At 55.4% G+C, this 230,686-nt stretch carries 200 protein-coding genes, 1 pseudogene and 1 riboswitch (2 of these 202 only partly in view); of the genes and pseudogenes, 104 read left to right on the top strand and 97 right to left on the bottom strand.

The window, feature by feature from the left end:
- The 4 genes from ACQG22_RS10365 to puuD all read right to left on the bottom strand — a co-directional run.
- Positions 1-225 carry the 5' portion of an NAD(P)/FAD-dependent oxidoreductase gene (locus tag ACQG22_RS10365; protein ID WP_058679530.1) on the bottom strand. Its footprint begins 1,056 nt before the window's first position, so 225 of the gene's 1,281 nt are visible here — the first part of the coding sequence; the start codon lies at positions 223-225; the stop codon falls past the left edge of the window.
- Positions 222-1,715, bottom strand: coding sequence for an aldehyde dehydrogenase PuuC (gene puuC / locus ACQG22_RS10370; RefSeq protein ID WP_128310800.1), 1,494 nt, complete (start codon positions 1,713-1,715; stop codon positions 222-224). Before puuC ends, ACQG22_RS10365 begins: the two co-directional genes overlap by 4 nt.
- Positions 1,716-1,872: 157 nt before the next feature.
- Positions 1,873-2,430 carry an HTH-type transcriptional regulator PuuR gene (gene puuR, locus ACQG22_RS10375; RefSeq protein WP_013096835.1) on the bottom strand — a complete coding sequence of 186 codons (558 nt, stop codon included), beginning with the start codon at positions 2,428-2,430 and terminating at the stop codon, positions 1,873-1,875.
- A gap of 25 nt (positions 2,431-2,455) precedes the next feature.
- Entirely contained in the window at positions 2,456-3,220 is a 765-nt protein-coding gene (gene puuD / locus ACQG22_RS10380) for a gamma-glutamyl-gamma-aminobutyrate hydrolase (protein WP_014831700.1), read from the bottom strand.
- 214 nt (positions 3,221-3,434) lie between these two features.
- On the opposite strand from puuD, the gene ACQG22_RS10385 reads away from it, so the two are divergent.
- From ACQG22_RS10385 to ACQG22_RS10395, 3 genes are all read left to right on the top strand, one after another.
- Complete coding sequence (locus ACQG22_RS10385; RefSeq protein WP_013096832.1) at positions 3,435-4,853, top strand: glutamine synthetase family protein; 1,419 nt, start codon at positions 3,435-3,437, stop codon at positions 4,851-4,853.
- A gap of 181 nt (positions 4,854-5,034) precedes the next feature.
- A complete protein-coding gene (locus tag ACQG22_RS10390) occupies positions 5,035-5,220 on the top strand; it encodes a hypothetical protein (protein ID WP_418250462.1) in 186 nt (61 codons plus the stop codon).
- A complete protein-coding gene (locus tag ACQG22_RS10395; RefSeq protein WP_013096830.1) occupies positions 5,210-6,601 on the top strand; it encodes an APC family permease in 1,392 nt (463 codons plus the stop codon). Before ACQG22_RS10390 ends, ACQG22_RS10395 begins: the two co-directional genes overlap by 11 nt.
- 76 nt (positions 6,602-6,677) lie before the next feature.
- Here the strand turns inward: ACQG22_RS10395 and ACQG22_RS10400 are convergent, their stop codons facing one another.
- Complete coding sequence (locus ACQG22_RS10400) at positions 6,678-7,931, bottom strand: MFS transporter (protein ID WP_013096829.1); 1,254 nt, start codon at positions 7,929-7,931, stop codon at positions 6,678-6,680.
- Between the two features lie 121 nt (positions 7,932-8,052).
- Here ACQG22_RS10400 and ACQG22_RS10405 point away from each other — a divergent pair, with 121 nt between their 5' ends.
- The 3 genes from ACQG22_RS10405 (at position 8,053) to bioD (ending at position 11,126) form a co-directional block, all read left to right on the top strand.
- Positions 8,053-8,958, top strand: coding sequence for a LysR family transcriptional regulator (locus ACQG22_RS10405; protein WP_023620317.1), 906 nt, complete (start codon positions 8,053-8,055; stop codon positions 8,956-8,958).
- Positions 8,959-9,079: 121 nt separating this feature from the next.
- Complete coding sequence (gene mlc / locus ACQG22_RS10410; protein ID WP_038419279.1) at positions 9,080-10,300, top strand: sugar metabolism global transcriptional regulator Mlc; 1,221 nt, start codon at positions 9,080-9,082, stop codon at positions 10,298-10,300.
- A 130-nt stretch (positions 10,301-10,430) separates the two neighbouring features.
- Positions 10,431-11,126, top strand: a complete 696-nt coding sequence (bioD, locus tag ACQG22_RS10415) for a dethiobiotin synthase (RefSeq protein WP_013096826.1) — start codon at positions 10,431-10,433, stop codon at positions 11,124-11,126.
- Here the strand turns inward: bioD and clcB are convergent.
- Positions 11,061-12,371 carry a voltage-gated ClC-type chloride channel ClcB gene (gene clcB, locus ACQG22_RS10420; protein WP_369706630.1) on the bottom strand — a complete coding sequence of 437 codons (1,311 nt, stop codon included), beginning with the start codon at positions 12,369-12,371 and terminating at the stop codon, positions 11,061-11,063. The genes bioD and clcB overlap by 66 nt on opposite strands.
- 255 nt (positions 12,372-12,626) lie before the next feature.
- Between clcB and ACQG22_RS10425 the strand changes: the two genes are divergently transcribed.
- Both ACQG22_RS10425 and ACQG22_RS10430 read left to right on the top strand, forming a co-directional pair.
- On the top strand, positions 12,627-14,324 hold the full coding sequence (locus tag ACQG22_RS10425; RefSeq protein ID WP_102752615.1) for an S-type pyocin domain-containing protein: 1,698 nt from the start codon (positions 12,627-12,629) through the stop codon (positions 14,322-14,324).
- A complete protein-coding gene (locus tag ACQG22_RS10430; RefSeq protein ID WP_102752614.1) occupies positions 14,321-14,788 on the top strand; it encodes a DUF6392 family protein in 468 nt (155 codons plus the stop codon). The genes ACQG22_RS10425 and ACQG22_RS10430 overlap by 4 nt, the downstream gene beginning before the upstream one ends.
- 271 nt (positions 14,789-15,059) lie before the next feature.
- On the opposite strand, the gene osmV is transcribed toward ACQG22_RS10430, so the two are convergent.
- The 8 genes from osmV to ACQG22_RS10470 form a co-directional block, all read right to left on the bottom strand.
- Positions 15,060-16,208 (bottom strand): osmoprotectant ABC transporter ATP-binding protein OsmV, encoded by a 1,149-nt coding sequence (gene osmV / locus ACQG22_RS10435; RefSeq protein ID WP_029882806.1) that lies wholly within the window; start codon positions 16,206-16,208, stop codon positions 15,060-15,062.
- The gene (gene osmW, locus ACQG22_RS10440) at positions 16,208-16,855 is read right to left on the bottom strand and encodes an osmoprotectant ABC transporter permease OsmW (RefSeq protein ID WP_006808875.1); all 648 of its coding nucleotides are present in this window, start codon (positions 16,853-16,855) and stop codon (positions 16,208-16,210) included. Before osmW ends, osmV begins: the two co-directional genes overlap by 1 nt.
- Before the next feature lie 8 nt (positions 16,856-16,863).
- Positions 16,864-17,763, bottom strand: a complete 900-nt coding sequence (osmX, locus tag ACQG22_RS10445) for an osmoprotectant ABC transporter substrate-binding protein OsmX (RefSeq protein WP_369706631.1) — start codon at positions 17,761-17,763, stop codon at positions 16,864-16,866.
- A gap of 18 nt (positions 17,764-17,781) precedes the next feature.
- Positions 17,782-18,492 (bottom strand): osmoprotectant ABC transporter permease OsmY, encoded by a 711-nt coding sequence (gene osmY, locus ACQG22_RS10450; RefSeq protein WP_346720556.1) that lies wholly within the window; start codon positions 18,490-18,492, stop codon positions 17,782-17,784.
- A gap of 269 nt (positions 18,493-18,761) precedes the next feature.
- Complete coding sequence (locus tag ACQG22_RS10455; RefSeq protein WP_346720557.1) at positions 18,762-19,505, bottom strand: YoaK family protein; 744 nt, start codon at positions 19,503-19,505, stop codon at positions 18,762-18,764.
- A gap of 155 nt (positions 19,506-19,660) precedes the next feature.
- Complete coding sequence (locus tag ACQG22_RS10460) at positions 19,661-20,284, bottom strand: glutathione S-transferase (protein ID WP_346720558.1); 624 nt, start codon at positions 20,282-20,284, stop codon at positions 19,661-19,663.
- Between the two features lie 84 nt (positions 20,285-20,368).
- Positions 20,369-21,553, bottom strand: coding sequence for an MFS transporter (locus tag ACQG22_RS10465; protein ID WP_346720559.1), 1,185 nt, complete (start codon positions 21,551-21,553; stop codon positions 20,369-20,371).
- A gap of 113 nt (positions 21,554-21,666) precedes the next feature.
- Positions 21,667-22,794: an alpha/beta hydrolase gene (locus ACQG22_RS10470; protein ID WP_346720560.1), complete on the bottom strand. Its 1,128-nt coding sequence runs from the start codon at positions 22,792-22,794 to the stop codon at positions 21,667-21,669.
- A 117-nt stretch (positions 22,795-22,911) separates the two neighbouring features.
- Between ACQG22_RS10470 and ACQG22_RS10475 the strand changes: the two genes are divergently transcribed.
- The 4 genes and pseudogenes from ACQG22_RS10475 to ACQG22_RS10490 form a co-directional block, all read left to right on the top strand.
- Positions 22,912-23,796 (top strand): LysR family transcriptional regulator, encoded by an 885-nt coding sequence (locus ACQG22_RS10475; RefSeq protein ID WP_062857189.1) that lies wholly within the window; start codon positions 22,912-22,914, stop codon positions 23,794-23,796.
- Positions 23,797-24,126: 330 nt separating this feature from the next.
- Positions 24,127-24,582: a hypothetical protein gene (locus tag ACQG22_RS10480; protein ID WP_320701883.1), complete on the top strand. Its 456-nt coding sequence runs from the start codon at positions 24,127-24,129 to the stop codon at positions 24,580-24,582.
- Positions 24,583-25,095: 513 nt separating this feature from the next.
- Entirely contained in the window at positions 25,096-27,258 is a 2,163-nt protein-coding gene (locus tag ACQG22_RS10485) for an AAA family ATPase (protein WP_426711535.1), read from the top strand.
- Positions 27,259-27,757: 499 nt separating this feature from the next.
- Positions 27,758-27,856: pseudogene (locus ACQG22_RS10490) on the top strand (DUF4225 domain-containing protein); the annotation flags it as partial.
- A gap of 195 nt (positions 27,857-28,051) precedes the next feature.
- Here ACQG22_RS10490 and ACQG22_RS10495 read toward each other — a convergent pair.
- The 3 genes from ACQG22_RS10495 to ACQG22_RS10505 all read right to left on the bottom strand — a co-directional run bounded on the left by ACQG22_RS10495 (position 28,052) and on the right by ACQG22_RS10505 (position 31,503).
- A complete protein-coding gene (locus tag ACQG22_RS10495; protein ID WP_369707019.1) occupies positions 28,052-28,276 on the bottom strand; it encodes a hypothetical protein in 225 nt (74 codons plus the stop codon).
- A 271-nt stretch (positions 28,277-28,547) separates the two neighbouring features.
- The gene (locus ACQG22_RS10500) at positions 28,548-30,014 is read right to left on the bottom strand and encodes a DUF1254 domain-containing protein (protein ID WP_369707020.1); all 1,467 of its coding nucleotides are present in this window, start codon (positions 30,012-30,014) and stop codon (positions 28,548-28,550) included.
- A gap of 10 nt (positions 30,015-30,024) precedes the next feature.
- On the bottom strand, positions 30,025-31,503 hold the full coding sequence (locus tag ACQG22_RS10505) for a DUF1254 domain-containing protein (RefSeq protein ID WP_369707021.1): 1,479 nt from the start codon (positions 31,501-31,503) through the stop codon (positions 30,025-30,027).
- A gap of 403 nt (positions 31,504-31,906) precedes the next feature.
- Between ACQG22_RS10505 and ACQG22_RS10510 the strand changes: the two genes are divergently transcribed.
- Positions 31,907-33,094 (top strand): OmpP1/FadL family transporter, encoded by a 1,188-nt coding sequence (locus tag ACQG22_RS10510; protein WP_369707022.1) that lies wholly within the window; start codon positions 31,907-31,909, stop codon positions 33,092-33,094.
- 83 nt (positions 33,095-33,177) lie between these two features.
- On the opposite strand, the gene ACQG22_RS10515 is transcribed toward ACQG22_RS10510, so the two are convergent.
- Complete coding sequence (locus ACQG22_RS10515) at positions 33,178-35,136, bottom strand: SIR2 family protein (RefSeq protein ID WP_369707023.1); 1,959 nt, start codon at positions 35,134-35,136, stop codon at positions 33,178-33,180.
- A 227-nt stretch (positions 35,137-35,363) separates the two neighbouring features.
- A riboswitch (guanidine-I (ykkC/yxkD leader) is annotated at positions 35,364-35,462 on the top strand.
- A gap of 57 nt (positions 35,463-35,519) precedes the next feature.
- On the opposite strand from ACQG22_RS10515, the gene ACQG22_RS10520 reads away from it, so the two are divergent.
- The 7 genes from ACQG22_RS10520 to atzF all read left to right on the top strand — a co-directional run bounded on the left by ACQG22_RS10520 (position 35,520) and on the right by atzF (position 45,096).
- Positions 35,520-36,578 (top strand): putative urea ABC transporter substrate-binding protein, encoded by a 1,059-nt coding sequence (locus tag ACQG22_RS10520; protein ID WP_232943508.1) that lies wholly within the window; start codon positions 35,520-35,522, stop codon positions 36,576-36,578.
- 17 nt (positions 36,579-36,595) lie between these two features.
- A complete protein-coding gene (locus ACQG22_RS10525; protein WP_013096806.1) occupies positions 36,596-37,411 on the top strand; it encodes an ABC transporter permease in 816 nt (271 codons plus the stop codon).
- Positions 37,408-38,184, top strand: coding sequence for an ABC transporter ATP-binding protein (locus ACQG22_RS10530; protein ID WP_369706524.1), 777 nt, complete (start codon positions 37,408-37,410; stop codon positions 38,182-38,184). Before ACQG22_RS10525 ends, ACQG22_RS10530 begins: the two co-directional genes overlap by 4 nt.
- Before the next feature lie 11 nt (positions 38,185-38,195).
- Complete coding sequence (locus ACQG22_RS10535; RefSeq protein WP_369706530.1) at positions 38,196-38,903, top strand: urea amidolyase associated protein UAAP1; 708 nt, start codon at positions 38,196-38,198, stop codon at positions 38,901-38,903.
- Positions 38,904-38,913: 10 nt separating this feature from the next.
- A complete protein-coding gene (locus tag ACQG22_RS10540; RefSeq protein ID WP_013096803.1) occupies positions 38,914-39,546 on the top strand; it encodes an urea amidolyase associated protein UAAP2 in 633 nt (210 codons plus the stop codon).
- 151 nt (positions 39,547-39,697) lie between these two features.
- Entirely contained in the window at positions 39,698-43,300 is a 3,603-nt protein-coding gene (gene uca, locus ACQG22_RS10545) for an urea carboxylase (protein ID WP_369706523.1), read from the top strand.
- On the top strand, positions 43,297-45,096 hold the full coding sequence (gene atzF / locus ACQG22_RS10550) for an allophanate hydrolase (RefSeq protein ID WP_251998429.1): 1,800 nt from the start codon (positions 43,297-43,299) through the stop codon (positions 45,094-45,096). Before uca ends, atzF begins: the two co-directional genes overlap by 4 nt.
- A 14-nt stretch (positions 45,097-45,110) precedes the next feature.
- Here atzF and dmsD read toward each other — a convergent pair whose 3' ends face one another.
- The 7 genes from dmsD to ACQG22_RS10585 form a co-directional block, all read right to left on the bottom strand.
- Entirely contained in the window at positions 45,111-45,725 is a 615-nt protein-coding gene (gene dmsD, locus ACQG22_RS10555; RefSeq protein ID WP_020688218.1) for a Tat proofreading chaperone DmsD, read from the bottom strand.
- Between the two features lie 42 nt (positions 45,726-45,767).
- Positions 45,768-46,622, bottom strand: coding sequence for a dimethyl sulfoxide reductase anchor subunit family protein (locus ACQG22_RS10560; protein WP_369706522.1), 855 nt, complete (start codon positions 46,620-46,622; stop codon positions 45,768-45,770).
- A 1-nt stretch (position 46,623) separates the two neighbouring features.
- Positions 46,624-47,241 carry a dimethylsulfoxide reductase iron-sulfur subunit DmsB gene (gene dmsB, locus ACQG22_RS10565; RefSeq protein WP_029882994.1) on the bottom strand — a complete coding sequence of 206 codons (618 nt, stop codon included), beginning with the start codon at positions 47,239-47,241 and terminating at the stop codon, positions 46,624-46,626.
- 10 nt (positions 47,242-47,251) lie between these two features.
- The gene (gene ynfE / locus ACQG22_RS10570) at positions 47,252-49,690 is read right to left on the bottom strand and encodes a selenate/tellurate reductase subunit YnfE (RefSeq protein WP_369706521.1); all 2,439 of its coding nucleotides are present in this window, start codon (positions 49,688-49,690) and stop codon (positions 47,252-47,254) included.
- Positions 49,691-49,836: 146 nt separating this feature from the next.
- On the bottom strand, positions 49,837-50,130 hold the full coding sequence (locus ACQG22_RS10575) for a DUF1161 domain-containing protein (RefSeq protein ID WP_013096796.1): 294 nt from the start codon (positions 50,128-50,130) through the stop codon (positions 49,837-49,839).
- Positions 50,131-50,540: 410 nt separating this feature from the next.
- Positions 50,541-51,020 carry a DUF2778 domain-containing protein gene (locus tag ACQG22_RS10580; protein WP_071843268.1) on the bottom strand — a complete coding sequence of 160 codons (480 nt, stop codon included), beginning with the start codon at positions 51,018-51,020 and terminating at the stop codon, positions 50,541-50,543.
- Positions 51,017-51,499, bottom strand: coding sequence for an Hcp family type VI secretion system effector (locus tag ACQG22_RS10585; protein ID WP_346720566.1), 483 nt, complete (start codon positions 51,497-51,499; stop codon positions 51,017-51,019). The genes ACQG22_RS10580 and ACQG22_RS10585 overlap by 4 nt, the downstream gene beginning before the upstream one ends.
- A 247-nt stretch (positions 51,500-51,746) precedes the next feature.
- On the opposite strand from ACQG22_RS10585, the gene ACQG22_RS10590 reads away from it, so the two are divergent.
- On the top strand, positions 51,747-52,457 hold the full coding sequence (locus ACQG22_RS10590; protein WP_080396962.1) for a YnfC family lipoprotein: 711 nt from the start codon (positions 51,747-51,749) through the stop codon (positions 52,455-52,457).
- 17 nt (positions 52,458-52,474) lie between these two features.
- On the opposite strand, the gene speG is transcribed toward ACQG22_RS10590, so the two are convergent.
- Both speG and ACQG22_RS10600 read right to left on the bottom strand, forming a co-directional pair.
- Positions 52,475-53,032 (bottom strand): spermidine N1-acetyltransferase, encoded by a 558-nt coding sequence (speG, locus tag ACQG22_RS10595; protein ID WP_013096794.1) that lies wholly within the window; start codon positions 53,030-53,032, stop codon positions 52,475-52,477.
- Entirely contained in the window at positions 53,032-53,370 is a 339-nt protein-coding gene (locus ACQG22_RS10600) for a DUF1283 family protein (RefSeq protein WP_013096793.1), read from the bottom strand. The genes speG and ACQG22_RS10600 overlap by 1 nt, the downstream gene beginning before the upstream one ends.
- Positions 53,371-53,523: 153 nt before the next feature.
- Between ACQG22_RS10600 and ACQG22_RS10605 the strand changes: the two genes are divergently transcribed.
- The 7 genes from ACQG22_RS10605 to ACQG22_RS10635 all read left to right on the top strand — a co-directional run bounded on the left by ACQG22_RS10605 (position 53,524) and on the right by ACQG22_RS10635 (position 62,324).
- Entirely contained in the window at positions 53,524-53,850 is a 327-nt protein-coding gene (locus ACQG22_RS10605; protein WP_013096792.1) for a YnfA family protein, read from the top strand.
- A 111-nt stretch (positions 53,851-53,961) separates the two neighbouring features.
- Positions 53,962-55,176, top strand: coding sequence for a starvation-sensing protein RspA (gene rspA / locus ACQG22_RS10610; RefSeq protein ID WP_013096791.1), 1,215 nt, complete (start codon positions 53,962-53,964; stop codon positions 55,174-55,176).
- Positions 55,177-55,190: 14 nt separating this feature from the next.
- Entirely contained in the window at positions 55,191-56,210 is a 1,020-nt protein-coding gene (locus ACQG22_RS10615) for a Zn-dependent oxidoreductase (RefSeq protein WP_369706520.1), read from the top strand.
- Positions 56,211-56,283: 73 nt separating this feature from the next.
- Positions 56,284-57,669 (top strand): MFS transporter, encoded by a 1,386-nt coding sequence (locus ACQG22_RS10620; protein WP_038980483.1) that lies wholly within the window; start codon positions 56,284-56,286, stop codon positions 57,667-57,669.
- Positions 57,666-59,072 (top strand): glucuronate isomerase, encoded by a 1,407-nt coding sequence (gene uxaC / locus ACQG22_RS10625; protein ID WP_250181841.1) that lies wholly within the window; start codon positions 57,666-57,668, stop codon positions 59,070-59,072. The genes ACQG22_RS10620 and uxaC overlap by 4 nt, the downstream gene beginning before the upstream one ends.
- A gap of 27 nt (positions 59,073-59,099) precedes the next feature.
- Positions 59,100-60,638 (top strand): MFS transporter, encoded by a 1,539-nt coding sequence (locus ACQG22_RS10630; RefSeq protein WP_058679424.1) that lies wholly within the window; start codon positions 59,100-59,102, stop codon positions 60,636-60,638.
- Between the two features lie 222 nt (positions 60,639-60,860).
- On the top strand, positions 60,861-62,324 hold the full coding sequence (locus tag ACQG22_RS10635) for a mannitol dehydrogenase family protein (protein WP_369706519.1): 1,464 nt from the start codon (positions 60,861-60,863) through the stop codon (positions 62,322-62,324).
- A 42-nt stretch (positions 62,325-62,366) separates the two neighbouring features.
- Here ACQG22_RS10635 and ydfZ read toward each other — a convergent pair whose 3' ends face one another.
- A complete protein-coding gene (gene ydfZ, locus ACQG22_RS10640) occupies positions 62,367-62,570 on the bottom strand; it encodes a putative selenium delivery protein YdfZ (RefSeq protein WP_013096785.1) in 204 nt (67 codons plus the stop codon).
- A gap of 289 nt (positions 62,571-62,859) precedes the next feature.
- On the opposite strand from ydfZ, the gene ACQG22_RS10645 reads away from it, so the two are divergent.
- Positions 62,860-63,291 (top strand): universal stress protein, encoded by a 432-nt coding sequence (locus tag ACQG22_RS10645; protein ID WP_038419309.1) that lies wholly within the window; start codon positions 62,860-62,862, stop codon positions 63,289-63,291.
- 32 nt (positions 63,292-63,323) lie between these two features.
- Here ACQG22_RS10645 and ACQG22_RS10650 read toward each other — a convergent pair whose 3' ends face one another.
- Both ACQG22_RS10650 and ydfG read right to left on the bottom strand, forming a co-directional pair.
- Complete coding sequence (locus tag ACQG22_RS10650) at positions 63,324-64,010, bottom strand: GntR family transcriptional regulator (RefSeq protein WP_013096780.1); 687 nt, start codon at positions 64,008-64,010, stop codon at positions 63,324-63,326.
- 91 nt (positions 64,011-64,101) lie between these two features.
- Positions 64,102-64,848 (bottom strand): bifunctional NADP-dependent 3-hydroxy acid dehydrogenase/3-hydroxypropionate dehydrogenase YdfG, encoded by a 747-nt coding sequence (gene ydfG, locus ACQG22_RS10655; protein ID WP_020688209.1) that lies wholly within the window; start codon positions 64,846-64,848, stop codon positions 64,102-64,104.
- Between the two features lie 143 nt (positions 64,849-64,991).
- Here ydfG and dcp point away from each other — a divergent pair, with 143 nt between their 5' ends.
- The 5 genes from dcp (at position 64,992) to ACQG22_RS10680 (ending at position 73,703) form a co-directional block, all read left to right on the top strand.
- On the top strand, positions 64,992-67,025 hold the full coding sequence (gene dcp, locus ACQG22_RS10660; protein ID WP_346720570.1) for a peptidyl-dipeptidase Dcp: 2,034 nt from the start codon (positions 64,992-64,994) through the stop codon (positions 67,023-67,025).
- A gap of 221 nt (positions 67,026-67,246) precedes the next feature.
- Positions 67,247-68,050: a DUF6694 family lipoprotein gene (locus ACQG22_RS10665; RefSeq protein WP_346720571.1), complete on the top strand. Its 804-nt coding sequence runs from the start codon at positions 67,247-67,249 to the stop codon at positions 68,048-68,050.
- Positions 68,051-68,382: 332 nt separating this feature from the next.
- Positions 68,383-69,501 (top strand): aspartate-semialdehyde dehydrogenase, encoded by a 1,119-nt coding sequence (gene asd, locus ACQG22_RS10670; protein ID WP_346720572.1) that lies wholly within the window; start codon positions 68,383-68,385, stop codon positions 69,499-69,501.
- A gap of 210 nt (positions 69,502-69,711) precedes the next feature.
- A complete protein-coding gene (locus ACQG22_RS10675; RefSeq protein ID WP_346720573.1) occupies positions 69,712-72,294 on the top strand; it encodes a bifunctional diguanylate cyclase/phosphodiesterase in 2,583 nt (860 codons plus the stop codon).
- 200 nt (positions 72,295-72,494) lie between these two features.
- Positions 72,495-73,703, top strand: coding sequence for an MFS transporter (locus ACQG22_RS10680; protein ID WP_369706518.1), 1,209 nt, complete (start codon positions 72,495-72,497; stop codon positions 73,701-73,703).
- 39 nt (positions 73,704-73,742) lie between these two features.
- On the opposite strand, the gene ACQG22_RS10685 is transcribed toward ACQG22_RS10680, so the two are convergent.
- Positions 73,743-74,732 (bottom strand): 2-hydroxyacid dehydrogenase, encoded by a 990-nt coding sequence (locus ACQG22_RS10685; protein ID WP_013096773.1) that lies wholly within the window; start codon positions 74,730-74,732, stop codon positions 73,743-73,745.
- A gap of 316 nt (positions 74,733-75,048) precedes the next feature.
- Here ACQG22_RS10685 and ACQG22_RS10690 point away from each other — a divergent pair, with 316 nt between their 5' ends.
- The 4 genes from ACQG22_RS10690 to ACQG22_RS10705 all read left to right on the top strand — a co-directional run bounded on the left by ACQG22_RS10690 (position 75,049) and on the right by ACQG22_RS10705 (position 78,740).
- Positions 75,049-75,372 (top strand): hypothetical protein, encoded by a 324-nt coding sequence (locus tag ACQG22_RS10690; protein ID WP_045901071.1) that lies wholly within the window; start codon positions 75,049-75,051, stop codon positions 75,370-75,372.
- Between the two features lie 215 nt (positions 75,373-75,587).
- Entirely contained in the window at positions 75,588-78,227 is a 2,640-nt protein-coding gene (locus ACQG22_RS10695) for a YdbH family protein (protein ID WP_102752572.1), read from the top strand.
- A complete protein-coding gene (locus ACQG22_RS10700; protein WP_020688201.1) occupies positions 78,224-78,415 on the top strand; it encodes a YnbE family lipoprotein in 192 nt (63 codons plus the stop codon). The genes ACQG22_RS10695 and ACQG22_RS10700 overlap by 4 nt, the downstream gene beginning before the upstream one ends.
- Before the next feature lie 7 nt (positions 78,416-78,422).
- On the top strand, positions 78,423-78,740 hold the full coding sequence (locus ACQG22_RS10705; protein ID WP_102752571.1) for a YdbL family protein: 318 nt from the start codon (positions 78,423-78,425) through the stop codon (positions 78,738-78,740).
- Here ACQG22_RS10705 and feaR read toward each other — a convergent pair whose 3' ends face one another.
- A complete protein-coding gene (gene feaR, locus ACQG22_RS10710) occupies positions 78,741-79,649 on the bottom strand; it encodes a transcriptional regulator FeaR (RefSeq protein WP_029882835.1) in 909 nt (302 codons plus the stop codon).
- A gap of 241 nt (positions 79,650-79,890) precedes the next feature.
- Here feaR and ACQG22_RS10715 point away from each other — a divergent pair, with 241 nt between their 5' ends.
- Positions 79,891-81,390, top strand: a complete 1,500-nt coding sequence (locus tag ACQG22_RS10715; protein ID WP_369706517.1) for an aldehyde dehydrogenase family protein — start codon at positions 79,891-79,893, stop codon at positions 81,388-81,390.
- A gap of 99 nt (positions 81,391-81,489) precedes the next feature.
- On the opposite strand, the gene ACQG22_RS10720 is transcribed toward ACQG22_RS10715, so the two are convergent.
- From ACQG22_RS10720 to paaZ, 7 genes are all read right to left on the bottom strand, one after another.
- Positions 81,490-82,596 (bottom strand): GGDEF domain-containing protein, encoded by a 1,107-nt coding sequence (locus tag ACQG22_RS10720; RefSeq protein WP_029882837.1) that lies wholly within the window; start codon positions 82,594-82,596, stop codon positions 81,490-81,492.
- Between the two features lie 73 nt (positions 82,597-82,669).
- Positions 82,670-84,643 carry an alkyl/aryl-sulfatase gene (locus tag ACQG22_RS10725; protein ID WP_369706516.1) on the bottom strand — a complete coding sequence of 658 codons (1,974 nt, stop codon included), beginning with the start codon at positions 84,641-84,643 and terminating at the stop codon, positions 82,670-82,672.
- Positions 84,644-84,809: 166 nt separating this feature from the next.
- Positions 84,810-87,086, bottom strand: coding sequence for a primary-amine oxidase (gene tynA, locus ACQG22_RS10730; protein WP_038980510.1), 2,277 nt, complete (start codon positions 87,084-87,086; stop codon positions 84,810-84,812).
- Positions 87,087-87,242: 156 nt separating this feature from the next.
- Positions 87,243-87,638, bottom strand: coding sequence for a hypothetical protein (locus ACQG22_RS10735; RefSeq protein WP_038980512.1), 396 nt, complete (start codon positions 87,636-87,638; stop codon positions 87,243-87,245).
- A complete protein-coding gene (locus ACQG22_RS10740; protein ID WP_072036484.1) occupies positions 87,616-88,020 on the bottom strand; it encodes a polymorphic toxin type 44 domain-containing protein in 405 nt (134 codons plus the stop codon). Before ACQG22_RS10740 ends, ACQG22_RS10735 begins: the two co-directional genes overlap by 23 nt.
- A 2-nt stretch (positions 88,021-88,022) precedes the next feature.
- Positions 88,023-88,505, bottom strand: coding sequence for an Hcp family type VI secretion system effector (locus tag ACQG22_RS10745; RefSeq protein WP_369706515.1), 483 nt, complete (start codon positions 88,503-88,505; stop codon positions 88,023-88,025).
- Positions 88,506-88,716: 211 nt separating this feature from the next.
- On the bottom strand, positions 88,717-90,756 hold the full coding sequence (paaZ, locus tag ACQG22_RS10750; protein ID WP_058650365.1) for a phenylacetic acid degradation bifunctional protein PaaZ: 2,040 nt from the start codon (positions 90,754-90,756) through the stop codon (positions 88,717-88,719).
- A gap of 284 nt (positions 90,757-91,040) precedes the next feature.
- On the opposite strand from paaZ, the gene paaA reads away from it, so the two are divergent.
- From paaA to ACQG22_RS10825, 15 genes are all read left to right on the top strand, one after another.
- Positions 91,041-91,970: a 1,2-phenylacetyl-CoA epoxidase subunit PaaA gene (paaA, locus tag ACQG22_RS10755; protein ID WP_013096761.1), complete on the top strand. Its 930-nt coding sequence runs from the start codon at positions 91,041-91,043 to the stop codon at positions 91,968-91,970.
- Between the two features lie 12 nt (positions 91,971-91,982).
- A complete protein-coding gene (gene paaB / locus ACQG22_RS10760) occupies positions 91,983-92,270 on the top strand; it encodes a 1,2-phenylacetyl-CoA epoxidase subunit PaaB (RefSeq protein WP_003857353.1) in 288 nt (95 codons plus the stop codon).
- Between the two features lie 8 nt (positions 92,271-92,278).
- Complete coding sequence (paaC, locus tag ACQG22_RS10765) at positions 92,279-93,025, top strand: 1,2-phenylacetyl-CoA epoxidase subunit PaaC (protein WP_023621630.1); 747 nt, start codon at positions 92,279-92,281, stop codon at positions 93,023-93,025.
- Between the two features lie 11 nt (positions 93,026-93,036).
- Positions 93,037-93,534 carry a 1,2-phenylacetyl-CoA epoxidase subunit PaaD gene (paaD, locus tag ACQG22_RS10770; protein ID WP_013096759.1) on the top strand — a complete coding sequence of 166 codons (498 nt, stop codon included), beginning with the start codon at positions 93,037-93,039 and terminating at the stop codon, positions 93,532-93,534.
- A 7-nt stretch (positions 93,535-93,541) separates the two neighbouring features.
- Positions 93,542-94,612 carry a 1,2-phenylacetyl-CoA epoxidase subunit PaaE gene (gene paaE, locus ACQG22_RS10775; protein WP_094915804.1) on the top strand — a complete coding sequence of 357 codons (1,071 nt, stop codon included), beginning with the start codon at positions 93,542-93,544 and terminating at the stop codon, positions 94,610-94,612.
- Complete coding sequence (gene paaF, locus ACQG22_RS10780) at positions 94,609-95,376, top strand: 2,3-dehydroadipyl-CoA hydratase PaaF (protein WP_129328302.1); 768 nt, start codon at positions 94,609-94,611, stop codon at positions 95,374-95,376. Before paaE ends, paaF begins: the two co-directional genes overlap by 4 nt.
- Positions 95,376-96,164 (top strand): 2-(1,2-epoxy-1,2-dihydrophenyl)acetyl-CoA isomerase PaaG, encoded by a 789-nt coding sequence (gene paaG, locus ACQG22_RS10785; RefSeq protein WP_369706529.1) that lies wholly within the window; start codon positions 95,376-95,378, stop codon positions 96,162-96,164. The genes paaF and paaG overlap by 1 nt, the downstream gene beginning before the upstream one ends.
- Position 96,165: 1 nt before the next feature.
- Positions 96,166-97,590: a 3-hydroxyacyl-CoA dehydrogenase PaaH gene (gene paaH, locus ACQG22_RS10790; protein ID WP_248048014.1), complete on the top strand. Its 1,425-nt coding sequence runs from the start codon at positions 96,166-96,168 to the stop codon at positions 97,588-97,590.
- Positions 97,580-98,002 carry a hydroxyphenylacetyl-CoA thioesterase PaaI gene (gene paaI, locus ACQG22_RS10795; protein WP_013096754.1) on the top strand — a complete coding sequence of 141 codons (423 nt, stop codon included), beginning with the start codon at positions 97,580-97,582 and terminating at the stop codon, positions 98,000-98,002. Before paaH ends, paaI begins: the two co-directional genes overlap by 11 nt.
- On the top strand, positions 98,002-99,207 hold the full coding sequence (gene pcaF / locus ACQG22_RS10800; RefSeq protein ID WP_369706514.1) for a 3-oxoadipyl-CoA thiolase: 1,206 nt from the start codon (positions 98,002-98,004) through the stop codon (positions 99,205-99,207). Before paaI ends, pcaF begins: the two co-directional genes overlap by 1 nt.
- A gap of 26 nt (positions 99,208-99,233) precedes the next feature.
- Positions 99,234-100,550, top strand: a complete 1,317-nt coding sequence (gene paaK / locus ACQG22_RS10805) for a phenylacetate--CoA ligase PaaK (RefSeq protein ID WP_369706513.1) — start codon at positions 99,234-99,236, stop codon at positions 100,548-100,550.
- A gap of 136 nt (positions 100,551-100,686) precedes the next feature.
- Entirely contained in the window at positions 100,687-101,619 is a 933-nt protein-coding gene (gene paaX, locus ACQG22_RS10810; protein ID WP_029883661.1) for a phenylacetic acid degradation operon negative regulatory protein PaaX, read from the top strand.
- A 9-nt stretch (positions 101,620-101,628) separates the two neighbouring features.
- Positions 101,629-102,225 carry a phenylacetic acid degradation protein PaaY gene (gene paaY, locus ACQG22_RS10815; RefSeq protein ID WP_048972411.1) on the top strand — a complete coding sequence of 199 codons (597 nt, stop codon included), beginning with the start codon at positions 101,629-101,631 and terminating at the stop codon, positions 102,223-102,225.
- Between the two features lie 38 nt (positions 102,226-102,263).
- Positions 102,264-102,776 carry a GNAT family N-acetyltransferase gene (locus tag ACQG22_RS10820; RefSeq protein WP_161669030.1) on the top strand — a complete coding sequence of 171 codons (513 nt, stop codon included), beginning with the start codon at positions 102,264-102,266 and terminating at the stop codon, positions 102,774-102,776.
- 76 nt (positions 102,777-102,852) lie between these two features.
- A complete protein-coding gene (locus ACQG22_RS10825; RefSeq protein ID WP_114518757.1) occupies positions 102,853-103,335 on the top strand; it encodes a hypothetical protein in 483 nt (160 codons plus the stop codon).
- A 70-nt stretch (positions 103,336-103,405) separates the two neighbouring features.
- Here ACQG22_RS10825 and ACQG22_RS10830 read toward each other — a convergent pair whose 3' ends face one another.
- The 3 genes from ACQG22_RS10830 to ACQG22_RS10840 form a co-directional block, all read right to left on the bottom strand.
- Entirely contained in the window at positions 103,406-104,101 is a 696-nt protein-coding gene (locus tag ACQG22_RS10830; protein ID WP_369706512.1) for an alpha/beta fold hydrolase, read from the bottom strand.
- Positions 104,102-104,228: 127 nt separating this feature from the next.
- Positions 104,229-104,945: an SDR family oxidoreductase gene (locus ACQG22_RS10835; RefSeq protein WP_369706511.1), complete on the bottom strand. Its 717-nt coding sequence runs from the start codon at positions 104,943-104,945 to the stop codon at positions 104,229-104,231.
- A gap of 269 nt (positions 104,946-105,214) precedes the next feature.
- Entirely contained in the window at positions 105,215-106,048 is an 834-nt protein-coding gene (locus tag ACQG22_RS10840) for a MipA/OmpV family protein (RefSeq protein WP_369706510.1), read from the bottom strand.
- Positions 106,049-106,253: 205 nt separating this feature from the next.
- Here ACQG22_RS10840 and ACQG22_RS10845 point away from each other — a divergent pair, with 205 nt between their 5' ends.
- The 3 genes from ACQG22_RS10845 (at position 106,254) to ACQG22_RS10855 (ending at position 108,970) form a co-directional block, all read left to right on the top strand.
- Positions 106,254-106,931: a response regulator gene (locus ACQG22_RS10845; RefSeq protein WP_040023207.1), complete on the top strand. Its 678-nt coding sequence runs from the start codon at positions 106,254-106,256 to the stop codon at positions 106,929-106,931.
- On the top strand, positions 106,931-108,319 hold the full coding sequence (locus tag ACQG22_RS10850; RefSeq protein ID WP_248068641.1) for a sensor histidine kinase: 1,389 nt from the start codon (positions 106,931-106,933) through the stop codon (positions 108,317-108,319). Before ACQG22_RS10845 ends, ACQG22_RS10850 begins: the two co-directional genes overlap by 1 nt.
- A 171-nt stretch (positions 108,320-108,490) precedes the next feature.
- The gene (locus tag ACQG22_RS10855) at positions 108,491-108,970 is read left to right on the top strand and encodes an RrF2 family transcriptional regulator (RefSeq protein ID WP_013096741.1); all 480 of its coding nucleotides are present in this window, start codon (positions 108,491-108,493) and stop codon (positions 108,968-108,970) included.
- Between the two features lie 58 nt (positions 108,971-109,028).
- Here ACQG22_RS10855 and oqxB read toward each other — a convergent pair whose 3' ends face one another.
- On the bottom strand, positions 109,029-112,181 hold the full coding sequence (oqxB, locus tag ACQG22_RS10860) for a multidrug efflux RND transporter permease subunit OqxB (protein ID WP_020688167.1): 3,153 nt from the start codon (positions 112,179-112,181) through the stop codon (positions 109,029-109,031).
- A gap of 23 nt (positions 112,182-112,204) precedes the next feature.
- Positions 112,205-113,380, bottom strand: a complete 1,176-nt coding sequence (locus tag ACQG22_RS10865; protein WP_020688166.1) for an efflux RND transporter periplasmic adaptor subunit — start codon at positions 113,378-113,380, stop codon at positions 112,205-112,207.
- A gap of 334 nt (positions 113,381-113,714) precedes the next feature.
- On the opposite strand from ACQG22_RS10865, the gene ACQG22_RS10870 reads away from it, so the two are divergent.
- Complete coding sequence (locus tag ACQG22_RS10870; protein ID WP_114518762.1) at positions 113,715-114,077, top strand: helix-turn-helix domain-containing protein; 363 nt, start codon at positions 113,715-113,717, stop codon at positions 114,075-114,077.
- Positions 114,078-114,125: 48 nt separating this feature from the next.
- On the opposite strand, the gene ACQG22_RS10875 is transcribed toward ACQG22_RS10870, so the two are convergent.
- Positions 114,126-114,956, bottom strand: coding sequence for an alpha/beta fold hydrolase (locus ACQG22_RS10875; protein WP_020688164.1), 831 nt, complete (start codon positions 114,954-114,956; stop codon positions 114,126-114,128).
- A 238-nt stretch (positions 114,957-115,194) separates the two neighbouring features.
- Here ACQG22_RS10875 and ACQG22_RS10880 point away from each other — a divergent pair, with 238 nt between their 5' ends.
- Positions 115,195-115,506, top strand: coding sequence for a YebG family protein (locus ACQG22_RS10880; protein WP_038419338.1), 312 nt, complete (start codon positions 115,195-115,197; stop codon positions 115,504-115,506).
- A 122-nt stretch (positions 115,507-115,628) separates the two neighbouring features.
- Here the strand turns inward: ACQG22_RS10880 and ACQG22_RS10885 are convergent, their stop codons facing one another.
- Positions 115,629-116,039, bottom strand: coding sequence for an ASCH domain-containing protein (locus ACQG22_RS10885; RefSeq protein ID WP_369706509.1), 411 nt, complete (start codon positions 116,037-116,039; stop codon positions 115,629-115,631).
- Positions 116,040-116,184: 145 nt separating this feature from the next.
- Between ACQG22_RS10885 and ACQG22_RS10890 the strand changes: the two genes are divergently transcribed.
- The 3 genes from ACQG22_RS10890 to ACQG22_RS10900 all read left to right on the top strand — a co-directional run bounded on the left by ACQG22_RS10890 (position 116,185) and on the right by ACQG22_RS10900 (position 118,499).
- Complete coding sequence (locus ACQG22_RS10890; RefSeq protein WP_185868254.1) at positions 116,185-116,973, top strand: phosphotransferase; 789 nt, start codon at positions 116,185-116,187, stop codon at positions 116,971-116,973.
- A 155-nt stretch (positions 116,974-117,128) separates the two neighbouring features.
- The gene (locus ACQG22_RS10895) at positions 117,129-117,872 is read left to right on the top strand and encodes an SDR family oxidoreductase (RefSeq protein WP_248047997.1); all 744 of its coding nucleotides are present in this window, start codon (positions 117,129-117,131) and stop codon (positions 117,870-117,872) included.
- Positions 117,873-117,995: 123 nt separating this feature from the next.
- Positions 117,996-118,499 (top strand): DUF523 domain-containing protein, encoded by a 504-nt coding sequence (locus ACQG22_RS10900; protein ID WP_161657494.1) that lies wholly within the window; start codon positions 117,996-117,998, stop codon positions 118,497-118,499.
- Between the two features lie 24 nt (positions 118,500-118,523).
- On the opposite strand, the gene ACQG22_RS10905 is transcribed toward ACQG22_RS10900, so the two are convergent.
- Both ACQG22_RS10905 and ACQG22_RS10910 read right to left on the bottom strand, forming a co-directional pair.
- Positions 118,524-119,363 (bottom strand): MBL fold metallo-hydrolase, encoded by an 840-nt coding sequence (locus ACQG22_RS10905; protein WP_148791169.1) that lies wholly within the window; start codon positions 119,361-119,363, stop codon positions 118,524-118,526.
- Positions 119,360-119,902 carry a sugar ABC transporter gene (locus ACQG22_RS10910; protein ID WP_097533524.1) on the bottom strand — a complete coding sequence of 181 codons (543 nt, stop codon included), beginning with the start codon at positions 119,900-119,902 and terminating at the stop codon, positions 119,360-119,362. Before ACQG22_RS10910 ends, ACQG22_RS10905 begins: the two co-directional genes overlap by 4 nt.
- Before the next feature lie 134 nt (positions 119,903-120,036).
- Between ACQG22_RS10910 and ACQG22_RS10915 the strand changes: the two genes are divergently transcribed.
- Positions 120,037-120,939, top strand: a complete 903-nt coding sequence (locus ACQG22_RS10915) for a LysR substrate-binding domain-containing protein (protein ID WP_102752563.1) — start codon at positions 120,037-120,039, stop codon at positions 120,937-120,939.
- A gap of 37 nt (positions 120,940-120,976) precedes the next feature.
- Positions 120,977-121,900, top strand: coding sequence for a LysR substrate-binding domain-containing protein (locus ACQG22_RS10920; RefSeq protein ID WP_369706508.1), 924 nt, complete (start codon positions 120,977-120,979; stop codon positions 121,898-121,900).
- A gap of 46 nt (positions 121,901-121,946) precedes the next feature.
- Here ACQG22_RS10920 and ACQG22_RS10925 read toward each other — a convergent pair whose 3' ends face one another.
- From ACQG22_RS10925 to ACQG22_RS10950, 6 genes are all read right to left on the bottom strand, one after another.
- Positions 121,947-122,417 (bottom strand): hypothetical protein, encoded by a 471-nt coding sequence (locus tag ACQG22_RS10925; RefSeq protein WP_102752561.1) that lies wholly within the window; start codon positions 122,415-122,417, stop codon positions 121,947-121,949.
- 584 nt (positions 122,418-123,001) lie between these two features.
- On the bottom strand, positions 123,002-123,940 hold the full coding sequence (locus ACQG22_RS10930) for an omptin family outer membrane protease (RefSeq protein WP_038419343.1): 939 nt from the start codon (positions 123,938-123,940) through the stop codon (positions 123,002-123,004).
- Between the two features lie 243 nt (positions 123,941-124,183).
- Positions 124,184-127,255 carry an efflux RND transporter permease subunit gene (locus tag ACQG22_RS10935; RefSeq protein ID WP_038980552.1) on the bottom strand — a complete coding sequence of 1,024 codons (3,072 nt, stop codon included), beginning with the start codon at positions 127,253-127,255 and terminating at the stop codon, positions 124,184-124,186.
- Complete coding sequence (locus tag ACQG22_RS10940; protein WP_038980557.1) at positions 127,252-128,358, bottom strand: efflux RND transporter periplasmic adaptor subunit; 1,107 nt, start codon at positions 128,356-128,358, stop codon at positions 127,252-127,254. The genes ACQG22_RS10935 and ACQG22_RS10940 overlap by 4 nt, the downstream gene beginning before the upstream one ends.
- A gap of 74 nt (positions 128,359-128,432) precedes the next feature.
- On the bottom strand, positions 128,433-129,047 hold the full coding sequence (locus tag ACQG22_RS10945) for a TetR/AcrR family transcriptional regulator (protein WP_014831802.1): 615 nt from the start codon (positions 129,045-129,047) through the stop codon (positions 128,433-128,435).
- Between the two features lie 152 nt (positions 129,048-129,199).
- Positions 129,200-129,667, bottom strand: a complete 468-nt coding sequence (locus ACQG22_RS10950; RefSeq protein WP_013096727.1) for a DUF1348 family protein — start codon at positions 129,665-129,667, stop codon at positions 129,200-129,202.
- A gap of 103 nt (positions 129,668-129,770) precedes the next feature.
- On the opposite strand from ACQG22_RS10950, the gene ACQG22_RS10955 reads away from it, so the two are divergent.
- Positions 129,771-130,349, top strand: coding sequence for a TetR/AcrR family transcriptional regulator (locus tag ACQG22_RS10955; RefSeq protein ID WP_023620834.1), 579 nt, complete (start codon positions 129,771-129,773; stop codon positions 130,347-130,349).
- Positions 130,350-130,399: 50 nt separating this feature from the next.
- On the opposite strand, the gene ACQG22_RS10960 is transcribed toward ACQG22_RS10955, so the two are convergent.
- The 4 genes from ACQG22_RS10960 to ACQG22_RS10975 form a co-directional block, all read right to left on the bottom strand.
- Positions 130,400-130,996 (bottom strand): NAD(P)H-dependent oxidoreductase, encoded by a 597-nt coding sequence (locus tag ACQG22_RS10960; RefSeq protein ID WP_094915781.1) that lies wholly within the window; start codon positions 130,994-130,996, stop codon positions 130,400-130,402.
- Positions 130,997-131,070: 74 nt separating this feature from the next.
- Entirely contained in the window at positions 131,071-131,664 is a 594-nt protein-coding gene (locus ACQG22_RS10965) for a TetR/AcrR family transcriptional regulator (RefSeq protein WP_038419347.1), read from the bottom strand.
- 63 nt (positions 131,665-131,727) lie between these two features.
- Complete coding sequence (locus ACQG22_RS10970; protein ID WP_038980562.1) at positions 131,728-132,498, bottom strand: hypothetical protein; 771 nt, start codon at positions 132,496-132,498, stop codon at positions 131,728-131,730.
- Between the two features lies 1 nt (position 132,499).
- On the bottom strand, positions 132,500-132,697 hold the full coding sequence (locus tag ACQG22_RS10975; RefSeq protein WP_013096722.1) for a hypothetical protein: 198 nt from the start codon (positions 132,695-132,697) through the stop codon (positions 132,500-132,502).
- A 258-nt stretch (positions 132,698-132,955) separates the two neighbouring features.
- On the opposite strand from ACQG22_RS10975, the gene ACQG22_RS10980 reads away from it, so the two are divergent.
- The 8 genes from ACQG22_RS10980 to ACQG22_RS11015 are packed head-to-tail and all read left to right on the top strand — an operon-like array spanning position 132,956 to position 138,828.
- Entirely contained in the window at positions 132,956-133,390 is a 435-nt protein-coding gene (locus ACQG22_RS10980; RefSeq protein ID WP_013096721.1) for a nuclear transport factor 2 family protein, read from the top strand.
- Positions 133,387-134,106, top strand: a complete 720-nt coding sequence (locus ACQG22_RS10985; protein ID WP_284954073.1) for an SDR family NAD(P)-dependent oxidoreductase — start codon at positions 133,387-133,389, stop codon at positions 134,104-134,106. The genes ACQG22_RS10980 and ACQG22_RS10985 overlap by 4 nt, the downstream gene beginning before the upstream one ends.
- A complete protein-coding gene (locus ACQG22_RS10990; RefSeq protein WP_058660706.1) occupies positions 134,103-135,365 on the top strand; it encodes an NAD(P)/FAD-dependent oxidoreductase in 1,263 nt (420 codons plus the stop codon). Before ACQG22_RS10985 ends, ACQG22_RS10990 begins: the two co-directional genes overlap by 4 nt.
- Positions 135,362-136,084, top strand: a complete 723-nt coding sequence (locus ACQG22_RS10995) for a DUF1365 domain-containing protein (protein WP_020688133.1) — start codon at positions 135,362-135,364, stop codon at positions 136,082-136,084. The genes ACQG22_RS10990 and ACQG22_RS10995 overlap by 4 nt, the downstream gene beginning before the upstream one ends.
- Complete coding sequence (locus ACQG22_RS11000; protein WP_214452999.1) at positions 136,081-137,301, top strand: SAM-dependent methyltransferase; 1,221 nt, start codon at positions 136,081-136,083, stop codon at positions 137,299-137,301. Before ACQG22_RS10995 ends, ACQG22_RS11000 begins: the two co-directional genes overlap by 4 nt.
- Positions 137,298-137,783, top strand: a complete 486-nt coding sequence (locus ACQG22_RS11005; RefSeq protein WP_013096716.1) for a DUF2878 domain-containing protein — start codon at positions 137,298-137,300, stop codon at positions 137,781-137,783. The genes ACQG22_RS11000 and ACQG22_RS11005 overlap by 4 nt, the downstream gene beginning before the upstream one ends.
- Complete coding sequence (locus ACQG22_RS11010) at positions 137,780-138,304, top strand: hypothetical protein (protein ID WP_214453000.1); 525 nt, start codon at positions 137,780-137,782, stop codon at positions 138,302-138,304. The genes ACQG22_RS11005 and ACQG22_RS11010 overlap by 4 nt, the downstream gene beginning before the upstream one ends.
- On the top strand, positions 138,301-138,828 hold the full coding sequence (locus ACQG22_RS11015; protein WP_058678958.1) for a DUF3833 domain-containing protein: 528 nt from the start codon (positions 138,301-138,303) through the stop codon (positions 138,826-138,828). Before ACQG22_RS11010 ends, ACQG22_RS11015 begins: the two co-directional genes overlap by 4 nt.
- A gap of 2 nt (positions 138,829-138,830) precedes the next feature.
- Here ACQG22_RS11015 and ACQG22_RS11020 read toward each other — a convergent pair whose 3' ends face one another.
- Entirely contained in the window at positions 138,831-139,289 is a 459-nt protein-coding gene (locus ACQG22_RS11020) for a DMT family transporter (RefSeq protein ID WP_038419356.1), read from the bottom strand.
- A 4-nt stretch (positions 139,290-139,293) separates the two neighbouring features.
- Positions 139,294-139,728: a DMT family transporter gene (locus tag ACQG22_RS11025; protein WP_013096712.1), complete on the bottom strand. Its 435-nt coding sequence runs from the start codon at positions 139,726-139,728 to the stop codon at positions 139,294-139,296.
- Positions 139,729-139,824: 96 nt separating this feature from the next.
- On the opposite strand from ACQG22_RS11025, the gene ACQG22_RS11030 reads away from it, so the two are divergent.
- Positions 139,825-140,766 (top strand): LysR family transcriptional regulator, encoded by a 942-nt coding sequence (locus tag ACQG22_RS11030; protein ID WP_369706507.1) that lies wholly within the window; start codon positions 139,825-139,827, stop codon positions 140,764-140,766.
- Here ACQG22_RS11030 and ACQG22_RS11035 read toward each other — a convergent pair whose 3' ends face one another.
- Both ACQG22_RS11035 and ACQG22_RS11040 read right to left on the bottom strand, forming a co-directional pair.
- Positions 140,767-141,795: a methionine synthase gene (locus ACQG22_RS11035; protein ID WP_045295212.1), complete on the bottom strand. Its 1,029-nt coding sequence runs from the start codon at positions 141,793-141,795 to the stop codon at positions 140,767-140,769.
- Positions 141,796-141,822: 27 nt separating this feature from the next.
- The gene (locus ACQG22_RS11040; protein WP_214453003.1) at positions 141,823-142,797 is read right to left on the bottom strand and encodes a DUF1852 domain-containing protein; all 975 of its coding nucleotides are present in this window, start codon (positions 142,795-142,797) and stop codon (positions 141,823-141,825) included.
- 171 nt (positions 142,798-142,968) lie between these two features.
- Between ACQG22_RS11040 and ACQG22_RS11045 the strand changes: the two genes are divergently transcribed.
- The gene (locus ACQG22_RS11045) at positions 142,969-143,508 is read left to right on the top strand and encodes a DUF2058 domain-containing protein (protein ID WP_013096708.1); all 540 of its coding nucleotides are present in this window, start codon (positions 142,969-142,971) and stop codon (positions 143,506-143,508) included.
- Positions 143,509-143,514: 6 nt separating this feature from the next.
- Here ACQG22_RS11045 and ACQG22_RS11050 read toward each other — a convergent pair whose 3' ends face one another.
- Entirely contained in the window at positions 143,515-144,201 is a 687-nt protein-coding gene (locus ACQG22_RS11050) for an RluA family pseudouridine synthase (protein ID WP_369706506.1), read from the bottom strand.
- A 90-nt stretch (positions 144,202-144,291) separates the two neighbouring features.
- On the bottom strand, positions 144,292-144,897 hold the full coding sequence (gene azoR, locus ACQG22_RS11055) for an FMN-dependent NADH-azoreductase (protein ID WP_013096706.1): 606 nt from the start codon (positions 144,895-144,897) through the stop codon (positions 144,292-144,294).
- A gap of 204 nt (positions 144,898-145,101) precedes the next feature.
- Here azoR and hrpA point away from each other — a divergent pair, with 204 nt between their 5' ends.
- Positions 145,102-149,004, top strand: coding sequence for an ATP-dependent RNA helicase HrpA (gene hrpA / locus ACQG22_RS11060; protein WP_047351784.1), 3,903 nt, complete (start codon positions 145,102-145,104; stop codon positions 149,002-149,004).
- Between the two features lie 496 nt (positions 149,005-149,500).
- Here the strand turns inward: hrpA and ACQG22_RS11065 are convergent, their stop codons facing one another.
- From ACQG22_RS11065 to ACQG22_RS11080, 4 genes are all read right to left on the bottom strand, one after another.
- On the bottom strand, positions 149,501-150,160 hold the full coding sequence (locus ACQG22_RS11065) for an O-methyltransferase (RefSeq protein WP_058650334.1): 660 nt from the start codon (positions 150,158-150,160) through the stop codon (positions 149,501-149,503).
- Positions 150,161-150,244: 84 nt separating this feature from the next.
- Complete coding sequence (locus tag ACQG22_RS11070; protein ID WP_369706505.1) at positions 150,245-151,624, bottom strand: efflux transporter outer membrane subunit; 1,380 nt, start codon at positions 151,622-151,624, stop codon at positions 150,245-150,247.
- Positions 151,621-152,703 carry an HlyD family secretion protein gene (locus ACQG22_RS11075; protein WP_013096702.1) on the bottom strand — a complete coding sequence of 361 codons (1,083 nt, stop codon included), beginning with the start codon at positions 152,701-152,703 and terminating at the stop codon, positions 151,621-151,623. The genes ACQG22_RS11070 and ACQG22_RS11075 overlap by 4 nt, the downstream gene beginning before the upstream one ends.
- A gap of 22 nt (positions 152,704-152,725) precedes the next feature.
- The gene (locus ACQG22_RS11080; protein ID WP_038980581.1) at positions 152,726-154,378 is read right to left on the bottom strand and encodes an MFS transporter; all 1,653 of its coding nucleotides are present in this window, start codon (positions 154,376-154,378) and stop codon (positions 152,726-152,728) included.
- 221 nt (positions 154,379-154,599) lie between these two features.
- On the opposite strand from ACQG22_RS11080, the gene ACQG22_RS11085 reads away from it, so the two are divergent.
- A complete protein-coding gene (locus ACQG22_RS11085; RefSeq protein WP_369706504.1) occupies positions 154,600-155,394 on the top strand; it encodes a YdcF family protein in 795 nt (264 codons plus the stop codon).
- A gap of 67 nt (positions 155,395-155,461) precedes the next feature.
- Here ACQG22_RS11085 and ACQG22_RS11090 read toward each other — a convergent pair whose 3' ends face one another.
- The 3 genes from ACQG22_RS11090 to gap all read right to left on the bottom strand — a co-directional run bounded on the left by ACQG22_RS11090 (position 155,462) and on the right by gap (position 158,298).
- Positions 155,462-156,124: a DUF1120 domain-containing protein gene (locus ACQG22_RS11090; protein WP_013096699.1), complete on the bottom strand. Its 663-nt coding sequence runs from the start codon at positions 156,122-156,124 to the stop codon at positions 155,462-155,464.
- Positions 156,125-156,383: 259 nt separating this feature from the next.
- Positions 156,384-157,046 (bottom strand): DUF1120 domain-containing protein, encoded by a 663-nt coding sequence (locus ACQG22_RS11095; RefSeq protein ID WP_013096697.1) that lies wholly within the window; start codon positions 157,044-157,046, stop codon positions 156,384-156,386.
- Between the two features lie 250 nt (positions 157,047-157,296).
- The gene (gene gap / locus ACQG22_RS11100; RefSeq protein WP_013096696.1) at positions 157,297-158,298 is read right to left on the bottom strand and encodes a type I glyceraldehyde-3-phosphate dehydrogenase; all 1,002 of its coding nucleotides are present in this window, start codon (positions 158,296-158,298) and stop codon (positions 157,297-157,299) included.
- A 189-nt stretch (positions 158,299-158,487) separates the two neighbouring features.
- Here gap and cybB point away from each other — a divergent pair, with 189 nt between their 5' ends.
- Positions 158,488-159,018, top strand: coding sequence for a cytochrome b561 (gene cybB, locus ACQG22_RS11105; protein ID WP_013096695.1), 531 nt, complete (start codon positions 158,488-158,490; stop codon positions 159,016-159,018).
- 68 nt (positions 159,019-159,086) lie between these two features.
- On the opposite strand, the gene ACQG22_RS11110 is transcribed toward cybB, so the two are convergent.
- Positions 159,087-160,154 carry an oxidoreductase gene (locus ACQG22_RS11110; RefSeq protein WP_100168748.1) on the bottom strand — a complete coding sequence of 356 codons (1,068 nt, stop codon included), beginning with the start codon at positions 160,152-160,154 and terminating at the stop codon, positions 159,087-159,089.
- Between the two features lie 13 nt (positions 160,155-160,167).
- Entirely contained in the window at positions 160,168-160,911 is a 744-nt protein-coding gene (locus ACQG22_RS11115) for a DeoR/GlpR family DNA-binding transcription regulator (protein ID WP_102752545.1), read from the bottom strand.
- A gap of 716 nt (positions 160,912-161,627) precedes the next feature.
- Here ACQG22_RS11115 and ACQG22_RS11120 point away from each other — a divergent pair.
- From ACQG22_RS11120 to ACQG22_RS11135, 4 genes are all read left to right on the top strand, one after another.
- Positions 161,628-162,965 carry a TolC family outer membrane protein gene (locus tag ACQG22_RS11120; RefSeq protein ID WP_369706503.1) on the top strand — a complete coding sequence of 446 codons (1,338 nt, stop codon included), beginning with the start codon at positions 161,628-161,630 and terminating at the stop codon, positions 162,963-162,965.
- A gap of 196 nt (positions 162,966-163,161) precedes the next feature.
- Complete coding sequence (locus ACQG22_RS11125) at positions 163,162-181,092, top strand: Ig-like domain-containing protein (protein WP_426711602.1); 17,931 nt, start codon at positions 163,162-163,164, stop codon at positions 181,090-181,092.
- Positions 181,093-181,163: 71 nt separating this feature from the next.
- Positions 181,164-183,344 (top strand): type I secretion system permease/ATPase, encoded by a 2,181-nt coding sequence (locus ACQG22_RS11130; protein ID WP_369706501.1) that lies wholly within the window; start codon positions 181,164-181,166, stop codon positions 183,342-183,344.
- Entirely contained in the window at positions 183,341-184,516 is a 1,176-nt protein-coding gene (locus tag ACQG22_RS11135) for an HlyD family type I secretion periplasmic adaptor subunit (protein WP_013096690.1), read from the top strand. The genes ACQG22_RS11130 and ACQG22_RS11135 overlap by 4 nt, the downstream gene beginning before the upstream one ends.
- A 40-nt stretch (positions 184,517-184,556) precedes the next feature.
- On the opposite strand, the gene ACQG22_RS11140 is transcribed toward ACQG22_RS11135, so the two are convergent.
- Entirely contained in the window at positions 184,557-185,441 is an 885-nt protein-coding gene (locus tag ACQG22_RS11140; RefSeq protein ID WP_045294349.1) for a hypothetical protein, read from the bottom strand.
- Positions 185,442-185,768: 327 nt separating this feature from the next.
- Between ACQG22_RS11140 and ACQG22_RS11145 the strand changes: the two genes are divergently transcribed.
- Entirely contained in the window at positions 185,769-187,232 is a 1,464-nt protein-coding gene (locus ACQG22_RS11145; protein ID WP_369706500.1) for an EAL domain-containing protein, read from the top strand.
- 28 nt (positions 187,233-187,260) lie between these two features.
- Here ACQG22_RS11145 and ACQG22_RS11150 read toward each other — a convergent pair whose 3' ends face one another.
- The 3 genes from ACQG22_RS11150 to ACQG22_RS11160 all read right to left on the bottom strand — a co-directional run bounded on the left by ACQG22_RS11150 (position 187,261) and on the right by ACQG22_RS11160 (position 188,868).
- Positions 187,261-187,533 carry a DUF883 family protein gene (locus tag ACQG22_RS11150; RefSeq protein WP_013096686.1) on the bottom strand — a complete coding sequence of 91 codons (273 nt, stop codon included), beginning with the start codon at positions 187,531-187,533 and terminating at the stop codon, positions 187,261-187,263.
- A gap of 106 nt (positions 187,534-187,639) precedes the next feature.
- Positions 187,640-188,308, bottom strand: a complete 669-nt coding sequence (locus tag ACQG22_RS11155) for an epoxyqueuosine reductase QueH (protein ID WP_020688571.1) — start codon at positions 188,306-188,308, stop codon at positions 187,640-187,642.
- Positions 188,309-188,391: 83 nt separating this feature from the next.
- A complete protein-coding gene (locus ACQG22_RS11160; RefSeq protein ID WP_029883812.1) occupies positions 188,392-188,868 on the bottom strand; it encodes a GNAT family N-acetyltransferase in 477 nt (158 codons plus the stop codon).
- A gap of 82 nt (positions 188,869-188,950) precedes the next feature.
- Here ACQG22_RS11160 and ACQG22_RS11165 point away from each other — a divergent pair, with 82 nt between their 5' ends.
- Positions 188,951-189,877 carry a LysR family transcriptional regulator gene (locus ACQG22_RS11165; protein ID WP_369706499.1) on the top strand — a complete coding sequence of 309 codons (927 nt, stop codon included), beginning with the start codon at positions 188,951-188,953 and terminating at the stop codon, positions 189,875-189,877.
- Between the two features lie 169 nt (positions 189,878-190,046).
- On the opposite strand, the gene iraM is transcribed toward ACQG22_RS11165, so the two are convergent.
- Entirely contained in the window at positions 190,047-190,430 is a 384-nt protein-coding gene (gene iraM / locus ACQG22_RS11170) for an anti-adapter protein IraM (protein ID WP_426711542.1), read from the bottom strand.
- A gap of 560 nt (positions 190,431-190,990) precedes the next feature.
- Here iraM and ACQG22_RS11175 point away from each other — a divergent pair.
- The 3 genes from ACQG22_RS11175 (at position 190,991) to ACQG22_RS11185 (ending at position 194,268) form a co-directional block, all read left to right on the top strand.
- Positions 190,991-191,266: a metal/formaldehyde-sensitive transcriptional repressor gene (locus ACQG22_RS11175; RefSeq protein ID WP_013096678.1), complete on the top strand. Its 276-nt coding sequence runs from the start codon at positions 190,991-190,993 to the stop codon at positions 191,264-191,266.
- Positions 191,267-191,297: 31 nt separating this feature from the next.
- Complete coding sequence (locus ACQG22_RS11180; protein ID WP_023619503.1) at positions 191,298-192,416, top strand: S-(hydroxymethyl)glutathione dehydrogenase/class III alcohol dehydrogenase; 1,119 nt, start codon at positions 191,298-191,300, stop codon at positions 192,414-192,416.
- A gap of 160 nt (positions 192,417-192,576) precedes the next feature.
- Positions 192,577-194,268: a methyl-accepting chemotaxis protein gene (locus tag ACQG22_RS11185; protein WP_038419375.1), complete on the top strand. Its 1,692-nt coding sequence runs from the start codon at positions 192,577-192,579 to the stop codon at positions 194,266-194,268.
- Between the two features lie 81 nt (positions 194,269-194,349).
- Here the strand turns inward: ACQG22_RS11185 and ACQG22_RS11190 are convergent, their stop codons facing one another.
- The 4 genes from ACQG22_RS11190 to ACQG22_RS11205 all read right to left on the bottom strand — a co-directional run bounded on the left by ACQG22_RS11190 (position 194,350) and on the right by ACQG22_RS11205 (position 199,426).
- The gene (locus ACQG22_RS11190; RefSeq protein ID WP_369706498.1) at positions 194,350-196,734 is read right to left on the bottom strand and encodes a glucose/quinate/shikimate family membrane-bound PQQ-dependent dehydrogenase; all 2,385 of its coding nucleotides are present in this window, start codon (positions 196,732-196,734) and stop codon (positions 194,350-194,352) included.
- Positions 196,735-197,000: 266 nt separating this feature from the next.
- Positions 197,001-197,924 carry a LysR substrate-binding domain-containing protein gene (locus tag ACQG22_RS11195; protein ID WP_014831860.1) on the bottom strand — a complete coding sequence of 308 codons (924 nt, stop codon included), beginning with the start codon at positions 197,922-197,924 and terminating at the stop codon, positions 197,001-197,003.
- Positions 197,925-198,089: 165 nt separating this feature from the next.
- Positions 198,090-198,974: an SDR family oxidoreductase gene (locus tag ACQG22_RS11200; protein ID WP_013096673.1), complete on the bottom strand. Its 885-nt coding sequence runs from the start codon at positions 198,972-198,974 to the stop codon at positions 198,090-198,092.
- Between the two features lie 62 nt (positions 198,975-199,036).
- On the bottom strand, positions 199,037-199,426 hold the full coding sequence (locus ACQG22_RS11205) for a YdeI family stress tolerance OB fold protein (protein ID WP_013096672.1): 390 nt from the start codon (positions 199,424-199,426) through the stop codon (positions 199,037-199,039).
- Between the two features lie 138 nt (positions 199,427-199,564).
- Between ACQG22_RS11205 and ACQG22_RS11210 the strand changes: the two genes are divergently transcribed.
- The 4 genes from ACQG22_RS11210 to ACQG22_RS11225 are packed head-to-tail and all read left to right on the top strand — an operon-like array spanning position 199,565 to position 202,046.
- A complete protein-coding gene (locus tag ACQG22_RS11210) occupies positions 199,565-200,068 on the top strand; it encodes a hypothetical protein (RefSeq protein ID WP_369706528.1) in 504 nt (167 codons plus the stop codon).
- Between the two features lie 9 nt (positions 200,069-200,077).
- Positions 200,078-200,524, top strand: coding sequence for a DUF421 domain-containing protein (locus ACQG22_RS11215; protein WP_013096670.1), 447 nt, complete (start codon positions 200,078-200,080; stop codon positions 200,522-200,524).
- Between the two features lie 11 nt (positions 200,525-200,535).
- Positions 200,536-201,042 (top strand): 2-oxo-tetronate isomerase, encoded by a 507-nt coding sequence (locus tag ACQG22_RS11220; protein WP_028027876.1) that lies wholly within the window; start codon positions 200,536-200,538, stop codon positions 201,040-201,042.
- Positions 201,043-201,059: 17 nt separating this feature from the next.
- Positions 201,060-202,046, top strand: a complete 987-nt coding sequence (locus tag ACQG22_RS11225) for an SDR family oxidoreductase (protein ID WP_020688581.1) — start codon at positions 201,060-201,062, stop codon at positions 202,044-202,046.
- Here the strand turns inward: ACQG22_RS11225 and ACQG22_RS11230 are convergent, their stop codons facing one another.
- The 8 genes from ACQG22_RS11230 to ACQG22_RS11265 all read right to left on the bottom strand — a co-directional run bounded on the left by ACQG22_RS11230 (position 202,047) and on the right by ACQG22_RS11265 (position 208,578).
- The gene (locus ACQG22_RS11230) at positions 202,047-203,672 is read right to left on the bottom strand and encodes an alpha-amylase family protein (protein WP_062934432.1); all 1,626 of its coding nucleotides are present in this window, start codon (positions 203,670-203,672) and stop codon (positions 202,047-202,049) included.
- A gap of 8 nt (positions 203,673-203,680) precedes the next feature.
- Positions 203,681-204,691 carry a cytochrome d ubiquinol oxidase subunit II gene (cydB, locus tag ACQG22_RS11235; protein WP_020688583.1) on the bottom strand — a complete coding sequence of 337 codons (1,011 nt, stop codon included), beginning with the start codon at positions 204,689-204,691 and terminating at the stop codon, positions 203,681-203,683.
- A complete protein-coding gene (locus ACQG22_RS11240; protein ID WP_013096665.1) occupies positions 204,691-206,094 on the bottom strand; it encodes a cytochrome ubiquinol oxidase subunit I in 1,404 nt (467 codons plus the stop codon). The genes cydB and ACQG22_RS11240 overlap by 1 nt, the downstream gene beginning before the upstream one ends.
- A gap of 67 nt (positions 206,095-206,161) precedes the next feature.
- A complete protein-coding gene (locus tag ACQG22_RS11245; RefSeq protein ID WP_020688584.1) occupies positions 206,162-207,034 on the bottom strand; it encodes a manganese catalase family protein in 873 nt (290 codons plus the stop codon).
- 15 nt (positions 207,035-207,049) lie between these two features.
- Positions 207,050-207,556, bottom strand: a complete 507-nt coding sequence (locus tag ACQG22_RS11250) for a ferritin-like domain-containing protein (protein WP_013096663.1) — start codon at positions 207,554-207,556, stop codon at positions 207,050-207,052.
- Between the two features lie 25 nt (positions 207,557-207,581).
- The gene (locus ACQG22_RS11255; protein ID WP_013096662.1) at positions 207,582-207,785 is read right to left on the bottom strand and encodes a hypothetical protein; all 204 of its coding nucleotides are present in this window, start codon (positions 207,783-207,785) and stop codon (positions 207,582-207,584) included.
- Between the two features lie 23 nt (positions 207,786-207,808).
- Positions 207,809-208,303, bottom strand: a complete 495-nt coding sequence (locus ACQG22_RS11260; RefSeq protein ID WP_014831873.1) for a ferritin-like domain-containing protein — start codon at positions 208,301-208,303, stop codon at positions 207,809-207,811.
- A gap of 89 nt (positions 208,304-208,392) precedes the next feature.
- The gene (locus ACQG22_RS11265; protein ID WP_004150795.1) at positions 208,393-208,578 is read right to left on the bottom strand and encodes a general stress protein; all 186 of its coding nucleotides are present in this window, start codon (positions 208,576-208,578) and stop codon (positions 208,393-208,395) included.
- Between the two features lie 528 nt (positions 208,579-209,106).
- On the opposite strand from ACQG22_RS11265, the gene hglS reads away from it, so the two are divergent.
- Together hglS and ACQG22_RS11275 are read left to right on the top strand one after the other, a co-directional pair.
- On the top strand, positions 209,107-210,450 hold the full coding sequence (gene hglS / locus ACQG22_RS11270; RefSeq protein WP_020688588.1) for a 2-oxoadipate dioxygenase/decarboxylase HglS: 1,344 nt from the start codon (positions 209,107-209,109) through the stop codon (positions 210,448-210,450).
- A gap of 42 nt (positions 210,451-210,492) precedes the next feature.
- Complete coding sequence (locus tag ACQG22_RS11275; protein WP_369706497.1) at positions 210,493-211,998, top strand: carboxylesterase/lipase family protein; 1,506 nt, start codon at positions 210,493-210,495, stop codon at positions 211,996-211,998.
- On the opposite strand, the gene ACQG22_RS11280 is transcribed toward ACQG22_RS11275, so the two are convergent.
- On the bottom strand, positions 211,985-212,827 hold the full coding sequence (locus ACQG22_RS11280; RefSeq protein ID WP_045902939.1) for a LysR family transcriptional regulator: 843 nt from the start codon (positions 212,825-212,827) through the stop codon (positions 211,985-211,987). The two genes, ACQG22_RS11275 and ACQG22_RS11280, sit on opposite strands and share 14 nt — an antisense overlap.
- 113 nt (positions 212,828-212,940) lie before the next feature.
- Here ACQG22_RS11280 and ACQG22_RS11285 point away from each other — a divergent pair, with 113 nt between their 5' ends.
- From ACQG22_RS11285 to ACQG22_RS11295, 3 genes are all read left to right on the top strand, one after another.
- On the top strand, positions 212,941-214,110 hold the full coding sequence (locus tag ACQG22_RS11285; protein WP_038980635.1) for a pyridoxal phosphate-dependent aminotransferase: 1,170 nt from the start codon (positions 212,941-212,943) through the stop codon (positions 214,108-214,110).
- A gap of 10 nt (positions 214,111-214,120) precedes the next feature.
- Positions 214,121-214,894: an ABC transporter substrate-binding protein gene (locus ACQG22_RS11290; RefSeq protein WP_014831878.1), complete on the top strand. Its 774-nt coding sequence runs from the start codon at positions 214,121-214,123 to the stop codon at positions 214,892-214,894.
- A 243-nt stretch (positions 214,895-215,137) separates the two neighbouring features.
- Positions 215,138-216,793: a glucan biosynthesis protein D gene (locus ACQG22_RS11295; RefSeq protein ID WP_013096654.1), complete on the top strand. Its 1,656-nt coding sequence runs from the start codon at positions 215,138-215,140 to the stop codon at positions 216,791-216,793.
- Between the two features lie 138 nt (positions 216,794-216,931).
- Here the strand turns inward: ACQG22_RS11295 and ydcK are convergent, their stop codons facing one another.
- The gene (gene ydcK, locus ACQG22_RS11300) at positions 216,932-217,912 is read right to left on the bottom strand and encodes a YdcK family protein (protein WP_013096652.1); all 981 of its coding nucleotides are present in this window, start codon (positions 217,910-217,912) and stop codon (positions 216,932-216,934) included.
- Between the two features lie 122 nt (positions 217,913-218,034).
- Between ydcK and tehA the strand changes: the two genes are divergently transcribed.
- The gene (tehA, locus tag ACQG22_RS11305; protein WP_058651345.1) at positions 218,035-219,036 is read left to right on the top strand and encodes a dicarboxylate transporter/tellurite-resistance protein TehA; all 1,002 of its coding nucleotides are present in this window, start codon (positions 218,035-218,037) and stop codon (positions 219,034-219,036) included.
- Complete coding sequence (tehB, locus tag ACQG22_RS11310) at positions 219,036-219,629, top strand: tellurite resistance methyltransferase TehB (RefSeq protein ID WP_013096650.1); 594 nt, start codon at positions 219,036-219,038, stop codon at positions 219,627-219,629. The genes tehA and tehB overlap by 1 nt, the downstream gene beginning before the upstream one ends.
- Here tehB and pepT read toward each other — a convergent pair.
- Positions 219,626-220,855 carry a peptidase T gene (gene pepT / locus ACQG22_RS11315; RefSeq protein ID WP_095427383.1) on the bottom strand — a complete coding sequence of 410 codons (1,230 nt, stop codon included), beginning with the start codon at positions 220,853-220,855 and terminating at the stop codon, positions 219,626-219,628. The two genes, tehB and pepT, sit on opposite strands and share 4 nt — an antisense overlap.
- A gap of 110 nt (positions 220,856-220,965) precedes the next feature.
- Here pepT and ACQG22_RS11320 point away from each other — a divergent pair, with 110 nt between their 5' ends.
- A complete protein-coding gene (locus ACQG22_RS11320; RefSeq protein WP_139936819.1) occupies positions 220,966-222,561 on the top strand; it encodes an ABC transporter substrate-binding protein in 1,596 nt (531 codons plus the stop codon).
- A 134-nt stretch (positions 222,562-222,695) separates the two neighbouring features.
- Positions 222,696-223,370, top strand: a complete 675-nt coding sequence (locus ACQG22_RS11325) for a DUF3313 domain-containing protein (protein WP_013096647.1) — start codon at positions 222,696-222,698, stop codon at positions 223,368-223,370.
- A 32-nt stretch (positions 223,371-223,402) separates the two neighbouring features.
- On the opposite strand, the gene ACQG22_RS11330 is transcribed toward ACQG22_RS11325, so the two are convergent.
- Positions 223,403-224,299, bottom strand: a complete 897-nt coding sequence (locus ACQG22_RS11330) for a DMT family transporter (protein WP_369706496.1) — start codon at positions 224,297-224,299, stop codon at positions 223,403-223,405.
- 175 nt (positions 224,300-224,474) lie between these two features.
- Between ACQG22_RS11330 and ACQG22_RS11335 the strand changes: the two genes are divergently transcribed.
- A complete protein-coding gene (locus ACQG22_RS11335) occupies positions 224,475-225,347 on the top strand; it encodes a helix-turn-helix domain-containing protein (RefSeq protein ID WP_013096645.1) in 873 nt (290 codons plus the stop codon).
- On the opposite strand, the gene ACQG22_RS11340 is transcribed toward ACQG22_RS11335, so the two are convergent.
- The gene (locus ACQG22_RS11340) at positions 225,327-226,493 is read right to left on the bottom strand and encodes a benzoate/H(+) symporter BenE family transporter (RefSeq protein WP_369706495.1); all 1,167 of its coding nucleotides are present in this window, start codon (positions 226,491-226,493) and stop codon (positions 225,327-225,329) included. The genes ACQG22_RS11335 and ACQG22_RS11340 overlap by 21 nt on opposite strands.
- A 91-nt stretch (positions 226,494-226,584) precedes the next feature.
- Between ACQG22_RS11340 and ACQG22_RS11345 the strand changes: the two genes are divergently transcribed.
- Both ACQG22_RS11345 and ACQG22_RS11350 read left to right on the top strand, forming a co-directional pair.
- A complete protein-coding gene (locus tag ACQG22_RS11345; protein WP_048972155.1) occupies positions 226,585-227,112 on the top strand; it encodes a helix-turn-helix domain-containing protein in 528 nt (175 codons plus the stop codon).
- Positions 227,113-227,192: 80 nt separating this feature from the next.
- Complete coding sequence (locus tag ACQG22_RS11350; protein WP_040020847.1) at positions 227,193-229,157, top strand: peptidase U32 family protein; 1,965 nt, start codon at positions 227,193-227,195, stop codon at positions 229,155-229,157.
- Here the strand turns inward: ACQG22_RS11350 and ACQG22_RS11355 are convergent, their stop codons facing one another.
- Complete coding sequence (locus ACQG22_RS11355; protein ID WP_013096641.1) at positions 229,158-229,388, bottom strand: DUF2554 family protein; 231 nt, start codon at positions 229,386-229,388, stop codon at positions 229,158-229,160.
- Positions 229,389-229,638: 250 nt separating this feature from the next.
- Between ACQG22_RS11355 and ACQG22_RS11360 the strand changes: the two genes are divergently transcribed.
- Positions 229,639-230,001 carry a hypothetical protein gene (locus ACQG22_RS11360; protein WP_045294020.1) on the top strand — a complete coding sequence of 121 codons (363 nt, stop codon included), beginning with the start codon at positions 229,639-229,641 and terminating at the stop codon, positions 229,999-230,001.
- A gap of 158 nt (positions 230,002-230,159) precedes the next feature.
- Here ACQG22_RS11360 and ftrA read toward each other — a convergent pair whose 3' ends face one another.
- Positions 230,160-230,686 carry the 3' portion of a transcriptional regulator FtrA gene (gene ftrA, locus ACQG22_RS11365; protein WP_045903407.1) on the bottom strand. The gene runs 475 nt beyond the window's last position, so 527 of the gene's 1,002 nt are visible here — the last part of the coding sequence; the start codon falls outside the window, past its right edge — the gene reads right to left on this strand; it ends in the stop codon at positions 230,160-230,162.

The following is a 230,686-nucleotide window of genomic DNA, read 5'->3' on the forward strand; positions in this document are numbered from 1 at the left end:
GTTAACCAGCTGGCCGCCGTTGCGTCCGCTGGCGCCGAAGCCGATGCGCGCCCCTTCAAGGAGCACCACGTCGTAGCCCATTTCGGCGAGATGCAGCGCGGAGGAGAGGCCGGTATAGCCGCCGCCCACCACGCACACGTCACAGCTGATCGACTCGTTAAGCGTCGGGAAAGGTTCGTAAGCGTTCGCGCTGGCCGCGTAGTAGCTGGTGGTATGTTCGGTCATGATTGAGACTCCAGGGCAATCCAGATGGTTTTCAGTTCAGTAAATTTTTCCAGCGCATGCAGGGACTTATCGCGACCGTTGCCGCTCTGCTTATAGCCGCCAAAGGGTACGGTCATATCGCCGTCGTTATAGTTATTGACGAAGACCGAGCCTGCTTTCAGGCGGCGGCTCATGCGGTGCGCGCGGGAAAGATCGCGGGTCCATACCGCCGCGCCAAGCCCATATTCACTGTCGTTGGCCAGCGTTAAGGCTTCCTCTTCGGTTTTAAAACGGGTGACGACCAGCACCGGCCCGAAAATCTCTTCCCGGCACAGCGGGGAGGCAGGATCGATGTCGACAAAAATGGTGGGACCGACTGCACAAGGCCATGCTTGTTCCCGCCCGTCAAGCAGCAGCGTACCTTTTCGGGTTCCCTCGCGAATAAACGTGTGGACGGTATCGGCATGTGCAGCGTCGATGAGCATGCCCATCGTGCTGTCAGGGTTGAGCGGATCGCCCGGCTGCCAGTGACGGGCCTGCGCTTTCAGCTTTGCCAGAAAGTCATCGGCGATGCTGTCTTCGAGTAGCAGGCGGGTACCGGCGATACAGACTTGCCCCTGGTTATAAAAAATCCCGGCGGCGGTCGCGCTCACGGCTTTGTCGAGGTCCGGACAGTCGGCAAAGATAATGTTGGCGCTCTTGCCGCCCGCCTCCAGCCAGACGCGCTTCATGTTGCTTTCTCCCGCGTCCTTCAACAGCTGCTTGCCGGTACGGGTAGAGCCGGTAAAGGTCAGCACCTCGACCTCTGGATGCAGTGCCAGTGCCTGGCCCGCTTCGTGGCCGTAACCGCTTATCACATTCAGCACGCCGTCCGGCAGGCCTGCCTCTTTCGCCAGCCCGGCCAGCCGCAGGGCGGTGAGTGGCGATTTCTCCGACGGTTTCAATACCACGCTGTTGCCCGCGATCAGTGCCGGGCCCAGCTTCCAGCAGGCCAGCAGCAGCGGGAAGTTCCAGGGAACGATGGCCGCAACCACCCCGATCGGCTCGCGCACGATCATCGCCAGTTCGCCCGGCCCCGTAGGCGCCACTTCGCCATAGACTTTATCCGCCGCTTCGGCGTACCAGCGAATGGCGCGCGCCGCGCCGGGAATATCATCGCGCAGGCTGTGGCGGATGGGTTTACCGGTGTCCAGTGTTTCCAGTAAGGCCAGCTCTTCGCCGTGGCGTTCCATTAAATCGGCGAGCTTATTGAGCACAGCCTTGCGCTGCGCCGGAGACGCCTGCGACCAGTCACCGCGCTCAAATACCTCACGCGCCGCCTGAACTGCACGGTCCACGTCCGCCTGCTTGCCCCGGGCCACGTTCGCCAGCGTCTGTTGTGTCGCGGGATTGACGGTTTCAAACGTGGCATTATCGGCGGCGTCACAATAGGCACCGTTAATAAATAACCGGGTCTCAATGGCGCTGTTTTTTGCTTTATCCTGCCAGTAAGTCAGGTGCTGAAAATGCATATTCACTCCTTTCTTTCGCAATCAGATAAATAAGGTCATGGCCGTTTCAGGCAATACGAAGCCGTGAGGCATCCCGGGAATTAACCCGCTGAATGCCGACATTGATCGTTTTTATTTGTCCCGGCGTAAGCGCACTTACGCCGGGACTGAGTGGTAATTAGAACGTGGTGGGGGTGTGGGCACTGATAATGCGGCAGATGCCTGCCGAGGTGTTGCTGAAGCTGTGCGGTATGCCGGTATTAATGGCATAGCTTTGCCCCGCAACCAGGTGATAAGGCTGGCCATTAATGGTCAGCACTATTTCACCTTCCAGTATCGTACCGATCTCCTCACCCTGGTGTTTGATCCTCTCTCCGGTCGTGGTTCCTGGCTGGTAAGTTTCAAAAATCATCGCCAGCGTACGGTTCGGATTTCCGTTATGAACCAGCTTCATCGAAACCCCCTGACTGCCTATTTCGATAAGGTCTTCCTGATTAATAACCACCTGCGGTTCATCAGGTTTTTCCGGTTCCGAAAAGAATTCCGAGAGCGACAGCCCATAAACTTTCAGCAGCTTTTGCAGCGTACTGATGGCAGGACTGACTTTGTCCTGCTCAATGGTGCTGATGGCACTGTGTGTTAACCCAGACAGTTCGGCGGCACGCCGCTGCGAGAGACCCAATTGCTGGCGGATCTCAGACAGACGTTTCCCTGGCGCCAGTCCGTCATCGCTCATAGTTGCATTTCCTTTACGGTAGTGGTCAAAGCCGTTGCTTCTCGGCAATGTGGCTTTGACAGGCGGTGATAAAACCTTCAAACAACATGCGTGACAGGGCGTACTCGCTGCTGTTCCATTCGGGGTGCCATTGCACGCCGAGGGCAAAAGGGTGGTCATGAACGCTGACCGCTTCGACGAGCCCGTCCGTCGAGCGGGCCTCCACGCGGAGCCGTGGTCCTAACGTCCGTGCACCTTGCCCGTGTAACGAGTTTACCCAAAATGTGTTACAGCCTGGTATTAATTGAGACAGCAGTCCTCCCTCCTGGACCTGAACTTCATGAGAAGGGGCGTATTGTAGCTCAACCGGCAGTTCAGGATCTTCCCGGTGCTCAAGCAGGTCGTTCTGCTCGAACAGGCGGCGATACAGCGTCCCTCCCGTGGCAACAACCATTTCCTGCAGCCCCCGGCAGATGGCGAAAATGGGGATGCGCCTTTCGAGCGCGGCAGCAATCAGCGCCATACTCAGAAGATCTCGCCCGGGATCGGCGTCAGGCTCATCGCCGTTTTCACCATAAAGGTGCGGCTGCACGTTACTTGGGCTGCCCGGCAGGTAAATTCCGTCCAGGGTTGGCAGCAGAGCGGTAATAAGCTCTGGCTCTGCCAGCGCATGCGGTAAGGCAACAGGTAAGCCCCCCGCGTTAATAATGGCATTCAGGTACTTTTCTTGCAGGGTCTGGGTCTCGTGACCCTTAAGCCTGTTTCTGCACATCACCACGCCAATAACTGGCTTGTTCATTATATTTTCCATGATCGCCCTCACAAAGTGGACTAAATTTAGGCCATTCTCGCCTGTGAAACGGCCTTTTCGTTCAATATTTTCTCAATCTAGCAACGAGATCTGCCTTTTGCAAACTTAATTTAACATTTGACAAACAATTTGTTTGCATACAGATTCGATAGTGTGGACATTATATTTGACAGTCCAGAGCAGCGAACGCAAATCCCAAAAACGGTGGTAAATCATGGAAACCAATATCGTAGAAGTTGAGAACTTTGTGCAGCACACGGATGAGAGGCGGGGCAGCGCCTTTACGCAGGAAGTGAAGCGCTATTTAGAAAAGTATCCTGACACCCAGTTTATTGATGTCCTCCTGACCGACCTGAACGGCTGTTTTCGCGGCAAACGTATCCCGGTTGCCGGACTGAGCAAACTTGAAAAAGGCTGCTATTTCCCGGCATCGGTTTTCGCCATGGACATTCTGGGTAACGTTGTGGAAGAGGCAGGGCTGGGGCAGGAGCTGGGCGAGCCGGACTGTATCTGTGTGCCGGTGCCGGGCACCCTGACACCCTCCGCCGCCGACCCGGAGTACATTGGTCAGGTGCAGCTCACCATGGTCGATGAAGATGGCGCTCCCTTTGACGTTGAGCCGCGGAACGTACTCAACCGACTCTGGCAGCAGCTGCGCCAGCGCGGTCTGTTCCCCGTGGTAGCGGTAGAGCTGGAGTTCTATTTACTTGACCGTAAACGCGATGCCGACGGCTATCTGCAGCCACCCTGCGCGCCGGGCACCGACGTGCGTAACACGCAGAGTCAGGTCTACTCGGTTGATAATCTCAACCACTTTGCTGACGTGCTGAATGACATTGACGAACTGGCGCAGCTGCAGCTGATCCCCGCCGACGGGGCAGTGGCTGAAGCCTCCCCGGGCCAGTTTGAGATTAACCTGCACCATACGGAAAACGTGCTGGATGCCTGCGATGATGCGCTGGCGCTAAAACGTCTCGTCAGGCAGATGGCGGAAAAACACAAGATGCACGCCACGTTTATGGCAAAGCCGTATGAAGAACATGCGGGCAGCGGGATGCATATCCACATCAGCATGCAAAACAACAGAGGCGAAAACGTGTTCGCAGACGCCAGCGGTGAGGATTCCGCGCTGCTGAAACGCGCGCTGGCCGGGATGATCGATCTGATGCCAGCGTCCATGGCGCTGCTGGCGCCGAACGTCAACTCCTACCGCCGTTTCCAGCCGGGAATGTACGTGCCGACGCAGGCGTCATGGGGACACAATAATCGCACGGTTGCCCTGCGTATCCCCTGCGGCGATCGCCATAACCATCGGGTCGAATACCGGGTGGCGGGAGCAGACGCGAATCCGTATCTGGTGATGGCGGCGATTTTTGCCGGCATTTTACACGGGCTGGATAACGATTTACCCCTGCAGGAAGAAGTTGAAGGCAATGGTCTGGAGCAGGACGGACTGCCGTTCCCGATTCGACAGAGCGATGCGCTGTGGGAGTTTATGCAAAACGATCACCTTCGCGAGCGGCTGGGCGAACGTTTCTGCCACGTCTATCACGCCTGCAAAAATGATGAATTACTGCAGTTCGAACGCCTGATTACCGAAACTGAAATCGAGTGGATGCTGAAAAACGCCTGATGACGTGCCCCGGTCAGGGGCCGCTTTGTTTCATTGCATACGTATCACCAAACGGCCTGCGCGGAGCCTGGCCGAACTGTTCGCTGGCACGCCAGCTATCTCCCGGGAGTCGCGTTATGGAGCGCAGGCGGCACAGGGACTTTCTTAACGACACTGTGTGACGAGGTAGGAAATGATGCAGATGTTCAACTATCCGCAGGGCGAAGGGGGCCAGTCAGGCGCCTGCTGTGAGTGCGAGCGAGAGACGCTGCGCTGGTACGATCGCGTATGTTCTTTACAACTTCCCCCTTTGCTAAGCAGGTTTGCGTTAAGGTCAACGCGATTGCAAACCACGGTAAGCATGGGGGGGATGGTCTATGGCGACTAACACATCTCTTGATTCGCCGGGCATGGCCGGAAGAACCCGGCTGCGCAGTTCCCTCAAGCTCTGGCAGGTGGTGATGATGGGGCTGGCTTACCTCACCCCCATGACCGTGTTTGATACCTTCGGCATTGTGTCCGGTATCAGCAATGGGCACGTGCCCGCCTCGTATCTCCTGGCGCTGGCGGGCGTCATGTTTACCGCCATCAGCTACGGCAAACTGGTACGACAGTTCCCGGAAGCGGGCTCTGCGTACACCTACACGCAGAAATCGATCGGACCCCATCTGGGGTTTATGGTCGGCTGGTCCTCGCTGCTGGACTATCTCTTCCTGCCGATGATCAACGTGCTGCTGGCGAAGATCTACCTTTCCGCATTGTTCCCGGAAGTCCCGCCGTGGGTCTGGGTGGTGGGGTTTGTGACCATCCTGACGCTGGCGAACCTGAAGAGTGTTAATTTGGTCGCCAACTTTAACACCCTGTTTGTGCTGGTGCAGATCGCCATCATGGTGGTGTTTGTCATACTCGTGGTGCATGGCCTGCACAAGGGGGAGGGCGTGGGCACCGTCTGGTCGTTGCAGCCGTTTATCAGCGAGAACGCACATCTGATCCCGATTATTACCGGCGCGACTATCGTCTGCTTCTCTTTCCTCGGGTTTGACGCGGTCACCACGCTGTCGGAAGAGACGCCAAACGCGGCGCGGGTTATTCCCAAAGCCATTTTCCTGACCGCACTGTATGGCGGGCTGATATTCATTGTTGCCTCGTTTTTCATGCAACTCTTCTTCCCGACGATTGCGCGCTTCAAGAACCCGGACGCCGCGCTGCCGGAAATTGCGCTGTACGTGGGCGGCAAGCTCTTCCAGTCGGTGTTTCTGTGTACCACGTTTGTGAATACGCTCGCTTCAGGCCTGGCCTCACACGCCAGCGTCTCACGCTTATTGTATGTGATGGGGCGTGACAACGTCTTTCCGGAGCGGGTGTTTGGCTACGTGCATCCGAAATGGCGTACTCCGGCCCTGAACGTCATTATGGTAGGGATAGTGGCGCTGTCGGCCCTGTACTTTGACCTCGTGACCGCGACGGCGCTGATCAACTTTGGCGCGCTGGTGGCGTTTACGTTTGTTAATCTCTCGGTGTACAACCATTTCTGGCGGCGTAAGGGGCTGAACAAAACGTGGAAAGATCGGTTCCACTATCTCCTGCTACCACTCATTGGTGCCGTAACGGTCGGCGTGCTGTGGATAAACCTCGAAGCGACGTCCCTGACGCTTGGCCTCATCTGGGCGGCACTGGGGGTCCTTTATCTGACATGGCTGACGCGCCGTTTCCGAAAACCGCCTCCGCAGTTTGAAGCCGCTAAGATAGAGCAGGCCTGGGATTCCTGAATGTAAAAACGGCACCAGTACGCTGGTGCCGTTTATCTGGATCGCTCGTCTTACCGGATATCAGCCCGCAGGCGGATTATCTCAGACGTTTATGAAGACTGGCGCCCACCAGCAGTGCCCCGCAGAGCATCAGCGCGATAAACCCGCCCACGCCGTTCCAGCCGTAGTTGTGCCAGAACACACCGCCCAGCGTCCCGGCGAAGCTGGAGCCAAGATAATAGCTAAACAGATACAAAGAGGATGCCTGGCCTTTGGCACGACGGGCGCGCGGGCCAATCCAGCTGCTGGCAACGGAATGCGCGGCGAAGAAACCGGCAGAGAAGAGCAGCATGCCGGTGAAAATCAGCCACAGGGACGAGAAGAGCGTCAGCAACAGGCCCAGCAACATCACGGCGGTTGAGACCAGCATCACCGGCCCACGGCCATAGCGGGCGGTCATCGCTCCGGCTTTTGGCGAGCTCCAGGTCCCTGTCAGATACGCCACGGAGAGCAGGCCGACTACCGCCTGGCTCAGATGCCACGGCGAAAGCATCAGACGATAGCCAATATAGTTAAACAGCGTGACGAACGATCCCATCAGCAGGAAGCCGGTCAGGAACAGCCGCGGCAGTCCTTTATCCCGCCAGTGCAGGCGGAAGTTGATAAACAGCGTTTTCGGACGCAGGGAGGTGGGGCGGAAGTGGCGTGATTCCGGCAGAATTTTCCAGAACATCAGCGCAGAGGCCAGTGCAAAGCAGCCAATCACCGCCAGCGCAATGCGCCAGTTAAAGAAGTCTGTAAACACGCCGCTCAGCAGGCGTCCGCTCATACCGCCAATGGAGTTCCCGCTGATGTACAGCCCCATGGAGAACGCGACAAAGCTCGGGTGGATCTCTTCGCTGAGATAGGTCATCCCGACCGCCGCCACGCCGCTCAGGGATAACCCGATGAGCGCGCGCATCATCAGGATCCCGTGCCAGCTGGTCATCATGGTGGAGAGCAACGTACAAACCGACGCCAGCATCAGCGCGGTCACCATCACCTGTTTACGCCCAATGGCATCAGAGAGAGGGCCGGTAAAAAGCAGGCCGACAGCCAGCATCCCGGTTGAAATAGAGAGAGAAATACTGCTGCTGGCCGGTGAGACGCCAAACTCATGTGACAGCACGGGAAGGATAGGCTGAACGCAGTAGAGCAGGGCAAAGGTTGCCAGACCGGCTGAGAACAGCGCCAGCGTGACGCGCATAAATTGGGAGGTACCACGTTTAATAAACTGCGCCGGTTGAGAAGCTGCGGGTAAATCATCGATATCGCGTGCCGGTTCGATATCAACGGTAGATGTACGACTCACACATGTTCCTTGCTTAAACATCCCCGTGGTTTCTGGTGACGGGTATGACCACCTCTTCAGGGTAGGAAAATGTAAATATTCTGTCTAATATATTAATAATCTCAAATGATACATATAAAATATGAATATCGAACTGCGTCATTTACGCTACTTTGTCGCGGTGGCAGAAGAACTCCATTTTGGCCGCGCCGCCGCGCGCCTGAACATTTCGCAGCCGCCGCTCAGCCAGCAAATTCAGATCCTGGAGCAGCAGATTGGCGCCCGTCTTCTCGCCCGCACCAACCGTAGCGTGAGCCTGACGGCGGCAGGCAGGCAGTTTCTGGCCGACAGCCGACAAATTCTGAGCATGGTTGACGACGCCGCCGCCCGCGCAGAGCGGCTCTATCTGGGGGAAGCCGGTGAATTGCGCATCGGGTTTACCTCGTCAGCCCCGTTTATCAGCGCCGTCTCGCAAACCCTGTCGTCGTTTCGCCGTGACTTCCCGGACGTGCATATTCAGACGCGCGAAATTAATACCCGGGAACAAATTGCTCCGCTGAATGAAGGGGCGCTGGATTTAGGGTTGATGCGCAACACTCAACTGCCGGACTCGCTGGCGTGGCAGGTGATCCTGCGCGAGCCGCTGATGGCGATGATCCCGCGCGATCACCCCCTGGCGTCGAAACCTGCCGTCACGCTGGCGGAGCTGGCGAAAGAGCCGTTTGTCTTTTTCGACCCGCAGGTGGGAACCGGTCTGTATGACGATATTCTGGGCCTGATGCGCCGCTACGATCTCGCCCCGGTCATTACCCAGGAGGTAGGAGAGGCGATGACAATAATAGGCCTGGTCGCCGCCGGGCTGGGGGTTTCTATTCTCCCGGCCTCCTTTAAACGGGTACAATTGCGTGAAATGTGCTGGGTTCCGCTTGCCGAAGACGATGCGGTATCGGAGATGTGGCTGGTGTGGTCCAGACATCATGAACAGAGCAATGCGGCACAGCGTTTTAAAAAGCAGCTTATCACCGCCTCTGCCGGGCGATATTTATAGGGAAAAATGGGCAAAAATGTGCAGTAAATCACATGGCTAAGTAAATATTTGACGACGGCCATGCAAGTGCTTCACCATAGCCCAAAGTTTATTTCGAAGCTCGAAAATAAGGGAGTACGAGGTGGTTGCTGATAGTCAGCCAGGGCATATTGATCAGATTAAGCAGACCAACGCTGGCGCGGTATATCGCCTGATTGATCAGCTTGGTCCGGTTTCGCGTATCGATTTGTCGCGCCTGGCCCAACTGGCTCCCGCCAGTATTACCAAGATTGTTCGCGAAATGCTGGAAGCCCACCTGGTTCAGGAGACGGAGATTCAGGAGCCGGGGAGCCGGGGTCGTCCGGCGGTCGGGCTGGTGGTGGAGACGGAAGCGTGGCATTACCTGTCGCTGCGCATCAGCCGGGGTGAGATCTTTCTTGCGCTGCGCGATCTCAGCAGCAAGCTGGTGGTGGAAGACCGGCTGGAGCTGCCGCTTAACGCTGATCAACCGCTTCTTGAGGCGATTGTCACGCATATCGATCATTTCTTTATTCGTCACCAGCAGAAGCTTGAACGCTTAACGGCGATTGCCATCACCATGCCGGGCATTATTGATACCGAGAACGGCATTGTGCACCGCATGCCGTTTTATGAAGACGTTAAAGAGATGCCGCTGGGTGAGGTCCTGAAAAACCATACCGGCGTACCGGTCTACATTCAGCATGACATCAGCGCCTGGACCATGGCGGAGGCTCTGTTTGGCGCGTCACGCGGGGCGCGGGATGTCATTCAGGTGGTGATCGACCATAACGTCGGGGCGGGCGTCATCACCGACGGACGCCTGTTGCATGCGGGCAGCAGTAGCCTGGTGGAGATCGGCCACACGCAGGTCGATCCCTACGGGAAACGCTGCTACTGCGGCAACCACGGCTGCCTGGAGACCATTGCCAGCGTGGAAAGCGTGCTGGAACTGGCGCAGGTGAGGCTCAGCCAGTCCATGAGCTCCTCGTTGCACGGGCAACCCCTGACGGTAGATTCCTTGTGCACAGCGGCGCGGCAGGGCGATCTGCTGGCTAAGGACATCATTACTGGCGTAGGGAATAACGTCGGGCGCATTCTCGCCATTATGGTGAATCTGTTTAACCCGCAAAAAATCCTGATCGGCTCCCCGCTCAGCCAGGCGGCGGATATCCTCTTCCCGGCGATCTCGGCCTGCATTAGTCAGCAGGCGCTGCCTGCCTACAGCAAAAACATTGTGGTCGAAAGCACGCAGTTTTCGAACCAGGGCACCATGGCCGGCGCCGCGCTGGTAAAAGATGCAATGTATAACGGCTCCTTACTGATCCGCCTGCTGCAGGGCTAACTCTTTTCCACAGACTTACTAAAAATTGCGCTATCTCAAGCCGGATAGCGCACGCTTCCCGTAGACTTCCCCCACTGAATTATTTACCTGGTTTATATTTTCGAAGCATACCCAAGAGGTGGAATGAGTCATGCTTAAGCGTTTCTTTGTTACTGGTACAGATACCTCTGTCGGCAAGACTGTTGTATCGCGCGCGTTGCTACAGGCGCTGGCAGCAAGCGGTAAACGTGTTGCAGGGTACAAACCGGTCGCAAAAGGCAGTAAAGAGACGCCAGAGGGGCTGCGCAATAAAGATGCCCTGGTTTTGCAAAGCGTCTCATCCCTGGAGCTGCCTTATGACGCGGTCAATCCTATAGCCCTGAGCGAAGAGGAGAGCAGCGTGGCGCACAGCGGGCTGATCAATTACACCCTGCTGTCGGATGGGCTGGCGAACCTGAGCGAGAAGGTTGATCACGTTGTGGTTGAAGGCACGGGCGGCTGGCGCAGCCTGATGAACGATTTGCGTCCACTTTCCGAGTGGGTGGTGCAGGAACAACTGCCAGTGGTGATGGTGGTGGGCATCCAGGAAGGGTGTATCAACCATGCGCTGCTCACGGCGCAGGCGATCGCCAATGACGGCCTGCCGTTAGTGGGCTGGGTGGCAAACCGTATCAACCCTGGCCTTGCGCACTATGCAGAAATCATCGACGTGCTGAGCAAAAAACTGCCCGGCCCTCTGGTGGGCGAACTGCCTTATTTGCCGCGCGCCGAGCAGCGCGAACTAGCGCAGTACATCGATCTCTCTGCTCTCGGCAGTGTGCTGGCCGTAGATCGAGTCGTGGCGTAACGTTCGCGAGAGTACGGACGCAACAACGCAGGCAATCAGCAGGCCGGGTAGCAGAAAATACTGCCCGGTCATTTCACACACCATCAGCGCCGACATAATAGGCGCATGCGTCGTGGCAGCGAGCAACGTCGCCATCCCCGCCAGTCCCAGCAAAATCGCCGTTTCAGAACCCGGTAGCCACAGCGCAAAAAGCTGCGCAAAGAGCATTCCTGTCGCCAGCCCGACAAACAGCGTCGGCGTGAAGACCCCGCCCGGTGCGCCCGAACCGCTGCTTGCCAGGACCGCCAGCAGCTTACAGATAAACACGCCCGCAATAACGGACAGCAGCGGCGGTGAGAGCAGAAAGGCCTGCACCACGCTATAGCCGTTACCCCACACTTTGGGCGTGAGAAGCGACAACAGCCCGACGATCAGCCCCCCGAGCGCCAACTGCCAGGGGGGTGAGAGTTTGAGACGCAGAAACAGCGCGTGGCTAACCGTCATCAGCCACATCAGCACCGGGCCGCAGACGCCCGCCAGCAGACCGATGATAACGATCAATCCGTAATCGCCCGCAGTGAGCGTTTCGCTGAGATGCACCTCATACAGCGTGGTAGCACCAGGGCTTAACAGACGCGTCGTCAGCAGCGCGACGACGGCCGCAATGACTACCGGGCCGAGCGAGGCGAGCATCAGCGTGCCGAACAGGATTTCCGCAATAAACAGGCTTCCAGCTAGCGGCGCGTGGTAGGCGCTGGCCATTCCCGCCGCCGCCCCGCAGGCTATCCATAATTTCCATTCGGACTTCGGCGTAAAGCGCTGCGCAAACAAGGAGGCGGCGAGGGCAGCGAGCAGGATCATCGCGCCTTCACGCCCGATGGCGCTTCCGCTGGAAACCACCAGCAGTGACGCCAGGGATTTGACCAGGCTGGCACCGTAATCGAACTGCCCGTCACCCGTTTCCAGCGCTTCCATATAATCCGTAGGCGCATGCGGGCGTTGCGCCGTCAGCCGCTGCCACCCCCACAGCAACAATCCGGCTGCCAGGCCGCCAAGAGCAGGCGTGAGCATGCGACGCCAGGGGGACAACGCCGCCGCGGCATTCACCAGGCTGCCGCTGTCGTTACTGAGAAACAGCCACTCCAGCAGATACATGCTGTGGCGAAACACGGCAACGGCCAGCGCGGCCAGTACGCCCGTGACGGTGGCAATCAGAAGCCGGCGAAACATCGCGCGGATATCGGGGTAAGTATGAAGACGTTGCATGGGTCGCGAGTAAACGAGATCGGTATTCTATTGTGATAGGAACTCAACCAGTATGCAAATGAGTGTTTATAGGGGTGTTCTAAATATTTAAGTTATTTATTTTTAGTGGTGATTTATTTGGTTGTTAAATATTAACCAAAAGTGCGGAATAAATCTGGTTAACTCATATTCATAGTAAAATTCCTTTTTTATTAACGAAAAGGAAAAGGGAATTCTTTATGAGTAATCAATTTACTAATTACCGGAGCGTAACGCATGGGTTACCGTACCGATAATTTTGGCCGGGGACAGGCGCTTGAGAATGATAAAACGACTACCGGTGCCAGGTGTATTGCGTCTATTACGGACAGCACCGAATTTGGACGCAGAATTCTCAGGGTAGGTGATAAAACCACTCCCTGTCCTAAATGTGGCAGGAAGGGCGTGATTGTATCAGGTGAGGAACGGGTGACATTTCACGGCGTACCCGTCGCCGTTCACGGTTCAAATGTACACTGTGATTGCCCACCGGGTACGAACCGGGTGATTGCCCCGGCAGGTCAGTGGCTGGGCTGTGGACGAGACCCGGTTGATGTTGCTAGGGAAGAACACGCCGCCAGGCTGGCAGCAGAAAAGCAGGCTGAAGAAAACCGCAGAGAGGAAGAAAGGGGGCGCAACCGGGTATTTGCAAAATCCTGCCTGCGGGGGGATGGCTGCAATGATGCCGGTGACCAGCGCGAACCCCATACTAATTTTGCTGATATGGCATTTTTTCAGGCCATGCCCGCCAGCGACCCGGCAACCGATTCAGACACCCTGCAGCACGCACAGACCGCCAGAAAGAAAAAGCCAGAGGATATCCCCAGACCGAAAAAGCGCAGTGCCCTTTATCGCTGGTGGAACGGCAACCAGGAGGAAATGGACTATCAGGCCGCCGTTGCGGCTGCTGCAACTGCTGCGCGGGTGCAGACGGCCACCACGGGTGCAAGCTTGCTGGAAATCATAAGCGGCAGGACGCTGACTTACGGCACATGGGCGGTGCGTGGTGCCGTCGGGCTGGGTGAGATAGCCACCGCGGGAGCGGGTGCTCCTGTGGCCGGGCTGCTGGTGGGAATGATGCCCGGCAGGCTGAACGACGGCGAACAGGATTTTATCGACCGTATGCGCCTCGCGCAGATGCGTGAAGCCCCAAGCCGTGTTCGCTATACGTGGGAGAACGACAGCAGGGGGAACCCGGTGCCGCATGGCTGGCACACACCGCCTGGCCGGGACAGTGTGCGCGTCAGAAAAATGGAGTACGACAGCAGGGTGCAGGCGTACACGTTCACCACGGAGGAAGAATCGCACATCACCATCGTGTGGACGCCTGACCGGACAGACGATAAAAAACCGTGGAATACCGGCAACCAGGCGCGGCCGGTGCTACCGAACCCAGTTGTGGTTGACCCGCTGCCCGTTAACACCGGCATAACGGCGACCACCAGCCCGGCACAGGAAGAAAAGCGTTTCGCGGATTACATTCTGATCCTGCCGTTCCCTGACCTGCCGCCGATTTATATCTACCTGAGCAAACCGCCGGTGGAGTTTCTGGAAGTCGAGCTATACAGTGACTTTAAACGCCGTTCGCGGCAGGGGATGTATGAGGCGGATCACATGCCGTCAAGGGCGGCTGTTGAAGCATATTTAACGGCGCTCTATCCTGATGTTGATCCAAGAGATATCTGCAAATTAGCTGATGATGTTGCAGCAATAGTGATTCCCAAAGAAGTGCATCAAAAAATAAGTGAAACGTATGGGGGCCGTAATACTCTGGCACAAATCGAACTTGATTCAAGAAATCTGCGCGCGGCACTTGATCGCAATTTGGATGCTATCAAACCAGCGCTAAAAGCACATGGTGCAACAGAAAGCCAGATTGAGGTGGCGAGGGCGAAAATGCACAGACTTAATAGTGAGCAGGGATTATACAAATGACTATAAACGTTAATGCGCTGATTGAGAATTTAGGGAAAAGCTACAAAGAACTGATTGGTTCTGAATTAATCTTGTACAAGTCGCCTCCAAAAGGTGCGTCCGGGTCTCCTGTTTTAAGTTTGGATATGGCCAAAGAAGGCGTGTTTTTATCTTTTTGGCGAGAAGGGAGGATTCTAAAGGCACTTACTTTGACCATTCAGGAAGATGGCAACGCCGATTGGGTGTTTCCAAACGCTTTGCCTAAGCCTTTAACTAAAAAGATGAACCGGAAATGGGTACATAAAAATATAGGTGAGCCATTAAGAAGCACTCCCCCTAAGGTGATTATGAAGCGTTCTTTTGGATGGACGGATCTTTATGAGGCAAAAGGGTACGTAAATCCTACGAGCATGCAGATTAACTATGACGTAGCGGATAGCGTGAGGTCTGTAACCTTCATGCCAACGTCAGAGCTTCGCTGGTAATGCTTATCAGAAGCCCCGGAAGGGGCTTTTTTGTGCTCACATGCAATAAAGCCAGCATTAAAAATACATAGTGCAACGTAAAGCCAGATAGAAGCTGCCACGGTTAAAATTCACGAATTGAATCGTAACGTGGGGTTATACGAATGACAGCAAATTACGATCTTGACGATATGGTGAAAGATGTCGCTTTTATTCTCACTTCTGAAATTCGCTGGTGAGGCCAACATAAGCCCCGAAAGGGGCTTTTCTGGTCTGTATTAAAATATAATTCTCAACTCTCACTGTGAATATTCAGCGCCCTGCGCGTACGCCCTGAGCTGAGGTACTCCGCGATATAGTCCTGCGAAATCTCGCCGTTATAGCGACCCTCTTCATCCACAATCGGCATCCAGCTGGTGTTGCTTTCATACAGGCGGGAGAGCACCACGCGCAGGTTATCTTCCGCTTTGCCGGTCATACGGAATGGATGCAGGATATCGGCACAGGTGCCGCTGGCGTTGCGCGCTTCCCGGCGTTTCACAAACCCCAGCGGTTTACCGTGTTCGTCCACCACGGTGATGGCGCGGATATCGTTATCATCCATGGTGGCAAAGGCCTCTGGAAGCGGGGTAGAGCCGCGTACCGTGATAGTAGGTTGCTGGTCGGTGACGTCGCCTGCCGACACCAGCAGCAGGCGCTTCAGGGTGCGGTCCTGACCCACAAACGAGCCGACAAACTCGTTCGCCGGCTTCGCCAGCAGCTCGTCTGGGCTGGCGCACTGGACAATCTTCCCCTGACGGAAAACGGCGATACGATCGCCCAGCTTCAGGGCTTCATCGATATCGTGGCTGACCAGCATCACCGTTTTCTTCAGCTTGCGCTGCATCTCCAGAAACTGGTTCTGGATCACTTCACGGTTGATGGGGTCCACCGCGCCGAAGGGCTCATCCATCAGCAGCACTGGCGGATCTGCCGCCAGCGCGCGGATCACGCCGATACGCTGCTGCTGGCCGCCGGACATCTCGCGCGGATAGCGGTGAAGAAACTTACGTGGATCCAGCGCCACCATATCCATCAGCTCTTCGGCTCGGGTTTTACACCGGGCTTTATCCCAGCCCAGCATGCGCGGCACCACGGTAATGTTCTCTTCGATGGTCATGTTCGGGAACAGGCCAATTTGCTGAATCACGTAGCCGATGTTGCGGCGCAGCGTCACCGTATCCATCCCGCTGGTGTCTTCGCCGTTAATCAGGATCGTGCCGCTGCTCGGCGTAATCAGGCGGTTGATCATCTTAAGGGTGGTGGTTTTCCCGCAGCCGGACGGGCCGAGCAGGACGCACATTTCCCCTTCGGGCACGTTCAGGTTGACGTTGTCCACGGCCTTAAAGGTCTGGCCATGCTTCTGTGAAAAATGTTTGGTGAGGTTTTCCAGTTTTATCATTATCGAATCCCCTTCGGAGTCAGTACCACCTGCAGACGGTGCAGCAGCCAGTCGAGCACAATCGCTAAAAGACAAATCATCAGCGCCCCCGCAATCAACATGCGGATATCGCTCCCGCCGATGCCGTTAAGCAGCAGCAGGCCCAGGCCGCCCGCGCCAATCACGGCGGCAATCGCCATTACGCCGATGTTCATCACCACGGCGGTGCGGATGCCGCCGAAAATCACCGGTAGCGCCATGGGAATTTCAACCCAGCGCAGCCGCTGCCAGAAGGTCATGCCGATGCCGCGTCCGGCCTCACGCAGACCCGGCGGCAGGCTGTCCAGCGCGGTATGGGTGTTGCGTACAATCGGCAGCAGCGAGTAGAGAAACACCGCGGTAATGGCGGGCAGGGCGCCAATGCCCTGACCGATCAGCGAAAACAGCGGGATCATCAGGCCAAACAGGGCGATGGACGGAATGGTCAGCACGATGGTCGCGATGCCCAGCACCGGTGTCGCCAGCCATTTGTGACGGACAATTAGAATGCCGAGCGGAACGCCGATAATAATGGCCAGGCCAACCGCCAGCGCCACCAGCCACAGATGCTGCAGCGTCAGGGTTAACAGGTAATCCCAGTTATCCAGAATGTAGTGAATCGTCTCCATAGCGCCTCCTACAACAGCTTTTTGCTACGCAGGAAATCACGGGCGACCTGCTGCGGTGACTGATGATCGATATCCACCTTCTTGTTCAGCTCGGTGATAACGTCGTTGTTGAGCTGGGCGGAGAGGGTGTTAAGCGCCTCTTCCAGCCCCGGGTTCGCCTCCAGCGTAGCTTTACGCACCACCGGGGTGACGGCATAGCTCGGGAAGAAGCCTTTATCATCTTCCAGTACTTTGAGGTCGAAACCTTTCACGCGGCCGTCGGTGGTGTAGATCAGCCCGGCATCAACAAAACCGTCGCGCACCGCGTTATAGACCAGGCCGGGATCCATCTGGCGGATCTGCGGACGGTCCAGCGCCATGTTGTAGGCCTTCTGCAGCGGCTTCATCCCATCGCTGCGCCCGGCAAACTCAAGATCCAGTCCCAGCAGCCAGTTCTTGTCCGGGTTGGTTTTACGCACCTGCTCAATCTTCGCCACCATCTCAGACATGGTGTTGATATGTTCCGCTTCGGCGCGTTTACGCTGCATGGCGAAGGCATAGGTGTTGTTCATATCGGCGGGTTTGAGCCAGACCAGACCGTGCTTCGCGTCCAGACGCTTAACCGTCTCGTAAGACTCCTGCGGCGACATGCGCTTGTTGATGTGGTTAAAGATGATCAACGACGTACCGGTGTACTCCCAGGTCATATCAATTTGTTTGTTGATCATCGCGTTACGGGAGATAACGGTCGCAATATTGGTTTGCGGCTGCACCTGGAACCCTTTCTTTTGCAGGTACTGCACGGTCATGGCCGAGAGAATATGCTGCTCGGTAAAGCTCTTGGTCGCCAGAATCAGCGGGGCGGCTATCGCCTGGCTGGTGAAGAGCGCCGCGGCACACAGCGCCGTCAGGCTGGATATCAGTCTCATGAAAGCTCCTTGTTATTGTTATCGAGCGAGATGGGGACTCATCACGCGACCCAGCGCAGCCAGCAGGGTGTCGAGGATCAGGGCAAACAGCGCGGTGGCCGCCGCGCCCAGGATCAGCGTCGGGAAGTCGTTCAGGTAGATGCCGGGGAAAATCAGCTCGCCGTAGCTGCTGGCGCCAATCAGGAAGGCCAGCGGAGCTGTACCCACATTAATGGCGGTGGCGATGCGGATGCCCGAGAGCATCACCGGCCAGGCGTTAGGTAACTCCACCTGGCGCAGACGCTGCCATTTGGTCATCCCAATCCCGTTTGCCGCTTCCAGTAATGACGACGGCACCGAGCACAGCCCGGCGTAGGTATTGCGCACAATCGGCAGCAGCGAGGCAAGAAACAGGGCGATGATGGCTGGCGTATCGCCAATGCCAATCACCACCATCGCCAGCGCCAGAACGGCCAGCGGCGGCAGGGTGTTGCCGACGTTGAAGATTTGCATTACGTATTCGGTGACCCCACGCGCCGCCGGGCGGCTGAGCAGGATACCCGCCGGAATGCCAACCAGCAGTGCGAAGAACATCGAGGAAAATACGAGGATTAAATGCTGTTGCCCGAGGTAGATCAGGTCAACCTGACGCGCCTTGATCGTCTCCAGCCCAATGCCCCAGGTGAGGAGGGCCAGAACCACGATTATGGCGCCGACAAACAGCAGCGAGCGTTTGAGTAATGGATGCATTGCGGTGTGTCTCCCTGTGCGCATGCGTTATCGCAACCAGCGGTTGCCTGTTGTTATGCCATGTTTCGGCAGGGGTAGTTGACCTATAGCAAGCGTTTGGGAAGGGTTCCAGCGAAGGGAAAAAATCAGTAACCCTATGAAACTAGTGACAACCTTGATTAAGCCTTATGAGGTAAGGGCTGGCTGAGTGAGGGCAGAATAGTCCTAAAGCGACTTCATGAAAGTGACGGTGTCACAACTGTCGCGACATTCTGCCCTCTGCGTTTTGACTATCGGCCGAGGGCTGCGCGAACTTTGCGCACGCGCACCGCGATGGTAATCATGGAACAAATGGATACCAGCGCCAGTATGACACCCAGCGCCAGCATTGCATTAAAGCCAATCCACCGGAACAGGAGTAACCCCGCGATACCGCCCGTAATAAACGAGAACAGGGTGGTTAAGTGGGTTTTAAGCTGGCTTTTCTGCGCCGCAGTATCTTTGGAGTAGTCCCGGCGCAGCATCGCCACGACTACCGAGGCCAGCGATATTCCCGCGTCCGTCAGCGTGCCGGTGATGTGCGTCGATCTCACCCGGCCGCTGGAGAGCTGGGTGGAGGTGGAATTGTGGATCCCCATCAGACCACAGAGAAAGATAATAATTGTGCGGTTGCTGGTGAGGGCATGGAAATACATCTCGTAAATCGAAATACCGGTCAGTAATAACCCTTCGACAAACAGGATCTGGCAAAAAACCAGCCGGATATTATGGATAATGCCCCAGATAACAATAATGCGCGCAAGAATGGCACCCGTGACAAACGCCAGAATAATGGAGCCAAAGAAAATAATATCGTTAAGATCGGTGGAAGAGACTTCGCTGGATAATTGTGAGGTATTGCCGGTCATGTGAGAGGGGAAAAAGCCAAATGCCCCAAGGGCGATGGCGTTGAGCAAGCCGGCGGATGTCGCCAGCCAGAGGGCTAACCGGCGATCCTCCTGATGCGTTCGTTCTTTTTTAAGTTTAATCAGCAAGAATACCTCCGGGGTGAGCTTTGCCTGAAACGTCAGGCTAGCAAAGCGATACAACGGACAGTCCAGGATATGGCTTAATTATTATTCCCTCTGACGAGATGCAGGGTTTTGTAATTAAATAAAATATCCTTGCTGAATATAGGGCCGTGGGGAATTCAGACCATGCCGTTATTTCCGTGTCGCAAAAATGCCGGGCGCTGATTAAGACGTTCAAACCAGGCATCAATGGCAGGCACCGCGGGTTTGTCAAAAGGCGTCATATTCCAGCGGTTCACCGACAGCCCCAACACTACATCTGCAAGCGTAAACGTTTCGCCCGCAGTAAAGGCGCCGGTGCGCTGCAACTGCTGCTCCAGAATGCCGATGCAGTGGTTCCACTCTTTTATCCCGGCGGCAATCCGCGCGGGATCGTTATAGTCCGGGTTTTTGCGCCCCAGCGCCGGGAAGACATAGCGCCACGCGTTGTTGAATTCGGTTGCCTGCCAGTCCATCCAGCGCTCGACGTTAGCGCAGGCCTGCGGCTGCGATGGCAGCAGGTCATCGCGTCCGGCTTTGCGCACCAGGTAGCGGCAGATTGAATTCGATTCCCACAGCACAAAATCGCCGTCGATCAACACCGGCACCATGGCGTTGGGGTTCAGGGCGCGGAAGGCGTCCGTTTCCGTCGAGGCAAATCCGCTGCCGTAATCTTCCTGCTGATATGCAATTCCGGCTTCTTCGCAGGTCCAGAGGACTTTACGCACGTTGATGGAGGTGGTTTTGCCAAGGATGTTAATCATGCTGTCGCGCCTCTTCACAGTGATTGTGGGTTCAAAAACAATACACCAGCGCCACAGAAAAGCGGCAATTAATCCTCTGCGGCGTTATCTGTTCAGACGTGCGAGCCGCCATGTCACCCCTGCCGCACTGAGAAGCAGCAGGCCGCTCATGAGAAAGGTGCTCTGCCAGCCCAAATAGTCAAACATCATGCCTCCGGTAGTTGATCCCAGCGCAATGGCAAGCTGGATCACCGCAACCATTAACCCACCGCCCGCCTCTGCATCTTCCGGAAGCGTACGGGCGATCCACGTCCACCACCCGGCAGGTGCCGCTGTCGCCAGCATTCCCCAGAGCCCTAACAGCGCGGCAACGGCCCATACGATGTGCCCGGTCAGAATCAACCCGCCCGCAATGGTAACCATCAGCAGGGGAATGGCCATTAACGTCAGGTAAAATGACGCGTTGAGCGCCATGGCAATCACGAGTGTGCCTACAAAACCTGAAATGCCGATGGTTAACAATATCAGCGACAACCCGGAGTCGCTAACGTGGGTAACGGTTTCAAGGAACGGACGCACATAGGTAAATAACGCAAACTGACCCATAAAGAACAGGCCGCAGGCAAGCATGCCTGCAATAACGGCCATCTGACGAAACAACCGAAAGACCGTCCCACGCGACGTTGCCCGGTCATTCCCCTTCATATCAGGCAGGCTATAGCATTGCCAAATGAACGCGACTATTGCCACGGGCACCAGACACAGGAAGGCGCCACGCCAGCCAATAGTCGCGCCGAGATAACTGCCAAGTGGAGCGGCAACCACCGTCGCCAGCGCGTTGCCCCCGTTGAAAATAGCCAGCGCGCGCGACACCTGATGTTGTGGCACCAGGCGAATAGCCGTTGCCGCAGACATGGACCAGAATCCGCCGATGGCAATACCGATCAGGGCGCGGCCGGTTATATAGACCGGATAGTTCGGTGCAAAGGCAATAATCGTTCCCGACAGGGCCATCAGTAGCGTCATTCCCAGCAGGAGATATTTTCTGTTCATGCTGCCAGCCAGTTGAGAAAGCGTCAGGCTGGTCAGGACGGCCAGTGCGCCGGAGACAGCAATCCCCTGGCCCGCCAGCCCCTCGGTGACACTTAAATCTCGGGCGAGCGGGGTAAGCAGGCTAACGGGCATAAATTCAGAGGCGATCAAAACAAATACGCACAGGGTCAGGGCAAAAATGCCGCCCCAGTACGTATGTTCACGGTTCGACTGCGTGGTTTGGCTTAGTGCGGACATAGTCAGATTTCATCAAGGCAAAGAAGAGGGCCACCCGTTTGGATCGGGTGGCGTATGCTCGTCATGCTTCAGGCCAAAGCGTATGCGGCCTGCATGATCCCGGGCAGAACGGCTTATTTCAGGCTGGTTTTGAAGAATCGCTCAAACTGTGCAAACGGGATCTTTCCGGCGGCATTGTCGTAAAGATCGACATGGTTTGCGCCCGGGACAATGACCAGCTCTTTCTGTTTGCTGCCAACGGCTTTAAACGCGTCCTCGGCAAAATAGCGGGAGTGCGCTTTTTCACCCGTCACGATAAGCGTCGGGATGCTGATCTCCCCGGCGTAGCTTAACAGCGGCATGTTCATAAAAGGCAACGGCATGGTTGCTGTCCATGCGCCGGTGGAGTTGACGGAGCGTGTATGGAATCCGCGCGGCATCCGGTAGTAGTCATAAAACTCCTTCAGAACCGGATTCGGGTTGGCGGGTAATGCTTCTGGCAGAATACGCTCAGCCGCCGTTACGTTGCCGTTTTCATCGACATAGATATCATGGCCGCCGTGCGCGAAGGTGCCGTTTTCGGCATCTTTCCAGCGCTGCTCGTTCAGATACTGCAGTACGGCCCGACGATCGGCTGTGGAATAGCGATCTTTCCCGTCGCCAACGCCGTGGCCCATGGCACGGCTCATGTCATACATCACGCTGGTGGCAACCGCTTTTACGCGGGTGTCCATTGCTGCCGCGTTCAGTGCCATGCCGCCCCAGCCACAAATACCCAGAATGCCGATACGGTTTCGATCAACCTCTTGTTGCAGGCCCAGGAAATCGACCGCGGCGCTGAAGTCTTCGGTGTTGATGTCCGGCGAGGCCACGTTGCGTGGCTGGCCGCCGCTTTCGCCAGTGTAAGACGGGTCGAACGCCAGCGTGACAAACCCTTGTTCGGCCATCGTCTGCGCATAGAGCCCGCTGGATTGCTCCTTGACCGCGCCAAACGGCCCGCTAACGGCAATCGCCGCCAGCTTGCGGTCCCCACGGTTTTTAGGCAGATAAAGATCTCCCACCAGGGTAATGCCGTATCGGTTCTGGAATGTCACCTTACGATGGTCAACCTTATCACTTTTGGCGAAGGTTTTATCCCAGGTGGTCACCATCGAAATGGGCGCGTTTGGGTTAGTCGTTTCTGCATAACTCATTGTTGTCACTCCACTTAAAGATGCACACAGCAGCATCGCCACTGACAGTTTTTGGGTGAATGTTTTCATTAGAGATCCCGTGCGTTGTTGTGATAAGGGGAGTATAGGGAGCAGAAATCGTGCTGATTAGAGGGTGAAAATTGCTAAGATTAATACCAATTTGTTATGAATCAGAGAGCAGGCGCGATGGCGAAACGGGAAAACTACAACGAGCTGTACTTGTTTATGCAGGTGGTACGCGAGGGAAGCTTCACGGCAGCCGCGCAGCGACTCGGACTGGCACAATCCGGGATCAGCCGCTCGGTACGTGAGCTGGAGGCGCGGTTGGGCGTTCAGCTTCTGGTGCGTACCACACGAAAATTGTCACTTACCCACGCCGGGGAGCAGCTTTATCAAACCACGGAGTCAGCATTCGATACGCTTGATACCGGGCTGGCCACCCTGGCCCATTACCGCCAGACGCCGTCCGGTACGGTGCGCATCAATGCCAGCCAGCACGCTATCGATAAATGCCTGCTGCCAAAGCTCGCCATCTTCAAGCAGCGTTACCCGGATATCCGCCTTGAACTGATGAATGAAAGCCGCTTCGTTGACATCATTGCCGAGCGGTTTGATGCGGGCGTCAGGTTGGGGCCTGAGGTCGGGCAGGGGATGATTGCGGTACGCATCACGGCTGACATGGAAATGGGCGTGGTTGCGGCACCAGAGCACTTCCGCCGCTATGGTTTTCCGCAAACACCTGAGGATTTGGTGAGGCACCCCTGCATTGCGTATCAGTTTGCCGACGGTAATCTTTATCACTGGGAACTGGTTCAGGACGACAAGAAAATCTTTCACCGGCCAGAAGGACAATGGGCGCTGTCGGACAGTTACATGGAAGCGGAAGCTGCCCGACTGGGCCTGGGTCTAGCCTATATTCCGGTGGAGCTCGTGGCGGACGATCTGGAACGCGGAACGCTTATCCGGGTCTTGCAACGCTACAGCCTGCGGATGGACGGGTTGTTTCTCTATTATCCGCATCGCAATGTGTCGCCAGCCCTGAGAGCGGTGATCGATACGCTGAAAATGTAGGCGGGAAGACCGTCTTTCTGGAAGGAGCCTCGCAAACCTAAAAGTAACCCGGTGAAAATGAGGGTTAATGCTTTTATTCCGGTTACCTGGGTCGTAAAGTGACGGCGTTGCGGCACATCCGCAATCGGGTGTAGGAACCCGTATTCCATATAGCGATATTTAGTATGTCGTGGCAGCGTTTATCCCGTTACAATCTCGGTGGCGCTGGCGGAGCAGCCGTAAGGCTGGCCGTTTTCTATGTGGGCGGTATTCCTACCTCCGTCAGTGCTACCCCCGAGCGTAGGAACTCACAAGGTAGTGAATAAAATTACATGTAGAGGATGCCCTAATATGGCGACTATCCAGACCCTGATTTTCCCGCAATCTGATGAAAACATTATTCAACAGCTTATTACGCGACCCCTTCCGGTTGACGCCGATCTCTTTGACGTGGCGGACAACTGCGCCGCGCTGGTGACCGTGCTGGTCGAAAGTGATGACAGCGTCATTTGCACTGCGCTCTGTGAGCGTCTGCTGCAAGCGCTTCATCGACTCCGCGAACTCTGCGATGCCGATCTCCCGCCGAACCTTATTGAACAGTTGATTGTGGGAGAGAAAATGACCTCCTGCGTGCCGGACTGCTGGCATGACACCGCTACCCAGATTGACTATGCGCTGGCACTTACCCAAGCCGTTAAAGGGGGGACATTGCCCGCGAACGTTGCGAAAGAGCTTACGGGGCTGCTGCACGATATGATCTGGCTACTGGCGGAGTTTGTGAAGGAGCCGCGAATTGTGTCGCACTGAGTGCGGACAGGCTTGGTTAGCTGCTTAGAGGGTGGTGTTGGAAAGGGGCTGGGTGCCCCTTTGAGGTTTTTGAGGGTTGTGATGAGATTGCTTTCGCGATAGTGGCGGGTAAATGGACGCTATGAGTAATAAGCGGAAGTTAATGATGCATACATCAACGATGTTCGTTTTCACTATGCAATGCATGTTACATCCACACGCATAACAAATACAGGCCGAGCCATCGGCTAATCAGATGCATACATTAGTTGAACCTAAACATTTCTAAAGTTAAAAAAGACTAACCAAGAAGAAATGTAAAACATATGTTGTTTTATCAAAATAAAAAGCCAGAAAAGATTAAAAAACAACACTTTCAAGTGGCTTCCTCATGTTTTAGTGAAAAGTAATATATAGAGTAATATTTTGTATATCTGTATCGCAAAACCTCAATCACATACTTGCTTGGCACTCTCATAAAAGATACTTTATCCTTCTTTGGATCTTTAGTCATGGAAATCTAAAGGGCAAATCATGATAAATAGTATAGTGATAAATGAAGTTGCAAGTTATAAATCAAAAGCAGAGTTAAATACTGATAAAAAAGTAAATATCATTTACGGTTTGAATGGAACAGGTAAAAGTACTCTTTCGAATTATTTCTACGACATAGAGAATGAAAAATACCAACATTGTTCTCACTCAGGTGAGTATGATGAAGTTCTCGTCTACAATCAAAAATTTATTCAAGATAATTTTTATGCTAAGGAATCTTTGAATGGAATTTTCAGTTTATCCAAAGAAAATAAAGAAGCAAAAGAAAAGATTGAGAGCCTTACATTAGATATAATAAGATTGTCTGATGAGAAGCGTGAAATTGAAAAAGAAATTTCAGCACAGAGCAGCGTTATTACTGAGGCGAAAAATAAAGCTCAAAATAAAACTTGGGAAATAAAAACTAACTATTCAGGTGGTGATAGAGTTCTTGAGTTTTGCTTGGTGGGTAAAATGGGGAGTAAAGAATCTTTATTTAACCATCTTTGCTCCATTCCTTTAATGACCCCTAAGCCATTAAAAAACATCTCTAGCTTAAAAGAAGAAGCAAGTGCAGTTGATGGCGAGACAGCAATCAAATACAGTATGTTAGAGAAAATCGACACCATTGAATTGACATTCGAGGAGTTGGAGTTGCTTCAATCTATGATTGTTGGAAGTAACGAAAGCCCCGTTTCATATCTTATAAGTAAACTTCAGAACTCAGATTGGGTAAATGAAGGGCTAAAATACTTAGAACATACAGGAGACGATCAATGTCCATTTTGTCAGTCCCAAACTATTACTGCAGATTTGGTCAAGCATATTCGTGACTATTTCGATGATACATATAAAAGCAGCATAGAAAAAATAAAAGCCATCCATGCTAAATATAACCTATTGATTGACAGTATTCCTTCGCTGGAACCTTATAAAGAATGTAAATTGTCTTCCGATCATATAATTAAACTAAGCGATTATTATAATCAATTAAGGTTCGATACAGGGAGCAATCTAGAGCTAATAAAACAAAAAGTAATAAACCCCAGCAATCCAGTAACTCTGATTGATATCACTAACTCAATTAATAATTTTAATTCGTTGGTGGAGTTAATTAATTTTGAGATAAAGACTCATAACTCAAAAATAGACAATGCAAAAGATGAATTAGATAAAATAAAGATATCCTTTTGGCAGATATTGAGGCATGAGTATGAACAAGTAATTTCAAATTTCAACGATATAAACAACAATGCAAATAAGATTCTCACTCAAAAAAACATTGAAAAAGACGAAAAAGAAAAAGCAATAAAAGTTAAAGATAAAGAGCGGATTGAAAATCAGAAACTCACTGTAAATATAGATGAGGCAGTATTCAATATCAATGAAGGACTAAACGATATCGGGATAACCGATTTTTATATCGAAAAATATGAAGATGCTCTTTATCGTATAGTCCGCAATGAGTCTAACTCTAAAATTTTCACATCGTTAAGTGAAGGCGAAAAAATGATTATCAGCCTTTTATATTTTAGAGAACTATTTCGTGGTAAGAAAACCTCAATCGAGGGTAAAACGAGAAAAATAGCAATAATCGATGATCCGGTGTCAAGCTTATCGCATATTTTTGTCTATAACATTGGTCAGCTGATAAAAAATGACTTCTTTAATTCAAATGAAATAGAGCAAGTATTCGTTTTATCTCACAGCTTGTATTTCTTCTATGAACTTGCTGATGCAAACCATGAAAGAAGGAAAGAAACCCAAAACTTATTTAGGATTTCTAAAAATTCCAGTGGAAGTTCTATCGGTTTAATGAAATATGATGAAATACAAAATGACTATCAGTCCTACTGGTCAGTAATTAATGATGACAAACAACCTCCAGCGTTAATTGCGAACTGCATGAGAAATATAATAGAGTACTTTTTTAATTTTGTACAAAAAGCAGATTTAAGCAATGTAACTCAAAAGCCGGAATTAAAAAAACCTAGGTTTCAGTCATTTATCCGCTATGTAAACAGAGAATCTCATTCATTAGGACAAAACATTTTTGACTTCAAAGAGTTTAATTATGATGACTTTAAAGAGGGCCTTAGGTTAGTATTTGAACACACAGGATACTCTGCACATTATAGAAAGATGGCAAAGGTGAAGAGCTAAATTAAACTCGGTGTAATCTGCTGCGGTTATATCTCTAATAGCCTAACAAGAGTAGCGTTTTTTGTTAGGCTATCTATTAAGTGGGAGTCAGTGAATTTTGCCATGCCTATAAAGTTGTCCATGTAAAAATGTCTAAATTCTGTCTGCTAATTAAAAATCACCACAATGTGGAAAATTATTCCAGATTCCAAACACAAATCAAAAAAATAGTATTTGTCATATCAGCGTCTGGCTCGTAATGGATAAGCTTTTGGTCGAGAAATAGAAGTCTCTCTAGTCGCAGAGCTGACATCGCGCATCATGAATCCGACATTGAGTACATGTGGCTTCACCCTCTACCCAGATTCACTCGGGTAAAATCAGATTCTGACAAGGCTTTTACTGTTGCCCCTGACTATCCTGCACGTAAAATAATCAGACAATTATGGAAAGGGATGCATGATGGATATTGCTCTGCTTAACATGGTCAGATACGATGGTGAATCTGGAAGCCCGAAAGCTGGTAAAAACAGCAAATCGGTTGCCTGCATTTTATTTGCATGATGGTCTGACGCGTATCAAGTTAGACGAGGAGATAAAACAGGTCGCAGAAAAGGAACAAGACGGATACGATGAGCCGTCCAAAACTAACAATGAAAATTGTAGGTTACGGACTCAAGGTCAAAGTTATTTTTGATCTGTTTTCCACAGAAGCATCGAACCATTAACCTTTATGTTTTCTCCAGAACTGCCAGGATTTGTAAGACAAGACTGGCGGCTGAATAAATGTAACGATGAAGACAGTGATGAGTATTTATATTCCACCGCTAATTATATTTTCTTTCGATGAAAACAACACAAGAATGATAAAAACCATCAGGCAAGATGATGTTATCCATAAAACAACCCTGAATCGATTAGCCAGATCCTGAATCGCTTCCTCTAATGTTCCACCATAGTTTTCAACGTTGTTCTTAATCTTCTGCAAGTCAGATCGCGTAAAGCCAGAATTCAACAAAGCCTCTTCAGTAACATCCATATTGTCCTCTCAGCAAATCTTAACTGGCGATGCTGCCCGCAATCATACTGATCAACATTCACGCATTCCAGCCAAAACGGTTTCTGTCTATCTGAAACGAACCACCGTTATCCGGAATCTTTGCCATTAAACTCAGCTAAGCCACAAACAACCACAATTCTCCGCTGCGCAGCCTGAAGATGCCAGCTCGTTGTGTACAGCAAAAGATCATTAGCCGCTTAAAGAAGGGATAAAGGGGCTCCGATGAGCCCCTTTGTCGATGTCATTGCGATCAATTCGTGGTTTCAATTTTAGGCGGTTGCCAGGTGCCATCCAGAATGGCTTGTTCACCCCAGTACGCTCGAATGTACAGTGAGAATGTACCGTCTGGTGCGGGTAACCAGTTATTGAGTTTATCCTCTGAAGGCCGGGTTTTGCTCACATACAGCGTCAGGGAGCCGTCATCGTTAAATTTCAGATTTTTATTTTTTGTCCCCAGCGAGTAGCGATTCAGTTCGTTAGGGCTGAAAAGGTGTTTACTGTTATAGAGGGTTAAAGACCAGAAGCCTTTCACCGGCGGAAGCTGACCTTTCGGGAAGGTGACGGTGTAGTTATGTGCACCAGAGAGCTGGGCACCGGCAGCGTCACTATCCGTGTAGAAATATTGCGTTTCGTTCGGCTTATTATCGAACATATTCGATTTTGAAGTGCCGGTCCGGTTGTAATAATCGACCCCAAATTCAGCGTTATTTTTTGAGCGGTTCCAGCCATTACCCGCCGGTACACCGTTATGTTTCCATTTGAAAAAATCGGCGATAACCGTTTTATCCGTCTCGACTGCTGTTTCATCCATCCACTTACGGATTTCAGGGTTTTTCTTACCCATTTCGACAAGGTGACGGTATTGGGCATACATGGCTTCTTCACCCGGTAACGGTGGCACTTTATTCAACACATTCTCAAGCTGATCGAAGAACTTTTCGGGTATAACCCACTTCGTTTCACCTGCGTTGGGATCGGCTTTTTCACCGATAGACGGTAATTTCGAATAGTCGTAGGTTTTCATTTTGCCGTCAAACTGACTTAACGGATAAGTCATGACCTCTTTGATCGGTGCCTGAATCGCCGCTCTGTCTTCGGCCGTGTCATCCATCTGGATACGCGGTATCACGTTTGCCATTTCCGTTGAAGAGCGGATGATGCCGTTAATGCCTTTCGGCGTTTCGCCTTTCCAGTCAGGTCCGACTAACAAATAAAAGCCAGGTTTAGTGCCATAGGGCTTACCGACGTTACCAATTTGATCGGTTCGTGCATCATAAATGGCGTAAACCCAGAAGCGGTCGCCAAAGTCTGGCACCTGTAGCACAACCGGTTCTTTATCCAACTCAAAGAAGCCCAGACCGTAAGCCACGTCCTGATTCGGACAGGTTACGAAGGTTTCTTCAGGCTTGATGTAATCCGTCAGCATGCTGAGCTGCCCCATTGGTGCAACCGGCACCATACCGCCATTCAGCGCGGGCTCGGGCGCCTTCGTAATTGTCTCGCGTCGGTTGAACTGATTGACCATCGGCCAGCCCCAGATATAAGCCTGCTGCGCTATTGCCTTCACGTAGGCTTCTGGCATCTGCACGTCTAAAGAGGGTTGATTAAGCTGATCGAAACGCGTGGGATGCTGAATAGTGAGTGGTACGCTCTCGGCAAAAACGTTGGCACTCAGGGCCAGGGCAGTAAAAAGTGCCAGTGTTTTTAATTTACTCATCGTAAGGTCCTTATTTGTTTGTCTGAAACAGATCGTCTGGTACCCAGGTTTGATCGTAAAAACCGTCTTCTGTGCCGTAGAGACGCAACGCCACAAGGAAATTACGATTAGGCACGGTTTTGATAAAAGCGGCATCGTCTACGCCATCCGGCTTGTTCGGGCCGAACCAGAGATCAATGGAACCGTCGCTGTTTTTCGGGATGTTGTAGTAGCCGTTTGTAGAAGGTAATAACTGGTCCGTTTCAGGCATCGTACCGTCGGTAATATTGTAGGCGGTGACCGCCCAGAACAGCGCAGCGGGTGGATTCGGTGGTAAATGCAACTTGTAGGTGTTGCTTCCATCGAGGAACTTGCCGGTATTATCTTTTACCGCGTAGGGATATTTTGAACCGGCGCCGGTCGTATGCATGACCATAGCTGCGGCGCTGGAATAGGCGATCTGGAAGAATGCCGCACGCTGGTTGGCATCCAGCGTTCCGTACTGCATCCACTCTGCGGTTGCCCCGGCCCAGGAGTTCTCCCACTGGCGGTCTTTGTAGTAGAGCTGACGCTGATCTTCACGCCCCACCTGTCGGCGAGCCAGTATCATTCGCGGCGCAGTCGTAACCGCTTTGTTGAGCATTTCCTGCTGCTTCGCCGTTGGGGCGAATGGCTTTCCTTTAACAATCCCGATGCTTAACAACGCGCTACGCGTTTCCTCAGGGATCGCTGTTAACGGCTCATAATCCACGAAGGCTTTCAGCTTTTGCCAATAACTGGCATCGGTTGGATACATCATATTGACGCGTTTACCGCTGGCATCCGGGAACTGCATCGGCTTCACGTCTTTCTCAACATCCCAGAGGGGATAAATGCGCGTCGTTTCGGCATTTTTAACCGCCGGGATGGGGTCAGGTTTACCGTCGCCTTTGCCCATAATGGTTCTGAAGAAGAGAAACACATTGTAAGTCGATGATTTAAAGGCGTAATAACCCTGCGGCACAGGGCCCTCATAATCAGGGGGTAATAACAGATACAGCCCACCGCGAGCCCGATCCGGGCCGATGGCACCCACATCGGTAATGGTTTTCTGGAAGAAATCGGTAAACATACCGATGACGTTCGCCGGGGCTTTAATCACCAATGGGCCCGTTTCTTTCAGATCAAGGTAACTCATCGAATAGATGACATCTCCGTTTGGCGTTGGAACCACCGCCCGGCTATCCATGCGTTCTTTCCAGATAGGGAGAACGTTATAGCCTTTACCAAACGCCGCTTCAGAACCGTCGCGTAGCCCAATGGTGTTCAGAAGGGGCAAGGTTTGAATGTAGGCCTGGATAGCGTCCTGATAATACAGTTCATCGCTGAGCGATTGTGCCTCGTCCTGAGCCAGCCAGTTGCCGTTATTCAGTTGTTTCATCAATGGAGAGAGCGGGGCATCGGCAGCAACAGCGTGGTGGGAAAAAGTCAATGCCAGCAAAACTGCAGAGGCTATCACATGAACCTTCATAAGCGTTTCCTGATTGAGTGAGCAGAAGAAACCAGCGGCATATGCCTTTGAAACGCTTAAGCACATCCTCGTCTGGCACTTATACATGTCAAATGCCATTTAAGAATAGTTAACTTTTCAAAAATGTAACCTTAAGAGTTGTTTAATAATAAATTTACGCAACGATCGGGTTTTCTTTTTTTCTCCAGGCAGGGTAACGTTATGCGACATTGCGGAACGGGAAGGCTGGTCTATGCTCAACAGGATTGCGTCTGCCTGAAAAATAATGAGAGTGCGGAACGTTGCTGTGTATTTAATGTATATACCACGTCGTTAAAAAGGGTAATACAGCCTGACGGTAGCAGGGTGATGGCAAAAAAGAACGCGGAAGTAAAATTATCATTCGATAACAGGAAAATAGCATATGAGAAAAACGGCGTTGTTTTATTTGATAACGTTTCTTTCACCCGCAACGCAGGCCAGCGCACTCTATTTCTATGAGATTGGAACCGAAGATGCCGCGCTTGCCGGTGCGGGCCAGGCTGCACGTGCTCAGGACGCGTCCACAATCGTGACCAACCCGGCGGGCATGACGCGGCTTCCCGATCATATGTTTACCGGGGGTTTACAGGCCATGGATGGTGATATTTCCTATGACCTGGATAATGCGTCTGGTCGCAAAAGTCCCGGTAATGTGTTGAATTTATTCCCCAATGCAAGCGCCTTTTATTCGCAAAAAGTCAATGACAGACTATATGCCGGTGTAGGTTTATATGGCAATTATGGTCTGGGAATTGATTTTGGTAACTGGGCCGGCGATCGCCTTATTAAAAAAAGCTCAATGGTTGCAATGACATTAAGCCCGTCCCTGGCTTATAAGCTCAGTGACCGTGTTTCTGTGGGGGGATCCGTTAACGTAAATTATGGATTCCTTTCGCTAACGCGTAATGTCGACGATACCGACGTAAAAGAGAAAGATCATGACTGGGTAATGAGCTACCGTCTGGGGTTATTAATGGCGCTTACCGATCAAACGCGTGCGGGTATCACCTGGAACAGTAAAGCGGACTATGATTTTAATATTGATGCGAAAGCCCGTTTCCCGAATTTACCCAACGTGGAATATGAACTCCCGATTTCTGCGCAGGTCAGGGCGCCTCAACAAATCATGTTTAGCCTGGTGCATGATATATCCCAAACGTGGTCAATAATGGGTGACCTTGGATGGCAGGACTGGAGTCAATTTGGGAGTCCACAGATTACGGTTGCCGGACAGCAAACCGCTCATAAAAATCGCCTCAAAGACTCCTGGCATGCCGCGCTTGGGTTGCAATATCGTCCGACAGAACAGTGGCGAATCAATGCCGGGGTGGCGTTCGACAGTACGGTCTATGAGTCACAAAATGATGTTGCGCTTTCATTACCTACCGGCGATGAGTGGCGTTTTGCGACCGGTGCGCAGTATCAAATGACACCGCAAAGCAATATTGGGTTCGCCTTATCGTACTTACACATGCAGTCTTCCCGCGTCCAGTCGCCAGAATACCTAAAAGGAAGCTATGACGATCCGCACCTGTGGTTTGCGAGTGTCAATTACAGCTATCAATTTTAACGTTGCAACATCTTTGAGTGATGGGGGGCTGGGCACCCTCTGTCCGCTTTGCAGCAAAAGAGGTCAGGTGTAATACCGCCTCTTTATGTCGTTAGCGAACGCGGACTGCCGAGATAAAGCCGCTGCTGTTTCCAGTATTCGATACCGCCTAAAATACTGTCCGCCCTGATCCAGGCTCTGGCAATCAGGATGTGTAAATGCGGTGCATTCAAAGCACTAACCATCTGTGAGCTGTCGTTTAACAGTTGCACGATATACGTCACCGCATAGTCTCCTGAATCAACATATCCATCTCTTCGCTGTCTTTCCTTAAATACACTTTCGCTACCCTTAGGCCAGCGACGCCGCAGAGCGGAAAGGAGGGTATTGACGTAATTAATATTCGCCAGCACCAGGTCGGCAATGCGGTCTTCTTCACGCGCAGTGCTGCGTTCAATCAGATAAAAACCTGGGATTGCAGGGCCGTACGGGGTAAAAAAACTCGGCGGACTATTCTCGCGGTAGAGTAAATTCCAGACATCGCCAAAGGAAAAAGCCTCTTCATCGTAAAACAGCGTGCCCAGGCGAATGGACTGCATTTGCATCCTTCCATGCAGATACAGCGGCAATTTATTGTTCTCAAGCTTCATGAAATACCGCCGGAATACGCTACATCCCTTTTCGCCCAGACGTCGAAACGGTTTACTTAGCCAGAGTCGCCATTGTTGCCTCCGCTCGTGGATATCAAGCAGACAGGCAAACGCGTCTATTTGCTCATCAAGTGAGAGTCTGCGTGAGCCTTTTAACCACCGCACAAAATAAAACAAAAGCGCTTTTACAGGTTTTCCTTCAGCTCGGATCAGGGCGGTGCTGTTCACTTTTCTGTTTTTTTCGTGCGATGATTTTAGATAGTTTTGTAACCATAACGCCCCGGCAATAAACCCACGGGAGTAATAAATCTCTGCTTCGAAAGGCACCAACATATCGTCGTCTTCCAGTTGGCGTTTCAAATAACGGAGCTGTTCCTCGGCTAGTTGGCCAAGACCGATAGAGCTGGCCAGACGAGTGCCGGTAAGGTACTTTTCTTTCTTGGTAGGGGAGTAATAATCTGCCAGGGCCGTACGCCACCAGTCGCCATTCTCTTCGGTATCTTTAACCGTTTTACGAGGGATCCCCAGCAGGGATGACAGTAATGCTAACGTGGGTCCGTGCTGAATCTTCATACCGCCGAAAGCGTATTGCCAGTAGACTCTCGGCTCGCGATTTTCATGTTCTTTGAGTCGCCAGAACTCTTCTTCAACGCTGGGGCGGTGGTCAATCCAGACTAATCGCGTCGAGCGCTTCCCATTCCAGCGATCGCGGATCCAGTGATTAATGTCGAAATGGTCGGTACCACTGTAGCCTGCGACAACCATTAAATCGGCCTGATTTGTTACCTGTTCGAGGCGTATTTTGAAGGCTTCGGGTAGCCCGTGCTCCAGGTCGGCAAGTGTTGCGCCAAGTCCTGTACAGCCGTGTTCAATTGTGCCGTGCACTTTGATGATACCCCAGTCTTCACCGTATTCCCGGTGCAGGATGTCCAGGGTTTTGGTCGCGGGGTCAATCACATGCACAGGGATCTGATGACAACCAGCCTGCTCGATACAGTCATCAAAATTAGTGGTGATACACCAGCCACGGTGCTTAATCAGGTAATCGGCAATCAGATGATGATTCGCATTTGGGGGACGTTGGGAAAAGATACGCAGCAGTTCCCGGGCGGCACCGCTACGCTCGACGCCTTCAATGGTTGAAGGTTCAAACGCTTTATCAAGAACATGCTCCAGACGTGGCAGGCTTCGCCCCATCCACTGCTCACATTGACCAAATACCGTTTTAATTTCGTCAGCCGCGTTGCTGTCAAGCAAGTGGTCAAGCAGGGCTTCCGTGAGTTCGTATCCTCCTGGGAGCCGTGAAGGGGAATCAATGGAGATCCCCGCGCCAACCATCAACACAACTTTGCCAGGACAGGGGCGTTCGGGAGTGAAACCCTTCCAGCCAAACCACCAGTCGTCCATCTCCATCGTTTTTACCTTCGTCACCGCAGAAATATTATTAATGCATTAATTTATCCGGCAATTCAAATCGCCGCCCCAAAACGCCCCACCGCAGTGCACACCCCCCAAACCCGCTCCCCAAAACAGTGAAACCCAACCCGCAGCAATCCACAACCTACTAAAAAACAAAGCAAAACCATCCTGGCACACCCCTTGCTTAATCAACCGTGAAAGGGCAGCACACCACAATTTGAACAATAGCTGGCTAGGGTTCCGGTTCACCACGGTGAATGGCTGGTCCAAGAGCTGGCGACCTCTGAGAGGTTACACGGCGGGACAAAAGCCCGGGAGACAGCAGCACCAGACGGTGTCGCGCTGCCCCCTAATTTTGTGCCACTCAGAGGTCAAGCATGAAAAAAACGCCATTACTCCGCTCTCTTGTACTGTCGCTGGCAATGCTGGTCAGTCTCCCCACGTTCGCCGCTGTGAAAAAAGAGTTCAACGTCTGCTGGACCATCTACGCCGGGTGGATGCCCTGGGGCACCATCAGCAGTAGCAAAATCATCGATAAATGGGCCAGCAAATACGGCATCAAAATCAACGTTGTGCAGCTCAACGACTATATCGAATCCATCAACCAGTACACCGCAGGGCAGTTTGACGGCTGCACCATGACCAATATGGATGCGCTGACCATACCGGCCGCAGGCGGGGTGGACACCACGGCGCTGATCCTCGGTAGCTACTCGGAAGGCAACGACGGGGTAGTGATGAAAGGTAAGGGCAAAACCCTGAAAGATCTGAAAGGGATGAAGGTCTACCTGCCTGAGCTCTCCGTGTCCCATTATCTGCTGGTGCGCGGTCTGGAAAAAGCCGGGCTCGCAGAGAAAGACGTCACCGTGGTGAATACCTCGGACGCAGATATCGTCTCTGCGTTCGGGACCGCCAGTGTGCAGGCTGCGGTGGCGTGGAACCCGCAGCTTTCCGTCATCAAAGGCACGCCAAACACCACCGAAGTGTTCAGCTCCTCGCAGGTACCGGGTGAGCTTATCGACATGATGGTGGTCAACACCGAGACCCTGAAAGACAACCCGGCGCTGGGCAAAGCGCTCACCGGCGCCTGGTACGAGATGATGGGGCTGATGAAAGCGCAGGATGCCAGCGCGCTGAATGCGATGGCCGCCGCCTCCGGGACCGATCTCGCCGGGTATCAGGCGCAGCTCAAAACCACCCATCTGTTCTATACCCCGCAGGACAACATGGCGTTTGTCACGTCGCCGGATCTGGCGAAAACCATGCAGCGCGTAGCGTCGTTCTCCTTCGACAAAGGGCTGCTGGGCGAGGGCGCGCAGAGCGCCGATTTTATCGGTATGCGCTTCCCGGGCAATGTCACGGTGGGCGATGCCAGCAACGTGAAACTGCGCTTTGACGACAGCTTCGTGAAAATGGCCGCTGCCGGCACGCTGTGATAACGGACGGAGTCTCCATGCGACAAATTAATCGCCATCCCACACCCGGCATGCGGCTGATGCTCGTGATGCTGCCTTTTGTCCTGCTGCTGGCCGCCTACTTTTTTGGCTCGGCGGTCAGGCTGGAGGCCAACCCGCAGGACAAGCTGCTGCCCGGCCTGCAGCAAATGCTGGACGCGCTATCCCGGATGGCGTTGACCCCGGATAAACGCAGCGGTGAATACCTGTTCTGGGTCGATACCCTGGTGAGCCTCGCGCGTCTGCTGGCGGGGCTGGCGATCGCCTCACTGATCGGCCTGTGCATTGGCGTTACCTCGGGCGTGTTTCCGCTGTGGCGTGCATCGCTCTCGCCGCTGATGACGGTGCTGTCGATGATCCCGCCGCTGGCAATACTCCCGGTGCTGTTTATCGTTTTCGGGCTGGATGAGCTGTCGAAGGTGATGCTGATTGTCATCGGCATCACCCCGATGCTGGCGCGCGATCTGGAGCACCGCGCCTGTGAAATCCCACCGGAGATCCTCATCAAAGCGCAGACGCTGGGGGCCAGTAGCTGGACGCTGGTGCTGCGCGTGGTGCTTCCGCAGCTGCTCTCCAGGCTGCTGACCTCGCTGCGCCTGCTGCTCGGGTCGGCATGGCTGTTTCTTATCTCGGCGGAGGCTATCTCCTCTACCGCCGGGCTGGGATACCGCATTTTCCTCGTACGGCGCTACATGGCGATGGATGTGATTATCCCGTACGTCCTGTGGATCACCCTGCTGGCGTGGCTGATGGATCTCGCCCTGCGTCAGCTGCACAAAACCTGTTTTCCCTGGGCGGAAGGAGGGAAGGCATGAGCTTTATCACCATTAACAATATCTGGCAGGAGTACGGCGACCATGTGGTGCTGGAACGCCTGAACCTGCAGGTGAAAGAGGGCGAATTCTGCTCAATGGTGGGGGCGTCCGGCTGCGGAAAATCTACCTTCCTGCGTCTGCTGCTTGGTCAGGAAGTGCCCAGCCGGGGAGTGATCACCCTCGATGGCAAACCGCTGCGCGCCGAGCCGGACAGCAGCCGCGGCGTGGTGTTTCAGCGCTACTCCGTTTTCCCGCACCTCAGCGTGCTGGATAACGTCGCCATCGGTCTTGAACTGCCGCAATCGCCGCTGTTCGGGCGGCTGTTTGGCGCCAAAAAGCGCGCCGTGCGTGAACGGTCGGCGGAGATGCTGGAAAAAGTCGGCCTCGGGCACGCGCTGGATAAATATCCCGCCCAGCTCTCCGGCGGCATGCAGCAGCGCCTGGCCATTGCTCAGGCATTCATCATGCAGCCGCGCGTGCTGCTGCTCGATGAGCCGTTTGGCGCGCTGGATCCGGGGATTAGAAAAGACATGCACGCCCTGTTGCTGCAGCTGTGGGGCGAAACCCGCATGACCGTCTTTATGGTCACCCACGATTTGTCTGAAGGCTTCAACCTCGGCACCCGGCTACTGGTGTTCGACAAAGTGCGCCTCGACCCGCAGGCACCGAATGCCTACGGCGCGCGCATTACCTACGACATTCCGCTCAACGAGACGCGGCTCTCCGCCCTGAGCGGAACCACGCCCGACAACGTTTATGCCTTAAGGGGGTAACAGTGAATACCATGACGATTTTACGTGAAGAGAACCTTCCCGGCGGGGGACACCTCTCGTTTGTCCTGAAGCGCGGGCAGATCCTGCGCATGACAGATACGCAAGGCGGTGCCAACGTCAGCCTGCTGATGCTCAACCCGCACGAGAAAAGCGAGCGGCTGAACCTGCCCGACACGCTGAAAGGCCAGCACACCGCGCGCCTCACCGCCGGACACTGCTTTTACTCCGACATGGGCCGCGTGCTGGCGGGCATTACCGCCGACACCTGCGGCTGGCACGACCCGTTTGGCGGCGTGCTGAATGCCGCCGAAGTGGCGGAAAAATACGGTCAGGGGCGTTATCAGGAGCTGCGCAACGGTTTCTACCGTAACGGTACGGACAACCTGCTGGTGGAGATGGGCAAGTGGGATCTCAACCTGGAAGATCTGCTGATGGTGGTCAATTTCTTCAGCAAGGTCACCGTGGAGGACAACGGCCAGTTCCGCTTCCACAGCGGACATTCGCAGCCGGGCAGCTACGTTGAGCTGTTCGCGCCGATGGACACGCTGATTGTCATGACCGCGCTACCGCACCCGATGGATCCCTCCCGGGAGTACGCCCCGCGCCCGGTACAGCTGAGCTGGCGGCAGGCGGAGGATGAAGAGGGGGCGATTAACGCCCTCCTGACGCGCCCGGAAAACGAACGCGCCATCACTAACACTCAACGTTTCGCCCTGTAAGGAGTCGTGTATGACCGTTGCCAGCGAAAAACATCCCCAGCATGCCAGCTTCCGCCACGTTATCCCGGCGGGGGAACCGTATCTGTTTGAAGTGAAGAAAGGCCAGACGCTACGCCTGCTCGACCTGGAGGGCAACCAGGCGGTGGATACGCTGTTTTACAATGCGGACAACCCGCGTGAGCGCTACGACGCACAGCGCACGCTGCGCCGCCAGAACAACGCTTATCTCACCCACGGCAGCGTGCTGTACTCCAACCTCGGTAACCCGCTGCTGACCATCGTGGCAGATACCTGCGGGCGTCACGATACCCTCGGCGGCGCCTGCGCGCAGGAGAGCAACACCGTGCGTTATGCTCTCGATAAACGCCATATGCACAGCTGCCGGGATAACTTTCTCTGCGCCTGCCTGCACGATGGCCGCCTGCAAAAGCGCGATATTGCCGCCAATATTAACTTCTTCATGAACGTGCCGGTGACTCCGCAGGGCGGGCTGACCTTTGAGGACGGTATCTCCGCGCCGGGGAAATATGTCGAGCTGCGCGCCGAGTGCAACGTCATCGTGCTGATCTCCAACTGTCCGCAGCTTAACAACCCGTGCAACGGCTGGAACCCGACGCCAGCAGAGGTGCTGGTATGGAACTGACACCCACCCGCTGGCAGCGCCTGCGCCAGGCCATTTATCGCCTGTTTGCAGTCCGCGCCGGACGCATTCTGCCGTAACCGCTTTTTCCCCATGGACGACCATGGGTGAGCCGATTTTCGGCGGGACGACCCGCCACGATTGAGTCTGACCTATGTTGACGACACTCCTGATTGCAAACCGCGGGGCGATTGCCTGCCGCATTCTGCGCACCCTGCGCGCCATGAAGATCCGCGGCGTGGCAGTCTACTCCGAAGCCGATCTCAGCAGCCTGCATATCCGGGAAGCGGATGAGGCGCTGAGCCTGGGCGAAGGCCCGGCGGCGAACACCTATCTGGTGAGCGAAAAGATCATCGCGGCCGCCAGAGCCAGCGGTGCGCAGGCCATTCATCCGGGCTACGGTTTTCTGTCGGAAAACGCCGCATTTGCCGAAGCCTGCGAAGCCGCAGGCATTGCGTTTGTCGGCCCCACGCCGGAACAGTTGCGCCTGTTTGGCCTGAAACATACCGCCCGCGCGCTGGCGAAAGCGCACGGCGTGCCGATGCTCGAAGGCACCGGATTGCTGGCTAACGTCGATGAGGCCGTTCACGCTGCGGCGGAAGTGGGCTACCCGGTAATGCTGAAAAGCACCGCGGGCGGGGGCGGGATCGGCATGCGGGTCTGTTATCACGCGGAAGAGCTGCGCGACGCCTTCGATGCCGTGGTGCGCCTGGGCAAGAATAACTTTAGCGACGCGGGCGTGTTTATCGAAAAATACATTGAGCGGGCGCGTCACCTGGAAGTCCAGCTGTTTGGTGACGGCAAAGGCGAGGTGATTGCCCTCGGCGTGCGCGACTGCTCGGTACAGCGGCGTAACCAGAAGGTGCTGGAAGAGACGCCCGCGCCTAACCTACCGGACGGCATGGAGACAGCGCTGTGCGAGGCGGCGATAAAACTCGGCCAGGCGGTCAACTACCGCAGCGCGGGTACCGTGGAGTTTGTCTACGACAGCGACGCGGCCCGCTTTTACTTCCTTGAAGTCAATACCCGTCTACAGGTAGAGCACGGCGTCACCGAGCAGGTGTGGGGTGTTGATCTGGTTCGCTGGATGATTGACCTGGCGGCCGGAACGCTGCCGCCGCTGGCGGAGCTGCGCGCCAGCCTGCAACCACAAGGACACGCCATTCAGGCGCGGGTCTACGCCGAAGATCCGGGCCGTCAGTTCCAGCCGTCGCCAGGGCTACTCACCGAAGTGGTGTTCCCGGCAAACGACCGTCGCACATTGCGCATCGACAGCTGGGTGGAGTCCGGCTGCGACGTACCGCCGTTTTTTGACCCGATGCTGGCCAAAATCATCGCCTGGCAGCCCACGCGCGAGGCGGCGATCCGCGTCCTGCACACCGCGCTGGGCGAGACGCGTCTCTACGGCGTGGAAACCAACCGCAGCTATTTGCAGCAGATTTTAACCTTCCCGCCGTTCGCCCGTGGCGAGCCGTGGACCCGCTGTTTAGAGACGCTGGAGTATCAGGCCTTCACGCTGGAGGTGTTCAGCGCCGGGACGCAAACCACGGTGCAGGATTATCCGGGGCGCACGGGCTACTGGGCCGTCGGGGTGCCGCCCTCTGGGCCGATGGACAGCCTGGCGCTGCGTCTCGGCAACCGTCTGCTGGGCAATGAGGAGGGGGCCGCCGCGCTGGAGATCACCCTCAGCGGCCCGACGCTGAAATTCAACTGCGACGCGCAGCTGGCGGTGACCGGCGCAGCCATTGCGCTGACGCTGGACGGCGAGCCGCTGGCAAACAACCGCGTTTTCCGCGTCCGGGCGGGAAGCACGCTGCGTATGGGCGATATTCAGGGTGACGGCGTGCGCAGCTATCTCTGCCTGCGCGGCGGGTTTGAGGTACCGGATTATCTGGGCAGCAAAAGCACCTTCACCCTCGGGCAGTTTGGCGGTCACGCCGGACGAGCACTGCGCACAGGTGACGTGCTGCATCTGTCCCCATTGACCGAACCTGTCGCGGACGAGGAGCTGCCGCAGGCCTTGCGCACCAGCCTGGATGGGGTGCGTGAGCTGCGGGTGATTTACGGTCCGCATGGTGCGCCGGAGTATTTTACGCCGGGCTATATGGCGACCTTTTTTGCCACCGAGTGGGAGGTACATTTTAACTCCAGCCGCACGGGCGTGCGTCTGATCGGCCCGAAACCGGAATGGGTACGCGACAGCGGCGGCGAAGCGGGGCTACACCCGTCGAACATCCACGACAACCCATACGCCATTGGCGCGGTGGATTTCACCGGCGATATGCCGGTGATCCTCGGCCCCGACGGCCCAAGTCTGGGGGGATTTGTCTGCCCGGTCACCGTCATCGAGGCGGATCTACACGCGGTTGGCCAGCTGAAAGCGGGCGATAAAGTGCGCTTTATGCCGGTGGACGTTTCCACCGCCCGACGGCTGGTGCAGGGGCAGGCGGCGCAAATCGCCAGCCTGACGCCGCAGGTCATGCCGTGGCAACCTGTCGGGCTGAGCTCGCCGGTGGTGCTGGAGGTGGGGGAGGACGATAAACGGCTGGTGGCGAGGTTATCCGGCGATACCCATCTGCTGCTGGAGATAGGTGACCCCGAACTGGATCTGGTGTTGCGTTTTCGCGCCCACGCGCTGATGCAGGCGCTGGAAACGCGCGCCCTGACGGGGATTATCGACCTCACGCCGGGGATCCGCTCCCTGCAGGTTCACTATCAGCCGGAAACGCTGAGTCTGGAAGCGCTGCTGGAGACGGTGGCCGGGCTGTGGCAGGACGTATGCGGGCAGGCGTCGCTGGACGTGCCGTCGCGCGTGGTCTGGCTGCCGCTCTCCTGGGACGATCCCGCTTGCCAGAAGGCCATCGACAAATACATGACCACCGTGCGCCGGGATGCGCCATGGTGTCCGAGCAACCTGGAGTTTATCCGTCGTATCAACGATCTGGCGAATATCGATGAGGTCTATAAAACGGTGTTCGACGCTCGCTATTTGGTAATGGGGCTGGGAGATGTCTACCTGGGCGCGCCGGTCGCGACACCGCTCGATCCACGCCATCGTCTGGTAACCACCAAATACAACCCGGCACGCACCTGGACGGCGGAAAACTCGGTGGGTATTGGCGGGGCCTACCTTTGCGTCTACGGCATGGAGGGGCCGGGCGGGTATCAGTTTGTCGGACGCACGCTACAGATGTGGAATCGCTATCACGCCGTGGAGGATTTTGGCGGCAAGCCCTGGCTACTGCGCTTCTTCGACCAGATCCGCTTTTATCCGGTCTCTGCCGAAGAGTTGCTCACCATCCGCCGGGATTTCCCGCTGGGGCGTTATCCGCTGCGCATCGAACACACCACGCTGAAGCTGGCGGAGTATCAGCAATTCCTGGCCGACGAGGCGTCGGAGATTGAGGCGTTCCGCGCGCATCAGCAGGCCGCGTTTGACGCCGAGCGTGAGCGCTGGGCCGCCAACGGTCAGGCCCATTTTGACAGCAGCGAGGTGCTGGTAACGGATGGCGAAGACGCGCCGCTGGCACCAGGACAGGCCGGGATTGACAGCCCGGTGTCAGGTAACCTGTGGCAGGTAAACGTTGAAGTCGGCAACACCGTGCGCGTAGGCGATGTGCTGGTGGTGCTGGAGTCTATGAAGATGGAGATCCCGCTGGTCGCAACCCAGGACGGGGTGGTCAGCCAGGTGCGCGTGCAGCCGGGTTCATCGGTGCGCGCGGGTCAGTGTGTGGTGGTCCTGGAGAAAACAGCATGAAGCACCTTTTTGATTTACGCCTTGATGTTCTGGCGCAGGCATACCGTTCCGGTCAGCTCCGTCCGCGCGCGGTTATCCTTGCCCTGCGCGAGCGCGCGCTGGCGCTGAACCCGGAATTTAACGCCTTTATTTATCTTCTCATGCCCGACGAGCTGGAGCCGTATCTGGCCGCGCTGGACGGCGTGGATCCGGCATCGTTGCCGCTCTATGGCGTGCCGTTTGCCATTAAAGACAATATCGATCTGGCGGGTATTGAGACCACCGCCGCCTGTCCGGCCTTTGCGTACCGGGCAGAGCAGGATGCGACGATAGTGTCGCAGCTGATCGCGCTGGGGGCGGTCCCGCTGGGGAAAACCAATCTCGACCAGTTCGCGACCGGCTTAAACGGCACGCGCTCACCATTTGGTGCATGTCGCAACAGTGTGCATCCGGAGTATCCGTCCGGTGGCTCAAGCGCGGGCTCGTCGCTGGCTGTGGCGCTAGGGCTGGCGAGCTTTGCCCTGGGCACCGATACCGCCGGGAGCGGGCGCGTTCCGGCCTCTCTCAATAATCTGGTCGGGCTGAAGGCGACCAAAGGGCTGATCTCGACAGCGGGTGTGGTGCCCGCCTGCCGCACGCTGGACTGCGTAACGTTCTTCACCAGCACGGCAGCGGAGGCCAGCCAACTGCTGGCGCTGACGGCGACGAAAGACGCGCACGATGACTACAGCCGTGCTAACCCGTCCTGGAACGGAGCGCAGGCATTTGGCGTACCGGCAGCCGGTTTTCGCTTTGGCGTGCCGGACACGCTGGAGTTTCTCGGCTGCGCAGAGAGCGAGGCGCTGTATCACACCGCAAAGGAGAGGCTGATCGCCCTTGGCGGCGTGTCGGTGACCATCGACTTTTCGCCGTTCCTGGCGGCAGCAAAACTGCTCTATGACGGCCCGTGGGTGGCCGAGCGCTACCACGTGGCGGGCGCGTTGATTGAGCAACAGCCGGACGCGGTGCTGCCGGTGATCCGCAATGTGCTGCAAAAAGCGCCTGCCATGAGTGCGGTAGCGGCGTTTGAAGCGCAGTACCAGCTTCAGGCCTATAAAAGCGAGTGCGATGCCATACTGGCGGGGCTTGAGTGCGTGTTAACTCCCACTTATCCGCGCCCGGTGAGTCTGGCCGAGCTGGCGGAGGAACCGGTCAAACGCAACTCTGAGCTTGGGCTTTACACCAACTTTATGAACCTGCTTGATTACGCTGCCGTGGCGGTCCCGGCAGGGTTTATGGCCAACGGCTTGCCTTCCGGCATAACGCTGTTTGGCCGCGCGTTTACCGACCAGTATCTGCTCAGTCTGGCCGATGCGTTACAACGTCACCAGAAATTACCTCTGCCTGGAGAACGCGAGATACAAGGGGATGCACCTGTTTCGACCGCCACCGATGACCGGATGTATCTGGTGGTGTGCGGCGCGCACCTGGACGGGCTGGCGCTGAATCATCAACTGCGCCAGCGCGGGGCGACGTATGTAGAAGCCACCACCAGCGCCCCGCATTATCGGCTCTTTGCCCTGGCAGACGGCAAACGACCGGGCATGGTGCGGGCAACAGAACAGGGTTCCGCAATAGCCGTAGAGGTGTGGGCGCTACCGCACAGCGAAGTGGGATCGTTTCTGGCCGGGATCCCCGCACCGCTGGGGCTGGGAAAAGTCGAACTCCAGGACGGGCGCTGGCTGACCGGGTTTATCTGCGAGGAGGCAGGATTAGAGGGAGCACAGGAGATTACGCGATTCGGTGGCTGGCGAGCCTGGCTTGCTCAGCATCCGTGAGCAAGCCAGCGCGGTTAACGGTAGAGCGGTTTTTCCGCGACCGGGATCAGTAAGGTAGATTGCCAGTCCGCAAGCGTCAGCTGCGCGAGTTTTCCCAGTGCGGTATAGAACGGGTGCCCGGCGTTTTCAACAAACACGGAGAGAAAACGGGTGCTCCACGGCAGCAGGTGCCACGCCAGAAGCTGGTCGCGTTCCGTCTCGCGTCCGTTCTCAGTGAGCCACGCGGCCAGCAGCAGCAACGTACCAAAATGATCTTCCGGTTCGTTCTGCTGCATCTCAAAGGCAATCTGGTTTTCCCGCATCCACTGACGCAGGGCGAGGGTTGAATCCCCAAACAGCACGGATTCACGATCCAGCCATACGGAACCCCACGGCGGTGCGGGCAGCGCATAGGGGCCAATAAACAGCCGTTGCCAGGCGTCGGTGACGGGCTCATCGGCAGATACCGTAAAGGTGTCGGCGATGGGCTGCAGCGCCGCCTGCGGCAGCGGCCAGTCCGTAACCCAGTCGCCAGCGGTCAGGGCGTTGACCAGCGGCGCAACGTGCTCGCTGTCGGGTGAATAATAAAACAATGCGCCCAGTACCCGGGCGCTGAACGCGAACGCTTCACGCTGTGAGACATCTATCATTACAACCTTCCTTGCTCGCGCGGGCGAACCCGCGCGCCTGTGTTAACCGGCAATTGCCATACCTACCGTCATGTGCAGACCATAGAACAGACCGCGGCCGATCAGTTCACCCACGACAACCAGCACCAGGCCTGCAAAGAGCGCGAGGGTTTTCGGCTCCTGGCGCCGGATGAGCGGGCACAGCCAGCAGCCTAATCCGGCGGCGACCAGTATGATACGGCCAACTTGCCATGCGCCATAGTCCGGCAGCAGGGCGCTGGCCTGTTGTACGGAGCTGTGTAGCGTCGCCAGTTCGTTACTCTGCAGCACAATCACCGCCACGCTCAGCAGCAGCGCCAGTACGCTCACCGATGCGGCACACGTGCCTCTGAAGGCGGTGCCAGCGGCGCGAAGCAGCAGGGCGGCAAACAGCGGGCCGCCCAGCACCATCGTCAGGAAAAAGGCCAGCGTGGTGTAGCCGGTGTACCAGGTCGGAACCGTAGCGATCTGATACACGCGGGTCATGGCCCAGATAAACACAATCCCCAGGATCTGGCTCACCACCATCCATACTTTACCCAACGCGGGCGGCATTTTACCGATAACCGACACCAGCCACCAGAAGCCACCGACGGCAAAGAAGACCGAGCCTGCCGCGATCTCGTTGCTGAGCGCCGACGCGCCAACACGGTTCAGGGAGTTAAACGCCCTGAGCGGGGAGCCCAGGTGCATCACCGATGCGATAAAGCCAACGCCCATGACCAGCCATAAAAAGAACATGCTGCGCACGATGCGGGTTCGGACCGCCTCGTCACTCTCCCTCATCCATGCCAGACCGCTGACGAGCAACGCCCCGGCCACGCACTGCCCAAAAACGGTGAAGATCACCAGCGGCCATTCATGCCATCCACTTCCCATCTCACACCTCCTTCGGGTTTGCCAGATAGCCGGTGGTATCTCCCGTCGGGCGGCTGTTGGCGTTAGGTTTAATCACAATGCTTGGCTTCGTGAAGTGCGCAGACGGCAGCGGCGCGACGGCCGCAAGCTGGCCGTGTTTTTTACGCAGCTCGTCAATCGGGCCGAAGTCCAGCGCGCGCAGCGGACAGGACTCCACGCAAATCGGCTTTTTGCCCTCTGCGACGCGGTCGTGGCAGCCGTCGCACTTGGTCATGTGGCCTTTGGCGGCGTTGTACTGCGGCGCACCGTAAGGACAGGCCATATGGCAGTAGCGGCAGCCAATGCAGACGTCTTCATTCACTACCACAAACCCGTCGTCGCGCTTGTGCATCGCCCCGCTCGGGCACACTTTGGTGCAGGCCGGGTCTTCACAGTGGTTACAGGCAATCGACAGGTAATAGGCAAAGACGTTCTGATGCCAGACGCCGTTATCCTCCTGCCAGTCGCCGCCCGCGTATTCGTAGATCCGGCGGAAGCTGACGTCCGGGGTCAGGTCTTTGTAATCCTTGCAGGCCAGCTCGCAGGTTTTGCACCCGGTGCAACGGCTGGAGTCAATAAAAAATCCATACTGAGTCGTCATCGGTTACTCCTTACGCCTTCTCGATCTGCACCAGATTGGTGTGCTGCGGGTTGCCTTTCGCCAGCGGTGACGGGCGATGGGTGGTCAACGTGTTGATGCATGAGCCGTGGTCGATCCGATCGCCGTTCATGTTGGCGTCGTGCCAGGCCCCCTGGCCCATCGCGCTGACGCCGGGCATGATGCGCGGGGTGACTTTTGCGGCAATGCGCACTTCGCCGCGGTCGTTAAACACGCGCACCATATCGCCGTTTTGAATACCGCGTTGTGCCGCATCAACCGGATTGAGCCACACCTCCTGACGACAGGCGGCTTTCAGCACATCCACGTTGCCGTAGCTGGAGTGGGTGCGCGCCTTGAAGTGGAAGCCAAACAGCTGCAGCGGGTATGTTTTACGTTCTGGGGCATCCCAGCCGTCAAACGTTGAGGCGTACACCGGCAGCGGGCTGATGGTTTCATCTTTTTCCAGCTCCCAGGTGGCGGCAATCTCTGCCAGCTTGCTGGAGTAGATTTCAATCTTGCCTGACGGGGTTTTGAGCGGATGGGCATCCGGATCATCGCGGAATTTTTTATACGCCACGAAGTGTCCGTTGGGATCTTTGCGCTTATAAATGCCCATTTTTTTCAGTTCGTCATAGGACGGAAGCTGCGGATCTTTCGCCAGCATTTTGGCGTACAGATACTGCAGCCACTGCGACTGTGTCCGGCCCTCGGTGAATTTCTGATGGATGTCCGGCCCGAGGCGTTTCGCCACTTCGCTCATGATCCAGTAGATGGGCTTACGCTCAAACTTCGGCGCGGTGACGGGCTGCAGGAAAATCAGATAGCCCATATTGCCCGCATAATCGTTCGGGATGATGTCTTCCTGCTCGACGGTCATGAGGTCCGGCAGCAGGATGTCGGCGTATTTCGCCGAAGAGGTCATAAAGTTGTCGATCACTACGATGGTTTCGCACTTGCTTTCGTCCTGCAGAATATCGTGGGTTTTGTTGATGTCGGAGTGCTGGTTGATGATGGTGTTACCGGCATAGTTCCAGATGAACTTGATCGGCACATCCAGCTTATCCTTGCCGCGCACGCCGTCGCGCAGGGCGGTCATTTCCGGGCCGCGGGCGATGGCATCTGTCCAGCTAAAGCAGGAGATCTGCGTTTTTACCGGGTTTTCCGGCAGCGGCATCCGTTCGATGGTGATGGTATAGGTCGATTCGCGCGCGCCGCTGTTACCGCCGTTGATACCCACGTTGCCGGTTAAGATCGGCAGCATGGCGATGGCGCGCGACGTCAGTTCACCGTTGGCCTGGCGCTGCGGTCCCCAGCCCTGGCAGATATAGGCGGGTTTTGTCGAGCCAATCTCGCGCGCCAGCTTGACGATGCGATCCGCCGGAATACCGGTGATGCGCGAAGCCCACTCCGGGGTTTTTGGCGTATTATCGTCGCCCTGGCCGAGGATATACGCTTTATAGTGCCCATTAGCAGGCGCGCCTTCCGGCAGCGTTTTTTCGTCATAGCCAACGCAGTATTTATCGAGGAACGGCTGGTCAACCAGATTTTCGTTGATTAATACCCATGCAAGTCCGGCTACCAGCGCGGCATCGGTACCCGGACGAATCGGGATCCATTCATCTTCACGTCCGGCAGCGGTGTCGGTATAACGCGGGTCGATGACGATCATCCGCGCATTTGAGCGTTCACGCGCCTGTTCGAGGTAGTAGGTGATCCCGCCGCCGCTCATACGCGTTTCCGCCGGATTATTGCCGAACATCACCACCAGTTTAGTGTTTTCAATGTCGGAGGTGCTGTTGCCATCGTTGCTGCCGTAGGTGTACGGCATCGCGTAGGAAATTTGCGCGGTACTATAGGTGCCATAGTGGCTCAGGAAGCCGCCGTAACAGTTCATCAGGCGCGCCACCAGCGAGGCGTAAGGGGAAGAGCGGGTGATATTGCCGCCCACAATGCCGGAGGAGTAGTTAATGTACACCGCTTCGTTGCCGTATTTTTCCACTACATTTTTCAGGCTGCGGGTCAGGGTATCCAGCGCTTCATCCCAGGAGATGCGCTCAAATTTACCTTCACCGCGTTTGCCCACGCGCTTCATCGGGTAGTTAAGGCGGTCAGGGTGATTAATGCGACGGCGGATGGAGCGTCCGCGAAGACAGGCGCGCACCTGATGATTGCCGTAGATATCCTCCCCGGTATTATCCGTTTCCACCCAGTAAACTTCGTCGTCACGGACATGCAGACGCAGCGCGCAGCGGCTGCCGCAGTTAACCGAGCAGGCTCCCCAGACCACTTTATCTTCAGCAGGCTGTACGGCGTTTTGCACCGCAGCAGCGGCGCTTTTCAATCCAAACGGCAACGAGATACCACCGGCGGCAAGCGCCAGAGAACCTATCGCGGTGGACTTAACGAGTGTTCGGCGGCTAATTCCACCGTGATGTTCGACATCGGACATGACTCACCCCATCATTTTAATTGACTATTATTTTCGCCCGTGATTACAACCGGGCTAATGATGGGGTGAGTGTTACTTATTTGGAGGTATTAAATATTAATCCTCATCAATTCAAGGGGGATTGATGCAAGGAAAGTGGTTAAAAATCACTGCGGTTCGCCTTGCGGACTCTCCTGCGCGCCAGCAGCAGCGCCGCTGCCTGTGCGAGTGTACAAAATTTTGAAGGTATCATTGGCACAATGCCCAACAACCTGCGCATCCGGACGATCGGCCTGATCGTTGGGTACGATGTTCAGCGTAAAGCCAGATTCCGGCACGCCGTTGTTGATGATTTTCTGCTGAATGTCGCTTTTTACACGTTCGCAGGAATCCGGTGCCGCCAGCGCGGCGGTAGAGGCACTCATTAACAGCAGGGCGGTAATCCAGGGTAACCGTTTCATCTGTAGCTCCTTTTCTCTGTGTGTAGATTAATGTTAGCAGAGTTTATGTAAGTATTTGTTTTTGGCTGCACATTCTGAATTTTCTTATAATTTGTTTAAATTTATGGCTTCATGCCGATGGAAGAAAATAATATTCGTGCGACAAAAAAAGGCGGCATTATCACCGCCCAATAATTATATTTCCTTTTTTAAAGCCCACAGATATATCAACAGGGCGTTAAAGAAAAACGAGAGAATAAACAGTATTAGCGTATAGTTTTCATTCCACGTCAGTTCAGTAACAAAACCAAAATGACTTGTGTAGAAATGGTAAAGTTCAATGTCTGGAAGGAAATAGCACAACGCGGAATATATGACAAACAACATCATGGTTTCGACTATCCAGGTGAATGCTCTTTTTTTTGCGCTCATTAATATACCTGTATTGTACCAAGGGCTTTTAATTCAGATGTGATCATCATCGCTCCCGAAGCTAACAAAGCATGCATTAAGATTGTGTAGTGCGCATGGTTTGGCAATGTAATGCATCCGTTACTGATCCCAGACTGCCCAGCGGGGTGCAAGCGGAAAGAACCACGCTCTACGTTATCAATAAATGTAATGTCATCAATATGTTCATCGGCACGATAAAGAGCAAACCAAAAGTCACGGTTGGAACCACTTTCAAGCTCTTTGATGGTGTCTTTCCAGCGTGCTTTTAATCCCCCTCGCGGCCGGGTAACGATGTAATACAACCCCGGTGGTAATGGACCGACTTTCGGAATCGCAACTGCGTCGGGATTATTTCTGTTCGGTCCAGCATTTCCGGAATATGCAGGAAAAAATCCCAGACCTGGACAACTTAATGTTGACAATTGTCCTCCATTTAAATGAAAAGTGCATCGAATCATCTGTCTTTCCACTCATCTGAGAAAATAATGTTACCGTCACAGTGTCTCCATGTTATTTTTTCATAACGCAATGAGATACTTTCGAGATGATTATGCTTTTCAGTAGCCGGGTTTTTTATGTCATGCATAAGAGGGCATATTGCGACAACTTTGACGTTTTCCAGTAACATGTTGAAGTATTCGACTTCCTGGCCAGCGTCGTTAATCTTGTACCATTTGAACTCCGCACTTTTAAACGTCTGCCCCTTTGCTACGGCTTTATAGAGGTAAGGGCTTGAGCTGTCGAATTCCTTCTCAAAAACCAGAGCGCTATGCACGCGCGTGCCTGTTATCTTTCCCGTTAAGCTGTCGGTGGGTAGATGCAGGCCATGTCCGAAGCCTAAAATTTCGATACTTCCTTCACGATCCTGTACATCAACAGCGCCCTTAATATCTTCTCCGCCATCGTCCTTTAGCCAAAGGTATGCAGGAATTGCCATTTTGAAACCCCATTCTCGTTGTTAAAAAGAAGGGTCAGTTAATATCCTGAATTACAGTTGTAGTAGGCAAAAAATGTTATTGAAATTACATATATTTCAGGAGGTTATACATTTCTGACGTGCTATTGGAATTTGCTATAAGTCACATCACCGTCTGGTGTGAAACGAAGAAAAACGAATCACTATTCGTTAACTCTCTGTATTTGCTAATATGATTGGGAATAATCTCCCTGAATCGGTAAATGATGTGAAGAAATACGCAGCGATAACGCTACTGGCCGCGACACTGGTGGGGTGCGACAACAATTCCGCGCCGCTGTCGTTCACGCCTGAGATGGCGAGTTTTTCGAATGAGTTTGATTTTGACCCGCTGCGCGGCCCGGTCAAAGACTTTACCCAGACGCTGTTTAACGACAAGGGCGAGGTCTCCAAACGGGTGACCGGGACGATGTCGACAGAAGGGTGCTTTGATACGCTTGAGCTGCACGATCTTGAAGCGAATACCGGCGTTGCGCTGGTGCTGGATGCCAACTACTACATCGATGCAGAAACCCAGCAGCGAAAAGTGAAACTGCAGGGCAAATGCCAGCTGGCCGAGCTGCCGTCTGCCGGTGTAACGTGGGATACCGATGACAATGGATTTGTGGTCGCGGCGCACGGTAAAGATATGGAAGTGAAATATCGCTATGACGCGGACGGCTACCCGCTGGGTAAAACCACCGTTTCCGGGGATCAGCACTTATCCGTACAGTCGACACCCTCGAAGGATCTGCGCAAAAGAATGGATTACTCGGCCGTGAGTTTACTGAATGACAAACCGCTGGGGAATGTGAAGCAGAGCTGCGATTACGACCGGCACAATAACCCGGTGAGCTGCGACCTGACCATCACCGACGACAGCGTGAAACCCGCAGTTGAGCGCAAGTACAGCATAAAAAACACCATTGAATACTACTGAGAGTAAAGCCGCGCAGGTTACTGCGCGGTAGGTTTCAGCAGGCTGGCACCAGACGGTTTGTGTCCGGCCAGATGCTGGTGCTGGAAAATGCACATGCGAATGGTGTTGCGGTATTCCCCGTTGATAAAGAACTCGTGGATTAGCTCGCCTTCCACCATAAAGCCCAGCTTACGGTAGATATGGATCGCTTTTTCGTTCTCTTTATCGACGATGAGATAGAGCTTGTACAGATTCAGAACATTGAATCCGTAGTCCATCGCCAGCTTCGCCGCCCGTGAGGCCAGGCCTTTACCCTGATGCTCCGGGGAGATAATGATCTGGAATTCCGCACGACGATGCACGTGGTTGATCTCCACCAGCTCAACCAGCCCGGCTTTTTCGCCTTCACACTCCACCACAAAGCGGCGTTCGCTTTGATCGTGAATGTGTTTATCGTACAGATCGGACAGCTCGACAAACGCCTCGTACGGCTCTTCAAACCAGTAGCGCATCACGCTGGCGTTGTTGTCGAGCTGGTGGACGAAGCGCAAATCTTCGCGCTCCAGCGGACGCAGTTTAACCTCAAGACCCGGCATTACGGTGCTACCGTACGACCCGTGCGACGATCCAGGCAGCGCAGGGTGTTTGGCTCCCAGTAGGCATTAACGTTCGCGCTTTGCTGACACTTATCACGTGCGTCAAAGGCGACATCTTCTTTGTCCCACTCTTTCTCAGCACGCTTGTTCACCTTCTGACGAAGGCTGCGGGTGTCATTCCATTGTTCTTTGTCCATTGCGGCATTCTGGCGGCTCTGCGCGCTATCGCCAGACTCAATAATGAGTTTGCTGGTTTCGGCGGTAGCCGTTGCAGCGAAGGCGAGCGTTGACAGCGCCAGTGCGGCGGTCAGACAAAGGCGTTTGCTTAATGTACTCATAGCGTTTCCTTTTTGAATCGGTGCAGATAATCACGTTACCCTGTTCAGATTCTACACCAAACAGAAATGACGGCATACCCGCGGCGCGGGTATGGAAAAGTAAACCGTATCATCAGGTATGATGGTTAAATAAATCCTCACCTGAAATGAAATATGATCAAAACAACGCTGTTATTTTTTGCCACCGCGCTCTGTGAAATTATCGGCTGCTTCCTTCCCTGGCTCTGGCTGAAGAGAGGGGCAACCGTGTTACTGCTGATCCCGGCGGGCATCGCGCTGGCGCTGTTTGTCTGGCTGTTAACGCTCCATCCGGCGGCCAGTGGTCGCGTCTATGCCGCCTACGGCGGGGTTTATGTCTGCACCGCGCTGCTATGGTTACGCGTGGTCGATGGGGTAAAACTCAGCGCCTACGACTGGGCCGGGGCCCTGATTGCCCTGTGCGGCATGCTGATCATCGTGGCGGGCTGGGGGCGCGCCTGAGCGCCCTGATTTTGTGATCGCTCGCGGATATTTTGATCATTATACTTGTATGGTAGTAGCTCAGTTGCGTAAATTTCCTGCATCACAACATGCGATGTAAGGAAAGGAATTATGAAGATTGTCGGGGCTGAAGTATTTGTCACCTGCCCGGGGCGTAACTTTGTCACCCTTAAAATTACGACCGATGAAGGCATCGTCGGTCTTGGCGATGCCACACTAAACGGACGCGAACTCTCCGTCGCCTCTTACCTGAAAGACCACCTCTGCCCGCAGCTGATTGGCCGCGATGCGCACCGCATCGAAGATATCTGGCAGTTTTTCTATAAAGGCGCGTACTGGCGTCGCGGTCCGGTCACCATGTCGGCAATCTCCGCCGTGGATATGGCGCTGTGGGATATCAAAGCCAAAGCTGCCAATATGCCGCTTTACCAGCTGCTGGGGGGCGCCTCCCGTGAAGGGGTAATGGTCTACTGCCACACCACCGGGCATACCATTGACGACGTGCTGGAAGATTACGCCCGTCATAAAGAGATGGGCTTTAAGGCGATCCGCGTCCAGTGCGGCGTGCCGGGAATGAAAACCACCTACGGCATGTCCAAAGGAAAAGGGCTGGCGTATGAGCCTGCCACCAAAGGGGACTGGCCGGAAGAGCAGCTGTGGTCCACCGAGAAATACCTCGACTTCACACCGAAGCTGTTCGACGCGGTGCGCAGTAAATTTGGCTTCAACGAACATCTGCTGCATGACATGCACCACCGCCTGACGCCAATTGAAGCGGCGCGTTTCGGTAAGAGCATCGAAGAATTCCGCATGTTCTGGATGGAAGATCCTACGCCTGCTGAAAACCAGGCGTGCTTCCGCCTGATCCGCCAGCACACCGTCACGCCGATTGCTGTGGGTGAAGTCTTTAACAGCATCTGGGATTGCAAACAGCTGATTGAAGAGCAGCTTATCGACTACATTCGCGCCACCATTACCCATGCAGGCGGGATCACCGGCATGCGTCGTATTGCAGACTTTGCCTCGCTCTACCAGGTGCGGACCGGGTCACACGGCCCGTCCGATCTGTCGCCGATTTGCCATGCTGCCGCGCTGCACTTCGACCTGTGGGTGCCGAACTTCGGCGTGCAGGAATATATGGGCTATTCCGAACAGATGCTTGAAGTCTTCCCACACAACTGGCGCTTCGACAACGGCTATATGCACCCGGGCGACAAGCCGGGTCTGGGTATTGAGTTCGACGAAAAGCTGGCCGCGAAATACCCGTACGATCCGGCCTACCTGCCTGTGGCTCGTCTTGAAGACGGCACGCTGTGGAACTGGTAAACGAGGAGCGAACGATGAAAAGCGTAGTGATCCAACAGCCCAACCAGCTGGTGATTGAAGAGCGTCCACTCCCGCAACCGGGGGCAGGGGAAGTGCGCGTCAGCATTAAACTTGCCGGGATCTGCGGCTCCGACAGCCATATCTATCGCGGACATAACCCCTTCGCGAAATATCCGCGCGTTATCGGCCACGAATTTTTTGGTGTGATTGACGCCATGGGCGAGGGCGTTGACCCCGGACGCCTGGGGCAGCGGGTTTCCGTTGATCCGGTGATCAGCTGCGGGCACTGCTATCCGTGCTCGGTGGGTAAACCGAACGTGTGTACCTCCCTGGTCGTGCTCGGCGTGCATCGCGACGGCGGTTTTGCGGAATACGCCGTGGTACCGGCGAAAAATGCGTGGCCCATCCCGGACGCCATTCCCGATAAACACGCCGTGATGGTCGAGCCCTTTACCATTGCCGCCAACGTCACCGGGCAGGCAAAACCCACGGAACAGGATATCGCCCTGGTGTATGGCGCGGGCCCGATGGGGCTGGTTACCGTGCAGGCGCTGAAAGGTGTCTACAACGTCAGGCAGGTGATTGTCGTCGACCGCATTGATGAACGGCTGGCGATGGCGCAACGCAGCGGCGCGGACTGGGTCCTGAACAACGGTAATCTTGATTTGCATAAGGCGCTGGAAGAAAAAGGCATCAAACCGACGTTAATTATTGATGCCGCCTGTCATCCGTCGATTCTGCAGGAAGCGATAACCCTGGCTTCCCCGGCGGCACGTATCGTGCTGATGGGCTTTTCCAGCGATCCGAGCCAGATTGTTCAGCAGGGGATCACCGGCAAAGAGCTGTCGATATTCTCCTCGCGCCTGAATGCCAACAAATTCCCGGTCGTGATCGACTGGCTGGAAAAGGGGCTGATCGATCCTGAAAAACTGATTACCCACACCTTTGACTACCACCACGTGACAGACGCCATCGAACTGTTTGAGAAAGACCAGCGGCAGTGCTGCAAAGTCTTGCTCACCTTCGACCAATAATAATTTACGCGGTTAAGAGCCTGCGCAGACAGGCTCTGAGTGGTACGCATCTTACCTTGCAGAGATAGCCATTATGACTCAAGCACAACCTCAAAGAACGACTTCAGATCTGGTGAAAGCTGCCGTATCCGGCTGGCTGGGTACCGCGCTGGAGTTTATGGATTTTCAGCTCTACTCGCTGGGGGCCGCGCTGGTTTTCCATGAGATCTTTTTCCCGGAACAGTCCGCGGCCATGGCGCTGATCCTGGCGATGGGGACCTACGGCGCAGGCTATATTGCGCGCATCGTCGGCGCCTTTATCTTCGGCAGAATGGGCGACCGGATCGGTCGTAAAAAGGTACTGTTTATTACCATCACCATGATGGGGATCTGTACCACCCTGATTGGCGTGTTGCCGACCTACGGCCAGATTGGCATTTTTGCGCCGGTTCTGCTGGTGACGCTGCGCATTATTCAGGGGCTGGGTGCCGGGGCAGAAATCTCCGGTGCGGGAACCATGCTGGCCGAGTATGCGCCAAAGGGCAAACGCGGGATCATCTCCTCGCTGGTGGCGATGGGGACCAACTGCGGAACCCTGAGTGCCACGGCGATCTGGGCGGTGATGTTCTTTGCTCTCGATCGTGAAGAACTGGTGGCATGGGGCTGGCGCGTGCCGTTCCTGGCCAGCGTCGTCGTGATGATCTTTGCCATCTGGCTGCGTATGAACCTGAAAGAGAGCCCGGTATTCGAAAAAGTGAACGACGCTGAAGCTGCCGTACCGGTGGCGAAGCCGGATACCTCCCTTGGGGCGATGGTGAAAAGCAAATCCTTCTGGCTGGCCACCGGGCTGCGTTTTGGTCAGGCGGGTAACTCCGGTCTGATCCAGACGTTCCTTGCCGGGTATCTGGTACAGACGTTGCTGTTTGATAAAGCGATCCCCACCGATGCGCTGATGATAAGTTCAATCCTCGGGTTTATCTCTATCCCGCTGCTGGGCTGGCTGTCGGACAAAGTCGGTCGCCGTCTGCCGTATATCCTGCTCAACGTTTCCGCCATCATTCTGGCGTACCCGATGCTGTCGATTATCGTCGATAAAAGCTATGCGCCGGGCGTCATTATGCTCTCGATTATTGTCATTCATAACTTCGCGGTGCTGGGGTTGTTCGCGCTGGAAAACATCACCATGGCGGAGATGTTTGGCTCGCGTAATCGCTTTACCCGCATGGCCATCTCCAAAGAGGCGGGCGGTCTGGTGGCGGTGGGCTTTGGTCCGGTGCTGGCGGGGATCTTCTGCAACATGACCGGCTCCTGGTGGCCGATTGTCGCGATGCTGATTGCCTATTCCGTAATTGGTCTGGTTTCAGCCATTTTCATGCCGGAAGTGCGCGACCGTGATTTGAGCGCGGCACAAGACGCGGCTGAACCACAGGCGCTGAACGATAAGGCTGGTGAGTCACGCAAATATGGAGCGCTGCTATGAGTTTCATTAATGATAACTTTATGATTAGCAACGCCAGGGGCGTTGCGTTATATCGCGACGTCGCGAAAGAATTGCCAATAATTGACTATCACTGTCATCTGGTTGCGAAAGATATTTTCGAAAATAAACCGCTGGAGAATATTACCGAGCTTTGGCTTGCAGGCGATCACTACAAATGGCGCGCCATGCGCGCCAACGGTATAGATGAAAAATACATTACGGGCAGCGCCACCGCGGAAGAAAAATTTGCGGCGTGGGCTGAAACGGTCGACGCCAGCTATGGCAATCCGCTCTATCACTGGACGCATTTAGAACTGCATCACTATTTTTCCTGTGATGAACCGCTGGGCAGCCATAACTGGCGTGAAATAATGGAGCGCTGTAATCGTTTATTACAACAGCCTGATTTTACGCCCCGCGAACTGATTAAACGCTCAAAGGTGGAGGTCATCTGTACCACAGATGCCCCGCTGGATGACCTGCGTTACCATCAGTTATTGCGCGATGACGCAACATTCAACGTCAAGGTATTACCGACATTCCGCCCGGATGACGTTTTTACGTCGGATGCGCATCAGTTCGCCGACTTTACCGATCGACTAGCGGAGCTGACGGGGCGGTCCATTCACGCCTTTAGCGATTTTGCTGCTGCGCTCGGCGAGCGTATTGCCTGGTTCCACGACATGGGGTGCCGTATTTCGGATCATGGCCCTGTGGAGATCCATTTTCAGGCTGCGGATGACAGTATCGTGGAATCGATATTTGTCCGTAAACGGCAGGGTGAACATCTCAACGCGCGAGATAGCGCGATTCTTGACAGTGCTATTTTTATCATGCTGGCGCGTTATTACCGACAGCATGACTGGGCCATGCAGATACACTTCGGTGCGATACGCAATAATAATACCCGCATGTACCGTGCCCTGGGCATAAATATCGGGTTTGATTCACTGACGGATCAGGTCAATCTTGCTGCGAATATTAATCAGCTGCTGGATGCCATGGCCCTTGCAGACGCGCTGCCGAAAACCATTCTGTATAACCTCAACCCCAGCTACAACGATATTGTCGCGACGACGATCGCCAATTTTCAGAGTGCAGAACTGGGAGTGAAATCACCGATGCAATTCGGCTCCGGCTGGTGGTTTAACGACACCCGTCGCGGGATGGAAAACCAGCTCAACAGCCTGGCAGATCAGGGGCTGTTAATGAATTTTGTCGGCATGCTGACCGACTCGCGTAGCCTGGTCTCCTATACCCGTCACGATTATTTTCGCCGCATTCTATGCAATATGATCGGCGGTTGGGTGGAGCGGGGAGAAGTCCCTGATAATAACGATATTCTCACGCGGATGATTAAAAATATTTGCCACGACAACGCTAAGAATTATTTCAAATTTTAAATTCACTTCATCAAGTGGGGATGAAATATGTCTCGTGCGGCTAAAAAAATTACCATTCCGGTTAGTATCGGCTACGGACTAACGGATATTATGGGTGGCGGTGCATTTACCGTGATCGGCGCCTGGCTGTTATTTTTCTATACGACATTCGTTGGGCTATCGCCGGTTGAGGCAGCCTCCATTGTCGCCATCGCGCGTATTGTTGATGCCATTGTCAGTCTGTTTATGGGAAGTTTCACCGATCATTTTTACAAAAACTATTTTGGTAAAAAATTTGGTCGTCGACGCTTCTTTTTGCTGATCGGCGCGCCGTTAATGCTGGTCTATGCGTTACTGTGGCTTGATGGCATGACCTACGGTTTTTATCTCGCGGTCTATCTGGCGTTTGAAATTATCGCCGCGATGGTATTGATCCCCTGGGAAACGCTGCCATCGGAAATGACAAAAGACTTTAACCAGCGCACCAAACTTTCTACCTGTCGCATGTTCCTTTCTGCGTCCGGTACCTTCCTTGCGACGTTCATTCCGGGGCTGCTGATTGGCTATTTTGGGGAAAACAGCGCCCATGCTTATCTGATTAACGGCGTTATTTTTGCCGTCCTGTTTATGGTTTGCGTCTTTATCTCGTGGAAGGTGACCTGGGAACGCGAGTTAACCCCGGAAATGCTGGCCGAGCTTGAAACAAGCACGGCGCCCCGAACGCTGACGCAAAAGCTGGCTGCCTTTGGTCGTCTCTTTAAAGAGTATGGTTCAACGCTGAAAATCCGGGCCTTCAGAAAACACCTTGCCATCTACCTGCTGTCGTTTACCGGGAAAGATGTCTACAACACCGTATTTGTCTTCTTCTGTGTTTACTGCCTGAATGTCTCTTCGTCGCTTGCCGGCACACTGCTGTCGATGAGTATCGTCGGCCTGCCTGTCACGCTGATTGCGGGAGTGGGGATCATTAAATTCGGGCCGTCGAAGCTGTATGTGTTTGCCTACTCGCTGATGATGCTCTGCCTGGGCGGCTTTTTCGCTGTGTATCAAATTCCGGCACTTAATACCGTCGCGACGCTGGTTGTTCTGGCCGGGTTATATCAGGTCGGTCGCTGTGTGCTGGAGTTTACGCCATGGAACGTCTTCCCGTTCATCCCCGATATTGACGAGATGGTTAGCCGCCAGCGTCGCGAGGGGTTGTTCGCGGCGGTGATGACCTTCTCCCGCAAAACGACCGTGGCCATCGCCACCTTTATTGTGGGGCTGCTGTTACAGAATGGCGGCTTTGTGAAGGGCAGCCAGACACAGCCGGAGGAGGCCATTCATACCATCGCAATGCTGATGTTCATCGGGACTGCGGGCTTACTCATCCTGGCGTTGTGGCAGGCATTAACGTTCCATCTGAACAAGCGTACGCACAAGATCTTCGTGGATGAACTGGACCGCCTGAAAGCAAACGGTTCTCCCCAGCTGGTGTCCGCCGAAGCACGCCGTGTGGTGGAAGATTTGACGGGGTATTCCTACGACAGGCTGTGCCGTGAGCCTGCTGGCCGTGCAGGCGCAGAACCGGCGCGTAATCCTGTGTAACGTTGGTATATATCTTTTTGAAAGATGTCACACAACTTAATTTTGATATCACACCAGTTAGCGCAAAGTTAATGTAAATCAATGTTCCGCTGAACATAACCCGTATGGTGGTGGGCAAGGCACCAGGGGGTTACTGCCATTCTGGCTGGTGTAGTCAACATGCGCGACCGCGCCTACGTGCGGTCGCAGAACTCAGCTTCATTAATTAAACGAGTCTCAACCATGGAAAACCGATTATTACAGGCGAAAGCGACGCTGCCTCAGTACGATCGCGGCAGCCTCCAGGCACGCATTGTTCATTTAGGGTTTGGCGCGTTCCACCGTGCACACCAGGCGGTGTACGCCGATATTCTGGCCGCTGAACACGGCAGCGACTGGGGTTACACAGAAGTGAACCTGATTGGTGGCGAACAGCAGATTGCCGATCTGAACGCGCAGGATAACCTCTATACCGTGGCCGAAATGTCGGCGGACGCGTGGACATCACGGGTCGTCGGTGTGGTCAAAAATGCGCTGCACGCGCAGGTTGACGGGCTGGAGGCCGTACTGGCGGCGATGTGTGAGCCGCAGGTGGCGATTGTGTCGCTCACCATCACCGAAAAAGGCTACTGCCACTCACCGGCCACGGGCAAACTGATGCTCGATCATCCATTGATTGCGGCCGACCTGCAAAACCCGCATCAGCCCAAATCTGCGCCGGGTGTGGTGGTTGAAGCGCTGGCGCGACGCAAAGCGGCGGGGCTGCCTGCCTTTAGCGTTATGTCCTGTGACAACATGCCGGAGAACGGCCACGTTATGCGCAATGTCACCTGCGCCTATGCCCGCGCGGTCGACGCGGAGCTGGCCGCGTGGATTGAGGCCAACGTCACCTTCCCGTCAACCATGGTGGATCGTATTGTGCCTGCGGTAACGCCGGAAACGCTGGATAAAATCGAACAGCTTACTGGCGTACGCGATCCGGCGGGCGTGGCCTGCGAGCCGTTCCGTCAGTGGGTGATTGAAGATAACTTTGTCGCCGGACGTCCGCAGTGGGAAAAGGCGAGGGCGGAGCTGGTGGCCGACGTTATTCCGTTTGAAGAGATGAAGCTGCGGATGCTCAACGGCAGCCATTCTTTCCTGGCGTACCTTGGCTATCTGGCGGGTTATCAGCACATTAACGACTGTATGGAAGATGAACACTACCGTCGTGCCGCCCACTCGCTGATGCTGAAAGAGCAGGCGCCGACGCTGAAAGTAAAAGGGGTTGATTTAGGCCACTATGCCGATCTGCTGATAGCGCGCTACAGCAACCCGGCCCTGCGCCACCGGACCTGGCAAATCGCGATGGACGGCAGCCAGAAACTTCCGCAGCGTATGCTCGATTCCGTGCGCTGGCATCTGGTGCATCAGAAACCTTTCCCACTGCTGGCGCTGGGTGTGGCGGGCTGGATGCGCTATGTCGGCGGGGTGGATGAACAGGGGAACGCCATCGACGTGAGCGATCCTCAGCTGGCGGTGATTCAGGCCGCGGTCAACGGGAGCGCGGAAGGGGAAAGTCGGGTGAAAGCCCTGCTGGGCATTGAAGCCATCTTCGGTAAGGAACTGCCGCACGACACGTGCTTTGTGGAGGCGGTCATGACGGCGTATCAGACCCTTCAGCAAAAGGGCGCGAAAGCCACGGTTGCGCAGTACGCGGCACTGCTGTAATGCAGTCATGCCGCCGTTCGCGGCGGCATGATGTCGCACCTGTTAGTGCATACCCAGGCGAATCAGTTCAATCGGTTCGAACTTACCTTCGCATCCTTCCACTTCCACCGTTTTGCTGCGACGTACCTGCGCGGCATCCAGTCCCTCGCTGTGGATCGCTTTAATTACCCCGGTATGCCCGGTACCGTTAATCATTACGCGGCTGCCGGTGGTAATTGCATTACGGTTACGGTCGTAAGTCATCATGGTATTTTCTCCTCGCTAACACATCCGTTACGGCGCTATTTCAGGTTGTGCCGTCCACGGGGCACTATAAATACGCCTCTCTGGACATCATTTTTTTGTTTTTGATCAAACTCACACTTTTTTCTTCATTTCGGCAGGGCGATGACGGTTCACGACGGTAATTTACAAAGCGGACAGTTATTTTCTTTAATTGATAATTTCAACCAGTGAGCGTTTAAGTCTGGTTTATATTCCTGATGGCACTCTGGATGCAGTAAATAACGTTTCCTGGAAATAAGGAGTCAGGCTTATGTATAAGAAAATCTTGATGCCTGTTGATGTGTTTGAAATGAATTTAAGCGATAAAGCGGTGCGGCACGCGGCTAACCTGGCGAAGGCTGAAGGTGCATCGATAACCCTGGTCAACATTCTGCCCAACAGCAGCCGCTCGTTACTGCGCGGATTCAATGCAGATATCAGGAAGTTTGAAGAGTATATGACCGCAGAATCCAGCAAAAAGATGAAGGAGTTAACGCGTCTCTTCGATCTCTCTCCGGAGGACATTCATTGTGAGGTGCGTTTCGGCAACGTGCGCGATGAAATTATCAGGATGAGCAAAGAAGGGGAATATGACGTGATTGTTATCGGTTCAAAAAACCCGACTATCACCACGCATCTGCTGGGTTCAAATGCGGAATCTATCCTGCGCTACGCCACTATTCCGGTCCTGGTTGTACGCTAATCTCTCCGCCGCGCCGAAAGGGTGCGGCGAATTTAATCTTCGCTAAACCACTCGCTGTTTTCCTGCCGAATAAGCTGCACGGATTCGCTGATCTCCTGCAGATGGACGGTCATCGCTTTTTCCACACCGTCAGGGTCGCGTTTTTCCAGCGCGCTGAAAATATCATAATGCTGTCGAAGCAACATTTCCGGTGGCGAGACGTGGTCAAGACTCATATAACGCACACGGTCGATCGTGGCTTTAATGTTTTCAATGGTATCCCAGGCCAGCTGACAATCGGCAATTTGCGCCAGCTTCTGGTGAAACTCATCATCGAGCTGAAAGAAGTCGTTAAGCTGTTTGCGGTCGATGGCAATACGCTGCTGATGCAGGTTTTGCTCCAGCCAGTAACACTGGTTGTCATTCATCAGCGTGGCAGCACGCCGGGCCACCGCGCACTCAATGGCCTGACGGACAAAACAGCCGTTACGGACCTGAGAAAGCGATATTTTATTCACATAGCTGCCGCGCTGCGGGCGGATCTGAATCAGGCCGTTTTCAGCAAGCTTGATAAACGCCTCACGTACGGGCTGACGGGAAACGTCAAAACGCACGGATACCTCTTTTTCTGAAAGCGGGGTACCTGGCGGGATCAGGCAATGCACAATATCACGTCGTAATATGCGATAGATTTGCTGGTTAACGGGCTGGGTGGGATTGAGTTGCGATTCAGCGGCCATGAGTTGTCATTTCTCAGAGAGTTAGCCTGAACATACTACCATTCTTTTATACCCTGATACAGACCCGGCCCGCAGGCCGGGAAGGGCAGAGTCAGCCACGATGAACGTTAAGTCCGGCAAAGCTCTGGCTGACAGGCATCATCTCTACGGTGTTGATATTGACGTGGTTTGGCAGCGTCGCGACCCACCAGACCGCTTCAGTGACATCTTCCGGCGTCAGCGCGTTGGCATTTTCGTAGGTTTTATCTGCTTTCGCGTCATCGCCTTTGAAACGCACGTTGGAGAATTCGGTACCGCCCACCAGGCCCGGCTCGATATCCGTGACGCGAATGGCGGTGCCGTGCAGATCGGTACGCAGGTTCAGGCTGAACTGACGCACGAACGCTTTTGTCGCACCATAGACGTTGCCGCCCGCATACGGCCAGCTTCCGGCGGTCGAGCCGATATTGATAATGTGGCCGCGATTGCGCTCCACCATGCCTGGCAGCACGGCGCGGGTCATATACACCAGCCCTTTGTTGTTGGTGTCGATCATGTTTTCCCAGTCTTCCACGCTGGCTTTGTGCGCGGGCTCCATACCCAGCGCCAGACCGGCGTTGTTGACCAGCACGTCAATGGCACGCCACTGCGCGGGGAGGTTGGCAATCATCTCTTCAATGGCGGCGCGGTTGCGCACATCAAGCTGCGCGGTCAGGATATTGTCACCCAACTCTTCTTTCAGCTCCTGCAGACGCTCCTGACGGCGGCCGGTGGCAATCACCTTGTGGCCGTTGGCGACGAAGCGACGCGTGATGCATTCACCAAAACCTGCCGTTGCCCCGGTAACTAAAATAATCATCTCACTGTTCCTCAACGCTTTTTGTGTTGTACTAACATAGCACGCCCTGAGAGGGTGCGTTAAGGCATCATTTGTATGACCGCATTGCGGTCAATGGCGGCCTGGCCTACTCTGGGAAAGTTAACCGTTATCAGGAGTAAAAGATGTCAACCCGTAACCCTTTTTTTGACATTAGCCTGCTGCCTTATCAGGCCCCGCGTTTTGATGAAATCAACGACAGCCACTATCGCCCGGCATTTGATGAGGCCATACGCCAGAAGCGGGCAGATATTGACGCCATCGTCGCGCAAACGGCAGCACCCGATTTCGATAATACGGTACTGGCGCTGGAGAAAAGCGGTGCCATGCTAGCGCGCGTCAGCAGTATTTTCTTTGCCATGACGTCGGCGCACACCAATGCCCGCTTACAGGAGCTGGAAGAACAGCTCTCAACCGAGCTGGCCGCGCTGGCCAATGATATCTGGCTCAACGACACGTTATTTTCCCGCGTGGAGAGCGTCTGGCAGGATCGTGAGGCGCTGGATGCTGAGTCCCGCCGACTGGTCGAGGTGACGCACCAGCGCTTCGTGCTGGCCGGGGCGCGACTGAACGACGCTGAAAAAGCTGAACTGAAAGACCTGAACACACAAGTCGCGTCACTGATCAGCCAGTTCAACCAGCGACTGCTGGCCGCAGATAAGGCGGGCGGGCTGGTGGTGGATTATGTTCACCAGCTTGAGGGGTTAAGCGCAGAGGAGATCGCCACGGCTGCTCAGGCCGCCGCCGATAAAGGGCTGAAGGATCGCTGGCTAATCCCCCTCCTGAACACCACCCAACAACCTGCGCTTTCACTGCTTCGCAATCGACAGACCCGTGAAAATCTGTTCAACGCAGGCTGGCTGCGTACGCAGAAAGGCGATGAAAATGATACCCGCGAGTTGATCCTTCGTCTCACGGCATTGCGTGCACGCCAGGCGCAGCTTTTGGGCTTTGACGACTTTGCGAGCTGGAGCATCGCCGACCAGATGGCAAAAACGCCGGAGGCCGCACTGACCTTTATGCGTGGAATTGTCCCTGCGGCGCGCACACGTGCGGTGCAGGAGCAGGCCGATATCCAGAAAGTCATTGATGATGAGCAGGGCGGCTTCACCGTGCAGGCCTGGGACTGGGCCTTTTATGCCGAGCGTGTGCGTCAGGCGAAATATGCCCTGGATGAGTCGCAAATTAAGCCGTATTTTGCGCTCAATAACGTACTGCATGATGGCGTATTCTGGACGGCCAGCCAGCTGTTTGGCATCCGCTTCGTCGAGCGCTTCGATATTCCGGTGTATCACCCGGACGTCCGCGTGTGGGAAATCTTCGACCACACCGGAGAAGGCATGGCGCTGTTCTACGGCGATTTCTTCGCCCGCGATTCGAAACAGGGCGGAGCGTGGATGGGGAATTTCGTCGAGCAATCATATGAATTTGCCTCCCGTCCGGTTATCTACAACGTGTGTAACTATCAAAAACCCAGCCACGGAGGCGCCGCGCTGCTCTCCTGGGATGATGTAATAACCCTGTTCCACGAATTTGGTCATACGCTGCACGGCCTGTTTGCCAGTCAGCGCTACGCCACGCTGTCCGGGACCAATACCCCGCGTGATTTTGTTGAGTTCCCGTCGCAAATCAATGAGCACTGGGCCAGCCACCCGCAGGTATTTACCCACTATGCCCGCCATTACGAGACCTGCGAACCGATGCCGGACGCGCTGCGCGAAAGCATGCTCAACGCAACGCATTTCAACAAAGGCTATGACATGACGGAAACGCTCAGCGCCGCGCTGCTGGACATGAACTGGCACGGCATTCGTGAGGCCGTTTCGAGCGTAGAGGAATTTGAAAAAGCAGCGTTGGAAAAAGAGGGGCTGGATCTGCCCGCCGTACCGCCACGTTATCGCAGCAGCTACTTCGCGCATATCTTCGGCGGCGGCTATGCGGCAGGTTATTACGCCTACCTGTGGACGCAGATGCTGGCGGACGATGGCTATCAGTGGTTTGTCGAGCAGGGCGGTTTAACCCGCGAGAATGGGCAAAAATTCCGTGAGGCGATTCTGTCGCGCGGGAACAGCACGGATTTAGCTGAACTGTACCGAACCTGGCGCGGGCACGCTCCGAAGATTGAGCCGATGCTGGAGAATCGCGGGCTGAGCGAGTAGCGTCATTTTTGGCTTAAACAGGACCGGGCGGAAGCCCGGTTTTTTTGTCCAGTTTCTCTTCTCGAAAACGCCTCTAATTTTGCTCCGCACTGGCGAAGCAGTTAAAGCTAAGGGTTTCGTCTGGTATGCAACAAATTTCCAATAACATGCACAAGTAGATTTTGTCGTATGGTCAAATTCTGGTAGGATTAATCTTAATTTTTTACTGATGGAACAGGAACATGAAGAAAATTGTTGGTGTGTTATTACTTTCTTGCTTACTCGTCGGGTGCGATAAACCCAAAATTGATTCTTCAACTGATGCTGCAATGAAATCCTCGATAGCCAAAGTCAGAGATTCACTTCCGGAAAATAAACGGGAGGAATTCGATAGCGCCTTAAAGGTTGTGGCATTCAGTAACATCAATATGGCTGACCTGATGCGTTCCACTTCAAATAATGATAACGAAGAGATAAGCAAAAAGATGCGCGAAGGCCTGTCTGGTAAGACGGGTGAAGAAATAATCTCTTACGCACAGCAAGTCACTGCTGAGAGAGAGATGAAGTTAAAAGAAAAGATGACTCAGGAAATCAAAGCGCTGGAACAGAAAAAAGCTGACGCCGACGTGGCTAAAAAAGAGTTGATGAAAATCCAGGTTTTATCATCCAGATTTACCATGGAGCCTGAGCAAGACGGTAAGCCACAACCCGTAATTAGACTGGTTGTTAAAAATAATACTGATACCGTTATCTCCAGAGCGTACCTGCACGGAGTGATGGCAAGCGAGGGATACTCAGTACCATGGCTGGTAAGTAATTTTTTCTATGATATTCCTGAGGGGCTTAAGCCAAATGAAGAAGCCACATGGGCTATTGCCCCCCCTAAGAATTCTGAATGGGGTGTACTTTATGCCCCAAAAGACGCTGTTTTGACTGTGACACTCGTAAGAGTGGACGGTACTGATAATCAGATGTTGTATGATGCAACAATTTTCACTGAGGAAGATTACAGCAGGCTTGAAGAGTTGAAGAAAAAAAATCTCTGATCTTTAAAGACTAACCGACCCGCCAACCGGCGGGTTTTTTATGCGTTGAGGAAAGGTGGCGTTGCAAACGGCGCATCGGTGTGGGCATCGGCTTCGCTGATAACTATGACTTTATGTTTCCGAGGGGCATAAAATCGTTTTAAACAGCCTAATTAAAGATATCTATTTTTTTTTGACTTGAACACAAACACAATATTCATCAGTTTCGCTAACTCCTTATTAAACATTCTTATTATTGCAAAAACGAGTAAAATAAAGAATGACGCGCGGGATTTAACGGGTTATAAACTTTACCTCTCTTAACACTTTTGTAACGTCATTGAGGTAAACCCGTGAAGCAGGTTGGCATTGTTGGTTGGCGCGGTATGGTTGGGTCAGTATTGCTGCAACGCATGGTCGAAGAAAATGATTTTAATGATATTGCAGCCAGTTTTTTTAGTACGTCTTCTGTTGGGGCACCTGGGCCTGTCATTAATGGTGTCCGTTCGCTACTCAAAGATGCGTATTCCCTGGATGCGCTGGCGGAAATGGATATCATCATTACCTGCCAGGGCGGTGAATATACAAAATCGATGTATCAATCATTAATTGATCATGGTTGGGAAGGTTACTGGATCGATGCCGCATCAGCGCTGCGAATGGACGAAAGAGCCTGTATCATCCTGGATCCTGTGAACCGTGAAAATATCGATGATTCCATCAAAAAGGGCGGTAAACTTTTTGTAGGCGGAAACTGTTCAATCACCTTAAGCCTGATGGGGCTCGCCGGTTTGATCAAGGCCGATCTCATTGAATGGATGAGCGTGATGACCTATCAGTCAGCTTCGGGGGCGGGTGCAAAGCACGTCCGCGAGTTGATCGCCCAAAGTGCATTTGTCACCCGAAACTTAACCCCCGATGAGCTGGAAAACGCAGGCTCGGTGCTTCCTCTGGTCAATAAAGTCAGCGAACTGATTAATAGCAGTGACTTGCCTGTTGAGAATTTTGGCGCGCCGCTGATGGGGAGCATCATTCCCTGGATTGATAGCGACCTGGGGGATGGCAATAGCCGCGAAGAGTGGAAGGGAGAAGCAGAAACAAATAAAATCCTTGGCCTGAAAAAAGGCACCATCCCGGTTAATGGTCTGTGCATTCGTGTCGGTGTAATCAGGTGCCATAGTGCGGCCATTACAATGAAACTCAAACGCGAAGTGGATGAAGCTGAATTTGCTAAAAGGGTAAGCGACGCTCACCCTTGGGTAAAATACGTCCCTAATAATAAAGAGGCCAGCGTCAGCCAGCTTACTCCCGCACATATTAGCGGCACGCTTAAGGTTGGCGTAGGGCGTTATAAAAAAATGGCGCTAAATAATGAACCTGTTTATTCGGTATTGACCGTTGGGGATCAACTATTATGGGGGGCAGCGGAACCATTACGCCGCATGCTTAATATTTTGCTTAACAGAATATAATGGGTTTAGACCTGTTGTTCATTATTAGCTGAAAACAGAACCGGGCGGACAGTCCGGTTTTTTATGCGTGTTAATGCGGAATAATTTGATCTGGGTTAAAAAAATAAACAATGTTTTGCTTAAGGAGGCTTCGCTATAAAAATTTGTGTTTTTTTGCCGATAACTGTGGATAGCACAAAAATGACGTAATAGCAGTTAAGAAGGCGAAGAATGACCATACCTCAGAAGACCCCTGGCTTTACGGATAGCGAGCATTCTAAAGGACTGATAAATAAAACGTTTGCCTATATTGTTACCTTGTTGATAGGTATTTTTATCGCAGCGATAGTGTCATTGCTGATCATTAAAAACAATGTTAATAAAATCAGCGATAAACATGACGAGTTTTTGTTAAGGCAAGCATTAGACGCCCGCCAGGAAAACATGCGCAGCCATTTGAAAGACAATGCTGAGTGGGGAGATGCTTACAAACATCTTCATCAAAAAACTGACCTGAACTGGGCATGGGATAAGCAGAATCTGGGCAAGTCTCTGTATGATAACTTTGGCTACGAAGGCGTGTTTGTGCTGTCCCCGGAGGAAACCACCCGTTACAGCGTGCTTGACGGGAAACTGAAGCACGAAGAGCTGGAACGCTGGTTAGATCAATCCACCATAGACCATTTACTCAGTGAGACGGGCAGTAAAAATGGACTGCCGGTCTCCATGCTCACGCTTATCCATTCCGTCCCCGCCATAGTTTCTGCGGCATGGATAACGACGGGAGATGATACCAGCGTGCAGCCGTTGCCCGGTAAGCCATCAACCATGTTGTTTATCGACACCTTAACGGCTAAGAAACTGCTTGCGATTGGGCACGATGCAGGGATCGAAAACGTCCGCGCGGTCTCTTCTGACGCCCTTGCTGAGACAGACAGTCTGACAGCATTAACGTTACGTACCCAGAATGGCCCAGTCCACATTATCTGGGACACAGAAAACCCCGGCGAGGCATTGATCATTTATTTTTTACCCTTGCTCATTCTGTCTGTTCTTCTGACCCTCGTGCTGACGGCGATCCTGATGCGTCATATTTTGCATAAGGCAAAAATTCATGACGAAAATATTTTTCTCCTTGAGCAGGCTCGGTTAAATCTGATTACCAGTGAAAAACGCTTCAGGGATGTCAGTGAAACCACCAGTGACTGGTTCTGGGAAACGGATTTATCGTTAACGATCACCTGGCTATCAGGGCGTTTTACGACTGTCACGGGCTATGACGAGAGTCAGTGGCTGGGACGCAAGCTGGATGCGCTTTTTCCTTCGACAAACGGTTTATTAAATACGTGCGTCAGGCGGCGTGAGTTATCGGGGCGCTTTGAATTTAAGAACTGCCCGTACACTAACGCTCAACGGTCAACTTCGTACTGCACTCTTCTGGCAAAATTCTCTGCTCAGCCTGATGGCACGGTGGTTTTACGGGGGGCGGCATCGGATGTTTCTCTGGAAGTGGAAGCCACCAAACGTGTTGAATTCCTGTCACGCCATGACGAATTAACGGGCCTTCCCAACCGGTATCATATTAAGGAGTTCCTCACAGGACAGTTGGCTAAAGAGGATATCCACAATTCCCCCTTTGCCATGATTTGCCTTGATTTGGACAAGTTTAAACCCGTGAATGATATTTTCGGCCACTCAACGGGCGATGCCCTGCTTGGTGAGGTTGCCTTACGGCTTAAACAATGTGTTCGTCGCGGTGATTTTGTCGCACGACAGGGCGGGGACGAATTTATGCTGCTTCTCGACAACACCCGGCACCTGGACCACATAGAAGAGGTGTGTCATCGCATCGTGCAAGAACTCAACCGCCCGTTCACCATTGATGGCAATGATGTGACCATCGGCGTCAGCATGGGCATTGCTCTGGCTCCCCAGGACAGTACCAGTGCAAACGACCTTTTACGCTATGCTGATATTGCGCTTTATCAGGCTAAACAATCCGGTCGAAACCGATGGGTCTATTATCGTCAGGATATGTCGGAAAAGCTGACCGAGCGCAGAAAGCTGGAATTAGCGCTAAAGACCGCAATTCGGGAAGACCAGCTCTATCTGGTTTATCAGCCGCGTTATAACCTCAGACATTCACGCATCGACGCCGTAGAAGCCCTGGTTCGCTGGCAGCATCCTGAACGCGGAAATATGATGCCCGATCAGTTTATTCCACTCGCTGAAGAAACGGGGCTCATCATCAACCTTAGCAACTGGGTCATTCGTAAGGCCTGTACAGAGACGCATGAAAAACTGCCGGGGCTTTCGGTTTCAGTCAATATTTCAGCCATTGAATTCCAGGCAAGCGATCTCGCCGAAAGAATAAAAGCTATTCTTGATGAAACCGGGCTTGAGCCTACCCGGCTGGAAATAGAGGTGACTGAAAATGTCACGCTCGCTAATCCAGAGAAAACGTTGCAGACCATGATGGCCCTGAAAAAAATGGGGGTGCGTATTCTGATTGATGATTTCGGTACCGGCTATGCCTCTCTGAGCTATCTGCGGAAGTTCCAGTTTGACGGGTTAAAGCTCGATAAAAGCTTTATTTTTTCTTTAGGGGATTCGACACAGAACCAGTCGGTGGTCGAGAAGATCATCGATCTGGGTAAAGCCTATTCCATGGAGGTCACCGCAGAAGGTGTCGAAACCGTAGAACAATTGTCGTTCCTGAAGAAAAATAAGTGTGACGAAGTCCAGGGATATTTACTCGGCAAACCGGCGGCGATTGCAGATTTAAATCTAAAAACCAACCACGTAATCTATTAAGGGTACATGCTGCTTGCCTGGGCCTGCTGATCCGGTAGGCCGGGTAAGCGCAGCCTTACCCGGCGTGCCTGTAATCAAATCGCGTAGTTTTCGCTCTGACGTCTGGCTGATAAACTCGGCTCAACGTTTTGATTTCCCGGCGAACTTGAGATTCAGGCCGCCGCTAACCGAGCCAGCCATCCCGACAAAAGGCAGGAAGTATGTCTCTTCGTTCACTGCGGGCGTTGTGCCTGACGAGTTTTTTTATCGCTGACGTCCGTGACGGTCTCGGTCCTTTTCTCGGTATCTTCCTGACGCAGCGGCACTGGACGCCGGATGACATCGGTTTGCTGATGACCGCCGGAGGTCTGGCAGGACTTCTGGCCACGCTGCCGGCGGGGTTCATCACCGACACCACCAAAAACAAACGTTCCGTTCTGGCGCTGCTCTGTTTACTGATCACCCTGAGTACGCTGCTGCTCTGGTTTAGCCAGCAGAGTGGCGTTGTCGCGCTCTCGCAAATTGTCACCGGCATCTGCGCGGCGTTCGTGGGGCCGCTTATCACCGGGATCACTCTGGGGCTGACGGGGCAGAGCGGGTTTAGCGCGCAGATGGGCAAAAATGAGGCGTTCAATCACGGTGGAAATTTCCTCACGGCACTGATCGCCGGGTGCATTGCGTGGTACTGGGGCATTGGGGGCATCTTCCTGCTGATGACCTGTACAACGCTGTTAACGCTCTGTTCGCTGCTGGCGATACGCGATAAGGATATCGACAACGAGGCGGCGCGCGGCCTGAACGCGTCAGAACATCAGCCGGTGCCGGGTTTTGCGGTACTGATGAAAAACAGAGCCCTGTTCGTGACCGGGCTGACGCTGCTGTTGTTCCATCTGGCGAATGCGGCCCTGTTGCCGATGCTCAGCATGCGGGTCGCTGCCGCACCGGCCAGCGTTAATCCCGGCGTGTTTGCTGCGGCGACGGTGATTATTTCGCAGGCGGTGATGATCCCGGTGGCTATCCTGGCCTCCAGGCGAATCGAACGCTATGGTTACTGGCGTTTAATCATGCTGGCGCTGTTAATCATGCCGGTACGCGCGGCGCTGGCTGCGTCTACCGATGCACCGTTTATGATGATCCCGGTACAAATTCTTGATGGTCTTGCCGCCGGGATCCTGGGCGTGGTGGTGCCGTCATTTATCGTGGTGCTTTTGCGTGGGAGCGGGCACGTTAATGCCGGGCAGAGCGTGGTCATGCTGATGCAGGGGGTTGGCGCATCGATGAGCCCTGCCTTAACCGGGACGATCGCCGGACACTACTCTTTTGCGACGGCCTTCAGTGTGCTGAGCGCCATTGCCCTGGCTGCTGTCCTGCTCTGGTGGCGTTTCCCGAACCGGACCTGGCAGACCGATAACGCCCCGGACGGGGCGTAGCGTATGTGCCGGGCGCAACCGCCACCCGGCATGCCAGGCTTAGACTATCTCGTTAGGACACGCTTCGCCGTTTTCCAGCTGCTGTAAATTCCCCAGCGTGGTTTCGGAAATGCTGATCAGCGCCTCAGCGGTCAGGAACGCCTGGTGCCCGGTAAACAGCACGTTATGGCAGGCTGACAGGCGACGGAACACGTCGTCCTGAATGACGTCGTTAGACTTGTCTTCAAAGAACAGATCGCGTTCGTTCTCATACACGTCCATCCCCAGCGCGCCAATTTTCTGGGTTTTCAGCGCTTCAATTGCCGCCTGAGAGTCAATTAACCCGCCGCGGCTGGTGTTGATGATCATCACGCCGTCTTTCATCTGCTCAAACGCGGTCTGATTCAACAGGTGGTAGTTTTCCGGTGTGAGCGGGCAGTGCAGGGAGATCACGTCAGACTGGGAGAACAGGGTCGGGAGATCGACATATTCCACGCCCAGCTCCAGCGCGGCTGCGCTTGGGTACGGGTCAAACGCCAGCAGGCGCATACCAAAGCCTTTCAGAATGCGCAGGGCGGCCACGCCGATTTTACCGGTACCGATCACGCCTGCGGTTTTACCGTACATGGTAAAGCCGGTCAGTCCTTCCAGCGAGAAGTTTGCATCTCGGGTACGCTGATAAGCGCGGTGAATACGACGGTTCAGGGACATCATCATACCCACAGCATGTTCCGCGACCGCTTCCGGGGAGTAGGCCGGAACGCGAACCACCTTCAGCCCCAGCTCTTTCGCCGCATCAAGATCGACGTTATTGAAGCCCGCGCAGCGCAGGGCGATATACTTTACGCCGTGCTTTTTCAGCTCTTCCAGTACCGGACGACTACCGTCATCGTTCACGAAGATGCAGACGCCTTCACAGCCGTGCGCCGTTTTAGCGGTTTTTTCGGTCAGCAGAAAGTCGAAAAATTCAAGATCGAACCCGTAAGCCTCGTTAACATGTTGCAGATACTTTTTGTCGTACTGCTTTGTGCTATATACCGCGAGTTTCATAAGACTTTCTCCAGTGATTTTACATCCACGTTAGCATGATTAAAATAATCTTACAATTTATAAAATATTATTTAAATCAATAAGTTCTATCAATTATTTTAGAACATGTGAGGTTGCTAACTCCATGATATTCTTACTCCCGGACGTTACTAGGGTAAATGTAGCCAGGGACAACCAAAGGAAAAATACATGGAGTTTGGCACTGCACACGATCGGGTCTTATGGATAAAGGATGGCAACAGGCTTCTAAAACAGCAATAACCCGTTGCAGTATGACAGGTTGGCAGATGTATCAGATAGCAGAAGGGAATTGATTATGTCGCAAGAATTTGAGTTGCCATTAACCCCACCCGTTTGGCCTGCCTTATGCTATTTCATTGTATCAATAGTCGTTTTCCTGTTGCTGTATGTGGGGAAGCTGAAGGTGAATGGACTTGGTAAATACCCACTGTTCATTGTTTATACGTTGTTCGTGATCGGCATGGCCGCAGTACAAATAAACATCTTTGCGAATGGTTATGAGTTTGTGCACGGATTTTTACGTATCGATTTTGATCCTTATCGGTATGACTCGGTCTACTGGGGTTCGCTGATTTTCTCGCTCCTGTATTTGCTGGCTCTGCCACGTAACCGCTACTAACAGGGTTCACTTACTCTGAAATTTTGTCTCGCCTGATGCGTAACCTCTTGAATCTCATTTGACTTCTTCAGGTTGCGCAAAATGAAAAATTTCCCCCAGCGGGGCAGTGCATCTATCCTTATATCGGGCATTTACTTCAACTCACTTGCTAAACATGCGACAATGATCGGCACTGTCGGCTTAATTCTCTCGCTAAATCAGGATATTAACTGCCCATGAAGGGTAAATACAAAGCCGCGATTGCGCTCTTATTGCTGTTGATTTTATTGCCGCTGACGCTGCTAATGACGCTCGCCCAGTGGGTACCGACCCTCGCCGGTATCTGGTTGCCTGTCGGTACACGTATCGCCTTTGAGGAAAGCCCCAAACTGACCCGTCACGCGCTGGTGATCCCCAATCTGCGCTATCTGGTTGAGGATTGCGAGATTGCCAGGGTTGAAAACGCCACGCTGTCGCACCCCAGCCGCTGGAATCTGGATATTGGTGCGCTTGAACTTAACACGGTGTGCCTCAGTAAAATTCCCCAGTCAGCCCCCTCAACCGTTGCGCCAAAAACCCTGGCACAGTGGCAGTCGGTGCTGCCAAATACCTGGCTCACTATCCGCCGTCTTACCCTGTCTCCCTGGCAACAGTGGGAAGGGGAACTGCATGCCTCACTGACGCCTGCGGTACAGGCGGTGACCTACAACGGTGAGCAGGTCAGTTTCAAAGGGCAGCTACGCGGCCAGACTCTCTCGGTCAGTCAGCTTGATGTACAACTCCCCGGCCAGGTGCCGCCCGTAAAACTGGTGGGTGAGTTTACCCTGCCGCTGGTGCCGGATGGCGTGCCGGTGAAAGGCCATGCGGTCGCGACTTTTAACGTGCCACAGCTCACCTCGCTGGTCGATGCCGACCTGGACTGGGAGGAGAATCAGGGGCAACTGCTGGTGATGGCGCGGGATAACCCCGATCCGCTGCTCGATTTACCGTGGCAGATCACGGCACAACAGCTGAATATCAGCGACGGACGCTGGAACTGGAACCTGTCCGGCATGCCGATGAGCGGCCGCGTGGGTCTCCGGGTGGATAACTGGCAGCAGGGGCTGGAAAAAGCCACCTTTACCGGACGCCTCAATGTTCTGACTCAGGGCGATGCCGGGAAGGGTAACGCCGTGCTGAATCTCGGGCCGGGCAGGCTCAGCCTGGAAAATAGCGACATGCCGCTTCACCTGAGCGGCGAGGCCAAACAGGACGATCTGGTGCTTTACGCCAGACTCCCGGCCAGACTGACCGGCAGCCTGAACGATCCGCAGCTTGCCTTTGAGCCGGGCGCGCTGCTGCGTTCGCGCGGACGCATTATTGATTCGCTGGATATCGACGAAATTCGCTGGCCGCTGGCGGGCGTGAAGCTCACGCAAAAGGGCGTGGATGGTCGTCTGCAGGCGATTCTGCGCGCCCATGAGAACGAGATGGGGGATTTTGAACTCCACCTGGACGGCCAGGCCAACGACTTTTTACCCGATAACGGCCTCTGGCAGTGGCGTTACTGGGGCAAAGGTGGCTTTACGCCAATGAACGCGCGCTGGGATGTGGCCGGGAAAGGCGAATGGCGCGACAAGCTCATCGAGCTGACCGCGCTCTCTACCGGCTTTGACAAGCTGCAGTACGGCACCATGGAAGTCAGTAAACCGCGTCTGGTGCTGGATAAACCGGTACGCTGGGTTCGTGACCCTGTCACGCCGACATTTAGCGGTGCGCTGTCGCTCAATGCCGGAGAGACCCGTTTTGCGGGCGGCAGCGTGTTGCCCCCGTCGGTGCTGACCTTCAGCGTTGACGGAACAGACCCGACGATATTCCAGTTTAAAGGCGATCTGCATGCCGAGGCCATCGGCCCGGTGCAGGTCAACGGTCGCTGGGACGGGGAACGCCTTCGCGGTCAGGCCTGGTGGCCAAAACAATCCCTTACCGTGTTCCAGCCACTGATCCCGCCAGACTGGAAAATGACGCTGCGCGACGGTGAGCTCTATGCGCAGATGGCCTTCTCTGCCGCTGCCGATCAGGGCTTTGAGGCTGGCGGCCACGGTGTACTGAAATCCGGTAGCGCCTGGATGCCAGACAACCAGATCAACGGTGTGGATTTTGTGCTGCCGTTCCGTTTTAGCGAGGGTACCTGGTCGCTGGGCACGCGCGGCCCCGTTACGCTGCGCATTGGTGAAGTGGAAAACCTGGTGACCGCGCGCAACATCACCGCAGACCTGCAGGGTGACTACCCGTGGAGCGAGGAAAACCCGCTGCTGCTGACCAACGTCAAGGTGGAGACCCTCGGCGGGAAAATCACCATGCAGCAGCTCAGAATGCCGCAGCATGACCCGGCGCTGCTGCGCGTGGACAATATCTCCTCCAGCGAGCTGATCAGCGCCATTAATCCTAAGCAGTTTGCCCTGTCTGGCCCGATAAGCGGGGCGCTACCGTTCTGGCTGGACAATGAAAAATGGATCATTAAAGATGGCTGGCTAACCAACCCGGGGCCGATGACGCTGCGTATTGATAAAGACACCGCTGATGCCATCGTTAACGATAATATGGTTGCAGGGGCAGCGATTAACTGGCTCCGCTATATGGAAATTTCACAGTCGTGGACAAGACTCAATTTAGATAATCTGGGTGAATTAACCATGCAGGCGACCCTCAAAGGCACCAGCCGGGTTGATGGCAAAAGCAGTTCCGTAAATCTTAACTACACCCATGACGAGAACGTCTTTACTCTCTGGCGTAGCCTGCGCTTTGGAGACAATCTACAAACCTGGTTTGAGCAACACGCGGCGCTACCTGGTATCCGCAATTCGACTGGCAAGGAAAGTGAGGAACAACAATGAAAATGAGGGCTGGTGTACTCACCGTCGCCGTTGCCGCGCTCTTGACCGGCTGTACGCCGCGCATTGAAGTCGCTGCGCCGAAGGAGCCGATCACCATCAATATGAACGTCAAAATCGAACATGAGATCCACATTAAAGTCGATAAAGACGTTGAAACCCTGCTGAAATCGCGCAGCGATCTGTTCTGAGGACGCCATGAAACGATTAGCTCTGATGTTACTGACGCTGGGCATGAACGTGCAGGCGGCAACCCTGACCTTAAACGAGGCCCGGGCGCAGGGGCGTGTCGGGGAAACCCTGAGCGGGTATCTTGCCCCGGTGAAACAAGACCCCGAAACGCTGGCGCTGGTGAGCCGCATCAACGCGGCGCGTACGGAAAGCTACCAGAAGCTGGCGGACAGCAATAACCTGCCGGTTGATGAAGTGGCGAAGATGGCCGGGCAAAAGCTGGTGGCCCGCGCGCAGCCGGGAGAATACGTGAAGGGCATTAACGGAAAATGGCTGAAGAAGTAATCAGCGAAAGCGCTTGCGGTACTCGCCCGGTGAGACGCCAAAACGCTGCTTAAACGCCGTTGAAAAATGGCTATGGTCGGCAAACCCCCAGCTGTAGCCAATTCCCGCCAGCTTTTCCTCGTCGCTGGCGGAGCGCAACACCTGCGCACACAGATCCAGCCGACGATTTTTGATGTACTGCGCCACCACCAGCCCCTTATCGGCAAACATGCGGTACAGGCTGCGCACCGACATGCCGCTCTCTGCGGCAATCCATTCCGGACGCAGGGATTCCGACTGAATATGGTCATCAATCAGCGACAGAACGTTCCTGAACTGGCGCTCCTTACGCGGCTGCACCGCGTCACGCTGCTGAAACGCCGGGCGGAGCAGGCAGATCATCGCTTCCAGCGCGGCTTCGCTCTCCCGGTCACTCAGGTTGGCATTTCCCATGCTCTCCAGCAGCAGGCGATGGCTTAGCTGTACGGTTGGCAACGAGCGGGAGAGCGCGAGGGCGCAGCTTACCTCCTGAAAACGACACTGTTGCTCAATAATCTGACGGGGAACCAGCAGGGAAATCTGACGGGATTTTTGCTGCCAGTTGATGGAGCAGGGACGAGCGGCATCAAGAAGCGTAATGTCGCCGGCGTTCAGCACCGCGCGGCGATCGTCCTGCTCAATCTGCGCGCTGCCTTCAAGCTGGAACACGGTATAAAACCAGGCATCATTGCTCTGAGCGATCTCCTGACGGGAGCGGAACAGGTTAACCCCGCCTGCGGTGACGGTGCTTAACTTCAGGCTTCGGGCGTAGCTGGTTTCCAGCTCGCCGAAGAATTCCCCCTCTAAAGGACGCGCGTTAAAGCGCCCGCAGACATGGTTAATTTGCGCCAGCCACTGCTGATACCGTTCCTGTTCGCTTACACATGCCATCGTTTATCTCGCTGCGCCATCAATGTTTTCGCATTGTTGCATTTGTGTTGCGTTTTGTCAGAGCCATGAGGCTGACTATAGGAAAGAACACTCACCGGTAACAGCGTTATAAGGCGGAATTATCACGAATTGCGGCACCTGTCACAGGTGGCAAAGCGAATGTCACACAGACAAAAGCGGGAATGCGAAAGGCCTCTTAGACTGCAGTAACACCCTGCGAATAATAACGAAGGAGTACCCTATGTCTGAATCACAGGTCGCCATCCAGCCAGGCGTACAGCAGTTTCTGGACCGACATCACGGGCTGTGGATTGAGGGGCGGCAGGCCGCGTCGGAGAGTGAAAAACGGTTGAATATTTATAACCCGGCCACCGGGGAGGTTATCGCCTCTACGGCAGATGCCAGCGTCGATGATGTCGACCGCGCGGTGATGTCCGGCTGGCGAGCCTTTGTCGCCCGCACCTGGGCCGGGAAATTACCGGCAGAGCGCGAGCGCATCCTGCTGCGCTTTGCCGACCTGGTGGAGCAGCACAGCGAGGAGCTGGCCCAGCTTGAAACGCTGGAGCAGGGGAAATCCATCAATATTTCCCGTCTTTTTGAAGTGGGTTGCACCCTGAACTGGATGCGTTATACCGCCGGGCTGACCACCAAAATAACCGGCAAAACGCTCGATCTCTCCATTCCCTTGCCGCAAGGCGCACGCTATCAGGCGTGGACGCGTAAAGAGCCGGTGGGCGTGGTGGCCGGGATTGTGCCGTGGAACTTCCCGCTGATGATCGGCATGTGGAAGGTGATGCCTGCGCTGGCAGCGGGTTGCTCTATTGTCATTAAGCCGTCAGAAACCACGCCGCTGACCATGCTGCGGGTGGCGGAACTGGCGAGCGAAGCCGGTATCCCTGACGGTGTGTTTAACGTGGTGACCGGAAGCGGCGCGGTGTGCGGTGCAGCGCTGACCTCGCATCCGCATATTACCAAAGTGAGCTTCACCGGCTCCACGGCGACGGGGAAACAGATTGCCCGCGCGGCGGCGGACACGCTGACCGGCGTGACGCTGGAGCTGGGCGGCAAAAACCCGGCTATCGTGCTGAAAGACGCCGATCCGGCGTGGGTGATTGAGGGGCTGATGACCGGCAGCTTCCTTAATCAGGGTCAGGTCTGCGCCGCGAGCTCGCGTATATATATAGAAGCGCCGCTGTTTGACACGCTGGTCAGCGGGTTTGAGCAGGCGGTGAAATCCCTGAGCGTGGGGCCGGGCATGTCTCCGGAGGCGTTTATCAACCCGCTGGTGTCCCGCGCTCACTGCGACAAGGTGCAGACCTTCCTGGATGAAGCAAAATCGCGCAATGCAGAGCTGATCACCGGTAACCGTGGCCCGGACGGCAAAGGGTATTACATCTCGCCGACGCTGGTGGTCAACCCGGATCCGGGACTCCGGCTGACCCGCGAAGAGGTATTCGGCCCGGTGGTCAACCTGGTACGCGTAGCCGATGGCGAAGAGGCGCTAACCCTTGCCAACGATACCGAATATGGCCTGACCGCCAGCGTCTGGACGCAGAATATCAGTAAGGCGCTGGAGTATACCGACAGATTGCAGGCGGGCACCGTCTGGGTGAACAGCCATACGCTGATTGACGCCAACCTGCCGTTCGGCGGCATGAAGCAATCCGGCACCGGACGCGACTTCGGCCCGGACTGGCTGGACGGCTGGTGTGAAACCAAATCGGTGTGCGTGCGCTATTAATAAAAGCAAAAGGCAACCGGGAGGTTGCCTTTTTAGTGTTTGTTCCCTCTCCCGTGGGAGAGGGTCAGGGTGAGGGCATCAGGCCCTGGCGGGCTAGTTTTACAACGACCACCGATCCCGCCCGGCCTCTTTCGCGCGGTACAGCGCCGCATCGGCGCGGGCGATCAGTTCCGGGCCCGCCAGGCCCGGTGCAATTCCTGCAATCCCCATGCTGACGGTCACATGCTCACTGACTTTGGACGCACCGTGCGGTATCGCCGCCGCGCGCAGGCCGTCCTGAATGCGGCGGGCAACCTGCTGTGCAACGTTCTCCGGGCAATTAAACAGGATCACCACAAATTCTTCTCCGCCGTAGCGTGACACCACATCGTCCGGGGTGCGCACGGCCTGCTTTAGCACCTGCGCCACGCGTGTCAGACAGTCGTCACCGGCCTGATGTCCATAGGTATCGTTATAAAGCTTGAAATAATCGATATCCAGCATGATCAGCGAGAAGGCTTTATTCTGCTCAACGGCATTCTCCAGCACCACTTCCATCATCCGGCGATTTGCAGTTTTGGTGAGCGGATCCTGGTGCGCCAGCGCATCGAGCCTGGAGATCAACAGCTGGTTTTGCTGATTCCGCCGCCAGGCCTCGTCAAACCAGCTTAACAGGATAAACCGCCCGCAAAGCATAATCAGCGTGAATACGCTCCAGATGGTGACAAAGCGAAGATTAAGGCCATCATTCAGCACCCAGCTGGCGACCGGCAGGGTGAGCCAGAGCGGGAGCACAAACGAGAGTAATCCCTCCGGGTAAAAATAGAGCGCCGTCAAACCGGAGAGCAATAAAATCACGCAAAGCGGCCAGACGTGGGGAAGGTGCAGGGCGGTAATGAACCAGTAACTGCACATCGACCAGAAGGCACTGCAGACAAACAGCACTACGCTTATCCCGGCGATACGGCGCCAGGCCATCAGAATTAATGCAGCGGACAGTATAATAATGCCCAGCATTGAGGCATCGACAATCCGGGTCAGGTGTTGTGAACCGGGGTACAGCACCGCGCTGTTTTCCAGCAGGATGTGGCGCAGCAGGATCATCAGGGCAAAGCTGACGTTTACAAAGGCCAGCCAGGGCAGGTTCATCGCCAGCCCGTGATGCACCATGGCCTGACGTGTAGGCCAGGTGGCTCGTTCGGGGGGGAGGTTTTTTCTTTTTTCCATTGATGATGTTTACCCCGTCCAGGGAGAAAGAGAAATAAAAGCGGGCGGGTAAACCGCCCGTAAATCCGCGATGTTACGGCGTCACAATATTAAACCAGAAATCAAACTTATCCATGTAGCCAAGCATGGCATCAAGTTTGGCACTGTCACCGCTGATTTTGACATCGCCACTGTCCTGCGCCTGTTTCAGCGTGATCTCCTTGAGGATGATTTTGTTAAGCGTGTCCCGGTTCAGCGTGAGTGTCGCATCGGCGTCTTTCGCTTCGGCATTGGCCGTGTGATTCAGCACGCCGTTTTCCAGCTCAAGCTTATATTTACCGCCATCGCTGCCCAGATCGATATTAAATACCGATTTTGCGTCCCCGGCTTTTTGACCATTAATATGCACGGCCAGATAGTCGAAGAACATTTCCGGCGTCATCGCCCGAACGGTATCAGGGCTTGCCGTGTTTGGCGTTGGGCCTTTCACGACGCCGTTACGCAGCTCCTGCGCACCGGTGAGGTAGAAGTTACGCCACGGCCCGGATTCAGCCTGATAGCCGAGCTGCTCGAGCGCATCCGCTTCCAGGTTACGCGCGGCCTGGTTGTTCGGATCGGCAAAGACCACTTTACTGACCACCTGTGCCACCCAGCGGTAGTTGCCCTGGTCGTAGTCGGTTTTGGCTTTACTCAGAATGGCGTCAGCGCCTCCCATGTACTCCACGAATTTCTTCGCGGCATCAACAGGAGGAAGCTCATCAAGCGTTGCCGGGTTGCCGTCAAACCAGCCCAGATGAAGGACATAGGTGGCTTTTACGTCGTGACTGACTGAACCATAGTAGCCCCGGTTAGCCCAGGTATGGGCCAGCGAGTCAGGAAGGGTGAAATTCGCGGCAATTTCATCGCGCGTCAGACCTTCGTTCGCCATGCGCAGCGTCTGATCGTTAATGTAACGGTAAAGATCGCGCTGACTCTTCAGCAGCTTGACCACATTATCGTTGCCCCAGGTTGGCCAGTGGTGCTGTGCCATGATGATCTCTGCTTTGTCACCCCAGCGGACAATTGCCTGGTTGATATACTTCGACCAGGGCAGCGGTTCACGAATTTTTGCGCCGCGCAGCGAATAGGTGTTATGCAGCGTGTGAGTGACATCCTCGGCAGATTCAATGACCTTTTTCTCTTCGATATACCAGAGCATCTCTGAAGGCGCTTCTGAGCCCGGTGCCAGCATAAAATCATAGGTCAGCCCGTCGATAACCTCTTTCTGACCATCTTTCTCAATGATGTTGGTCGGTGCGATCAGGGTAACGGTACCGGCAGAGGTCGTGGTACCCAGCCCCGCACCAACCTGTCCTTTGGCATCGGGTTTCAGCAGGTTGCCGTACATGTAACTGGCGCGACGGCTCATGACGTTGCCCGCCATGATATTTTCAGCCACAGCGGCTTCCATAAACCCGGACGGGGCATAGACTTTCACTTTCCCGGATTTCACGTCAGCTTCATCCACCACGCCGCGGACGCCGCCGTAATGATCCACATGGCTGTGGGTATAGATGATGGCGACCACCGGCTTTTTACCCCGGTTTTTGTAATACAGATCCATGCCGACTTTTGCGGTTTCTGCTGATACCAGCGGATCGACCACGGTAATTCCTTCTTTACCTTCGATAATCGTCATATTCGACAGATCGAGGTTGCGGATCTGATATACCCCGTCGGTCACTTCGAACAGGCCACTGATATTAATCAGCTGAGATTGACGCCATAAACTGGGATTAACGGAATCCGGTGCTTTATCACCCTCTTTAATAAAGGCGTACTGTTGCGGATCCCAGATAACATTCCCTTGCTCCCCTTTGATAATCTCCTGCGGCAGTGGGGCAATAAACCCTTTATGTGCATTGGTGAAGTCGGTGTTATCGGAGAAAGGGAGTTGGTTGAAAAGGGCATTATTCGCCTGTTGCGTCGCCGCGGTCGCGTCCTTTGGGGCTTCGGCGGAATAAGAGGGACTGACGGAAACGAGAAGCCCAGCCAGAGCAAGACTTCTGACAATCAAATTCAATTTCATCTAAAACCTCTCAGAGAAAGTACTACGTTACGGTGATTAAACGTCGTGTCCTGGCTGAAAATGTTTGAAAAGATGTCATTAGAATGAGTGGTTAAATAACTATAATCAGGCTGAGAGATTCGGCAAATAAATGAATAAAAAACCGGGCATTACGCCCGGTCGGTGATTATTTTTGTTCGTCTTTTTTTCTGCCAAGCGTTGGCGTTTCGTCAAAGAAGTTCCACGGCTTAAGCAATGTATGCACCCATTCCGTTGGCATGATGGGCCACTCTTCCGCGCGGGCAACGTGCGTGGTTCCGGTGGTCATCCAGACCACATCGTCCTGATTAGTGAGTGACTCATTGTCTTTGCTGTACTGACCCAGCCCCGTATCGTGCGTGGAGCGGTTCGGGAATTTCCCTTCCGGGTACATTTCGTCAGGATGGTAACGCGTCACCCACAGCTGTTTATCCATAAAGCTCAGGCGATGGTAGATCCACTCGTCCGGTGCAAACTTCGCGCCCGTGGCTACCGGGTGCGTGCCACCCGCGTAAGGGATGATCTGGTACGAGACCGGGTTCCCCATACGGTTCTCTTTGCGGGTGTTGCTCAGCAGGCGAATGGTACCCGGATCGAATTTCTGCGCCGCCTGCTGTTCTGTATCGATATCGTACTGATTGACCTGCATGGTACTGGTACGCGGGCCGCCAGCCGTGTTCGGTTTCACCTGCGGATCCATCGCCACCAGTTTATTGTCGATGCCATCCACATCCATATCGAGACGGAAGTTATAGATGTGCTGGTGGGTGGTACCGACGATGTTGTGATCGATTAAGGTGCCGTATCGGGTGTCGTCTTTGGCGCTGGCGTCATGCATCGTTTTGGCCTGCACGCCTTTCACGGCTTCAATCCCGGTGGCTCCGGCATCAATGCCGATGGTGCCGTTTTCGTGGAATACCCAGTCGAAGATGTAATCGTAGTTGCCAACGGTGCTTACCCAGCGCACCACCAGCTCACGGCGTTCGGTGCTGACGTTTGGCTTGCCCATCTCCTGATGCTTATATTCAGGCCCGGCGTAGCGCTCGAAAATGGCGATGGCACGTGGGATCTCCATCGGCGTACCGGTGTAATCCGGGATGGTTTCATTGAGCATCACGGCGTTGGACGGCACATCTTTGCCGCGCACCAGCGGGGAGGTCAGGGTGCCCATGCCATAGTCGCCCGAATCGAGATAGGCTTTAAAGTACCAGCCCACATCCGGATCGCCGTAAGGGACGATCATCCCGCCCAGGGAGCCCTGATACATGACCTGGCGTTTCTTACCGTTGTCGTTGTACGTGACGGTCGAGATCATCGGCCCCACGCGGGAGTCCAGACTCAGGTGGAAATCCCAGTTCTGCCAGTGCACCATGTCGCCGGTAATGGTGTAGTTCTTGCCTTCCGGTTCGATGATCTCAAGCGGTTTTTTCGGGGTTTCGATGCGGTCACGGCCATCATACGGACGCGGAGTCATGGGCACCGGAACAACCGCGCCTTCTTCAATTTTCTGGATCTTCTTCTGTTCGAGATCAACCACCGCCACCAGATTCTCAATCGGGTGTGCCCAGTAGTTACCGTCGCCCACATCCAGATAGCTCACCACCTTCAGCAGACGGTCTTCCTGCTTCAGGCCGTCTTTGCCGTCAAAATAGCCGACGGTCAGCGGGGTCGTGATCACGTTCTTCGTATCGCTGATGCCGCGTTTTTTCAGCACCTCAGCAAATTCCGGGCTCTCGTTGATGATTTGCTGCACGGTGGTGAAATCATCCAGCAGCACCATGCCGTGCGCATCCTTTACGGCCTCCCAGCGCAGGATTTTCTTATCCTTCAGATCCACACGACTTTCGATGACGTGTTTGCCGTCCAGCATGGTGATATTCGCCTGACGCGGGGCATCCACCGCCGTTCCGTTTAGCACAAAGTCCCACACTTTGGCTTTCTCGGGCTCGGCCAGGGCAATCTGAGTGAAGCGGGTGTTCGGTTTAAAATCCTTTGAGGCTTTGACGATGGCCACGGCTTGCTTAATCTCATCCGCCGTTAACGCATTTAGCGGATGGGGGCGTTTCTCAACCTGGAACGTCTGGTCGAGGCCGGACTGGAAGACATCATTGATAAAGGTGTCCGAGATAAAGGCCTTGTTGTCTTTCATCACCACCGGCACCGACAGCGCAAGGGGTTTGCCATTAACGATGGCGGTGTTAGCGCCTGGCTTAACCTTTACGAACGCACCGTCTTTCGCAATGGTGAACATCTGTGCGTAATCATCCCATTGTACCTCTGCGCCAAAATCTGCCAGCGTTTTGTCCATTGGGACCATATGCGCCTCACTGCCGTGAGCGAAAACGGGAGATTGCCAGGCACAGCAGAGCGCAACGGCCAGAGCCAGTGCCGTTCTACGGGCAGAAAATGAAGAATTGCTTCTCATCGTAGACCTCATCTTGTTGTGTTTATTGTGTTGTGAGTCTTATCCTGACAGGCGCGTGAAAAAAGCGTTTGCCTGCATCTGCCAGGTTATTTGTCAGTCTTGCCAGGTTAAAAAAGTGCGGGGATAAATCACATCCCCGGTAAATAGCGTTGATGATCAGTAGGGTGATCTATCGAGATGTATATGTACGTCGTACCCAACCGTGTTGAACGAGTAAACATTGCCACGAACGTGGAGATAAATTTCACCGTCTTTTACGGTCGCGGTGGCTTTATCATCATTGGTGACCATAACAGGCTTAATGTCCTTAATATGAGACATAAACGCTTCGGGGCTTTTTCTCGCATCATAGAGATAAAAGTGAAACGTATCTTTGGATAATGAACTTGCCTCTACCCGCGTGATATACAAATTTAATTGCTCATTAACCTTCATTTTTCCCTGCAGGTTTTCATACACGGTGAAAAGATCGCGAAAAGGGTACAAGATGAAGCCCAGGAGAATGACAACCATCACCCCGACTCGCCAGTTAAAAACCCGACCGTCGCGCATAATCTATTCCTGCTCTTATCCATAATTGGTCAACCGGGTCATCACCATATGCAAAGGCATCCTGGTATTTGGCAAATTCTACCGGATCGCTTGTTCCAGCAAGGATCTGCGCAGCACCTGCACCCCGAAGTAACACACCATCAGGGATGCCCGCTGCCGCGCCCACGGCACCGAAATGGAAATTTCCAAAGTTGGCATACTGGGCACGGCCTTGCTTAAAATCCCATGGACCATGGTTTCTCACCATTTGATAAAACCATACGTAAGTCATCAATGAGGCACCGCCATGAAATCGGGCTATTACCATATGGCTTACAACATCAACCCCTGGTGGTGAAAAAGAAGAGATATCGTACGGCGTGGAATATAAAGGAGTACGCATAATTAACGCTCTGCCCAGCTATCTGCGAAACGCAAATTACCGTCGCAATACGTCCAGGTAATCTTGTCATAGCGCAGCTCCACAACTTCAAGATGATTGTGTTTTTCTTTCGTTTGATCCTTCGTGTCATGCATTAAGGGCGTAACGGAAACGACGCGAATATTATCGAGATGCATATTGTAATATTCCACTTCCTGTCCGGCATTGTTTATGCGATACCATTTGAATTCCGCCGTTTTTAGTGTTTGCCCAGTCGCAACAGCTTTCATCAGATAAGGGGAAGAGGAATCAATCTCCTTTTGAAAAACGATGGGGGCATGGTTACGTTTACCAGTGATTTTTCCCGTTAAAGCATCTGTTGGCAGCCGGAGGTTATGCGTAAAGCCAGTAACTTCTATGCTCCCTTCACGATCATGAACATCTACCGAGCCGGTGATTTTTGCACCGCCGTCGTCAGTTAAGAAAAGATATACAGGAATTGCCATAGTCTACTCATCATCCATGTAATTTAGTTGGGGGAAAATTCCCGCAAGGGATAATAACCATGCTAAGTATGTGGTCAATTTTCTTAATGTTTCTGGATGTAAATTAGCCAGGCTATGCGGACTGGATGATGTGTTACCCAAAGCCATCCAGTCCGTGTTTTCCCCTCTTTTTAAGTGTGATTAACTGATTAAACCCGCACGGGTAACAGCCTTAAAAATCACCCTGCTGGCGAGCCACCAGCGTCAGAATGGAGTACAGCGCTACCGCCTGCTGGTGCTGATTGAAAATCTCAACCGCCCATTCGACCACGCCGGTGGGTTTTTCATCCGCCGTACGCTGTTTCTTCAGGGTTTTACGTTTGCAGGTCAGGCGCACCTGAATGGTATCGCCCGGTTTCACCGGCTCGATAAAGCGCAGGTTTTCCATGCCGTAGTTGGCGATCACCGGCCCCACACCTGCATCAACAAACAGCCCGGCGGCAGCGGAAATCAGGAAGTAACCGTGTACCACCCGCTCGCCAAAGATCGACTCCGCTGCGCCAATTTTGTCCATGTGAGCATAGAAATGATCCCCGCTCAGGCAGGCAAAGTTAACGATATCGGCTTCCGTCAGGGTTCGGCGCGGCGTCAGCAGGCTGTCGCCCGGCTGCAATTCCTCGAAGTATTTGCGGAACGGATGAACGCGATCTTCATGCACCGTCGCGCCGCGTACCCACTGTTTGCCGATGGCGGCCAGCATGGTCGGGCTGCCCTGAATGGCGGTGCGCTGCATATAGTGATTGACCGCACGCAGGCCACCCAGCTCCTCGCCGCCGCCTGCACGTCCGGGACCGCCGTGCACGAGCTGCGGAAGCGGAGAACCGTGGCCGGTAGACTCTTTTGCTGACTCTTCATTGAGGATCTGAATGCGACCGTGTGCCCGCGCTGCACCAGAAATAAACTGGCGGGCGAGCGCGGGATCCGCCGTGACCAGCGTCCCGGCCAGGCTACCGCCGCCCGCGCGGGCAAGCTGCATCGCATGGTCTGCGTGGCGATATGGCATAAGAGTCGCCACCGGGCCGAACGCTTCGGTGGCGTGCACCGCCGGGGTCTCATCCGGCTGCGGGCAAAAGAGCAGAGTTGGCGGGTAAAACGCCCCGGCGGCCTGCAGATCGGCTTTTCCGCCCAGGCGAACCTGGCAGCCTGCGGCCACAAGCTGATCCACCTTCTCCTGCACGTCCGCACGCTGTTCGCTATTGACCAGGGAACCCATTTTCACGCCTTCCTGCGCCGGGTCGCCCACCACCACCTTTTCCAGCCGGGCGATCAGCGCCTGACTTACCGCGTCAATCTGGTGTTGCGGCACGATAATGCGGCGGATGGCGGTACATTTCTGTCCGGCCTTGGCGGTCATCTCACGTACAACCTCGCGAATGAACAGGGCGAACTCGGGCTGTTCCGGCGTCACGTCTTCTCCCAGCACGCAGCAGTTCAGGGAGTCGGCTTCCATGGTGAACGGGATCGCGTTTGCCACAATATTCGGGTGAACACGCAGGGTCTGGCCGGTGCTGGCGGAGCCGGTAAACGTCACCACATCCTGGCTGTCGAGATGGTCCAGCAGATCGCCCGCGCCGCCGCAGATCAGGCTGATGGCGCCGTCCGGCACCAGACCGCTCTCCACGATCGCTTTCACCATCGCCTGCGTCACCTGCGCGGTGGCGGTAGCGGGTTTGATGATCGCCGGCATCCCGGCAAGCCACGTGGGGGCGAGTTTTTCCAGCATTCCCCAGCAGGGGAAGTTGAAGGCGTTAATATGCACCGCCACGCCCGATTTCGACGTCAGCACATGGCGCGCCGCAAAGCCGCCTTCTTTCGACAGCGGGATCAGTTCGTCCTCGGGCCACAGCGTGTCGTCCGGTAATTCACGGCTCCCCAGACTGGCATAGGTGAACAGCGTGCCAATCCCACCTTCAATATCTACCCAGCTGTCGGCCTTTGTCGCGCCGGTCTGGGCTGAGAGAGCATAAAACGTCTCTTTCAGGCTGAGCAGGTGCTTCGCCACCGCTTTCAGCATCGCCGCGCGTTCGATAAAGGTCATGGCGTGGAGCGCTTCACCGCCATGCGTAATGGCATAGCGACGTGCCGCCGCCATGTCCAGCCCTTCGCTGGTCACGCTCCAGAGCGCTTCACCGCTGATGGCGTGATGAATAGTACGTTCGCGGCCCCGGCCAGACTGCCAGACACCGGACAAGAAACTGGCTAACTGCTGCATCTCTTATCTCCACATGTTTCGTTATTTCACTATCAATAGTTTGATCATGAATCATAAAAATCAAGCTGAGTTTTAATGAATTGTTAACAATGTGATCTGAAGGGAAGGTGTGCGGCGGTTGTAGCCCTGATGTGGCGGCCTTTGCATAAAAGCCCTGCGAGCGACATCACAAAATCAGGAAACATTTCTTGGGGTTATATTTAACCTTTGTGTAACTTTTAAAAAACAAAGTGATTCACAATTACGCTTTAAGTTGCAAACTAACGAATCATAAAGGTGATGACGTGACGCAAGAACAACGCTTTGAGCAGCGCATAGCGCAGGAGACGGCGATTGAGCCTCAGGACTGGATGCCGGAAGCCTATCGCAAGACGTTGATCCGCCAGATTGGTCAGCACGCCCACTCTGAAATTGTCGGCATGCTGCCGGAAGGGAACTGGATCACCCGTGCCCCGACGCTACGCCGCAAAGCGATCCTGCTGGCGAAAGTGCAGGACGAAGCCGGGCACGGGCTGTATCTCTACAGCGCGGCTGAAACGCTGGGCTGCGCGCGGGAAGACATCTACCAGAAAATGCTCGACGGCAAGATGAAATACTCCTCCATCTTTAACTATCCGACGCTGAGCTGGGCCGATATCGGCGTAATCGGCTGGCTGGTGGACGGTGCCGCTATCGTCAATCAGGTGGCGCTGTGCCGGACCTCTTACGGGCCGTACGCCCGCGCGATGGTGAAAATCTGTAAAGAAGAGAGCTTCCACCAGCGTCAGGGGTTTGAAGCCTGCATGGCGCTGGCGCAGGGGAGCGACGCCCAGCGGCAGATGCTGCAGGATGCCATCAACCGTTTCTGGTGGCCCGCCCTGATGATGTTCGGACCAAACGACGACAACTCGCCGAACAGCGCCCGCAGTCTCGCCTGGAAAATTAAACGCTTTGGCAATGACGAACTGCGTCAGCGCTTCGTCGACAACACCATCCCGCAGGTGGAGATGCTGGGGATGACGGTACCCGATCCCGACCTGCGCTTTGACGAGGAAACCGGCCACTACCGCTTCGGTGAGATTGACTGGCAGGAGTTTGACGAGGTGATCAACGGACGCGGGATCTGCAACCACGAACGCCTGGCCGCCAAGCGCAAAGCCTGGGAAGAGGGGGCGTGGGTGCGTGAAGCCGCACTGGCGCATGCAGAAAAACAACGCGCCCGTCAGGCCGCATAAGAGGAAATCACGATGAGCAATGTCTACTGGCCGCTGTACGAAGTGTTCGTACGCAGCAAACAAGGGTTATCCCACCGCCATGTTGGCAGTCTGCATGCCGCTGACGATCGCATGGCGCTGGAAAACGCGCGGGACGCCTATACCCGCCGCAGCGAAGGCTGCTCGATCTGGGTGGTGAAGGCGAGCGAGATCGTTGCCTCTCAGCCGGAAGAGAGCGGCGAGTTCTTCGACCCGGCGGAAAGCAAGGTCTATCGCCACCCGACGTTTTACACCATTCCTGATGGCATCGAGCATATGTGAGGTCAGGGATGAAAACAGTATCTGCATACGCCCTGCGTCTGGGCGACAACGGTCTGGTGCTCTCGCAGCGCCTGGGAGCCTGGTGCGGACACGCGCCGGAGCTGGAAATCGACCTTGCGCTCGCCAACATCGGTCTCGATCTGCTGGGGCAGGCGCGCAACTTCCTCGCCTGCGCGGCAGAGCGGGAAGGTCAGGGCGATGAAGACACCCTGGCCTTCGGCCGCGATGAGCGTCAGTTTCACAATTTACTGTTGGCAGAACAGCCGAACGGCAACTTCGCCGACACGATCGCCCGCCAGTATCTGATGGACGCGTGGAATGTTGCCCTCTACGAACGGCTGATCCACAGCAGCGACAGTCAGCTTGCCGCCATCGCCGCCAAGGCGATTAAAGAGGCGCGTTATCACCTGCGCTTTAGCCGCGGCTGGCTGGTGCGCCTGGGAGACGGCACCGAAATCTCGTCGCAAAAAATGCAGCAGGCCATCGACAACCTGTGGCGCTTTACGGCCGAGTTGTTCGAGGCGGATGACGTTGAGCTTGAGCTTATTGAGTCCGGCGTTGCGGTTGATCCGCGCACCCTGCGCCAGCCGTGGGAACACGAAGTGTTTGCCGGACTGCGGGAAGCCACCCTGCGCGTGCCCGATGAGACGGCCTATCGTACCGGCGGAAAACGCGGGCTGCATACCGAGCATCTGGGCCCGATGCTGGCAGAGATGCAGTATCTCCAGCGCGCGTATCCCGGTCAGCAGTGGTAAAGGAGAACGCCATGCAACGTCTTGTCGACATCGCCCCCCCACAGGTTCCGCACATCTGGTCCCTGTTAAGCCAGATCCCGGACCCGGAAGTGCCGGTGCTCACCATCACCGATTTAGGCATGGTGCGTAGCGTCACCGCGCAGGGCGAAGGCTGGGTGATTGGCTTTACGCCAACCTATTCAGGCTGCCCGGCGACGGAACACCTGCTTGGCGCCATCCGCGACACCCTGACGGCGCACGGTTATACGCCGGTGCACATTGTGCTGCAGCTTGAACCCGCCTGGACGACCGACTGGATGACCGCCGATGCGCGTGAACGTCTGCGCGCGTATGGCATCAGCCCACCCGTGGGGCATAGCTGTCATGCCCACGTTCCCGCTGAGGTGAGCTGCCCGCGCTGCGCCAGCACCGACACCTCGCTTATCAGTGAGTTTGGTTCTACGGCCTGTAAGGCGCTGTATCGCTGTAATACCTGCCGCGAACCCTTCGACTATTTCAAATGTATTTGAGGTTGCCATGACAACGTTTCATTCATTAACAGTGGCAAAAGTAGAACCCGAAACCCGCGATGCGGTGACCATCACCTTCGCGGTTCCGCAGGCGTTGCAGGAGGCTTACCGCTTTCGTCCCGGCCAACACCTGACCCTGAAAACCAGACTGGGTGCAGACGAACTGCGTCGCTGTTACTCCATCTGCCGGAGTAGCGCGCCGGGGGAGATCAGCGTCGCGGTTAAAGCCATTGAAGGCGGGCGTTTCTCTCGTTATGCCCGGGATGAGATCAAACCGGGCATGACGCTGGAGGTGATGGTTCCCCAGGGGCATTTTGGCTATCAGCCACAGCCTGAACGGGAAGGTCACTATCTGGCGATTGCCGCGGGCTCCGGCATCACCCCGATGCTGGCGATTTTATCCGCCACGCTGGCCGCCGAACCGAACAGCCACTTCACCCTGATCTACGGCAACCGCAGCAGCCAGAGCATGATGTTCCGTCAGGCGCTGGCAGACCTGAAGGATAAATACCCGCAGCGGTTGCAGCTGCTTGCCATCTTCAGCCAGGAGCGGCTGGACAGCGACCTGCTTTACGGCCGTATCGACGGTGAAAAGCTGCAGGCGCTGGCAAAAACGCTGATCAACTTCCGCCAGTACGACGAGGCCTTTATCTGCGGCCCGGCCGCGATGATGGACGAGGCTGAAGCGACCTTAAAAGCGCTGGGAATGGCCGAAAAATCCATTCACCTTGAGCGGTTCAATACGCCGGGCACGGCCGTTAAGCGCGCGGTGAGCGTGCAGGCGGAAGGCCAGAAGGTGATCGTGCGCCAGGACGGACGTGACCGCGAGATCGTCCTCACGGCGGACGACGAGAGCATTCTTGATGCCGCCCTGCGCCAGGGGGCGGATCTGCCGTATGCCTGCAAGGGAGGCGTCTGCGCCACCTGTAAATGCAAAGTGCTGCGCGGCAAGGTGGACATGGCGACCAACTACAGCCTGGAGCCGGACGAACTGGCCGCCGGGTATGTGCTGAGCTGTCAGGCGCTGCCGCTAACCGCCGACGTGGTCGTCGACTTTGACGCTAAGGGGATGGCATGAGCGAACTTCTGGTCACCCGTTATGACCGCGTGCTGCAACTCACGCTCAACCGGCCGGCGGCACGCAACGCCCTTAACAATGCGCTGCTGACACAGCTTGCAGAACAGCTGGAGGCGGCGGCAAGCGATAACACCCTCTCTGCCTGTGTAATTTACGGCAGCGAGCGCTGCTTTGCGGCCGGAGCCGATCTCAACGAAATGGCAGAAAAAGATCTGCCTGCCACCCTGAACGATAGTCGTCCTCAGCTGTGGAAGCGGATAGACGCCTTCAATAAACCGCTGATTGCCGCCGTGAACGGTTTTGCACTCGGGGCTGGCTGCGAGCTGGCCCTGCTGTGCGACGTAGTGATTGCCGGTGACAACGCCCGCTTCGGACTGCCGGAAATTACGCTTGGGATCATGCCTGGTGCGGGCGGCACGCAGCGCCTGATCCGCTGCGTGGGTAAATCGCTCGCCAGCAAAATGGTACTGACCGGGGAAAGCATTACGGCGCAGCAGGCCCAGCGAGCCGGTCTGGTCAGCGACATTTTCCCGGCCTCGCTGACGCTGGAATACGCCCTGAAACAGGCAGCGCTGATGGCGCGCCACTCGCCGCTGGCGCTACAGGCGGCTAAACAGGCGCTGCGCCAGTCGCAGGAGGTGCCGCTGCAGGCGGGTCTGGCGCAGGAGCGTCAACTGTTCACGCTGCTCTCGGCCACGGAAGACAGGCGAGAAGGCATCGACGCCTTCTTACAGAAACGTACTCCCGACTTTAAAGGACGCTAATTGTGGAATTTATTCTCAGTCATGTAGAGCAAGGCGTAATGACCCTGACGCTGAACCGTCCGGAGCGTCTGAACAGCTTTAACGATGTGATGCACCAGCAGCTTGCAGAATGCCTGAAGCAGGCCGAGCGCGATGAGACGATCCGCTGTCTGCTGATCACCGGCGCAGGGCGCGGCTTCTGTGCCGGGCAGGATCTGAACGACCGTAACGTCGACCCGAACGGTCCGGCGCCGGATCTGGGGATGTCCGTCGAGACCTTTTATAACCCGCTGGTGCGTCGTCTGGCTGCGCTGCCAAAACCGGTGATTTGCGCGGTCAACGGCGTGGCGGCAGGAGCAGGAGCCACGCTGGCGCTGGGGTGCGACATGGTGATTGCCGCGCGTTCCGCCACCTTTGTGATGGCCTTCAGCAAGCTGGGGTTAGTCCCGGACTGCGGCGGAACCTGGTTCCTGCCGCGCGTGGCCGGACGTGCCCGCGCCATGGGGCTGGCGCTGCTTGGCGACAAACTGAGCGCCGAACAGGCGCACGCCTGGGGAATGATCTGGCAAGTGGTGGATGACGACCAGCTCTCCAGCACGGCGCAGCAGCTGGCGCTGCACTTTGCCTCGCAGCCCACCTTTGGGCTGGGGCTGATCAAGCAGGCGCTTAACGCCGCGGAAACCAATACCCTGGACGCACAGCTTGACCTGGAGCGCGATTATCAACGGCTGGCCGGACGCAGCGACGATTACCGCGAAGGCGTGAGCGCCTTTCTGGCGAAGCGCGTGCCGAATTTTACGGGGAAGTAAGATGCTGAACATTCGTACTGTCGCCGTCATTGGAAGCGGGACAATGGGCGCCGGAATAGCCGAAGTCGCGGCAAGCCATGGGCATCAGGTGATGATGTACGACATCGCCTCAGACGCCATTTCCCGCGCCATTGACGGCATTCGCCAGCGCCTGGCCTCCCGGGTGACGCGGGGCAAACTCACTGAGGAGGCCTGTGGGCAGATCCTCGCCCGGCTGACCCCGGTCACGGATATCAGTGCGCTAACCGCGGCGGACCTGGTGATAGAAGCCGCCTCCGAGCGCCTTGAGGTGAAAAAAGCGCTGTTTGCCGAACTGGCGGAGATCTGCCCGCCGCAGACCCTGCTTACCAGCAACACATCTTCTATCTCGATCACGGCGATTGCGGCGGATATCCGTCATCCCGAGCGGGTGGCAGGCCTGCATTTCTTTAACCCGGCACCGGTGATGAAGCTGGTGGAGGTGGTGAGCGGGCTGGCGACCTCGCCGGAAGTGGCCGACGCGCTGTGCGAGCTGGCGCTGAACTGGGGGAAACAGCCGGTGCGCTGCCAGTCAACGCCGGGCTTCATCGTAAACCGCGTGGCGCGTCCGTTCTATTCCGAAGCCTGGCGCGCGCTGGAGGAACAGGTTGCAGCCCCTGAAGTGATTGATGCGGCCCTGCGCGAAGGCGGCGGTTTCCCGATGGGGCCGCTGGAACTGACCGATCTGATTGGGCAGGACGTTAACTTCGCCGTGACCTGTTCGGTGTTTAACGCATTCTGGCAGGAGCGGCGTTTTCTCCCTTCACTGGTGCAGCAGGAGCTGGTACTGGCGGGGCGACTGGGCAAAAAAAGCGGGAAGGGCGTTTACGACTGGCGCGGCGAATCGCCACAGGTGCCATGGCTCGACGCGATCAACGACAGCTTTAGCCCAATGCGGGTTGAACGAAAGCGTGACGGTGTCACGGAAATCGATGATGTGTTGCTAATTGAAACGCAGGGCGAAACCGCTCAGGCGCTGGCGCTGCGCCTCAACTGCCCGGTGGTGGTGGTTGATCGCATTGAACGCGACGTGGCGGTGATTGCGTCGGCAGCCAGCAACCCGCATACCGCGACGCAAAAAGTCATCCGCTACCTGCAACAGCAGGGAAAGCGGGTGGTGCAGATTGCCGATTACCCTGGCCTGCTGGTCTGGCGCACGGTGGCGATGATTGCCAACGAAGCGCTGGATGCGCTGCAGAAAGGGGTCGCCAGCGAAAAAGATATCGATACCGCCATGCGTCTGGGCGTGAACTACCCGTCCGGGCCGATTGCCTGGGGCGAGCGGCTGGGCTGGCAACGTCTGTTAACGCTGCTGGAAAACCTGCAGCGTCATTACGGTGAAGAACGTTATCGCCCCTGTTCACTGCTGCGCCAGCGTGCGCTTCTGGAGAGTAGCTATGAGTCATAACGCCTGGCATAACGCCCGCACCATGTACGAACAGGATGCCTGCGCGCAGGCAATGGGGATGGACATTATCGACATGGACGAAGGTTACGCAGTGGTGACCATGACCATCACCCCGCAGATGCTTAACGGCCATAAAACCTGCCACGGCGGACAGCTCTTCTCGCTGGCCGACACCGCGTTTGCCTACGCCTGCAACAGCCAGGGGCTGGCGGCGGTGGCCTCTGGCTGCACAATCGATTTCCTTCGACCGGGCTTTGTCGGAGACAAGCTGACCGCCACCGCGCGGGTTAAGCATCAGGGCAAACTGACCGGCGTATATGACATCGAAATTCAGAACCAACAACAGAAAACCGTCGCTCTCTTTCGCGGAAAATCCCACCGCATCGGCGGCAATGTGACAGGAGAAGCCTGATGCGTGACGCATTTATTTGTGATGGGGTGCGAACCCCGGTGGGGCGGTACGGCGGGGCGTTATCCGCCGTACGCGCGGACGATCTGGGCGCCATACCGCTGCGTGCCTTGCTGGAGCGCTATCCGCAGCTCGACCCGGAGCGGATTGATGATGTGATCTTCGGCTGCGCCAACCAGGCGGGGGAAGACAACCGCAACGTGGCGCGTATGGCGTCGCTGCTGGCCGGGTTGCCGCAGACCGTCTCCGGCACGACGATCAACCGCCTGTGCGGCTCGGGGCTGGATGCGGTTGGCTTTGCTGCACGCGCCATAAAATCCGGTGATGGCGATCTGCTGATTGCCGGTGGCGTGGAGTCGATGTCCCGCGCGCCGTTTGTGATGGCGAAAGCCACCGCGGCGTTTCAGCGCCAGGCGGAGATCTTCGATACCACCCTTGGCTGGCGATTTGTGAATCCGCTCATGCATCAGACGTTCGGAACTGACAGCATGCCGGAAACGGCAGAGAATGTAGCTGAATTGTTAAATATCAGCCGTGCCGATCAGGATGCGTTCGCGCTGCGCAGCCAGCAGCGTACCGCCCTGGCGCAGCAAAACGGCATTCTGGCGCAAGAGATTGTGCCGGTGCTGGTGCCGGGGAAAAAAGGGACCGTCACGGAGGTCTCTGTTGATGAGCACCCGCGCGCCGACACCACGCTGGCGCAACTTGCCGCCCTGAAAGCGCCGTTTCGTAAAAATGGCGTCGTTACCGCAGGTAACGCTTCTGGGGTGAACGATGGCGCCGCTGCACTGATTATCGCCAGCGAGCAGATGGCGCTCGCACAGGGGCTTGTGCCGCGCACGCGGATTGTGGCCATGGCCACCGCAGGCGTGGAGCCACGTCTGATGGGGCTAGGGCCGGTGCCCGCCACCCGTAAAGTGCTGGAGCGAGCGGGGCTCAGTATTAACGAGATGGATGTGATTGAGCTGAACGAAGCCTTCGCCTCGCAGGCGCTGGGCGTGCTGCGTCAGCTGGGTTTGCCGGACGATGCCGCACACGTCAATCCGAACGGAGGGGCCATTGCGTTAGGCCATCCGCTGGGAATGAGCGGTGCCAGGCTGGTGCTGGCCGCGAGCAATGAATTGCATCGACGCCACGGGCGCTACGCGCTGTGTACGATGTGCATCGGTGTGGGTCAGGGCATTGCCATGATCCTTGAGCGTGTTTGAGCGAACAATAATGTGAGTACCCTGCGATGATAAATACAACAAAGCTTGATCTGATCGAAACCGCGTCCATTGACGAATTACAGGCGTTGCAGACCCAACGTCTGAAATGGACGCTGAACCACGCCTATAACAACGTGCCGATGTACAAACGTAAGTTTGATGCCGCGGGCGTTCACCCTGACGATTTCCGCGAACTGGCCGATATTCGCAAGTTCCCGTGCACCACCAAGCAGGATCTGCGCGATAACTATCCGTTCGATACCTTCGCCGTACCGATGGAGCAGGTGGTGCGTATTCACGCCTCCTCCGGCACAACCGGGAAACCGACCGTCGTGGGCTATACCCAGGGCGACATTGACAACTGGGCCAATCTGGTGGCCCGCTCCCTGCGTGCCGCCGGGGGCAGCGCGAAGGACAAAATCCATGTGGCCTATGGTTATGGTCTGTTTACCGGCGGGCTGGGCGCTCACTACGGTGCCGAGCGTTTAGGGGCCACGGTGATCCCGATGTCCGGCGGCCAGACCGAGAAGCAGGCGCAGCTGATCCGCGATTTTAAGCCGGATATGATCATGGTGACGCCTTCCTACTGCCTCAACCTGATTGAAGAGCTGGAGCGCCAGATGGGTGGCGATGCCAGCGCCTGCTCCCTGCGCGTGGGCGTGTTCGGTGCCGAGCCGTGGACCCAGGCGATGCGTCATGAGATCGAAAAACGGTTAGGCATTACGGCGCTGGATATCTACGGCCTTTCGGAAGTGATGGGGCCGGGCGTGGCGATGGAGTGTCTCGAAACCGCCGACGGCCCGACCATCTGGGAAGATCACTTCTACCCGGAGATCGTCAACCCGAACGACGGCACCCCGCTTAATGACGGCGAGCAGGGCGAACTGCTGTTCACCACGCTGACCAAAGAGGCGCTGCCGGTGATCCGCTATCGCACCCGTGACCTGACCCGTCTGCTGCCGGGTACCGCCCGCACCATGCGCCGCATGGACAGGATCAGCGGTCGCAGTGATGACATGCTCATTATCCGCGGTGTGAACGTCTTCCCGTCGCAGCTGGAAGAGGAGATTGTGAAGTTTGAGCATCTCTCTCCGCATTACCAGCTGGAGGTGAACCGTCGGGGGCATCTTGATTCACTTTCTGTAAAAGTGGAGCTGAAAGAGAGCAGTCTTTCGCTGACCCACGAACAGCGCTGTCAGGTCTGCCATCAGCTGCGTCATCGCATAAAATCGATGGTCGGGATTTCCACGGACGTCATGATCGTTAACTGCGGCAGCATCCCGCGCTCGGAGGGGAAAGCCTGCCGGGTGTTTGACCTGCGTAAAGTGGCGGCCAACGGTTGAATTATCCTCATTCTACGTTCCCTCTCCCACAGGGAGAGGGTGTATTGAGTTCCCTCTCCCTGTGGGAGAGGGTTAGGGTGAGGGTCTATCCAGGATTCGTATGCTATGATTCATCCAGGACAAAAACACCAACAGAATGAATCACATGAAACTCGACGCCTTTATTCAGCATGCGGTCAGTTCGGTTCCCATCAGCGGGACGTCGCTAATCTCTTCATTATACGGTGATGCGCTTTCCCATCGCGGCGGCGAGATCTGGCTTGGCAGCCTGGCCGCGTTGCTTGAAGGGATGGGTTTTGGCGAGCGCTTCGTGCGAACCGCGCTGTTTCGGCTCAATAAAGAGGGCTGGCTGGATGTCTCCCGCATCGGGCGTCGCAGCTATTACCGCCTGAGCGACAAAGGGCTGCGTTTAACCCGCCGGGCGGAGAATAAGATCTACCGCGCGGAGTTGCCCGCCTGGGATGGTAAATGGCTGCTGCTGCTCTCCGAAGGTCTCGATAAAACCACGCTTGCCGATGTGAAAAAACAGCTAATCTGGCAAGGGTTTGGCACGCTGGCGCCCAGCCTGATGGCTTCGCCCTCGCAGCATCTGGCGGATGTGCAGTCGCTGCTTCATGACGCGGGCGTGGCGGAAAATGTCATCTTCTTCGAAGCCCATTCACCGCTGGCACTTTCCCGCGCGGCGCTGCGTTCCCGCGTTGAGGAGTGCTGGCAACTGACCGAACAGAACGCGATGTACGAGACGTTTATTCAGTCGTTCCGTCCGCTGCTGCCGCTGCTGAAAGAGGCTACGCCGGAAGAGCTTACGCCAGAGCGTTGCTTCCACATCCAGCTGTTACTGATCCACTTTTATCGTCGCGTGGTGCTGAAAGATCCGCTGCTACCAGAGGAGCTACTGCCTGCGCACTGGGCGGGTCAAAGCGCACGACAGCTTTGCATCAACATCTATCAGCGTGTGGCACCGGGAGCGCTGGCGTTTGTCAGCGAGAAAGGCGAAACCTCGGTGGGTGAACTGCCCGTGCCCGGCACGCTTTATTATCAACGCTTTGGTGGTCTTGCGACCGCATAAGGAGTGAGGATGCCTGTTTATCAAATTGACGGTCTGACGCCGGTGGTGCCAGACGAGAGCTATGTCCACCCGACAGCGGTGCTCATTGGCGATGTGATCCTGGGGAAAGGTGTGTATGTCGGCCCCAATGCCAGCCTGCGCGGCGACTTTGGCCGTATTGTGGTGAAAGATGGCGCGAACATTCAGGATAACTGCGTGATGCACGGCTTCCCGGAGCAGGATACGGTGGTGGAAGAGGACGGCCATATCGGCCACAGCGCCATTCTGCACGGCTGTATTATCCGCCGCAACGCCCTGGTAGGGATGAACGCGGTGGTGATGGATGGCGCGATTATCGGTGAGAACAGCATCGTCGGCGCGGCGGCGTTTGTGAAGGCGAAAGCCGAGATGCCCGCTAACCATTTGATTATCGGCAGTCCGGCGAAAGCGATTCGTGAGCTGAGCGAACAGGAACTGGCCTGGAAGCAGCAGGGCACGCGCGAGTATCAGGTGCTGGTGGAGCGCTGTAAGCTGACGATGCATCAGGTGGAGCCGCTGCGCGAAGAAGAGCCGGGACGCAAACGACTGACGTTTGATGAGAATTTACGGCCGAAATCGGCGGTGTGAGCGGGGGGAATGTATATTACCGGGCAAGGGAGCATCCTGTGACATTACTCATACGACAAGCAACATCAGCAGATTCAGTATTACTCAGTGAACTGGGCTATCGCATCTATCCCGCGCACTTTAAGCATCTGTGGAAGTCGGAATCAGAGCTAAACGATTTTCTGAAGTCCGAATATTCTGTTGCGGCGATAGAACAGAGTCTGAGAGACAGCGGCACAACCTGGTATGTGGCGGATCTTGATCAGCCGATTGGTTTTATGAAACTGACATGGGAAGCCACAATCCCTGATATCGACATCAGCGGTGTTCTTCTTAATAAACTCTATCTTGATCCGACTAAGACGAGTAATCACTACGGTCAGAGCATGTTTAGCCGCGTCATCGAACTTACCCGCAGTCATGGCAAAAAATTTCTGTGGCTCGAGGTGCTTGAACAGAATGAACGTGCCCGGCGATTTTATGAAAAGCAGGGGATGCGGTTTATCAAGGATACGGTTTTCGAAACAGCGTCGCAGCAAAGTGTATTGAAGATCATGGGAATGGAGTTATAGCTTTCCTTTGCTTATAGGGGGCTTTTGTCTTCGTCAGACAGGGATTATTGGTTCTGAAAGAGGGATAGATCTGGCTATGCGGGCTCATCAACAGCACAAGTCACGTAAATTGTATCGTAGCGTCAACACGACGACACGACACTATTCTAACAACCCTGGCGCTGAGTATCGCTGGGAACGTAATCGTAAAAAATCCGGGGATGAGCTGCTGGTAACACGTGAAACTATGCACAGTGGACAAAAGCGAGGACGTGACTACACGCCATTGTTTTACTTTTTGCTCAAACAGATTGGCAAGCGGTGGGATGACGTTTTCAGTGAAGTTTGTGGACGTCTTGATACTACCGAGCCTGTGTTCTGGTTAGTCGCGATGCATGAGCATCAGCAAAGGGATTTAGTCTGTATTGGCGATAGCAGCTTTTATCCGGGCCTGTTTGTTGATGAGAATGGTGTTTTACAACAGGTTAACCCATCGATCAGTGCCAGGGATGTAGAGGTGACTTGCCGATGCTGTACGCACACCTTTATTGGTGAGCCTGTGCCCAGGAGGGAGGAGTGAAATATGGGCTGTTGCGCTACATACCCTGATGAAGTAAGTCAGGATATTTGCCGGATAAACCTCCAATAATTTACGTGGCCGGGATCCATTCAACAATAGTTCTTGCCAACTCCCTGGGCTGTTCGAGCGGAATCATATGGCCGCAATCCAGAATGATTCTTAACGACGCATAAGGTATGGCTTCGACCAATTCTTCTGCCTCCTTCATCGAACGGATGGCATCATCTTCACTGGCGATAACCAGTGTTGGACAACGTATCGTTGCAGAAGGTATACCTTGCCTGGACAAGGATGATTGCGTGATGAAGGCTTCAAATCCCAGAGAGCATCCCATTTTCTGGATAGCTGAAATCATATCCTGATTTGATGTGTTTAGAGGGTGGAGTGACCGGGCAATAGCATGTCTGCTCAGCCCCTTAAACGTTGTGGGGGACAATGACTGCACGCTTTTCCGCTTGGCTTCAGCCTCTAACGGCGTATCTTCCCGTAAGGAACTGGCAATAAGCACTAAGGGCTCTACACGTTCAGGGAATTCTGCTGCCAGTTGCCGGGCAATATACCCTCCCATCGAAAAACCTATCAAAGAAAACTTCTCAGGCAGAAGAGTAATCAAATGCTGCACTACATCATGAATGGTTCGTCCTTCAGTTACAGCTGCATGATGAACAATACAGTTTGACGGGAGGTATGTTTCAAATTCATGCCAAAGCATTTCATTCAGCATAAACCCGGGAATTAAAACAATTTTACGCGGCTTTAAACTCATAGGTCTCGCTTAAATGCATCAGTGTATTTAATGGATTAGACAGGTTAAAAATATCTTACTAACTGCGACAATATCAAATTTCGGCCCTGGATAGGCGTTGTCTATTTCACAGAGTTTCTGAACGTTTCTAACGTCCTCCCAGGCTTCCTCCACCATCAACAGGCAGCACTACGCCAGTAATAAAACTCGCTTCTGGTGATAAAAGAAAGGCTATTGCTGAAGCCACTTCAGCAGGAGAACCCAGTCTGCCCATTGGGATTGTCGATAAAATACGTTGTTCTGCTTCACTTCCTACAGGTCGTGTTTTATGAAAAAGCTCTGTCGCTATTGGCCCAGGAGCAATCGCATTTGAGGTGATCCCGAATTGAGCAAGCTCTAATGCCCAGGTCCGTGTACAACCTACCAGAGCACTTTTTGCTGCTGAGTAAGCTGTTCGGTCAATCGCACCGTAGATGGCACGGCTACATACATTAACTATTCTTCCCCAGCCTCTGCTCTTCATGTTGCCGATGAGCGCTTGTGTTATTTGAACTGCCACCCGTACGTTTATATCCATGACCTTCAGGAACGTTTGAATATCAATGCCTCCAAGTTGTTGAGGTAAGGCTACACCCACATTATTTACAATGCCGTGAATTTCGTGATTTTCGACTATTTTCAATAAAATTAAGTTAGTCTCATCAGCGCTACTCAGGTCAGCCGTATATAAAATCCCCGGAAAGCTGGCATCAACATTACGGGCAATACCCACAACCTGGTGACCCTGTTCTGATAATTTGTCACTGAGTGCTCTTCCTATCCCTTTTGTTGCACCAGTGATTAGATAAGTGCGATAAGGCCCCATATTAAAATCCTCAGTTTCGTTTGGCAGAATGAGAATCCAATGCTAACTGAAATCCCATTTTTACTAACCCTCTATTAGGCTAGCAGAATAATTGCCAACGTTTGCTCCTCGCTCAAAGCCGATGCTCACGCAGGAACAGAATGGCGTATTGGTACACATGCCAGCCTGCAATCATGACCTGTCAACCTGACGCGATACGTTCCTTATCCCTATCAAGTGCCGCCCCGTCATCTAACACGGGGCGGGAATTGGCGTTCCATCCAAACAAATCAGAAACTGTACGTAACCTTCAAACTTCCCGTCGGCGAGGTTTTTCGCTGAACAATCGGGCTGTCGGCTGCATCCCCCATCAGCTGCGTAACGCCTGCGCCAGCAACCACGCTCCAGCGTTGGGTGAGCTTGTGCGTCCAGTCGAGATTCGTTGACCAGGCATAAATTCCGGCGCCAGCGTCATATCGGGCAAACCCGGATGCGGCGGACTGGGATGCATTCACCCCGTAGTAAGTCTGCATGTACTTGCTGCTGCCCCAGCTACCGGTCAGCGACAGCGTCACCGCGTTGTTCGGTGAGGTAAAGAGCGGGCTGGAAATGCCGAAATGCAGCGCTTCGCCGTTGTCTCGCTCCGAAACCGGCACCTCTGCCTGTAATTGCAGATTCAGCCAGTCGGTGACTTTGTACCCCAGCCCTGGCACCACCAGAGCCGAACCTTTGATGTCGCCCATACCGCGCAAATAATCGCTGCCGCCGCTGATCGAATCGCTGTCCACGTCCCGATCCTTACGGCCCGCGCGATAGCTCAGCGCCGCGCTGTAATCCAGGTTGCCGATGTTGTTGCCGTAACCGATCCCTCGCGTGGTGCTGACGAAGAATCCGTTATACATGGCGTAATCCAGCACCACCGCCGTGGTGGCGCGGTTTTTATCCGAACCCGAATAGCGGGGCGCAACATCCACGCCTCCGCCTAAGGTCAACACGTTATCCTGTTGTTCTGCGGCCAGTACCGGGGTGGCCAGTAATGCCAGCAGCACGCCTGGCACGATGTTCTTCAGACTGAGCCCCGGGAGCGAAAGGGGGAACGAGTGACGCAGTTCGATATGTCTCATTAAAGAAGTCCTTTTGGATTCAAATGATTACGTTACAAGCGGTGTTAATCGCCAGAGTGCCCAGTTTGAATGTCCACCCTAAGGTTCTTATGAGCTCAAAATGAAGAAACACTGAAGCAGATGCCGATGATGCAAAACTGTTAAATTACCTGTTACCGTCTCTTTCTTAAGACGTTCTTCATTCACGGTTGATAAAGTTGCCCTTGTGAAAATATTACTTATTGAAGACGACCTTGATCTCGGCAATGGCGTGCGTATTGCCCTTGCAGATCAAGGATTAGATGTCATATGGGTTCGCCGCAAAGAGGATGCGCTGCATCAACTTGCTGTCTGCGCACCTGAACTTATTCTGCTCGACCTGGGGCTGCCGGACGGCGATGGCATGAGTCTGATGGCGTACGTACGTCAGCAGCTAAAAGGCATCCCCGTTATTATCCTGACGGCGCGAGGAACGCTGCAGGATCGCCTGAGCGGGCTGGATGCCGGTGCCGATGACTATCTGGTTAAACCGTTTGTGCTCGCCGAGCTGCTGGCCCGGGTGAGGGCGCTTGCGCGGCGCAGTTATGGCTATCAAAACGAGGCGGTAGAAATCAGAGGATTATCCCTGCATGTGCCGACGCGTCGCGTCACGGTGAGTTCCCGCCATATTGAGCTTACGGCCAGCGAATACGCGCTGCTTGAAACCCTGATGTTGCGTGCTGACCGCGTGCTTACGCGCCGTTTTCTGGAAGAAAGGATCTTCGGTGCGAAAGAAAACATGAGTAATGCGCTTGATGTGCATATGGGGAACTTGCGTCGAAAAATTGGCGACGGCTATGTACGAACGGTGCGGGGCGTCGGGTATGTCATTGACACCGTTGCGATTCAGAAGGAAGCAAATTGATGCGAAACCTGTGGCGTTTCCTGCGGGTGCCCACGCTGGTGCGGCGAATCATGGTCGCTCAGATGCTTCTGCTGACACTGCTGTGGTGTCTTTTTTTAACCTGGATGCTATGGGATGACTTGCGTAGCCCCCCGATCCTGACCGGTGATAAGACATATAAAACCATATTTACGCTTGTTGAACGCATGGAAGGGCGTGCGCAGGAACGAAGCGAGGTGCTGGAGCAGTTCAGCCAGGCGTTGCGGGAAGATTACGGCGGAGGGGACGATGCGGGACTCTCCATCACCATGATTATTCGCAAACATAACGCAATACTGTATGCCTCTGCTGGCGCGCCGATGGGCGTGAAAAATACCCGGTTGGGCAAGATAGAGCGAATTCACAGCGACGGGCGTAGCTGGACCAGCCGCACGCTAAAATCCGCGAATTCCGACGTGGAGGTGACGCTGGTGACGCCTGCAGCGGGGTGGAATTTCTTTATCTACCTCAACTCGCGTGGCTACTACATCATGCCGCTGCTGGTGTGTATTCCTTTTCTGCTGTTTCCCGCATGGCTGTCAATCCGCATCGCTATGCGCCCGTGGAACAACGTCGTGAATGAAATTGCCTCGCGCGCGCCAGAAGATCTCTCTCCGTTAAAGGCGGTTCCAACGCACCGGGAGCTTAGCCAGATGGTGAATGCGATTAATCAGTTCCTTGCCAGGGTGCGAGAAAGCACGGAAAGGGAGCGGGTATTTATTGCCGATGCCGCTCACGAACTGCGCACGCCGCTGGCTGCGATGCGAATCAATGTGGAGGCGTTGCAGGCCTACGTCAGCAGTGATAATCAACAGGCGCTACTTGCAGGGATTATTCGCAGCAATAGCCGGGCGGCACGTCTGGTTAATCAGCTTTTGCTGATGATGCACAGCGAAGCAAGCGTTGACACGGCGATGGAGCCGGTGCCGCTTACGACGCTCATCCAGGAGCGCATGGCGGTGCTGGCACCGCTCGCCGCGGAACGTAATATTGAGCTTGAATTCTACGCTCTGGAAGAAAGCTGGGTGAGCGGAGTCAGGGAGCGTCTGATGTCGCTTATCGATAATGTGATTGAAAATGCCATCAAATACAGCCCGCAAGGCGGGCGGGTGGCGGTCGATCTCTTTTCGGCGGAGACGTCCACTCAATTCAGCGTCTCCGATGCCGGGCCGGGTATTCCGGTGGCGTTGAGGGAACGGGTGTTTGACCGGTTTTTCCGCGATCCGAATCAGGTGCAGAACGGGAGCGGGCTGGGTCTGGCCATCGTTAAAGCGGTGGCGCAGCAGCACAACAGCAGCGTGAGCCTGAGTACCTCTGCTGACGGTGGGCTCAGGGTGACGGTGGATTTCCCCAACCCGGCGTTTGCCTGAAGAAAACGGGAGGGTGATCCCATTTCGTGCGCGATGGAAACTCTTTTTTACGGGGCGGGTCAAAGTAGATAACTTCAAAATAATTACGGTATTTGTTATATTGTTGCTTATTGATTATTCACCTCTGCGGTGCCAAAAAGAATAAGATTCACCGCAACCCAGGATACGTAAATGTTAGATTACCGCTTCCCGACAGCTTTGCAGATGGTTCTCAGCGTAGCGATGGCGGAGCAATTGGGTGAACGTTCGACGAGTGCGATTCTGGCCTACGGCCTGGAAGCGAATCCGAGCTTCATCCGCAAACTGATGGTTCCCCTTACGCGTGACGGTATTATCGTCTCCACGCTTGGTCGCAACGGCTCAATTCATCTTGGCCGCCCGCCAGAACAGATCACCCTGCGTGATATCTACCTTTCTGTTATAGAAGACAAAAAGCTGTGGGCGTCGCGCCCCGACGTACCGGCGCGCTGCGTGGTGAGCGCGAATACGTGCTGGTACTTTAAATCCATCGCTGAAGAGGCCGAGCAGGCGTCACTCGCGGTCTTAGCCGGTCATACTGTGGCAAGCGCGCTGGAAGAGCTCAAGAAAGCGGATACCAGCGGGTGCGATCCGGTGCCCGAACTGATTGCCCAGTACAAGAAAGCGCATTAATGGCTGCATAAAAAAACCGCCTTCATCGTGAAGGCGGTTTTTTGTTATCTGCAGCGTATTACGCGGGCAAGACCTCTCTTTCCACTTTGCCGCGTGTGACAAATTTACGCAGCGTCACGTAAAACACCGGCGTCAGGAACAGGCCAAAGAGCGTTACGCCCAGCATACCGGAGAATACCGTGATCCCGGTGACGCCGCGCACTTCTGCACCCGCACCGTGGCCGAGGATGAGCGGGATGGTTCCGGCGATAAAGGCGATGGAGGTCATCACAATCGGGCGTAAACGCAGGCGGCACGCTTCGAGCGCTGCTTCCATTATACCTTTGCCCTGGATTTCCAGTTCGCGGGCGAACTCCACGATAAGAATCGCGTTTTTACACGCCAGCCCCATCAATACCACCAGACCCACCTGCACAAACACGTTGTTATCGCCGCCGGTCAGCCAGACGCCAAACAGGGCAGAGAGCATTGTCATCGGCACGATAAGGATCACCGCCAGCGGCAGCGTCCAGCTTTCATACAGTGCTGCCAGGACCAGGAACGCCAGCAGAACCGCGACCGGGAAGACGATTAACGCCGTGTTCCCCTGAGTGGCCTGCTGGAAGCTCAGATCCGTCCACTCGATATTCATCCCATTCGGCAGAATCTGCTTAGACATCCCCTCCAGTTGGGTCATCGCCTGGGTAGAGGAGAGGACGCGCGGGTCGGCATCGCCAATCAGGTCCGCCGCCGGATAGCCGTTGTAGCGAATCACCGGATCGGGCCCGTAAGTGGTACTGATATTGACCATACTGCCAATCGGCACCATCTCGCCCTGGTTATTACGGGTGCGCAGATTCGCAATATCTTCTACGCTGTCGCGATACGGCCCGTCGGCCTGCGCCATGACGCGCCAGGTGCGGCCGAACTGGTTAAAGTCATTCACATAAGACGATCCCAGATAGGTTTGCAGCGTCCCGAACAGATCGGTCAGCGACACGCCCTGGGCTTTGGCCTTATCCCTGTCGACCTGCACATCCAGCTGCGGAACGTTCGCCTGGTAGGTGGAGATAGGGAAGTGCATTCCCGGCGTCTGCATAATTGCGCCCGACATGGTGTTCACCGCATTTTGCAACGCACCGTATCCCAGACCGGCTCGATCCTGGATGTACAGCGAGTAACCCGACCCCTGACCCAGCCCCAGAATAGGCGGCGGCAGAATGGAGAAGCCAAAGCCCTGCTGGATTTGCGCGATTTTGGCGTTGATCTCGGCGTTAATTTCCGCCGCCGTGTGTTTACGCTGGTCAAACGGTTTCAGGCCAAAGAAGACCGTCCCGGTATTCGGCGTATTGGTGAACTGCAGCGCATTCAGCCCCGGGAAGGCGACCGCATAATCCACGCCCTCGGTGTTCATACCGATTTCGCTCATTTTGCGGATCACCGCATCGGTGCGTGCCAGCGATGAGCCTTCCGGCATTTTCACGCCGCCAATCAGGTACAGCTTATCCTGAGTGGGAATAAACCCGCCGGGTACGGCTTTAAACATCACGCCTGCGGCACAGAGCAGCAGCACATAGACCACAAACACCGCACCGCGTCGTCCGAGCGTTTTGCCCACCAGCCCCTGATAACCGTTCGAGCTACGGTGGAAGAAGCGGTTGAACGGACGGAAAATCCAGCCGAACAGGCGATCGATAAGCCGGGTAGGGAGGTCCTTCGGCGCGCCGTGCGGCTTCAGGAGCAGGGCGGCCAGCGCAGGCGAAAGCGTCAGCGAGTTAATGGCGGAAATCACCGTTGATATCGCAATCGTCACCGCAAACTGCTTGTAGAACTGACCCGTAACCCCCGAAAGAAACGCCATCGGCACGAACACCGCGCACAGCACCAGCGCAATCGCGATAATGGGCCCGGAGACTTCACGCATCGCCTGATGCGCTGCCGCCAGCGGCGCAAGCCCCTCTTCGATGTTTCGCTCGACGTTTTCCACCACCACAATGGCGTCGTCCACGACGATACCGATCGCCAGCACCAGCCCGAACAAACTCAGGGTGTTAAGCGAAAAGCCCAGCAGATAAAGAACGCTGAACGTGCCCACCACCGAGACCGGCACCGCGATCAGCGGAATGATCGACGCACGCCAGGTTTGCAGGAACAGAATGACCACCAGCACAACTAATACCACCGCTTCCAGCAGCGTCTGCACGACCGCGCGAATGGAGTCACGCACGAATACCGTCGGATCGTACGGTGCCGCCCATTTCATGTCTTCCGGGAAACGGGTAGACAGTTCTGCCATTTTAGCGCGCACCGCGTTAGACAGATCGATGGCGTTCGCTCCCGGCGACTGGAAGATACCAATCCCGACCGCGTCTTTATTGTTGAGCTGGGAACGCAGCGCATAGCTGCCGGAGCCCATTTCAATGCGCGCCACATCGCGCAGTCGCACCAGCGAGCCGTCCTGCGCGGTTTTCAGGATAATATTGCCAAACTCTTCTTCAGTATGCAGACGACCCTGAGCGTTAATGGAGATCAGGAAATCGCTCTCTTTCGGCAGCGGCTCGGCGCCCAGCTGTCCGGCGGACACCTGCACGTTTTGTTCCTGCATCGCCGTTACCACGTCCGAGGCGGTCAGGCCTCGCGCTGCCACCTTATTCGGATCCAGCCAGACGCGCATCGCGTATTCGCCCGAGCCAAAAATCTGGATTTGGCCGACGCCGGGCAGACGCGCCAGTTCATCCTTCACTTTCAGCGTGGCGTAGTTACGCATATAGAGTGAATCGTACTTACCGCCGGGCGAAAACAGATGCACCACCAGCGTCAGTGTCGGCGACTGCTTCTGGGTGGTGATACCCAGACGGCGAACGTCTTCCGGCAGGCGCGCTTCGGCCTGTGACACGCGGTTTTGTACCTGAACCTGGGCCTGATCCGGGTCGGTTCCTGGGCGGAACGTGACGGTGGTCACCAGTACGCCGTCGGAGCCGGCGACGGACTTCATGTACATCATGTTTTCAACGCCGTTGATCGCTTCTTCCAGCGGCGTCGCCACGGTCTCTGCAATCACCTTCGGGTTGGCGCCGGGATACTCCGCGCGCACCTGCACGCTTGGCGGCACAACGTCAGGGTATTCGCTCACCGGCAACAGCGGGATGGCGATTAATCCTGTGATAAAAATCAGTATCGACAGCACCGCGGCGAAGATCGGCCTGTCGATAAAAAAGCGGGAAAAGTCCATGGGTCGGATTCTCAGATAAGGGATCAGTTAAGGGCGGCGCGGGTGGTCATGGCAACGGTTTTCGCGTTTACCGGCATGCCCGGCATAAACACTTTTTGTAAACCGTCGACGATGACTTTATCGCCAGGCTTCAGCCCCTGCTGGACGATACGTAAACCGTCGGCCAGACGCCCTGGCGTAATATCACGACGCTGCGCTTTACTCTCTTTATCAACGACATAGACATACTTACGATCCTGATCGGTCAGCACCGCTTTGTCGTCGATAAGCGTGGCCTGGAACTCCGCGCTGCCCGGCAGGCGGACGCGGGCAAACAGTCCCGGCGTGAACTGACGCTGTGTGTTATCCAGCAGCGCGCGCATGCGGATGGTGCCGGTACTGGGTGTTAACTGATTATCAAGAAAATCGACTTTGCCCTGATGGGGATAGCCGTCCTCGCCCACCAGCCCAATCTCAACCGGTAGCGCCTGGTGATTGCTGGCGGCACCTTGCCCGCTGAGGGCGAGTTTTTGATAGTGAAGGTAAGTTGACTCATCCACGTCAAAGTAGACGTAAACCGTCTTCTGCGAGACCAGCGTGGTGAGCACGCTGGCGCTGTCACCGGCGGTAACGAGGTTCCCGCTGGTGATCAACGCGCGGCTGGCGCGCCCGTCGATAGGGGCGGTCACTTTAGTGAAATCCAGGTTCAGTTGCGCGGCATCCACCGCCGCCTGTGCGGCGCGAATGTCGGCCTGGGCCTGGACGGCAGCAGCGCGGCGCTGCTCCCACTCTTCACGGGATACCAGATGGGTATTGACCAGTTTATCGGTACGGTTTGCCTCGCTTTGCGCCAGGCTGGCCTGCGTTTTGGCTCTTGCCAGCGCTGCCTGCGCCTGTTCCAGCGTGGCGCGATAGGTTCTGTCATCGATCGTGAACAATACCTGGCCTTTTTTGACCTCCTGACCGTCGGTGTAATTCACTTTATCAATGTAGCCGGAGACGCGAGGGCGGAGCTGTACGCTTTCCACCGCTTCGATCCGGCCATTAAAGCTATCCCACTGGCTAATGGATTTGACGACCACGTCAGCGGCGCTGACGGTGGGCGCTTGTGGCGCGGCATTTTGCGCGACACCCTCGTCACACCCGACGAGCAGGGCGGAGAGTAACACCGCGCCCAACGCGTTCAGATGAAAATTACCCCAGGTTTTTTGCAGGCTCATTATTTTTATTCCGGTAGTTGTAGCCGCCGGGCAAGACGCAACGGGGGACGCCGCGCCACTTCCTTTGTCCGGGCTGGCTTAAGGCCATTTGTGTCGTTCATCGCCACAAAACTGTAACAATTGTGAATACACTATCGCGGCGATTGTAGGTAGGCGCTAAATTTAGTGCAAGAATAATTGTTGCACTTTATGTGCTATTTGAGGCCGGGGAAAAAGGCGCGTTTTCGGCAGGGATTTAAATGCAACAATAAAACTTGCATTTAACATCAAATCGGGCCATCTTTAAATGCAACAAACAAAGGTGCTTTTTACTACGTGGCGTGTGGGGGAGAAGATGGACACTGGCGCATTTATTCACGATCTGCTCGACTGGATCGACAACAACCTGGATAGTCGTCTGGATATTGAGACCGTATCAAAGCGTGCAGGCTATTCAAAATGGCATCTTCAGCGGATCTTCAAAGAACACACGGGTTATCCTATTGCCGAGTATATCCGTGCGCAGAAACTTCAAAAATCGATGGAGCGGTTAACCCATAGCGATGAGCCGATCCTGAACGTGGCGATTGCGTTGGGCTTTGACTCCCAGCAGTCTTTCAACCGCAGCTTTAAGCGTCAGTATGGTCAGGCGCCGGGGGCATGGCGTCGCAGCATTGTCAGCCCGAAAACGCGGCATCTATGCCGAACATCCCCCTAGCCTGGGCGGGAACCGTTTTGCTCCCGCCTGAGGGGGTAATGTGCGGGGTTAACTGTTTATAAAGGCGAGAAGATCGGCATTGACCTGATCGGCATGTGTCGTTGGGATACCGTGAGGCGCGCCTTTATAGGTATGCAGGGTTCCGTTTTGGACCAGCTTGACTGACATCGCGCCGGAATCTGCATACGGCACCACCTGATCGTCATCCCCATGGATGACCAGAACAGGGATGGATATCCCTTTAAGGTCTTCCGTGAAGTCAGTCTGCGAGAAGGCCACAATCCCATCGTAATGCGCCTTGGCGCTTCCCATCATCCCCTGACGGTACCAGTTATAGATGACCGCTTCGGAAGGCTTCGCCCCCGGGCGATTAAATCCATAGAACGGTCCCGCGGGCACGTCATAATAAAACTGAGGACGATTCGCCGCCAACTGGGCCTGAAAATCATCAAACACTGACTTTGGCGTACCCTGAGGATTACTCTCCGTCTTCACCATCAGGGGCGGTACAGCACTGATCAGTACGGCTTTGGAAACTTTGTCTTCACCGTGCCGGGCGATATAACGCACCACCTCACCGCCGCCGGTTGAATGCCCGACATGCATCGCACCCTGTACGCCAAGATGTTCCACAACGGCGGCCACATCGTCAGCGTAGTGATCCATATCATGGCCGTCCCACACCTGATCTGAACGACCATGACCGCGACGGTCATGGGCCACAACGCGAAATCCTTTATTGACGAAGAACAGCATCTGGGCGTCCCAGTCATCACTGCTTAGCGGCCAGCCGTGATGGAAAAAGATCACTTTCCCGTCTTTTGGACCCCAGTCCTTGTAGTAGATATTGACGCCATCGCGAGTTGTTACATAACCCATGATTATTCTCCACTCAGATAGACAGATTGCATGAAAGGCAGAAATGAAATGCGGTATACGGCCCGACTCCGCCGCGAATTAAGAAGTGTAGTTCATACGCTGGCCGTCTGGGTTAAGGCTCACCCACAGGCGGGCAGAGTGGGGCAGCGGTAAGGGGGACGTACAGAAAATAAATTTTAGCTGCAACCTACACCGTGAAGGGTTATACTGTATATAAATACAGTGAAAGGGGCGCATCATGGCGGTTGAAACAAAATATGTTGTTGTAAGAAAAGGTGAAGAGAAAATGACATTTGCCAGTAAGAAAGAGGCTGACGCGCACGACAAACTGCTCGACATGGCAGACGCGTTCACCGACTGGCTGCTGCAAAGCGGACTGCAGATGGACGAAACGCAGGCTGAAGATCTGGGGCTGTATCTCGCCGAGCAGAAAGAGGCCGTGCAGCATATCCTGCGTACCAGCAAACTGCCCGATCTCAACGCTGTAACCGACAAAACAGAATCTGATGAGGCTGGCAGTAAAAAAATCCGAGCCGTGAAAGCTGCCTGACAGGGACATTTACGGTGGAAAAACAGTCGAGGTACTGCAATACGTCTTACACCAGGGCGCCGGTGGCGCCTTTCATACCCTGACTGCTACGTCCTGGCCCGGGCGATTAATTTTCTCTCATTTCACAGCACCTCAACCACTTCAAATTCTTCTGCGATCAACTCCATATCTTCAGAAAAATGACCTTCTCGGGTGAAAAATCGCTGATGCTCTTTCTGCCAGTATTCAAGGCTTAAATCGCCTTCACCTTCTTTACGGGCAAACGCCTCGGTCACATCACAAAAACGCACCAGTCGCATTGAAACCAGCCGGGTTACACAGACCGGAACATTCTGGCCATCAAGAATAATGTTATAACTCCCGATCCGCGGGGCAGACTCCTCCTGCTGATAAAAGGCAAAAGATCTGCAGGAAGCGGTTTTGATCCCTTTTTTAATCAGGTCTGCAAGCTCGCTGGCCAGTTCCGGGCTGTCGCCCATTTGCCAGGCACCGGCGCCTGGGTACTTCACTTTTAATTTCTCAACCGTAAACATGACAAGCCCTTTTTATATGCAGGTCTGATGAATAATGATTACGATATAATAAAAATGTCTAGTTTTGCTGAGCATACAACGTTAGCGTCTTGCTTCAGGCGGATTCTCAGCGCCACCGTCCCAACTCATTCATAAGAGACAGTGCATGTCTGCTACGGATTTATCCAAAATGGGCACCGCTAAAGTGATGCTGAGTGTAAGTGACTGCGGGCATAATGTGATTGAAAAATGTCCTGTCGGAGAGGTGGAGTACAGCTTTTATCAGTACGCTGCAACGGAGCTTAATCAGGCTGGCATTGTTACCCCAATGCTCTTTTCCGCTGATGCCCCTTTACGCAAGTTAATACTGGAATATATTCCTGAAAAGGTTGAACAAAACGATGTCGCAGGTGACGACGCCATCGCTATGTTGGCACGCTTGCATGGTTTCCCCGCAAATTCTGAATGGATTTACCACAGCCACTCGTGGTCAGAACTGGCGCTCGAAAAGTCCCTCATGCTTTTAGCGTTACCAGATAAAAGTACGCAGCAATTTCGGCTATTTCAGGAATGTAGTGATGTTTTGTTCGCTTACCCAAGCCTAATCTCTGGCGATAGCAATGCTGGCAATTGGGGAAGAAGAGAAAACGGTGATTTGGTTCTTTTCGACTGGGAACGATTTGGAAAAGGGAGTCCTGCGATCGATCTTGCCCCTCTGATAAAAGGGATGGGTTCGAAGCTAATGTTTACTGATATTGCTGAACGCTATTGCCAGTTCTCTTTCCATCATGACCGTAATGCGTTAGCGAGAGAAATTGCCATTGCCAAAGCATGGATTGTCACCGAAGTCATTGTGCTACTTAATGAGCGGCAAAACGCAGACTTTCCTTTATATCTCGACTGGTACAGGGAACATCTTCCTGGCTGGTTAGATGATGTCATCACGATGCTATGAATGATCATCTTCAGGCTTCATCGACATATTGAGTAGACGATATTCGATGTTACCTGTCTTTCTTACATGTAAATGGCACTAACGGAAAGATGTCGCTCCGCCTCCCCATGCTATATCTCCACCAACACATACTCACTACAAACGGAGACATGAAGATGCTGAGAGGTAAAAGAGCCGTCATTACTGGCGGCGGCGGGGGATTTGGACAGGCGTTGTGCGTGTGGTTGGCACGAGAAGGTGTCGAGGTGGATTTTTGCGCGCGGCGCGCTGATGATATTCAAAACACCTGCAGCATCATCACTGCTGAAGGCGGCATGGCAAAAGGGTATCTCTGTGATTTAACCCAACCTGATTCCATTTCTCAGTTTTCTTCACAGCTGTTAACGTCAGACAAGCCTGTAGACATTTTAATCCTCAATGCTGCTCAGTGGTTGTCAGGAAGGTTAGACGATCAGCCAGACACAGAAATTATCAATACCATCAGTTCAGGTCTGACGGGTTCGATTCTCTTGACTCAGGCATTACTGCCCGGATTAAGACGTTCAGCCAGCGCTGATATCATCTCGATTATCTCTTCCTGTGGGATCCCGAATTTCACCGATTCAATTGCGCATCCCGCTTTTTTCGCCAGTAAACATGGGCTGAGCGGGTTTATAACGAAACTGTCGCGGCAAATGTCTCAAGAAAACATACGTGTTACTGGTCTGTATCCACCCGATTTCGAAAATACCGGATTAGAGCCAGCTTTTGATGATCAATCCAGAATGGGGGACGGTCTGCTGAACGGGCGCTCGGTCTGGGAAACCATTCGTTTTGTACTGATGCAACCTCGCAGTTGCCATATCAGCCACATCTATTTTCAAGGCCCAACGCGCGAAGATCTGGTTAGCAGGGGCTGAATTGATTGACATTGATGTGATAAGTACGTGCACGTCGCGCACACAGCCAACCTTCACCATCCACGCCAGTACCCGCAGCGTGTTACACTTCCTCACTTTCATCATCTACACGACAGGGAAGCGATGATAAATAAAATTCTGGTCAGTGCGTGCCTGATGGGGTTCAGGGTGCGTTACAACGGCAGCGAAAAAGCGAAGGCGATGGCGCAACTCTCCCGCTGGCAAGCGGAGCAGCGGTTAGTGATCCACTGCCCTGAACTGGCTGCCGGGTTGCCGGTACCCCGACCACCAGCAGAGATTTTGTCGGCCGACGGTCGGGATGTCATGCGCGGGCAGGCCAGAATCATTGAGAATACGGGCCAGGATGTCACCGAGCACTATCAGCTTGCCGCCTGGCTGGCGCTGCGTACCGCACAGGAGCATGGCTGTCGCGCTGCGCTGCTTACGGATGGCAGCCCAACCTGCGGGAGCCAGCATATCTATGATGGTTCTTTTAGCGGCGTGCGCAACACGGGGATGGGTGTCGCGGCAGCATTACTCGCTGAACATGGGATCGCGGTATTCTCAGAAACGCAGCTTCCGGAATTGATGCGCTGGATTGACGAAAGAGAAAGGCCCGTATGCTGAACGCGAATGAACAAGCCTGACGTCTTAACCAGAGTAAGAGAGTCGATATCCACTTCCCACACGGAGAACGCGCGCAAACCCTTGTGGCCCGATATGCATTCCCGCAACGAGCAGATTCTCCCTGACCGCGCGTTCCAGCACCTCTTTACGCGTTGCTTCGGCCTGTGCAGGATCCGCGTCAAAGGCGATGCAAACCTCCGGCAGGGCAGACTGTATATGCGGGTAGTGGACAATATCTCCCCATATGAGTAAGTCCTTGTCATGCGAGTGAATGCGAAACCCGGTATGTCCGGGCGTGTGGCCGGGTAACCAGACCGGCAGGATCCCTTCGGCAACACTGTTCTCATCGAAAAAACGCACCTGTTGACCACACGCCTGTAACGTCTGGCGCACGAGCCTGAAATTACGCGCTGTACGCGCATCGGCACTGTTTAGCGTGTTATCGTCCCACCAGTGTTCCGCTTCCAGAGGGTGAAGAAAAATATCTGCATGTTGATAGACAGGACGCTGTTCAGCATCCAGCAGACCACCAATATGGTCCGGATGACAGTGCGTTAATAAAACGGTATCCACCTCGTCAGGAACCACGCCAACCGCGGCGAGATGGGTGATAAGGTCACCCCCCACGTTGTTCACCCCACCTGCGCCAGCGTCAACCAGAATAATTCTCCCCCGGCCCCGGATGAGGTAGCCATTGATGTGAATATCGCCGGGTTCCGCGACGCCTGCATGCTCCTGGATTTCGTTTGCCGCTGCGTTTTCTATTCCTGAGAGCAAATCGAGACGAGCTGACAGAACGCCGTCACTGAGCGCGGTAATCTCAAAATCGCCAATCTGGCGCACCGGGAAGGTGGACTGAATCATCGCGTACTCCGCTGTTCTGGTTGCGTATTGTTGCCTGAACGCTGCAACTGCGGCGTCAGTGGTTCGTAGAGATAGACCTCAGGAAGAGGCGAAGCCTGGATGGCAGTTTCACGAGGCAACACCCACGCAACGCGACGTTCCGGGGAACAATCCAGCCCCACGGCCTGCATGTCGATGGCCCTGTGTCCGGCAGGACTAACGAGATGAGTGCTTAACAGCAAAATGTGATCGCAGGAGAGAGCGGGCGCCGGATCTTCACAGGCATAGAGATTACGGTGCCAGTCAGTTATGCACCTCTGCCAGCGAGAAAAATTACCGCCGCCTTTCAGACGGTACTCTTCGCTGTGCAAAACATCCGCGTTGGTAACGGTATGCAGGGCAAGATAAACCGGGCAGCCAGGCGTGATGGCCCGAAAACGCTGAGACGTCATAAATCCGGTCACGGAGAGAAGGGCGGGCAATTTCTCCTGACTATAAAACGCGTTCCACTCAGCTTCGCTTGGCGGATCGTTATACGAGCATTCCACGATATAGAACATCACAACCTCTTCGCTTAATGACTTTTCATCATGCTACAAGCTGTTTTTCGTGCGTTAAATCGATACTATGTCATGGTTCAGTGACATTAACTCATCGACTGCGCAGAATGTGCGTGGCATCAGGACCAGGCTTAATGCGCAAAAAGATACCCAGTAGCGCCTCTCTGCAGGCTTTTGATGCCGCTGCCAGGCACGGTAATTTTGCCCGGGCTGCAGAGGAGCTCTTTCTGACGGAAGGGGCGATTAGCCGCCAGATTGCACGTCTGGAATCGCTGTTAAACTGCAAACTGTTTGACCGTACCGGGAGCCGCGTAAAGCTAAATCCTGCTGGCGCGCGCTATGCTCATCATGTACGTGAAACCCTTGAGCGGCTCGAAAGGGAGACTCAGGACATCATGGGCATACAGGAGGGGACTCAGAGTCTGGATATTGCCGTGCTACCGACATTTTGCAGCCGCTGGCTCATTCCCCGCCTGAGCCGCTTTACCTCGCAGTTCCCTGAGATCTCAGTCAATCTTGCGGCCAGAACGGATCCGTTTATTTTGCCCGGGAGCGGCTTTGATGCCGTCGTGCATTTTCAACATCCCGCATGGGCCGGGATGCGACTGCAGCCGTTGTTTGAGGAAAAACTGGTGCCGGTGTGTCATCCTGCACTGTTAATGGATAAGGAACACGGTGAGCAACTCAATGCACTTGCGCGGATCCATCGCCGGCAGAATCCGGATGCGTGGCATCGCTATGCGCTGGAAAGCGGGATCAGTCTTGATAACCCGTCTCAGGGCGTACGCTACGATCTTCATGAAATGGCGATCGCTGCTGTGCTGGCAGGTCACGGCGTCGCATTGATACCACGCATGTATATCGAAAACGAACTACGCAGCGGCATGCTGGTTTCGCCATGGCCTGCCTCAGAAAGGTTAATTAAGACATTCTGTTTCATTAAACCGGCGGAAACGGGAATCAATGACGCGGCGTTAGTGACGTTTGAACGCTGGCTGCTGGCTGAAATCACTACGCCTGCCAGTCACTCAAGATGAAGCTCTGGTTTCGGCCGCCATCCTGTAAAGGGGAATTATGTCCTTACCACCACTCTATGCCCTGCGCGCCTTTGAAGTCGCTGCGCGAGTAAACTCCTTCAGTAAAGCCGCTGAAATGCTCAATATTACGCCGGGCGCGGTCAGCAGACATGTCCGCACCCTTGAAATGTGGTTCGACTGTGAGCTGTTCAAACGGCAGGGGCCGAGAGTGGAGATCAGTGAGGCGGGGCGTGTTCTGGCCGGGCAGCTTCACGAAGGGTTCAGGAGCATAGAGTGGGCCTGTCGGGCTTTCAGAAGTGAAAACCACCTGTTGCGGCTGAAGGCACCGAGTACGCTCACCATGAGATGGTTGCTTAACGTCCTGCGATCGTTTCGTGAACATCATGAAAAACCCAATGTTGAAATAGCCAGCGTCTGGATGGACATCGATACCGTTGATTTCACGCGAGAGCCTTATGATTGCGCGATCCTGCTGGGCAACGGGCATTTTGGCGAGTCAACGGAGAGCCGATTGCTTTTCAGTGAATGGCTTATTCCGGTCTGTAACCCCGCTTTACTGGAATCTGCCCGAGAGCAACTTTCGCAGTGCGATCTGATCCATCCTTCCCCGGACAGACGCGACTGGCGGCGGTGGCTGAGAAGAACGGGGTTATTCCCCGGGCTTGATATGAGTCGCGGAACGGTTTTCGACACCCTTGAACAGGGGAGTAGTGCCGCCATGAACGGCCATGGCGTCGCGATTGCCGACCTGCTGCTTTCGCTTGACGCGCTGAATAGCGGCCTGCTTGCGCTGCCTTTCAAAGAAGCCATCGCCACCGGAGACGGTTATTATATTGTCTGGCCGAAAAATTCACTCAGGAAAAAGAGTATTGAATGTCTGCTGGACTGGCTTGACCTGCATGCCCCGGTCATTCCTTCTCTTGATATCATCTGTCTGGAATACGACGAGCATCGGCTGTAGTTATCAAAAGCAGGATATGCCGCGGGCGTATCCTGCCCTATAAACTTCAGGCGTAAGGAATATTTGCCATTTTTTTATACCTTTCCGGCAATGCACCGTTCAGGTTGAGAAGTTTATCGAGAATAGCGATCGCAGGCGTATTGTTTGCGCGCTCTGAATCTACTATCGCTGCACGCAATATAGTGGCAGCCGACGTGACGTTCTGAAAGTACGTCTCGGACTCGGGTGTTTGTAATTCACCTGAAAGGGCGTAACGCACCAGCGGCCATCCTGAAAAATCCAGTACGGGAAGGGGCTCACCTTCTTTTGGCAGATTAGCGGCGAGCAACGCTTCAGCTTGCATGGGGTCGTTGTGAGCGGCACACAGAATGTGAAGGCGATGCACAAAGGCCGCAAGGGTCACATCGTTCTCTTTTTCTGCTGACAGCGATTCCAGCAGTGCCGATAAATTGGCGCCGGATGAATATTCATCTAGTGAGACCAGCTTCATTAAATGAAATATAACGTCAAGCGTCATGTTTGCTCCCTGAACATTTATCAATTTTGAAGGATGATATTTCAGGGACGTCGCGTTTGAAAAACGACAAATAGTGAGAATCAATGTGAGTTTAACTCAACATCACAAAAAGGCCCGTCAGGCTGAGGAATTCCCAGTCATTTTTTACCGGAAGCGACGAATGTTGCTTCAGCAAAATGAATGACTTACAGCGACGCCCTGGTCCGGCTGTAAATCGCTGAGGCGTTTCCTGCAGGCCGGGGCGAGGCGCATGGATGCGCCGAGAGGGCGGCTTTACAGGGACGTTACATCCGCCCGTCCCCGATAAGCCGGAAGGAATAAGCCGAAGGCACCGCGAAGCGGCGATTTACCGCCGGGAGCCCGGGTCGCCAGGGCGGTGGCGATTGAGCCGCCCTGGCACGTTCACACGTCATACCGTTACAGAGTAGCAAGGAACATAAAGTGAACGGAATTACCTCTACAGCCATATGTTCCCCCTCACCCCAACCCTCTCCCTCAAGGGAGAGGGGGTCCTCCGTGCAGGCATTATTTTATGGGGATCCCTCAGCCCGTAAGGGACCCGATCTTGATTAACCACAACGGGATCAGAAGCGGTATTGCAGACCCGCGGTAATGGTATAGTTGCGGTTTGAAATACCGGCAGCATCTCCGCCAATAGAGCCCGATTCGCCAGTATTGGTATCAATAATCTGCGTACCGCCTTTACCTTCTTCGTAACTGCTATAGGTAAATTCTGCGAACACTTTGGCGTTCGGCGTGACGTAATAGCCTGCGTCAACCGACGCACCGTAATAGCGGGAATCAGAGGTCTTCTCACGGAAGGTCAGATCGCGCATATAGTGCTCGTCGTTGTCGTGCGCGCGTACCCAGTCACTGAATTTAAACAGGGCATTGAATTCAAAATCATTGAAACGGTACTGACCCGCCAGGCCAATGTACGGCATGGAGAAGCGCTGGCTATAGCCAATACCGCGTTCACCTGCCGGGAAGTTGCCCGTATTGGTGCCGTTATCATAATTATAAGAGCCACCGGTCGCCGTCCAGCTGAAGCGCGTTTCCTGATAACCTGCGGTTACGCCAGCTTTATAGTTATCGCCCTGGAAGATCCAGCCTTTAACGTTGAGATCGTATTCATTGGCGTAATTGACGTTGGTCGCAGGATGGGATGAATGGTCTGTCCAGGAGGATTGTTTTGCATTCATCCAGTCGTAGTCATCCATATGACCCGAGCCTGATGCCAGAGACGTCCAGCCGCGGGCGTTCAGTGTCAAAAATGAATAAGCATCCCAGGAAATATCGCCTTTCAGAATGGCGACATTTTTGATTTTCCAGTCGAGCTGGCTGATTTTTCTTCCTGTGACTTCGTCGTACACCATTTCATGGGATTTTCCGCTCAGCATCCCGGCAGAGGCTGAAACCGATAAACTTTCCGGTGAAAAATCCGGTATGGCTTGTGCGGATCCTGCATATACTGCCCCTGAAAACGCGGCCATCATCATTCCGGCAATAATGTTTTTTGTCATTTTATTTTCCCTAAATCAAATTTAATCAATGCCTTGCAGACAAATCTTAAAAGTCATACAAATAAGAATCAACTGCCAGTTTTGGTATTTTTTTATTATTTGACGTAGGGAGCGATATTTAACTTTGGGCCGCCTCAGTGAGGCGGCGAAAGGTGGGATGAATAAACATTGAGTCGGTGCAAAATAGCTGTCGGTAATTAAAAATGCACTCCCGGATGTAATAAACTTAACGCATTCTCCCCGTTAATTTGAAACGCTCCTCGCAGGCCGGATCCTGAACCAGATCGCATACATCGCCGGCAGGAAGACCAGGGTGATGATCGTTCCGCCCAGCGTCCCGCCAATCAGCGTATAAGCCAGCGTCCCCCAGAATACGGAATGGGTCAGCGGTATGAATGCCAGCACGGCGGCCAGGGCTGTTAGTAACACCGGCCGTGCCCGCTGGACGGTCGCTTCGACCACCGCATCGAACGGGGCGAGACCTTCCTTCTGGTTATGCGTAATCTGCCCGATAAGGATCAATGTATTTCGCATAAGAATGCCCGAAAGCGCAATCAACCCGACAAGTGCATTGATCCCAAAAGGTTGATTGAACAGCAGCAGCGTGGGAACCACGCCGACCAGACCCAGCGGGGCAGTCAGAAAAACCATCACCATCGCCGAGAGAGATCGCACCTGCACAATGATGATCAGTAACGTCAGGGCAATCATTATCGGGAACAACGGCACCATGGCCTGTGTGGCTTTACCTGATTCCTCAATTGAGCCTGCCATCTCAATGCGGTATCCGGGCGGGAGCGTATCAATAATCGGTTTTAGCTGTTTCATGATCGCCACCGACACATCCGGTGGCTGAAGATTGTCGGCGATATCTCCGCGCACGGTAATGGTGGGCGTGCGGTCGCGACGACGCAGGAGCGGGTCTTCCATTTTGACCTCAATCTGACCGATTTGCGACAGCGGCACCCGCTGTCCCGCACTGCCAACCAGGGTAAACCCTTCGATCTTCGCCGGATCAAGACGAATATCGCCCGCAGCGCGTCCTGTAACCTGTACAGCGCGAATATCTTCACGCACGGCGGTAATCGGTACACCCGATAACAGGAACTGGAGCTGCTGAGCCACGCTATTTGAGGTTAAGCCGGTGGCCTGCAGACGGTTCTGATCGAGGGTGAAATGGAGTGTGGGCACCCGTGAACCCCAGTCGGTGTTGACGGTTCTCATCATCGGGCTGGCCTGCAGAACGCCTTTAACCTTATCGGCGATGTCGCGAAGCGTATCGACATCGGGCCCCATCACACGCCAGGCAACCGGGAAGGGGGAGTAGGGGCCAAACACCAGTTGTGTGACACGCACGCGCGCTTCCGGCGCAAGTCCACCGGCGACCGCTTCCCGGAGCCGGAACTTGAGCGCCTCGCGTGACGTCTGGCTGTCCGTCATCACCACGATTTTCGCAAAAGAGGGATCGGGTAATTCAGGTGCCATGGCCAGGTAAAAACGTGGTGAACCCTGCCCGACGTAGGCGGTCACGATGCTGGCTTCCGGCTGCTGTTTTAACCACGCTTCGATTTTCGCCGTTGCGGCGCTGGTCTGCTCAATTGAGGTGCCATAAGGCATCTGCACTTCCACCAGCACTTCAGGGCGGTCGGACGTAGGGAAAAACTGTTTTTTTACCAGTCCCATACCCACTACGGCCAGGGTAAAAATGAAGATCACGGAACCGGCCACGATCCACTTTCTGGCAATTACCCGGGCCAGCAGCTGGCGAAAACGGTTATAGCGCGGGGTGTTATAGATGGCGGCATGGCCCCCTTCGACTTTGGCGATATCTGGCAGGATCTTAACGCCAAGATAGGGCGTGAACACCACCGCAACCAGCCAGGAGGCAATCAGGGCGATGCCGACAATCCAGAACATATTGCTGGTGTATTCCCCGGCGGTCGACTGGGCGAACCCGTTTGGCATAAAGCCAATTGCCGTCACGAGGGTACCGGCCAGCATGGGGGCGGCGGTATGGCTCCAGGCGTAAGCGGAGGCTTTGATTCGGTCGTAGCCTTCCTCCATTTTCACCACCATCATTTCAATGGCGATAATGGCATCATCAACCAGTAAACCCAGAGCAAGGATCAGTGAGCCCAGCGTTACGCGGTCAAAGTTTATCCCCGCCGCCTCCATCACCACGAAGACGACTGCCAGCGTCAGGGGAACCGCCGCCGCGACGACCACGCCCACGCGCCAGCCCATGCTGACAAAGCACACCACCATCACCACAAGCAGGGCGACGAAGAATTTGATCATAAATTCATCCACCGACGAGCGGATATTCACGGACTGATCGGTGACTTTGGTCAGGGTCATTCCCAGCGGCAGGTTCTCGTTGATCTTAGCCGTTTCGGCATCCAGCGCTTTTCCCAGCGCCAGACCGTTCCAGCCCTCCCGCATCACAATACCTAACAGCAGCGCCGGTTCACGCTGGTTACGGATCTGCAGAGTCGGAGGATCTTCATAACCGCGTTCAACCGTTGCCACATCAGACAGCCTGAGCGTTTTACCCTGAGCGACCAGCGGCGTATCGCGGATCTTCTGCAACGTATCAAAAGCACCATCAAGGCGAATAAAGATCTGTGCACCCTGTGTTTCTATGGAGCCTGCTGGCGTGAGAACGTTCTGACTGTTCAGCGCGTTGAAAATATCCTGCGGCGCCAGCCCCATCGTCGCCAGACGGTCATGAGAGAGGGCGATATAAATCCGCTCGGCCTGTTCGCCGATGATGTTCACTTTTTTGACGCCAGGCACGTGCAGGAGTTGCTGGCGCAGGCTTTCAGCATCACGCACCAGCAGACGCTGCGGTTCACCCTTTGCCTTCAACGCAAAGAGGGCAAAGGTGACATCCGCAAACTCGTCATTGATCATCGGGCCCATCACACCTGCCGGGAGATTTTTGCTCTCATCGCCAAGCTTTTTGCGCGCCTGATAGAACTCTTCCTGCACCTCGGAGGGGGGCGTCATGTCCTGTAAGGAGAGGGTGATAAACGCCATGCCCGGGCGGGTATAGGTTTCGGTGCGGTCATACCACCTGAGTTCCTGCAGCCGTTTTTCCAGCGGTTCAGCAACCTGATCCTGCATTTCCTGTGCGGTTGCGCCGGGCCAGACGGTAATCACCGTCATTTGCTTTACCGTGAAGGGCGGATCTTCAGCCCGTCCCAGTCCAAAGAAGGCGTAAATACCGGCAAGCGTCACCAGAATAATCAGAAACAGCGTGATGGCACGCTCGCGCACGGCAAGCGCTGAGAGGTTGAAGCGTCCGTCGCTCATGGCTGACTCCCCGCCTGAGCCGTACCGCGTTGTTCAGCCAGACGGACAGCTTCACCGTCATGCAGAAGATGGGCGCCCAACGCCACAATTTTCTCGCCAGGTTTGACGCCGCCCGTCACCTGCGCGGCATCGTCGCTCACGCTCAGCACGTTGACGGGCTGCCACATCACTTTTGCGGGCTGCGCGGAGATCCGCCACACGCCGGGCCCTTTGCCTGCATCGTACAGAGACGCCAGCGGAACCTGCATTACCTGACGTTCAGCATTTTGTTCAATATACAGGGTGACGGTCGCACCCAGCGGCGCGTTAGCCAGCGAGCCTTCCAGCACATAGCGCGCTTCATAGGTGCGGGTGGTGGTATCGGCTGCATCAGAGAGCAGGCGCAGTGTCGCGGTAACAGGCTGTGCCTCGCTGCCATAACGCGTTGCCAGCGCTTCACTACCGACGGCAGGGCGCAATGTCTCTGGTAACTGGACGAGCGCCTCGCGTTGCCCTGAGCGGGCCAGTCTGATCACCGCCTGTCCCGCACTGACCACCTGGCCGGGTTCTGCAAGCGTCTCCATGACCACGCCGTCGGAATCGGCCAGCAGCACGGCATAGCCGGTCGCATTTTGCGCGACGGTGGCCTGAGCGCGTGCGGCACTGAGTTCAGCTCTGGCGGCATCCGCCGCGGCTTTTATCTGGTCATACTCCGAGGCAGAGACAGCACCTGTTGCCACCAGGCCGCGATAGCGCGCCTCATCGCTGGTGGCTTTTCTCGCCCGGGCCTGGGCGGCATCCACCGCCTGCTGCTGTGCTTGTGCCTGTAACTTCAGGTCAACCGGATCCAGACGCATTAACGGCTGGCCCTGCTTAACGGTCTGCCCCGTATCAACAAGGCGTTCAAGGATTTTGCCCTGAACCCGGAAACCGAGATCGCTTTGCGTTCTGGCAACGACCACACCCGTAAACGCGCGGGACGCATCGTTCGCCGGTTCAACGGAAGCGGATCTGACAAGCGGTGGCTGGGTGCGCGGATCGTCGGTGGCGGGGTTATCACCGCATGCCACCAGGGCGAAAGGGAGGAGACAAACGGCAAAACGGGCGGAATGAAGCCTGAGCATGGGGAAACCTTATCGTATCAAAGGACGGTTTCCGCATTCTCAGACCAGTGACCAATAAAGTCAATGGTCACAAATCAGGGGGCCAGGCTTCGTAAAATCAGGGAAGGGAGGAGGAGTGCTGCGGTCGGGGCGGTTTCGAGGTTATATTGCAACTGCACGGGGTTGATGAAAGGGCACATCACCATGTATATAGCGTAGGTCACCTCATCCAGGGGCGTTTTTCTTTCGAACTCCCCGCTTTGGCGGCCTTCAACAATGATGCTTTCAATCAGTTTCATCAGGCTCTCGGTATACCGCTCGGTAGACGGCCACTTATCCCGCGCGGCAACGGCGGCGATGTCATAAAGTTTACGATCGTGGAAAAAGAGTTCGCTGCCAGCCTCGGTTAACGCCCGGAAAAGGCGGCGCATTTTTTCACTGGCCGACGGCGCGTCGGCGATGGCTGTTTCCACCGCCGTCATGATCAGCGCCAGGCGGTTAGCGCAGATAACCTCGCCAATTGCCTGTTTGGAATCGAAAAATTTATAGATATAGGCTTTTGAAAAACCGATGGATTTAGCCAGTTCTGCCACGGTGGTTTTTTCATAGCCGTAATGGCCGAAGTGCTCAAAAGCCGCTTCGACGATTTGCTCGCGGACAGAGTGGTCAAGGGGACCACGCGTTGATGGGGTGTTCATATTTTTCGTCATTGTTTCAGCTTAGCGCGACGGGCATCAGTTGACAACGAGTGACCATCATGTGATTTGGTCACTCTTTTAATCATGTATTTTTCAGTGCTGTGAGCCTGAGTGTATCACTCTTTGCCCGGAGTTATTGCAGAAGCCCGGAGAGATGAAGGATCCTATAACCCCAGATCGCTCAGGGACGGGTGATCGTCCGGGCGTCTGCCCAGCGGCCAGTGAAAGAGCCGTTCAGATTCCTTGATGGGCATATCGTTGATGCAGGCAAAACGCCGCTTCATGAGGCCGTCCGGCTCGAACTCCCAGTTTTCATTGCCGTAAGAGCGGAACCAGTTCCCTGAATCATCATGCCATTCATAGGCATAGCGTACGGCGATGCGGTTGTCGGTAAATGCCCAAAGCTCTTTTATCAGGCGATAATCCAGCTCTTTCTTCCATTTCCGCTCAAGGAACGCCTGCGCCTCCGCGCGATTCGTGGCGAACTCCGCACGGTTACGCCACTGCGTGTCCAGCGAATAGGCCAGTGCGATTTTTGCCGGGTCGCGGCTGTTCCAGCCATCTTCTGCCAGCCTGACTTTTTCTATGGCGCTTTCACGGGTAAACGGCGGTAAAGGGGGGCGTGTGTTCATCTCGGCTACCTCGGGTTGATAGTATGTAGACAGGTCTGTCTACTTGCGTTAATCTATGCCTGTAAATACCGTCTGTCAACACACTGTTTGAGGCCAGATAAGCGTGAATACTCTCACTACGAATAATGATCAAAAAGTCAGCGTCAGAGATAAAATATTACTCACCGCGCACGAACTCTTTTATTCCACCGGGTTCAGAGCAACGGGCGTTGATACGCTTATCAAACAGGCAAAAGTGACTAAAGTGACGTTTTATCGCCATTTCCCGAGTAAGAGTTTGCTTATTCTTGCCTATCTGCAATATCGGCACGAGCTGTGGATTACCTGGTTTGAAACCACGCTTCGACAATATCTCGAAGAGGGGCGGGCTGCATCGGACGCATTAGCTGCAACGCTTAACGGGTGGTTTATTTCCCCGTTGTTTCATGGCTGTGCGTTTATTAATGCCAGCGCAGAAGCAAAATCAGAAGACAATGAAAGTGAAATAAAAGCCATTTGCCGCAACCATAAATCTGAAACCCGGGAAAAAATTGCCACCCTCACCGGTATTGCCGATGAGGCTATTAACACGCAGATTTTAATGCTGATAGACGGGGCCATCATACATGCGCAAATGGGCATGGATACCAAAGAGGTGGTCAGTCAGTTGCGAAGGGGACTTGAAGCGCTGATACCGCGCTAATTACGGCTTTGCGTGCGCAGCCAAACCTCGGAATGGCTGCGCCGTACGATTCAGATCTTAGTGAGGCTTTGCAGGAATTCGTCCACCTGCTGAGGAGTGGCTGAATCGGCCTGATAGAGGATATCGAGCGTCACGTTTTTAAGGCCACAGAAGCCAAACACCCCTTCAACAATCTGGGTCTGAATGGCACCGGAATAACCGTGCTTATCGAACCCGGCCAGATCGCTGCCCGCCGTTGCGACCAGGCGCACGGGCACATCACGTAAATTACCCACGATGCGACCATCTTCAGCCACTTTATAGGCCCAGTTCACGGTCAGCACCCGATCAAACCAGCCTTTCAGAAGGGCGGGAACGGACCACCAGTAAATCGGGAAGACAAATACCAGCATATCCGCGCGCTCGACACGCTGCTGCTCGCGCAGCACCTCGTCCGGCAGCGCGCTGACATCGCCGTGGTAGAGGTCAAGGTCGGGACGAATCATGGTCGGGGAAAAACCTTCGGCATGCAGATCGGCTATTTCAACCTGCGTACCCTGTTCCTGTAACTTCCCGGCAATTCGCTGCGCGAGGGATTGGGATAACGAATTTTCGACCGGGTGAGCCGTCACGATCAGGGCAGTATTGATGACGTTTGATGCAGACATAGAGACCTCAACAGGGTGAGTGAAGATGTCTCTATGTTACTATTGGTAACTTAACTGTCAATCTGGCAGGGCACTCATTTTGTGCTGTCCAGATAGGTATTGAGGACGCCGGTCATCGCGCCGCTGAGCATCTCTTCCGCAACGTTACGCGCGAGGATCCCATTTCCGGCAGCCGTACTGAGCGCATCCGCGGCCCCAATAATGGCCGTCAGGGCCGCTTCACCTGTTACCCCTTGCAGCACAATAAAAGGGGCAAGCGCCATCCGCAGGCAGTCTGCGCAGTCGGCCACGCAGGCCTCGCGGAAAATCTGCAGCGCCCGCGAGCCGGACAGAGCCGCCGCTATGGGGCCCGTTTCGGGGCCCGCAGAGATCGCGCAGTCGATATACGCGGCGCTGAAAAAACGGATCGTCTGTGCCAGCGTTTTATTGTCTCTGTTCAACGTCTCGCGAAATTTCTTGAGCTGCCTGTCGCTGAAGTCCTGGTAGAGTGCCATCAGCAGCCCTTCACGATCGCCAAAATGATCGTAAGGAATGGGTTTGGTGACGTTGGCGCGCTCGGCCAGGAAACCCAGCGTAAGGGCCTCAGTGCCTTGCTGGCGCACAATTCCGCGCGCGACTTCCAGCAGCTGTGCGCGGCGTTCTTCTTTTCTTAAGCGCTTAACAACCATCTTTTCCTCAAATCAGTTAACTACTGAAGGTAGTTTACATGCCTTACTGAACGGATGAGAAGCTCATTGCGCGGCTTTTTCCCGCTGAGCCATGTCGAGCACGCTGGCGCTTGCCGGGTCGAACAGCGCAAGGCTCTCAATCTGGTTGAGCATAATCACCTTTCTGAAATCCATCGCACTTCTGGGCTCAGAGTCGAGGGTGATGTCATGCCCGTCATACCATTTGCTGTAGTTATTTTCGATGCGAAAATTCATCGTCTGGCGATCGCGATAGCCACTCAGCATGGGAATAAGCACGATATTGGCTGTTTTCTCATATTCCAGCGTCGCCGTATGGATCATGCCGACATAGATACGCCCCGACCGTAGCGTCACCTGCGCCAGCTCGCCTTGCTCCATGCACTGATAAAGCAGTTGTTCAATCCCGCTCGCCTGCGCCAGGCGCTTATAGAGCTTTTTCCTGCCTTCACCGTCCAGTCGGGCGCTGCCCGCCCAGTTTGAGCGGTAAAGACAAAACAGGATGGCGAAGGCCAGCATCACCACTACGGGTGCCTGGATGCCCAGGAAACTCCAGTTCATAAAGTCCATCTGCCAGTCGGCATAACGCTCTGACGTAAAGTGGAAGGTGTTGTCAGCCGCGGAGAGGGCGAGCAGCAGCAGCCAGAGCAGCCCGGTGGCGATCACACCTTGCAGAACGAAGATCGAGCCGTAAAGGGCAACCAGAAAATAGACATCCCAGCCGAAGGATCGCTTGATTTTGAAGCGGGTAGAGAGGTCGCGGCTGGTGTACCAGTACCCGCAGACCATCAGCACCATAAATATCGCCGTTCCCATATTACGCCCTCTTTAACGCATTGACGTGGCGCAGAAAATCCTGGCGTACCTCGTTGCTTTTATAGTTCACCGAGGCATTACCATCCTGGTCGATGATAATCCGGTCGCCATCCTCAACGGCTTCAATGATTTCCTGCTGACTCATCACCTGAAGTAACGATTCCGGGCTGGAGAAAAGGGAGAGAAAGAAACGTCTCATGGCATGTCATCCTTATGAATAAAAAGAATAAGCCTGGAAGAGAACGGGGGAATTTACCTTAGGGTTAACCTGAAAAAGTAGCCCGATGGCGGTCAGCCCTTATTGCGCCTCAACTACTGGCACGAAAGTAACTTACCCAACCAACTGATAATTAAAATAATAAAAATATATTTCTGCACAAACTTGGACAAATAACTCGAATTGTGTAAGTTTTAATTATGCGCTTACGCTACGTTGTTTACCGCCAGGATGTGACCCATGAACCTTTTGCCTGACGTCATCAGTCGGTTTGTTGATTACTACACCGCGCTGGATTCCCAGCCGCCCTCGGCGCTGGCGGGGCTTTACCATCCCGATGCCACGCTTATCGATCCGTTTGGTGAACATAACGGCCTGTTCGCCCTGCAGCGCTATTTCACCCATCTGCTGGCGAATGTCGAACACTGTCGTTTCACGCTTGATTCCCCTTTGATCGGCGAGCATCGCTTTGTTGTCACCTGGGTCATGCACTGGTCGCACCCGCGCATTGCCGGTGGCGAGCCTCTGGAACTGCCTGGCTGCTCCGTGGTGGACGTGGAAAAGGATCGGATTATTCGCCAGCGGGACTACTACGATGCCGGAGAGATGATCTACGAACATCTGCCTTTGCTTGGCTGGGCGGTTCGCGGCGTGAAGCGGAGGGTGAAATCATGATGACGGTCCTGATCACCGGCGCCAGTTCAGGCATTGGGGCGGGGCTGGCGCAATCTTTTGCCCGTGACGGTCACCATGTCATCGCCTGCGGGCGGGATCCGGCGCGTCTGGAAGCCCTGCATCAGCACAGTTCAAACATTACGGTACGCCTGTTCGATATGACAGACAGGGACGCCTGTCGCCAGGCGCTGACGGGCTGCGCGGCCGACCTGACTATCCTCTGTGCCGGAACCTGCGAATATCTGGAACATGGCGTGGTGGACGCCGCGCTGGTAGAGCGGGTGATGACAACTAACTTTCAGGGGCCTGTCAATTGCCTCGCCGCGCTGCAGCCGCAGCTTGTGGCCGGTAACCGCGTGGTGCTGGTGAGCTCTATGGCTCACTGGCTGACGTTTCCACGCGCTGAAGCGTACGGCGCATCCAAAGCCGCGCTCACCTGGTTTGCGCAGAGCCTGCGTCTCGACTGGGAGCCAAAAGGGATTGCAGTCACCGTGGTATCGCCCGGTTTTGTCGACACCCCGTTGACCCGCAAAAATGATTTCGCCATGCCGGGCAGGGTGAGCGTTGAAGAGGCGGTAAAAGCCATTCGCCGTGGCCTGGAAAAAGGGAAAAACAACATCGCGTTTCCAGCGGGATTTGGTCTGACGCTGCGGCTGCTTTCCGGGCTGCCAGCGTTCTTACAGCGTGCACTGCTGCGCAGGATGGTGCGCTCATGAAGATCGCCATAATCGGCAGCGGCATCGCCGGGCTGACCTGCGCCTGGCGGCTTGCCGGGCATCATGAGGTCACCCTGTTTGAAGCCGGTGCCACCCCCGGCGGCCATACCGCCACGGTTGACGTGCCGACGCCACAGGGTACCTACGCCATCGACACCGGTTTTATCGTCTACAACGACCGCACCTATCCGCGCTTTATGGGGCTGCTTAGCGAGCTGGGCATCAGCGGGCAAAAAACGCAGATGAGCTTCTCGGTACACAATCCGCAAAGTGGGCTGGAGTACAACGGCCACACCCTGACGACGCTCTTTGCACAACGTCGTAACCTGGTGAACCCGGCGTTCTGGCGTCTGCTTGGGGAGATTGTCCGTTTTAACCGCCTGGCGAAACAGGCGCTGAAAGAGGTCGTGGACCCCGGCGCGACGCTGCAAACGTTCCTGGAACAGCATCGCTTTACGCCGTTCTTTGCGCGTCATTATATTCTCCCTATGGGGGCGGCCATCTGGTCGTCGTCGCTACAGGAGATGAAACGTTTTCCGCTGCCGCTCTTTTTACGCTTCTTTGAGAATCATGGTCTGCTGGATATCACTCAGCGCCCGCAGTGGTACGTGGTGCCCGGCGGCTCACGGGAGTATATCCGCGCTATTCTGGCACAGCTGGGTGACCGGCTCACGCTGCACCTCAACGCGCCGGTGCAGCGGGTAAGCCGTGATGCACAGGGGGTCACCCTCCATCTTGAAGAATCGAGCCACCGTTTTGATCAGGTGATTTTTGCCTGTCACTCAGCCCAGGCTCTGACCATCCTCGACGCACCTTCCGCCGCTGAGCAGGAGGTGCTGGGCGATATTGGCTGGCAACGTAACGAGGTGGTGCTGCACAGCGATCCGCGCTGGCTGCCGGTGCGTCAGCGCGCCTGGGCCAGCTGGAACTACCGCCTGAGCGACCAGGATCAGGCCAGCGCCTGCGTAACGTACAACATGAATATCTTGCAGGGGCTGCCCGCCGGTAGCCCGCTGTTCTGCGTCACCTTAAACCCCGAAACGCCAGTGGACGAACGCTTCGTGCTGCGGCGCTTTGTGTATGAACATCCACTGTTTAACCCGCAAAGCTGGCGGGCACAGGCGCGCCGCAGCGAAATCAACGGTCACCAGCGGAGCTGGTTCTGCGGCGCGTACTGGTACAACGGTTTTCATGAAGATGGCGTGCGCAGCGCGCTGGACGTCGTCAATGCGATAACAGCCGGGGAGGGAAACCGATGAACAGTTGCCTCTATCACGGCGTATTACGCCACCGCCGTCTCCAGCCGAAAACGCATGAGTTCAGCTACGGCGTCTTTATGGCCTGGCTCGATCTCGACGAGCTGGAGAAGTTGCCCACCGTTGGCGTGCGGCGCAACCGGTTTGCCGCCGCATCGTTCCATGATGCGGATTATCCGCTGGGTTCGCCGCTTAAAGAGAACGTGCTGAATCGGCTGGAAAGCCTGACCGGCGAACGTCCTGAGGGGCGGGTGATGCTCCTGACGCAGCTGCGCTACTTCGGCTTTCATTTTAATCCCGTCAATTTTTACTACTGCTATGACCCGGCAGAGACGCTGCGCTGGGTGCTGGCCGAAGTGCGCAATACGCCCTGGAACGAACGACATTATTACGCCGTCAATGGTCAGCACGCCCAGCCCACGGAGAAAGCCTTTCACGTTTCTCCGTTTAACCCCATGGACATGATTTACCACTGGCGCTTCAACAACCCGGATAACACGCTGCATATGCACATTGAAAATCATCAGGCGTCAAAGGTATTTGATGCCACGCTGGCGCTTCGCCGCGCGCCGCTGACCCGTCCGGCACTGCGTGGGCTGTTGCTGCGTATTCCGCTGATGACGCTCAAAACCGTTTTCGCGATTTACTGGCAGGCGCTGCGGCTGTGGCTTAAGCGTGTGCCTCTGTATAACCATCCTGTCAGCAGGAGTGAACGCTCATGACCGATCCTGTCTTTGCGCTTGAACCCGATATCCCGCGCAACGTTCGCGTCGCGCGCTGGCTGCTCTTTCGCGTGCTGAGCGGCCTTCGTGGCGGCTCGCTCATGCTGCGTGAAGGGGCGCAGACCTTTCATTTCGGTGAGCTGTCTGCCGCGCTGCATGCCGACGTTGAGATACTCAGCCCGGGCGTCTACTGGCGCGTCCTGACCGGGGGCAGTCTGGCCGCGGCGGAAGCCTGGATGGACGGCGAATGGGAAACCACGCAGCTCACGCCGCTTCTGCAACTGCTTGCGCTAAACAGCCAGGTACTGGGGCGGCTCGAAAAAGGGTTCCGCCTGCTTGGCAGACCGCTGGAGCGGCTTCGCCACTGGACGCGGCGCAACTCCCGGGCGCAGGCGCGGGAAAACATTGCGGCACATTACGATCTGGGTAACGCGTTTTATGCCCATTTTTTGGACAAGGAGTTGCTCTATTCCAGCGCGCTGTTTAGCGGGGAGGAGCAGGATCTTAGCGACGCGCAGCGGGCGAAAATGGCGCGTCTGTGCGAACAGCTGGCGCTGAACCCCAGCGATCATCTGCTGGAGATTGGCACCGGCTGGGGGGCGATGGCGGAATACGCGGCCCGTCACTACGGCTGCCGGGTGACCACTACCACGCTGTCGCAGGAGCAGTATCGCTGGGCGACAGAGCGGATTGCCCGGGCCGGTCTGCAGGACCGCGTTGAGGTGTTGCTCTGCGACTATCGCGATTTAACCGGCGAGTATGACAAGCTGGTGTCGATTGAGATGATTGAAGCCGTCGGGCAACGCTATCTGCCAACGTTCTTCCGCACCTGTCAGGCGCGTCTGCGTCCGGGTGGGCGCATGGCGATTCAGGCCATCACCATTCAGGATCAGCGGTATCGCGACTACAGCAAAAGCGTGGATTTTATTCAGCGGTATATCTTCCCCGGCGGCTTTTTGCCGAGCATAACGGCGATGAATGCGCTGATGACGCGCCACACCGATTTTGTGGTGCGCAACCTGTTTGATATGGGGCCGGACTACGCGCGCACGCTGGCGCACTGGCGTCAGCGCTTTCTCCATGCCTGGCAGGAGATTGAAAAACTGGGATTTGATGAGCGGTTTCGTCGGATGTGGCTCTATTACTTTGGCTACTGCGAAGCCGGGTTTAACGCCCGCACCATCAGCGTGGTGCAACTGACCGCCGAGCGCGTATGAAACGTTACGTGCAGGTTTTCGCCCTGGCTATCGCGTTCGATCTCTACTGGACGCTGGTGGTGCTGTTTCGCGAGCGTGGCCTGATTATCTGGTGCGTGCTGGCGATCTTCGCCTGCCTGATGTTGCCGCCTGCACACCGCGTTTATGCCATTCTGCTGGCACTCGCGGGCACTCTGCTGGATGCACTCTGGGCGCTGACGGGGCTGATCGCCTTCACCGGTGAATCGCTGATGCCCGTGTGGATGGTGGCGCTGTGGCTGATGTTTGCCACCGTCTGGACGCAGCTCACCCGCACCACAACGTTACCCGGCTGGATGCTGATGCTGCTGGCTTCCGTGGGCGGTCCGGTGGCGTATCTTATCGGTGAGCGGCTCGGTGCCATCGCCTTTCTGGAGCCAACCTTTATTGTCGTCAGCTGGATGGTGCCGGGCTGGCTGGTGCTGATGCTGTTTTACCACCTGCTGACAGGGAGGCAACAATGAGAGCCGCACTCCTGTTCCTCTGGCTCATCACCCTGACGCCTTTCGCCCAGGCAACCGACTGGCTTGGCTGGCGCAAGGTGGGGGATGCCACGCTGACCTGGGGGCCTTTCACCGTTTATACCTCCCAGTTGCGCACCCCTGAAGGGCGCTACACCGGCAAGATGCAGGATCAGGCGCTCATTATCACCTACGCGCGTGACATCGACAGTGAAGACCTGGTCGAGGCAACCCGCGACCAGTGGCGAGCACAGGGGGTTTTGCAGCAAGAACCGCAGAGCGAAGCCTGGCTGCGAATGCTTGCCTCGCTGTGGCCGGATGTAGGGCCGGGGGCGCAGCTGGCGTTCGTGCTTAACGATAAGCAGGGACAGTTCTGGTACCGCGCGCCTGGCGCATCGGGCACTTTCAGACCTCTGGGGCCGCCTCAGTCGCAAGCGTTCAGCACCCGTTTTCTGGGGATCTGGCTTGATCCCCGCACGCAATACCCTGAGCTGCGTCAGCAGTTAATCGGAGGACAACAATGAAACGTTTTTTGATCATGGCGCTGGGTGTGACGATGTTGCTGGCAGGCTGCAGCACGGACGTGACGGAGTACCGCCAGCAGCAGCCGCGGCTTGATATATTCCACTATTTTCAGGGCAAAACGGAAGCGTGGGGGATGGTGCAGGATCGCAGCGGGAAGCAGCTCCGCCGCTTCCACGTGGAGATTGCCGGGGACGTGATTGGCGACACGCTGACGCTGAATGAACATTTTGTCTACGACGATGGTGAAAAACAGCAGCGGGTATGGCATATCCGCCGCGTGGCGACCGATCGTTATGAGGGCACGGCGGGCGATATTGACGGCGTGGCGACGGGGCAGGCGGCGGGCAATGCCTTCAACTGGCGGTACAGCATGAACGTGAAGGCCAACGGCAGCACCTGGCTGCTGCACTTCGACGACTGGATGTACCTGCAGGATGGTACACACCTGTTTAATAAAACCGAGATGAAGAAATTTGGCGTCACCGTTGCCACGGTGACGCTGTTCTTTACCCGCAAGGCGTAACGTTACTCGTGGGGAGGGGCGTTTTTACTGCCTGAGTAAATGAAAAACAGCGCAATACCCAGGCAGAGGACAGCGGCCAGTCGGCTCATCGAAAACGGAATGGCCGCATTGCCCAGCCAGCCAAAGTTATCAATCAGCATACTCATGGTGAGCTGACCAAAAATCACCGCGACCGTGGCGACGGCGGTGCCGATGCGCTGCACCGCCACGACCATGATCACAATGTACGGCACGCCAAACATCGCCCCGAGAAGCTGCCATTTCGGCACGTCCAGCAGGGTGACTGTCTGTTTTGGTTCAAAGAAAAAAATCAGCAAGGCGGTGACCAGCGCGCCAACGGAGAACGTCAGGAACGCGCTTTTGAATACGCCCACGCGGCTGCCGAGTTGCCCGTTGATCGCCGCCTGAATGCTCAGCGTCGCGCCGCCGCACACGGCCAGAATAATCATCATCAGTGTCATCGTGTTACCCCTGTGCGACCAGAATCAGTGCCGCAATAATAAAACCCAGCGCGACGATCCGTTTCGCGTTGATCTTCCTGTGCGGTGTGCCCAGCAGACCGTAATGGTCGATCAGCAGGCTTTTAAAAACCTGCCCCGCCAGAATGCCAATCATCGTCAGGGCGATGCCGATGGCCGGGGTGGCGAGGGTCAGGATCACCACGTACACCGGGCCAAGTACCCCGCCGAGCAACTGCCAGCCGGGCTGGGCAAAAAACGACGGGCTGTTGCGCGGGCTGAAAAACAGCATCAGCAGAAACGTCAGCGCGGCCCCGACGCCAAAAATGCTGAACGTGGCCCATAAATCACCGACTTTTCCACCCAGCGGCCCCAGCAGGCCAGCCTCTACGGAAAGCCCCATCCCCCCGGCAATCACCAGTAAAATCAAAACAAGCTGCATTGTTATTCCTCCGTTTTGCAGGCGGAGAAGATTACGTCGGTCTGGTCATGAGAAAAATGCCATAATGCAGGAAACACCTTTGCAGGATATGCACGAATGTACGACGCCGGGAGCATGAACCTCCGTTCGCTGAAGATTTTTATCGCGGTTTTTGAAGCCGAAAATTTTTCCGTGGTCGCGCGCCGCGAGGGCCTTTCCGCCTCGCAGGTTTCGCGCATTATCCACCAGCTTGAGGACGCACTCGGCCAGCAGCTTTTTTACCGCAATACCCGGGCGGTGATCCCCACAGAAAGTGGTCATCTGTTTATCCGCTATGCCAGGGAGATGATGACGAGTTTTGAGGAGGCTCGTCAGGAGCTGGATGCACGTTCAACGGAGCCTTCCGGCACGATCCGCATTAATGCACCGGTCTTTTTCGGCCAGCGGCACATTGCGCCAGGGCTGCCTGGTCTGACGGCGCGCTATCCGCGGCTGAATATCGAGCTGACGCTGACCGATGATTTTATCGACCCGCACAAGAATGCCGCCGACGTGATCTTTCGCATCGGCGCGCTGACGGACTCCACCTTTCACGCGCGCATTTTTGGTCAGCAGCGCTACCATCTGGCCGCCTCGCCGGACTATCTGCGACATCACGGCGCGCCGCAAGGGCCGGGCGATCTGGCGCATCATAAATGCCTGGTCTACCGTGGTTCGTCGGGGCCTAACCGCTGGCTGTTGCGCGGTCCGGGGGAGGAGTGGGTGCACTACCCGGTGATGCCATTAATGACGTCAAATAATGCGGAATCGCTGCTTGCTGCCGCGCTGGGTGGGATGGGAATTGTGCTGTTTCCGGACTGGCTGATTGGCGACCGCGTGCAGCAGGGCGAACTGGTCGCACTCCTGCCAGGGCTGGAGTGCGCCATTCATACGGAGCCCCTGAATATTGCGGCGATCTACCCAAACGCGCGGCATCCGCCCCTTAACGTCAGGGCGGTGATTGATCATTACGTCGGGTGTTTCGGTACGCCGCTGTACTGGCAAACGCAGGGCAGGTGATTACGCGCCAAGCTCGTTGCGGATGATCGCGGCTCCGGCGCTCAGCGCCTTCAGCTTACCGTTGGCAACCTGACGGGAAAGCGGCGCCATACCGCAGTTGGTTGACGGGTAAAGCTTGTCGGCATCGACAAACTGCAGCGCTTTACGCAGGGTGTCAGCCACTTCTTCCGCGGTTTCAATGGTGTTGGTTGCCACGTCGATGGCGCCTACCATCACTTTTTTGCCGCGGATCAGCTCCAGCAGATCCATCGGCACGCGGGAGTTGTGACACTCCAGCGAGATGATGTCGATATTCGATGTCTGAAGCTTAGGAAACGCCTCTTCATACTGGCGCCATTCTGAGCCAAGGGTCTTTTTCCAGTCGGTATTGGCCTTGATGCCGTATCCGTAGCAGATATGTACCGCTGTTTCGCATTTCAGCCCTTCAATGGCACGCTCCAGCGCCGCAATCCCCCAGTCGTTGACCTCATCAAAAAAGACGTTAAATGCCGGCTCATCAAACTGAATGATATCGACACCCGCAGCCTCTAACTCTCTTGCCTCCTGATTGAGGATTTTAGCGAACTCCCAGGCCAGCTTTTCGCGGCTTTTATAGTGCGCGTCGTAAAGAGTGTCGATCATGGTCATCGGCCCCGGCAGGGCCCACTTGATTGGCTTATCCGTGAGCTGGCGTAAGTATTTTGCGTCGTCCACGAACACCGGTTTTTGACGCGCCACGGCGCTGACCACCGTCGGCACGCTCGCGTCGTAGCGGTTACGAATGCGCACGGTCTGACGGTTTTCAAAATCCACGCCGCTGAGGTGTTCAATAAAGGTGGTCACAAAGTGCTGGCGCGTCTGTTCGCCATCGCTGACGATATCAATCCCCGCGCGGATCTGCTCATCAAGCGATAAACGCAGTGCATCCTGCTTACCGGCCAGTAACTCCTGATCCTGTAATTTCCACGGTGACCACAGCGTTTCAGGTTGTGCAAGCCAGGTTGGCTTAGGCAGGCTGCCAGCGGTTGACGTCGGGAGCAATGTTTTCATATGTATAACCCTTTTAAATTCGATTAATTAACGCGCGTAGTTATCAGACCACTGCTCGAGTACGTGTTTGTAAGGCTTGATAAATTGTTCTTCCGTGAATTTACCCTGCTCAATGGCCAGCTGGCTGCGTTCGAGGCGGTCGTAAACAATTTTGGTTAATGAGTGATCCTGCTGATTCAGGTCGGGGCGATAGCAGTGTCCTGCCGCCGAGTTAGCGTTATAAATTTCAGGGCGATAGATCTTCTGAAACGTCTCCATCGTGCTGATGGTGGCGATCAGTTCAAGATTGGTGTAATCACTGAGCAAATCGCCGGTGAAGAAGAAGGCAAACGGCGCCACGCTGTTTTCAGGCATGAAATAGCGTACCTTCAGGCCCATTTTCGCGAAGTACTGCTCCGTCAATGACTCGCCATCCGGCGTGTACTCAATGCCCAGCACCGGGTGCTGGTTACCCGTGCGACGATAAGTGTCTTTGCTGGACACGCTCAGGCAAATCACCGGTGCTTTTTTGAAATTCTCACGGTATTCCGGCGAATTAACAAAATGGCGGAAGATATTGCCGTGCAAGACACCAAACTTCTCCGGAATGGTGAAATGGGGCTGGTTTTTATTATGCTCCAGCAGCAGGACGCTGAAATCGTAATCGCGCACGTAAGAGGAGAAGTTATTGCCGACAATACCGTCGATGCGTTCATTGGTTTTTTTATCGACGATTGTGGTTTGCAATATTTCAATGGCCGGGAAGGTTTTCTCCGCACCAATATTCAGATCCACAGAGACGATCTCAAGCTCGACCGCGTAACGATCGGCATTGGGGTTATCCCAGCGCGCCAGGGCGTTAAAGCGGTTATTGATCATCACCAGGGTATTACGCAGGTTCTCCTGACGCTTTTCCCCGCGGGCGAGGTTGGCAAAGTTGGTGGTCGTACGCGTATTCTCTGACGGGTTATAATTTTCATCGAAGCAACTGCGCTTAAGGGTAAATGTAAAAGCTTTACTCATCTTGGTTATGCATCCTAAGTTCATGTTGCCAGGAAGTTATCAATGCATAATTTATGCCTGACGCGGTGGCGCAGGGGAAGTGACTTAATTTCACAGCAACATGAGCGAACTTCATGAACTGCTCAGTTCCAGTTATACTGCCCAAAATTTCCAACCGGTTTAAACACACTCATGACAAAACTCACCTTACAAGAGCAGATGCTGAAAGCGGGCTTAGTCTCCAGCAAAAAAATGGCCAAAGTTCAGCGCACGGCCAAGAAATCCCGCGTGCAGGCGCGTGAGGCCAGAGAGGCGGTAGAAGAGAACAAAAAAGCGCAGCTTGAGCGTGACAAACAGTTGAGCGAGCAGCAAAAACAGGCCGTGCTCGCCAAAGAGTTTAAGGCGCAGGTGAAGCAGTTGATTGAGATGAACCGCATCACGGTGGCAAAAGGCAACATCACCTTTAACTTCACCGACGGCAATCTGATCAAAAAAATCGAGGTGGATAAGGCAACCCAGACCCAGTTGATTAACGGTCGTCTGGCCATCGCACGTCTGGTGATTAACGCTAATGGCGACTGCGAATACGCCATTATCCCGGCGGTGGTGGCGGATAAAATTGCCCAGCGCGATGCCGACAGTATTGTGTTAAACAGCGCCCTGAGTCAGGAAGAGCAGGATGAAGACGATCCGTATGCCGATTTCAAAATCCCTGACGATTTGATGTGGTAAGACGGTTCAGAACGGTGCGGTGTGATGAGCGTTAACCGGCTCGCCGCTCACCGGATGAATAAAATTCAACTGACTGGCATGCAGCATCAGCCTCGGCGTTGTTCCGCTGCCAGGCCATGCCCGTCCCCCATATAAATCGCAGCCTAAAATCGGGTGGCCCAGCAGCTGACAGTGAATGCGCAACTGGTGGGTTCGCCCGGTTTCAGGCGTCAGTTCTACCCGCGTGAGCGGCATCGCCGCGTTTTGATGCAGACGTTTCACCACCCGATAGCGGGAACGGGCGGGTTTGCCGTTAACGGCACAGATCGACATCAGCGGAAACAGCGCCGGGTCTTTGGCAATCGGCGCATCAATCACCCCTTCATCGTTTTCCAGGTGGCCGCAAAGCAGGGCGCTATAGACTTTCTCCACGCTGCGCTGGCTAAACTGCTGGCACAGCGCGGCGTTGATCGGCTTATTACGTGCAATCACCATCAGGCCGGACGTGCCAAAATCCAGGCGATGCACCAGCGTGCAGCCAGGAAAGTTTTGAACCAGACGATAGTGCACCGAATCGAGATTTTGCGGATTTTTACCCGAGAGGCTAAGCAGACCGGAAGGTTTATTGATCAGCAGCAGATGTTCATCCTGCCAGAGGATCTCAATGTCGTCATGACACGGTGGGGCAATAAAAGAATCAATAATCGCAGACATCAGGCCGCCCGGCTGGAGAGTGGGAGCGGATGATAACGAAATGCGGGAGAAAAGAAAAACCCTCTCACCGGGCGGTGAGAGGGGGAAATCTTAGGCAGCCACCAGGCTGTCGATCGCGGCTTTCGCGTCGGTCTGTGCTTTGGTCGCCACTTCAGGACCGTAAGCGATACCTTCTGCAAACACGAAGTTCACGTCGGTGATCCCGATGAAGCCCAGGAACAGGCTCATGTACGGCGCAACCAGGTCGGTTGGGGTATCTTTATGAATACCGCCACGGCTGGTCAGCACGATGGCACGCTTGCCTTTCACCAGACCTTCCGGGCCATTTTCGGTGTAACGGAAGGTAACACCAGCGCGAGCCACCAGGTCGAAGTAGTTCTTCAGCTGGGTTGGGATGTTGAAGTTGTACATTGGGGCGTTGATCACGATAACGTCGTGCGCCTGCAGTTCAGCAATCAGCTCATCAGAGAGCGCCAGGGCTTCCTGCTGGCGTGGGCTCAGCGGTGCATCGCTTGGACGCAGCGCGCCAACCAGCTCGCCATCCAGCACAGGAATTGGGTTTGCAGCCAGGTCACGCACGGTGATTTGGTCTGCGGAATGGTGTTCACGCCACTGTTCAACGAAGTAATCAGACAGCTGACCAGACTGAGAGTACCCTGCCAGAATACTGGATTTCAAAACTAATACTTTGCTCATGGGTGATTCCTGTTTTGCATTTGATTGAAGGGGGTTGCCCCGTTGCTTGTTGACACTTTATTCACAATCCTGCCACAGAGATAGCGCAATATATCGAAGCCTATGTTCGAATTTTTTGAATAAGGCGTGGAAAGCGCTGATGTGGTACTCTATAGCAATCATTACAAAGAGATTTTATCCGGCAGTGCACTGCCCGTTAATGCTATGACAGAACAACAAAAATTGACCTTCCCGATGCTCCTGCAACAGCTTGATTCACTGATGTTGCGCGATAAACAGCGCTTTGCTCGCCGCTTGCACGGGGTGAAGAAGGTTAAAAATCCTGATGCACAACAGGCCATTTTCCAGGAGATGGCGAAAGAGATTGAACAGGCGGCAGGGAAAGTTGTGCTGCGCGAAGCGGCTCGTCCGGCAATTACCTATCCGGAAAATCTGCCCGTCAGTCAGAAGAAGCAGGAGATCCTCAACGCCGTGCGCGACCACCAGGTGGTGATCGTGGCGGGGGAGACCGGCTCGGGGAAAACCACACAGCTGCCAAAAATCTGTATGGAGCTCGGCCGCGGAGTGAAGGGCCTGATTGGTCATACCCAGCCGCGTCGTCTGGCGGCGCGTACCGTGGCGAACCGTATTGCCGAGGAGCTGCAAACGGAGCCGGGCGGCTGCATCGGTTATAAGGTGCGTTTCAGCGACCATGTGAGCGATAACACCATGGTCAAGCTGATGACCGACGGTATCCTGCTGGCGGAAATTCAGCAGGATCGTCTGCTGATGCAGTACGACACTATCATTATTGATGAGGCGCACGAGCGCAGTCTGAACATCGACTTCCTGCTCGGCTACCTGAAAGAGCTACTGCCGCGTCGCCCGGATCTGAAAATTATCATCACCTCCGCGACCATCGACCCGGAGCGTTTCTCAAAACATTTCAATAACGCACCGATTATTGAAGTTTCCGGTCGTACCTATCCGGTAGAAGTGCGCTATCGCCCGATCGTGGAGGAGGCGGAGGATACCGAGCGCGACCAGTTGCAGGCAATTTTCGACGCCGTTGACGAACTGGGCAATGAGAGCGCGGGCGACATTCTGATCTTTATGAGCGGCGAGCGTGAGATCCGCGATACCGCCGACGCGCTCAGCAAGCGCGATCTGCGCCACACGGAAATTTTGCCGCTTTACGCACGTCTCTCCAACAGTGAACAGAACCGCGTGTTCCAGCCACACAGCGGGCGCCGCATCGTGCTGGCAACCAACGTGGCGGAAACCTCGCTGACCGTGCCGGGCATCAAGTATGTGATTGATCCGGGTACGGCGCGTATCAGCCGCTACAGCTACCGCACCAAGGTACAGCGTCTGCCGATTGAGCCGGTTTCACAGGCGTCGGCCAACCAGCGTAAAGGGCGCTGTGGACGTGTGTCGGAGGGGATCTGTATTCGTCTCTATTCAGAAGACGATTTCCTCTCCCGCCCGGAGTTTACCGACCCGGAAATCCTGCGCACCAACCTGGCTTCCGTCATCCTGCAGATGACCGCGCTGGGGCTGGGCGATATCGCCGCTTTCCCGTTTGTCGAAGCGCCGGACAAACGCAATATTCAGGATGGCGTACGCCTGCTGGAAGAGCTGGGGGCGATCACCACCGACGAGCAGGCCACCGCGTATAAACTGACGCCGCTGGGACGGCAGCTCAGCCAGTTGCCGGTGGACCCGCGTCTGGCGCGCATGGTGCTGGAAGCGCAAAAACACGGCTGTGTGCGCGAGGCGATGATCATCACCTCGGCGCTCTCCATTCAGGATCCGCGTGAACGGCCAATGGACAAACAGCAGGCGTCGGATGAAAAACACCGTCGCTTCCACGACAAAGAGTCGGATTTCCTTGCCTTCGTGAACCTGTGGAACTACCTCGGCGAGCAGCAGAAAGCGCTGTCTTCTAACCAGTTCCGCCGTCAGTGTCGCGTGGATTTCCTCAACTACCTGCGCGTGCGCGAGTGGCAGGATATCTACACCCAACTGCGCCAGGTGGTGAAAGAGCTGGGTATTCCGGTGAACAGTGAACCGGCGGAGTACCGCGAGATTCACATCGCATTGCTGACCGGACTGCTGTCCCATATCGGCATGAAGGACGCCGAAAAGCAGGAGTATACCGGTGCGCGCAACGCCCGTTTCTCCATCTTCCCCGGCTCCGGGTTGTTCAAGAAACCACCCAAGTGGACCATGGTTGCTGAACTGGTGGAAACCAGCCGTCTGTGGGGGCGTATTGCCGCGCGTATCGATCCGGAATGGGTGGAGCCGGTGGCGCAACACCTGCTGAAACGCTCATACAGTGAACCGCACTGGGAGCGCGCGCAGGGGGCGGTGATGGCAACCGAAAAAGTGACCGTCTACGGCCTGCCGGTGGTGGCCGCGCGTAAGGTCAACTACAGCCAGATTGACCCGGCGCTGTGCCGCGAGCTGTTTATCCGCCACGCGCTGGTGGAGGGCGACTGGCAGACGCGTCACGCCTTCTTCCGTGAAAACCTCAAGCTGCGTGCTGAAGTGGAAGAGCTGGAGCACAAATCCCGTCGTCGCGACATTCTGGTGGATGACGAGACGCTGTTCGAATTTTACGACCAGCGCATCAGCCACAATGTCATTTCCGCCCGTCACTTTGACAGCTGGTGGAAGAAGGCCAGCAAAGAGACGCCGGATCTGCTCAACTTTGAAAAGAGCATGTTGATTAAAGAAGGGGCGGAGTCGGTCAGTAAGCTCGACTACCCGAACTTCTGGCATCAGGGCAACCTTAAGCTGCGGCTGACCTATCAGTTTGAGCCGGGAACGGACGCGGATGGTGTCACCGTCCATATCCCGCTGCCACTGCTAAACCAGGTGGATGAGAGCGGCTTTGAGTGGCAAATTCCCGGCCTGCGCCGCGAACTGGTGATTGCGCTGATCAAATCGCTGCCGAAACCGGTGCGGCGTAACTTTGTTCCGGCCCCTAACTACGCCGAAGCGTTTTTAGGCCGCGTCACGCCGCTGGAGATGCCGCTGCTGGATGCGCTGGAGCGTGAGTTCCGCCGCATGACCGGTACCACCATTGACCGCGAAGACTGGAACTGGGATCAGGTGCCCGATCACCTGAAAATCACCTTCCGCGTGGTGGACGATAAAAACAAGAAGCTGCAGGAAGGCCGTTCGCTCACCGCGCTGAAAGAGGCGCTGAAAGGCAAAGTGCAGGAGACCTTGTCCGCAGTGGCGGATGATGGGATTGAGCAGAGCGGGCTGCACATCTGGAGCTTTGGTCAGCTCCCCGAAAGCTACGAGCAAAAACGCGGCAACTACAAAGTGAAGGCCTGGCCTGCACTGGTGGATGAGCGCGACAGCGTGGCGATCAAGCTGTTTGATAACCCGCAGGAACAGCAGCAGATGATGTGGCGCGGGCTGCGCCGCCTGCTGCTGCTCAACATCCCGTCGCCGATCAAGTATCTGCACGAGAAGCTGCCGAACAAAGCCAAGCTGGGGCTGTACTTTAACCCGTACGGCAAAGTGCTGGATCTGATCGACGACTGCATCTCCTGCGGCGTGGACAAGCTGATCCACGAGGCGGGCGGTCCGGTCTGGTCAGAAGAGGGCTTTGCTCAGCTTCATGAAAAGGTACGCGCGGAGCTGAACGACACCGTGGTGGATATTGCCAAACAGGTCGAGCAGATCCTCACCACCGTGTTCAATATCAACAAACGCCTGAAAGGGCGCGTGGATATGACCATGGCGCTGGGGCTTTCGGATGTCAAAGCGCAGATGGCGGGCCTGGTGTACCGGGGCTTTGTCACCGGCAATGGCTTCAACCGTCTCGGCGACACGCTGCGTTATCTGCAGGCGATTGAAAAACGGCTGGAGAAAATGGCCATCGATCCGCATCGTGACCGTGCCCAGATGCTGAAAGTTGAAAACGTGCAGCAGGCGTGGCAGCAGTGGTTAAACAAACTGCCACCGGCACGTCGTGACGATGAAGACGTTCAGGCGATCCGCTGGATGATCGAAGAGTTACGCGTCAGCTTCTTTGCCCAGCAGCTCGGTACGCCGTATCCGATTTCGGATAAACGTATTTTGCAGGCGATGGAGCAGATTTCGGCTTAACACCCTGTTTTCTCCCTCTCTCTCCGGGCTGAGGGATCCCCATAAATAATGCCTGCACAGACGGCCCCCTCTCCCTTTGGGAGAGGGCTGGGGTGAGGGGGAACATACGGCTGTGGAGGTCATTCCGTTCACTTTATGTTCCTTGCTACTCTGTAACGGCATGACTTGTGAACGTGCCAGGGTGGCTCAGTCGCCACCAGCCCTGGCGACCCGGGCTCCCGGCGGTAAATCGCCGCTTCGCGGTGCCTTCGGCTTATTCCTTCCGGCTTATCGGGGACGGGCGGATGTAACGTCCCTGTAAAGCCGCCCTCTCGGCGCATCCATGCGCCTCGCCCCGGCCTGCAGGAAACGCCTCAGCGATTTACAGCCGGACCAGGGCGTCGCTATAAGTCATTCATTTTCCTGAAGCAACATTCATCGCTTTCGGTAAAAAATTACTGGGGATCCCTCTCCCGGTGGGAGAGGACCGGGGTGAGGGCATCAGGCCGCACAATTTTCACCCGTTCACAATTGCCAGCGTAAACCCATCCCACCCCTTAACCCCGACCGTTTGCAGCGCGGTGGTGGTTAAGCGCGGATTGTCCCCCATCATCTCGATAAACCGGCGAACACCCTGCACGCGCGCGTCGTCGCTTTGGCCGTTAATCACTTCGCCATCGCGCACCACGTTATCGCCGATAATCACCGTGCCGGGGCGGGAGTAGTGCAGCGCCCATTCGAGGTAGCCGGGATTGTTTGGCTTATCAGCATCAATAAAGATCAGGTCGAACGGCGGAACGTCGCCGAAATTTTCCAGAGAAGTCAGCGCCGGGCCTTCGATGAGTTCAATGCGTTGGTTGAGACCGGCAAGCTGAATATTCTGCCGCGCCACGCGGGCATGCGTGGAATCGGCCTCAAGCGTAATCAGCTTTCCGTCCGGCGGCAGGGCGCGCGCCATCCAGATTGAACTGTAAGCACCCAGCGTACCGATCTCCAGAACGCGCCGCGCCTGCGTCATGCGCACTAACAGCGCCAGCAGTTGCCCCTGATTGGCCGCAACATCGTGTTCGGGGAGTCCGGCGCGCTGGTTGTTTTCCAGTACCTTGCTCAGTACCTCATCTTCAGGAATAAGCGACGAAATCATGAAATTATCAACTGCAGACCACTGTTGTTGCATAAATTGTCTCCTGAGGGGGAATCGCCGGGTGGCGGCTGCGCCTTACCCGGCCTGTGTGACGAAATCCAGGCCCGTTAAGCGCCTTCAGAGATTGACCCAACCGCCGCCCAGCGCTTTATACAAATCAATCTGCGCCAGCAGCAGGTTATTTTTCACCTGCACCACGTTGGTTTGCACCGAGTAAAGTGTACGCTGTGCGTCGAGCACATCCAGATAAGATGAATAGCCGTTGCGATAGCGGTTCTGCGCAATGCGCAGCGTCTCCTGGGCCACCTCCTGCTGGGCCAGCAGTTCGCTAAGTTGTTCCTGATAACGCGTAATGGCGTCAAGGCTGTTGTTCACTTCGGCAAACGCATTGCGCACGGTTTTCTCATAGGCGTACAGCGCCTGATTACGCTGCGACTGGGAGATATCCACCTGCGCATTCAGCGCCTGGCGGTTCAGCAGCGGGGCGAGAATACTGCCGCCTGCGCTCCAGAGCTGTAACGGGTTGTCCAGCAGGCCGGAAAGGGTGCGATCCTGAATCGATCCAGTCGCCGTCAGGTTGATCGACGGCAACAGGCTGGCGCGCGAGGCGGCAAGGCTGGCATCGGCCGCAATAAGCTGACGCTCCGCCTGAACGATGTCAGGTCGTCGGTTAAGCAACGATGACGGCAACTGTGAAGGCAGCCTGAGCGGGGTAAGCATGCTGAAGCTTTCACTGCGCGCCACCTCGCCCGGGTTACTGCCCAGCAGCAGACTCAGGGCATTCTCTTGCTGAGCGATCTGATGCTGCAGCAGCGGCACCTGCGCCCGGGTGGCCCGCAGCTCAGAGTCAGACTGCATCAGCTCCAGGCGCGAACTGTAGCCCGTTTCAAACTGCCGTTTAGCAAGATTAAATGCCTCTTCGCGTGATTTCAGCGTGGACTCTGTGACGCGAAGCTGTTCGTCAAGCGAGAGCAGGGTGACATACCCGGAGGCCACCGACGAGGCGACAGTTAAATCTGCGGCAGCGGCGGCGGCTTTTTGCGCCTCCAGCGAGGCCTGCGCGGCATTGGCCGTGCTGCGGTTGACGCCCCAGATATCCACATCATAGCTGGCGGTGAGGCTGCCTTTGTACAGCGTACTGTATACCGGTAACCCCGTGGCGGCCGATTGCGTCCGGGCGCGGGTGCCGGTTACGCCCGCATCCAGCGACGGAAACAGGCTGCCGTCAGCGGCATAGACTCTTGCCTGATACTCATTGATCCGTTCGCGGGCGATCAGCACGTCGCTGTTATTTTTCAGCGCCTGATCCACGTAGCGGTTGAGATTGTTGTCGTGAAAATTTCGCCACCACAGCTGTTGAGGCGCGCTGGCAGGGCCGGATGCCGCCCGCCACTGGGCAGGAATGTGCAGTGACGGTTGGGCAGGTTTTACATCCACCGACTGGCATCCGGTAAGCAGCACGGCAACCAGCAGGCTGGCTAGCGGGCGAAGGGTCATTGCTTCGCCTCCCGCGTATCAATGGTCACCTGTACCGACATGCCAGGACGTAGCAGTGCTGACTCTTCAGGTTTACCCAGCACTTCGATACGCACCGGAATACGCTGGGCGATTTTGACAAAGTTCCCGGTGGCGTTATCCGGCGTGATGGCACTGAATTCGACGCCGGTCGCCGGGGAGATGCTCTCCACGCGGCCCTGATAGGCTTTGTTATTGAGCGCATCGACGGTAAATTTCACCGGCTGGCCCACGCGCAGCTCCGCGAGCTGGGTCTCTTTAATATTGGCGATCACCCAGTGCTGCGGCGGTACCAGGGTGGTGAGATGGGTTCCGGCCGTCACGTACGCGCCCAGACGCACCGCGATCTGCCCCAGCTGGCCGTCACGCGGCGCCACAATGCGGGTATTTTGCAGGTCGATTTGTGCCAGCTCCAGCGCCGCTTTGGCGTTTTCCACATCCGCCTCCAGCGCACCGCGATTCACAATTACCGTCTGCAGATCCTGGCGCGACATTTCAAGCGTCGCTTTGGCCTGCTCAATATCGGCGCTGCCCTGGGCCGCGCTGGCCAGCGCCGCGTCGCGTTCGCGGATGGAGAGCGAGCCGTCAGCCGTCAGATCTTTCACCCGCTTTAAATCCGCCTGAGTTTTCAGACTCTGGGCGCGGGCATTTTTCAGCGCAGCGTCATTTTTTGCGATGACGGCTTCAGCGCTTTTACGCTGCTGGAGATTGTTATTCAGGGCGGCAATTTTCATCGCCAGCTGCGCCTCGGCCTGATGTACCCGCTGGCGATAGATACGGTCATCGATCTGCAACAGCAGCTCGCCTTTTTTAACCTGCGCGAAATCCTGAACCTTCACTTCGGTTATATAGCCATTCACCTGCGGGCTGATGAACGTGGTCTGGCCGCGCACGTAAGCGTTATCGGTAAACTGCGCGTGGCGGGTGAACGGCGGGAGCTGCCACGCGTAAAGGATCACCAGCACGCCGACAATACCGATGGCAGCGGCGGTGAAAACGGAAACAATGCGCACATTTTTGCGGGTGTTGGCCTGCTCTTTGGCGGCATCCTGCTGACTCATAAACTCTCCAGAAATATTTCAATTATTTGTTGCCGGTGGCGTTCTTAAGCGCCATACGGGCAGTGATGCGCAGACGCAGCAAGCGCCATAAAATCCAGACCAGCGTGGCCGCGGCAATACTCGCGGTCAGTAAATAGGTGTCGTTGTAAGCCAGAATGTTTGCCTCAAGGGCGGTCACCGTCTGCAACTGGGTGATCGCCTGCGTGCCCAGCAGGGCGCTGTCGCCAATCAGGCTTTTGTACATCTGGGTATAAAGCTGAATCCGCTCGTTAACCAGCGGATTGAGCGTGGTGAGCTGGTCCGCCAGCAGGCTGGAGTGATACTTTTCGCGCCAGGTCTGGAAGGTACCGAGAATAGCCGAGCCCAGCAGGCCGCCGAGGTTCTGGCTCATGCCGAACATTACCGAGAAGCTCACCAGATTACGCGGGTCGGCGATGACGCCGCCAATGGCGGCCAGCATCGCGGGGGCGAGGAAGAAGGCACTGCCAAAGCCCAGCAGGAACTGGCTGAGCATCAACTGATCCGGGCGCGTCAGGTTGTTGGACTGGCTGTCCAGCAGCGAGGCGACAATCATCAGCACCAGGGAGGTGATAATCGGCCACGCCAGTTTGGTCGGTTTAATGGTCAGACAGCTGGTGACGATCCCGCAGACGATCCCGGCAAATATGGACCACGCCAGGTGCGTCATCTGCTCGTTCTGTAACCCCACGTACTGCAGCCAGCCGATGACGCCGGTGTTTTGCTCGGCCAGCACGATGCGGATCAGCAGCATAATCAACCCAAGGCGCACAATACTGCCGCTCGACAGCCAGCGGGTGTTCAGCAGCGGGTTACTGCGGTTATGTTCAAACACGATGGCGGAAACAATCAGCACCAGTGAGAGCGCCAGCGACCAGCCGATCCACGGCGCTTCAAACCACCAGTCCAGACGGCCCAGCGACAGCACCGCGCACAGCAGCGCCATCCCCGGTGCCAGTAAAAAGAAGGTGATAAAGTCTTTTTTCTCAAAGACCTTACGCCGATCGCCCGGCGGCAGTTTCAGCGCAATCACGCACGCCAGCGAGATGAGGGCCAGCCCCAGCTCGAAGAAATAGAGCCCGCGCCACTCATCAAGCTGCAACAGCTCGGTTGAAAAGAGTCGCGCCAGCGGAATGGCCAGTGACGAGCCGGTGATGCCAATGGTCAACGCCTTCAGGCGGTGTTTCGCCGGCCAGGCCTGGATCTGGTAATAAATCCCCAGCGAGCTGAGCGCGGCGGCCACCATCCCGTGCGCGGCGCGCACCATCAGCGCCGAGCTAAGATCGTTGACAAACAGGTGGAAAAAAGTGACCAGCACATACAGCACCAGAAAACCTTCGGTGAAGGCGCGCAGACCGTACTGCTGGCGGAATTTCACCAGCAGCAGGTTAATGGAGATATTGGTCATTACATAGACCGCCGGCAGCCAGGCGATCTCGGTTGACCAGGCGCCAAAGGTGCCTTGCAAATTTTGCAGGTTGGCGGTGACTACCGCATTCCCCAGGGCGCCCGTCAGGCAAACCAGCAGACCGACAACGCCATAGGCAATCCGCTTTGGCGTGCTGTGCTCCGGCGTGGAGGGTGAACCCAGCAGGGCGGGTTTCTCGTGTGGCTGCCACTCGCGAGGAGCATAAGGGTCGCGTTCGGGCAGGCGCATAACGTCGTTTACCTTTGATAAAATGGGAGAATTAACAGGCTGGCGATTCTACGTCTGCCGTAAAACATAATACAAGTGAATATGATTTACGCATGTTAATCAAATGTTGAACTGAAGGTTTTAGGAAAAAGAGCGGCCTTATCTCTGGCACTTTAGGAATCAACGCCTGTTTTGACGCGACAAGTGCGGTACGCTAATCCAAATGCTGTAAGGAGGTTACGATGATACCGACAATTTTTCCCTGTTTGCCCGGCAGCACGCTCAGTGCCGTAAATACGGTTGGGCAGTGGCTGGCGCAGGATGACCTGCAACCGGGTCAGTCTGTGGATATGGTGATTCTGGCGGGGAATGCCGTCATTCCAACCATCGAAGCTGCCTGCCGTCTGGCGGCGGAGCAGGGGGTGCCCATGATCATTAGCGGAGGCATCGGACACTCCACCACTTTTCTCTATGCCGCGATTGCGAAACATCCGCGCTATCACACCATTCCCACCACGGGCCGGGCAGAGGCGGCTATCCTGGCGGATATCGCCCGTGAATTCTGGCAGATCCCGGCAGACCGGGTGTGGGTGGAAGATCAGTCAACGAACTGCGGGGAGAACGCCCGCTTTAGCCGCGAATTAATGAAGCACCATCAATTTGCCCCTGAAAGGGTGCTGGTGGTGCAGGATCCAACCATGCAGCGCCGCACCATGGCAACGTTCGCCCGCGTGTGTCGGGACGAACCCGTATCGCCGGAATGGGTAAGCCACGCGGGCTTTACGCCCGTCCTGCAAAACGGCGACGATGGGCTGGAGTTCAGCGATTCCGGAGAAGGGATCTGGCCGGTGGAACGCTATTTGTCGCTGGTGCTGGGTGAACTGCCGCGCCTTCGCGACGATGTTAACGGTTACGGTCCGGCAGGACGTGATTTTATTGCCCATGTGGAGATACCTGATGAGATCGAGGCGGCGTGGAATATCTTACGCAACGATGTCATTTTGACCGATGCGTTGGTAAGCCGATCCCTGTTGTGAATGTGGACGCAAAAAAATACCGGGCCAGCGTTTGCCGCTGACCCGGTATTGAACAAAGCGCGAAAAATTACAGATAAACCAGCGTCATGGTGTTCTGGCCGTCCAGTGGGGTATCGTCGGTAATGGCCAGGGTGGAGGTATCCCAAATCACCAGGTTGGTCACGAAGTTAAAGTTAGCCGTGGTGATAGCCAATGGGGTGGTGGTGCCGGTTTCAGCAAAGGCGATGGTCTGGAAAGTATCGCTGCGTGGAATACCGGAATATTTCCAGCTTGTTGCGGACCAGTCGTGGTTATGCCCAATAGGGTCTACAGTTTTACCGTCTGCGGTGGTACCGGTCATCCACATGCCGTAGTTACCGATCTTTTTCCCGTCGTTCGTGAAACCAACGCCATAAGTATAATATTTATTTGTAATATTCTTATTCTTACCAATATCAACAGGAAGTTGTGCGTTGCTGTCGCTGCGATTATCGGTGATAGTGAAACCTATTTTGGTTGGCGCAGAGCAATTTATGGTCACAGGTATCTGTTTCTGACCGAGTTGATTATGTGAGTTTTCGGATAACTCACCGAGACGAATAAAGCCGTAATCGATAACACCGCCGTTACCCAGCTCAGCAGTACATGCTGCGTTGGTTAATGTACCTTTAACCTTAATAACAGCAGTTCCGGCTGCAAAAGCTGATGTGGTGCTCAACGCGATGGCTGTAGCCAGAATGATTTTTTTCATCCTTGATTTTTCCTTTTCATGAATATAAGACATGCGGGAATGATAAGTGAACGCAGCGATGGCGTTCCCATTCACCTGGCGGAAATAATATTGAGTATTGAGTTTTTGGTATATTTATTAAAGTTGAATTTATTTTGTAGAAAAACTAAAGATATGCGAAAGCGACAAATAAAAGAAGGCTTTTTATTTGTTGTGTGAATATAACGGGGAAAAGTACCGGTTCAGGGTTACGCTGAACCGGTATAAGCAAATTATATGATTAGAGATATACCAGGGTCATCGTCGCCTGACCGTCGAGAGGAGTATCGTCGGTAATCGCCAGCGCAGTAGTGTCACGAATCGTAAGATTAGTAACAAAGTTAAAGTTAGCTGTGGTGATAGCCAACGGTGCGGTGGTCCCTGTATCAGCAAAGGCGACGGTCTGGAACGCATCACTACGCGGAATACCGCTTTTTTTCCAGATATCAGGATTCCAGTCGTGGTTGTTGACAATCGGGTCTACGACTTTGCCATCTGCCGTGACATCCGTCATCCACATGCCGTAGTCACCAATATTTACGCCTTCGGACGTGGTACCCACGCCGTAAGTATAATATTTCACCGACTGGTTTAAGTTTTTACCGATATCAACCGGCAGTCGCGCGTTGCTGTCGCTACGGTTATCAAGAATGGTAAAGCCCACTTTGGTTGGCGAAGAACAGGTAATGGTGACAGGTACCTGTTTTTGTCCCAAATTATTATTTTCCAGTGCAGAAAGTTCTCCGAGGCGAATATAGCCGTAATCAATGACCCCGCCGTTGCCGATAGAAGGCGTACACGCCGCATTGGTCAACGTTCCGTGTACTTTTAATACAGCGGTAGGTTCTGCGAAAGCTGATGCGCTGGCCAGTGCAATTAATGAAGCCAAAATAACTTTTTTCATTGTTGTTCCTTAACAATTTCATAGGGGGTATTTGTTTTGACAGACCGCTTGCCTGTCTTGTGATTTATATTATTGGGAGTGTTTATGAAATTAAAGCAAGCATATTTAAAACTTCATTTTAGAAGTTCTAATGATAATTAACGTATGATTCAAAAATTTCGTGAATAATTTTATTCTGGAAAACAGATGATGAAGAGTAAGCCATGCGGTAAGGGAGAGCGACGGATGGTATGACCACCCGTCAGCGTTATTAAAGTGCGGCGTATTTATCAAGCGTGCGCACCAGCTGCGTCACAAAGCCATACTCGTTGTCATACCAGGCGACGGCTTTCACCAGTTGCAGTTCGCCCGCCTCGGTCACTTCGGTTTGCGTGGCGTCAAACACCGAGCCAAAGTGCGAGCCAATGACATCTGACGACACAATCTCTTCATCGGTATAGCCAAAGGATTTATTCCCCTGTGTCGCTTTTTTCAGTGCGGCATTCACCTCTTCAACGGTGACCTTTTTGCCCAGAATGGCGACCAGTTCCGTTACCGAGCCGGTTTTCACCGGTACGCGCTGGGCATGACCTTTCAGTTTGCCGCTGAGGGCCGGGATCACCAGGCCAATCGCTTTGGCAGCACCCGTGGTGTGGGGAATGATGTTCTCCGCCGCCGCGCGTGAGGCGCGCAGATCTTTCCCGCGCGGACCATCCACCAGCGCCTGGGTACCGGTATAGGCGTGAATGGTGGTCATGGTGCCCACTTTAATCTCAAAAGCATCGTGCAGGGCTTTTGCCAGCGGGGCGAGGCAGTTGGTGGTGCAGGAGGCGACAGAGATAATGGTATCACTGGCGTCAATGGTGTCGTCGTTAACGTTAAACACAATGGTTTTCATCTCACCTGCTGGCGCGGAGATCAGGACTTTTTTGGCGCCAGCATCCAGATGCGCTCTGGATTTTTCTTCCGACGTATAAAAACCGGTGCATTCCACGACGATATCCACCCCAGCGGCTTTCCACGGGATATGTCTGGCCTCTTTCTCGGCGTACACCGCGATGGTTTTACCGTCCACAATCAGCGCGTCTTCGGTGAAATCCACGCTCCACGGGAAGCCGCCGTAGTTAGAATCATGCCGGAGCAGATAGGCCAGTACTTTGGGAGAGGTGAGGTCGTTGATGGCGACGACGGTGTTGCTGTCCTGGGTTTCAAGAAGGCGACGAAGTACCAGGCGTCCAATGCGTCCAAATCCGTTAATGCCAATTTTACTCATGGTTTTCTCCTGTAAACGTGTCGATGCGACAGTTTGAACTTATCCAGGCTTAGACCATGAGGGGCGGGGCAGCAATTGAAGATGCTTCATGCCCCGGGAAGTATTTGAAAATCCATACAGAAAAGTTAATGAATTTTTAAGGAAAGGTCGTTATGTTGGCGCGGTAACTGTTTTTTATCGGAAAATCACATGCGCACTAAATATACAGGCCTGCAAATCGGCATTCACTGGCTGGTGTTTCTGTTAGTTATCGTCGCCTACTGCGCCATGGAGTTCAGAGGCTTCTTTCCGCGTACCGACCGACCGCTGATCAATATGATCCACGTCTCATGCGGGATCGCTATCCTGGTTTTGATGGTGACACGTCTGCTGGTGCGCCTGAAGTTCCGCGCGCCGCCGATTGAGCCGAAACCTAAAGCGATGATCACTGGCCTTTCGCATCTGGGGCATCTGGTGATTTATCTGCTGTTTATTGCTTTGCCGCTGATTGGCCTGGTGATGATGTATAACCGTGGAAACGACTGGTTTGCCTTTGGCATCGCCATGCCGCACGCGGCGGAATCCAACTTTGATCTGGCTGATGGGCTAAAAGAGTGGCACGAGACGCTGGCGAACCTCGGCTATTTTGTCATTGGCCTGCACGCAGCGGCGGCGCTGATGCATCACTATTTCTGGAAAGATAATACGCTGCTGCGCATGATGCCGAAAAAGCGGCAATAGCCCTCAACACTTTTGCCGCCTTTCTCGCCGGGTGGCGCTGCGCTTACCCGGCCTACAAAACCCGTTTTTTATTGCAGCAGAGCACGCTCTTCAGCTGTTAATGCCAGCCCCTGGGTTGACCCGGTCTCTGACGATTTCACCGCCGCTTCCAGTACCGCCATCACCGCTAATGCCTCGACAGGATGAACCGGATTGGCAATCTTCCCGAGCAGAGCATCGCGCACATTAATGTAATACTGGCGCTGATCGCCTTTCGGCGTGGTAATGGTCTGCGGCGCGCCGTCAGCCCCAAAGAAGACCATACTGTCGCTGTCCTGACCCCAGGTTTCACTTCCCGGAACGATGCCAGTCAGCAGCTGGGCTTCCTGCTGATCGATACGGGCCTTCACTACGCTGCCCTTATCCCCATGGACGGTAAAGCGCGCGGTACCTCCGGCGACCAGCATGCTGGCGTGCAAAATAACCTTATGATCAGGGTAGTTTAAGACCACATGCGCCCAGTCGTTCACTTCTGCGCCGTCGCGCAGCGTCGCGATATTCCCCTGCACAGAGTCAGGCAGACCAAAGAGCTGTAGCGTCTGGTCGATCAGGTGCGGCCCCAGGTCAAACCACAGCCCGCTTCCCGGTACGTTTTGTTCTCTCCAGCGCACGCGCACTTCCGGGCGGAAGCGGTCAATGTGTGACTCAAACAGTTTCACCTTCCCGAGGGTGCCCTGTGTGATAACGTCCTTAATGCCCAGGAAATCACTGTCCCAGCGGCGGTTGTGGAACACGGAGAGCAGAAGCTGCTTTTCCTCCGCCAGGGCAATAAGATCGCGCGCTTCCTGCATATCGAGCGTGAAGGGTTTATCCACCACCACGTGTTTTCCGGCGTTCAGGGCCAGCGTGGCCAGCGGAGCATGGGTGGCGTTAGGGGAGGCGATCACCACCAGGTCAATATCCGGGTGCGTAATGGCCTCTTCCGGGGTAGCAACCACCTGCACATCCGGCAGATCGCGCTTAACTTTTTCCTCATCACGGGAGGAAACTACCGCCAGCGTAAGCCCGTCCACAGACTGGATAAGCGGGGCATGGAAGGTTTTACCGACAAAACCATACCCGATCAGCGCAATGTTGATTGTCTTCATTTTACTCATGACCTTCTCCACGTTAATGAGCGCAAACCGTGACGGGCACGGTGCTCTGGTCCCCAAGCTCAGGCCAGGGACGATCTAAAAACAGTTGATGAATTTCGTCTAACCCGCACACCAGATACGGCTCACAGCGGTTGACTTTCAGATGGTCTGCGACGATCCAGTGCGTCTGGCTGGCGGCAAGCATCGCCCGTTTGACTTCTGCATCGGCTTCCGTCCCGGCACTCAGACCGAGTGATGAATGAAGGGCGCAGGCGCCAAGGATGGCGATATCCGCCCGATACCGTGAAAGCAGGGAGAGGGTGGCACCGCCAGCAAACAGGCGTTGCTTCTGATCCCATTTCCCGCCGAGCAGGATCAGTTCGATATCCTCCCGGTCGCTAAAAGCGTGGGCGATATCCAGCGAGGTGGTGATCACCGTCAGCGGCCCCTGAAGAAAAGAGGCCACCGCCATGACCGTACTGCCCGCATCCAGAAACAGCGTAGAGCCCGGCGGAATCTGCTGTGCCACCTGTTTTCCCAGCCGCTGTTTGGTCGCCGGCAGGAGCGTATTTCTGCCCTGGCGATTCATGGCCGAAAGATTGAGCGCGATAGCGCCTCCGTGGTTCTTCTGCGCCAGCCCCTGTTTTTCGAGGTCCATGAGATCGCGGCGAATGGTATCCGCAGAGACCTGCAGCTTTTCTGCCAGCTCAGTGATGCTGGCCTGTCCCTGCTCGCTGATGATGTCGAGCACATATTTTTGACGCGCGGTTTTGTGCATGGCAGCAATCCTGCAAAATGTCGCAATAGTTCGCATAATACAGCATTTTGTCGCAGAGAAAAGGGCAACCGCACATTAGTTCAGTTGCGTGATAATTGAGCTGTTATTGATTAAATATAAGTGAACGGTTTCTAAGGGTAATCAATATGTTATAACGATGTTTTATCTGGCTGTTTGGATTTTGTAACCAGTTAGCTTCGCTTTACTGGTTTGTTGGTCTATTAAAAAACTATTTAAACCAACAAAATTCCGCAAAAGTGAATTTTAACGGCTTTTTATGCCAATAAATAGGGCGGCGCTACTTAAGTTGACATTTCTTTGAAAATCTTTGTGTCTGACGCGCGTGGAAATTAACGCAAAAATGTACATCCGGGTATTTTTAAATTTCACTTAAATAACAATGACTTTATTAGTTTCATTTGAAAGGCCATTTTTAAGAGTTTGTCCAGAAACCCCATGATTTTTCTTAATTGTAACACCACATTAACATTGTGGGTGTAGTTGCCCATACCACATTTTGTTATGCTGCGAATCAGTTAAGAAGTAAGTAAATTCTTAATTCATATTAGGCTAAGGTCGGCTCTCATCTCCAATGGAAATGGGTATGGGGAGCTATTACCCGAAATTCAGTACGGGGGATTAATAATATTTTTCTGATTATCTATACCTCTTTTTGGGTAAAGGGTTAAACCATTCGCAGGCTCAGGGAGATATAAATGATGAGAGAGCGAAATTATAAGTGGGTCCGATTATCCGCAGTGCTGGTGTTAATTTCGGCATGCATTAATACGACCTATGCCAATAGCGGCGCGTTGGGTTTTGCCACGGTGCCGACGACAACATTAAAAGAAAGTATTCTTTTTGCCATCGATCGCGATCCGTCGGTCAGCCAGCAGGCGGCACAATTGGGTATTGGTCAGGCGCAAATAGATGAAGCACGTAGCGGATGGATGCCGCAAATATCGCTGAACGGCAGTACGGGCCATAGCCAAACCACCGATTCCAGCGGTTCACTGAGAAATTCAGCGGCATGGGGATTAAGCCTTACGCAGCTCATTTATGACTTTGGCAAGACGAATAACAGCATCAGCCAGTCTTCAGCGCGACGCGATAGCTATCGTTATCAGCTGATGGAGACGCTCACCGCCGTGGCGGAAAAAACCGCGCTGAGCTACGTGGAGGTCAGACGTTATAGCGATCTGTTGCAGGCGGCTAAAGAGAATGTGCAGGCCCTCAAAAACGTGGAGCAGCTGGCGAAACTGCGCGCGGATGCAGGCGTAAGCTCAACCTCCGATGAGCTGCAGACCCGCACGCGGATCGCCGGTATGCAGGCGACGGTGGAGCAGTACAACGCCGCGCTCAACAGCGCCCGCGCAAGGCTCGCGGTGTTGACGGGCATGCAGGCTGAAGCCTATTCACCGGTCCCTGAGAAGCTTGCCGTAGAGCAGAATGCCGTCAACCAGATCGATTACTCGCTGATACCGGCGGTCATGGCCGCGCAGAATATGGAGCGTTCAGCCCAGTATGGGGTGGAAACCGCAAAATCTCAGCACTGGCCAACGTTAAGCCTGAAAGGAGGCCGCACGCGCTATGAGTCGGATAACCGCGCTTACTGGGATGACCAGATCCAGCTCAATATCGATGCACCGCTGTATCAGGGCGGCGCCGTTTCGGCACGCGTTCGTCAGGCTGAAGGCACCAGGGCGATGGCCTCCTCTCAGGTCGATCAGGCGCGGTTTGATGTGCTGCAAAAAGCCTCCGTCGCGCAGGCAGACTGGACCGGCGCGCGTGGAAGAATGGCCGCCGGAAGCTTACAGCTTGAAAACGCGTTACGTGCCCGCGCGGTCTACAAAAACGAATACACCCTGAGCAAGCGGAGCATTAATGATTTGCTCAGCGTAGAACAGGATGTCTGGCAGGCCACGTCTGCCAAAATAATGGCCGAATATGATGGCTGGAGCGCGGCAATTAATTACGCCTCTGCTGTTGATAATCTCATGACGCTTATTGGAGTAGATAAAAACGCTGCCGCAAAATTACCCGATTTGAGTTGAAAAAAGCCGCGCCTTTCTGCGCGAAATAAATCTGAAAATAATGGGTGAAATTTCCCAGGGATAGCTACATCCATCTGGTGGACATATCCACAGGAATCCGAGCACCTGCAAGGAGAGAAATATGAGTAACGTAAAAGTTGTAGATGTCATCATTCGCAAGACAGCGGAGAAAACGAAATTAACCGGCGAAGGAAATCTGTCGGTCTCCATTTCCTCTCCGAGCGTGATTGAAATCCAGGGTTCTGCACAGGACGTGGTGCGTTACGTCCGCCAGGGGAAAGACCTTCTCATTTATATGAAAGATGGCAGCGTTATTCGCTGCAATAACTATTTCGTTGAAGATCCTGAAACCCATAACCAGTCTGAACTGGTATTTAACGATAATCAGGAATTAACACATATCTCTTTTGCCGATGCCGGGGAAGCGTCAGGCGCAGCCGTTACTGAATTAACCGCGCAAGCCACACCGATTAGCAGCATTGAACCTTTCCTGACCCAGGAGAGCATATTGAGTGATGCGCCATGGGGCTGGATTGCGGGGGCGGCGTTAGGCGGCGGTGCTATTGGGGCACTGCTGGCTCACGGTGGTGACGGCGAAACAAAAACAAAAATTATTGATAATACAAAAGAAGTTGAGAGCGCAACGCCAACCTTCATGCTCACCGATCTTGCGGGCGACAAGCAGGGCGTGCTGAGTGCAAATGCGATCACCGACGATAACACGCCAACCTTTAGCGGTACCGGGCAACCGGGCGCGACCATTCAGATCAAAGACAGTAGCGGCAATACGCTTGCCAGCGCGATGGTCAGTAAAGACGGCACCTGGACGGTAAAACTGCCGACCCAGACAGACGGGGAACATACCTGGTCAGTCGTGCAGCTCGACGGCAGTAAAACGACCTCCGCAGGCAGCATCACCGTGACCGTTGATACTGCCGTGGCGAGCGTGACGCTGGCAACCACGGCGGGGGATAACGTCATCAACGCCAGCGAGCAGTCCGCAGGCTTTACGCTTTCTGGTGCCAGCAAGAACCTGGCGCAGGGAACAGAGCTGACCGTTACGCTGAACGGCAAATCCTATACGGCTGAGGTGGGTGCAAACGGCGCATGGAGCGTGAAGGTGCCTGCGGCGGATGCGCAGGCGCTGGGCGACGGCACCTGGACGGTGAACGTCAGCGGCAAGGACGCGGCGGGCAATACCGTGAACGGCAGTCAGACGATTGGCGTGGATACTGCGGCACCGACCATCGCGGTCGATACTGTCGCGCAGGACAATATTATCAATGCCGCTGAACACCATCAGCCGCTGACGCTGAGCGGGAAAACCACGGCGGAAGCCGGTCAGATTGTCACGGTGACAGTGAACGGTAAAAACCATACCGCCACGGTGGGCAGCGACGGTACCTGGTCCGTCACGCTGCCAGCCAGCGAGGTGCAGTCGCTGGCGAATAGTGAACACACCCTGACGGTGAACGTCAGCGATAAAGCCGGGAACGGGTCATCCACCCAGGCGCATTTCACCGTGGATACTGTCGCCCCGGTCGTGACCATCAATACCGTCGCGGGCGACGATATTCTCAACACCAGTGAGCAGGGCCAGGCGCAGATTATTTCCGGCCAGGCGACCGGAGCCGCAGCAGGCGATGTGGTCACCGTAACCGTTGGCGGCCAGAGCTTTACCGGCGTGGTACAGGCGAACGGCAGCTGGAGCGTAGGCGTACCGGCGTCAGTCATTGGCGCGCTGGGGGAAGGTAACCACAGCATTGCGGTTTCGGTGACCGATGCGGCGGGCAATACCGGTAACGCCACCCACGGCATTACCCTGAGCGGTAACCCACCGGAATTCACCTTGAATGCCATCAGCCAGGATAACGTGCTGAACGCGCAGGAGGCGATGCAGCCGCTGAGCCTGAGCGGCACCAGCAACCTGCCAGACGGCAGCGTGGTAAACGTCACGCTGAATAACGTGAGCTATCAGGCCACCGTTAATAACGGCATCTGGTCAGTTCAGGTGCCGGTGTCTGACGTTCTGAACCTGGCGAACACCCTGTACACCGTCAGCGTGAGCGGCACCGATGCCGCCGGTAACAGCGGCTCCGCCGAAGCGACGCTGCTGGTGGATACCGTGCTGCCGCAGGTGATTATCAATACCTTCGCCGGTGACAACCTGGTCAACAATGCTGAAGTGGCGGTGGATCAAACCCTGAGCGGGCGCGTCACCGGTGCGGCGGCGGGCGACACGGTCTCTGTTTCGGTGGGCGGCAAGAGCTACACCGCTACGGTAGGCAGCGATCTGACCTGGAGCGTGACCATTTCGTCAGCCGATCTGAAGGCCTTTGGCGACGGATCGTTAACCTTTACCGCTTCTGTCACCAACGCCCACGGCAACACCGGCAGCGGCGAGCGTGATATCAACATCAACGCCGAGCTTCCTGGCCTGCGGGTGAATACCATTTCTGGCGATGATGTGATCAACGCCATCGAGCAGCAGCAGGATCTGACCGTGACCGGTTCCAGTACCCACCTGGCAGCGGGCACGCACGTCACCGTCACCATCAACGGCGTCGAGTATGCCGCCGTGGTCAACGCCAACGGCAGCTGGCAAATCGGCGTCCCGGCGTCCGATCTGCAGGGCTGGACGGCCGGAGATATCACCGTTCACGTCAGCGCGACAGATGCCTGGGGAAATACCGTTTCAGCTGAGCACCCCATCGAGCTGGATCTGAACGCCGTGGCGGTGACCATCGATACCGTCAGCAGCGATGACATGCTGAATGCGGCTGAAAAAGGCGCCGATCTTGTGCTGTCGGGCCAGACGCAGGGCGTAGAGGCCGGGCAGACCGTGGTGGTGAAATTCGCCGACCAGACCTTTACCGCGCAGGTGCAGCAGGATGGCTCCTGGAGCCTGACCGTGCCGGCCAGCGCCATGGAGACGCTGATTGACGGACGCGCGCAGGTCAGCGTCAGCGTGACGAACGTCAGCGGCAACAGCGCCGACGCGTCGCGCGTGGTGACCGTGGATACCTTACCGCCGTCCATTACGATCGATAACCTGACCGACGACAACATCATTAATGCGGCCGAAGCGCAGCAGGATCTGATCTTAAGCGGCAGCAGCAATGCTGAGGCGGGACAGACGGTTACCGTTACGCTGAACGGCAAGCACTATCAGACCATGGTCCAGAGTGACGGGACCTGGACGGTGAACGTACCGGCTGCGGATCTCGGCGCTCTGACCGACGGCACCGTCACGGTAACGGCAACCGTGAGTGACGTGGCAGGCAACAGCAGCAGCGCAGACCGCGTTGGGCTGGTGGATGCGACCGTCCCGCAGGTAACCATTAACGATTTTGTCACCGACACCAATACCGTTAACCAGCTCGCACATTCACAGGCGCAGATCCTGAGCGGGTCGGTCACCGGTGCGGCAGCGGGTGACCTGGTGACCATCACCCTGAATAACGTGGAGTACACCACCGTGGTGGATGCGGCGGGGAACTGGAGCCTCGGCCTGCCAGCCTCCGTTGTACAGGGTCTGACAGACGGGACCTGGACCGTTAACGTCTCGGTGACCGATCGCTCCGGTAATACCGGCAGTAGCGCAGTAGACGTAGTGGTCAACACAGTGACGCCGGAAATCGCTATCAATACCCTGGCGGCGGATGATGTGATCAATGCGACGGAGAAAGGCGAGGATCTGCTGCTTTCCGGGACCAGCAACCAGCCGGAAGGGACGACGATTGCCGTTAGCCTTAACGGCATCACCTACACCGCGACCACCGACGCCATTGGCAGCTGGAGCGTCACCGTACCTGCCTCTGCGGTCAGCGCGCTGGGCGAGGCACATTACACCGTGACTGCCAGCGTCACCGACAGCGTGGGCAACAGCGCCTCAACCACGCACGATGTTCTGGTGGACAGCTCGCTGCCGATTGTGACCATCAACGCGCTGGCGGGCGATAACATCGTTAACGCGGCGGAAGTGGCCGCGGGGCAGACGTTGACCGGTAAGGTTACGAATGCTGCTTCAGGTGACACTGTCACCATTATGCTCGGCGGCCAGACCTACACCACCACGGTTCAGGACGATCTCACCTGGAGCCTGCCATTAACCCAGAGCCAGTTAACCGCGCTTGGCAACGGCGAACTGACCGTATCGGCCAGCGTCACCAACGTGCACGGCAATACTGGCTCTTCCTCGCTGGACTTCACCATCGACGCCCAGCTGCCGGGCCTGCGTATTGATACGGTCGCAGGCGATGACGTCATCAATATCATCGAGCACGGTCAGAACCTGATTGTGTCGGGCACAAGCACCGATCTGGCGGCAGGCAGCACCGTTACCGTCACCATTAACGGCAAGGATTATTCCGCCTCGGTACTGGCGGACGGCACCTGGCAGGCGGCCGTGCCTGCGGCGGACGTCTCCCAGTGGGCTGACGGTTCACTGACCATCAGCGCCAGCGCGCAGGACACCTCCGGCAACCCGGTCACGATTGGCACCGTCGTTGATGTGGATCTCAGCCCGGTCGCCATCAGCATTAACAGCGTGACCGCTGACAACGTGCTGAACGCGGCGGAAAAAGGCGAAGACCTGGTGCTCAGCGGCACCTCGGCCAACGTTGAGGCGGGACAGACCGTGATCGTTACCCTGGGCGGGAAAACGTATACGGCGACGGTAGACGCCAACGGCGACTGGACCACCACCGTTCCGGCAGCGGATCTGAGCAGCCTGAAGGACGGCGATGCCAGCGTGCAGGTGAGCGTGACCAACGTTAACGGCAACAGCGCGTCGGCGGGGCGCGAGTACAGCGTGGATACCACCGCGCCGACGGTCACCCTCAATACCATCAGCGGTGACAACATCCTGAATGCGGCAGAGGCGGCACAAGATCTGACCCTCAGCGGTACCTCCACCGCCGAAGCGGGCCAGACGGTGACCGTGGCCTTCAATGGCAACACCTATACCGCGCAGGTGCAGGCAGACGGCAGCTGGACGCTCGACGTCCCGGCGGCCGATCTGGCGGGCATCGCCGACGGTAATGCCACGGTCACGGCATCCGTTTCTGATAAAGCCGGCAACCCGGCGAGCACCGATGCGGCCGTGCTGGTGGATACCACCGTGCCGCAGATCGTGTTTGACGTTGTGGCGGATGATGACATCCTGAATATCGCCGAACACGGCCAGGCGCTGATCGTCTCCGGTAAGGTCACGGGTGCCCAGGCGGGAGACGTGATTACCGTCACCCTCAACGGCAAAGACTACACCGCCATGCTGGACGCCTCCGGGAACTGGAGCACCGGCATTCCGGCCACGGACGTCGGCGCGCTGGTAAGCGGCGATCAGACCCTCTCGGCAACCCTCACCGATAAAGCGGGCAACAGCACCACCGCCACGCATGATGTTACGGTCTCCCTGACCGCGCCGGTTATCGCCATCAACACCCTTGCGGGCGATGACGTGATTAACGCGATCGAAAAGGGTGAAGATCTGCTGCTCTCCGGCACTAGCAATCAGCCGGACGGCACCACCATCACCGTAACCCTGAACGGTATCAGTTATACCGCCACCACCGACGCCAGCGGCAACTGGAGCGTGACCGTTCCGGCAGCCAACGTCTCGGCGCTGGGTGAAGCCAGCTACACCGTGACGGCGAGCGTGACCGATACGGCAGGCAACAGCGCGAACGCAAGTCATAACGTGCTGGTGGACAGCGCGCTGCCGGTTGTCACCATTAATGCGGTTGCCACCGACGACATCATTAACGCCGCGGAAGTGGCGTCTGGCCAGACGCTGAGCGGGAAAGTGAGCGGTGCCGCGAGCGGTGACACTGTCACGCTTTCCATTGGCGGCAACAACTATACGACAACCGTTCAGGACGATTTAAGCTGGTCGGTGAATGTGCCGTCTGACGTGTTAACCGCCATCGGCAACGGGGACCTGACCGTGACGGCCAGCGTCACCAACGGCCACGGCAACACCGGTTATGGCGAGCGTGACATCACCATTGATGCCAACCTGCCGGGCCTGCGTGTGGACACCGTGGCGGGCGACGATGTGATTAACAGCATCGAGCACGGGCAGAACCTGATTATCACCGGTACCAGCGAGGGGCTGAGCGCTGGCTCGGCGTTGACGGTCACCGTCAACGGTAAAACCTACGCGGCCACGGTGCTGGCAGACGGCACCTGGACGGCAGCGATCCCTGCCGCAGATGTCAGCGCGCTGAATACGGGCACGGTCACCGTGACCGTTGACGGCCAGAGCAGCGCCGGTAACCCGGTGACTATCAGCCATGACGTGACCGTGGATCTGGCGACAGTGGCTATCAGCATTGACGCCATCGCCACCGATGACGTGATCAATGCGGCAGAAAAAGGGGCGGATCTGGTGCTCTCCGGCTCCACCACTAACGTGGAAGAAAACCAGACGGTTTACATCACCTTCGGCGGTAAGTCTTACACCGCTACCGTAGATGCCAGCGGCAACTGGACCGCCACCGTTCCATCGGCTGATTTGGGTAGCCTGAAAGATGGCGACGCCAGCGTGCAGGTGAGCGTCACCAACGTCAATGGCAACAGCGCGTCGGCAGGCCGCGAATACAGCGTGGACGCTACCGCGCCGGCGGTTTCTATTGAGATTGTCAGCGATAACAACATCATCAACGCGCTTGAAGCGCAGCAGGATCTGGACATCAACGGCGTGACCAACGCTGAAGCGGGCCAGACCGTCACCGTGACCCTGAACGGCGTGGATTACACCACCACCGTACAGGCCAACGGCAGTTGGAGCGTCACCGTGCCGTCTGCGGACCTGAGCAGCATGGTGGACGGCAACTACACCATCAGTGCCGCCGTCTCCGATAAAGCGGGCAACCCGGCCTCTGCGGATCGCGACGTGCTGGTGGATATCACGGTTCCGCAGTTGACCATTAACACCGTGTCCGACGACGACGTGATCAACAGCGCCGAGCATGCGCAGGCCCTGATGGTGACCGGTTCCGTGACCGGCGCCGAAGCGGGCGATGTGGTTACCGTCACCATTAACAACAAATCGTATACCGCCACCGTGGATGCCTCAGGCAACTGGAGCGTGGGGGTACCTGCGGCGGACGTCAGTGCGCTGACCGCGGGCGATTACACCATCACCGCCGCGTTGACTGATAAAGCCGGTAACAGCAATAGCGCGACCCATGACGTGGAGGTGAACCTGACCGCCCCGGTGCTGACCATCGATACCGTGTCCGGTGATGATGTGATCAACAGCACCGAGAAAACGCAGGATCTGACCATTACCGGTACGGCCACCGGCCTGACGGCAGGTGCGGTTGTTACCGTGATGCTCAACGGCAAAGCGTATAGCGCGACGGTGGATGATAACGGTCTCTGGAGCACCACCGTTCCGGCGAGCGAGGTGGGGCAACTGGGTGAAGCGCTTTACAGCGTCACCGCGTCAGCCACGGACAGCGTCGGCAACAGTGCCAGTACCTCGCACACCGTGAACGTGGAATCCGTTCTGCCGGGCGTGATCATCAATACCGTCGCGGGTGACGACGTCATTAACGCGGCAGAGCTGGCAACCGGGCAGACCATCAGCGGTACCGTGGTGAATGCCGAAGCGGGCAATACCGTGACCGTGACGTTAGGTGGCAACACGTACACGGCCACGGTGCAGAGCGATCTCACCTGGTCTGTCAACGTACCGCAATCCGATCTGACGGCGCTGGGCAACGGCGAACTGACGGTGAGCGCCAGCGTAACCAACAATGTGGGCAACAGCGGCTCCGCTGAGCGCGATATTGCTATCGACGCCAATCTGCCGGGCCTGCGTGTGGACACCGTGGCGGGCGATGATGTGATCAACACCATCGAGCACGGACAGAACCTGATTATCACCGGCTCCAGCGACGGTCTGACGCCGGGTACGGGATTAACCGTCACCGTGAACGGCAAAACCTACCCGGCGACGGTGCTGGCCGACGGCTCCTGGAGCGCAGCGGTTCCGGCGGCGGACGTCGGGGCGCTGGCTGCAGGCACGGTCACCGTGACCGTTGAAGGTCAGAGCAGCGCGGGTAACCCGGTCTCCATCAGCCACGATGTCACGGTGGATCTGGCAAGCGTCGCCATCAGCATTGACGCCATTGCCACCGACGACGTGATTAATGCGGCCGAGAAGGGCGCGGATCTGGTGCTCTCCGGCAACACCTCGAACGTGGAAGCGAACCAGACCGTCACGATTACATTCGGCGGCAAGAGCTACACTGCCACCGTGGGGACAGACGGTAAATGGACCGCCACCGTGCCAGCGGCGGATCTTGCCGGTCTGAAAGACGGCGACGCCAGCGTGCAGGTGAGCGTTACCAACGTCAACGGCAACAGCGCGTCCGCAGGGCGCGAGTACAGCGTGGATGCTACCGCGCCGTCCGTGACCATCAACACCCTTGCAACTGACGACATACTCAACGCCGCAGAAGCACAGGCCGACCTGACCGTCTCCGGCACCAGCACCGCAGAAGCGGGCCAGACGGTGACCGTGAGCCTGAACGGCAAGGACTACACCGCAACGGTCGGTTCAGACGGTAACTGGACGCTGAACGTCCCGGCGGCGGATTTGGCAGGTTTAGCCGACGGCAGCGTGACCGTCACCGCATCGGTCAGCGACAAGGCGGGTAACCCGGCGTCGGTTGATCATAATCTGACGGTGGACATGACCGTGCCTCAGGTGACCATCAGCACCATCGCGGGCGATGACGTCATTAACATCGCAGAACACGCTCAGGCGCAAATCATCAGCGGCATTGCCACCGGCGCGGCGGCGGGCGATAAGGTCACCGTAACGATTGGCGGCCAGAGCTACACCACCGTGCTGGACGCGGCGGGCAACTGGAGCGTGGGCGTACCGGCCAGCGTCATTTCCGGCCTCAGCGACGGCAGCGTGACCGTCACTGCGTCCGTCACTGACGCGGCGGGCAATACCGGCACCGGCACCCATAGTGTGACCGTCGATACCGGTCTGCCTTCGGTTAATTTCAACGCCATCAGCGATGACAACGTCCTGAATGCGGTGGAGAAAGGCCAGGATCTGAACGTCAGCGGCACCAGCGCCAACCTGGCAGAAGGCACCGTGGTGACCGTTTCCCTGAACGGTAAAAACTACACGGCCACCACGGCGGCAGACGGTACCTGGAACCTGACGGTTCCGGCCGCCGATCTGGCCGGTCTGGGTCAGGCGAATTACACCCTGAATGCGACCGCCACCAACGGCGTGGGCAACAGCGTGAGCAATACGGCGAACCTGCTGGTCGACACCGCGCTGCCAACCGTCACCATTAACACCGTGGCGGGCGACAACGTGATTAACGCGGCGGAAGTGGCGGCGGGCCAGACCATCAGCGGCACCGTGGCGAATGCCGAAGCGGGCAACACCTTAACCGTGACGATTGGTGGCAACAGCTACACCGCGACGGTGCAGAGCGATCTGAGCTGGTCCGTAAGCGTGCCGTCCGACGTTCTGACCGCGCTCGGCAACGGCAGTCTGAGCGTGAGCGCGACCGTCACCAACGGCCACGGCAACACCGGTACGGGCGAACGTGACATCACCATCGACGCCAACCTGCCGGGCCTGCGTGTGGACACCGTGGCGGGCGATGATGTGATCAACACCATTGAGCACAACCAGAACCTGATTATCACCGGCTCCAGCGACGGGCTGACCCCAGGCACCGCACTGACCGTGACCGTCAACGGGAAAGACTATTCCGCAACGGTGCTGGCGGACGGCACCTGGAGCGCGGCGGTCCCGGCGGCGGACGTGAGCACGTGGCCGGAAGGCACCGTGAAGATCAGCGTCACCGGCGACAGCACGGCGGGTAACCCAATTACCATCAGCCATGATGTCACCGTGGATCTGGCAACGGTGGCCATCAGCATCAATGCCATTGCCTCCGACGACGTGATTAACGCGGCGGAGAAGGGCCTGGATCTGGTGCTCTCTGGCGCCACCACCAACGTGGAAGCCGGGCAGACCGTCACCCTGAGCATGGGCGGTAAAATCTATACTGCGCAGGTCGATGCCGATGGCAACTGGACCGCCACCGTGCCAGCGGCGGATCTTGCCGGTCTGAAAGACGGCGACGCCAGCGTGCAGGTGAGCGTTACCAACGTCAATGGCAACAGCGCGTCCGCAGGACGCGAGTACAGCGTGGACGCCACCGTGCCATCCGTGACCATCAACACCCTCGCGACGGACGACATCCTCAACGCCGCAGAAGCACAGTCTGACCTGACCGTCTCCGGCACCAGCACCGCGGAAGCGGGCCAGACGGTGACCGTGAGCCTGAACGGCAAGGACTACACCGCAACGGTCGGTTCAGACGGTAACTGGACGCTGAACGTCCCGGCAGCGGATCTGGCGGCGCTCAGCGACGGCAGCGTGACCGTCACCGCATCGGTCAGCGACAAGGCGGGTAACCCGGCATCGGTTGATCACAATCTGACGGTGGACATGACCGTGCCTGAGGTGACCATCAGCACCATCGCGGGCGATGACGTCATTAACATCGCAGAACACGGCCAGGCACAAATCATCAGCGGCATTGCCACCGGCGCGGCGGCGGGCGATAAGGTCACCGTAACGATTGGCGGCCAGAGCTACACCACCGTGCTGGACGCGGCGGGCAACTGGAGCGTGGGGGTCCCGGCAAGCGTCATTTCCGGCCTCAGCGACGGCAGCGTGACCGTGACTGCGTCAGTCACTGACGCGGCGGGCAATACCGGCACCGGCACCCATAGTGTGACCGTCGATACCGGTCTGCCTTCGGTTAATTTCAACACTATCAGCGATGACAACGTCCTGAACGCGGTGGAGAAAGGCCAGGATCTGAACGTCAGCGGCACCAGCGCCAACCTGGCAGAAGGCACCGTGGTGACCGTGACCCTGAACGGTAAAAACTACACGGCCACCACGGCGGCAGACGGTACCTGGAGCCTGACGGTTCCGGCCGCCGATCTGGCGGGTCTGGGTCAGGCGAACTACACCCTGAACGCGACCGCCACCAACGGCGTGGGCAACAGCGTGAGCAACAGTGCGAACCTGCTGGTCGACACCGCACTGCCGACCGTCACCATCAACACCGTGGCGGGCGACAACGTGATTAACGCGGCGGAAGTGGCGGCAGGCCAGACCATCAGCGGTACCGTGGCGAATGCCGAAGCGGGCAACACCGTAACCGTGATTATTGGCGGCAACAGCTACACCGCGACGGTGCAGAGCGATCTGAGCTGGTCCGTGAGCGTGCCGGAGTCGGTCCTGACCGCGCTGGGCAACGGCGATTTAACGGTATCAGCGACCGTCACCAACGGCCACGGCAACACCGGTACGGGCGAACGCGATATCACCATCGACGCCAACCTGCCGGGTCTGCGTGTGGACACCGTGGCGGGCGACGATGTGATCAATAGCATCGAACATGGTCAGAACCTGATTGTCACCGGCTCCAGCGACGGGCTGGCGGCGGGCACAACGCTCACCGTGACCCTGAATGGCAAAACGTATGCGGCTTCCGTGCTGGCAGATGGTACGTGGAGCGCGGCGATCCCGGCCGCAGACGTCGGGGCGCTGGCTGCTGGTACGGTCACCGTCACCGTTGCAGGCCAGAGCGCAGCAGGCAACCCGGTGACCATCAGCCATGACGTCACGGTCGATCTGACCGCGGTCGCCATCAGCATTGACACCATCGCCGCTGACGACGTGATTAACGCGGCGGAGAAAGGTGCGGATCTGGTGCTCTCCGGTAGCACCAGCAACGTGGAAGAAAACCAGACCGTTACCGTCACCTTTGGCGGCAAGTCTTATACCGCCACCGTCGATGCAGACGGCAACTGGACCGCCACCGTACCGTCCGCGGATCTCGCGGGCCTGAAAGACGGCGATGCCAGCGTGCAGGTGAGCGTCACCAACGCGCACGGCAACAGTGCGTCCGCAGGGCGTGAGTACAGCGTGGATGCCACCGCGCCAGGCGTCACCATTGATACGGTTGCAGGCGATAACGTTATTAACGGCAGCGAAGCATCCGCTGGTGTGACTGTCTCCGGCACGACCACGGCAGAAGCCGGGCAGACGGTTACCGTGACGCTGGGCGGCAACAGCTATACCGCCCAGGTACAACCGGATGGCACCTGGAGCGTCAACGTACCTTCCGCCGATCTGTCCGCACTGGCTGATAATGGCTATACGGTGCAGGTGAGCGTCACCGATACGGCGGGTAACCCGGGCAGCGCGAACAAAGCGATTACGCTGGATACCACACCGCCGACCGTCAGCTTTAACGTGGTGGCGGGCGATGATGTCATCAACAGCGTGGAACATGCGCAGGCGCAGATCGTCAGCGGCACGTCCACCGGCGCGAACGTGGGCGATAAGGTCGTCATCACCTTGGGTTCAAACCAGTACACCACCACCGTTGATGCCAGCGGTAACTGGAGCGTGGGCGTACCGGCGAGCGTGATTTCTGCGCTCAATGACGGCACTGTGACCCTCAGCGCAACCATCACCGACAGCGCGGGCAACAGCAGCACCCAGACCCACGACGTGGTGGTCAATACTGCCTCCGTGGCGCTGACGGTTAATACCCTCAGCGGCGATGACGTGATCAACGCAGCAGAAGCCGCTACGTCTCTGGTGATTAACGGCTCCAGTGCCCAGTTTGCCAGCGGCACGGTGGTGACCGTAACCCTGAACGGCAAGAGCTATACGGCCACCATTCAGAGCGACGGCAGCTGGAGCACCACCGTACCGGCGGCCGATGTGGGTGCGCTGGCCGATGGCGCGAACTATCAGGTAGCGGTTTCGGCGCAGGACAGCGCGGGCAACAGCGCTTCGGCAACGCACAGCATCAGCGTGGACACCACTGCGCCAGTGGTGAGCATTGCAACGCTGTCGGGTGATGACGTGCTGAACGCAGCGGAAGCGCAGCAGCCGCTGACCGTGCACGGCTCCTCCAGTGCAGAGGCGGGCCAGACCGTCACCGTGACCCTGGGCGGCAAAACCTACACTGCCACCGTGGCGAATGACGGCACCTGGACGCTGGATGTTCCGGCCACTGACCTGGCTGCACTCAGCCAGGGCGCGCTGACGGTGACCGCGTCGGTCAATGACAACGCCGGTAATCACGGCCAGACCACGCACACCTTAACGGTGGACACCGTTGCGCCGACCGTCACCATCAGCACCGTGGCCGATGACGATATCGTCAACAACGCCGAGCAGCTGGCCGGCCAGACCATCCGCGGCACCACTACGGCGGAACAGGGCCAGACAGTGACCGTCTCCTTTAACGGCCACAGCTATCAGGCAACCGTCGCGGCAGACGGTACGTGGTCGGTCTTCGTACCGGGCCGAGATTTCCTTGGCCTGAGCGACGGGGATTACACCATTACCGCCTCGGTGAGCGATAAGGCGGGCAACCCGGGCAGCGCCACGCACGACGTGACGCTGAACGGCGATGTACCGACGATCGTTATTAACACTTTTGCCCAGGACGACATCGTCAGCGCCGCCGAACACGGTACGCCGCTGGTGATCAGCGGTACTACCGACGCGCCAGCGGGCCAGACGGTGACGGTGACCCTGAACGGCAAGTCCTATACGACGACCGTGCAGAATGACGGCAGCTGGAGCTATACGCTCGGCAGCGCAGATGTTTCCGCGCTGGCAGACGGCGGCGCGTATGTCATTAACGCGCAGGTGAGCAACACCATCGGCAACAGCGCCAGCGACAACCACACCGTTACCGTGGATCTGACTGCGCCGTCGATGGGGATCAGCATTGATTCCCTGCAAAACGACACCGGTCTGAGCGCGAGTGATTTCATCACCAACGACAGCCAGATTATCCTCAACGGTTCCCTGACCGCGCAGCTCGGCAACAACGAGAAGGCGCAGATCAGCCTGGACGGCGGGGCCACGTGGAGTGATCTGAGCGTCACTGGCACGACCTGGCGCTACACCGATAGCCGCACTCTGACGGACGATACGTACCAGTACCAGGTGCGGGTGATCGATAACGCGGGCAACGTGGGGGCAACGGACAGCCAGGACGTGGTGATTGATCTGACCGCGCCTGTGGCAACGAGCATTACGGTTGACTCCATCTCCCAGGATACCGGTCTGTCCGACAGCGACTTTATTACCAGCGATACGCAGATCAGCCTGAAAGGGACGCTGGGCGCGGCGCTGGGCAGCGGTGACCACGTCCAGATCAGCCTCGACGGCGGACGGAACTGGACCGATGTTAGCGTCAGCGGTTTGAGCTGGACCTATGTGGATGGCCGTACGCTGGCCGACGGGGATTACAACTACCAGCTGCGCGTCATTGATGATGCGGGGAATATCAGCGCTACCGTAAGCCAGGTAGTGACCATCGATACCGTTGTGCCGGACGCCAGCAAAACGATCGCCATCGACAGCATCAGTGATGACACCGGCCTGAGCAACAGCGACTTTATCACCAGCGATACCTCGCTGACGCTGCACGGCTCGCTCGGCGCGACGCTGGCCGACGGGGAATATGCCCAGATCAGTATCGACGGCGGCGTGACCTGGCAGAACGTGATTGTCACCGGCAACAGCTGGTACTACGTGGATGGCCGCACGCTGGCTAACCAGACCTACGACTACTACGTTCGCGTGGTGGATGCCGCAGGTAACGTGGGTGCCAGCGCCCATCAGCAGGTCACCGTTGACACGGTGGCCCCGGATGCGGCGATCACGGTGAGCGTGGATAACATCACCGTGGATACCGGCTTCGACAATAACGACTTCCTGACCAGCTCGACATCCTACACCCTGCACGGCACGCTCGGTGCTGAACTGGGAGCGGGTGAGTACGTTCAGGTGAGTATGGACGGCGGCACTACCTGGGTCTACGCCACCGTGAGCGGCACGCAGTGGAGCTATAACGACACGCGCACGCTGACCGACGATAGCTACAGTTACCAGGTACGTGTTGTCGACCAGGCGGGGAACGTCGGGGCTACCACGTCGCAGGTGGTAACGGTGGATACGCAGGCGCCGCAGTACGGCGTCACTATCGACAGCATCAGCGACGATACCGGACAGTCCGGCAGTGATTTCATCACCATGGACACCACGCTGACCATTAACGGTTCGCTCGGTAGCGCGCTGGCAGGCGACGAGCGCGTGCAGATCAGCCTCGACGGCGGAAATACGTGGGTTGACACCACGGTCACCAACCAGCGCTGGAGCTACACCGATACCCGCGATCTGGATGACGGGGATTACACCTACCAGGTGCGGATTATCGACCAGGCGGGTAACGTTGGCTCCACCGCGTCGCAGGTGGTGACGGTCGATACTACGCCGCCAACCACCGTGGGTACCGTGGTGAGCTACACCGACGGTGAAGGCGAGCGTCAGGGCACTTACGGTACGTCGGTGGCGACGGATGATACCTCACCGCTGATCAACGGCACGCTGAACCGCGCCCCGGACGACGGCGAAATTGTGCAGCTCTATCGCGACGGCATTCTGCTTGGTCAGGTAACCATGAACGGCAGCGCCAGCTGGTCCTTCCAGGACAACGGCCTGAGCGATGGCAACCACACCTACATTGTGCGCGTCACCGACAAAGCCGGTAACTACACGGAATCGGACGGGTTTGTGCTGAACGTCGATACCAGCGTGCCGACCACCACGGCGGCAATTACCGCCCAGACCACCTCCGATACCACGCCGATTGTCAGCGGTACGGTATCCGCAGACCTGGTGAACGGTGAATATCTGGTGGTGACGGTGAACGGGAAAACCTACACCTCCCAGACCGGCGGTGCGGTCGTGGTCGACCCGGATCACAACACCTGGTATCTGCAGATCCCCGACAGCGATGCGCTGGGCGTGGCGAGCTATAACGTCACCGCTCAGGTGAAGAGCAGTGCGGGCAACGGTAATACCACCGGTATTGCCAACGGCAGCCTAGTGATTGATACCACCACCGTGAATACCGACTGGGCGACCACGGCGGGGAACAGCAATAACTCGACCATGACCGTCGGCACGAACAGCAGCGGCCTGTGGAATATCATTGCTAACGGCCAGTCTTACTCCAGCAGCGATAGCTCCACTTATGCGGGTAATGCGCTGACCAACACGCGTTCCTACTACGTGGTCAGCCAGACGGCCGCAGACTTTGACCGAAACGGCACACAGGATGTGTTCGGTACTGAAACCGGCTACGCAGGCTCCACGCAGGTCATGTGGACCTACGATGGCAGCACCTATAACGCCAGCCAGCTGGCGATGGGGACCACCATCTGGTACGGCGGCGTGGTGGCGTACGACAAAAACGGGGATGGTTATCTGGATCTGGCATACGGCGATGCGGGTGCGGACTCCATAACCTATCTGATTAACAACAATGGCGTGCTGACACCAGACGGTACCAACGGCGGGGCAGGCTTCTGGGGACAATTCACCACCATGCGTGAAATCTCCGGCGTCGACCTGAACAACGACGGCACCGTAGACATTGTGCAGCACACCAACCGCAGCGGCGCGTACTCGTTAACCGTGATGAACAACAACGGCAACGGCACGCTCTCCATTGGCCAGAACCTGACCAACGTGTTTGTCGCGAACGCCTCGAATACCACCACGGCAGCCTCCATGACGTGGGCGGACTTCAACGGCGATGGCTACATGGATCTGTACCTGGGCAGCAGCTACAACAACACCGGCGGGGTGATCTACTACAACAACGGTGCAGGGCAGCTGTCCACGACCAAGAGCGCGGTAGAAGCTTCTAACGCCACGGCGGGGTATCTGTCGGTGGCGGTGGACTGGAACGGTGACGGGCAGATGGACATCATCAAGCTCAGCACCTACGGCGCGTCACAAACCGCGACCCTGTTCACCAACAACGGTTACGGTTCCACCTGGACCTCGAGCCAGCTGGCGTCTGGGCTTGCCAACGTCACCGGCGTGGCTGCGGTGGATTACAACTGGGACGGCGCACAGGATCTGCTGGTGTCGCAGCAAAACGGCAAGGTGGTGCTGGTGCAAAACAGCAAAACCATTGCCGACGGCACCGCGATGCACCTGCACATTGTCGACAGTGAGGGTATCAACGCTTACTACGGCAACACGGTCAATCTGTATAACGCCGCGGGTGTGCTGGTGGCCTCGCAGATCATCAACGCCCAGTCCGGTATCGGCTCGAACGATACCTCTGCGCTGGTGAGTTTCTACGGGCTGGATCCGAATGAGACCTACTCGGCCGAGATCGTCAAGATCACTAATGGCGTGTCGGATAACGTCACCTGGAGCGGCCTGGAGGCGGGCAACGGTAAGGAGGGCTACGTGCTCACTGCCGAAGCGGCCACCGGCGGCCACAGCGGAACGATTACCGGCACCGGGTATAACGACACCTTTATCGCAGAGGATGGCACCTATACCTATAACGGTTCCGGCGGCTGGAATACCCATTCCGACTATGACACCTGGAGCAACACCGGTGGGATGGACGTGGTGGATTACCGTAACGCGACGTCCGGCATTACCGTTGATTTACGCCTCTCCACGGCGCAGGACACCGGGTTTGGCACCACGCGGTTGTTGAACATTGAAGGGATCAACGGCTCGGACTTCGACGATGTCATTACCGGCAACAGCGGTGATAACCAGTTCGAAGGCCGGGGCGGAAACGACACCTTCAATATCGGCAGCGGCGGCCACGACACGTTGCTCTATAAGCTCATCAACGCGTCGGATGCCACGGGTGGTAACGGTCACGATGTGGTGAACGGCTTTACCGTCGGCACCTGGGAAGGCACGGCGGATACGGACCGTATCGACCTGCGCGATCTGCTCTCCGACAGCGGTTATACCGGCACGGGTTCGGCGAGCTATGTGAACGGGGTGGCAACGCTGGACAGCAGCGCGGGGAACATCACCGATTACATCCGCGTGGTGCAAAACGGCAGCAATACCGAAATCCAGGTTGACCTCGACGGTACGGGCGGTCAGTTCTCGCCTACCACGCTGGTGACCCTGAACGGCGTCCAGACGGATCTGGCGACGCTGCTGGCCAATCATCAACTGTTAATTGCGTAAAACCCTGCCGCGGGGAGCGATCCCCGCGGCCTTTTGCGTTTCTTTAGACGACTTGCGTTAACCCGGAGATTATGAAGACACATCCACAGTACGAACCCTGGTTGCAGGGCATGCTCATCATCGCGAAGCACTATCGGCTGGATTTTTCGGCGGAGCATGTTCGGGTCACGATTAACCATGAAAGCCAGTCCCCGCGCCAGCTGGTGCTGGAGGAGATGGCGCGCCAGCTTGGGCTTGGGATGCGTAAGGTGGAAGCAGACGCCGTCTCCCTCGACCCGTGGCGTTTACCGCTGCTGGCGGAGTTCACTGGCGGACAGATCGCGGTTATTAACCGCATGGACAACGACGGCAACGTCAGCCTGCAGTTCAGCGGCGATGGCGGGCTGGAGACAACATTAACGCGGGAAGCGCTCGGCGCACGGCTGAAAACGCTGTTGGTGTTGCGCCCGCTCGAATCCACGCCGGATGCCCGCGTGGATGATTACATCAAACCCTATGAGAAAAACTGGTTCTGGCAGCTGGCGCTGAAAGACTGGCGACGCTACAGCGACATCATGCTGGTGGCGCTGGTCGCGAACGTGCTGGCGCTCTCCGGCATGGTCTTCTCCATGCAGGTGTACGACAGGGTGGTGCCCTCGCAGTCTGAAGCCACGCTGTGGGTACTGTTTGGCGGCGTCATGCTCGCCATCGTGTTCGAATTCATTATGCGTATGCTGCGCGTGCATATTTCGGATGTGGTAGGTAAGCGGGCGGATCTGCGGATCTCCGAGCGGGTGTTTGCTCACGCGCTGCGGATCAAAAACGGCGCGCGCTCTAAATCGACCGGGTCGTTTATCGCCCAGATCCGCGAGCTGGAGTCGGTGCGCGAGCTGATTACCTCCACCACCATTGCGGCGATTTCCGATCTGCCGTTCTTCCTGCTGTTTGTGTTCATTCTGTGGATGATTGGCGGTCCGCTGGTGCTGGTGGTTCTGCTTGCCGTGCCGCTGCTGCTGATCCCGGGCCTGCTGGTGCAGCGCCCGCTGGGAAAACTCTCCAGCGAAGGGATGCGCGAATCCGCCATTCGTAACGCCACCCTGGTGGAGGCGGTACAGGGCATTGAGGACATCAAGCTGATGCGCGCCGAACAGCGTTTTCAGAATCAGTGGAACAACACCAACGATGTGGCGGCCACCGTCGGGATGAAACAGCGCTGGCTGACCGGGCTGCTCCTGACCTGGACGCAGGAGGTACAGTCCATAGTTTACGCGGTAGTGTTGCTGGTGGGGTGCTATCTGGTCATCAGCGGCGACATGACCACCGGTGCGCTGGTGGGGACCTCGATTCTGGCCTCGCGCACCATCGCGCCGCTCTCACAGATTTCGGGCGTGCTGTCCCGCTGGCAGTCGGCGAAGGTGGCGAGAAAGGGTCTGGACGACCTGATGCAGCGCCCGATTGACGATCCTCAGCAGGGTAAAAAGGTGTATAAAGCCCATCTGCGCGGGAACTATACCCTCGACGACGTGGGATTCTGGTACGACGACGAGGAAAAACTGACCGTGCTGCACATCAGCAAATTGCAGATCCGCGCCGGCGAACGGGTGGCGGTTCTGGGGCGCAACGGCTCCGGCAAAAGTACCTTGCTGCAGCTTCTGGCCGGGATGCAGGAACCGCAGCAGGGAAGCATTCTGCTGGATGACATTGCCTTAAATCATCTCGACACCGCCGATGTGCGCCGGGATATGCAGCTGCTCAGCCAGCAGGCGCGGCTGTTCTTTGGCTCTGTGCGCGACAATATCCTGATGGGCAACCCGCTTGCTACCGACGAGGAGATCCATCAGGCGCTGGTTAACAGCGGTGCGCTGGAGTTCGTGCGTAAGCAGAAAATGGGGCTGAACTACCTCATCAATGAAGGGGGGGCCGGGTTATCCGGCGGCCAGCGACAGGCGCTGTTGCTGGCGCGCGCCCTTATCACGTCGCCCAATATTCTTCTGCTGGACGAGCCGACCGCCTGGCTGGATGAGATGAGCGAAAAGCAGTTCATTCAGCACTTACAGCAATGGCTGGGCAAGCGCCGGACGCTGGTGGTGGCAACACACCGGCTGCCGATTCTGGATCTGGTTGACCGCATCATCGTGCTGGAAAACGGCAAAGTGGTGATGGATGGCCCGCGCGACGCGATCCTGCGTCAGCACGGTATGGCGCCGCAAAAGGCAGCGCAGCGTACCGTGACCATGAAACCGGCGGCCGTGGCCGAGGAGGGAATGGCATGAATGATCTATCCCGCTATAACAGCCGCCTGAAAGAGCCGCGCCTGCCGCGCTCAACGTGGGTGGCCTGGTCGCTGTTCGCGCTGCTTGCGGCGTTTATCGCCTGGGCGAGTCTGTTCCAGCTTGATGAAGTCACCACCGGCAACGGCAAAGTGATCCCGTCTTCTCACGAGCAGGTCATTCAGTCGCTGGAGGGGGGCATTATCCATAGCCTGCTGGTGCGCGAAGGTGACATCGTTGAACGTGGGCAGCGGCTGGCTCAGCTTGACCGCACCAAAACGGAATCCAGCGTGCTGGAGAGTGAGTCTCGTCTGAATGCCGCGCTGGCCACGGCTGCGCGCCTGAAAGCGGAAGTGAACGACACGGAACTGACGTTTCCGCAAGAGCTGGATGACGACGTTGAACTGGTCAAACAGGAAACGGCGCTCTTCCAGTCCCGTCGCGAAAGCCTGGAAAAAGGGCTGGCCGGTTTGCGTCAGGGGGCTGAACTGGTCCAGCGCGAGCTGTCGTTAACCCGTCCGCTGGTCACTCAGGGGGCGGCGAGCAAGGTGGAGGTGTTACGTCTGGAGCGGCAAAAAAATGAGCTAGAGAACAAAATCACCGAAATGAAAAACCAGTATTACGTGCGCGCCCGTGAAGAGCTGGCGAAAGCGAATGCGGAGATCGAAGCCCAGCGCTCGGTCATGAAAGGACGCGAGGATTCCCTGACCCGTTTGACCTTCAACGCGCCGGTGCGCGGGATTGTGAAGGACATTGACGTCACCACCGTCGGCGGGGTTATTCCGCCCAATGGGAAACTGATGAGCCTGGTGCCTCTTGACGATCAGATGGTGGTTGAAGCGAAAATTTCACCGCGTGATGTGGCGTTTATCCACCCCGGACAAAAAGCGCTGGTGAAAATCACCGCCTATGACTACTCGATTTATGGTGGACTGACGGGTGAGGTGACCATGATTTCACCCGATACTCTTCAGGATGAGGTCAAAAGAGACGTGTACTACTACCGCGTCTATATCCGTACTGACAGTAACCACCTGACCAATAAACAGGGCAAGGAATTTCCGGTATTCCCAGGGATGATTGCGACGGTGGATATTAAAACGGGCAGTAAATCCATTCTGGATTATCTGCTGAAACCACTCAATAAAGCGAAAGAGGCGTTGCGGGAACGCTGACGAACAGAAAAGGGCGCTCGGGAAACCGAACGCCCCAGGATTATACCGGGGAGGTTACGTCACCCCCCTGGCGCCGCTCCTTCGGAACCACGTTGATGTAATGCGTGACATAGGCAAAATATAACCCGGCATAATTTTCGACGAGCTGCATAAATGCAGGATAAATGGTCATGCGGCCATCCCCTCTGTCTTTAAGATAACCTGCCTCTTGCGCGGATTTAATTATGCGCGCCACGTGGATACGTGAAACAAAAAATGCTTTCGCCAGCGTGCCGGGCGAATAATCAATTATCGCGCCATGTGCGGTTTTGTTTTTAATGGCCTGCAAATATAAATGCAGCATAATCATTCGCCCTCCATCCTTATCAATAAATAACCCCACTTCCGGTAAAACGGCTTTGAAGGTTAATCCGCGAAACAGATACTCCGCCGCCCGGCGGAAAAAGTTATTTCTCAGAATATCGTTATCTAACAGGTTAAGGTCGATGTTAAATGTCGGGTAAAGAATGCTGACGGGTATAAATGCGCCGCTCATGTAACGTTTTAGTTCATCCAGTCCTTTTTGCGTGGGGGCGATGCGCGTCTTTCGGCGATCCTCCATACAGCGCCAGGTCTTAATCCGCCCGGTAGTTCTCAGTAAGGTGATGATAGCAATAACGCTGTTGGGACTGGCTATTTTGTATCGCGAACATAATGCTTTTATCTCTGAAACAGATTCGGCCTGATTGCCGAATATAAAACAACACATGGCAAGAATAATATTGAACCGTGATTCCTGGAGCATTGTTTTGTAGAACAAGGGTTGTTTTTTATAGATACTGTCATTGATTTTGTAGTGTTCTATTATTGCCTCGCTAAACCGCGGGTTGTTCTTAATAACATCCCTTCGATGTAGCAAGGCCCTGGATGAGATGTGATTATCCATAGCATTTTCTCTTTTTGAGCAAGCCGACGTAATGAAGTGTCCAGACTTCTTTTTCGGAATTTTCATTATACCTTGCGGGGAAAACATTTTCCGTCGTTATTTGCAAAGATTGTTATATTTGCACAGCATATGGATCCAGTCGGTGATAAACGCAAAGATGTTGCAGGGCGAGACGTTGATAACGGTTTATTAACCTACGGGGGTAAGATAAAATTAACCTGTTACGCAGGTTATATTCAGGCTTGTGACATTTCCGCATGTTTTTAGTCTCGATGTGCTGGTCAATATTGACCAGGGCAACGGTGTTTTTGTACCCAGGAGCGCATTATGATTCAAAACAATTCTCACAATAATCATGATTGTCATGCACAGGAATTTGTTATTTCAGCCTGCAGTTTTACGTTCCAGGGGTACCGTCTGTTACTGAAAGAGCAGGGAGGGTTGGCGTCACAGGTGCGTTTTGAGGATGACGTCGCAAATCGGGAAGATGTCTACACTATTATCAAAAATCAGGACGCTAAAATTACGGTCTTTCTCGGGGAAGAGATCGTGGATCTTTTGCAGAGCCTCAGGCACCTTGCCGATCTTCTCAACACACTTCCCGTCATCCGCCCGGTCACTCTGTATGGCAATATACCTGACAGTTGGCTGTACGGGACCTTGCGTAGTTTATTGAATAACAATCAAAAATTATCTCTGATCCGCATCGCCAACAGCGGCGATATTATTGCGCGTGTCCAGAAAAAAAGCGACGCATGCAGGGACAGATCTCGCTCATTGCAGGATCATCATGCGGACTGTAGCTTTAAAGACCGTCAAAAAGGGCTCACAAACAGAGAACTTGATGTCTTATTAAATTTCTACCGGGGCATGTCGGTAAATAAACAGTGCAAAAAATTTGGGCTGACGAATAAAACGGTATATACACATCGCAAGGCCGGTTTAAGAAAGCTGCAATTAATCCAGTTGTGGTATAAAAATTCACAGGGTTTTGCTGCGCCAGGGAGTGGGGAACGGCAGGGTAAAATAGAATCACTGTCCAGTACTGAGGTGGATGTCTTTAATGCGCTGCTTAAAAGGGAGATATTTCCTGCGTATCAAATCATCACCGATGAAAATAAAAAGGGTGTTGGGTTTGAGATTTTATTACGCTGGAACAAGAACGGTAAAATTATCAAGCCTGCCCATTTTCTTACCGGGGTGAAAAATCGTGAGCTATGGTTGAATATCACGGCGCTGGTGCTTCATGCCGCTGTTTCTGGCATCAACAAATATAACGGGAAATATTATTTCTCGGTGAATATACCGCCGGAACTCGCGGCCGGAAATGCCTTGCCTGAAATGGCTAAAAAAGCCATTAAGATGCTGATTAAACCTCAGTGGGCCGGGAACCTGGTCTTTGAATTTGCTGAAGATATTGATGTGACCAAAGATAAAACCATCCCAGAAACCATGCGTCGCCTGCGCAGTACGGGGTGTCGGTTATTCCTGGATGATTGCTTCTCCAGCCATCAAACCATGTTTCCGGTGAGGCAGGTTCATTTTGATGGTTTAAAGCTTGACCGGGATATTGTCGGAAAGTTTGTCGCTAATGACAATGATTACAAACTTATCAAAGCGATTCAGATATACAGTGACATGACCGGTAGCGAATGTATTGCAGAGGGGGTGGATAGCGAAGAGAAATTTGAAAAGCTGGTGGCGTTAGGCGTAAAAAGTTTCCAGGGATATTATCTTTCCCGCGCCGTGAAGGAAGAGGAGTTAGATCGCATGGTAAGATTGTTTAGTTAATAAAAATAAGGCCCCGTGGGGCCTGAGATTATTTACGGCCGAGTAACAGGCCCAGAACAATACCCACTGCACCAGCCGCAATCAGGCCGGTTAACGGGTTATTTCTGACTGCCTCAGTGACATCAGAAACGGCATCACTGGCCTGCGCAGCATATTTTCGTGCTGCCCCTTTCACCTGATGTTTAGGGGAGTCAACGAATTCACCAAACTGCTGCTGAGCAGAGCCCGTCAGTTCGTCGAGTTTATTTTTGGCTTTATCACCAGCATACTGTGCATTTTTATCAGCGTCGAAATCAGACATTGTTACCTCCTTTTGTGGATAATTAAAGGATAGCCGCTATTTCAACATCTGAGAGCCGTAATGCGGATTCTGGCGCGTTTTAGGATATGTCTCCCTTCGCGCCGCCTTACTCGTCAGACTCGTCTTTGCCGTAAAACAGTTTGCCAATTTTGATGAGAGGACGCCCCTGAGACTTGCGGTGAAGGTTGCTGTCACGCAGGGAATATACGCACCCGCAGTACTCCTGCTGATAGAACTGTTCGCGCTTGCTGATCTCAATCATCCGCGACGATCCGCCTTGTTTGCGCCAGTTATAATCCCAGTAGACCATGCCCGGATAGTGGGCTGCCGCGCGCTGACCGCAGTCGTTAATCTGCTGCATATTCTTCCAGCGCGAGATGCCAAGGGAGCTGCTGATCACACTGAAACCATTTTCCGCCGCGTATAACGCCGTGCGTTCGAAACGCATATCGAAACACATGGTGCAGCGGATCCCACGCTCAGGCTCCCATTCCATCCCTTTTGCGCGTTCAAACCAGTTGTCCGTATCGTAATCCGCATCAACAAAGGGCACGCCGTGTTTTTCCGCAAAACGAATATTCTCTTCCTTACGGATGAGGTACTCCTTTTGCGGGTGGATATTGGGGTTATAGAAGAAGATGGTGTAATCAATGCCCGAGGCCTGAATGGCCTCCATTACCTCGCCGGAACAGGGCGCGCAGCAGGAGTGCAGCAGCAGTTTGTCAGCGCCGTTTGGCAGGGTAAGTTGAGGACGAATGAAGGGGGCTGTGCTCATGGTATTCAACAATATGTTAATGAAATTTATGGAATTGTAGCATAGATCCCGCACAGCCGGGATCTCTGCACAGCGCGCGCCGTTTACCCGGCAAATTTCAGCAGCGCTTCTCCATCCAGGCGATAGCGCACCCACTCGGACTGCGGGAGCGCGCCAATGCTCAGGTAGAAGTCGATTGCCGGCTGGTTCCAGTCCAGTACGCTCCATTCCAGACGACCACACTGGCGTTTTACGGCGAGCTGCGCGATATGTTTCAGCAAGGCTCTTCCCGCGCCTTTACCGCGATAATCCGGGGATACATACAGGTCTTCCATATAAATACCGTTGCGGCCAAGCCAGGTTGAATAGCTGGTGAAGAACACGGCATAGCCAGCGATCTTACCTTCATACTCCGCGATCAGCGCTTCGGTTTTACTGTCTGCGCCAAAGAGGGTTTCGCGGATCTCGTCCGGCGTGGTGATCACTTCTTCCGGCGCTTTTTCATAGACCGCCAGCTCATAAATCATGGCGTAAATGGCCGCCGCATCCTCGGGGCGGGCCTGACGAATGGTAATGCTCATGGTATTTCCTGCATGTTTTGCGATTGATGGCGCTAAGCATACGGAGTATTGTCCGAAGAATTAAGTGCAATGAAATCAACAAATGATGAATATTATGCATCCGGCCCTGAGACGCCTTGATTTAAACCTGCTGCCCGTTTTCGACGCCATTTACCGTCACCGTTCGGTTCGCCTGGCCGCCGATGAGTTAGCGATGAGCACATCGGCACTGAGCCATGCACTGTCACGTTTGCGAACGACGCTGAATGATCCGCTATTTTTCCGGGAAGGGCATAGCATGTCACCCAGCGTATATGCCATACAGCTCGCGCCGTCCATTGCTTCTGCTTTGTCGTTTCTTAATCATGAGCTTACCCCGCAGCCGGAGTTTGAAGCGGCCAAAAGTAGCGAGAGCCTGCACATTGCGATTACAGATTTTACCGCGCTTTGTATTTTCCCGGCCCTGATGCACACGTTGCAGGATGCCGCGCCGGGTTTGCGTTTTGAACTGCGCTATCTGCCACACAGCCCGGCGCTGACGGAGCTGCTGGCGGGCGAAGTGGATCTGGCGCTCGGTTTCAGCACGGCGGAGGAGATCCGCCATCCAGAACTGGAGGAGATAAGCTGGTTTGAAGATGAGTATGTGGTCATTAGCAACGCAAGCCGGACGCGTCTGACGCTGGAGGATTATCTCGCGGCCCGCCATCTGGTGGTCACCCCCTGGAATGAGAAGCAGGGCGTGCTGGATTTACGGCTGGAGGAGTTGGGCTATACCCGGCACATTGCGATCAAAACCCCGTCAATGCTCAGCGCACCGTTTATCGTTGCGCAAAGCGATCTGCTGATGGCCATCCCCCGGTATGCGGCCGAAAAGCTGAAGGCGGCAGTGAATATCAACATTTTTACTTTACCATTCTCTATTCAAAAATTTGACGTGAAAATTTACTCCCATAAACGCAGCGGCCAGCGGGGCGCAACCCGCTGGCTGAAAGAAGAGTTGCAAGCGCTGGCGCAACAGGGTGATAAATGATTAATGAATATATTGTCTGAAATATGAACGCGCACCTGCCGCAAGTCATCGGCAGGCGCGCGGGGGCCGTAACTGATAGGGGTTCAGTTGGTATCTCAGTAAAATATATGTTAAGCATGCGGTCCCTGTAACAGGGGACAGCGGATCCAAAAGCTAACTTATTAAATGATTAGCTATCGCGGGGCACTCTTATTATCAAAGGGGTTGTCTCAAATCCGTGCGGGCATTTGCGCGCATTGCAATGCTCAGCGTATGAGCAGTCTTCAGAATTCAGGTTTTTATTAAAAGGACAGGCCATTTTGTTTTTTATTTCGTCCCACAGGTTCTCATTGTATGGCGAGACGTTATAAAGAGATATTTGGTTGAACACACCATTTACAAAAATTCCATTTTTTGTTGTATGTATTCTGTCTCCGGGCAAAAGATAGATGTCACTCTCGTACCAAATTATTAATCTTAATAATTTCAAACCAACAATGTGCGAATAAACGATTCCTGTGTTAGGGCAAATGACAGAACTTAATACTCGCCACGACATCATACTCTTCTCCATAAGATATTTTTACCTGGATTTAGGTTTAGCACGTGATCAGACATCGATCAATGTTGTAACTCATTGATATTGATCGTTATTTTAAAGTGTTGTGATTTTTCTTTATATATAACAATGGCTTGCGCAATATGGTTTCGATAATTATTTTGAATTATATATCTTACATCAAAGAGGAGTGGTTTGATTTTGAACGTTTACAGGTTCTGAACGCCAAAAAATAAGATTCCGTAGAAGCCTTTATTATTAAGGAAAATTTAATCATGGCGGAAACCATTTCATTTCAACCTGTTACCAGGTTTAAGGTTTAGAAGTTTTTTTGAATTATTATCAATGCTGCTTATCGATTCCAGCGAATAAAGGGTACTGGTGACGCTTTTTTTTGGCTTAGCCATAGAAAATGGCTTAATTCGAATGTTGAGGCCAGCATTTCAAAGAGAAATTATTCAGAATTACTTATGTATGATAATGCGCTTCAAGAGCCTGATAACCCTATGAAAGCTGTTGTTTACATAATGTTGCTTTAAAAGGTACCATACCCCCCTATAGTATCAGGAGGCCGTATGCCGCACTCACCCGAAGATAAAAAACGTATCCTCACTCGCGTTCGTCGCATTCGGGGCCAGGTTGATGCCCTTGAACGCGCGCTGGAGTCGGGCGACCCCTGTCTGGCCATCCTGCAGCAAATTGCCGCCGTGCGCGGCGCTGCCAATGGCCTGATGGGCGAAATGGTCGAAATTCACCTCAAAGATGAGCTGGTAACGGGGGAAACCACGCCGGATCAGCGAGCCGTGCGCATGGCAGAAGTCGGCCATTTGCTGCGCGCTTATCTAAAATAAACCCACACACCACACAATAAGGGAAGACACTATGAAATCTCGCGCAGCCGTCGCATTTGGCCCTGGCCAGCCGCTCAAAATCGTTGAAATTGACGTTGCTCCGCCGAAGAAGGGCGAAGTGCTGATCAAAATTACCCATACCGGGGTGTGCCATACCGATGCCTTTACGCTGTCGGGCGACGATCCGGAAGGCGTTTTCCCGGCGGTGCTCGGCCATGAAGGGGGCGGTGTGGTGGTGGAAGTGGGCGAAGGCGTGACCAGCCTGAAGCCGGGCGACCACGTAATCCCGCTGTACACCGCAGAATGCGGCGAGTGTAAGTTCTGTAAATCCGGTAAGACAAACCTCTGCCAGGCGGTTCGCGCCACTCAGGGCAAGGGGCTGATGCCGGACGGTACCACCCGTTTCTCCTACAACGGCGAGCCGGTTTACCACTACATGGGCACCAGCACCTTCAGTGAATACACCGTTTGCGCGGAGATCTCACTGGCAAAGGTGAACCCGCAGGCGCCGCTGGATAAAGTCTGTCTGCTGGGCTGCGGCGTCACCACCGGGATTGGGGCAGTACACAACACGGCGAAAGTGAAAGAGGGCGACACCGTGGCGGTGTTCGGTCTTGGCGGGATTGGTCTGGCGGTGATTCAGGGCGCGGTCCAGGCGAAGGCCGGGCGGATCATCGCGGTCGACACCAACCCGGAGAAATTCAAACTGGCGGGTGAAATGGGCGCGACCGATTTCGTGAACCCGAAAGATCACGAAAAACCGATTCAGGAGGTCATTGTTGAGATGACCGACGGCGGCGTGGACTTTAGCTTCGAATGTATCGGCAACGTGAACGTGATGCGTTCCGCGCTTGAATGCTGCCACAAAGGCTGGGGCGAGAGCATTATCATCGGCGTGGCCGGTGCGGGCCAGGAGATCAAAACCCGTCCGTTCCAGCTGGTAACCGGGCGCGTATGGCGTGGCTCAGCGTTCGGCGGCGTGAAAGGGCGCACGCAGCTGCCGGGGATGGTTGAAGATGCGATGGCCGGGAAAATCCAGCTCGATCCGTTCATTACCCACCGTTTACCGCTGGAGCAGATCAACGAGGCGTTCGATCTGATGCATGAAGGTAAATCCATTCGTACCGTTATTCATTTCGGCGACAAGTAACTCTTACGCCAGCGGTTTTTCGCCGCTGGCGTTTCTTTAATAATCTTCTCTAAAGTGTGACCAGTGCGGCGTTTTTAGCCGTAATCTAAATCTCAGCCGTGCCGATGACTATTTAACAGGCGTGTTTTTACGCATCTTACCTACAAGAGAGTCGACGGTCATGGACAACACTACTTCGATGCCAGCGCAGCGCAAGCTGGGCTTCTTGCATCACATCAGGCTGGTTCCGCTGTTTTCCTCCATTCTCGGTGGCATTATTCTGCTATTTGCCTTGAGCGCAGGTCTGGCGGGGTATTTCCTTTTACAGGCCGACACCGATCAGCAGGATGTCACGTCTGAAATTCAGGTGCGTATGGGGCTGTCGAATAGCTCAAACCATCTGCGAACCGCGCGTATCAATATGATCCACGCCGGGGCGGCGAGCCGTATCGCGGAAATGGATGCGATGAAGCAAAACATCGCTGAGGCGGAAAAACGGATCAAACAGTCTCAGGAAGGGTTTAATGCCTACATCAATCGCGCGGTTCGTACGCCTGAGGATGAAGCGCTGGATGCCGATCTGAAAACACGCTATGACGCCTATATCGCAGGCCTGCAGCCGATGCTTAAGTTTGCTAAAAACGGCATGTTTGAAGCCATCATTAACCATGAAAACGAAAGCGCCCGCCCGCTGGATGACGCCTACAACGCCGTGCTGCTGAAGGCGATTAAGATCCGCACCGAGCGCGCGAACGCCCTGACGGTTAAGGCACACAGCCGCACCCAACTGGGCCTGATGTTTATGGTGGGCGCGTTTGCCCTGGCGCTGGTGCTGACGGCCATGACCTTTGTCGTGCTGCGTCGCACGGTGATCACCCCGCTGCAGCGCGCCGCGAAACGCATTGAAAATATCGCCAAAGGCGATCTGACCATGCCGGACGATGTGGCCGGACGCAGCGAAATTGGCCGCCTGACGCGCGACCTGCAAACCATGCAGCACTCGCTGGAGAACACCGTCGGTACCGTGCGTCAGGGGGCGGAAGAGATCTATCGTGGCACCAGCGAAATCTCCGCAGGCAACACCGACCTCTCTTCCCGTACCGAGCAGCAGGCGGCTGCCATTGAGCAGACGGCAGCCAGCATGGAGCAGCTCACCGCAACGGTGAAACAGAACGCCGATAACGCGCACCATGCCAGCAAGCTGGCGGAAGATGCCTCCGGTAAAGCCAGCCGTGGCGGCCAGATGGTCTCCGGGGTGGTTAAAACCATGGGCAATATCTCTACCAGTTCGAAGAAGATCTCTGAAATTACCGCCGTGATTAACAGTATCGCCTTCCAGACCAATATTCTGGCGCTCAACGCGGCGGTAGAAGCAGCGCGTGCGGGTGAGCAGGGGCGCGGGTTTGCCGTAGTGGCAAGCGAAGTTCGTACTCTGGCAAGCCGCAGTGCGAATGCCGCCAAAGAGATCGAAAGCCTGATCAACGAATCCGTTTCGCTGATTGACCAGGGCTCGGGCGAAGTCGTCGCCGCCGGTAATACCATGAATGAAATCGTCGAAGCGGTTAAACGCGTCACGGACATTATGCTAGAGATCGCTGCCGCGTCTGATGAACAGAGCCGTGGTATTGAGCAGGTGAGCCAGGCGATTTCTGAGATGGATAAAGTGACCCAGCAGAACGCCTCGCTGGTGGAAGAGGCTTCCGCCGCGGCGGCATCGCTGGAAGAACAGGGCGCGCGTCTGACCGAGGCGGTGGGTGCATTTCGACTGAGCGGCGCGAAGCAAGGCCGGGCGGCAACGTCTGCGCCAGTGGCGAAGAATGCGCCGCTGCGTCCGGCGGCAGCGGTTTCCGGGGATAACTGGGAGACGTTCTGAGTGGCGTGTTGTGTCGGGTGGCGGCTTCGCCTTACCCGACCTACAAATAAAAAGGGACCTTTCGGTCCCTTTTTTCATCGCTTACTTTTTATCGGGTAACGCATACGCGATAACGTAATCACCGCGATCCGGTGACTGGCGGGCGCCGCCAGCGTTAATGACGATGTACTGTTTACCGGTTTTCGGTGAAACGTAGGTCATTGGCCCGGACTGGCTGCCGACCGGCAGACGGTCTTTCCAGATCTCTTTTCCGGTGGCGGTATCGAACGCGCGCAGGTAGAAATCCTGAGTGCCGGCAAAGAACAGCAGGCCAGACTGGGTGGAGAGTGACGCGCCAAGGGTTGGCATCCCGATAGGGATCGGCATATGCATGCGAATACCCAGCGGGCCGGTATCTTCCACGGTTCCTACCGGCACCTGCCACACCAGCTTGCCGGATTTCAGGTCAACCGCGGACATCGTGCCAAACGGCGGTTTCTGGCACGGAATACCCAGCGGTGACAGGAAACGCTCGCGCATGGCGCCGAACGGCGTGCCGTCCATGGGCACAATACCCATCTCAATCCCGCTGGCGTCTTTCGCCACGCTGGCGCGCGGTACCATGTAGTTGGCCAGTCCCAGGCGCATATCGTTGACGAACATCAGCCCGTTGTTCGGATCGACCGAGACGCTGCCCCAGTTCATCCCGCCCAGTGAGCCAGGGAACTGCAGGGAACGATCGAGACCCGGCGGGGTAAAGACCCCCTGATGGCGCATCTCTTTAAACTGGATGCGGCACAGCAGCAGGTCGACAGGCGTCGCGCCCCACATGTCGGATTCGGTCAGGGTCTGGTTGCCAATCATCGGCATACCGACGGAATACGGCTGCGTCGGGGAGTAGCGTTCGCCCTGCACGTTACCCGCCGGGACCGGACGTTCTTCCACTTTCGCCACCGGTTTGCCGGTTTCGCGGTTGAGCATAAAGATCATGCCCTGTTTACTGGTCTGCACCAGAACCGGCGTGGTTCCGCCTTTACCGTCTGGCAGATCGTACAGCAGCGGTTGAGAAGGCAGATCGAAGTCCCACAGGTCGTGATGGGTGGTCTGGAAATGCCAGCGGACCTGGCCGGTGGTGGCGTCAACGGCAACGATGGAGGAGCTGTATTTATCATCCAGCGCGGTGCGTTCTCCGGCCCAGAAATCTGGCGTGGCGTTACCGGTTGGCAGGTAAATCAGGTTCAGTTTTGCGTCATAGGACATTGCAGACCAGACGTTCGGTGTACCGCGCGTGTAGGTCTGGCCTTCCGGCGGCAGGCCGGTCAGGTTCGGATTACCCGGATCCCACGCCCAGGCCAGTTTACCGGTATGAACGTCATAGGCGCGCACCACGCCCGGCGGTTCGCCGGTGGAGAAGTTATCCGCCACGCGTCCGCCGACTACCACCACGTTTCCTGCCACCAGCGGCGTGGAGGTTTGCTGATAGTAGCCCGGTTTAATCTCACCCATACCCACGCTCAGATCCACGGTACCTTTGTCACCAAAGTCTTTGCAGGCTTTACCGTTATCGGCGTTGATGGCAATCAGGCGGGCATCGGTGGTGGGCAGGAACAGACGGCGCGGACAGGCGGCGGGCTGCGCATCAGCCTGTGACGTTGTCACGTTTTGTGAATCTTCAAAATAGCCCAGCCCACGGCAGCGCTGCCAGTTCGGGGCCGTGGCTTTGGCGTCGTAACGCCACTTCTCTTTCCCGGAATCTACATCCAGCGCCAGCACTTTGCTGTACGGCGTACAGACGTAGAGCGTGTCGCCAATCTGCAGCGGCGTGTTCTGGTCTTCCGCACCGGAGCCGTTGCTCTGAGGGATATCCCCGGTATGGGCAACCCACGCGACTTTCAGCTCGTTAACGTTCTGCTTGTTAATCTGGTCAAGGGCCGCAAAACGATCCCCGTGGGTGGTGTTACCCCAGTGTTCCCAGTTCTTCTGCTGTTCGCCAGCCGCGACCGGTTTCACCGGCACCGGCTCATTCGCCGCCACCAGCGTTTGGGGTTTAAACATCCAGCCCAGGCTGACCAGCATTGCCACGGCGATCAGCGCCGCCACGCTAAAAGCCGGGCCTTTTTTCACCGGAGTCGCACGGTTTGCCGCACGCAGGAACGGCCAGACGAGGGCACACAGGAATGCCAGCACCGCAAAGGTGAAGAGGCGTGAGAAGAGCGGCCAGAAATCCCAGCCGGCATCGCTTACCGCCCAGAACAGCGACGCGATAAACGCGATGCCATACAACACAATCCCGCTGTTGCGGTTGATGAAAATCAGGATCGCGGCAATCACCATTACCACGCCCATGATCAGGAAGTATCCACTTCCGCCTACGGTGACGAGTTTAAAACCCAACCCGCCAACGGCCAGACCGACGATCGCCATCAGTCCGGCAAGGAGCCACTGCAGGATACGGGGTATCCCACGTGGCGCGCTGCCAAATGCCATCTCTTTCTCCTTAAGATCCCCCGCTGCTCAGCACGATAACGTGCCGGAAGTGTACCAGGTGGGTAATAAATGCAGTGGGAATAATGATTAATACGCTTGAATTCGGGGTTTATAAAACATTTACGAACCATTTGGTGAATTCGTCGCTATGATAAAACTGTTAAATTGTTTTGCGCAATTGTTAATAAATGATTTCGCATTAAATGATTAGAACGCAGGAATGACCCTCGCCCCGGGGGGGAGAGGGTTAGGGCAAGGGGAAGGAATCAGGCAGGCATCGATTTACGTATCGCGCTCAGCAGCGTCTGTGCACCTGAGGAGAGCGGCGTATCAACGCGGGTTAGAATGCCAATCGGTTCGCCGGCGCCGGGCGAGGTCACCGGCAGTGCGGTGAGCGTGCCCTGGCGTAAATCATCTTTGACCGCGCCGGAGGGGACGAACCAGACGTAGTCATAATCCACGGTAAGCTGGCGTGACAGGGAAGCGGACAGGGTTTCAATACAGCCTGTCGGCAGCGTACAGCCCTGCATCTGCAGTAACGTTTCGGCATTTTGCCGTGGAACCGTACCTTTTGGTGACACGACCACCGGCCACTCCATCACCCTGCTTAGGGTAACCGTATCCTGCAACAGAGGATGGTTGGGGCGTACCACCAGCTTCAGGGATTCCAGGAACAGCAGTTCATAATTCAGTCCCACCATCAGTTCGGGATCTGACATCCGTCCGATACCCAGATCCAGCTCGCCGGATTTCAGCCCCGCAAGCAGCATGGTGTTATTCATGGTGGCGACCTGCAGGGTCGTATGTTTTTGCTGTTTGTGAAACTGACCGATCACCGGCGGTAGAATGCCCAGCGCCGCCGTGGGCAGGGCACCCACACGGACAATCTCGTGCGTCTGCTCTTCTTTACGGTTTAGCGCCTGTCCGGCGGTATTGAGCGCATCAAGCACTTTGACTGCATGGGTCAGAAACTGCTCCCCGACCAGGGTCAGTTGTGCGCCCAGACGGCCGCGATCGAACAGACGGGCACCGGTCAGTTGTTCCAGCTCGTTAAGCGTTTTTGAGAGAGCAGGCTGGCTCAGGTTAAGGGTTTCAGCCGCACGCCCCAGCGTTCCCTGTTGAGCGACGGCCACAAATGTATGCAAATGGCGCAAGCGTATGCGCTGACTGAACAGACCATTTTTTTCCATAGGCGATGTTAAAAACAGAGCGATGCGGGTGACAAGCTAAGTTGTTTAATTTTGATAACTTGATAGCAAAATATTTTTAACATTTGATCTGTTTGAGTTACAACATGTTTTTGGCGGGGGGCTGAACGTCCTTGTTCATTTATTGCACATTCGGGGAGGGAAACGTTAAATCACGCCATCACCGCCGTCGGAACACCATACCTGGCCGGTCGTAAAGGAACACTCATCTGACGCCAGAGTGACGTATAAAGGTGCAATCTCCACCGGCTGGCCCGGACGGCCCAGCGGTGTGTCACCCCCAAACTGCTTCACTTTCTCCATCGGCTGGCCGCCGCTGGATTGCAGCACCGTCCAGTAAGGCCCGGGAGCCACGGCATTAACGCGAATGCCCTTCGGCCCAAGCTGTTTGGCAAGGGATTTGGTAAACACCGCCAGACAGGCTTTGGTCTGGGCATAGTCCAGCAGGACAGGGCTGGGTTTTACCGCCTGCACTGAGGAGGTGTTAATAATTGCCGCAGGGGCTTTCAGATGGCGAAGCGCCGCTTTGGTGATCCAGAACGGGGCATAAACGTTGGTTTTAAACGTGGCATCGAAATCTTCGGTAGTGAGTTCTTCCAGCGATTCCCGATACTGCTGGCGACCGGCGTTGTTCACCAGAATGTCCAGCCCGCCAAGTTTAGCCACCGCTTCTTCCACCAGGTTTTGGCAGAAGGTTTCATCCCGGACATCCCCCGGCAGCGCGACGGCGTTGCGCCCTTCGGCCTTGATCAGGTCGATAACCTCTGCGGCGTCCTTCTCTTCTTCAGGCAGATAGTTAATGGCGACATCGGCGCCTTCACGGGCGTAGGCAATGGCCACCGCGCGGCCGATACCGGAGTCACCGCCGGTAATCAGCGCTTTTTTGCCCGCCAGACGGCCGTGGCCTTTATAGCTCGTTTCCCCGTGATCGGGAACAGGTTGCATCTCAGAAGCCAGTCCTGGTGGCGTCTGCGGCTGTTCCGGGAAAGGGGGTTGCGGATAAGCGTTCGTACGTTGTTGAGTATCACTCATAGCTGACTCCTTAAGCCAATAGGTGAGTTAGGATGAAAATACAGCGTTAACGCTTCGCTGAGTTATTTCTGCAGATGATCGACACGCACCACGGAAGGCGATGACTTTTTATCAAGCGAACCGTTAATGCTGATCATCTGGTCTGGTTTGACTGTTCTGCCGTCAAAAACTGCTTTTGGGATAATAACGTCGATTTTTCCGGATTTATCCTGAAATACATACTTATCGCCGCTACCGTCAATAAGGTTGCCGCGCAGTGAAATGGTCGCGCCATCATGCATTTGTTTCGCCTGGTCGATGGTCATAATACGGGCATCATCCGTGCCGCGATAACCGCTATCCAGCGCATGCGGAGGGGGCGGCGCTTCACCCTTTTGTAACCCGCCGTTATTATCAGCCCATGCGGTTGGCACCATAAATATTAAAAAAGCGGAAATAAGTGATAATTTCATCTGATATCCTTCATTTAAGGTGTCTTGACTTATTAAGTATTGTTGCTATTCCTTTATGTGGCAAATGTGATAAGTCTTAAAAACATTCGCCATACAAAACAGAACGTTTGGTAAATAAGCGAAACGGTGATGGCTGCCATGAATGATAAAAATGAAAAGTTACCCGGGATAAATGAGAGTTATCGCTTGCTAAGGTTTGAATATGCATTTCGCCAGGTCGGATTTATTGTGTTACTGAGTATTATCATCGCAGCGATTGCCGGTCTGTTTTCAAGTGGGATAGTGAGTGACACGGAGAAAACCAATTCTGCAAAAAACCTGACCCTCAACTATGAGCGCTTTGCGCGTCGGCAAACGGAGTCGCGACTTCAGCTGACCTTTCCGGTCAACAACGAGGGCAAATACACTGTGAGCATGACCAGCGAGAGCAGCGACGCCTACGAGCCGGGCAGCGTCTGGCCGCAGCCAGACAGCATGTACAGCCGCGGGAACACGCTCTATTTTGTCTATAATCATCTTGAAAAATCGCCACATTTTGCGGTCTGGCTGTTCATTACCCCGACCAGAGGCGGTAAACGGCACAACGTCATTCGTGTAAACAACCTGCCGGATATTCCTTTCTGGCAATTTATTTACCCTTAGGAGGCTGCCATGGATATGGTTTTTAGGGCGTTGGCAATTTACCTGTTTCTGGTGGTGGTCTTCAAAGTGGCCGGACGACGTGCGTTGCTGCAGATGACCAGCTTTGACCTTATTCTCCTGTTAATTATCAGCGAAGCAACCCAGCAGGCCCTGCTGGGGGAGGATTTTTCTGTCACGGGCGCAATGATAACCATCACCACGCTGGTGGTTGTGGATATTATTTTTGGACTGATGAAAAAGTATTTTTCGCCGGTGGAGAATATTCTGGATGGCACGCCGGTAATTCTGGTTGAGAACGGCGTACCCTTAGCAGATAAACTCAAAAAGGTCGATGTTTCATGTGATGATATTCTGGTTTCAGCCCGGCAGAATAATGGTATTACAAAATTAAGCGAAATTAAATATGCCATTCTCGAACGTAATGGCCATATTTCCATTATTCCTGAGAAGAAATGAGAGGCCTGATGATGAGCAATCTATACCACGACAACACCATTACCGTGGCTGAACTGACCAAAAAACTGGCGAGCAGGTTAATCGATGCCGGGCTTCGCTTAACAACCGCAGAATCCTGCACCGGCGGGAAGCTTTCGGTGGCGCTCTGCGCGGAAGAGAACACTGCCGATTTTTATGATGTGGGGCTGGTCGTCTTCAGCGATAGCGCGAAGGAGAGGATCCTGGGCGTAAGCCCGGAAACCCTCGCGCGGTTTACCGCCGTCAGTGAACAGACCGTCACCGAGATGGCGGCCAGCATCCGCGACATTGCCCAGGCCGATGTCAGTATCGCCATCAGCGGCTATGCCGGGCCGGAAGGGGGAGAAGACGGCACGGCGGCGGGGACCGTGTGCTTCGCCTGGAATATTGGCGGAAAGACGGAAACGAGCAGGGTGCTCTTTTCCGGCGACTGTCAGGACGTGGTGGAAAAAGCGGTGCATTACTCGCTGGCTGAATTAGTGACGAAATTATCGGGCTGAAATAACGCGGAGGTTTTATGGCTGTGATGGTCATTACTGGCGGGACGGCGGGCGTGGGGAAAGCCACGGCGCTGCACTTTGCAAAAGCAGGCTACGATGTGGGCATTATTGCGCGCGAGGAGACAAGCCTGCACTCGACCCAGGAAGAGCTACGCCGTTTTGGCGTCAATGCATTGGCCGTGCAGGCGGATGTGGCCGACAGTCAGGCGGTGGTGGATGCCGCCAACGAAATTGAGTATCGCCTTGGGGCGATAGATGTGTGGGTCAATAATGCCATGGGAGCGGTGCTGGCGCCGTTTCGGACCATGACGCCGGATGAATTTCGCCGCGTCACAGAAGTCACCTACCTTGGCTACGTGAACGGTACCCGTGCCGCGCTGGAACTGATGGTGCCGCGCGATCGGGGCGTGATTATTCAGGTTGGCTCCGCGCTGGCCTACCGCTCCATTCCTCTGCAGTCCGCCTACTGCGGCGCCAAAGCCGCGATCCGGGGCTTTACCGATGCGGTGCGTACCGAGCTGATGCATGAGAACAGCCGGGTGCAGCTCGCCATGGTCCAGATGCCGGGGCTGAATACGCCGCAGTTTGAATGGGCACGGAATAAGTTTGCCTGGGCGATGCGCCCGGTTCCGCCGGTGTTTGAGCCGGAAGTGGCCGCGAGTGCCATTTTCAGGGTGGCGCAAAAACCGGTGCGCGAGCTGTGGGTGGGCAGCAGTACCATCCAGTCGATTGTCGGCCAGTTCCTCTTCCCCGGCTTTCTTGACCGCCTGATGGTGAAAAAGGCCTGGGAAGGGCAGATGACCGACACCCTGAACGCAGAAGACCGGCGGGATTACCTCGACCAGCCGGTCAACGACCTGCACAAAATCCACGGCCATTTCTCCGCTGAGGCGAAAACGCGCGCCAGCGCTGTCTCCTCTGGCGCGCCCGGGAAAGTGCTGCTGGGCTCCCTGGCCGTCGCAGGGATTGTGCTCACACGCCTGATGCGCGGCCGCAAAAAGTAGTCAGCGCAGCGCGCTACGGTTTGTCCAGAACCAGCGATAGCCGTAGCCGCCTATATCCAGCTCAACGGTTTTGCCGCAGACCAACGCATCCTCGTAGCGTTTGTCTGCCAGACAGGCGGTCCAGGTGGCGTGGCGGATCCCTCTGGCGGTGAAGGTCACCGGTTTATCGCTGAAATTAACAAAGGTAAGAATGCTGCGATCTTCAGCCTCGTAGTAAATCCCCAGCACTGCATCATTATCGATGGCGATAAGATGAAACGGCGCTACGGCAATCTCCGGGAATTCAGACCGCGTGTTGGCGATATCGATAATCCGGTGCAGCAGAGAGTTGCGGTGCAGCAGCGAATCCGCCACGTTAATTTTCTGATAACGATAGGGCCCGTGGTCAATGATGGGCGCGATAAAGCTCTGCGGGTCTGCGTCAGAGAAGCCACCGCCCTGAGAGGGCGCCCACTGCATGGGTGTACGCACGGCGTAACGCTCTTCTAAATCCAGATCATCACCCATGCCGATTTCATCCCCGTAGCGCATAACGGGCACCCCGGGCAGGGAGAACAGCACGGCGTGGCAGAGCGCCAGCCGCTTCTGGTCGCCATTCAGCATGGGCGCCAGGCGACGGCGGATCCCACGCTGGTACACGTTCATCTCTTCATCCGGGGCGAACGTGTCGAGGACGAACTGTTTATCCTTTTTACCGATCCCCTCCAGATCCAGCTCGTCGTGGTTACGCAGCCAGTTGGCAAAGCAGCAGGAGTCCGGCGGGACGATCATTTTCTTCACCGCATTGCGCAGCGGGCGGGCGCTTTTCCTGGCCAGGCTCACGTAGAAATATTTATTAAGCCAGAAGTTAAGCACCAGATGCAGGCGGTCGTTATTGCCGAAATAGTCCTTGTAGGCTTCCACTTCTACGTCAACTTCACCGAGCAGGATCGCCTGCGGGTTATGTTGGGTAATCAGGCGGCGCAAGTGCTCCAGGATCCACAGCCCCTTTTTCTCGTCACCGCCTCCGGCCTGGGTGGTGAGATGCGACGCGGCGTCCAGACGGAATCCCGATACGCCGAGCTTAAGCCAGAAGAGGATAATGTTCTCTATCTCTTTAATTACCGCAGGTGAGGTGAGGTTGAGATCAGGCTCGTGGCGATAAAACATATGCCGGTAGTATTGACCCGCCTCGTCATCCCATGTCCAGATGCTCTTTTCCACGCCGGGGAACATCGGAGGCGTATCGTCATCGTCATTATCTGACCACAGATAATAGTCGCGAAAGGGGGATTTCGGGTTGCGCCGGGCCTCCTGAAACCAGGGGTGGGCGTCCGACGTATGCTGGATCAACAGCTCGATAATGACCTGCATCCCCAGCTCACGTGCCTGCTCAATAAAAGCGATAATATCCGCCAGTTTGCCGAACCGGGGGTCGACCTGCAGGTGGTCGCTGACGTCATACCCTTCGTCCAGAAAAGGGGTAAGGTAAAACGGAGTGATCCAGATTACTGTCGCCCCCATGCGGCGTATATATCGCAATTTGGCCGTTATTCCGGCGATGTCTCCGCAGCCATCGCCGTTTAAATCGTAAAACAGTGCCGTATCAATTTGATAAATAATGGCCCGTGTATGCCATCCTGCCATCCTGCACCTCAGTGGTAACCTTCTGTATCAGAAACTTTTCCCCGAAAGACGTAGTAACTCCAGGCGGTGTACACCAGGATCACCGGAATAATCAGTAACGTCCCCACCAGCATAAAGAGCTGGCTGGCGGGCGGGGCCGCGGCATCCCACAGGCTAATGCGCGGCGGAATAATGTTCGGCCACAGGCTGATGCCCAGTCCGCTAAAACCGAGGAAGATAAGCCCAAGCGTCAACAGGAACGGACGCGCGTGGCTGGCCGGGTTGCGGGTCAAGCGCCAGATCCACAGGCTAAATACGCCTACCAGCAGAGGCACCGGCAGGAACCAGAAGAAGTTAGGCAGGGTAAACCAGCGCTCGGCCACGTACTGCCAGCCGAGTGGCGTCCAGATGCTCACCACCGCGATGACGACAATCAGCGCCAGCAGCACGTGGCGGGTCAACTCGCGCATGCGGTTTTGCAGTGCACCTTCGCTTTTCATGATAAGCCACGTGGTGCCCAGCAGCGTGTAGGCCACCACCAGCCCGATACCGCAGAAGAGGTTGAAGGGGGTCAGCCAGTCGAGGGCAGACCCCACGTAGCGTCGGCCTTCTACTTCAAAACCGTTGATCACCGCGCCGACCACCACGCCCTGGCTGAAGGTGGCGAGTAGCGAGCCTCCCGCAAAGGCATAGTCCCAGAACTGGCGGTGAGAGGGCGTCGCTTTGAAGCGGAACTCAAAGGCGACACCGCGAAAGATAAGACCGATCAGCATGGCGGTAAGGGGAATGGTGAGCGCATCGATGATCACCGCATAGGCCAGCGGAAAGGCGCCAAACAGCCCTGCGCCGCCCAGCACCAGCCAGGTTTCGTTGCCGTCCCAGACGGGGGCCACGCTGTTCACCATCACGTCGCGCTCTTTAGCATCGCCCACGAAGTTAAACAGCAGACCGATCCCCAAATCAAAGCCATCCATGATGATGTACATCAGGGTGGCGAAGACGATGATGGCAAACCAGATAACCGAGATATCGACGCCCATCAGATTCTCTCCTCTTCCGGAACAGACTCAGCGGCAGACAGCGGACGGGCGGGAGTGCCCGAGGTGTTTGAGGTTAGCGTGTCCACCGGCTGTGGTCCTTTCTTAATCAGACGCACAAGGTAGACATAGCCCACGCCAAACACCGAGCAATAAACGACGATGAAGGCCAGCAGGCTGATGCTCATCTGCAGCGTGCTATGCAGAGAGACCGCGTCGATGGTGCGCAGATAGCCGTAGACCACCCACGGCTGGCGACCCACTTCGGTGGTCACCCAGCCTGCGAGCAGCGCCAGCAGACCGGCTGGCCCCATACAGAGGGCAAACCAGTGGAACGGGCGCGAGTGATACAGCCGGTGGCGATAGCGTAGCCACAGGCTCAGGACGCCGAGGGCGATCATCAACAGCCCCATACCAACCATAATGCGGAACGACCAGAAGACGATGGTGGAATTAGGGCGATCTTCTTTCGGGAAATCTTTCAGCGCGGGGACCTGTTTATCCAGACTGTGGGTCAGGATCAGGCTGCCGAGGGCCGGGATCTCAAGCCCGTATTTGGTGCGCTCCTCTTCCATATCCGGCAGACCAAACAGCAGCAGCGGGGTGGCTTCCCCTGGCGGATTTTCCCAGTGCCCCTCGATGGCGGCGATTTTGGCAGGCTGATGTTCAAGCGTGTTCAGGCCATGCATATCCCCGACTACGGCCTGAATGGGGGCGACCAGCAGGGCCATCCACATGGCCATCGAGAACATTTTGCGAATGGCGGGCGTGTCGTTGCCGCGCAGCAGGTGCCAGGCCCCCGACGCGCCCACAAACAGGGCGCTGCACAGGAACGCGGCAATGGACATATGGATCAGCCGGTACGGGAAAGAGGGGTTGAAGATGACGGCCAGCCAGTCTTCAGGGATCACCTGACCGTTCTCAATGGTGAAGCCCTGCGGAGTGTGCATCCAGCTGTTAGAGGCGAGGATCCAGAAGGTGGACATTAGCGTACCCAGCGCCACCATGCAGGTTGCGAAGAAGTGCAGTCCCGGTCCAACCTTGTTCCAGCCGAACAGCATTACGCCGAGGAAACCGGCCTCAAGGAAGAAAGCGGTTAATACCTCGTAGGTCAGCAATGGCCCGGTGATGCTGCCTGCAAACTGAGAGAACCCGCTCCAGTTGGTGCCGAACTGATAGGCCATGACCAGCCCGGACACAACGCCCATACCAAAGTTGACGGCAAATATTTTGAGCCAGAAATGGTACAGGGAGCGCCAGACGTCGTTTTTGGTACGCAGCCACATACCTTCGAGCACCACCAGATAGCTGGCAAGCCCGATGGTGATCGCCGGGAAGAGAATATGAAACGAGACGGTAAAAGCGAACTGAATTCTCGCCAGATGAAACGCGTCGAGTTCGAACATGGTCCGTACCTCTGGAACGATGGGGCACGAGAATTACCAGGCAGCGGGAGCTGCCTGGCAAAACCGGTTACGGTTTTTTCTTACCGGCGCCTAGCTCGGCACCTGTTAACGGGTCGGCGTTCGGATCGGATTTTGTGCGAGCAGACATCGCCTTGACGAGCGTAGCCTGTTCGGTCGAGAGCGTCACGCTTGCACTCCCGTCTCCACCGTCAACCGCAGGTTGGGGGGCCTCAACGTAGTCGAAATGCTTATCGCTGTTCCAGCTTCCGCGGACCTCGCCACCTTCAGACATATTGTAGTACTTGTTGGTGAATTCCTCGATTGGCGGCAATTTCCCCGGCGGGAAATTATTGCGAATAGACTGAAGCGCCTTCTCGAAGGAGAGCTGGTGCGCCGCCTCTCGCGTCATCAGAAACGCCAGTGCATCTTTCACCCCGGGATCGTCTGTCACGTTGATCAGACGCTCATAGATGATTTTTGCCCGCGCCTCTGCGGCCACGTTCGAGCGCAGATCCGCCGTGGGTTCACCAATGGTATCAACATAGGCCGCCGTCCAGGGCACACCCGCAGAGTTAGTGAGCGGGGTACCGCCGCCGTAGAGCAGGGAGGTGATATGGCTGTCGTTGCCGTTTTCGGTCATGGACCGGTACAGCTCGGCTTCGTTCTCTACCCCTTCCGCCAGCGCGCCTTTGGCCCCTTTATTCAGCATGCCGACCAGCGTCCCGATGATTTCGAGATGGCTCAACTCTTCGGTCGCGATATCCATCAGCATATCTTTACGGCCAGGATCGTCATCACTCAGGCCCTGGGTGAAGTAGCGGCAGGCGGCCGCCAGTTCACCCTGCGGCCCGCCAAATTGTTCCAGCAGAAGATTGGCGAGGCCGGGATTCGGTTCAGCAACGCGAACCGTGTATTGCAGCTGTTTGACGTGTCGAAACATACACTCTCCTGTGGTTTATTTTTTCGCTTCGACACCTGATGCATCAGAACGCAGCAGGAACTGTTCCGTCGTTTGCGGAATATGACGAATTAGCCAGTCGGCCATCTCGCGCTCTTCGGCGAGAATGGTTTCAATGGCGGGTACAGAGGCGGTGTCGCCCGCTTTTTTGGCCGCAGCCAGCAGGGAGGTGTAGCAGGCAATTTCGAACTGTTCGAAAACATAGCCGCTGATGGAGCCTTTAACAATCTCATCGGACGGGAACATGCCGCCGATGGACTGGCCGAGCGCAGCCATTTTGCTCATTGAGTCTTTTAAAACCGAACGAGAAATATCATTACGATCGAGGATTTCCTCCAGCAATGTGATTTGCCGTTTTGTCTCATTAAGGTGCTGCTCAATACGGGCGCGAACATCAGGATAATTTTCAATACGGCTGGCCATCGATTCCAGCATTGATTCGGCTTGCTTTTCCATTGCATGGGCATCGCGTAGCCAGTCATGGTAGTGTTCTACGTGATTCATATTTCGTTCCTCATTATAGGTTCGCTTATTTGGTCTCACTTTCAGCAGCCTGATCGGCACGTGCGGCACTGTAGCCAGATAAATGGCCGACAATATTGGCGTAAATACTGATGATAATGACCCATAGTACGCTATTCTTCCACCATATTACGGAAGGAATAGCAAGAATGAACCATATTATAGCTGCCGTTAAATGGCACCGTTTAATTGTCCTGGGACTGATGCTCATTATATTTAACCTGTGTTATAGCGTCATTTTTGCGCTTTTTGGTTAATATTTCCTACGGCCAGGTCGGTGAGTTTAAGATCGGTTTCTTTTTCTTCTTCCAGTGTTTCGGCAAGAAGTTTAACGGCTTTTTTATAGCCAAGTTGTTCTGCTAATGTGGCAAGGGTACCGTAACTGGCAATTTCGTAATGTTCCACTTTTTGCGCAGCGGCAATTAATGCTGCATCACGGACTTCATTTTTTTCTGTGCTTTCGATGACCTCATTGGCCTCTTCAATTAAGCCTTCCATTGCCACACATTTCATTCGCTTAAGCTTAATACCGTCTTCCTGTTCGATAATCTGATCGATACGCTCAATCTGACCCTGCGTCTCCTCAAGGTGGGCGGTGAAAGCCGCGCTGAGCTTTTCACTGGAGGCGGCACGGGCAAGTTTGCTCAGGGCTCGGGTGAGCTGTTTTTCCGCGCTGTAGGTATCGGACAGTAGATGAATAAAAACATCCTCGATACTTTTCATATTCATATATTTTGCTCCGGTTAAAACGTTAAGGGAACTGCGAGCCTTTCGGCCCGCAGCATGCTCTCTGGTATTACTGAGACAGCTTAATAAAATCAGGAGTTATCAGATTTACGGCCTCCGCCGTGACTATTCTGACCCCCTTTCTTACCTGCTTCAGATGCGCGTTGCGGATCGTTTTTGAAATTACCGCCGCTGTGCTGGCCGCCTTTACGTCCAGCTTCTGATGCTTTTTCACGGTCTTCAGCGAAATTACCGGAACCACCACGATGCTCTGCCATATTAAACCTCATAGTCATATATTGGTTATGTCAGTACGATACAGAAATATTCCGTATCACTCGTCGTTCGAGTAATAACTTTAGACGCTGTGCGGCATGCGTCAAATGCGTTTCGCCATTCACGGTTGCGTTATTTAAAAATATTGGTGGGTTTACGCTTCGTTTGGCGAAAAAATATGGATGAGTGGGAAGGACTTGTAAAAAAATGCTCGGATTAATCCTAAGTTGCCGCTAAAAACCTGAAAGGTGAGGATAAAAATTGTAGCGCCACAATTTCGTTCAATTTTTAGCCGGGAGGGCCTCCGAAATTACTCCTTTATAGCTAGAAAACAGAATAATCATTAATTATAAGGAAACTCCTGGACGACGGGCCGGGGGGAAAGGAAGGGGGCCTGGTACGGCCGCGACAGGTTCGGGCAGCACACGGTTTGACCACTGTCGTCGTAAGATCACAAATCGTAAATTCTTCCCCCCGGAAGGAACGGGTTTCTCTACACTCCAGGTAATATTCACTGGAGGCATGACACCATGGCGAACACCATCACGGCTGATGATATTCGGGAACATTTTTCGCAGGCTATGTCGGCGATGTACCAGCAGGAAGTTCCGCAGTACGGCACCTTGCTTGAGCTGGTCGCGGACGTAAACCTGGCGGTTCTGGAAAACAATCCACTCTTACATGAACAACTGGCGAATGCAGATGAGCTGGCGCGCCTGAATGTGGAGCGTCACGGGGCTATCCGCGTTGGCACCGCAAAAGAGCTTTCTACCCTGCGTCGTATGTTTGCCATCATGGGCATGTACCCGGTCAGCTACTATGATCTCTCTCAGGCGGGCGTTCCGGTTCACTCGACGGCATTTCGCCCGGTGGATGATGCGGCGCTGTGCCGTAACCCGTTTCGTATCTTTACCTCACTGCTGCGCCTTGAGTTGATTGAGAACGTTGCCCTGCGCGAGCGGGCGGCGGAGATCCTCTCTCACCGCAACATCTTTACGCCGCGCTGCCTGGCGCTCATCGAACTGCATGAAAAAGAAGGGGCGTTCACCGAGGCGCAGGCGCGGGAGTTTGTTCAGGAAGCGTTAGAAACCTTCCGCTGGCACCGTCATGCGACGGTCGATCAGGAGACCTATCTGGCGCTGCATAATGAGCATCGCCTGATTGCGGATGTGGTCTGTTTCCCGGGATGCCACATCAACCACCTTACGCCACGCACGCTGGATATTGACCGGGTGCAGGAGCTGATGCCGAAGTACGGCATTGAACCCAAAATTCTGATTGAAGGGCCGCCGCGCCGCGAGGTGCCGGTGTTATTGCGTCAGACCAGCTTCAAGGCGCTGGAAGAGCCGGTGCTGTTTGCCGGGGAACATAAAGGCACCCATACCGCGCGCTTTGGTGAAATTGAACAGCGCGGGGTGGCGTTGACGCCGAAAGGTCGCGAGCTTTATGACAGTTTGCTCGCCGAGTCCGGCACCGGCAAAGACAACCTGACCCATCAGCTTCATCTGCGTGAAGTGTTCAGCGCCTTCCCGGACAGCGAGCTGATGATGCGCCGACAGGAGCTGGCGTATTTCCGCTATCGCCTGACGCCAGCGGGTGAAGCGCATCGTCATGCGTTTCGTCCGGGCGACGATCCGCAGCCGTTAATTGAACGCGGGTGGGTGGTTGCCCAGCCGATCACCTATGAAGATTTCCTGCCGGTCAGCGCCGCAGGGATTTTCCAGTCCAATCTCGGGAATGAAACCCAGGCGCGCAGCCACGGTAACGCCAGCCGGGATGCCTTCGAAGCGGCGCTGGGCTGCCCGGTCTATGACGAGTTCGCACTGTACGAGGAGGCGGAAACCCGCAGCAAACAGCGTTGCGGTTTGCTCTGAAATCGTTACTCTTCAGGGGTGTGATGGAAAAAGAAGGTAGTTATGCAATATCCCTCCGCCCCTGTGGTTGAAACGCGCTACGGCGCACTGGCTGGTTTTACGGATAATACTGTTCAGGCGTGGTACGGCATTCCCTACGCCGCACCGCCCGTTGGCAACTGGCGCTGGCGCTCACCGCGACCGCCCGAACGCTGGGATGGGGTTCGCATGGCAACGGCGTTTTCCGCCTCAAGCTGGCAAAGCAGCGAATATTGCCAGGAGCTGGGTGGCGGGGATCCCGGACAGTTTTCAGAGGATTGTCTTTATCTTAACGTGTGGTCACCCGTTGACCGCGTTGAGCCGCTGCCGGTGATGGTCTGGCTGCACGGTGGTGGGTTCACGCTCGGCGCGGGTGGGTTACCGCCCTATAACGGCAGGGCGCTGGCGGAACGCGGCGTGGTGGTCGTCACCCTCAATTACCGTCTTGGTCATCTCGGCTTTTTCGCCCATCCTGCGCTGGAGGGGGAAGAAGATCGCGTGGTGCATAATTTTGCCCTGCTGGATCAGATCGCCGCTCTCGAATGGGTGCGGGACAATATCGCCGCGTTTGGCGGCAATCCCGAAAACGTCACGCTGTTTGGTGAATCAGCTGGCGCACGCAGCATGTTGTCGCTGCTGGCCTCGCCGCTGGCGAAAGGGTTATTTCATAAAGCGATTGTGCAAAGTGGCTATACCTTGCCGGATACCCCGCGCGAGCAGGCCCTGCGAAAAGGGGAAGCGCTGGCCGCGCATTTTGGGCTGGAGAACGCGACAGCGGAGCAGCTGCGTGCTATTCCACCTGAGTCGTTCTGGCCGTTGACGGCACCGCTGAATATCGCCCCGGCGCCTGTCGCCGGAGATTGTGTGCTGCCGGAGCCGATGCTGGACGTCTTCTTCGCCGCCCGTCAGCAGCCTGTCCCCATCATGATTGGCTCCAACAGCGACGAGGCGAGCGTAATGGCGGTGTTTGGCATCGATCTCGCCGGACAAATTCAGAAGCTCCGCCGGGAGCGGCGCTTTGGTCTGGGGCTGATCAAGCTGCTCTATCCGGGCGTGAAAGGCGATGAAGAGCTGGGAAGGCAGGTGTGCCGGGATATGGCGTTCACCACCATGGGCTATGTGGTGATGCAGGCCCAGCAGCGCGTCGGCGCGCCGTGCTGGCGCTACTGGTTTGACTATGTGGCCGAAGCGGAGCACGCCACCTATATCAACGGTGCCTGGCACGGCAATGAGGTGCCGTATGTGTTTGATACGCTCGGAGAGGTGGAACCTTCACGGCAGTATGTGAACGCGCGTGATTTACAGTTCGCCGCCCACGTGGCCGACTACTGGGTGAGTTTTGCTCGCGATGCCGGGCATCGTGACAGCCTGCCAGGGCCGACGCACTGGCCAGCCTGCCGTAAAGGGCGTGACGTCCTGTTACGCATTGGTGTGAATAAGCATGCAGGTTTTAAGCTTGAAAACCGCTTTATGCGCGCCCGCATGAGCCTCTTTAAACGGGTGATGAAGCACCACGTTAACCTCGATTAAGCAAACAGGCACGAAATGCGGCCAGGCCGTTTTCCGTGCCTGGCGCTTCGCGCAGCACCAGCCGGTAGCTCGCACCGGTTTTGATGCTGGTCGCAAAAGGCCGCACCAGCCTTCCTGCGCGGATGTCCTCTTCCACCAGCGTTTCATCGGCGATGGCCACGCCCAGCCCCTGAATGGCCGCCGTAATGGCGAGATCCATCGTGTCGAAGTGTTGATTTTTGTGCATAACAACGCCCGGCTCATCCTGTTTCGCCAGCCACAGTGACCAGTCGGTTTTATCCCGTGTCGGGTGAAGAAAGGTCAATGAACCCAGTCCGGCCCCCGCCCGCAGCGGGCTGAGCACCGGAGTTAACGCCTCTTCGAACAGCAGATCGCCCGCGCTCATGTGCGTGCCAAACACGATGGCGGCGTCGTAGGATTCGGTTTTAAAGTTGACGTTATGATCGGTGGTGGTGGTCAACGCGATTTGCAGATCGGGCTGCTCGCGCTCTACCTCCAGCAGGCGCGGCACCAGCCAGCGCATGGCGCAGGTAGGCGCTTTCAGCCGGATCACCGTATGCTGGGTGCGGGCCCGATCGGCCACGTTCAGCATCTGTTCGAAAGCGGATTGTAGCTCCGGCAGCAGGGCGCTACCCTGGGAAGAGAGGCGTAATCCGCGCGCGTGGCGTTCAAAAAGCGGAAAGCCAAACCACGCTTCCAGAGCGGCGATTTTACGGCTCACGGCCCCCTGAGTCAGACAAAGCTCTCTGGCGGCATGGGTGAGATTCAGGTGACGCGCGGTCACCAGGAAGGCGTCGATGGCATTGAGCGGGAGCGAACGGCGCGACATAAAAACACCTCAGCTATGCATTTTTCTCATGGCTATTATGACAACAATTCGATTGTCCCGGCAACGGCGTTGTTGTTTGAATAGTTATGCAATCCCCATGAGAAGGATAAATGATGACCCTGAAGACCGCGGTACAAACCCGTTCCAAATTACCGGATGTGGGTACCACCATTTTTACCGTAATCGGCCAGCTTTCTGCTCAGCACAACGCCATCAATCTTTCTCAGGGCGCACCGAATTTTTCCTGCGACCCGAAACTGATTGCGGGCGTAACCCGCGCGATGGAGGCAGGGCATAACCAGTATGCCGCGATGACCGGCCTGCAGCCTTTGAAAGAGCGTATCGCGGAGAAAATTGCCACCCTTTACGGCACCACGTATGACCCGGGGCGCGAGGTGCTGGTTACCGCCAGTGCCAGTCAGGGGCTCTATTCCGCCATCAGCGGGCTGGTGCATCCGGGCGATGAGGTGATCTACTTCGAACCGTCATTTGATAGCTACGCGCCGATTGTTCGCCTTCAGGGCGCCACCCCGGTCGCCATCAAACTCACGGTGCCGGATTTTGCCGTGAACTGGGATGAGGTCCGCGCGGCCATCACCCCCAAAACGCGCATGATCATCATCAACACGCCACATAATCCAAGCGGGCAGGTGTTCTCCGCGAATGACCTGCAGCAGCTGGTGGCCGTGACGCGCAATACCGATATCATTATTTTGTCTGACGAAGTGTACGAGCACGTCGTTTTTGACGGTGAACCGCACCACGGTATGGCTACACATCCGCAGCTGTCGGAGCGTAGCGTCATTATCTCTTCCTTCGGAAAAACCTATCACGTTACCGGATGGCGCGTGGGGTACTGTGTTGCGCCGGCGGCACTGATGGAAGAGATTTGTAAAGTGCATCAATTTTTGATGTTTTCTGCGGATACGCCAATGCAGCATGCGTTTGCCGAACATATGACCGATCCGCAAACCTGGCTGTCGCTGGCGGTGTTTTATCAGCGCAAGCGCGATCTGCTGCAAACTCTGCTGGCTGAGTCGCCGTTTAAACTGCTGCCGAGCGCGGGCTCGTTCTTCCTGCTGGCGGATTACAGCCCATTCAGCGACGAGCCCGACAGCGAGATGGTGAAACGGCTGATCGTTGAGTGCGGTGTCGCGACCATTCCGCTATCCGCTTTCTATACGGATGGTACGGACAATAAATTGATTCGTCTCTCTTTTGCCAAAGATGAGGCGACGTTACGGGCAGGTGCCCAGGCCCTGTGTCGGGTTAAACCACGCTAAGGAGTTTGAGATGAAATTACGCGCGTTAGTTGTCGGCATGGGACTGCTGTGTACGTTTTCGTCATTCGCGGCCACCGAACTGCGGTACGGACTGGAAGCGGAATATCCACCGTTTGAGAGCCGCAATGCCTCCGGCGAGCTGGAAGGGTTTGACGTTGAATTGGGGAATGCCATTTGCAAAGCCGCAGCGCTGAAATGCACCTGGGTGGAAACGTCCTTTGATGCGTTGATTCCGGGACTGGTGGCGAAGAAATTTGATGCCATCAACTCGGCGATGAACATCACCGAACAGCGGCGCAAAAGCATTGATTTTACCCAACCTATCTACCGCATCCCCTCGCAGTTAGTGGGCAAGGCCGGAACCGCAGTAGAGGCGACACCTGAAGGGCTGAAGGGCAAAACCATTGGCGTGTTGCAGGGTTCCATTCAGGAAACCTATGCCAAAGAGCACTGGGAAAAGCAGGGTGTCACGGTAGTGTCGTATAAAGATCAGAATATGGCGTGGGGCGATTTGCTGAATGGCCGCATCGACGCCTCGCTGGTGATGTCCGCGGCCGGGCAGGCAGGGTTCCTGAGCAAGCCGCAGGGGAAAGGGTTTGGCTTTATCGGCAAACCGGTGTCTGACGACACCATCCTCGGCAGCGGGATCGGCTTTGGGCTGCGCAAAGGGGATGAGGCCACCAAAAAGCAGCTTGATGCCGCGATTGATAAAGTTCGTGCCGACGGCACGATCGCAAAACTCGCTGATAAGTACTTCCCGGGTATCGATGTCAGCGTAAAATAACCACCTCATTTCGCCCCGGTTGTCGATGTCGCACCGGGGCATTTTTCTTCACACTTTCCAGGCTTTCTTTACACCACTTTCGGGCCGTTCTGGTCGACAGAAAATATTTCTCACTTTGCTCATATAATCACCGGCCAACAATTGGATTCTTAACCGTTTTTGTTTAGGCTGTGCGTTCTTTCTTGCCGTCATTTCGCCGAGCGCGAAACACATTCACACGACCATAAGGACGTTTTTCCAGGCATGAATCGCAGACGTTTTTTACAAGGTTCGCTGGCAATGGCAGCCCTGAGCGGCACTTCTGGCCTTGCTTCACTGTTCTCCAGAGCGGCCTATGCCGCTGACTCTGACATCGCCGATGGCCAGAGCCGTCGTTTTGACTTCTCCGTACTGCAATCCATGGCCCATGACCTGGCGAAAACCCCGTGGGGTGGTGCGCCGCGTCCGCTGCCGGAAACGCTGGCAACCATGACGCCGCAGGCCTATAACGCCATCCGGTACGATGAAAAGCAGTCCCTGTGGAACAACATTGAAGGCCGTCAGCTTGACGTGCAGTTCTTCCACATGGGGATGGGCTTCCGCCGCCGCGTGCGGATGTTCTCCCTGGACCAGTCGACCTCCCAGGCGCGTGAGATCCACTTCCGCCCGGAGCTCTTCAGCTACGGGGATACCGGGGTAGATACCAAACAGCTGGAAGGGCAGAGCGACCTCGGTTTTGCCGGCTTCCGCGCCTTCAAAGCGCCTGAGCTGGCGCGTCGCGATATTGTCTCTTTCCTCGGCGCGAGCTATTTCCGTGCGGTGGATGACACTTACCAGTACGGCCTGTCGGCGCGTGGTCTGGCGGTGGACACCTTTACCGACACGCCGGAAGAGTTTCCTGATTTCACGGCCTTCTGGTTTGAAACCGTCAAACCGGGCGACACCACCTTTACCGTCTATACGCTGCTGGACAGCCCAAGCATTACCGGTGCCTATAAGTTCGTGATCCACTGCGAGAAGAGCCAGGTGATCATGGAAGTAGAAAACCATCTCTATGCGCGTAAAGACATCAAACAGCTCGGTATCGCGCCGATGACCAGTATGTTCAGCTGCGGCAATAACGAGCGCCGTATGTGCGACACCATTCATCCGCAGATCCATGACTCGGACCGTCTGGCCATGTGGCGCGGTAACGGCGAGTGGATCTGCCGTCCGCTGAACAACCCGCAGAAATTGCAGTTCAATGCCTTTGTCGATAAAAACCCGAAAGGGTTTGGTTTGCTGCAGCTTGACCGGGATTTCTCCCACTATCAGGACGTGATGGGCTGGTATAACAAACGCCCAAGCCTGTGGGTGGAGCCGCGTAACGACTGGGGTAAAGGTGCGGTTGGCTTGATGGAGATCCCAACCACGGGTGAAACGCTGGATAACGTGGTTTGCTTCTGGCAGCCGGAAAAAGCGGTCAAAGCGGGCGATGAGCTGGACTTCAAATATCGCCTGTACTGGAGCGCCATGCCGCCGGTACGCTCCCCGCTGGCCAACGTCTTCGCGACGCGTACCGGTATGGGCGGCTTCCCGGAAGGCTGGGCGCCAGGTGAACACTACCCGAAAGTATGGGCCCGCCGCTTCGCCATCGACTTTGTCGGCGGCGATCTGAAAGCGGCCGCGCCGAAGGGGATTGAGCCGGTGATTACGCTCTCCAGCGGTGAAGCGAAGCAGGTGGAAATCCTCTACGTTGAGCCGTTTGACGGATACCGCATTCTGTTTGACTGGTACCCAACGTCCGATTCGACGGAGCCGGTGGATATGCGCCTGTTCCTGCGCTGTCAGGGCGATGCCATCAGTGAAACCTGGCTGTATCAGTATTTCCCGCCAGCGCCGGACAAACGTAATTACGTTGACGACCGGGTAATGCGTTAACGATCGATTCCCTCTCCCTTCGGGAGAGGGATCCCCACAAATAATGCCTGCACAGACGGCCCCCTCTCCCTTTGGGAGAGGGCTGGGGTGAGGGGCAATAACCGCAGCAAAATCCGAAATTATCCCGGTATCTTCCCCCTATAGCGCGCCCAGCAGAGGCGTGCGGGTGATTCGACTCTCGCCGTTAACTACTTTTTCGCCGCGCAGATGAATGCTGTCGCCGTCGAAAGCCTCAATGACGGCATCGTCGGTGATTTCAACGTGGTGCTCAATCAGTACGTCGCCGCTGATCCGCGCCCGCCCCTGAATCACGACCTTATCATCAATCATGATCGGCCCCCCGCGTAGCCACGCCTGACCGCCAATCAGCACGTGGTGCTTAATTACGCAGTTGCCTTCCACCACCGCATTCTCAGCCACCTGAGAGCTGTAGCGCACGGTAGGGATGGCATCGTCGTCGAATCCGGCAATCAGGCGCGCGTTGCCGTACACTTTTGCGCAGTCGCAGACCCAGACGTTATTGATATCGTTCCCTTCAAGAATGGCCTTGTCGAACACCTCGGCACGGTGCTCGATAAACGCATAATTGACGATGGCCTCGCCGTAGATTTGCGCCTGATGCACCACGCGCGACTGGCTGACGGTCGCGTTGTCGTAGATTTTAAGGATCTGCTCCTGGTCTGGGGTTAAGCCTTTGGCGGCGATAATCATGCTGTTATGCAGCACCCGGGCATCACCAAAAATATGGCATTCCCCCCGTACGGTGGAGTTCTGGATGGTGACGTTGTCACTTATTCGCGCCCCATGGCTCACGTTTGCCCCGTCCAGCCAGCTGTTGCCGCTAATATGGGCATGGTCGCTGACGACGCACGGCAGGGTCAGACGGGCATTACCGGAGACGGTCGCACCGGCGAAGACCACGCTGTTTTCGTCGTAGATCCAGCAGTTCCCCTCCTGAGACAAGGCGCGTTCATCTTCAATCCAGCCGCCTTTCGTCCCGGCGGCGACGTCATTAAAATCTGTCGTGGCGATAATCTGTTTTAACGTAGCCGAGTGGGGCGTTTCGCCGTTTTTCCAGTGCCAGAGCCGGGTTTCATCGCTGAGCCGATACTTTTTCATCGTGTTATCCCTGGTAAGCGTCTTCACTAAACGTAGCAAACTTTCAGCTTTGCGTTGTGCTGGCATCCGAGGCGGAAACACCTTAAAATGGCATTTCAAATACATTTTAAATTTTAAAATTAATGAATAAAAATGACGAAACCCGGCAGGTACTTAACCTGCCCGCAAGTTATTTTGGCATGGTCCTTGGCATCATCGGCATGGGGTTCGCCTGGCGATACGCCAGCACCCTCTGGCCGGTTACGCGCTGGCCGGGTGAGGGGTTGGTTGCCCTTGCGGTGGTATGTTGGTTTTTACTGACGGTGGCGTTTATTACGCGCGCGGTGCGTTTCCCGCGTAGCGTGCTGGCGGAAATGCGACACCCGGTGATGAGCAGCTTTGTCAGCCTTTTTCCGGCCACCACGATGCTGGTTGCCATTGGGTTTGTCCCCTGGTACCGCCCGGTTTCGCTGGTGTTATTTGCCGTGGGCGTGGTGGTGCAGCTTGCCTATTCCGCCTGGCAAAGCGCCGGGCTATGGCGCGGTAACCATCCTCAGGAGGCGACAACGCCGGGGTTATATCTGCCTACGGTGGCAAACAATTTTATCAGCGCGATGGCGTGTGGTGCGCTGGGGTTTAACGATGCAGGGTTAGTCTTCCTCGGCGCAGGTGTCTTTTCCTGGCTCAGCCTGGAACCGGTTATTCTCCAGCGCCTTCGCAGCGCGGGTGAACTGCCCACCGCACTGCGTACGTCGCTGGGTATTCAACTGGCCCCGGCGCTGGTGGCCTGCAGCGCCTGGATTAGCGTCAACGGCGGGGAAGCCGATACCTTTGCCAAAATGCTGTTCGGTTATGGCCTGTTGCAACTGCTGTTTATGTTGCGTCTGTTGCCGTGGTATATGTCTCAGCCGTTTAACGCATCGTTCTGGAGCTTCTCGTTTGGCGTGTCGGCACTGGCAACCACCGGTCTGCATCTGGGGCACAGCAGCGCGTCAGGCTTTTTCCACGCCATTGCCGTGCCGCTCTTTATCTTCACTAACTTCATCATTGGGATGCTGTTGGTTCGTACATTCATCCTGCTGATACAGGGCAAACTTCTGGTGCGCACTGAGAAAGCACGGCTTATGCAATCTGAGGAACAATAATGGCTGTCGACGAAAACTACTTCACCGAGAAATATGGACTCACCCGTACCCATTCAGAGGTGCTGTACAGCGCAGAGATCGTTAAGCCCGGTAAAACGCTCGATCTCGGCTGCGGCAATGGCCGCAACAGCCTCTATCTGGCCGCTAACGGTTACGATGTGACGGCGTGGGATAAAAACCCCATGAGCATCGATAACATCGAACGCATTAAAGCGGCGGAAGGCATAGCGAATCTGCAGACGGCGATCAAAGACCTGAACAGCCTGAGCTTTGACGGGGAATACGATTTCATTCTCTCCACCGTGGTGCTGATGTTCCTTGAAGCGAAAACCATCCCTGGTTTGATCGCCAATATGCAGCGCTGCACGAAACCGGGCGGTTACAACCTGATTGTGGCCGCCATGGATACTGCGGATTATCCTTGTACCGTCGGCTTCCCGTTTGCATTCAAAACCGGCGAACTGAGCCACTATTACGAAGGCTGGGATCTGCTTAAGTACAACGAAGATCCCGGCGAACTGCACCGCACCGACGAGAACGGCAACCGCATCAAATTGCGCTTCGCGACCCTGCTGGCACGTAAACCCGCTTAACGGGCGGCCAGCAGACAGAGTTGCAGGGCAGTATGGTAAGAGGCCTCGAACGACGACAGCGGCAGAAACTCAAACCGTGAGTGGAAATTGTGCGCGCCGGTGAAGAAGTTCGGGGTTAACAACCCTTTGGCTGAAAGCGCCGCGCCGTCTGTTCCGCCGCGCATCGGGGTGGGTTTGGGGGTGATCCCAAGGGATTCCATTGCCGCAAACATCAGGTCAATGGCCCGGCGATCTTCCCCAATCGCATTGCTGATATTGCTGTAGGTATCCTCAATCTGGTACTCCACCTTTGCGGTGGGGTGTCGGGCGGCAATCAGCGCCGCGACGTCGGCAATCTGCTGCTTACGGGCGGCAAAGCTTGCCTGATCGAAGTCGCGGATATTCGCTCTCAGTACGGCCTCGTTTTGCCCGGCCTGAATGCCGTTAAACCAGATATAGCCCTCACGCCCCTCGGTGCACTCCGGGGTTTGCTGTCGGTCAAAATGGTTAATGAAATCCGTCGCCATCAGCAGCGGGTTCACCAGCACGCCTTTGGCAGACATGGGGTGCGCGGTGACGCCGGTAAAACGGATTTCTGCCGCCGCCGCGTTAAAGTTTTCATAGACAATTTCACCCAGCTCGCAGCAGTCAATCGTCCAGGCAAAATCAACGTCGAAGCGCTTCAGATCCAGCGCTTTTGCCCCCTTCAGGCCAATCTCCTCATCCGGCACAAACGCAACCACGATATCCCCATGCTGATCCGCCGACGTCAGGTTTTCCAGCAGGGTCATCACCACGGTCACGGCGGCTTTATTATCTGCGCCTAATACGCTGGTTCCATCGCTGAAAATAATCTCTTCGCCGGGATAGGCCAGAATTTCCGGGTGCTCATTGACGCGAAGCCAGATCTCTTTCTCTTTATTCAGACAGAGGTCTTCACCATTAAAGGTTAATATTTGTGGATGAATATCCGGTGATAATCCCACGTCAACGGTATCAATATGGGTAATAAATCCAATCCGCGGCGCGCCGGGCACATTGCCTTTTTTTACCGCGGTGACCGTGGCAAATTCATCGATGACAATGTCGTCTAAGCCCAGCTGTGTCAACTCTTTGGCCAGTTCTCGCGCCATCTCATGCTGGCCCGGAGTGGAAGGGAGAGTGCTGACTTTTGCATCGCTCTGGCTGGTGATGGCGAGATAACGGAAAAAGCGTTGCGTTAATTGTCTGGAAAGCGGCGAGCCCATAGTGTTTTCTTCCTTATTTATTTTTCGGGTGTTTGCTCCCTCACTTTAATGTTATTTATGAAATGGCAAAAGAATTAATTAGCCGTCGAATTAAAAGACAGGAATAAATGATGAAAAGCAAACTCACAACGTTAACCCTGGCACTCGCCGCGCTCACGGTCAGTTCCACCGTAGCCGCGAAAACGCTGGTGTATTGCTCCGAAGGGTCTCCGGAAAATTTTAATCCTCAGTTATATACCTCGGGTACCAGCGTGGACGCCAGCGCGGTGCCGGTCTATAACCGGCTGGTCGATTTCAAACCCGGCACCACGGAGCTGGTGCCGAGCCTCGCGGAGCGCTGGGAGGTGAGCGAAGACGGCAAGGTCTATACCTTCCATCTGCGCAAAGGGGTGAAATTCCAGAGTAATAAGTCCTTTACGCCAACGCGCGACTTTAATGCCGATGATGTGATTTTCTCGTTTATGCGCCAGAAGGATGCGAATCACCCTTACCATAACGTCTCTAACGGCAGCTATTCCAACTTTGAAAGTCTGGAGTTTGGCAGTTTAATCACCGCGATTGATAAAGTGGATGACCATACCGTGCGCTTTACCCTGGCGCACCCGGAAGCGCCATTTGTCGCCGATCTGGCGTGGTATTTTGCCTCCATTCTTTCGGCGGAATATGCCGACGCGATGCTCAAGGCGGGCACGCCGGAGAAGGTGGACATGGAGCCCATCGGCACCGGCCCCTTTAAGCTGGCGCAATACCAGAAAGACTCTCGCATCCTGTTCACCGCCTTCCCGGACTACTGGCAGGGGAAATCGAAGCTGGATCGGCTAGTGTTTACCATTACGCCGGATGCGTCGGTCCGTTTTGCCAAAATCGAGAAAAACGAATGTCAGGTGATGCCGTTCCCGAACCCGGCCGATCTGCCGCGGATGAAGGCGAACAAGGATATCAATCTCATGAGCAAGGCGGGGCTGAATACCGGCTTCCTGGCGTTTAATACCCAGAAGCCTCCGCTGGATAATGTAAAAGTGCGCCAGGCGCTGGCGATGGCCATCAACAAACCAGCCATTATTGACGCCGTGTTCCACGGCACTGGCACGGCGGCGAAGAACCTGCTGCCGCCGGGGGTATGGGGGGCCGACAGCGAGCTGAGGGATTACGAATACGATCCCGAAAAAGCCAAAGCGCTGTTAAAAGAGGCCGGTTTTGCCAACGGTATCAGCATCGATTTATGGGCGATGCCGGTTCAGCGCCCCTATAACCCGAATGCGAAACGCATGGCGGAGATGATTCAGGCGGACTGGGCGAAGGTGGGCGTGCAGACCAAAATCGTCACCTATGAATGGGGCGAGTACCTGAAGCGGGTGAAGGGCGGCGAACATCAGGCCGCGTTGATGGGCTGGACCACGGCGACCGGCGATCCGGACAACTTCTTTGGTCCGCTCTTTACCTGCACCTCGGCGAACGGCGGTTCAAACTCGGCCAAATGGTGCTACAAGCCGTTTGATGACATCATCGCCGAGGCAAAATCGATAACCGATCATGACAAACGCGTGGCGCTGTATAAGCAGGCTCAGCAGATGATGCACGATCAGATGCCCGCGGTGATGATCGCGCATTCCACGATTTTTGAACCGGTTCGTAAGGAAGTCACGGGGTACGAAATCGACCCGTTTGGCAAACATATCTTCTGGCAGGTTGATATCAAACCATGATTTTTCACTGCCCGTCGCATGGCGGGCAGACTTTTCGCAAATTGTGCTCCCGGCATCATTTTTTGTCACAACAAACCCGCCTGACTTTTGCTATAACTTCAAATGCATACTTGCAGATAACATGGAAAACCATCATGCGTACTCACACTTTTTTTAAAGTTGCAGTGCTTTCTGGTCTGTTGGCGCTGGCGGGGTGTTCATCCAAGGTCGCCGCGCCTGAACAATACTCCGGCTTTTTGAAAGATTACTCAGGCTTGCAGCAAACGACATCCGCAACGGGTAAACCAACCCTGCGTTGGGTCGATCCTTCTTATAACGAAGCAAATTACGACAGTATCATCTGGACGCCGATTACCTATTATCCGGCACCTAAACCGACCACCCAGATTGGTCAACGTACGCTTGATGAGCTGTTAAATTACACCAATAACAAAATGAAAACCGCGATTGGCCAACGTAAGCCAATTGTGACGACGCCGGGCAAACACAGCCTGATTTTCCGCGGGGCGATCACCGGGGTGAGCTCGCAGAAAGAAGGTCTGCAGTTCTATGAAGTGGTGCCTGTTGCGCTGGTGGTGGCAGGTACGCAGATGGCAACCGGCCATCGCACCATGGATACCCATCTCTTTTTCGAGGGTGAGTTGATTGATGCGGCGACGAACAAACCGGTAATCAAGGTTGTTCGTAAAGGTGAAGGTAAAGAGCTGAACAACGAAAATTCACCAATGACCTTCGCGACGCTGAAGCAGGTTGTTGATGACATGGCGACGGACGCCACCATGTTTGATGTGCATAAAACAGCGAAATAATCATATACGGCCTGCAAGCGCAGGCCGTTTTTTTATGCCGTACGCAGGCGTCTGAACCAGGTTTCCGGTCTGGTAAACATCACCATATTCCCGCCCAGAATCAGCAGTAACCCGATAATGCCGTTAATGTGCCAGACGTAGCCTTCATACACCGTGGAGATGGACAGCGCCACCAGCGGGAAGAGCAGCGTACTGTAGGCCGCTTTGCCCGGACCAATGCGTCCGACCAGGGTGAAGTAGGCGCCAAAGGCAATCACCGAGCCAAACAGGGCCAGATAGACCAGCGCCCCCATGTAGCTCATCGTCCATTGCGGCGCGAAGCTGTCGCCTCTGAACAGCGCGATGCAGCCCATCACCAGCGTGCCGTAGAGCATCGCCCACGCGTTGGTGGTCATCGTCTCTAGCCCTCTGCGCTGATGCCGCATGCTGATCATGTTGCCCAGCGAGAAGCCGTAGGTCCCGAGTGCGGAAAGGCCAATGCCAGTCAGCAGCGATACGCTCCAGCCGCTGGCCAGCAGATCGTCCCAGAAGAGGGTGATGATCCCCACCAGACCCAGGGCGGCGGCTGTCCAGAAATGCGCGGGTGGACGCTGTCCGAAGAAAATAAAACTGTTGATGGCGTTATAGAGCACCGCCATGGAAAATATCACCGACTCCAGGCCAGTGTTAATATGCGCCGCTGCCGTGTAAAAGCACCAGAAGTTGAAGCAAAAAACGCAGCATCCTTGCAGTACGCAGAACAGATGATCCCGCAGCGCCAGTTTACGCAGGCGGCCAAGCGCCAGGAGCACCATCATCATCGTGGCGCTGGCCAGCGCAAAACGCCAGAAAATGGACACCGGGGCCGCCACAGGACCCTGCTGCAGGAAAATTGCAATCCAGGTGGTTCCCCAGATAACCACCACCAGTCCGTATAACAATGCGTTCATGTTGTCTCTCTTCTCAAACCACGGAAACCCACAGTATGGCGACGAGGGCGTTGACAGGCTTTCACCGTCCTGCGGCGGACTTGCAAAATCTTGCGCTTTTTTCTGTTCCGGGGTCTGGCAACGTGAAGCAACAATTCTTAGACTGACATTCTGATTCACAGACGCGCTAACGGTTATGTCACACGCTTACGATACCTTTGAAACGCTCCGCCAACAGAACGCCGTGCTGCGGGAAACCGTTGCGCTCAATTCCGGTATCCAGCTGGCGGCGTGGTACAACAAGCGCGACACGATCACCGTAAAAAGCAATCATCACACTCTGAGCCTGTACGTGGCGGACGGTTATGAGAGCTATCAAAAAACGCCGGGCGGCTGGAAAAACGGCGGCGGGCCGGATCGTTTTTGTCTGATGCCGAAAGAGAGTGAATCGACGTGGGATATTCGCGATGACCTGTCGTTTGTCCACCTCTACTGCACCGATGACCATCTGCGCGATGTGGGTGAAAAAATCTGGGACAAACGCCCGCTGTCGTTGACGCTGGATGAAAAAATCTTTGGCAGCGATGCAAAAATCACTGCGCTCTATCGTCAGTTTTTGCTCGGCTGTGACTGGCAGCAAAAAGCCAACCAGCTGACGCTCAGCACGGCCTCGACGCTGCTGCTGACCCATCTGCTGCAGAACTATTCGAATGTGCAGTGGAAACTGCCGGTGGTCACCGGCGGGCTATCGCCGTTTGTACTGCGCAACGTGCTGGCCTTTATCGAAGAGAACCTTGCTCAACCGCTCACGCTGGCTGAACTGGCGGCGCAGGCCGCGCTTAGTGAGTACCATTTTGCCCGCATGTTCCGTCAGTCGACGGGGCTGGCACCGCACCAGTACGTGATGCAGCGCCGCATGGAGAAAGCCAAAACGCTGGTGCAGCATACGGCGACGCCGCTGACGGATATTGCACTCGCCTGTGGATTCAACTCTGCCAGCCACTTCAGCAACCGCTTTCGCAGCGTGATGGGGATGACGCCTTCACAGCTACGCGCGGCGAAAGCGTGATAAAACGGCGAAGCACACGCCTCCCAGCACCAGCCCCCAGAATGCAGAGCCAATCCCGAGCAGCGTCACGCCGCTGGCGGTCATCAAAAACGTGACAATCGCCGCGTCACGCTCCGTTTCGTTATGCAATGCCTGATACAAACTCCCGCTGATGGTGCCCAGCAGCGCCAGGCCTGCCAGCGTCTGGATCCAGCTCGGCGGCAGGGCCGCCATCAGCCCGGTAAGGGATCCCCCGAATACGCCCGCCAGCAGGTAAAAACCGCCTGCCGCCATCGCTGCCAGCCAGCGTTTACTGGCATCCGGATGCGCATCCGGGCTCTGGCAAATGGCTGCGGTAATGGCTGCAATGCAGATGGAGTAGACGCCGAAAGGCGAAAGCAGCAGCGCCAGCCCGCCGGTCGCGATCATCAGCGGAGATACCGCCAGCGGATAGCCCGACGCTTTCATCGTGGCGACACCGGGTGCATTTTGCGACGCCATGGTCACGAGGAAAAAGGGCAAGCCGATACTGACCAGGCTGGTGAGGCTAAACGCCGGTGCAATAAACTGTGGCATGACGAGGGAAAGGGTGAGTCGGTTTGTGACAACGTCACCGCCCGCCCAGGCCACCACGCTCCCTGTTATCAGAGTCGCCACAATGGCGTAGCGTGGCGCCAGCGCTTTGGCGACCAGCCATGCCGCAATCATGCTGCCGCAGAGCAGAAAATGGCCGTCGAGGTGACTGAACGTCTGCAGGCCAAAGCGCAGCAGTACGCCTGCCAGCATCGCGGCGGCAAGCGAATGGGGAATGAGTTTCATCAGGCGGGCGAAGAGTCCGGTCAGGCCGCAGAGTAAGATCAGCCCATTGGCGAAAATGAAAATGCCGATGGTTTCTGCAAGCGTTATCCCGTGCAGACTGGTAGCCAGTAGCGCCGCGCCGGGGGTTGACCAGGCGGTGAGCACCGGGGCTTTATACCACCATGACAGGGCGAGCGTACTGATCCCCATGCCGAACCCCAGTGCGGTCATCCAGCCGGCGATCTGCTGTGGGCTGGCGCCTGCCGCGGCAGCAGCCTGCCAGATGATGGCGGCCGAGCTGGCATAACCGACCAGAACGGCAACAAATCCGGCAAGAATGGCGGGAAAAAGAGCGGCTGACTGGCGCATAATATCTCCGTTGTGCGTTATAACGTCCGCAATAAGGTAGCACTGTGCGTTATAGCGTACAAGTGGTATGCTTACCCCCTCGGGAGGAAACATGGAAATCACACAACATCTTGCTACAACACTCAAGACGCAGCGCCAGGCGCGCGGCTGGAGCCTGTCAAAGCTGGCAGAAGAGACGGGGGTGTCAAAAGCCATGCTGGGACAGATCGAGCGTAATGAATCCAGCCCAACGGTGTCGACGCTGTGGAAAATTGCCACGGGGCTAAACATCCCGTTCTCGGCGTTTATCACGCCGGAGGCAGACCGGCAGGCGGTGTTCGACCCGCAGCAGCAGGCGATGGTGGTGAAGCCGCTGTTCCCGTGGGATGAGACGCTGAAGTTCGATCATTTCTCCATCACCCTGGCGCCCGGCGCCCTGAGTGAATCCACGCCGCACGAGGCGGGGGTGATTGAACACGTGGTGGTGATAAGCGGTGAACTGGAGATGAAAATTGACGGCGAATGGCGAACCCTTTACCCCGACCAGGGCGTGCGTTTTGCCGGGGATAAACCGCATGCCTACCGCAACAGCAGCAGCCGACCGGTGCATTTTCACTCCCTGATTCATTATCCCCGCTAAAGGCTCGCAAAACTGTTTCGCTGATGCATACTTCTGACTACAATAGCCGCCATTTTGACCATAACGGATAACGACGAAGTATGCGCCTGCAATCCCATCATCTTGAACTTTTAAGCCCGGCCCGCGATGCCGCCATCGCCCGTGAAGCGATCCTTCATGGGGCTGATGCCGTCTACATTGGCGGTCCTGGCTTCGGTGCCCGCCATAACGCCAGCAACAGCCTGAGCGATATTGCCGAGCTGGTGCCGTTCGCCCACCGTTTTGGGGCGAAAGTGTTCGTGACCCTGAACACCATTCTGCATGATGATGAACTGGAGCCTGCGCAACGTCTGATCACCGATCTCTACCAGACCGGCGTGGATGCCCTGATTGTTCAGGACATGGGCGTACTGGAGCTGGATATTCCGCCAATTGAACTGCACGCCAGTACCCAGTGCGATATTCGCACCGTCGAGAAGGCGAAGTTTCTCTCCGATGCGGGCTTTTCCCAGATCGTGCTGGCGCGCGAACTGAACCTGAATCAAATCCGCGATATTCACCAGGCGACGGATGCCACCATTGAGTTCTTTATCCACGGTGCGCTGTGCGTGGCGTATTCCGGGCAGTGCAATATCTCCCACGCGCAGACTGGCCGCAGCGCCAACCGCGGTGACTGCTCTCAGGCCTGCCGTCTGCCGTATACCCTGAAAGACGATCAGGGCCGCGTGGTCGCGTTCGAAAAACACCTGCTGTCCATGAAGGACAACGATCAAACCGCCAACCTGGGCGCGCTGATTGATGCCGGTGTGCGTTCCTTCAAGATTGAAGGGCGCTACAAAGACATGAGCTACGTGAAGAACATTACCGCCCATTATCGTCAGATGCTGGACGCCATTATTGAAGATCGCGGTGACCTGGCGCGCGCGTCTGCCGGTCGCACCGAGCATTTCTTTATTCCGTCGACGGATAAAACCTTCCACCGCGGCAGCACGGACTACTTCGTCAATGCCCGTAAAGGCGATATTGGCGCGTTTGATTCACCGAAGTTTATCGGTTTACCGGTGGGTGAAGTGCTGAAGGTCGCCAAAGATTATCTCGACGTGTCGGCGACCGAACCGCTGGCGAACGGGGATGGTCTGAACGTGATGATCAAACGTGAAGTCGTGGGCTTCCGTGCTAATACGGTGGAAAAGACTGGTGAAAACCGCTATCGCGTCTGGCCAAACGAGATGCCTGCCGATCTCTATAAAGCACGTCCTAACGCCGCGCTGAACCGTAACCTTGACCACAACTGGCAGCAGGCGCTGCTGAAAACCTCCAGCGAGCGTCGCATTGCGGTGGATATCGAGTTAGGTGGCTGGGAAGAGCAGCTGATCCTGACCATGACCTGTGAAGACGGCATCAGCGTCACGCATACTCTCGACGGTCTGTTTGAGGTGGCGAACAATGCAGAAAAAGCCCTCAACAGTCTGAAGGATGGCGTGGCGAAGCTGGGACAGACCATTTACTATGCGCGCAACATTGCGGTAAATCTGCCGGATGCGCTGTTCGTGCCAAATAGTCTGCTGAACCAGTTCCGCCGGGAAACGGCAGAGATGCTGGATGACGCGCGACTGGCGAATTATCCGCGCGGCAGCCGTAAGGCGGAAACCGTGCCAGCGCCCGTTTACCCCGAGTCGCATTTATCGTTCCTGGCGAACGTGTATAACCATAAAGCGCGCGAGTTTTATCATCGCCACGGCGTGCAGTTAATTGATGCTGCCTATGAGGCGCACGAAGAGAAGGGTGATGTGCCGGTGATGATCACCAAACATTGTCTGCGTTTTGCCTTTAATCTTTGCCCGAAACAGGCGAAAGGCAATATTAAGAGCTGGAAAGCTACGCCAATGCAGCTGGTGAATGGCGACGAGGTGCTGACCCTCAAATTTGATTGTCGTCCGTGTGAAATGCACGTTATTGGCAAAATGAAAAACCATATTTTCAAAATGCCGCCACCGGGCAGTATTGTTGCCTCCGTGAGCCCCGACGAACTGATGAAAACCCTGCCGAAACGTAAGGGTAATTAATTAACGAAAGTGAGTACCCGGTTTGCGCGATTTTTGCCACAGGTGATGTTCGCGCAAACCCTCTGCTGATTCCTCCGCTGCGCTGCGTAATTCATCACTGTCTGCCTCGTGCCGAAGTTGATGATCAACATTCTTAACCCACAAATATTCATGGCCTTTGTGTCCCGCCATCAGCTGGCCGGAAAACAGGGCGCAGACCAGCATCATAAGCGTTAACCCCTTTTTGAACATGGACTTCCCCTTCAATAAAAATGCCACGCTAGCATGAACGTAGTTTCGTAGGGTTATTATTGGCATTTTCAAATTAGCGAAAAGAATATGTCATGTTGCGCGAACAGGATATATTTTGCGCGTAGTGAGATTTTTCCTAAAAAAGAATTATCTTTGTCATACCCTAAAATTTGGTATCAAAATATGGCAGAGGTTTAAGGATTAATCTTATATAATAAGATTTCTCTGACAAAGGAATGGATCTGATTCAATGAAAAAAGTCATGTCAATAGCGCTTCTGGTGGTTGCCGTTGGGGCTGTTGTAGGTATGAACGTTAACTGGAGTGGCGAACCGGATTATATTCAGTCAGCGGAAGCTCGGGTCGGTTCTTATTTAACCAGCGACTACGGACGTGTGGCGTGTAATAGCAAGCAAATTGATGCCGAGCGTTGGGAATTAGGGTGTACCAATCCGTCGAAAAGTAAAACATTTCAGTTTGCTGTTTTCTCAGCAGATAAAGCACCGTATGGCGTCTCGCGTCCATTCTATCTGGAAGCGATTAACGATGATGCAAAACAGAGCGCGGAACAGGGCCTGATGCGCTACCTGCAAATTAATACCAAAGCAGGTTAATGGCTCTGTTTAGCTTTTGTTGAGTTCAGGCATGTTAGGTTGTTATTGATCCGCTGCCCGGCATGGAGTGTCGGGACGTAGACATGAAAATACAAATCTATCCATGCAAGCATTTACCGCCAGATTATGGCGGTTTTTTTTTGCCTGCGAACCGGCCATCAGCGGGGCGGGCGGGCAAACTGTTTACGGTACTGGGCAGGGGAAAGCGCGAACTGCTGGCGGAAATGGTGACGCAGGGTCGCTGCCTGTCCAAATCCGGTTTGTTCAGCAATGCTGTCGATGCTGAGACGGCTGCTCTCAAGATAATCTTTTGCCCGCAGGAGTCGTTCATTAAGCAGCCAGCGCGCAGGCGTGGTGCCTGTGGCAGCCTGAAAGCGGCGCAGAAAGGTGCGCTGGCTCATGCCGACGCGACGCGCCAGCGAATCCACGCTGTGAGAAACGCTCAGGTGATTGTGCAGGAAGTCGAACAACTGTCCCAGACGCTGGCTCTCCCGCAACTGTGCCACCGGGCGACTCAACTGCTGCGGCTGGGAGCCATCCCGGTGGGGAGGGATCACCAGACGGCGCGCGACGCTGTTGGCGGTTTCCATACCGTAATCCCGCCGCACCACGTGCAAACAGAGATCGATGCCTGCCGCGCTTCCCGCAGAGGTCAGAATATCGCCTTCATCCTGATACAACACAT

Source organism: Enterobacter cloacae complex sp. 309I3 (genome assembly GCF_050031595.1).
Taxonomy (GTDB): Bacteria; Pseudomonadota; Gammaproteobacteria; order Enterobacterales; family Enterobacteriaceae; genus Enterobacter; species Enterobacter cloacae.

Coding starts and splice junctions, on each gene's coding strand:
- ACQG22_RS11195 (WP_014831860.1), bottom strand. CDS start 197,924: ATGGAAAAAAATGGTCTGTTCAGTCAGCGCATACGCTTGCGCCATTTG.
- paaX (WP_029883661.1), top strand. CDS start 100,687: ATGAATCACATGAAACTCGACGCCTTTATTCAGCATGCGGTCAGTTCG.
- ACQG22_RS11215 (WP_013096670.1), top strand. CDS start 200,078: ATGGATATGGTTTTTAGGGCGTTGGCAATTTACCTGTTTCTGGTGGTG.
- ACQG22_RS11245 (WP_020688584.1), bottom strand. CDS start 207,034: ATGTTTCGACACGTCAAACAGCTGCAATACACGGTTCGCGTTGCTGAA.
- puuC (WP_128310800.1), bottom strand. CDS start 1,715: ATGCATTTTCAGCACCTGACTTACTGGCAGGATAAAGCAAAAAACAGC.
- ACQG22_RS10495 (WP_369707019.1), bottom strand. CDS start 28,276: ATGGATGTTACTGAAGAGGCTTTGTTGAATTCTGGCTTTACGCGATCT.
- ACQG22_RS11155 (WP_020688571.1), bottom strand. CDS start 188,308: ATGAGCACAGCCCCCTTCATTCGTCCTCAACTTACCCTGCCAAACGGC.
- paaB (WP_003857353.1), top strand. CDS start 91,983: ATGAGCAATGTCTACTGGCCGCTGTACGAAGTGTTCGTACGCAGCAAA.
- ACQG22_RS10720 (WP_029882837.1), bottom strand. CDS start 82,596: ATGGAAAAAAGAAAAAACCTCCCCCCCGAACGAGCCACCTGGCCTACA.
- dcp (WP_346720570.1), top strand. CDS start 64,992: ATGTCAACCCGTAACCCTTTTTTTGACATTAGCCTGCTGCCTTATCAG.
- ACQG22_RS11340 (WP_369706495.1), bottom strand. CDS start 226,493: ATGCGCCAGTCAGCCGCTCTTTTTCCCGCCATTCTTGCCGGATTTGTT.
- ACQG22_RS11135 (WP_013096690.1), top strand. CDS start 183,341: ATGAATGATCTATCCCGCTATAACAGCCGCCTGAAAGAGCCGCGCCTG.
- cydB (WP_020688583.1), bottom strand. CDS start 204,691: ATGGGCGTCGATATCTCGGTTATCTGGTTTGCCATCATCGTCTTCGCC.
- ACQG22_RS11065 (WP_058650334.1), bottom strand. CDS start 150,160: ATGCAACAACAGTGGTCTGCAGTTGATAATTTCATGATTTCGTCGCTT.
- ACQG22_RS11285 (WP_038980635.1), top strand. CDS start 212,941: ATGACCCTGAAGACCGCGGTACAAACCCGTTCCAAATTACCGGATGTG.
- osmX (WP_369706631.1), bottom strand. CDS start 17,763: ATGAGACTGATATCCAGCCTGACGGCGCTGTGTGCCGCGGCGCTCTTC.
- ACQG22_RS11000 (WP_214452999.1), top strand. CDS start 136,081: ATGACCGATCCTGTCTTTGCGCTTGAACCCGATATCCCGCGCAACGTT.
- ACQG22_RS10530 (WP_369706524.1), top strand. CDS start 37,408: ATGAGCTTTATCACCATTAACAATATCTGGCAGGAGTACGGCGACCAT.
- ACQG22_RS11255 (WP_013096662.1), bottom strand. CDS start 207,785: ATGAGCATCAGTCCCAGGACAATTAAACGGTGCCATTTAACGGCAGCT.
- ACQG22_RS10840 (WP_369706510.1), bottom strand. CDS start 106,048: ATGAGACATATCGAACTGCGTCACTCGTTCCCCCTTTCGCTCCCGGGG.
- paaZ (WP_058650365.1), bottom strand. CDS start 90,756: ATGCAGCAGTTAGCCAGTTTCTTGTCCGGTGTCTGGCAGTCTGGCCGG.
- feaR (WP_029882835.1), bottom strand. CDS start 79,649: ATGGCATGTGTAAGCGAACAGGAACGGTATCAGCAGTGGCTGGCGCAA.
- ACQG22_RS11130 (WP_369706501.1), top strand. CDS start 181,164: ATGAAGACACATCCACAGTACGAACCCTGGTTGCAGGGCATGCTCATC.
- uca (WP_369706523.1), top strand. CDS start 39,698: ATGTTGACGACACTCCTGATTGCAAACCGCGGGGCGATTGCCTGCCGC.
- ACQG22_RS10935 (WP_038980552.1), bottom strand. CDS start 127,255: ATGAGCGACGGACGCTTCAACCTCTCAGCGCTTGCCGTGCGCGAGCGT.
- ACQG22_RS10960 (WP_094915781.1), bottom strand. CDS start 130,996: ATGTCTGCATCAAACGTCATCAATACTGCCCTGATCGTGACGGCTCAC.
- ACQG22_RS10890 (WP_185868254.1), top strand. CDS start 116,185: ATGTCTGCTACGGATTTATCCAAAATGGGCACCGCTAAAGTGATGCTG.
- ACQG22_RS10940 (WP_038980557.1), bottom strand. CDS start 128,358: ATGCTCAGGCTTCATTCCGCCCGTTTTGCCGTTTGTCTCCTCCCTTTC.
- ACQG22_RS10880 (WP_038419338.1), top strand. CDS start 115,195: ATGGCGGTTGAAACAAAATATGTTGTTGTAAGAAAAGGTGAAGAGAAA.
- ACQG22_RS10870 (WP_114518762.1), top strand. CDS start 113,715: ATGGACACTGGCGCATTTATTCACGATCTGCTCGACTGGATCGACAAC.
- ACQG22_RS11185 (WP_038419375.1), top strand. CDS start 192,577: ATGGACAACACTACTTCGATGCCAGCGCAGCGCAAGCTGGGCTTCTTG.
- paaH (WP_248048014.1), top strand. CDS start 96,166: ATGCTGAACATTCGTACTGTCGCCGTCATTGGAAGCGGGACAATGGGC.
- ACQG22_RS11015 (WP_058678958.1), top strand. CDS start 138,301: ATGAAACGTTTTTTGATCATGGCGCTGGGTGTGACGATGTTGCTGGCA.
- ACQG22_RS10520 (WP_232943508.1), top strand. CDS start 35,520: ATGAAAAAAACGCCATTACTCCGCTCTCTTGTACTGTCGCTGGCAATG.
- dmsB (WP_029882994.1), bottom strand. CDS start 47,241: ATGACGACTCAGTATGGATTTTTTATTGACTCCAGCCGTTGCACCGGG.
- ACQG22_RS11265 (WP_004150795.1), bottom strand. CDS start 208,578: ATGGCAGAGCATCGTGGTGGTTCCGGTAATTTCGCTGAAGACCGTGAA.
- ACQG22_RS10580 (WP_071843268.1), bottom strand. CDS start 51,020: ATGATTCGATGCACTTTTCATTTAAATGGAGGACAATTGTCAACATTA.
- ACQG22_RS10505 (WP_369707021.1), bottom strand. CDS start 31,503: ATGAAGGTTCATGTGATAGCCTCTGCAGTTTTGCTGGCATTGACTTTT.
- ACQG22_RS11335 (WP_013096645.1), top strand. CDS start 224,475: ATGTCACACGCTTACGATACCTTTGAAACGCTCCGCCAACAGAACGCC.
- ACQG22_RS11080 (WP_038980581.1), bottom strand. CDS start 154,378: ATGCGCCTGCCCGAACGCGACCCTTATGCTCCTCGCGAGTGGCAGCCA.
- ACQG22_RS11140 (WP_045294349.1), bottom strand. CDS start 185,441: ATGGATAATCACATCTCATCCAGGGCCTTGCTACATCGAAGGGATGTT.
- ACQG22_RS10695 (WP_102752572.1), top strand. CDS start 75,588: ATGAAGGGTAAATACAAAGCCGCGATTGCGCTCTTATTGCTGTTGATT.
- osmV (WP_029882806.1), bottom strand. CDS start 16,208: ATGATAAAACTGGAAAACCTCACCAAACATTTTTCACAGAAGCATGGC.
- ACQG22_RS10905 (WP_148791169.1), bottom strand. CDS start 119,363: ATGATTCAGTCCACCTTCCCGGTGCGCCAGATTGGCGATTTTGAGATT.
- ACQG22_RS10950 (WP_013096727.1), bottom strand. CDS start 129,667: ATGAACACACGCCCCCCTTTACCGCCGTTTACCCGTGAAAGCGCCATA.
- osmY (WP_346720556.1), bottom strand. CDS start 18,492: ATGCATCCATTACTCAAACGCTCGCTGCTGTTTGTCGGCGCCATAATC.
- ACQG22_RS11025 (WP_013096712.1), bottom strand. CDS start 139,728: ATGCAGCTTGTTTTGATTTTACTGGTGATTGCCGGGGGGATGGGGCTT.
- ACQG22_RS10925 (WP_102752561.1), bottom strand. CDS start 122,417: ATGACGCTTGACGTTATATTTCATTTAATGAAGCTGGTCTCACTAGAT.
- puuD (WP_014831700.1), bottom strand. CDS start 3,220: ATGGAAAATATAATGAACAAGCCAGTTATTGGCGTGGTGATGTGCAGA.
- ACQG22_RS11330 (WP_369706496.1), bottom strand. CDS start 224,299: ATGAACGCATTGTTATACGGACTGGTGGTGGTTATCTGGGGAACCACC.
- ydcK (WP_013096652.1), bottom strand. CDS start 217,912: ATGAAAAAGTATCGGCTCAGCGATGAAACCCGGCTCTGGCACTGGAAA.
- ACQG22_RS10540 (WP_013096803.1), top strand. CDS start 38,914: ATGACCGTTGCCAGCGAAAAACATCCCCAGCATGCCAGCTTCCGCCAC.
- ACQG22_RS10990 (WP_058660706.1), top strand. CDS start 134,103: ATGAAGATCGCCATAATCGGCAGCGGCATCGCCGGGCTGACCTGCGCC.
- ACQG22_RS10390 (WP_418250462.1), top strand. CDS start 5,035: ATGTTCAACTATCCGCAGGGCGAAGGGGGCCAGTCAGGCGCCTGCTGT.
- speG (WP_013096794.1), bottom strand. CDS start 53,032: ATGCCGGGTCTTGAGGTTAAACTGCGTCCGCTGGAGCGCGAAGATTTG.
- ACQG22_RS10515 (WP_369707023.1), bottom strand. CDS start 35,136: ATGGAGATGGACGACTGGTGGTTTGGCTGGAAGGGTTTCACTCCCGAA.
- ACQG22_RS11070 (WP_369706505.1), bottom strand. CDS start 151,624: ATGACCCTTCGCCCGCTAGCCAGCCTGCTGGTTGCCGTGCTGCTTACC.
- ACQG22_RS11240 (WP_013096665.1), bottom strand. CDS start 206,094: ATGTTCGAACTCGACGCGTTTCATCTGGCGAGAATTCAGTTCGCTTTT.
- ACQG22_RS11120 (WP_369706503.1), top strand. CDS start 161,628: ATGATGAGAGAGCGAAATTATAAGTGGGTCCGATTATCCGCAGTGCTG.
- ACQG22_RS11160 (WP_029883812.1), bottom strand. CDS start 188,868: ATGAGCATTACCATTCGTCAGGCCCGCCCCGAGGATGCGGCGGCCATT.
- ACQG22_RS10855 (WP_013096741.1), top strand. CDS start 108,491: ATGTTAGATTACCGCTTCCCGACAGCTTTGCAGATGGTTCTCAGCGTA.
- paaE (WP_094915804.1), top strand. CDS start 93,542: ATGACAACGTTTCATTCATTAACAGTGGCAAAAGTAGAACCCGAAACC.
- ACQG22_RS10635 (WP_369706519.1), top strand. CDS start 60,861: ATGGAAAACCGATTATTACAGGCGAAAGCGACGCTGCCTCAGTACGAT.
- ACQG22_RS10535 (WP_369706530.1), top strand. CDS start 38,196: ATGACGATTTTACGTGAAGAGAACCTTCCCGGCGGGGGACACCTCTCG.
- ACQG22_RS11050 (WP_369706506.1), bottom strand. CDS start 144,201: ATGTCTGCGATTATTGATTCTTTTATTGCCCCACCGTGTCATGACGAC.
- ACQG22_RS10680 (WP_369706518.1), top strand. CDS start 72,495: ATGTCTCTTCGTTCACTGCGGGCGTTGTGCCTGACGAGTTTTTTTATC.
- ACQG22_RS10825 (WP_114518757.1), top strand. CDS start 102,853: ATGCGGGCTCATCAACAGCACAAGTCACGTAAATTGTATCGTAGCGTC.
- ACQG22_RS10465 (WP_346720559.1), bottom strand. CDS start 21,553: ATGTCCGCACTAAGCCAAACCACGCAGTCGAACCGTGAACATACGTAC.
- ACQG22_RS10645 (WP_038419309.1), top strand. CDS start 62,860: ATGTATAAGAAAATCTTGATGCCTGTTGATGTGTTTGAAATGAATTTA.
- ACQG22_RS10425 (WP_102752615.1), top strand. CDS start 12,627: ATGGGTTACCGTACCGATAATTTTGGCCGGGGACAGGCGCTTGAGAAT.
- ACQG22_RS10745 (WP_369706515.1), bottom strand. CDS start 88,505: ATGGCAATTCCTGTATATCTTTTCTTAACTGACGACGGCGGTGCAAAA.
- ACQG22_RS10620 (WP_038980483.1), top strand. CDS start 56,284: ATGACTCAAGCACAACCTCAAAGAACGACTTCAGATCTGGTGAAAGCT.
- tynA (WP_038980510.1), bottom strand. CDS start 87,086: ATGAGAAGCAATTCTTCATTTTCTGCCCGTAGAACGGCACTGGCTCTG.
- ACQG22_RS10995 (WP_020688133.1), top strand. CDS start 135,362: ATGAACAGTTGCCTCTATCACGGCGTATTACGCCACCGCCGTCTCCAG.
- ACQG22_RS10900 (WP_161657494.1), top strand. CDS start 117,996: ATGATAAATAAAATTCTGGTCAGTGCGTGCCTGATGGGGTTCAGGGTG.
- ACQG22_RS11230 (WP_062934432.1), bottom strand. CDS start 203,672: ATGGCAGGATGGCATACACGGGCCATTATTTATCAAATTGATACGGCA.
- ACQG22_RS11115 (WP_102752545.1), bottom strand. CDS start 160,911: ATGCACAAAACCGCGCGTCAAAAATATGTGCTCGACATCATCAGCGAG.
- ydfG (WP_020688209.1), bottom strand. CDS start 64,848: ATGATTATTTTAGTTACCGGGGCAACGGCAGGTTTTGGTGAATGCATC.
- ACQG22_RS11150 (WP_013096686.1), bottom strand. CDS start 187,533: ATGTCTGATTTCGACGCTGATAAAAATGCACAGTATGCTGGTGATAAA.
- dmsD (WP_020688218.1), bottom strand. CDS start 45,725: ATGATAGATGTCTCACAGCGTGAAGCGTTCGCGTTCAGCGCCCGGGTA.
- paaF (WP_129328302.1), top strand. CDS start 94,609: ATGAGCGAACTTCTGGTCACCCGTTATGACCGCGTGCTGCAACTCACG.
- pcaF (WP_369706514.1), top strand. CDS start 98,002: ATGCGTGACGCATTTATTTGTGATGGGGTGCGAACCCCGGTGGGGCGG.
- ACQG22_RS11250 (WP_013096663.1), bottom strand. CDS start 207,556: ATGAATCACGTAGAACACTACCATGACTGGCTACGCGATGCCCATGCA.
- ACQG22_RS10715 (WP_369706517.1), top strand. CDS start 79,891: ATGTCTGAATCACAGGTCGCCATCCAGCCAGGCGTACAGCAGTTTCTG.
- iraM (WP_426711542.1), bottom strand. CDS start 190,430: ATGGAGAAGAGTATGATGTCGTGGCGAGTATTAAGTTCTGTCATTTGC.
- ACQG22_RS10865 (WP_020688166.1), bottom strand. CDS start 113,380: ATGAGCCTGCAAAAAACCTGGGGTAATTTTCATCTGAACGCGTTGGGC.
- ACQG22_RS11175 (WP_013096678.1), top strand. CDS start 190,991: ATGCCGCACTCACCCGAAGATAAAAAACGTATCCTCACTCGCGTTCGT.
- ACQG22_RS10705 (WP_102752571.1), top strand. CDS start 78,423: ATGAAACGATTAGCTCTGATGTTACTGACGCTGGGCATGAACGTGCAG.
- ACQG22_RS10830 (WP_369706512.1), bottom strand. CDS start 104,101: ATGAGTTTAAAGCCGCGTAAAATTGTTTTAATTCCCGGGTTTATGCTG.
- gap (WP_013096696.1), bottom strand. CDS start 158,298: ATGAGTAAAATTGGCATTAACGGATTTGGACGCATTGGACGCCTGGTA.
- ACQG22_RS10630 (WP_058679424.1), top strand. CDS start 59,100: ATGTCTCGTGCGGCTAAAAAAATTACCATTCCGGTTAGTATCGGCTAC.
- ACQG22_RS10980 (WP_013096721.1), top strand. CDS start 132,956: ATGAACCTTTTGCCTGACGTCATCAGTCGGTTTGTTGATTACTACACC.
- ACQG22_RS11350 (WP_040020847.1), top strand. CDS start 227,193: ATGCGCCTGCAATCCCATCATCTTGAACTTTTAAGCCCGGCCCGCGAT.
- ACQG22_RS11165 (WP_369706499.1), top strand. CDS start 188,951: ATGATGAATATTATGCATCCGGCCCTGAGACGCCTTGATTTAAACCTG.
- paaC (WP_023621630.1), top strand. CDS start 92,279: ATGAAAACAGTATCTGCATACGCCCTGCGTCTGGGCGACAACGGTCTG.
- ACQG22_RS10605 (WP_013096792.1), top strand. CDS start 53,524: ATGATCAAAACAACGCTGTTATTTTTTGCCACCGCGCTCTGTGAAATT.
- paaK (WP_369706513.1), top strand. CDS start 99,234: ATGATAAATACAACAAAGCTTGATCTGATCGAAACCGCGTCCATTGAC.
- ACQG22_RS10685 (WP_013096773.1), bottom strand. CDS start 74,732: ATGAAACTCGCGGTATATAGCACAAAGCAGTACGACAAAAAGTATCTG.
- tehB (WP_013096650.1), top strand. CDS start 219,036: ATGGCTGTCGACGAAAACTACTTCACCGAGAAATATGGACTCACCCGT.
- ACQG22_RS10395 (WP_013096830.1), top strand. CDS start 5,210: ATGGCGACTAACACATCTCTTGATTCGCCGGGCATGGCCGGAAGAACC.
- tehA (WP_058651345.1), top strand. CDS start 218,035: ATGAATAAAAATGACGAAACCCGGCAGGTACTTAACCTGCCCGCAAGT.
- ACQG22_RS10920 (WP_369706508.1), top strand. CDS start 120,977: ATGTCCTTACCACCACTCTATGCCCTGCGCGCCTTTGAAGTCGCTGCG.
- ACQG22_RS11210 (WP_369706528.1), top strand. CDS start 199,565: ATGAATGATAAAAATGAAAAGTTACCCGGGATAAATGAGAGTTATCGC.
- osmW (WP_006808875.1), bottom strand. CDS start 16,855: ATGGAGACGATTCACTACATTCTGGATAACTGGGATTACCTGTTAACC.
- ACQG22_RS10835 (WP_369706511.1), bottom strand. CDS start 104,945: ATGGGGCCTTATCGCACTTATCTAATCACTGGTGCAACAAAAGGGATA.
- ACQG22_RS10910 (WP_097533524.1), bottom strand. CDS start 119,902: ATGTTCTATATCGTGGAATGCTCGTATAACGATCCGCCAAGCGAAGCT.
- ACQG22_RS11275 (WP_369706497.1), top strand. CDS start 210,493: ATGCAATATCCCTCCGCCCCTGTGGTTGAAACGCGCTACGGCGCACTG.
- ACQG22_RS11085 (WP_369706504.1), top strand. CDS start 154,600: ATGATACCGACAATTTTTCCCTGTTTGCCCGGCAGCACGCTCAGTGCC.
- ACQG22_RS11280 (WP_045902939.1), bottom strand. CDS start 212,827: ATGTCGCGCCGTTCGCTCCCGCTCAATGCCATCGACGCCTTCCTGGTG.
- ACQG22_RS11005 (WP_013096716.1), top strand. CDS start 137,298: ATGAAACGTTACGTGCAGGTTTTCGCCCTGGCTATCGCGTTCGATCTC.
- oqxB (WP_020688167.1), bottom strand. CDS start 112,181: ATGGACTTTTCCCGCTTTTTTATCGACAGGCCGATCTTCGCCGCGGTG.
- ACQG22_RS11190 (WP_369706498.1), bottom strand. CDS start 196,734: ATGGCATTTGGCAGCGCGCCACGTGGGATACCCCGTATCCTGCAGTGG.
- ACQG22_RS10665 (WP_346720571.1), top strand. CDS start 67,247: ATGAAGAAAATTGTTGGTGTGTTATTACTTTCTTGCTTACTCGTCGGG.
- ACQG22_RS10600 (WP_013096793.1), bottom strand. CDS start 53,370: ATGAGTACATTAAGCAAACGCCTTTGTCTGACCGCCGCACTGGCGCTG.
- ACQG22_RS10895 (WP_248047997.1), top strand. CDS start 117,129: ATGCTGAGAGGTAAAAGAGCCGTCATTACTGGCGGCGGCGGGGGATTT.
- ACQG22_RS11010 (WP_214453000.1), top strand. CDS start 137,780: ATGAGAGCCGCACTCCTGTTCCTCTGGCTCATCACCCTGACGCCTTTC.
- bioD (WP_013096826.1), top strand. CDS start 10,431: ATGCTTAAGCGTTTCTTTGTTACTGGTACAGATACCTCTGTCGGCAAG.
- ACQG22_RS10525 (WP_013096806.1), top strand. CDS start 36,596: ATGCGACAAATTAATCGCCATCCCACACCCGGCATGCGGCTGATGCTC.
- ACQG22_RS10725 (WP_369706516.1), bottom strand. CDS start 84,643: ATGAAATTGAATTTGATTGTCAGAAGTCTTGCTCTGGCTGGGCTTCTC.
- ydfZ (WP_013096785.1), bottom strand. CDS start 62,570: ATGATGACTTACGACCGTAACCGTAATGCAATTACCACCGGCAGCCGC.
- ACQG22_RS10460 (WP_346720558.1), bottom strand. CDS start 20,284: ATGATTAACATCCTTGGCAAAACCACCTCCATCAACGTGCGTAAAGTC.
- atzF (WP_251998429.1), top strand. CDS start 43,297: ATGAAGCACCTTTTTGATTTACGCCTTGATGTTCTGGCGCAGGCATAC.
- ACQG22_RS11045 (WP_013096708.1), top strand. CDS start 142,969: ATGACAAAACTCACCTTACAAGAGCAGATGCTGAAAGCGGGCTTAGTC.
- ACQG22_RS11325 (WP_013096647.1), top strand. CDS start 222,696: ATGCGTACTCACACTTTTTTTAAAGTTGCAGTGCTTTCTGGTCTGTTG.
- ACQG22_RS10385 (WP_013096832.1), top strand. CDS start 3,435: ATGGAAACCAATATCGTAGAAGTTGAGAACTTTGTGCAGCACACGGAT.
- ACQG22_RS10510 (WP_369707022.1), top strand. CDS start 31,907: ATGAGAAAAACGGCGTTGTTTTATTTGATAACGTTTCTTTCACCCGCA.
- ACQG22_RS10675 (WP_346720573.1), top strand. CDS start 69,712: ATGACCATACCTCAGAAGACCCCTGGCTTTACGGATAGCGAGCATTCT.
- ACQG22_RS11360 (WP_045294020.1), top strand. CDS start 229,639: ATGAAAAAAGTCATGTCAATAGCGCTTCTGGTGGTTGCCGTTGGGGCT.
- ACQG22_RS10740 (WP_072036484.1), bottom strand. CDS start 88,020: ATGCGTACTCCTTTATATTCCACGCCGTACGATATCTCTTCTTTTTCA.
- ACQG22_RS11345 (WP_048972155.1), top strand. CDS start 226,585: ATGGAAATCACACAACATCTTGCTACAACACTCAAGACGCAGCGCCAG.
- ACQG22_RS10885 (WP_369706509.1), bottom strand. CDS start 116,039: ATGTTTACGGTTGAGAAATTAAAAGTGAAGTACCCAGGCGCCGGTGCC.
- ACQG22_RS10470 (WP_346720560.1), bottom strand. CDS start 22,794: ATGAAAACATTCACCCAAAAACTGTCAGTGGCGATGCTGCTGTGTGCA.
- ACQG22_RS11220 (WP_028027876.1), top strand. CDS start 200,536: ATGAGCAATCTATACCACGACAACACCATTACCGTGGCTGAACTGACC.
- ACQG22_RS10965 (WP_038419347.1), bottom strand. CDS start 131,664: ATGGTTGTTAAGCGCTTAAGAAAAGAAGAACGCCGCGCACAGCTGCTG.
- ACQG22_RS10575 (WP_013096796.1), bottom strand. CDS start 50,130: ATGAAACGGTTACCCTGGATTACCGCCCTGCTGTTAATGAGTGCCTCT.
- ACQG22_RS11320 (WP_139936819.1), top strand. CDS start 220,966: ATGAAAAGCAAACTCACAACGTTAACCCTGGCACTCGCCGCGCTCACG.
- ACQG22_RS10975 (WP_013096722.1), bottom strand. CDS start 132,697: ATGAGACGTTTCTTTCTCTCCCTTTTCTCCAGCCCGGAATCGTTACTT.
- ACQG22_RS11180 (WP_023619503.1), top strand. CDS start 191,298: ATGAAATCTCGCGCAGCCGTCGCATTTGGCCCTGGCCAGCCGCTCAAA.
- hglS (WP_020688588.1), top strand. CDS start 209,107: ATGGCGAACACCATCACGGCTGATGATATTCGGGAACATTTTTCGCAG.
- puuR (WP_013096835.1), bottom strand. CDS start 2,430: ATGAGCGATGACGGACTGGCGCCAGGGAAACGTCTGTCTGAGATCCGC.
- uxaC (WP_250181841.1), top strand. CDS start 57,666: ATGAGTTTCATTAATGATAACTTTATGATTAGCAACGCCAGGGGCGTT.
- ynfE (WP_369706521.1), bottom strand. CDS start 49,690: ATGTCCGATGTCGAACATCACGGTGGAATTAGCCGCCGAACACTCGTT.
- azoR (WP_013096706.1), bottom strand. CDS start 144,897: ATGAGCAAAGTATTAGTTTTGAAATCCAGTATTCTGGCAGGGTACTCT.
- ACQG22_RS10650 (WP_013096780.1), bottom strand. CDS start 64,010: ATGGCCGCTGAATCGCAACTCAATCCCACCCAGCCCGTTAACCAGCAA.
- cybB (WP_013096695.1), top strand. CDS start 158,488: ATGCGCACTAAATATACAGGCCTGCAAATCGGCATTCACTGGCTGGTG.
- ACQG22_RS11355 (WP_013096641.1), bottom strand. CDS start 229,388: ATGTTCAAAAAGGGGTTAACGCTTATGATGCTGGTCTGCGCCCTGTTT.
- paaI (WP_013096754.1), top strand. CDS start 97,580: ATGAGTCATAACGCCTGGCATAACGCCCGCACCATGTACGAACAGGAT.
- paaY (WP_048972411.1), top strand. CDS start 101,629: ATGCCTGTTTATCAAATTGACGGTCTGACGCCGGTGGTGCCAGACGAG.
- ACQG22_RS11075 (WP_013096702.1), bottom strand. CDS start 152,703: ATGAGTCAGCAGGATGCCGCCAAAGAGCAGGCCAACACCCGCAAAAAT.
- paaD (WP_013096759.1), top strand. CDS start 93,037: ATGCAACGTCTTGTCGACATCGCCCCCCCACAGGTTCCGCACATCTGG.
- ACQG22_RS11145 (WP_369706500.1), top strand. CDS start 185,769: ATGATTCAAAACAATTCTCACAATAATCATGATTGTCATGCACAGGAA.
- ACQG22_RS10690 (WP_045901071.1), top strand. CDS start 75,049: ATGTCGCAAGAATTTGAGTTGCCATTAACCCCACCCGTTTGGCCTGCC.
- ACQG22_RS10430 (WP_102752614.1), top strand. CDS start 14,321: ATGACTATAAACGTTAATGCGCTGATTGAGAATTTAGGGAAAAGCTAC.
- rspA (WP_013096791.1), top strand. CDS start 53,962: ATGAAGATTGTCGGGGCTGAAGTATTTGTCACCTGCCCGGGGCGTAAC.
- ACQG22_RS11295 (WP_013096654.1), top strand. CDS start 215,138: ATGAATCGCAGACGTTTTTTACAAGGTTCGCTGGCAATGGCAGCCCTG.
- ACQG22_RS11035 (WP_045295212.1), bottom strand. CDS start 141,795: ATGAAAACATTGCTCCCGACGTCAACCGCTGGCAGCCTGCCTAAGCCA.
- ACQG22_RS10985 (WP_284954073.1), top strand. CDS start 133,387: ATGATGACGGTCCTGATCACCGGCGCCAGTTCAGGCATTGGGGCGGGG.
- ACQG22_RS11030 (WP_369706507.1), top strand. CDS start 139,825: ATGTACGACGCCGGGAGCATGAACCTCCGTTCGCTGAAGATTTTTATC.
- ACQG22_RS11040 (WP_214453003.1), bottom strand. CDS start 142,797: ATGAGTAAAGCTTTTACATTTACCCTTAAGCGCAGTTGCTTCGATGAA.
- pepT (WP_095427383.1), bottom strand. CDS start 220,855: ATGGGCTCGCCGCTTTCCAGACAATTAACGCAACGCTTTTTCCGTTAT.
- ACQG22_RS10500 (WP_369707020.1), bottom strand. CDS start 30,014: ATGAGTAAATTAAAAACACTGGCACTTTTTACTGCCCTGGCCCTGAGT.
- ACQG22_RS10615 (WP_369706520.1), top strand. CDS start 55,191: ATGAAAAGCGTAGTGATCCAACAGCCCAACCAGCTGGTGATTGAAGAG.
- ACQG22_RS11260 (WP_014831873.1), bottom strand. CDS start 208,303: ATGAATATGAAAAGTATCGAGGATGTTTTTATTCATCTACTGTCCGAT.
- ACQG22_RS10735 (WP_038980512.1), bottom strand. CDS start 87,638: ATGCGCGACGGTCGGGTTTTTAACTGGCGAGTCGGGGTGATGGTTGTC.
- ACQG22_RS10585 (WP_346720566.1), bottom strand. CDS start 51,499: ATGGCAATTCCTGCATACCTTTGGCTAAAGGACGATGGCGGAGAAGAT.
- ACQG22_RS10945 (WP_014831802.1), bottom strand. CDS start 129,047: ATGACGAAAAATATGAACACCCCATCAACGCGTGGTCCCCTTGACCAC.
- ACQG22_RS11205 (WP_013096672.1), bottom strand. CDS start 199,426: ATGAAATTATCACTTATTTCCGCTTTTTTAATATTTATGGTGCCAACC.
- ACQG22_RS11225 (WP_020688581.1), top strand. CDS start 201,060: ATGGCTGTGATGGTCATTACTGGCGGGACGGCGGGCGTGGGGAAAGCC.
- ACQG22_RS11200 (WP_013096673.1), bottom strand. CDS start 198,974: ATGAGTGATACTCAACAACGTACGAACGCTTATCCGCAACCCCCTTTC.
- hrpA (WP_047351784.1), top strand. CDS start 145,102: ATGACAGAACAACAAAAATTGACCTTCCCGATGCTCCTGCAACAGCTT.
- ACQG22_RS10700 (WP_020688201.1), top strand. CDS start 78,224: ATGAAAATGAGGGCTGGTGTACTCACCGTCGCCGTTGCCGCGCTCTTG.
- ACQG22_RS11095 (WP_013096697.1), bottom strand. CDS start 157,046: ATGAAAAAAGTTATTTTGGCTTCATTAATTGCACTGGCCAGCGCATCA.
- ACQG22_RS11020 (WP_038419356.1), bottom strand. CDS start 139,289: ATGACACTGATGATGATTATTCTGGCCGTGTGCGGCGGCGCGACGCTG.
- ACQG22_RS10970 (WP_038980562.1), bottom strand. CDS start 132,498: ATGGGAACGGCGATATTTATGGTGCTGATGGTCTGCGGGTACTGGTAC.
- ACQG22_RS10485 (WP_426711535.1), top strand. CDS start 25,096: ATGATAAATAGTATAGTGATAAATGAAGTTGCAAGTTATAAATCAAAA.
- clcB (WP_369706630.1), bottom strand. CDS start 12,371: ATGCAACGTCTTCATACTTACCCCGATATCCGCGCGATGTTTCGCCGG.
- ACQG22_RS10850 (WP_248068641.1), top strand. CDS start 106,931: ATGCGAAACCTGTGGCGTTTCCTGCGGGTGCCCACGCTGGTGCGGCGA.
- ACQG22_RS10560 (WP_369706522.1), bottom strand. CDS start 46,622: ATGGGAAGTGGATGGCATGAATGGCCGCTGGTGATCTTCACCGTTTTT.
- ACQG22_RS11090 (WP_013096699.1), bottom strand. CDS start 156,124: ATGAAAAAAATCATTCTGGCTACAGCCATCGCGTTGAGCACCACATCA.
- ACQG22_RS11110 (WP_100168748.1), bottom strand. CDS start 160,154: ATGAGTAAAATGAAGACAATCAACATTGCGCTGATCGGGTATGGTTTT.
- ACQG22_RS11290 (WP_014831878.1), top strand. CDS start 214,121: ATGAAATTACGCGCGTTAGTTGTCGGCATGGGACTGCTGTGTACGTTT.
- ACQG22_RS10875 (WP_020688164.1), bottom strand. CDS start 114,956: ATGGGTTATGTAACAACTCGCGATGGCGTCAATATCTACTACAAGGAC.
- ACQG22_RS10915 (WP_102752563.1), top strand. CDS start 120,037: ATGCGCAAAAAGATACCCAGTAGCGCCTCTCTGCAGGCTTTTGATGCC.
- ACQG22_RS10930 (WP_038419343.1), bottom strand. CDS start 123,940: ATGACAAAAAACATTATTGCCGGAATGATGATGGCCGCGTTTTCAGGG.
- ACQG22_RS10475 (WP_062857189.1), top strand. CDS start 22,912: ATGGCGAAACGGGAAAACTACAACGAGCTGTACTTGTTTATGCAGGTG.
- ACQG22_RS10480 (WP_320701883.1), top strand. CDS start 24,127: ATGGCGACTATCCAGACCCTGATTTTCCCGCAATCTGATGAAAACATT.
- ACQG22_RS10405 (WP_023620317.1), top strand. CDS start 8,053: ATGAATATCGAACTGCGTCATTTACGCTACTTTGTCGCGGTGGCAGAA.